This window comes from Mycobacterium montefiorense, assembly GCF_025823255.1.
GTDB lineage: Bacteria > Actinomycetota > Actinomycetes > Mycobacteriales > Mycobacteriaceae > Mycobacterium > Mycobacterium montefiorense.
This window is the reverse complement of sequence record NZ_JACKVL010000017.1, coordinates 859,640-1,090,325: the sequence shown is the minus strand read 5'-3', so window position 1 is coordinate 1,090,325 and position 230,686 is coordinate 859,640. Positions and strand designations below refer to the sequence as shown.

General features: G+C 65.6%; 201 protein-coding genes, 4 tRNA genes and 12 pseudogenes (2 of these 217 cut by a window edge). 121 read left to right on the top strand and 96 right to left on the bottom strand.

What is annotated here, in order from left to right; all coding sequences use genetic code 11:
- A protein-coding gene (gltB, locus tag H7K34_RS25070; protein ID WP_264064667.1) for a glutamate synthase large subunit crosses the window boundary here: on the bottom strand, positions 1-1,016 show its 5' portion. Its footprint begins 3,568 nt before the window's first position; the window shows 1,016 of its 4,584 coding nt (coding positions 1-1,016); it begins with the start codon at positions 1,014-1,016; its stop codon lies off the left edge, out of view.
- 652 nt (positions 1,017-1,668) lie between these two features.
- On the opposite strand from gltB, the gene H7K34_RS25065 reads away from it, so the two are divergent.
- A complete protein-coding gene (locus H7K34_RS25065) occupies positions 1,669-2,931 on the top strand; it encodes a MinD/ParA family protein (protein ID WP_264064666.1) in 1,263 nt (420 codons plus the stop codon).
- Between the two features lie 12 nt (positions 2,932-2,943).
- Here H7K34_RS25065 and sigI read toward each other — a convergent pair whose 3' ends face one another.
- Positions 2,944-3,828 (bottom strand): RNA polymerase sigma factor SigI, encoded by an 885-nt coding sequence (sigI, locus tag H7K34_RS25060; RefSeq protein ID WP_264064665.1) that lies wholly within the window; start codon positions 3,826-3,828, stop codon positions 2,944-2,946.
- 108 nt (positions 3,829-3,936) lie between these two features.
- On the opposite strand from sigI, the gene H7K34_RS25055 reads away from it, so the two are divergent.
- Together H7K34_RS25055 and H7K34_RS25050 are read left to right on the top strand one after the other, a co-directional pair.
- Positions 3,937-4,773, top strand: a complete 837-nt coding sequence (locus tag H7K34_RS25055) for an NmrA family NAD(P)-binding protein (RefSeq protein WP_264064664.1) — start codon at positions 3,937-3,939, stop codon at positions 4,771-4,773.
- A 20-nt stretch (positions 4,774-4,793) separates the two neighbouring features.
- Positions 4,794-5,234: a nitroreductase family deazaflavin-dependent oxidoreductase gene (locus tag H7K34_RS25050; protein WP_264064663.1), complete on the top strand. Its 441-nt coding sequence runs from the start codon at positions 4,794-4,796 to the stop codon at positions 5,232-5,234.
- A 96-nt stretch (positions 5,235-5,330) separates the two neighbouring features.
- Here the strand turns inward: H7K34_RS25050 and H7K34_RS25045 are convergent, their stop codons facing one another.
- Positions 5,331-5,615, bottom strand: coding sequence for a WhiB family transcriptional regulator (locus H7K34_RS25045; protein WP_264064662.1), 285 nt, complete (start codon positions 5,613-5,615; stop codon positions 5,331-5,333).
- Between the two features lie 505 nt (positions 5,616-6,120).
- Between H7K34_RS25045 and H7K34_RS25040 the strand changes: the two genes are divergently transcribed.
- The 20 genes and pseudogenes from H7K34_RS25040 to H7K34_RS24950 all read left to right on the top strand — a co-directional run bounded on the left by H7K34_RS25040 (position 6,121) and on the right by H7K34_RS24950 (position 28,905).
- Positions 6,121-6,927, top strand: a complete 807-nt coding sequence (locus tag H7K34_RS25040; protein ID WP_308203160.1) for a helix-turn-helix domain-containing protein — start codon at positions 6,121-6,123, stop codon at positions 6,925-6,927.
- A gap of 179 nt (positions 6,928-7,106) precedes the next feature.
- Positions 7,107-8,486, top strand: a complete 1,380-nt coding sequence (locus H7K34_RS25035) for an EspA/EspE family type VII secretion system effector (RefSeq protein ID WP_264064661.1) — start codon at positions 7,107-7,109, stop codon at positions 8,484-8,486.
- A gap of 57 nt (positions 8,487-8,543) precedes the next feature.
- On the top strand, positions 8,544-8,858 hold the full coding sequence (locus H7K34_RS25030; RefSeq protein WP_264064660.1) for an ESX-1 secretion-associated protein: 315 nt from the start codon (positions 8,544-8,546) through the stop codon (positions 8,856-8,858).
- Positions 8,858-10,192: an EspA/EspE family type VII secretion system effector gene (locus tag H7K34_RS25025; protein WP_264064659.1), complete on the top strand. Its 1,335-nt coding sequence runs from the start codon at positions 8,858-8,860 to the stop codon at positions 10,190-10,192. Before H7K34_RS25030 ends, H7K34_RS25025 begins: the two co-directional genes overlap by 1 nt.
- 264 nt (positions 10,193-10,456) lie before the next feature.
- Positions 10,457-11,773, top strand: a complete 1,317-nt coding sequence (locus H7K34_RS25020; protein WP_264064658.1) for an EspA/EspE family type VII secretion system effector — start codon at positions 10,457-10,459, stop codon at positions 11,771-11,773.
- A 346-nt stretch (positions 11,774-12,119) separates the two neighbouring features.
- Complete coding sequence (locus H7K34_RS25015; RefSeq protein ID WP_264064657.1) at positions 12,120-13,370, top strand: EspA/EspE family type VII secretion system effector; 1,251 nt, start codon at positions 12,120-12,122, stop codon at positions 13,368-13,370.
- A 72-nt stretch (positions 13,371-13,442) separates the two neighbouring features.
- A complete protein-coding gene (locus H7K34_RS25010) occupies positions 13,443-13,757 on the top strand; it encodes an ESX-1 secretion-associated protein (protein WP_264064656.1) in 315 nt (104 codons plus the stop codon).
- Entirely contained in the window at positions 13,757-14,596 is an 840-nt protein-coding gene (locus H7K34_RS25005; protein WP_264064655.1) for an ESX secretion-associated protein EspG, read from the top strand. The genes H7K34_RS25010 and H7K34_RS25005 overlap by 1 nt, the downstream gene beginning before the upstream one ends.
- Positions 14,597-14,638: 42 nt before the next feature.
- On the top strand, positions 14,639-15,238 hold the full coding sequence (locus H7K34_RS25000; RefSeq protein WP_264064654.1) for a hypothetical protein: 600 nt from the start codon (positions 14,639-14,641) through the stop codon (positions 15,236-15,238).
- Positions 15,235-16,956 (top strand): type VII secretion AAA-ATPase EccA, encoded by a 1,722-nt coding sequence (gene eccA / locus H7K34_RS24995; RefSeq protein WP_264064653.1) that lies wholly within the window; start codon positions 15,235-15,237, stop codon positions 16,954-16,956. Before H7K34_RS25000 ends, eccA (H7K34_RS24995) begins: the two co-directional genes overlap by 4 nt.
- Positions 16,957-16,959: 3 nt before the next feature.
- Positions 16,960-18,411 (top strand): type VII secretion protein EccB, encoded by a 1,452-nt coding sequence (eccB, locus tag H7K34_RS24990; protein WP_264064652.1) that lies wholly within the window; start codon positions 16,960-16,962, stop codon positions 18,409-18,411.
- Positions 18,408-20,648: a type VII secretion protein EccCa gene (eccCa, locus tag H7K34_RS24985; RefSeq protein WP_264064651.1), complete on the top strand. Its 2,241-nt coding sequence runs from the start codon at positions 18,408-18,410 to the stop codon at positions 20,646-20,648. Before eccB (H7K34_RS24990) ends, eccCa (H7K34_RS24985) begins: the two co-directional genes overlap by 4 nt.
- Positions 20,645-22,445 (top strand): annotated as a pseudogene (gene eccCb / locus H7K34_RS24980) (type VII secretion protein EccCb). Before eccCa (H7K34_RS24985) ends, eccCb begins: the two are co-directional and overlap by 4 nt.
- Positions 22,446-22,700: 255 nt before the next feature.
- A complete protein-coding gene (locus tag H7K34_RS24975; RefSeq protein WP_264064650.1) occupies positions 22,701-23,900 on the top strand; it encodes a PPE family protein in 1,200 nt (399 codons plus the stop codon).
- Positions 23,901-23,988: 88 nt separating this feature from the next.
- Complete coding sequence (locus tag H7K34_RS24970; RefSeq protein ID WP_372510858.1) at positions 23,989-24,195, top strand: WXG100 family type VII secretion target; 207 nt, start codon at positions 23,989-23,991, stop codon at positions 24,193-24,195.
- Positions 24,196-24,334: 139 nt separating this feature from the next.
- Complete coding sequence (locus H7K34_RS24965; RefSeq protein ID WP_264064649.1) at positions 24,335-24,622, top strand: WXG100 family type VII secretion target; 288 nt, start codon at positions 24,335-24,337, stop codon at positions 24,620-24,622.
- Between the two features lie 105 nt (positions 24,623-24,727).
- Positions 24,728-24,808: pseudogene (locus H7K34_RS27080) on the top strand (ESX-1 associated ATP-binding protein EpsI N-terminal domain-containing protein); the annotation flags it as partial.
- 972 nt (positions 24,809-25,780) lie between these two features.
- Positions 25,781-26,521: a MinD/ParA family ATP-binding protein gene (locus H7K34_RS24960; RefSeq protein WP_264064648.1), complete on the top strand. Its 741-nt coding sequence runs from the start codon at positions 25,781-25,783 to the stop codon at positions 26,519-26,521.
- Complete coding sequence (eccD, locus tag H7K34_RS24955; protein WP_264064647.1) at positions 26,518-28,068, top strand: type VII secretion integral membrane protein EccD; 1,551 nt, start codon at positions 26,518-26,520, stop codon at positions 28,066-28,068. Before H7K34_RS24960 ends, eccD (H7K34_RS24955) begins: the two co-directional genes overlap by 4 nt.
- Positions 28,069-28,161: 93 nt before the next feature.
- Entirely contained in the window at positions 28,162-28,905 is a 744-nt protein-coding gene (locus H7K34_RS24950; protein ID WP_264064646.1) for a hypothetical protein, read from the top strand.
- A 55-nt stretch (positions 28,906-28,960) separates the two neighbouring features.
- On the opposite strand, the gene H7K34_RS24945 is transcribed toward H7K34_RS24950, so the two are convergent.
- The 4 genes and pseudogenes from H7K34_RS24945 to H7K34_RS24930 form a co-directional block, all read right to left on the bottom strand.
- Positions 28,961-31,105, bottom strand: a complete 2,145-nt coding sequence (locus H7K34_RS24945; protein WP_264064645.1) for a hypothetical protein — start codon at positions 31,103-31,105, stop codon at positions 28,961-28,963.
- 178 nt (positions 31,106-31,283) lie between these two features.
- The gene (locus tag H7K34_RS24940; RefSeq protein WP_264064644.1) at positions 31,284-31,631 is read right to left on the bottom strand and encodes a YbaB/EbfC family nucleoid-associated protein; all 348 of its coding nucleotides are present in this window, start codon (positions 31,629-31,631) and stop codon (positions 31,284-31,286) included.
- Positions 31,632-31,639: 8 nt separating this feature from the next.
- Positions 31,640-33,136: an EspB family ESX-1 secretion system-associated protein gene (gene espB / locus H7K34_RS24935; RefSeq protein WP_264064642.1), complete on the bottom strand. Its 1,497-nt coding sequence runs from the start codon at positions 33,134-33,136 to the stop codon at positions 31,640-31,642.
- A 375-nt stretch (positions 33,137-33,511) separates the two neighbouring features.
- Positions 33,512-34,251: pseudogene (locus H7K34_RS24930) on the bottom strand (FkbM family methyltransferase).
- A 111-nt stretch (positions 34,252-34,362) separates the two neighbouring features.
- Here H7K34_RS24930 and H7K34_RS24925 point away from each other — a divergent pair.
- The gene (locus H7K34_RS24925) at positions 34,363-35,139 is read left to right on the top strand and encodes a hypothetical protein (protein ID WP_264064641.1); all 777 of its coding nucleotides are present in this window, start codon (positions 34,363-34,365) and stop codon (positions 35,137-35,139) included.
- A 25-nt stretch (positions 35,140-35,164) separates the two neighbouring features.
- Here H7K34_RS24925 and H7K34_RS24920 read toward each other — a convergent pair whose 3' ends face one another.
- The 15 genes and pseudogenes from H7K34_RS24920 to H7K34_RS24850 all read right to left on the bottom strand — a co-directional run bounded on the left by H7K34_RS24920 (position 35,165) and on the right by H7K34_RS24850 (position 52,742).
- Complete coding sequence (locus H7K34_RS24920; RefSeq protein WP_264064640.1) at positions 35,165-36,814, bottom strand: DUF4254 domain-containing protein; 1,650 nt, start codon at positions 36,812-36,814, stop codon at positions 35,165-35,167.
- Between the two features lie 138 nt (positions 36,815-36,952).
- A complete protein-coding gene (locus tag H7K34_RS24915) occupies positions 36,953-37,969 on the bottom strand; it encodes a glycosyltransferase family 9 protein (protein WP_264064639.1) in 1,017 nt (338 codons plus the stop codon).
- 85 nt (positions 37,970-38,054) lie between these two features.
- Entirely contained in the window at positions 38,055-38,432 is a 378-nt protein-coding gene (locus H7K34_RS24910) for a YbaB/EbfC family nucleoid-associated protein (protein ID WP_272896338.1), read from the bottom strand.
- A gap of 132 nt (positions 38,433-38,564) precedes the next feature.
- Positions 38,565-39,968, bottom strand: coding sequence for a type VII secretion protein EccE (gene eccE, locus H7K34_RS24905; RefSeq protein ID WP_264064638.1), 1,404 nt, complete (start codon positions 39,966-39,968; stop codon positions 38,565-38,567).
- 5 nt (positions 39,969-39,973) lie between these two features.
- Positions 39,974-41,320: a type VII secretion-associated serine protease mycosin gene (gene mycP / locus H7K34_RS24900; RefSeq protein ID WP_264064637.1), complete on the bottom strand. Its 1,347-nt coding sequence runs from the start codon at positions 41,318-41,320 to the stop codon at positions 39,974-39,976.
- Between the two features lie 184 nt (positions 41,321-41,504).
- On the bottom strand, positions 41,505-43,355 hold the full coding sequence (eccA, locus tag H7K34_RS24895; RefSeq protein WP_264064636.1) for a type VII secretion AAA-ATPase EccA: 1,851 nt from the start codon (positions 43,353-43,355) through the stop codon (positions 41,505-41,507).
- Positions 43,352-44,890, bottom strand: a complete 1,539-nt coding sequence (gene eccE / locus H7K34_RS24890; protein ID WP_264064635.1) for a type VII secretion protein EccE — start codon at positions 44,888-44,890, stop codon at positions 43,352-43,354. Before eccE (H7K34_RS24890) ends, eccA (H7K34_RS24895) begins: the two co-directional genes overlap by 4 nt.
- On the bottom strand, positions 44,887-46,533 hold the full coding sequence (gene mycP, locus H7K34_RS24885) for a type VII secretion-associated serine protease mycosin (RefSeq protein ID WP_264064867.1): 1,647 nt from the start codon (positions 46,531-46,533) through the stop codon (positions 44,887-44,889). Before mycP (H7K34_RS24885) ends, eccE (H7K34_RS24890) begins: the two co-directional genes overlap by 4 nt.
- 225 nt (positions 46,534-46,758) lie before the next feature.
- A pseudogene (eccD, locus tag H7K34_RS24880) lies at positions 46,759-47,937 on the bottom strand (type VII secretion integral membrane protein EccD); the annotation flags it as partial.
- A gap of 95 nt (positions 47,938-48,032) precedes the next feature.
- Positions 48,033-49,061 carry a MinD/ParA family ATP-binding protein gene (locus H7K34_RS24875; protein WP_264064634.1) on the bottom strand — a complete coding sequence of 343 codons (1,029 nt, stop codon included), beginning with the start codon at positions 49,059-49,061 and terminating at the stop codon, positions 48,033-48,035.
- A 35-nt stretch (positions 49,062-49,096) separates the two neighbouring features.
- Positions 49,097-49,930, bottom strand: a complete 834-nt coding sequence (locus H7K34_RS24870) for an ESX secretion-associated protein EspG (RefSeq protein WP_264064633.1) — start codon at positions 49,928-49,930, stop codon at positions 49,097-49,099.
- A gap of 28 nt (positions 49,931-49,958) precedes the next feature.
- Entirely contained in the window at positions 49,959-50,249 is a 291-nt protein-coding gene (locus H7K34_RS24865; RefSeq protein WP_264064631.1) for a WXG100 family type VII secretion target, read from the bottom strand.
- 51 nt (positions 50,250-50,300) lie between these two features.
- Positions 50,301-50,624 carry a WXG100 family type VII secretion target gene (locus tag H7K34_RS24860; RefSeq protein WP_264064630.1) on the bottom strand — a complete coding sequence of 108 codons (324 nt, stop codon included), beginning with the start codon at positions 50,622-50,624 and terminating at the stop codon, positions 50,301-50,303.
- 141 nt (positions 50,625-50,765) lie between these two features.
- Entirely contained in the window at positions 50,766-51,275 is a 510-nt protein-coding gene (locus tag H7K34_RS24855; RefSeq protein ID WP_264064629.1) for a pullulanase, read from the bottom strand.
- 24 nt (positions 51,276-51,299) lie between these two features.
- The gene (locus H7K34_RS24850) at positions 51,300-52,742 is read right to left on the bottom strand and encodes a CCA tRNA nucleotidyltransferase (protein ID WP_264064628.1); all 1,443 of its coding nucleotides are present in this window, start codon (positions 52,740-52,742) and stop codon (positions 51,300-51,302) included.
- Between the two features lie 145 nt (positions 52,743-52,887).
- Between H7K34_RS24850 and H7K34_RS24845 the strand changes: the two genes are divergently transcribed.
- The 8 genes from H7K34_RS24845 to H7K34_RS24810 all read left to right on the top strand — a co-directional run bounded on the left by H7K34_RS24845 (position 52,888) and on the right by H7K34_RS24810 (position 63,900).
- A complete protein-coding gene (locus tag H7K34_RS24845; protein WP_264064626.1) occupies positions 52,888-53,619 on the top strand; it encodes an NUDIX hydrolase in 732 nt (243 codons plus the stop codon).
- Entirely contained in the window at positions 53,616-56,012 is a 2,397-nt protein-coding gene (locus H7K34_RS24840) for a DUF6049 family protein (protein ID WP_264064625.1), read from the top strand. The genes H7K34_RS24845 and H7K34_RS24840 overlap by 4 nt, the downstream gene beginning before the upstream one ends.
- The gene (locus H7K34_RS24835) at positions 56,009-59,602 is read left to right on the top strand and encodes a murein biosynthesis integral membrane protein MurJ (RefSeq protein ID WP_264064624.1); all 3,594 of its coding nucleotides are present in this window, start codon (positions 56,009-56,011) and stop codon (positions 59,600-59,602) included. Before H7K34_RS24840 ends, H7K34_RS24835 begins: the two co-directional genes overlap by 4 nt.
- A 61-nt stretch (positions 59,603-59,663) precedes the next feature.
- Positions 59,664-60,251: an RNA polymerase sigma factor SigM gene (sigM, locus tag H7K34_RS24830; protein ID WP_264064623.1), complete on the top strand. Its 588-nt coding sequence runs from the start codon at positions 59,664-59,666 to the stop codon at positions 60,249-60,251.
- 58 nt (positions 60,252-60,309) lie between these two features.
- On the top strand, positions 60,310-61,086 hold the full coding sequence (locus H7K34_RS24825; RefSeq protein WP_264064622.1) for a hypothetical protein: 777 nt from the start codon (positions 60,310-60,312) through the stop codon (positions 61,084-61,086).
- A gap of 93 nt (positions 61,087-61,179) precedes the next feature.
- Positions 61,180-62,196: a thioredoxin-disulfide reductase gene (gene trxB, locus H7K34_RS24820; protein ID WP_264064621.1), complete on the top strand. Its 1,017-nt coding sequence runs from the start codon at positions 61,180-61,182 to the stop codon at positions 62,194-62,196.
- Positions 62,193-62,546 carry a thioredoxin gene (gene trxA, locus H7K34_RS24815; RefSeq protein ID WP_264064620.1) on the top strand — a complete coding sequence of 118 codons (354 nt, stop codon included), beginning with the start codon at positions 62,193-62,195 and terminating at the stop codon, positions 62,544-62,546. The genes trxB and trxA overlap by 4 nt, the downstream gene beginning before the upstream one ends.
- Before the next feature lie 133 nt (positions 62,547-62,679).
- A complete protein-coding gene (locus tag H7K34_RS24810; protein ID WP_264064619.1) occupies positions 62,680-63,900 on the top strand; it encodes an N-acetylmuramoyl-L-alanine amidase in 1,221 nt (406 codons plus the stop codon).
- Here H7K34_RS24810 and H7K34_RS24805 read toward each other — a convergent pair.
- From H7K34_RS24805 to rpmH, 9 genes are all read right to left on the bottom strand, one after another.
- The gene (locus H7K34_RS24805) at positions 63,897-64,649 is read right to left on the bottom strand and encodes an acetyltransferase (protein WP_108926487.1); all 753 of its coding nucleotides are present in this window, start codon (positions 64,647-64,649) and stop codon (positions 63,897-63,899) included. The two genes, H7K34_RS24810 and H7K34_RS24805, sit on opposite strands and share 4 nt — an antisense overlap.
- Before the next feature lie 284 nt (positions 64,650-64,933).
- A complete protein-coding gene (locus H7K34_RS24800) occupies positions 64,934-65,917 on the bottom strand; it encodes a ParB/RepB/Spo0J family partition protein (protein WP_108926486.1) in 984 nt (327 codons plus the stop codon).
- Positions 65,918-65,940: 23 nt separating this feature from the next.
- A complete protein-coding gene (locus H7K34_RS24795) occupies positions 65,941-66,960 on the bottom strand; it encodes a ParA family protein (RefSeq protein WP_372510856.1) in 1,020 nt (339 codons plus the stop codon).
- Complete coding sequence (gene rsmG, locus H7K34_RS24790) at positions 66,957-67,691, bottom strand: 16S rRNA (guanine(527)-N(7))-methyltransferase RsmG (RefSeq protein WP_372510855.1); 735 nt, start codon at positions 67,689-67,691, stop codon at positions 66,957-66,959. Before rsmG ends, H7K34_RS24795 begins: the two co-directional genes overlap by 4 nt.
- Before the next feature lie 60 nt (positions 67,692-67,751).
- Positions 67,752-68,324, bottom strand: coding sequence for a Jag family protein (locus H7K34_RS24785; RefSeq protein ID WP_108926529.1), 573 nt, complete (start codon positions 68,322-68,324; stop codon positions 67,752-67,754).
- 83 nt (positions 68,325-68,407) lie between these two features.
- A complete protein-coding gene (gene yidC / locus H7K34_RS24780; protein ID WP_264064865.1) occupies positions 68,408-69,499 on the bottom strand; it encodes a membrane protein insertase YidC in 1,092 nt (363 codons plus the stop codon).
- Positions 69,483-69,836: a membrane protein insertion efficiency factor YidD gene (yidD, locus tag H7K34_RS24775; protein WP_372510873.1), complete on the bottom strand. Its 354-nt coding sequence runs from the start codon at positions 69,834-69,836 to the stop codon at positions 69,483-69,485. Before yidD ends, yidC begins: the two co-directional genes overlap by 17 nt.
- Before the next feature lie 2 nt (positions 69,837-69,838).
- Positions 69,839-70,201 carry a ribonuclease P protein component gene (gene rnpA, locus H7K34_RS24770; protein WP_264064617.1) on the bottom strand — a complete coding sequence of 121 codons (363 nt, stop codon included), beginning with the start codon at positions 70,199-70,201 and terminating at the stop codon, positions 69,839-69,841.
- 22 nt (positions 70,202-70,223) lie between these two features.
- Entirely contained in the window at positions 70,224-70,367 is a 144-nt protein-coding gene (rpmH, locus tag H7K34_RS24765; RefSeq protein WP_003874369.1) for a 50S ribosomal protein L34, read from the bottom strand.
- A 611-nt stretch (positions 70,368-70,978) separates the two neighbouring features.
- On the opposite strand from rpmH, the gene dnaA reads away from it, so the two are divergent.
- The 10 genes from dnaA to H7K34_RS24715 all read left to right on the top strand — a co-directional run bounded on the left by dnaA (position 70,979) and on the right by H7K34_RS24715 (position 82,652).
- Positions 70,979-72,502, top strand: coding sequence for a chromosomal replication initiator protein DnaA (dnaA, locus tag H7K34_RS24760; protein WP_264064616.1), 1,524 nt, complete (start codon positions 70,979-70,981; stop codon positions 72,500-72,502).
- Positions 72,503-73,031: 529 nt separating this feature from the next.
- On the top strand, positions 73,032-74,231 hold the full coding sequence (dnaN, locus tag H7K34_RS24755; RefSeq protein WP_264064615.1) for a DNA polymerase III subunit beta: 1,200 nt from the start codon (positions 73,032-73,034) through the stop codon (positions 74,229-74,231).
- Positions 74,232-75,398, top strand: coding sequence for a DNA replication/repair protein RecF (gene recF / locus H7K34_RS24750; protein ID WP_264064614.1), 1,167 nt, complete (start codon positions 74,232-74,234; stop codon positions 75,396-75,398).
- Positions 75,395-75,958, top strand: a complete 564-nt coding sequence (locus tag H7K34_RS24745; protein WP_264064613.1) for a DUF721 family protein — start codon at positions 75,395-75,397, stop codon at positions 75,956-75,958. Before recF ends, H7K34_RS24745 begins: the two co-directional genes overlap by 4 nt.
- A 265-nt stretch (positions 75,959-76,223) precedes the next feature.
- The gene (gyrB, locus tag H7K34_RS24740; protein ID WP_264064612.1) at positions 76,224-78,257 is read left to right on the top strand and encodes a DNA topoisomerase (ATP-hydrolyzing) subunit B; all 2,034 of its coding nucleotides are present in this window, start codon (positions 76,224-76,226) and stop codon (positions 78,255-78,257) included.
- Between the two features lie 40 nt (positions 78,258-78,297).
- The gene (gyrA, locus tag H7K34_RS24735) at positions 78,298-80,817 is read left to right on the top strand and encodes a DNA gyrase subunit A (protein WP_264064611.1); all 2,520 of its coding nucleotides are present in this window, start codon (positions 78,298-78,300) and stop codon (positions 80,815-80,817) included.
- Between the two features lie 135 nt (positions 80,818-80,952).
- Entirely contained in the window at positions 80,953-81,840 is an 888-nt protein-coding gene (locus tag H7K34_RS24730; RefSeq protein ID WP_264064610.1) for a DUF3566 domain-containing protein, read from the top strand.
- Between the two features lie 62 nt (positions 81,841-81,902).
- Positions 81,903-81,976, top strand: a tRNA-Ile gene (locus tag H7K34_RS24725).
- A gap of 140 nt (positions 81,977-82,116) precedes the next feature.
- Positions 82,117-82,189: transfer RNA gene (locus tag H7K34_RS24720), tRNA-Ala, on the top strand.
- A gap of 148 nt (positions 82,190-82,337) precedes the next feature.
- On the top strand, positions 82,338-82,652 hold the full coding sequence (locus H7K34_RS24715) for a CDGP domain-containing protein (RefSeq protein ID WP_264064609.1): 315 nt from the start codon (positions 82,338-82,340) through the stop codon (positions 82,650-82,652).
- Positions 82,653-82,662: 10 nt separating this feature from the next.
- On the opposite strand, the gene H7K34_RS24710 is transcribed toward H7K34_RS24715, so the two are convergent.
- Complete coding sequence (locus H7K34_RS24710; protein ID WP_264064608.1) at positions 82,663-82,866, bottom strand: excalibur calcium-binding domain-containing protein; 204 nt, start codon at positions 82,864-82,866, stop codon at positions 82,663-82,665.
- Between the two features lie 239 nt (positions 82,867-83,105).
- Positions 83,106-83,543, bottom strand: coding sequence for a cell wall synthesis protein CwsA (gene cwsA, locus H7K34_RS24705; RefSeq protein WP_264064607.1), 438 nt, complete (start codon positions 83,541-83,543; stop codon positions 83,106-83,108).
- A 136-nt stretch (positions 83,544-83,679) separates the two neighbouring features.
- Between cwsA and H7K34_RS24700 the strand changes: the two genes are divergently transcribed.
- A complete protein-coding gene (locus tag H7K34_RS24700; RefSeq protein ID WP_264064605.1) occupies positions 83,680-84,228 on the top strand; it encodes a peptidylprolyl isomerase in 549 nt (182 codons plus the stop codon).
- An 11-nt stretch (positions 84,229-84,239) separates the two neighbouring features.
- Here the strand turns inward: H7K34_RS24700 and H7K34_RS24695 are convergent, their stop codons facing one another.
- Together H7K34_RS24695 and crgA are read right to left on the bottom strand one after the other, a co-directional pair.
- A complete protein-coding gene (locus H7K34_RS24695) occupies positions 84,240-84,674 on the bottom strand; it encodes a PH domain-containing protein (protein ID WP_264064604.1) in 435 nt (144 codons plus the stop codon).
- Positions 84,675-84,829: 155 nt separating this feature from the next.
- Positions 84,830-85,111, bottom strand: a complete 282-nt coding sequence (crgA, locus tag H7K34_RS24690; RefSeq protein WP_108926469.1) for a cell division protein CrgA — start codon at positions 85,109-85,111, stop codon at positions 84,830-84,832.
- Positions 85,112-85,229: 118 nt separating this feature from the next.
- On the opposite strand from crgA, the gene H7K34_RS24685 reads away from it, so the two are divergent.
- Together H7K34_RS24685 and H7K34_RS24680 are read left to right on the top strand one after the other, a co-directional pair.
- Complete coding sequence (locus H7K34_RS24685; protein ID WP_264064603.1) at positions 85,230-85,973, top strand: DUF881 domain-containing protein; 744 nt, start codon at positions 85,230-85,232, stop codon at positions 85,971-85,973.
- Positions 85,974-86,011: 38 nt separating this feature from the next.
- On the top strand, positions 86,012-86,698 hold the full coding sequence (locus H7K34_RS24680; RefSeq protein WP_264064602.1) for an aminodeoxychorismate/anthranilate synthase component II: 687 nt from the start codon (positions 86,012-86,014) through the stop codon (positions 86,696-86,698).
- Here H7K34_RS24680 and pknB read toward each other — a convergent pair.
- The 7 genes and pseudogenes from pknB to H7K34_RS24645 all read right to left on the bottom strand — a co-directional run bounded on the left by pknB (position 86,676) and on the right by H7K34_RS24645 (position 96,542).
- Complete coding sequence (gene pknB / locus H7K34_RS24675; protein WP_264064601.1) at positions 86,676-88,553, bottom strand: Stk1 family PASTA domain-containing Ser/Thr kinase; 1,878 nt, start codon at positions 88,551-88,553, stop codon at positions 86,676-86,678. The genes H7K34_RS24680 and pknB overlap by 23 nt on opposite strands.
- Positions 88,550-89,863, bottom strand: coding sequence for a serine/threonine-protein kinase (locus H7K34_RS24670; RefSeq protein WP_264064600.1), 1,314 nt, complete (start codon positions 89,861-89,863; stop codon positions 88,550-88,552). The genes pknB and H7K34_RS24670 overlap by 4 nt, the downstream gene beginning before the upstream one ends.
- The gene (pbpA, locus tag H7K34_RS24665; protein ID WP_264064599.1) at positions 89,860-91,338 is read right to left on the bottom strand and encodes a D,D-transpeptidase PbpA; all 1,479 of its coding nucleotides are present in this window, start codon (positions 91,336-91,338) and stop codon (positions 89,860-89,862) included. The genes H7K34_RS24670 and pbpA overlap by 4 nt, the downstream gene beginning before the upstream one ends.
- Positions 91,335-92,751: pseudogene (locus H7K34_RS24660) on the bottom strand (FtsW/RodA/SpoVE family cell cycle protein). The gene pbpA and the pseudogene H7K34_RS24660 overlap by 4 nt, the downstream one beginning before the upstream one ends.
- The gene (locus tag H7K34_RS24655) at positions 92,748-94,262 is read right to left on the bottom strand and encodes a PP2C family protein-serine/threonine phosphatase (RefSeq protein WP_264064598.1); all 1,515 of its coding nucleotides are present in this window, start codon (positions 94,260-94,262) and stop codon (positions 92,748-92,750) included. Before H7K34_RS24655 ends, H7K34_RS24660 begins: the two are co-directional and overlap by 4 nt.
- Complete coding sequence (locus H7K34_RS24650) at positions 94,259-94,726, bottom strand: FHA domain-containing protein FhaB/FipA (protein WP_025738168.1); 468 nt, start codon at positions 94,724-94,726, stop codon at positions 94,259-94,261. The genes H7K34_RS24655 and H7K34_RS24650 overlap by 4 nt, the downstream gene beginning before the upstream one ends.
- Before the next feature lie 109 nt (positions 94,727-94,835).
- Positions 94,836-96,542 carry a DUF3662 and FHA domain-containing protein gene (locus H7K34_RS24645; RefSeq protein ID WP_264064597.1) on the bottom strand — a complete coding sequence of 569 codons (1,707 nt, stop codon included), beginning with the start codon at positions 96,540-96,542 and terminating at the stop codon, positions 94,836-94,838.
- A gap of 254 nt (positions 96,543-96,796) precedes the next feature.
- Between H7K34_RS24645 and H7K34_RS24640 the strand changes: the two genes are divergently transcribed.
- Together H7K34_RS24640 and H7K34_RS24635 are read left to right on the top strand one after the other, a co-directional pair.
- Positions 96,797-96,882, top strand: a tRNA-Leu gene (locus H7K34_RS24640).
- A 121-nt stretch (positions 96,883-97,003) separates the two neighbouring features.
- The gene (locus H7K34_RS24635) at positions 97,004-97,894 is read left to right on the top strand and encodes an SCO6745 family protein (RefSeq protein ID WP_264064596.1); all 891 of its coding nucleotides are present in this window, start codon (positions 97,004-97,006) and stop codon (positions 97,892-97,894) included.
- Positions 97,895-97,906: 12 nt separating this feature from the next.
- Here H7K34_RS24635 and H7K34_RS24630 read toward each other — a convergent pair whose 3' ends face one another.
- The 5 genes and pseudogenes from H7K34_RS24630 to H7K34_RS24610 form a co-directional block, all read right to left on the bottom strand.
- Positions 97,907-99,277: a PPE family protein, SVP subgroup gene (locus tag H7K34_RS24630; protein ID WP_264064595.1), complete on the bottom strand. Its 1,371-nt coding sequence runs from the start codon at positions 99,275-99,277 to the stop codon at positions 97,907-97,909.
- Positions 99,278-99,662: 385 nt separating this feature from the next.
- Positions 99,663-100,004, bottom strand: coding sequence for a GNAT family N-acetyltransferase (locus H7K34_RS24625; protein WP_264064594.1), 342 nt, complete (start codon positions 100,002-100,004; stop codon positions 99,663-99,665).
- Positions 100,001-100,980, bottom strand: a pseudogene (locus H7K34_RS24620) (pirin family protein). The gene H7K34_RS24625 and the pseudogene H7K34_RS24620 overlap by 4 nt, the downstream one beginning before the upstream one ends.
- Positions 100,981-101,034: 54 nt before the next feature.
- The gene (locus H7K34_RS24615; protein ID WP_264064593.1) at positions 101,035-102,417 is read right to left on the bottom strand and encodes an acyl-CoA dehydrogenase family protein; all 1,383 of its coding nucleotides are present in this window, start codon (positions 102,415-102,417) and stop codon (positions 101,035-101,037) included.
- Between the two features lie 93 nt (positions 102,418-102,510).
- Entirely contained in the window at positions 102,511-102,927 is a 417-nt protein-coding gene (locus H7K34_RS24610) for a WhiB family transcriptional regulator (protein WP_264064592.1), read from the bottom strand.
- Between the two features lie 144 nt (positions 102,928-103,071).
- Here H7K34_RS24610 and H7K34_RS24605 point away from each other — a divergent pair, with 144 nt between their 5' ends.
- The 6 genes and pseudogenes from H7K34_RS24605 (at position 103,072) to H7K34_RS24580 (ending at position 107,234) form a co-directional block, all read left to right on the top strand.
- Positions 103,072-103,860 carry a helix-turn-helix domain-containing protein gene (locus H7K34_RS24605; RefSeq protein WP_264064591.1) on the top strand — a complete coding sequence of 263 codons (789 nt, stop codon included), beginning with the start codon at positions 103,072-103,074 and terminating at the stop codon, positions 103,858-103,860.
- Positions 103,857-104,681 (top strand): C40 family peptidase, encoded by an 825-nt coding sequence (locus H7K34_RS24600; protein ID WP_264064590.1) that lies wholly within the window; start codon positions 103,857-103,859, stop codon positions 104,679-104,681. Before H7K34_RS24605 ends, H7K34_RS24600 begins: the two co-directional genes overlap by 4 nt.
- Positions 104,682-104,696: 15 nt before the next feature.
- The gene (locus tag H7K34_RS24595) at positions 104,697-105,059 is read left to right on the top strand and encodes a DUF4226 domain-containing protein (RefSeq protein WP_264064589.1); all 363 of its coding nucleotides are present in this window, start codon (positions 104,697-104,699) and stop codon (positions 105,057-105,059) included.
- A 127-nt stretch (positions 105,060-105,186) separates the two neighbouring features.
- On the top strand, positions 105,187-106,563 hold the full coding sequence (locus H7K34_RS24590; RefSeq protein WP_264064588.1) for a DUF4226 domain-containing protein: 1,377 nt from the start codon (positions 105,187-105,189) through the stop codon (positions 106,561-106,563).
- A 45-nt stretch (positions 106,564-106,608) separates the two neighbouring features.
- Positions 106,609-106,923, top strand: a pseudogene (locus tag H7K34_RS24585) (ESX-1 secretion-associated protein); the annotation flags it as partial.
- A complete protein-coding gene (locus H7K34_RS24580; RefSeq protein WP_264064863.1) occupies positions 106,923-107,234 on the top strand; it encodes a DUF2694 domain-containing protein in 312 nt (103 codons plus the stop codon). The pseudogene H7K34_RS24585 and the gene H7K34_RS24580, both read left to right, overlap by 1 nt.
- 15 nt (positions 107,235-107,249) lie before the next feature.
- On the opposite strand, the gene H7K34_RS24575 is transcribed toward H7K34_RS24580, so the two are convergent.
- Positions 107,250-107,387: a hypothetical protein gene (locus H7K34_RS24575; RefSeq protein ID WP_264064883.1), complete on the bottom strand. Its 138-nt coding sequence runs from the start codon at positions 107,385-107,387 to the stop codon at positions 107,250-107,252.
- A 148-nt stretch (positions 107,388-107,535) separates the two neighbouring features.
- Between H7K34_RS24575 and H7K34_RS24570 the strand changes: the two genes are divergently transcribed.
- The 7 genes from H7K34_RS24570 to H7K34_RS24540 all read left to right on the top strand — a co-directional run bounded on the left by H7K34_RS24570 (position 107,536) and on the right by H7K34_RS24540 (position 117,311).
- Positions 107,536-108,942: a DUF5631 domain-containing protein gene (locus H7K34_RS24570; RefSeq protein ID WP_276059920.1), complete on the top strand. Its 1,407-nt coding sequence runs from the start codon at positions 107,536-107,538 to the stop codon at positions 108,940-108,942.
- Between the two features lie 127 nt (positions 108,943-109,069).
- Positions 109,070-109,390, top strand: coding sequence for a hypothetical protein (locus H7K34_RS24565; protein WP_264064586.1), 321 nt, complete (start codon positions 109,070-109,072; stop codon positions 109,388-109,390).
- Between the two features lie 268 nt (positions 109,391-109,658).
- Positions 109,659-109,979 (top strand): DUF2710 domain-containing protein, encoded by a 321-nt coding sequence (locus H7K34_RS24560; RefSeq protein ID WP_264064585.1) that lies wholly within the window; start codon positions 109,659-109,661, stop codon positions 109,977-109,979.
- A 111-nt stretch (positions 109,980-110,090) separates the two neighbouring features.
- Positions 110,091-111,527: a type VII secretion protein EccB gene (gene eccB / locus H7K34_RS24555; protein ID WP_264064862.1), complete on the top strand. Its 1,437-nt coding sequence runs from the start codon at positions 110,091-110,093 to the stop codon at positions 111,525-111,527.
- Positions 111,528-111,533: 6 nt separating this feature from the next.
- Positions 111,534-115,613 (top strand): type VII secretion protein EccCa, encoded by a 4,080-nt coding sequence (gene eccCa, locus H7K34_RS24550; protein ID WP_264064584.1) that lies wholly within the window; start codon positions 111,534-111,536, stop codon positions 115,611-115,613.
- Between the two features lie 177 nt (positions 115,614-115,790).
- The gene (locus H7K34_RS24545; RefSeq protein WP_264064582.1) at positions 115,791-116,096 is read left to right on the top strand and encodes a PE family protein; all 306 of its coding nucleotides are present in this window, start codon (positions 115,791-115,793) and stop codon (positions 116,094-116,096) included.
- Between the two features lie 6 nt (positions 116,097-116,102).
- Complete coding sequence (locus H7K34_RS24540; protein WP_264064580.1) at positions 116,103-117,311, top strand: PPE family protein; 1,209 nt, start codon at positions 116,103-116,105, stop codon at positions 117,309-117,311.
- 15 nt (positions 117,312-117,326) lie between these two features.
- Here H7K34_RS24540 and H7K34_RS24535 read toward each other — a convergent pair whose 3' ends face one another.
- Together H7K34_RS24535 and H7K34_RS24530 are read right to left on the bottom strand one after the other, a co-directional pair.
- Positions 117,327-118,100: a TIGR03084 family metal-binding protein gene (locus tag H7K34_RS24535; RefSeq protein WP_264064579.1), complete on the bottom strand. Its 774-nt coding sequence runs from the start codon at positions 118,098-118,100 to the stop codon at positions 117,327-117,329.
- Positions 118,101-118,110: 10 nt separating this feature from the next.
- Positions 118,111-119,397 carry an MFS transporter gene (locus H7K34_RS24530; RefSeq protein ID WP_264064861.1) on the bottom strand — a complete coding sequence of 429 codons (1,287 nt, stop codon included), beginning with the start codon at positions 119,395-119,397 and terminating at the stop codon, positions 118,111-118,113.
- Between the two features lie 143 nt (positions 119,398-119,540).
- On the opposite strand from H7K34_RS24530, the gene H7K34_RS24525 reads away from it, so the two are divergent.
- The gene (locus tag H7K34_RS24525; RefSeq protein ID WP_372510854.1) at positions 119,541-120,146 is read left to right on the top strand and encodes a YqgE/AlgH family protein; all 606 of its coding nucleotides are present in this window, start codon (positions 119,541-119,543) and stop codon (positions 120,144-120,146) included.
- On the opposite strand, the gene H7K34_RS24520 is transcribed toward H7K34_RS24525, so the two are convergent.
- The 3 genes from H7K34_RS24520 to H7K34_RS24510 form a co-directional block, all read right to left on the bottom strand.
- Positions 120,143-121,156 (bottom strand): bile acid:sodium symporter family protein, encoded by a 1,014-nt coding sequence (locus H7K34_RS24520; RefSeq protein WP_264064577.1) that lies wholly within the window; start codon positions 121,154-121,156, stop codon positions 120,143-120,145. The two genes, H7K34_RS24525 and H7K34_RS24520, sit on opposite strands and share 4 nt — an antisense overlap.
- A 38-nt stretch (positions 121,157-121,194) precedes the next feature.
- Entirely contained in the window at positions 121,195-121,536 is a 342-nt protein-coding gene (locus tag H7K34_RS24515) for a hypothetical protein (protein WP_108921349.1), read from the bottom strand.
- 68 nt (positions 121,537-121,604) lie between these two features.
- Positions 121,605-122,762 carry an LpqN/LpqT family lipoprotein gene (locus H7K34_RS24510; protein ID WP_264064575.1) on the bottom strand — a complete coding sequence of 386 codons (1,158 nt, stop codon included), beginning with the start codon at positions 122,760-122,762 and terminating at the stop codon, positions 121,605-121,607.
- Positions 122,763-122,950: 188 nt separating this feature from the next.
- Between H7K34_RS24510 and leuS the strand changes: the two genes are divergently transcribed.
- Entirely contained in the window at positions 122,951-125,863 is a 2,913-nt protein-coding gene (gene leuS / locus H7K34_RS24505) for a leucine--tRNA ligase (RefSeq protein WP_264064573.1), read from the top strand.
- Between the two features lie 7 nt (positions 125,864-125,870).
- Here the strand turns inward: leuS and H7K34_RS24500 are convergent, their stop codons facing one another.
- From H7K34_RS24500 to H7K34_RS24435, 14 genes and pseudogenes are all read right to left on the bottom strand, one after another.
- Entirely contained in the window at positions 125,871-126,542 is a 672-nt protein-coding gene (locus tag H7K34_RS24500) for an SDR family oxidoreductase (RefSeq protein ID WP_264064571.1), read from the bottom strand.
- A 48-nt stretch (positions 126,543-126,590) separates the two neighbouring features.
- Positions 126,591-127,097 (bottom strand): MarR family winged helix-turn-helix transcriptional regulator, encoded by a 507-nt coding sequence (locus H7K34_RS24495; RefSeq protein WP_264064569.1) that lies wholly within the window; start codon positions 127,095-127,097, stop codon positions 126,591-126,593.
- A 64-nt stretch (positions 127,098-127,161) separates the two neighbouring features.
- Entirely contained in the window at positions 127,162-127,911 is a 750-nt protein-coding gene (locus H7K34_RS24490) for an amino acid ABC transporter ATP-binding protein (RefSeq protein WP_264064568.1), read from the bottom strand.
- The gene (locus H7K34_RS24485) at positions 127,908-129,716 is read right to left on the bottom strand and encodes an ABC transporter substrate-binding protein/permease (RefSeq protein WP_264064567.1); all 1,809 of its coding nucleotides are present in this window, start codon (positions 129,714-129,716) and stop codon (positions 127,908-127,910) included. The genes H7K34_RS24490 and H7K34_RS24485 overlap by 4 nt, the downstream gene beginning before the upstream one ends.
- A gap of 51 nt (positions 129,717-129,767) precedes the next feature.
- Positions 129,768-130,508 carry a GntR family transcriptional regulator gene (locus H7K34_RS24480; protein WP_264064566.1) on the bottom strand — a complete coding sequence of 247 codons (741 nt, stop codon included), beginning with the start codon at positions 130,506-130,508 and terminating at the stop codon, positions 129,768-129,770.
- Positions 130,509-130,647: 139 nt separating this feature from the next.
- Entirely contained in the window at positions 130,648-131,454 is an 807-nt protein-coding gene (locus tag H7K34_RS24475) for an LLM class F420-dependent oxidoreductase (RefSeq protein ID WP_264064564.1), read from the bottom strand.
- A 26-nt stretch (positions 131,455-131,480) separates the two neighbouring features.
- Positions 131,481-132,395, bottom strand: coding sequence for an alpha/beta fold hydrolase (locus tag H7K34_RS24470; protein WP_264064563.1), 915 nt, complete (start codon positions 132,393-132,395; stop codon positions 131,481-131,483).
- An 11-nt stretch (positions 132,396-132,406) separates the two neighbouring features.
- Complete coding sequence (locus H7K34_RS24465) at positions 132,407-133,615, bottom strand: DUF1214 domain-containing protein (protein ID WP_264064859.1); 1,209 nt, start codon at positions 133,613-133,615, stop codon at positions 132,407-132,409.
- A 2-nt stretch (positions 133,616-133,617) separates the two neighbouring features.
- Positions 133,618-134,418, bottom strand: coding sequence for a sugar phosphate isomerase/epimerase family protein (locus H7K34_RS24460; RefSeq protein WP_264064562.1), 801 nt, complete (start codon positions 134,416-134,418; stop codon positions 133,618-133,620).
- Positions 134,419-134,422: 4 nt separating this feature from the next.
- The gene (locus tag H7K34_RS24455; RefSeq protein ID WP_264064561.1) at positions 134,423-135,592 is read right to left on the bottom strand and encodes a sulfotransferase family protein; all 1,170 of its coding nucleotides are present in this window, start codon (positions 135,590-135,592) and stop codon (positions 134,423-134,425) included.
- Complete coding sequence (locus H7K34_RS24450; protein WP_264064560.1) at positions 135,589-136,716, bottom strand: LLM class flavin-dependent oxidoreductase; 1,128 nt, start codon at positions 136,714-136,716, stop codon at positions 135,589-135,591. The genes H7K34_RS24455 and H7K34_RS24450 overlap by 4 nt, the downstream gene beginning before the upstream one ends.
- 207 nt (positions 136,717-136,923) lie before the next feature.
- Complete coding sequence (locus tag H7K34_RS24445) at positions 136,924-138,021, bottom strand: inositol-3-phosphate synthase (RefSeq protein WP_264064559.1); 1,098 nt, start codon at positions 138,019-138,021, stop codon at positions 136,924-136,926.
- Between the two features lie 60 nt (positions 138,022-138,081).
- Complete coding sequence (locus tag H7K34_RS24440; RefSeq protein WP_108921807.1) at positions 138,082-138,624, bottom strand: PadR family transcriptional regulator; 543 nt, start codon at positions 138,622-138,624, stop codon at positions 138,082-138,084.
- A 149-nt stretch (positions 138,625-138,773) separates the two neighbouring features.
- Positions 138,774-139,651 (bottom strand): annotated as a pseudogene (locus tag H7K34_RS24435) (DUF1707 SHOCT-like domain-containing protein).
- 100 nt (positions 139,652-139,751) lie between these two features.
- Here H7K34_RS24435 and H7K34_RS24430 point away from each other — a divergent pair.
- From H7K34_RS24430 to H7K34_RS24325, 21 genes are all read left to right on the top strand, one after another.
- Positions 139,752-140,186: a DUF5318 domain-containing protein gene (locus H7K34_RS24430; protein WP_108922223.1), complete on the top strand. Its 435-nt coding sequence runs from the start codon at positions 139,752-139,754 to the stop codon at positions 140,184-140,186.
- Positions 140,179-142,755: a transglycosylase domain-containing protein gene (locus H7K34_RS24425; protein ID WP_372510849.1), complete on the top strand. Its 2,577-nt coding sequence runs from the start codon at positions 140,179-140,181 to the stop codon at positions 142,753-142,755. Before H7K34_RS24430 ends, H7K34_RS24425 begins: the two co-directional genes overlap by 8 nt.
- On the top strand, positions 142,752-144,410 hold the full coding sequence (locus H7K34_RS24420; protein WP_264064557.1) for a glycosyltransferase family 87 protein: 1,659 nt from the start codon (positions 142,752-142,754) through the stop codon (positions 144,408-144,410). The genes H7K34_RS24425 and H7K34_RS24420 overlap by 4 nt, the downstream gene beginning before the upstream one ends.
- Complete coding sequence (locus H7K34_RS24415) at positions 144,411-145,049, top strand: DJ-1/PfpI family protein (RefSeq protein ID WP_264064556.1); 639 nt, start codon at positions 144,411-144,413, stop codon at positions 145,047-145,049.
- Between the two features lie 155 nt (positions 145,050-145,204).
- A complete protein-coding gene (locus H7K34_RS24410) occupies positions 145,205-146,167 on the top strand; it encodes a phosphate/phosphite/phosphonate ABC transporter substrate-binding protein (protein WP_264064555.1) in 963 nt (320 codons plus the stop codon).
- The gene (gene phnC, locus H7K34_RS24405) at positions 146,122-146,952 is read left to right on the top strand and encodes a phosphonate ABC transporter ATP-binding protein (protein WP_264064554.1); all 831 of its coding nucleotides are present in this window, start codon (positions 146,122-146,124) and stop codon (positions 146,950-146,952) included. The genes H7K34_RS24410 and phnC overlap by 46 nt, the downstream gene beginning before the upstream one ends.
- 8 nt (positions 146,953-146,960) lie before the next feature.
- Positions 146,961-148,598, top strand: coding sequence for a phosphonate ABC transporter, permease protein PhnE (phnE, locus tag H7K34_RS24400; protein ID WP_264064553.1), 1,638 nt, complete (start codon positions 146,961-146,963; stop codon positions 148,596-148,598).
- A 97-nt stretch (positions 148,599-148,695) separates the two neighbouring features.
- A complete protein-coding gene (locus H7K34_RS24395; protein WP_264064552.1) occupies positions 148,696-149,445 on the top strand; it encodes a GntR family transcriptional regulator in 750 nt (249 codons plus the stop codon).
- Entirely contained in the window at positions 149,438-149,872 is a 435-nt protein-coding gene (locus H7K34_RS24390; protein WP_264064551.1) for a phosphonate C-P lyase system protein PhnG, read from the top strand. Before H7K34_RS24395 ends, H7K34_RS24390 begins: the two co-directional genes overlap by 8 nt.
- A complete protein-coding gene (gene phnH, locus H7K34_RS24385; protein ID WP_264064550.1) occupies positions 149,869-150,450 on the top strand; it encodes a phosphonate C-P lyase system protein PhnH in 582 nt (193 codons plus the stop codon). Before H7K34_RS24390 ends, phnH begins: the two co-directional genes overlap by 4 nt.
- A complete protein-coding gene (locus H7K34_RS24380) occupies positions 150,450-151,559 on the top strand; it encodes a carbon-phosphorus lyase complex subunit PhnI (RefSeq protein WP_264064549.1) in 1,110 nt (369 codons plus the stop codon). The genes phnH and H7K34_RS24380 overlap by 1 nt, the downstream gene beginning before the upstream one ends.
- A complete protein-coding gene (locus H7K34_RS24375) occupies positions 151,556-153,379 on the top strand; it encodes an alpha-D-ribose 1-methylphosphonate 5-phosphate C-P-lyase PhnJ (RefSeq protein ID WP_264064548.1) in 1,824 nt (607 codons plus the stop codon). Before H7K34_RS24380 ends, H7K34_RS24375 begins: the two co-directional genes overlap by 4 nt.
- Positions 153,380-153,384: 5 nt before the next feature.
- A complete protein-coding gene (locus tag H7K34_RS24370; protein ID WP_264064547.1) occupies positions 153,385-154,122 on the top strand; it encodes an ATP-binding cassette domain-containing protein in 738 nt (245 codons plus the stop codon).
- Complete coding sequence (locus H7K34_RS24365; RefSeq protein WP_264064546.1) at positions 154,119-155,318, top strand: alpha-D-ribose 1-methylphosphonate 5-triphosphate diphosphatase; 1,200 nt, start codon at positions 154,119-154,121, stop codon at positions 155,316-155,318. Before H7K34_RS24370 ends, H7K34_RS24365 begins: the two co-directional genes overlap by 4 nt.
- Complete coding sequence (locus tag H7K34_RS24360; protein ID WP_264064545.1) at positions 155,315-155,845, top strand: HD domain-containing protein; 531 nt, start codon at positions 155,315-155,317, stop codon at positions 155,843-155,845. The genes H7K34_RS24365 and H7K34_RS24360 overlap by 4 nt, the downstream gene beginning before the upstream one ends.
- A gap of 165 nt (positions 155,846-156,010) precedes the next feature.
- On the top strand, positions 156,011-156,301 hold the full coding sequence (rpsF, locus tag H7K34_RS24355; RefSeq protein WP_061557737.1) for a 30S ribosomal protein S6: 291 nt from the start codon (positions 156,011-156,013) through the stop codon (positions 156,299-156,301).
- Between the two features lie 116 nt (positions 156,302-156,417).
- Positions 156,418-156,936, top strand: coding sequence for a single-stranded DNA-binding protein (locus H7K34_RS24350; protein ID WP_264064544.1), 519 nt, complete (start codon positions 156,418-156,420; stop codon positions 156,934-156,936).
- A 55-nt stretch (positions 156,937-156,991) separates the two neighbouring features.
- Positions 156,992-157,246 (top strand): 30S ribosomal protein S18, encoded by a 255-nt coding sequence (gene rpsR, locus H7K34_RS24345; protein WP_066819628.1) that lies wholly within the window; start codon positions 156,992-156,994, stop codon positions 157,244-157,246.
- Between the two features lie 31 nt (positions 157,247-157,277).
- Positions 157,278-157,736, top strand: a complete 459-nt coding sequence (gene rplI, locus H7K34_RS24340; protein ID WP_264064542.1) for a 50S ribosomal protein L9 — start codon at positions 157,278-157,280, stop codon at positions 157,734-157,736.
- Between the two features lie 532 nt (positions 157,737-158,268).
- Entirely contained in the window at positions 158,269-160,896 is a 2,628-nt protein-coding gene (dnaB, locus tag H7K34_RS24335; protein ID WP_264064541.1) for a replicative DNA helicase, read from the top strand.
- Positions 160,897-161,633: 737 nt separating this feature from the next.
- Positions 161,634-163,391, top strand: a complete 1,758-nt coding sequence (locus H7K34_RS24325) for an ABC transporter ATP-binding protein (protein WP_264064539.1) — start codon at positions 161,634-161,636, stop codon at positions 163,389-163,391.
- On the opposite strand, the gene H7K34_RS24320 is transcribed toward H7K34_RS24325, so the two are convergent.
- Both H7K34_RS24320 and H7K34_RS24315 read right to left on the bottom strand, forming a co-directional pair.
- The gene (locus H7K34_RS24320) at positions 163,353-163,844 is read right to left on the bottom strand and encodes a hypothetical protein (RefSeq protein ID WP_264064538.1); all 492 of its coding nucleotides are present in this window, start codon (positions 163,842-163,844) and stop codon (positions 163,353-163,355) included. The two genes, H7K34_RS24325 and H7K34_RS24320, sit on opposite strands and share 39 nt — an antisense overlap.
- Before the next feature lie 103 nt (positions 163,845-163,947).
- A complete protein-coding gene (locus H7K34_RS24315) occupies positions 163,948-164,775 on the bottom strand; it encodes a transporter substrate-binding domain-containing protein (protein WP_264064537.1) in 828 nt (275 codons plus the stop codon).
- A 125-nt stretch (positions 164,776-164,900) separates the two neighbouring features.
- Between H7K34_RS24315 and H7K34_RS24310 the strand changes: the two genes are divergently transcribed.
- Together H7K34_RS24310 and H7K34_RS24305 are read left to right on the top strand one after the other, a co-directional pair.
- Complete coding sequence (locus H7K34_RS24310; protein WP_264064536.1) at positions 164,901-165,893, top strand: glycoside hydrolase family 6 protein; 993 nt, start codon at positions 164,901-164,903, stop codon at positions 165,891-165,893.
- A 111-nt stretch (positions 165,894-166,004) separates the two neighbouring features.
- Complete coding sequence (locus H7K34_RS24305) at positions 166,005-166,859, top strand: transglutaminase-like domain-containing protein (RefSeq protein WP_264064535.1); 855 nt, start codon at positions 166,005-166,007, stop codon at positions 166,857-166,859.
- Between the two features lie 7 nt (positions 166,860-166,866).
- Here H7K34_RS24305 and H7K34_RS24300 read toward each other — a convergent pair whose 3' ends face one another.
- Entirely contained in the window at positions 166,867-167,898 is a 1,032-nt protein-coding gene (locus tag H7K34_RS24300) for a fused (3R)-hydroxyacyl-ACP dehydratase subunits HadA/HadB (RefSeq protein ID WP_264064534.1), read from the bottom strand.
- Positions 167,899-168,029: 131 nt separating this feature from the next.
- Here H7K34_RS24300 and H7K34_RS24295 point away from each other — a divergent pair, with 131 nt between their 5' ends.
- Both H7K34_RS24295 and H7K34_RS24290 read left to right on the top strand, forming a co-directional pair.
- Entirely contained in the window at positions 168,030-168,350 is a 321-nt protein-coding gene (locus H7K34_RS24295) for a DUF1330 domain-containing protein (protein ID WP_108921828.1), read from the top strand.
- A gap of 186 nt (positions 168,351-168,536) precedes the next feature.
- Entirely contained in the window at positions 168,537-168,740 is a 204-nt protein-coding gene (locus tag H7K34_RS24290; RefSeq protein ID WP_108921829.1) for a cold-shock protein, read from the top strand.
- Positions 168,741-169,106: 366 nt separating this feature from the next.
- Here H7K34_RS24290 and H7K34_RS24285 read toward each other — a convergent pair whose 3' ends face one another.
- Both H7K34_RS24285 and H7K34_RS24280 read right to left on the bottom strand, forming a co-directional pair.
- A complete protein-coding gene (locus H7K34_RS24285; RefSeq protein WP_264064533.1) occupies positions 169,107-169,934 on the bottom strand; it encodes a mycofactocin-coupled SDR family oxidoreductase in 828 nt (275 codons plus the stop codon).
- A gap of 80 nt (positions 169,935-170,014) precedes the next feature.
- Positions 170,015-170,617, bottom strand: a complete 603-nt coding sequence (locus tag H7K34_RS24280) for a TetR/AcrR family transcriptional regulator (protein ID WP_264064531.1) — start codon at positions 170,615-170,617, stop codon at positions 170,015-170,017.
- Positions 170,618-170,746: 129 nt separating this feature from the next.
- Here H7K34_RS24280 and H7K34_RS24275 point away from each other — a divergent pair, with 129 nt between their 5' ends.
- From H7K34_RS24275 to H7K34_RS24265, 3 genes are all read left to right on the top strand, one after another.
- Complete coding sequence (locus H7K34_RS24275; protein ID WP_165839794.1) at positions 170,747-170,920, top strand: hypothetical protein; 174 nt, start codon at positions 170,747-170,749, stop codon at positions 170,918-170,920.
- 141 nt (positions 170,921-171,061) lie between these two features.
- Positions 171,062-171,487: a nitroreductase family deazaflavin-dependent oxidoreductase gene (locus tag H7K34_RS24270; protein ID WP_264064529.1), complete on the top strand. Its 426-nt coding sequence runs from the start codon at positions 171,062-171,064 to the stop codon at positions 171,485-171,487.
- A gap of 253 nt (positions 171,488-171,740) precedes the next feature.
- Positions 171,741-172,214 (top strand): hypothetical protein, encoded by a 474-nt coding sequence (locus H7K34_RS24265; RefSeq protein ID WP_108922230.1) that lies wholly within the window; start codon positions 171,741-171,743, stop codon positions 172,212-172,214.
- Positions 172,215-172,218: 4 nt separating this feature from the next.
- Here H7K34_RS24265 and H7K34_RS24260 read toward each other — a convergent pair whose 3' ends face one another.
- Together H7K34_RS24260 and H7K34_RS24255 are read right to left on the bottom strand one after the other, a co-directional pair.
- Positions 172,219-173,529, bottom strand: a complete 1,311-nt coding sequence (locus H7K34_RS24260; protein WP_264064527.1) for a cytochrome P450 — start codon at positions 173,527-173,529, stop codon at positions 172,219-172,221.
- Positions 173,530-173,668: 139 nt separating this feature from the next.
- A complete protein-coding gene (locus tag H7K34_RS24255) occupies positions 173,669-174,244 on the bottom strand; it encodes a TetR/AcrR family transcriptional regulator (RefSeq protein WP_264064526.1) in 576 nt (191 codons plus the stop codon).
- Between the two features lie 207 nt (positions 174,245-174,451).
- Between H7K34_RS24255 and H7K34_RS24250 the strand changes: the two genes are divergently transcribed.
- Complete coding sequence (locus tag H7K34_RS24250; protein ID WP_264064524.1) at positions 174,452-175,495, top strand: ketopantoate reductase family protein; 1,044 nt, start codon at positions 174,452-174,454, stop codon at positions 175,493-175,495.
- 3 nt (positions 175,496-175,498) lie between these two features.
- Here the strand turns inward: H7K34_RS24250 and H7K34_RS24245 are convergent, their stop codons facing one another.
- Both H7K34_RS24245 and H7K34_RS24240 read right to left on the bottom strand, forming a co-directional pair.
- On the bottom strand, positions 175,499-176,977 hold the full coding sequence (locus H7K34_RS24245) for an FAD-dependent monooxygenase (protein WP_264064523.1): 1,479 nt from the start codon (positions 176,975-176,977) through the stop codon (positions 175,499-175,501).
- Positions 176,974-177,381 carry a hypothetical protein gene (locus H7K34_RS24240; protein WP_264064522.1) on the bottom strand — a complete coding sequence of 136 codons (408 nt, stop codon included), beginning with the start codon at positions 177,379-177,381 and terminating at the stop codon, positions 176,974-176,976. Before H7K34_RS24240 ends, H7K34_RS24245 begins: the two co-directional genes overlap by 4 nt.
- Positions 177,382-177,475: 94 nt before the next feature.
- On the opposite strand from H7K34_RS24240, the gene H7K34_RS24235 reads away from it, so the two are divergent.
- Together H7K34_RS24235 and H7K34_RS24230 are read left to right on the top strand one after the other, a co-directional pair.
- Positions 177,476-178,033 (top strand): TetR/AcrR family transcriptional regulator, encoded by a 558-nt coding sequence (locus tag H7K34_RS24235; protein ID WP_264064521.1) that lies wholly within the window; start codon positions 177,476-177,478, stop codon positions 178,031-178,033.
- A gap of 4 nt (positions 178,034-178,037) precedes the next feature.
- A complete protein-coding gene (locus tag H7K34_RS24230) occupies positions 178,038-178,442 on the top strand; it encodes a nuclear transport factor 2 family protein (protein ID WP_108921838.1) in 405 nt (134 codons plus the stop codon).
- Here the strand turns inward: H7K34_RS24230 and H7K34_RS24225 are convergent.
- Complete coding sequence (locus tag H7K34_RS24225; RefSeq protein ID WP_264064520.1) at positions 178,439-179,050, bottom strand: nuclear transport factor 2 family protein; 612 nt, start codon at positions 179,048-179,050, stop codon at positions 178,439-178,441. The two genes, H7K34_RS24230 and H7K34_RS24225, sit on opposite strands and share 4 nt — an antisense overlap.
- On the opposite strand from H7K34_RS24225, the gene H7K34_RS24220 reads away from it, so the two are divergent.
- The 4 genes from H7K34_RS24220 to H7K34_RS24205 all read left to right on the top strand — a co-directional run bounded on the left by H7K34_RS24220 (position 178,979) and on the right by H7K34_RS24205 (position 182,751).
- Positions 178,979-179,860, top strand: coding sequence for a TIGR03854 family LLM class F420-dependent oxidoreductase (locus H7K34_RS24220; RefSeq protein WP_264064519.1), 882 nt, complete (start codon positions 178,979-178,981; stop codon positions 179,858-179,860). The genes H7K34_RS24225 and H7K34_RS24220 overlap by 72 nt on opposite strands.
- 50 nt (positions 179,861-179,910) lie before the next feature.
- Positions 179,911-180,630 (top strand): NUDIX hydrolase, encoded by a 720-nt coding sequence (locus tag H7K34_RS24215; protein WP_264064518.1) that lies wholly within the window; start codon positions 179,911-179,913, stop codon positions 180,628-180,630.
- A 143-nt stretch (positions 180,631-180,773) separates the two neighbouring features.
- A complete protein-coding gene (locus tag H7K34_RS24210) occupies positions 180,774-181,664 on the top strand; it encodes an SAM-dependent methyltransferase (protein ID WP_264064517.1) in 891 nt (296 codons plus the stop codon).
- A 145-nt stretch (positions 181,665-181,809) separates the two neighbouring features.
- Positions 181,810-182,751, top strand: coding sequence for an alpha/beta hydrolase (locus tag H7K34_RS24205; protein ID WP_264064516.1), 942 nt, complete (start codon positions 181,810-181,812; stop codon positions 182,749-182,751).
- Positions 182,752-182,779: 28 nt separating this feature from the next.
- On the opposite strand, the gene H7K34_RS24200 is transcribed toward H7K34_RS24205, so the two are convergent.
- From H7K34_RS24200 to H7K34_RS24190, 3 genes are all read right to left on the bottom strand, one after another.
- Positions 182,780-183,928, bottom strand: coding sequence for an MFS transporter (locus H7K34_RS24200; RefSeq protein WP_264064515.1), 1,149 nt, complete (start codon positions 183,926-183,928; stop codon positions 182,780-182,782).
- Positions 183,929-184,307: 379 nt separating this feature from the next.
- Entirely contained in the window at positions 184,308-185,261 is a 954-nt protein-coding gene (locus tag H7K34_RS24195; protein ID WP_276060069.1) for a 2-hydroxyacid dehydrogenase, read from the bottom strand.
- A 22-nt stretch (positions 185,262-185,283) separates the two neighbouring features.
- Positions 185,284-185,928 carry a DUF998 domain-containing protein gene (locus H7K34_RS24190; protein WP_264064513.1) on the bottom strand — a complete coding sequence of 215 codons (645 nt, stop codon included), beginning with the start codon at positions 185,926-185,928 and terminating at the stop codon, positions 185,284-185,286.
- Positions 185,929-186,030: 102 nt separating this feature from the next.
- Here H7K34_RS24190 and H7K34_RS24185 point away from each other — a divergent pair, with 102 nt between their 5' ends.
- Complete coding sequence (locus H7K34_RS24185; protein ID WP_264064512.1) at positions 186,031-186,972, top strand: alpha/beta fold hydrolase; 942 nt, start codon at positions 186,031-186,033, stop codon at positions 186,970-186,972.
- A gap of 65 nt (positions 186,973-187,037) precedes the next feature.
- Here H7K34_RS24185 and H7K34_RS24180 read toward each other — a convergent pair whose 3' ends face one another.
- Positions 187,038-188,255, bottom strand: a complete 1,218-nt coding sequence (locus H7K34_RS24180; RefSeq protein WP_264064511.1) for a GNAT family N-acetyltransferase — start codon at positions 188,253-188,255, stop codon at positions 187,038-187,040.
- A gap of 138 nt (positions 188,256-188,393) precedes the next feature.
- On the opposite strand from H7K34_RS24180, the gene H7K34_RS24175 reads away from it, so the two are divergent.
- Positions 188,394-189,530 (top strand): LLM class flavin-dependent oxidoreductase, encoded by a 1,137-nt coding sequence (locus H7K34_RS24175; protein ID WP_264064510.1) that lies wholly within the window; start codon positions 188,394-188,396, stop codon positions 189,528-189,530.
- Here the strand turns inward: H7K34_RS24175 and H7K34_RS24170 are convergent.
- The 4 genes from H7K34_RS24170 to H7K34_RS24155 form a co-directional block, all read right to left on the bottom strand.
- Positions 189,502-190,683, bottom strand: coding sequence for an MFS transporter (locus tag H7K34_RS24170; RefSeq protein ID WP_264064509.1), 1,182 nt, complete (start codon positions 190,681-190,683; stop codon positions 189,502-189,504). The genes H7K34_RS24175 and H7K34_RS24170 overlap by 29 nt on opposite strands.
- 107 nt (positions 190,684-190,790) lie before the next feature.
- Entirely contained in the window at positions 190,791-191,210 is a 420-nt protein-coding gene (locus H7K34_RS24165; protein WP_264064508.1) for a hypothetical protein, read from the bottom strand.
- A gap of 40 nt (positions 191,211-191,250) precedes the next feature.
- Positions 191,251-192,462 carry an acyl-CoA dehydrogenase family protein gene (locus H7K34_RS24160; RefSeq protein ID WP_264064507.1) on the bottom strand — a complete coding sequence of 404 codons (1,212 nt, stop codon included), beginning with the start codon at positions 192,460-192,462 and terminating at the stop codon, positions 191,251-191,253.
- A 36-nt stretch (positions 192,463-192,498) separates the two neighbouring features.
- The gene (locus H7K34_RS24155) at positions 192,499-193,110 is read right to left on the bottom strand and encodes a TetR/AcrR family transcriptional regulator (RefSeq protein ID WP_264064506.1); all 612 of its coding nucleotides are present in this window, start codon (positions 193,108-193,110) and stop codon (positions 192,499-192,501) included.
- A gap of 171 nt (positions 193,111-193,281) precedes the next feature.
- On the opposite strand from H7K34_RS24155, the gene H7K34_RS24150 reads away from it, so the two are divergent.
- From H7K34_RS24150 to nrfD, 4 genes are read left to right on the top strand one after another with little or no spacing between them, the layout of a single operon-like run.
- A complete protein-coding gene (locus tag H7K34_RS24150; RefSeq protein ID WP_264064505.1) occupies positions 193,282-194,169 on the top strand; it encodes a fructose bisphosphate aldolase in 888 nt (295 codons plus the stop codon).
- A 49-nt stretch (positions 194,170-194,218) separates the two neighbouring features.
- A complete protein-coding gene (gene fdh / locus H7K34_RS24145; protein ID WP_264064504.1) occupies positions 194,219-197,515 on the top strand; it encodes a formate dehydrogenase in 3,297 nt (1,098 codons plus the stop codon).
- Positions 197,490-198,473 carry a 4Fe-4S dicluster domain-containing protein gene (locus tag H7K34_RS24140; RefSeq protein WP_264064503.1) on the top strand — a complete coding sequence of 328 codons (984 nt, stop codon included), beginning with the start codon at positions 197,490-197,492 and terminating at the stop codon, positions 198,471-198,473. Before fdh ends, H7K34_RS24140 begins: the two co-directional genes overlap by 26 nt.
- Entirely contained in the window at positions 198,470-199,564 is a 1,095-nt protein-coding gene (gene nrfD / locus H7K34_RS24135; RefSeq protein WP_264064502.1) for an NrfD/PsrC family molybdoenzyme membrane anchor subunit, read from the top strand. The genes H7K34_RS24140 and nrfD overlap by 4 nt, the downstream gene beginning before the upstream one ends.
- 6 nt (positions 199,565-199,570) lie before the next feature.
- Here nrfD and selD read toward each other — a convergent pair whose 3' ends face one another.
- Entirely contained in the window at positions 199,571-200,554 is a 984-nt protein-coding gene (gene selD / locus H7K34_RS24130) for a selenide, water dikinase SelD (RefSeq protein ID WP_264064501.1), read from the bottom strand.
- Between the two features lie 258 nt (positions 200,555-200,812).
- On the opposite strand from selD, the gene H7K34_RS24125 reads away from it, so the two are divergent.
- From H7K34_RS24125 to H7K34_RS24095, 7 genes and pseudogenes are all read left to right on the top strand, one after another.
- Positions 200,813-200,908 (top strand) — tRNA-Sec (locus H7K34_RS24125).
- Between the two features lie 29 nt (positions 200,909-200,937).
- Entirely contained in the window at positions 200,938-202,257 is a 1,320-nt protein-coding gene (gene selA, locus H7K34_RS24120; RefSeq protein WP_264064500.1) for an L-seryl-tRNA(Sec) selenium transferase, read from the top strand.
- Positions 202,257-204,049: pseudogene (selB, locus tag H7K34_RS24115) on the top strand (selenocysteine-specific translation elongation factor). Before selA ends, selB begins: the two are co-directional and overlap by 1 nt.
- A gap of 44 nt (positions 204,050-204,093) precedes the next feature.
- Entirely contained in the window at positions 204,094-205,041 is a 948-nt protein-coding gene (locus H7K34_RS24110) for an NAD(P)/FAD-dependent oxidoreductase (protein ID WP_264064499.1), read from the top strand.
- A 182-nt stretch (positions 205,042-205,223) separates the two neighbouring features.
- Entirely contained in the window at positions 205,224-206,552 is a 1,329-nt protein-coding gene (locus H7K34_RS24105; protein WP_264064858.1) for a sensor histidine kinase, read from the top strand.
- 304 nt (positions 206,553-206,856) lie between these two features.
- Positions 206,857-208,362: a SulP family inorganic anion transporter gene (locus H7K34_RS24100; RefSeq protein ID WP_264064498.1), complete on the top strand. Its 1,506-nt coding sequence runs from the start codon at positions 206,857-206,859 to the stop codon at positions 208,360-208,362.
- A 70-nt stretch (positions 208,363-208,432) separates the two neighbouring features.
- Positions 208,433-209,017 (top strand): class I SAM-dependent methyltransferase, encoded by a 585-nt coding sequence (locus H7K34_RS24095; RefSeq protein WP_308205460.1) that lies wholly within the window; start codon positions 208,433-208,435, stop codon positions 209,015-209,017.
- Positions 209,018-209,171: 154 nt separating this feature from the next.
- Here the strand turns inward: H7K34_RS24095 and H7K34_RS24090 are convergent, their stop codons facing one another.
- The 3 genes and pseudogenes from H7K34_RS24090 to H7K34_RS24080 all read right to left on the bottom strand — a co-directional run bounded on the left by H7K34_RS24090 (position 209,172) and on the right by H7K34_RS24080 (position 212,717).
- The gene (locus H7K34_RS24090) at positions 209,172-209,549 is read right to left on the bottom strand and encodes a hypothetical protein (RefSeq protein WP_264064496.1); all 378 of its coding nucleotides are present in this window, start codon (positions 209,547-209,549) and stop codon (positions 209,172-209,174) included.
- A gap of 49 nt (positions 209,550-209,598) precedes the next feature.
- On the bottom strand, positions 209,599-210,948 hold the full coding sequence (locus H7K34_RS24085) for an aromatic ring-hydroxylating oxygenase subunit alpha (protein WP_264064495.1): 1,350 nt from the start codon (positions 210,946-210,948) through the stop codon (positions 209,599-209,601).
- 10 nt (positions 210,949-210,958) lie between these two features.
- Positions 210,959-212,717 (bottom strand): annotated as a pseudogene (locus tag H7K34_RS24080) (N-acyl-D-amino-acid deacylase family protein).
- A gap of 283 nt (positions 212,718-213,000) precedes the next feature.
- Between H7K34_RS24080 and H7K34_RS24075 the strand changes: the two are divergent.
- From H7K34_RS24075 to H7K34_RS24045, 7 genes are all read left to right on the top strand, one after another.
- Positions 213,001-214,140 carry a catalase family peroxidase gene (locus H7K34_RS24075; protein WP_372510846.1) on the top strand — a complete coding sequence of 380 codons (1,140 nt, stop codon included), beginning with the start codon at positions 213,001-213,003 and terminating at the stop codon, positions 214,138-214,140.
- Positions 214,137-214,736, top strand: coding sequence for a cytochrome b (locus H7K34_RS24070; protein WP_264064493.1), 600 nt, complete (start codon positions 214,137-214,139; stop codon positions 214,734-214,736). The genes H7K34_RS24075 and H7K34_RS24070 overlap by 4 nt, the downstream gene beginning before the upstream one ends.
- A gap of 141 nt (positions 214,737-214,877) precedes the next feature.
- The gene (locus tag H7K34_RS24065; protein ID WP_264064492.1) at positions 214,878-215,714 is read left to right on the top strand and encodes a helix-turn-helix domain-containing protein; all 837 of its coding nucleotides are present in this window, start codon (positions 214,878-214,880) and stop codon (positions 215,712-215,714) included.
- Between the two features lie 105 nt (positions 215,715-215,819).
- On the top strand, positions 215,820-217,451 hold the full coding sequence (locus H7K34_RS24060) for a GMC family oxidoreductase (protein ID WP_264064491.1): 1,632 nt from the start codon (positions 215,820-215,822) through the stop codon (positions 217,449-217,451).
- 181 nt (positions 217,452-217,632) lie between these two features.
- Entirely contained in the window at positions 217,633-218,334 is a 702-nt protein-coding gene (locus H7K34_RS24055) for an HAD family hydrolase (protein ID WP_264064490.1), read from the top strand.
- Complete coding sequence (locus H7K34_RS24050) at positions 218,322-218,453, top strand: hypothetical protein (protein ID WP_264064489.1); 132 nt, start codon at positions 218,322-218,324, stop codon at positions 218,451-218,453. The genes H7K34_RS24055 and H7K34_RS24050 overlap by 13 nt, the downstream gene beginning before the upstream one ends.
- A complete protein-coding gene (locus H7K34_RS24045) occupies positions 218,450-219,532 on the top strand; it encodes a zinc-binding dehydrogenase (RefSeq protein WP_264064488.1) in 1,083 nt (360 codons plus the stop codon). The genes H7K34_RS24050 and H7K34_RS24045 overlap by 4 nt, the downstream gene beginning before the upstream one ends.
- A 53-nt stretch (positions 219,533-219,585) precedes the next feature.
- Here H7K34_RS24045 and H7K34_RS24040 read toward each other — a convergent pair whose 3' ends face one another.
- A complete protein-coding gene (locus H7K34_RS24040) occupies positions 219,586-220,242 on the bottom strand; it encodes a LysR substrate-binding domain-containing protein (RefSeq protein WP_264064487.1) in 657 nt (218 codons plus the stop codon).
- A gap of 63 nt (positions 220,243-220,305) precedes the next feature.
- A pseudogene (locus H7K34_RS27015) lies at positions 220,306-220,521 on the bottom strand (helix-turn-helix domain-containing protein); the annotation flags it as partial.
- Between the two features lie 408 nt (positions 220,522-220,929).
- Here H7K34_RS27015 and H7K34_RS24035 point away from each other — a divergent pair.
- A complete protein-coding gene (locus H7K34_RS24035; protein WP_264064486.1) occupies positions 220,930-221,898 on the top strand; it encodes a LysR family transcriptional regulator in 969 nt (322 codons plus the stop codon).
- 113 nt (positions 221,899-222,011) lie between these two features.
- On the opposite strand, the gene H7K34_RS24030 is transcribed toward H7K34_RS24035, so the two are convergent.
- The 3 genes from H7K34_RS24030 to H7K34_RS24020 form a co-directional block, all read right to left on the bottom strand.
- Positions 222,012-223,115: a PPE family protein gene (locus H7K34_RS24030; protein WP_264064485.1), complete on the bottom strand. Its 1,104-nt coding sequence runs from the start codon at positions 223,113-223,115 to the stop codon at positions 222,012-222,014.
- 551 nt (positions 223,116-223,666) lie between these two features.
- On the bottom strand, positions 223,667-223,987 hold the full coding sequence (locus tag H7K34_RS24025; protein WP_264064856.1) for a hypothetical protein: 321 nt from the start codon (positions 223,985-223,987) through the stop codon (positions 223,667-223,669).
- A 468-nt stretch (positions 223,988-224,455) separates the two neighbouring features.
- Positions 224,456-225,043, bottom strand: coding sequence for a TetR/AcrR family transcriptional regulator (locus tag H7K34_RS24020; protein WP_264064484.1), 588 nt, complete (start codon positions 225,041-225,043; stop codon positions 224,456-224,458).
- Between the two features lie 184 nt (positions 225,044-225,227).
- Between H7K34_RS24020 and H7K34_RS24015 the strand changes: the two genes are divergently transcribed.
- From H7K34_RS24015 to H7K34_RS24005, 3 genes are read left to right on the top strand one after another with little or no spacing between them, the layout of a single operon-like run.
- Positions 225,228-227,453 carry an acyl-CoA dehydrogenase gene (locus H7K34_RS24015; RefSeq protein ID WP_264064483.1) on the top strand — a complete coding sequence of 742 codons (2,226 nt, stop codon included), beginning with the start codon at positions 225,228-225,230 and terminating at the stop codon, positions 227,451-227,453.
- A 9-nt stretch (positions 227,454-227,462) separates the two neighbouring features.
- Positions 227,463-228,671 carry a thiolase family protein gene (locus tag H7K34_RS24010; protein WP_264064482.1) on the top strand — a complete coding sequence of 403 codons (1,209 nt, stop codon included), beginning with the start codon at positions 227,463-227,465 and terminating at the stop codon, positions 228,669-228,671.
- Positions 228,672-228,677: 6 nt separating this feature from the next.
- Positions 228,678-229,091 (top strand): Zn-ribbon domain-containing OB-fold protein, encoded by a 414-nt coding sequence (locus H7K34_RS24005; protein ID WP_264064481.1) that lies wholly within the window; start codon positions 228,678-228,680, stop codon positions 229,089-229,091.
- A gap of 43 nt (positions 229,092-229,134) precedes the next feature.
- On the opposite strand, the pseudogene H7K34_RS24000 reads toward H7K34_RS24005, so the two are convergent.
- Together H7K34_RS24000 and H7K34_RS23995 are read right to left on the bottom strand one after the other, a co-directional pair.
- Positions 229,135-230,306, bottom strand: a pseudogene (locus tag H7K34_RS24000) (sulfotransferase family protein).
- A protein-coding gene (locus tag H7K34_RS23995; protein WP_264064480.1) for a DUF1214 domain-containing protein crosses the window boundary here: on the bottom strand, positions 230,303-230,686 show its end. The gene runs 720 nt beyond the window's last position; only the last 384 of its 1,104 coding nucleotides appear in the window; its start codon lies off the right edge, out of view — the gene reads right to left on this strand; the stop codon is at positions 230,303-230,305. The pseudogene H7K34_RS24000 and the gene H7K34_RS23995 overlap by 4 nt, the downstream one beginning before the upstream one ends.

The following is a 230,686-nucleotide window of genomic DNA, read 5'->3' as shown; positions in this document are numbered from 1 at the left end:
TACTCGTAGAAGGCGCGGCGCGCCGGGTCCATCGACTCGTTACGTTCCCAGGCCTCGGGAATCATCATCAGCACCGCGTGCGGCAGGCTGCGCCCGCCCAGGTGCAGCAATTCAAGCGCCTCATCGAAGCGCGCGGTGTCCGACGCACCGGGCGTGCAGATCGGGAACAACTTGTCCAGGTCGTCGACCGACCCAAAGACGTCGGTCTTTATCAGCGCCTCACGCGCCCGCATCCAGTTCTCGTTGCCGGTGACGGTGTTGATCTCGCCGTTGTGGGCGATACGCCGGAATGGATGCGCCAGCGGCCAGGACGGGAAGGTGTTGGTCGAGAAGCGGGAGTGCACGATGCCCAGCGCGCTGGTCATCCGATCGTCTTGCAGGTCAAGGTAAAACGCCTTGAGCTGCGGGGTGGTCAACATGCCCTTATAGACCATCGTCTGGCCGGACAGGCTTGGGAAGTAGACGGTTTCGCGGCCGGGGCCATCCTGACCGGGGCCCTTGGTGCCGAGTTCGTGTTCGGCACGCTTGCGAACCACGTAGCAACGGCGTTCCAGATTCATGTCGGAGGCACCCGCCATGAACACCTGCCGGAAGGTAGGCATCGCGTCACGCGACAGCGCGCCCAGCGACGAGTCGTCGGTGGGCACATTGCGCCAGCCCAGCACCGTGAGGCCCTCGGCTTCGGCGATTTTCTCCACCGCGGCGCTGGCAGCGGCGGCATCCTTGGACGACTGCGGCAAAAACGCGATACCGGTGGCGTAGCTGCCCGGCGCGGGGAGCTCGAAGTCCACGACTTCCCGCAGGAACGAGTCCGGGACCTGAATCAGGATGCCGGCGCCGTCGCCGCTGCGCGGCTCGGCGCCCTGGGCGCCACGATGTTCGAGGTTGACCAGTGCAGTGATCGCCTTGTCGACGATGTCGCGGCTACGTCGGCCGTGCATGTCGACGACCATGGCTACCCCGCACGAATCGTGCTCGTACGCGGGGTTATACAACCCAACGCGCGTGGGCGTCATATGCACCTGCCTCTTTCACCAGAACCTGCTACGCGACCGTTTTCAGTGGCTCCGACGGGGCCACACCCGGAGGTAGCGGGCCGACCCATTCGGTCTTGTCGATAGGCTGTCTCCCAGACGGCAAATGATCCGATTAGGGAATCGTCCGTGCGGCGCTGAACGGTGGCGTGTACCCGGTCTCGACAAGTCGTAAAACGATATGACAAAAACCGCCTGACATGCCAACTTCGCCAAGTCTAACCCGGCAGGTAGCGACAGCGTAAATTCGCTGCAGGCGACGACCAATAACGCGGGAAAATGGGGTTCAACTACCCACGATACCCTCGCCGCAGCGCAGATCCGCGCGAGTCGCTCCCGGCCTCACCGCGTACCCGAGTTTGCTGTGACCCCGGGCGCACGCCGGCCCCGCGATGGGCGGCGTCACACTGCACAGCCACATCCGCACCAGCGGTCACGATAAAGCGTGGCAGCAATGCCGTCCGGATCGCTCGCGGGCATGCCCGGTAGGCGCCCCGAGCGTCGCGGTGCACCGCATGAGGGCCTAGTGAGTTTGCGCGATACTGATAAGCGCGCGCGTGCGGAGATATTGGCCGGGCATCGCCCTGGGGCCGGCGTAACGCGCCACGATCGATCCCCCGGCACCGAGGAGCCCATGAACGAGCGCGACGAATTCCTGCGGGACCGTCTGCAGCCCGACCGGCCCAGCACACCCACCGCGCGTCCACCCGGTCCGCCTCCCGAGGGCCAGCGGAGCGCGCCTCCCGCAGCATTTCCCCCGCCACGACGGCGACCCGCCCCGCCGCCGTCGTTTCCACCTCCGGCGCCAAGGCCGCCTGCGGCACCCCCGCCGCCCACACACCAACCGCCGCCTGCGCGTCCGCACGTCGCGCCCCCGGCGCCGCCGCGATCCGCTGGCGCACTTGCCTATCCGGCTCCCCCTGCCACGCCGGTCGTCGCACCGCAGGCGGCCGACGCCGGCCGCACCCCGGCGCCCGGAGCGGAACTCCCCGACCGTGGGTGGCGACGCATCCTGCGGCTGCTCACCTTTGGTCTCGTCAACCTGGGTCCGTCACCCGCGCAACTGGAAGACGCCCATTTCGAGGCGGCCATCCGAACCGGCTTCCGGGGCAACCACAAGGTCGGCGTCGTGGGTAAGGGCGGTGTGGGAAAGACGTCGGTCGCCGCCAGTGTCGGATCACTGTTCGCCGAACTCCGCCACCAAGACCACGTGGTCGCGATCGACGCCGACACCGCCTTCGGGCGGTTGAGCAGTCGGATCGATCCGCGGTCGACGAGCTCCTTCTGGGAACTGAACGCCGACAAGAACTTGGAGACCTTCACCGATGTAGCCGAGCGGGTGGGCCGCAATTCGGTCGGCCTGCATGTACTCGCGGGCGAACCGGCGTCGGGTCCGCGCCGGGTACTCGATCCCGCGATCTACCGGGAAGCCGCCTCGCGGCTGGACCGCCACTTCACGATCTCGGTGATCGACTGCGGCTCGACGATGGATTCACCGGTCACCCAGGAAGTCATGCGCGACCTGGATGCGTTGATCGTGGTGTCCTCGCCGTGGGCTGATGGAGCTTCGGCGGCCGCCCGGACCATGGAGTGGCTGTCGGATCAGGGCATGACGGAGTTGTTGCACAACACGATCGTGGTGCTCAACGATTCCGACGGGCACGCCGACAAACGCACCCGGGCGCAGCTGGCCCGCGAGTTCGTCGATCACGGCCAGCCGGTGGTCGAGGTGCCCTATGACCCTCATCTGCGACCCGGCGGCGTCATCGACGTGAGCCACGAGATGGCGGCTCCCACGCGGCGCAAATTTTTGCAGGCCGCCGCGATGATCGCCGGGTATTTCGCGGCGACCCCCGACCGTGTCCGCGGCTGGCGGCCGGGTGACAACGAGAGCTGACGCCGCCGCGCTTCAGGTCGCTGCAATGCGCGCCGAGGGATCGGCGATCGCCTCGATCTTGGTGACGACCGGACCACGGATGGTCAACACAATGGCGGCGAACAGCCGGCGCTGCGCGAATGCGAGCACCACCGGCTGCCCCGCGGGACCGCTGACCAGGGTGACTCCCGGCCACAGATAGCGCATCAGGTTGGTGGCCACCGCATACGGGCCATGGTTGATCTGCGGCGGGGGCGCCGGATCGGCCAGCACCGTGCCCACCCCCCAGACCGTCGGGTCCAGCACGGCGGTCAGCGCGGCGATGTCGCCGTTGGCGCAGGCGGTGATGAATTTCTCGGTGACGAGCTGGTGGTCGACGGAGGTCACATCGCTGTACTTCGGCTGTGCCGCAGTGAATTTCGTGCGCGCACGCCGCGCCAGCTGACGACAGGTGCCGACCGGGCGACCGACGGTCTCGGCAATCGAATCGAAGGGGACGCCGAACACGTCGTGCAGCACGAATGCGACCCGTTCGCCGGGACTGAGTCGTCGCAAGACTTCCATCAGGGCGGCGCGCACCTCGTCGTCGAGGGTGACCCGGTCCGCGGGGTCTGGGCTTCGTGATTCCGCGACTTCAATGTCGCGGTGGCCGTCGAGGGCCTGGCCCAGCCGCTCGTACCGCGTTCGCGCCGAGCGCACCTGGTCGAGGCAGAGCCGGCTGGTAACGACCGTAAGCCAGCCGCGGACGTCGTCGATCTCCTCGGGGTCGACCCGCGAAAGTCGCAGAAATGCCTCTTGCGCAACATCTTCGGCGTCACCAACATCTCCGAGGATCTGATATCCGAGATTGACCAGGTAGGGGCGGTGACGACGCCACGCGTCGGCGATCTGGTCGGTTGGCGGCTGGGCTTGGTTCATAACAACATCGACGATCTGGTGGCGGAAAAAGTTACTTGCTACCGACTGTAACTTTCCCCGCTCCGTGCCCGTCGTTGATGGAGATCTTCGAACTCAGGAGGAAACACCATGACGATCGTCGTCACCGGAGCGACCGGCAATGTCGGACGCCCGCTCGTTGCCGAACTAGTCGCCGCGGGCGCCCGGGTGCGCGCCATCACCCGCACGCCGAAAACCGCCGGGTTGTCCTCGCGCACCGAGGTGGTCGGCACGGTCGCCGAGGCGCTGCCGGGTGCATCCGCGGTATTTCTCAATTCCCGCGCGGTCGGCGAAAATCTCGCCGATGTCGTGACCGAATGCCGGCGCGCGGGGGTTACCAAACTCGTTGCACTGTCCGCGATCAACGCCGATGACGACTTCTCGAGGCAGCCCTCGCGCTTTCGCGGCGACCGTAACAAGGAGGTCGAACAGCTCGCCATCGACTCGGGTCTGGCGTGGGTGAGCCTGCGGCCAACGGTCTTCGCGACGAACTTCGCCGGAATGTGGGCCGCGCAGATACGCGCCGGCGACACGGTGGCCGGGCCTTATCCAGCAGCTTCGACCGCACCGATCGTCGAGAGCGACATCGCAGCGGTCGCGGCGCGCGCGCTGCTCACCGATGATCTTGTCGGTCAGCGGATTCCGTTGACCGGCCCGCAGGCGTTCACTAATTCAGAGCTGCTCGACGTTATCGGCGCCGTGCTGGGGCGAACATTGCAGTACCGGCAAATACCGGCGGACGCGGCGCGACAACGGTTCATCGATTTAGCCTTCAGTCCTGAGTTCGCCGATGCCTATACGGCCATGCTCGCCGAAACACTGGACACCCCCGCACTCGTCACTCATGACGTGGAAAAGATTCTCGGCCGGGCGCCAGTGCCCTTCGCGCAGTGGGTGTCCGAGCACCGCGACCTGTACACGAACTAGACCCCCAAAGGAGTTCCGAGATGTCCGAACCACGTCCGCCGCGCTACCTCAAACCGATGAACAAGATGATGATGGCGGTGCAACGGCTGGGGATACCGACCGGCCCCGCCATGGTGCTTACCGTGCCCGGTCGTAAGTCGGGTCAACCGCGCCGCACACCGATGACGCCGTTCGAGTTTCAGGGCTGCCTCTACGTGGTCGCGGGCTATCCCGGCGCGGATTGGGCGGCCAACGCCCGGGCCGCGGGTACCGGCACGCTCAGCCGGGGCCGACGGTCACGTCAAGTCCGGATCGTCGAACTCACCGCTACCGAAGCGCGGCCGGTACTGCGGACATTTTCCGTGCAGGTGCCCGTCGGTGTGGCATTCGCGAAACGTTCGGGCATGGTGCGTGATGGAACGGCTGACGAATTCGAAGCACTGGCGGGCCGGCTCGCCGTCTTCCGATTCGAGCCGACGTAGCGGCCGCCGGGGCGTTGTGTGCCCCAACGACGCACTGGTGCAAAGCTTCCGGCTGCCAGGAGTCGCTGACCCAGGATCGGCGGCCATAAGCGGGGATTAGGCCGACTTCGCGGCCTCGCGCACCGGATATCCGTTGCGTTCGGCCAGGGACCGCAACTGGTTAAGAGCGAAGGCCCGCGGACGGCCCGATTCGGGAATCACGACGCCGGCCCACAGCCCTTCCACGCCCGGCGACTCGACGGCGTCGCGAGCGCATGACCAGCGACGGGGGCACGCCCGGCATAGCGCCTTGGCCTCCTCGTCGGGAGTGGTGGTCATCCAACGGTCGGGATCCTGTGTGCAGGCGCCGAGCGGGATGTTGTAAAGGGCTGTAGCAGTCATGTCGGTCGTTCCTTCTGAAGCATTGCGTTCCGGTGCTATGTGTTGAACGGTATAGCACTAACCGATGCAACGCAACAGTTCAGTTCCAATGCTGCGTCGCGAGGGTCGGTATGGTCGCTCGGCACTCGTGACGCCTAATCACAAGACTGTGCCGTATGGGCATCCTGAACTGGTGTTTTGATCCGCGTAGGGCGGTATCCGCGTCATCGACCTGACGGTTACGTAACCGTAGCATCGGATTGGCGATGGCCCTGCTCGAACGACTGGAGGCGAGTGCAAACTGTGCAAACCGTAGCGCTGCCAGCCGGGTGTCCGCCGGGTGGCGGTGAGGTGGTCGCTGACCCGCGCTGCCGACCGGTGCGGCGCCGTAGCGATTCGACGGCGCAGCGGAAGCGCTGTGATTTAAAACGTAGCGGCATGCAATAGGAATCCGGGAGTGCAACGGTTAGGATTACAGCGGCGGAAGGCCCGCCCCGCTGCCCCCTCAACCGAGGAATCACCGTAGATGCCCAGCGCCGAGTCGATTACAAAGAAGTCGTCGAATCCTGTCGGGCGCGCCAACGGACACAAATCCGACGGTGAAGAACCGGATCCGGGCATGGCGCGCGCCGGAGCGGCCGCGGCCGCACGCCGGCGCGAACTCGGCATCAGCCAGCGCAGCCTGGCGGCCGACGGGATCATCAACGCGGGCGCACTCATCGCTTTCGAAAAGGGCCGCAGTTGGCCGCGCCAACGAACTCAGGCCAAGCTCGAGCAGCTGCTGCAATGGCCCGCCGGAACTATCGCGGGGATCCGGCGCGGGCAGCCCACCGCCGGCAAACCAACCACAAACGCTGCCGCGCCTGACGCCGCTAACAAGCTCGCGGCGCCCCCGAACTCCGACGCCCCGGCTTCGCTGATCGCGCAGGCGATCGTCGCCGCGGTGGACGGCTGCGGCCTGGCGATTGCCGCCTTGCCGCATGCCGACGATCCCGAATTCACCGAACGGGCGACACCGATCCTCTCCGATCTGCGCCAGCTCGAGGCCATCGCCGTGCGAGCGACCCGCATCAGCCAGATCACGCCCGAATTGATCAAAGCGCTGGGCACGGTTCGCCGTCACTACGACGAACTGATGACGCTCGGCGCGACCGCCCCGGGCGCCCCGCTGGGGCAGCGCCTGTATTCGGCCCGGCGCCGGGCCAACCTCTCCCCGGGGGAGACCGCCGAAGCGGCCGGGGTTGCCGAAGAAATGATCGTGCGTGCCGAAGCCGACGAGGCGGTGCCCGGCAATATTGCCGATGCGATCGAAACGCTAATCGGCCACCTTTAAGAGCGGCTGTCCACACGCAGCCGCGGTACCTCTAGTCCGATCAACGGATCCCTAATGGAAGCCGTTGGCTCCCCCGAAAATTCGTGCACTGACCCCGACTATGCCGCGTTACGCTTAACTAGCGGTAAATGCGCGGTGCGCAGCCCATTCGTAAATGGCTATCCACGGAGGACCTACAAATGTCTGTATTCACACAAGCCGCGAGGGTCCTTGCCTCCCTGGCCGGACTGGGTCAGCAAGCCGCGGGGCTAGGCGTCGGCGGCACCTCCGGAATGGACGCCGAATACATTTCGGGGATGGCGACCAGCGGGGGCGCGGATCTGGGATCCCTGGGGGTATTTGGTTTCCAAAAGTATCTGTCATATCAGGCCAAAGGCATGTCGCAGGGTCAGCTGATCGCTAGGGCCAACCGTATGGGCGGCTCTGAGGGAATGAAGAGTTTCGGCCGAAGCCTCAGCATCATCTCGTGGACCATGGTCACCGTGGAACTCCTGGAGCTGACGATCGGGTTCGGGATCCCGACCGAAGGCGAAGGACTCAAGACCGGTTCCCAGCAGTTCACCACACTCTCCGAGCAGCTGAATGCGGCCCTCCCCGACTACACCTGGAAGGGCTCCGGTTCGGATGCCTATGCCGAGTTGGATGCCGCGCTGGAGACTATGGCGCAGGCGATGGCGGCTCTGGACTTGCAGCTGGCGGCACTTGTGAAGGATCAGGCGGATTGGGTGAATCACGCGCGGCTGGGTTTCGGGGTGCTCAAGGACATCCTTTTGGCGGCACTGATCATTGAACTAGCCATTACGCTTTTGGTGCCCGCCCCGGCCGGCCCCATTGCCGCTAAGGCCTTCGCGATCGCGGTCGCCACTCTTGGGCTCAGCGTCGCCGCAACGTTCATTGGCACCCTGACCTATTTCTCGGTGACCAACGGACAAAAAGCAGAAGCGTTAGCCACTAAATACTCGGACTTGGCCGCCGGCACGACGCAAACGGGCTCGGCCGCGACGGCCAAGGGAGTTGCAGCGGGCGAGACCACGGTCTCCAGCTTCGGCGCCATTTCCGACAGCATGTCCGGGATGTCGGCGTTGTCCGTGACGCCGACCCCCGCCCCGTCTGCCGGCGCGGCGAAGGAATCGAAGGACGAACGCGCCCCACTCAGCGCCCAAGCGGGTGCCGGCGGAACCTCCGTGGTCGGGGCGGCGGAGACGTCGGATCAGACGGCACCGGATGAGACGGCGCCGTCGGCGCCGACCGTCACCATGCCCACGCTGGCTCAGCTGTCCGGGCAAGTCTCGAAGCTGTCCAGCCAACTGTCGCAGCCCACGAGCCTCGTCAATCAGGCGATGGGACAGCTGCAACAGATGGTTCAAACCGCGCAGCAAGGTCAGGGCTCCGCGGCACCCGCCGAAGAGGCCGCCGTCGAAGGTGCCGCCCGCACGGGTGACGCCGAAGGCGCCGGGGCAGGCGTTGGCGCTGCAGCGGCAGAGCGTGCACCCATCGGGGCCGCGCCGGCCGGCACGGAACGGACGCCGGGACCGAACCCCACCGGGCGCGCACTCTGATACCCACCAGCTAAAACCCTTGCACCCCAAGACAATAAACACTAAGGAGCAGAAGTCATGGCCGATGTAGCCGTCACCCCAGCACACCTGGACACGCTGGCGACAGCCCAAGACCAGGCGTCGACCCAGGCCAAGACCGCGGCCTCGGCGGCCTCCAGTCTCGAGGTTGACACCTGGGTGAGCCACGGTGTGGTCAGCTGGTACTCAAACCTCGCCTTCACCAAAGCCGCGAATGCCCGCAAGAGCACGGGCGACGCCATGAGTAAGGCGTCGACCGAACTCTCCGACAAGTTGCGCACCGCCAAAAAGGTCTACGAGAAGACCGATGACCAGGCGGGCAAGAACATCGACCAGCAGGTGCTTGATAGCTGATGTTCATATTGGCCGACGCGGCCAGGCTGATCGCGAACCTGGGCTTCCTGGGCCAGGAGTTCGTCGGAGTCGACAGCGCCGATTTCAGTGGCGAGTACCTCGCGGCGACAGCGACCAGCATGTCCGGGGACGGGTTGGCCGCCACCGCCACCGCCGGCAAAATGATTGGTCCGCGCCTGTATCGGTGGAACTTAGACCGCATGACCGGCGGATTGCTGACCGGCCGCAACGAAGCTCGATACAAAGCCGCGTCAGACGCAACAAAGAGCACAGATCTTATCCTGTGGGCCCTCACCATTGTCGAAGTCCTCGAACTGACCACCGGTTTCGGACCACCGACCGAGGGTGATGCCCTCAAAGAGGGTTCCCAGTATTTCGCCACCCTCGGCGGGCAGCTGACGTCAGCCCTTCCCGACATTGGCAGCTGGGAGGGCACGGCCTCCGAATCCTATGCCGACCTGGATATGTCACTACAGAATCTCGCGCAGACGATGGCCGGCCTGGACCTCGAGCTGGCGGCCGTGGTGAAAGACCAAGCGGAATGGGTCACCCACATGCGCTTGGGCTTCGGAATTTTGAAGAATCTACTCATCGCTGCCTACGCCATCGAGTGGGCGATCAAGCTGTTGGTACCCGCGCCGGGCAACGTGGCCGCATCGCAAGCGTTTGCGATCACGGTGAGCATTCTCGCGGTCGCGATTGCCACCGGCATGCTGACCAACTTGACCGTCTGGTCGGTTCTCAACGGAAAGAAGGCCAATACGTTGGCCGACAAATACGAAGAGGCGGCCGCGGCGACGGTTCAACAGGGTGCACTGGCGCAGGCCAAGGTAGCCACAACTGCACAGTCAACGGTTTCCAGCTTCACGGCAATTTCGGACGGCATGTCCGGGACGTCCACGGTCTCCGCGACGCCGGCCGTCGGCCCGCCGGTCCGCAAGGCCGAGGGCTCGGGGGACGAAAGCGTTCAAGCGAGTGCAAGCCAAACTCCCGGCGACGACGCGCCCGAAGCGCCGATGCAGACGAATTCGCCCGCGCCGGCGGCCCCTATGCCCACCCTGGCTCAGGTGAGCGCCATGTCAGGGCAGCCCCCCCAGCTCTCGGGTCGGTTGTCGACGCACACCAGCCTGGCCAACCAGGCGATGGGACAGATACAGCAGCTCACCCAAACGAGCCGGCAGGGCCAGGGGACGACGGCGCCCGTTGAGGACGATGCCGCCGGGGCACCACCAGCCGCAGCAGGCGCAGCCGCTGCACAGCGCGCCCCCATCGAGGTCGCGACGTCCGACGGCCAACAGACGCCATCGCCCGGCCGGGCGCAGCGCACAACTTGATATCGCTGGCGCCCCAAAACCGTAGCAAGCCAGAGTAATTGCCAGTCACGGCCGAGGAGCTACGTCAGGCTCAGCCGGCCAGCTGTTGGTGTCCACGCGACAAGCCTGATCCAGCTGGCCCACCCGCCGTGTCGCGGAAATTGTTGTCCGACTAGCGAATTGCTGCACCGAACCCTACCTGAGCACTGTTAACCTGAATGAGCCGTTACTACTACACAACTGCAACATTCGGAGCACACGAACAACCGAGGTAAGGGCCTACAGATGTCGATATTTGTCAGTGCGAGTCGCATCATCATGAATCTGGGCAGCGTAGGCTCACAGTCCTACGGCGCCAGCAGCGCCGGATACGGTGGCGAATACCTCGCGAGCAGCGCGAGCAGTATGGGCGCGGACGCGTTGACTCCCTTCGCCGCAGTCGGTTTCGCGAAGCGCGGCAACCTCTTGCGCAAGATGCTAGGTCCGCAACTGTTCAGTAGAGTAGCTACGCGCACGGCTCAAGAGTCTGGCAAGAAAGCCGCGAGCGCCGCCGACATCATCCTTTGGACGATCACCATCGTCGAAATCTTGGAACTAACAACTGGATTCGGTCCACCAGTCGAGGGGGACGCGCTCAAAGATGGTTCGCAGCAATTCAGTCAGCTCTCCGAGCAGCTGAAGTCGGCCCTTCCAGACGACGGCTGGAACGGTACTGGATCGGAGGCCTACGCCCAGCTTGACGTCGCACTGAAAGACCTCGCGCAGACGATGGCCGGGCTCGACCTGCAGCTGGCAACCCTTGTCGAAAATCAGGCCGAATGGGTCACCCACACGCATCTGGGCTTTGGGATATTGAAAAATCTACTACTCGCGGCATTCCTCATTGAGATAACCATGACATTGCTGCCGCCCCCGGCCGGTCCGGTCCCGGCACGAATTTTTGGACTGACGGTGTCCGCGCTCGGCATCGCAGCCGCAACCGGCCTGCTCGGCAATCTGACCTACTGGTCGGTTGAACATGGAAAGAAGGCCAACGCGCTGGCCGACGAATACGAACAGGCCGCCGCGGCGACGGTTCAACGGGGTGCACTGGCGCAGGCCAAGGTAGCCACAACTGCACAGTCAACGGTTTCCAGCTTCACGGCAATTTCGGATGGCATGTCCGGGATGGCGGCTACCCCCTCCTCCTCGCCGAGCGCGGCCAGCAGTTCGCGGGGCAAAAGCACTGCGCTCAGCGCTCAAGCGAGTGCGAGCCAAACGCCGGGCGACGGGGTGCCCGAAGTGGCGGACAAGACCAACCCGCCCGCGCCGGCGACACCTATGCCCACCCTGGCTCAGCTGAGCGCCATGTCAGGGCAAGCCCCCCAGCTCTCGGATCGGCTGTCTTCGCACCCAAACCTGGCCAACCAAGCAGTACAGCAGCTCGCCCAACCGAGCCGGCAAGGCCAGGAGACTACGGCGCCCGCCAAGCAGGCTGCCACCGAAACAGCCCCGCTCGCGAATGACGCCGACCAAGCCGCAGCAGGCGCGGCCGGTGCGCAGCGCGCGCCGATCGAAATCAATACCGCAGAGCACTCCGCTCGCCCCGGCCGCACGCATTGACGGTTCGGGCCCTCCCAGCTCGGCAAACTAGGTCGACCCACATCCCCGGCGGTTGCTGCGGGACCGCACGGACCGTCGCGCGCCCGAGGCGCCATCATCGCCGCCGGCTGAAAATTCGGCCATTTACGCTAACTGGATTTGCTGCCTGCCTCGCCGTTTACACCGGTTGTTTTCCGGGTGTCAACCAATCCTTAATTTTCGTTCGGAGTTAGTTCATCGTTGGCCGAATCCCTTGTGGCCCGGTGAAATTCGTGCAGCAGCCGGTGCCCGTCGGCGTTAGGCTCAACCTACCGTCTACAAGATCGAGGCACCCAACAATCACCGAGCGCGAAGGGAAAACACGGCCGTGAGTCGTTTTGCGGGTATTCATGATCTGGCCTACTGCTTTACCCGGCTGCAGGGCGGTGGGGGCGCCGCGTATTCGGGAGATTGGGTCGGCCTGGGAGCAAACTTGGGGGCGCTCGCCGGCAAGGCGATGTGGTACGGCAGAAATCAGGTCAAAGTCCTCGCCGACGCGTTGAAGGAACAGGGCACCAAGACGCTGCCGACGCCGACGGCAATTGTCGATGTCGCGATGGTGGCGATCTCAGCGGTGGATCTGCTCAATGGATTCTGGACCCCGGATAAGGGCGCCTCATTCACCAACGGCGCTGACAAATACGAGACCGTCTACCTCTATCTAGGTGAGGCGGCTCCGGATGCGCGTGACTGGAGCGGTGACGGAGCCCAGGCCTACGCCGACGCGACGGCGGCGCTGCAAACTCTGGTGCAAACGATGCAGGATCTGGACAAGAAGATGCAGACCCTGATGGCCGACCAAGGCTCCGAGGTCGCCAAGGCGCACAACTGCATCGCGGTGACATTGCTGGGCCTCGTTATCGCTCAGGGCATTGCCTTGTCCCTGTACCTGATCCCGGTTGTGGGCCATGAAGTATCGGCGGCGTGGCAGATCATCGCCGCTTTCGCGGCATGCGCGACCGTCTTAGCGTTCGAGATGTTCACGCTGTCCAACTCGATGTCCATTGCTCACCAGATCCATTCGGTGGCCCTCGACTACAGCACGGTCGCCGAGAAGGCGATCCCCAACAGCTCGTTCGCCCGGATAGAGGTGGCAGCTGCCGAGGAGACCGAGACCGGCGACTTCGAAGCCATCTCCGGCGGGATGTCGGGCATGTCAGTCTTTTCCGGCGCGCCGACGGTCGCCTCGTTGGCCGGCTTGGCGCCGGCAGCCGGTGCAACCCAAGAGGAACGTGACGTTCTGAGTGCCCTCAGGAGCGATGGTGCGACTCCCGTAGAGACCACGAGTCAGGTGACGCCGGGGTCCGGACAGCTCGCACAGATGTCCGGACGAATCTCGCAGCCGATGAACTTCGCCAACCAGATGATGGGGCAGGTGCAACAACTTTCCTCAGCGGGTCAGCAGCGCCCAGGGGCGGCGCCACCTGCCGAGACGGCCGCCGCCGATGTGCCCGACTTTGCGGGGAACCGGGATGGGGCGGCGTCAGGTACGGCGGGTGCCGAACGTGCGCCTGTCGACGCAGCAGCGTTCGGCCACGAAGCGGCGCAGGCGCCAGGCCGGCCGCAGCGGGTCCTCTAGACAAGGCAGTGCGAAAAAAAGTGATACGAGCCAAGGCAATAGCGAATAAAATAACGGGCAAGGAGATTACCCATGGCGACTTTAAGCGTCGACGAAAAGTATCTGGAGCAGCTCGCGACGAAACAAGGGCAAGCGGCCACCAAGGCGCAAGAAGCGGCTTCGGCTGCGAGCAATACCGCGACCGCAGTCTGGGTGACGCACGGCGTCATCAGCGGAAGCTCCAACGGTGCCTTTGTCACCGCTGAGAATCAGCGCCGCGGCGCGGGCCGCAACATTGGGCAGCACGCGTCCGACCTAGCCGCGAAGCTGCGTGCCGCCAAGCAAACCTACGAGGGCGTCGACGAGGACTTGAGCGCAAACCTCAACAAGCAGATGCTCGATCACTGATGACTTCCGGTCACCTCGCTAGCGGCCTTGTGGCCCTCGACGATGTCGTCGGGGTGGAGGTGACCGTCGACGGCATGTTGGTGATCGCCGATCGAATGCAGCTGTTCGATTTTCCGGCGACGCTTGGGATTCGCCCGAACATTCCCCAAGAGGAGCTGCGGGACCTCGTCTGGGATCAGGTGCAGCGCGACCTCACCGCCCAAGGAGTGCTGGACCACCAGGGTCAGCCGCACCCGGCGGTGGCAGCGATGGTCGACGCGCTCGGCAGGCCCGACCGCAGCCTGGAGTGCCGGTGGTGGCGACGCGATCTCGGCGGCGTCATGGTGCGTTTTGCGGTGTGCCGCAAGGGTGAGCGCCATGTCATCGCCGCGCGCGACGGTGACATGATGGTGCTTCAGCTGGTGGCTCCGCAGGTCGGTTTGGCGGGCATGGTGACCACCGTGCTCGGCTCCGCTACACCCGCCAACGTCGAACCGTTGACGGGTGTAGCGGGCGAACTGGCCGGCTGCACCACCCCCGCTCAGCTGGTCCAGCACGGCGCGGCGCCCACGTCGGCCCGCATCTACGCCGAGATCATCGGCGACCCGAGCAGCTGGGTGGAGATCACCGCCAGCCAGCGCCACCCCGGGGGCACGTCCACACACAGCAGTGTGGCCGCCGGCGTCCTGGACTCGGTGCACGGCCGGCTCGTGTCGCTTCCCCGCCGTGTCGGCGGCGAACTGTACGGCAGCTTCCTGGCCGGTACCCAAGAAAATTTGCAGCGCGCGCTGGACGGCCTGATGGAGTTCCTTCCGGCGGGCGCCTGGCTCGACCGAGCCGAAGCCTCCTACGGAGGTTGACCCCTCGCCACCCTGGATTGACACGTTCAGAAAGAAGGAACCATGCCGCAGTACGACGACCACGATGATCTGGCCGCCCTGGATTTCTCTGCGGGCGGGTCCGATTCCGAAGCGGTCGAAGAGTCGGACGCACTCGACTTTTCCACCCCTGACGATAGCGACGCCGAGTCGGCCGTCGATGCGCTGCACGACTATGCGCCGAGTGCACCCGAAGACACCGGTGACGACCTCGCCGCCATCGAGTCGCAGACCGACGCCGGCCAGCAAGCGCCAGAGGGCGAAGAAGAAGCCGCCCAAGTGTTCACCGTGACCAATCCTCCCGAAACGGTGTCGGTGTCGGCGCTCATGGACGGCAGGACCCAGCACGTCGAGCTGTCGCCGAAAGTGACGAGCATGACCGAGTCTGAACTCGCGGACGAAATTCTCGTCATCGCCGATTTGGCGCGGCAAAAGGGCCTGGCCGCCCAACACGATTACCTGTTGGAAGATGCTTCCCTGTCGGAAACCATGCGCGAGATGGGGATAGACGGCAACGAGGTGGTGCGTGACTTCATGGAAAACGGCATCGGTTTGACGACGCCGGAGCAGGCCGCTGCCGCGCAGGCGGAGGTGTTCGCCACCCGATACGCAGCCGATAAATGACCGCCAATTTGGCCGGTCTGTTCGAAAGCGCGGTTGGCATGTTGCCCGTGTCACAGACCCGGGCTCTGGATCTGTTCACCGAGATCACGAACTACGACGAGTCCGCCTGCGATGCGTGGATTGGCCGCATCCGTTGCGGCGACACGGAACGCGTGACGCTGTTTCGCGCCTGGTACTCACGCACCCAATTCGGGCAACTGGCCGGCGCGGCCCAGATCTCGATGAACGCCGTGGGGGCGCGGCTCGCGATTGGCGGCCTGTACGGCGACATCACCTATCCGGCCAACTCGCCTCTCGCGATCACCATGGGCTTCGCCGTAAGTGAAGCAGCGCAAGGCAATTACGCGGACGCCATGGAGGCCGTCGAAGGCGCTCCGGCCGCTGGCGCCGAGCACCTGCTGTCGTGGATCAAGGCGGTGATCTACGGCGAGGCGCAACGCTGGACCGAGGTGACCGATGAGGTCAGGGGGGCCGGAAAATGGCCTGACGAGTTCCTGGCCGCCGCCGCCGGTGTCGCGCACGGTGTCGCCGCGGCCAACCTCGGCCTGTTCACCGAAGCCGAACGCCGGCTCACCGATGCGAATTCGTCTCCAGCGGGTGAGGCATGCGCGCGAGCAATTGCCTGGTACCTGGCGATGACGCGCCGCAGCCAGGGGAACGAGGAAGCTGCGGTGGCGCTCCTAGAATGGCTGCAAACCACCCACCCAGAGCCCAAAGTCACTGCCGCACTGAAGGATTCGACGTATCGATTGGCGCCGACCAGCCCCGAACAGATCGCTGCCCGCACCGATCCATGGGACGCGAACACCGCCGTGGCCGACACCTCGGGCCGCGACAAGTTGCTCGAGGAGGCAGAAGCCGAGCTGGAGCGTCAAATTGGGCTCACCCGGGTCAAGGAACAGGTCGAGCGTTACCGCGCCGCGACACAGATGGCGCGGGTTCGCGCGGCCCGTGGCATGAAGGTCGCGCAGCCGAGCAAGCACATGATCTTCACCGGACCGCCCGGTACCGGCAAGACGACCATCGCGAGGGTCGTGGCCAATATCCTCGCCGGGCTGGGCGTCATTGCCGAACCAAAACTGGTCGAGACCGCGCGCAAAGATTTCGTCGCCGAATACGAGGGTCAATCGGCGGTGAAGAGCACCAAGACGATTGATCGCGCCCTGGGCGGCGTGCTGTTCATCGACGAGGCCTACGCGCTTGTGCAGGAACGGGACGGGCGGACCGACCCTTTCGGCCAGGAGGCATTGGACACCTTGCTGGCCCGGATGGAAAACGACCGGGACCGGCTCGTGGTGATCATCGCGGGGTACAGCTCGGACATCGATCGGCTGCTGGAAACCAACGAGGGCCTGCGGTCACGCTTCGCGACACGGATCGAATTCGACTCTTACTCCCCCGAGGAGATTCTCGAGATCGCGAAAGTGATTGCGGCCTCTAATGACTCGGCGATGAGTACGGAAGCGGCCGATAACCTGTTGCAAGCGGCCAAGCTGCTCAGTCAGCAGACGGTGCGTAGTACACCTGCTCTCGACATCGCCGGCAACGGCCGCTATGCACGCCAATTGGTGGAAGCCGGCGAACAATACCGCGACATCCGGCTGACCCGTGCAGTCGACTTCGAATCCCTCGACGAGGACCGGCTTCGCGAAATCAACGGCGAGGACATGACCGAGGCGATCGCCGCGGTACACGGACGACTGAACATCATCGAGTGACGCATGGCGGGCTTACGGCTAACCACCAAGGTTCAGGTCAGCGGCTGGCGCTTCTTGCTGCGGCGACTAGAGCATGCCATCGTCCGCCGCGACACCCGGATGTTCGACGATCCGCTGCAGTTCTACAGCCGGTCGGTCGCGCTGGGCATCCTCGTCTCGGTGCTCGTCATGGTTGGCGCTTTGGCGATGGCGTACTTCAAACCACAGGGCAAGCTCGGCAGCGGCAATCTGTTCGTCGACCGCGCAACTAACCAGCTTTATCTGGTGGTGTCCGGCCAGGTGCATCCCGTCTACAACCTGACCTCGGCCCGGCTGGTGCTGGGCAACGCCGCCGAACCGAAAGTCGTTAAACCTGCCGAACTCAACAGGTTTCCCAAGGGCCAGTCCATCGGCATCCCCGGAGCCCCGTACGCCACGCCAGTGTCGGCAGGCTCCTCATCGACGTGGGCACTGTGCGACACCGTGATCAAGGCCGAGAGTATTGCTCCCACCGTGGAGACGTCGGTGATCGCAATGCCGTTGGCCATCGAGACGCCCGCGATAGACCCGATCCTTTCGAACGAGGCATTGCTGGCGTCCTACGGAGGCAAGGACTGGGTGGTCACCGGCAAGGGCCGGCACGCCACCGACCTGAGTGATCGCCCCTTGACTTTTGCGGTCGGAATACGAAGCACCGCCAAGCCAAGCCCCCTGTCCACGGCCATGTTCAACGCACTACCCGATGCCGGCTCCTGGCAGTTACCGCCGATCCCCGGCGCAGGAGCCCCGAACACTCTTGGGCTGCCGGCAGAGCTGGTCATCGGATCGGTGCTACAGCTGCAAACGACCTTGGGCACAAAATTTTTCGTCGTGCTGCAGGACGGCGTCGCGCTGGTCAACGCCAATACCGCTGCGGCGCTGCGTGCTAATCAATCGTATGGCCTCGTAGTGCCCCCATCGCTGCCGCCGAATGCGGTCGTCCAGGTTCCTGAATTGGAATACGACTCGCCACTTCCCGACGAACCGATCAAGATCGTGTCGCGGCCCACAGATCCCACGTTGTGCTGGAGCTGGGAACGCAAGCCTGGTGAACAGGCTCCCAGGACCGCGGTGCTGACCGGCCGGCATCTACCGATACCGGCATCGGCGATGAGCTCGGGGATCAAGCAGATCCAAGGGCCCGCAACCATCTACATCGATGGCGGCAAGTTCGTGCAGTTGCAGTCGCCGGACCCTCGGTACGGAGAATCCCTGTACTACGTCGACCCGCAGGGTGTGCGCTACGGGCTGCCCGACGCCAAGGCAGCCGGGGCGCTGGGACTGGGTGCGCCGAAGACCGCTCCGTGGGAGATCGTTCGCCTCCTGGTGGACGGCCCGGTGCTGTCCAAAGAGTCCGCCCTGCTCGAGCACGACACATTGCCCGCTGACCCGAGCCCGCGAAAAGCTCCGGCGGCGGCACCCGGAGGGCCTTCATGACGACCAAAAAATTCACCCCCGCCGCCATGCGCGGTCCCCGGCTGACTCCGGGCGAGATCGGCCTCTCCCCACCCGAGGACCTGGGCGTGGACATCCCGCCGTCGGGTGTTCAGAAGGCTCTTCCTTACGTAATGGGTGTCTGCATGCTCGGCATGGTCGCGATCATGGTGATCACTGGCACCAGGCAGCTCTCGCCGTACATGCTGATGATGCCGCTAATGATGATCATGATGTCGATGGGCATGGTGGCCGATCACGGTGGCGGCGGCAAGAAAGTGCCCGAAATCAATGCCGATCGCAAGGAGTACTTGCGCTATCTGGCGGGACTTCGGCCCCGGGTGACGTCGTCGGCTAGCGCTCAGGTCGCGTTCTTCGGCTACCACGCACCCCATCCCGACGATCTGACGTCGCTCGTCGGCACACCACGGCAGTGGTCACGTCCGGCGAACGCCGACTTCTACGCCGCCACCCGAATCGGGATCGGTGACCAGCCGGCCGTGGACCGGCTGATGAAGCCGTCGGCCGGTGGCGAGCTGGCGGGCCCGTCCGCGGCGCCGCAGCCCTATCTCGAGCCGGTCGCCAATATGTGGGTGGTCAAGTTCCTGCGCACCCACGGACTTATCCATGACTGTCCGAAACTGGTGCAGCTGCGTACCTTTCCGACGATCGCGGTAGGCGGCAGCACGGCGGGCGCGGCCGGGTTGTTGACAGCGATGGTCTGCCATCTCGCAGTTTTTCATCCGCCCGACCTGCTGCAGATCCGAGTACTCACCGAGAACCCGGACGACCCCGATTGGTCGTGGCTGAAATGGCTTCCCCACGTGCAACATCCGACCGAGACCGACGCCGCCGGACCGGTCCGCATGATCTACACCCGACCGGATAACCTGTCCGACTTGGCAGCCCGCGGGCCGCATACTCCCGATTCACTTCCCGGCGGCCCCTACGTCGTGGTGGTGGATCTGACCGGTGGCAGGGCGGGATTTCCACCTGACGGCAGGGCGGGTGTCACGGTGATCACGCTGGGCAACCACCGCAGCTCCAACTACCGCATCAGGGTGGCCGACGATGGGACCGCCGATGATCGCCTGCCCGGGCAGCAGTTCCGTCAGGTGACGTCGGTCGCCGACCGTATGTCGGCTCATCAGGCCGCCCGCATCGCACGAAAGCTCGCCGGATGGTCGATCACCGGCACCGTGCTCGACAAGAAAGCCACGGGAGTCCAGAAGAAGACGGCGACGGAATGGCACCAATTGGTCGGCGCCCACAGCGTCGAAGAGGTGATTCCGAGCCGCTGGCGGATGTTCACAGATACCGACCGCGACCGGCTGAAGATTCCGTTCGGTCACGAACTCAAGACCGGCAACGTCATGTACCTGGACATCAAGGAAGGCGCCGAATTCGGCGCCGGACCGCACGGCATGCTGATCGGCACCACCGGTTCGGGAAAATCCGAGTTTCTACGCACTCTCATCTTGTCGCTGGTCGCGATGCACCACCCGGACCAAGTGAATCTGCTGCTCACCGACTTCAAAGGCGGCTCAACGTTTCTGGGGATGGAAAAGCTTCCGCACACCGCCGCTGTGGTCACCAACATGGCAGAGGAAGCCGAACTCGTCAGCCGCATGGGAGAGGTGCTGACCGGCGAACTCGACCGTCGGCAAGGGATCTTGCGCCAGGCCGGCATGCAGGTAGGTGCCGCCGGAGCGCTGTCCGGTGTCGCCGAGTATGAGAAGTACCGCGAGCGTGGCGCCGAGCTGGCGCCATTACCAACGCTTTTCGTCGTGGTCGACGAGTTCGCAGAGCTGCTGCAAAGCCATCCTGACTTCATTGGATTGTTCGACAGGATCTGCCGCGTGGGCCGGTCACTGCGTGTGCACCTGCTGCTGGCCACCCAGTCGCTGCAGACCGGCGGTGTGCGCATCGACAAGCTGGAGCCGAACCTGACGTATCGCATCGCGTTGCGCACCACCAGCTCTCACGAGTCCAAGGCGGTGATCGGCACGCCGGAGGCGCAGTACATCACCAATAAGGAAAGCGGTGTCGGCTTCTTGCGAGTCGGCATGGAAGACCCGGTCAAGTTCAGCACCCTATATACCGGCAATACCTACGTTCCGGCGGCTCGGGCCGAAACAAACGGTGAGGGCAACGGGGCGGTTGCGCAGTCCGGCCCGAAACAGGTGCGTATTCAGCAATTCACCGCAGGCCCGGTGGCCGACGAGGTGGTGGTGTCGTGAGCATTGAGTCGAAGGGCCGGGCGTTGCGCGAGGTGGTGCTCGAACAGCTGAGCACCACCGATTCGCGAGCATACGAGATGTGGCTGCCGCCGTTAACCGACCCGACACCCGCCAACGAACTCATCGAGCGCGACGAACGCCAACCCCTGCGGTTCGCGCTGGGAATCATGGACGAGCCGCGCCAGCACCGGCAGGCGACGTGGGGGGTGGACGTTTCCGGGGCCGGCGGCAACATCGGCATTGGCGGCGCACCCCAAACCGGGAAGTCGACACTGCTGCAAACAATGATGCTGACGGCCGCTGCCACGCATTCACCGAGGCAAATCCAGTTCTACTGCATCGATCTCGGCGGTGGCGGACTGATCTATCTCGACAACCTGCCACACGTCGGGGGGGGGGGTCGCGACCCGGTCGGAGCCCGACCGGGTCATGCGCGTAGTAGCGGAAGTGCAAGCCGTTCTGCGGCAACGGGAAACGATCTTCAAGGAGAACCGGGTCGGTTCGATCGCGGCGTATAGGCAGCTGCGCGAGGATCCGAACCAACCCGTCGCGGCCGACCTATTCGGTGACGTCTTTCTGGTCATCGACGGGTGGCCGGCGTTCGTCAGTGAGTTTCCGGATCTCGAATTGCAGGTTCAGAATCTGGCTGCGCAGGGCTTGTCGTTCGGCGTCCACACCGTGATCACCACGCCACGCTGGACGGAACTGAAGTCGCGGGTCCGCGACTACCTGGGCACCAAGATCGAGTTTCGGCTCGGTGACGTCAACGACACCCAGATCGACCGGGCCACCCGGGAAATTCCGGCGAACCGTGCGGGGCGAGCGATGTCGACGGAAAAGCACCACTTGATGATCGGTGTGCCCCGATTCGACGGCGTGCACGGCGCCGACAACCTGGTGGCGGCAATGACCGCGGCGGTGAATGAGGTTGCCGCACAACACACTGAACAGGCGCCTAGGGTCAGGGTGCTACCGGAACGGATATACCTGCACGAGCTCGATCCGCAACCACCGGGCCCGGATTCCGACTATCGCACGCGCTGGACAATCCCGATCGGCGTACGGGAAGCGGACCTGTCGGTGGCGCACGCGCACATGTACACCGCGCCGCATCTGTTGATTTTCGGTGCCGCCAAAGCAGGCAAGACCAGAACCGCCCACGCGATCGCGCGGGCCATCTGTGCCCGCAACAGTCCAAATCAGGTGCGCTTCATGCTCGCCGACTACCGGTCCGGGCTGTTGGACGCGGTGCCGGACAGCCATCTCCTCGACGCGGGTGCAATCAACCGCAACAGCACCGCGCTGGACGAGGCCATCAAAGCCCTGGCGGCCAACCTGCAAAAGCGATTGCCGCCGGCCAACCTGACCACCGCGCAATTACGATCCCGGTCGTGGTGGAGCGGATTCGATGTTGTGCTTCTTGTCGACGATTGGCACATGATCGTGGCGGCGGCCGGAGGGATGCCGCCGATGGCACCGCTGGCGCCTTTATTACCGGCCGCTTCCGATATCGGGTTGCACATCATTGTCACCTGTCAGATGAGCTCGGCATACAAGGCGACTATGGACAAGTTCGTCGGCGCCGCATACGGCGCGGGATCGCCCACCCTGTTCCTTTCCGGCGACAAGCAGGATTTTCCATCGAGGGACATCCAGGTCAAGCAGCGACCTCCTGGCCAGGCATTTTTCATCGCGCCGGAGGGCAAAGAGGTCATCCAGGCCGCCTACTTAGATCCGCCAGAAGAAGTGCACTCACCACCTCCAGGAGGCGGTTACGATTATCCCAGCGCCCAGTAAGAAGCACTGGACCAACCGCACACTCTACGAACCGAGACTGCGTTGTCTAAAGGGTTCTTTCGTCCAATTGAATTTCAACGCGCGTCAAATTACAGAAGAGAAATTCGCATGCAGAAAATGGCGTTTAATCCGACGGTTGTCGGTATCGGCCGCGTCTACTCGGCGGTCGAGGATGGCGCCGCCACTGCTGCCGGCGTACTAGCCGGCTTGAAACATTAGTCCAAAAGCGTTCGCGGACAAGGGGACCGGATAACCATGTACTGGCACGCGATGCCACCGGAGCTGAACACGGCACGGCTGATGGCCGGAGCCGGTCCCGCGCCGATGCTGCAGGCTGCCGCCGGCTGGGAAGTGCTGGCGGGTGCCCTCGAGACGCAGGCGCTGGAGTTGTCCGCGGCCCTGATCTCCCTGAAGGCAGCGTGGACCGGAATGAGCAGCGAACGTGCCATCGCCGCTGCGGCCCCGATGGTTGTCTGGCTGCAAATTGCGGCACAGCAGGCCCAGGAGCGCGCGGTGCGGGCCACGGCGCAGGCCGCGTCGTACACGAAGGCGCTCGCGATGACACCGTCGCTACCGGAGATCGCGACCAACCACGTCACCCACGCCGTTCTTACCGCCACGAATTTCCTCGGCATCAACCTGGTGCCGATCGGGTTCAACGAGACCGACTATTTCGTCCGGATGTGGACTCAGGCCGCGGCCGTAACGGATATCTATCAGGTCGAGACCATCGCGAATACGACTTTCGAGCCACTTCCGCCCGCGAAGCCGATCCTGCAACCCGGTGTGGGCGAACCGGTGACCACCGAGGCTTCCGCGATGTTTTCGGCGATGGGCTCCGAAGCGATTCCCGGCGTGCTGCGCGGGCTCTCGGAGGCCGAGGACGAAATCCCTGAGGAGGAGCTCCCCGAAACCGGGGTGCCGCTGCAGCCAGCTACGCCGTCTCTTGACCAGATCGGTCAGCTGGGCGCACCGATGCAACAGCTGATGCAGCCACTACAGCAAATGACGTCGATGGCCGGCCAGACCGGCGGAATGGGTGGCCCCAAGGACGGCATGCTCGGCGATAAGCTCGGCCACCTCGCCGGCAAAGAACACCCGAACCTGGGTCTGATCGGCGCGAGCCCGCTGTCCAACCACCCGCTGGCAGGTGGATCGGGATCCAGGATGGGCATGGGGCTGATGCGCTCCGAAGCGTTGCCCGGGGCAGGCGGAACAGCACCGCGCACGTCGCTGATGAGTCAGCTGGTAGATAAGCCGACCCAGGTCATGGCGCCCGCAGGCGCCGGGGCGGGGTCGTCGGCGGCGGGGGGCGCGGCCCCTGTCGGCATGGGTGGTGCCGGTGCCGGTAGCCAGGCCGCCGCCACCAGGCCAGGGCTGGCCGCCCCCGCATTGCTCGCCCCGCACCCGGATGAAGACGACGTCGGCGACTTCGAACACGAGGACGACTGGTGAACCCCCGCAACAACAGACTTCCCGGCCGTCTGGGCCGGAAGACTTGCCATCACTTGGCGAGGAAGGCAAACACAGAAAGTAGTCCAGCATGGCAGAGATGAAGACCGATGCTGCTACCCTCAGCGCCGAGGCTAGCAACTTCGACAGGATCTCCGGCGAGCTCCAGCGGGTCATCCAGACCGTGGAATCGACCGGGGGTGAATTGGCCGGCCACTGGCGCGGCCAGGCAGGTGCGGCCGCTCAGCAGGCGCTGCAGCGCTTCCACCAGGCGGCCAGGCTCAGATCAAAGCGCTGAGCGAAATCTCGCAGAACATTCACGGTGCCGGGATCCAGTACTCCTCGGCCGACGACGAACAAGCCAGTTCACTGTCCTCACAGATGAACTTCTGACCCATAGCTAAACCCTTAGCGAAACAAAGAAACGGAGCAACAATATGTCGGAACAGTCATGGAATTTCGCCGGTATCGAAGCGGGATCCAGCTCGATTGCGGGCGCTGTGCAAACCACCCACGGCCTTCTCGACGAGGGTAAGGCGTCCCTCGGCAAGCTGGCAGAGGCGTGGGGCGGCAGCGGCGCGGAGGCCTACCAGCAAGTCCAGCGGACTTGGGATGACACCTCGGCTGAACTCAACACCTCGTTGCAAGCACTCTCGCAGCGGATCACCGAGGCCAGCCAGGCCATGTCGCAGACCGAATCCGGCGTCACCGGCATGTTCACGTAAGAGGATGGCCTGCGGCGAAGCACGAGATTGGGCCACGTCAACCTGACGGGAGATTTAGGCTCTTCTCGTGCTTCCTCGCATGATCGAGTTTGACGAAAGAATTTGATGGCGGCCGACTACGACCGGCTCTTCGAATCCCCCGAGGGGATGGATATCCCGGATGAGGCCGCGGGGCAGGCGGAATTTGACGTCAACGCGCCGTCCGAAATGCCGCCCGTGCCGATCCATTCGGAGCAACCCAACGGCCATATCCCACCGCCGATGCCGATCGACTTGGCCGAGCAGCCCGGCTCCACTTCGATCGAATCGCCGCCGCCCCCCATGCCGATCGGCTTGGCGGAGCAATCTGTCACTGCCCCAACCGAATCGCCGCTGCCCCCGGTCGATTGGGCTCAGCCGAGCCCAATCGCGCGCCCACCAATGCCGATCAACGTTCCCCAACCACCACCACCGGTCTCACCCGAACCTGCGCCGGTTGACCCGCCAAAGCAACCCCCGCCGGCCCCACCCCAGCTTCCCCCGGTAGCACCGACAGCTGATCGGCCCCGGCAGTCCGCGCCGGTCCGGCCGGAACCCGCCGCGCCCCAACCGGTACCGCGTGAACAGTCCCCGGCCCAGCCGGCGCGACATGCGCAGCGCGGCATGGGCGACGACACCACCGAGGCGAGCCGACGTAGCGCCGGCTCCAGACACAGCCACCGGGCCGCCGCCCAAAACCTCCGGCGCGCCGCCCCCGAACAAGACCGGGCGCAACAAGTCGCCCGCTCCGTTGCCCCACCGAATCAGCGCGCCGACGCACCGCCACCGAACGGCGGCCCCGTGCCGACCTCGCTGCCGGCGCGGCAACGGAAACCGAGCGTCGCAGCCGTCGGCCCCCCGACGCAGCGGCTCGCCGAACCACCGGTCGGGCGTGGTGGTCTTCTCCCACCGGCCTCACCTTCGGTCGCCGTCGGCGAAAGCGGCTCGAAAGCCGCGGTTACCCACATCGGCGTCAAGCCTGCCAAGAAGTCCGGCGCTAAGCCGGTATCGCGACGAGGCTGGCGGCGCTGGGTCCACAAGTTGACGCGTATCAACGTGGGTCTGACGCGCGACGAGAAGCGCGAGCTGGACTTGTACCGCCGAATTCGCCGCAGTCCACATGGTTCTCATCAGATCGCGGTGTTGGGCCTCAAGGGCGGTGTTGGCAAAACCACCTTGACGGTGGCCCTTGGCTCGATGTTGGCGGAGGTGCGCGGCGACCGGATCCTGGCGTTCGACGCGGACGCGGGCTCGGGGAACCTGGCGGATCGGGCAGGACATCGATCGGATTCGACGATCGCGGATCTTCTTGCAAGCAAAGATGTTTCGCACTACAACGACGTGCGTGTGCATACCAGCGCCAATGCGGTCAACCTCGAAGTGCTCGCCGCTGCGGAATACAGCACGTCACCGAACCTGTTCAGCGAAGCGGACTGGCAGTACGCAGCTAACGCGGTGTCGAGGTTCTACAGTGTCGTGCTGGCCGACTTCGGTGCCGGCCTGTCCGACCCGGCGGCGCGCGGCGTGCTCTCGACCGTATCCGGGGTGGTGATCGTGACCAGCGCATCGGTCGACGGCGCCCGGCAAGCCGCCGTCGCAATCGATTGGTTACGCAATAACGGTCACCAGGAATTGCTGAGCCGCGCCTGCGTAGTGATCAACCACGTCGTACCGGGAAAACCCAACGTCGCCGTCACCGACTTGGTGCAGCAATTCGGAGAGCATATTCAGCCGGATCGGGTTGTGGTGCTGCCCTGGGATAAACACATCGCGGCTGGAAAAGAGATCGAAGTCGGTCTGCTCGACCCCCTTTACAAGCGTAAGATAACCGAACTTGCCGCAGCACTTTCCGACGATTTCGACAGGGGTGAACGTCGTTGAGCGCGCCCACCGCTAGTGCCGGCGCAGCCGCGGCTGCGGGGACCGCCGGTGCCACTCCCGCCAGGCCCGCAACGACCCGGGTGACGATCCTGACCGGCCGGCGAATGACCGATGTCGTCTTGCCATCGTCCTCGCCGATAGAGACCTATATCGACGACACCGTTTCGGTGCTGGCCGAATTGCTCGAAGACACCCCGGCTGATGTCCTGGCCGACTTTGACTTCTCCGCCCAGGGCGCTTGGACTTTCGCGCGGCCCGGAGCGCCGCCGCTGCAGCCCGACAAGTCGCTCGACGAGGCCGTCGTCGTCGATGGCTCGCTGCTGACTCTGGTGTCGGTGAGTCGCACGGAGCGATACCGGCCGCTGGTTGAGGATGTCATCGACGCGATTGCTGTACTCGACGAATCGCCTGAGTTCGACCGCACTGCGCTCAATCGCTTTATTGGCGGGGCGATCCCAATTGTCGCTGTCGCGGTTACCGCCATCGCCACGCTGGGGTGGTGGAACACCGGGCGTCACCTGTGGTGGTCACTGGCGTTGGGCATCGCGGGGCTTTTGGCACTGGTGGGCAGCTGGGGCGCCAAGAGGTTCTACCGAAATGTGGGCCTGTCGGAAAGCCTGCTGGCGACGGCAGCGCCGCTGATCACCGTCGCTGCGGCACTGGCCATTCCGCAGCCACGCGGAGCCGAACCGCTGGGCGCACCCCAGCTCGCCGGCGCTGCCGCGGTTGTCTTGTTCTTGACGCTACTGACGCGGGGTGGTCCCCGACGGCGCTCCGAGCTCGTTTCGTTTGTTGTGATCGTCGCGATTGCGGTGACGGCGGGCGCCGTCGCCTTCGGTTACGGCTGGCAGCATTGGGTACCGGCTGGTGCCATCGTGTTTGGGCTCTTCACCGTGACCAATGCGGCCAAACTGACCGTGGCCGTCGCCCGGATCGCGCTCCCCCCGATTCCAGCGCCCGGCGAGGCCGTCGATCACGATGAATTGCTCGATCCCGTTGCGGGCCAAGAGGTCAGCGACGACAAGGAGACCAAGACCTGGCAGGCCATCATCGCCTCGGTGCCCGATTCGGCCGCGCGACTCACCGAGCGCAGCCAACTGGCCAAGCGGCTGCTGACCGGGTTCGTGACGGCCGGCACCCTGGTTCTGGCCGTCGGCGTCATCGCGGTCGTGGTACGTGGACACTTCTTCGTGCACAGCCTGCTGGTCGCCGGTTTGGTAACCGCCGCATGCGCATTCAGGTCGCGTCTGTACGCCGATCGTTGGTGCGCGTGGGCGCTGCTGGCCGCGACCGTCGCCATCCCGATCGGTGCCACTGCCAGATTGGTGCTCTGGTACCCACACAGCGCGTGGCTGTTGCTGACCATCCTGGCGAGCACCAGCCTGATTGCGCTCGCCGGGGTCGCGGCGACAGTGGGGATTCGCCGGGTATCGCCGGTGATGAAGCGCGCCCTGGAATTGCTCGATGGAGTATTGGTCGCCGCGATCCTGCCAATGCTGTTGTGGATCACTGGTGTCTACGACATTGTTCGCAATATCCAATTCTGACGCTCGCCCAGGTGGCGAAAATTGCCGCAGTGGCCGAGGCGCAAGGTTGGGTAAAATCTGTCGTGACGGATACCACGCAGAGGAGGTCGGCTGATGATCGAACCATTGGTCGTTGAGCCTTCCCGCCTGGAAACCGCAGGAAACACGTTGCGGGATCTGCCATTTCCGGTGCCGCCCGCACCGATCGTTGCGCCGGGCACGGATGCGGTGTCAGCGGCTGTCAATGCGACATTGCCGATCATCGAATCACCGGTGACCAGTGGGCTACCTGCCGTCAAAGCCGCCCTGGCAAAGACCGGGTCCAGCATCGCCGCCGCGGCCGGAATGTACTCCGACACCGATCAGCGACTCATCGATCACCTAGACCAGGTCCAATTCCTTAGCGCAGCGCAGGCGCCCGCGGGCGGCACACCGGCGGAGAACCCAGAAGGTACCTCGCCAGAGAAGCCCGCCGGTGATCCCGCAGGCAAACCGGCAGACGGCAAAAAGCCCACTGGCGCCAAGCCGACTCCGCAGCCCGCTGCGCCGCAACTCGATCAATTGGCGGGCGCTGCCGGAGCACTCGGACCCGTCATGCAAACCATGCAGGGAGCGATGGGAAGCCTGCAGGGCATGCAGGGCGCCGGCGCCACACCGGCGCAACTGGCCGACAGCAACAAATCCGACCGCTCCCCCGATGACGAGGCCCGCTTGGTCGACGAACACAAGACCGACGAGGAAGTCTCGCCCGAGGCGCGCGCCGAAGGTGCGGCGCCGGGCACTGAAACGTCGCAGAACGCTCCCGTTGCACCGACCAAGGTGCACCCGGAGGCGGCGCCCGCAAAGATCACGCTCTGAGCACCGCCCTCACTGATTACCAACGGCGACAGCGCTTCTGGCTGCGCTCATGGGCCTAAGAGGTTTTAGCCAGCGCTGCGTTCATCAGTTCGGTGATGTGCTTCCAGTACAGCCAGTCCGCGATGGCCGAGCGTTGAGCGACGGGGTCACCGGCGGTGTGCGCCTGCGTGAGCAGCGCCTCTTGGGCGTACTCGGCGTAGCGGTGATATGCCCGCAGGTGCGGTGCCTGGCGGCCGGGCGAGCGGCTGGCCAGAGGTTTCATCACGTCAAACCACAGCATGGGACGCTGGTCGGCGGGCGGGCCGGCATCCTGGGGCGATTCCTGCAGATCGAGCTTCCCTTCGGCCAACGACGCGGAGAACTGAGCGGCCGTCTCGGGATCGATCAGCTCCTCGGGTGCCCGATGCTGCTCGGCCGACGGCGTCGCATCCGCCGGAGCCGGCGGCAACAGGCTGACCAACCGCACATCGGTGGTCGCCGCCAGGCGTTCGGCCGCGTCCGGATCCACCAACTCCAGCCGCGATCGGCCGATCATGTCGCCGGTGTCTGGGATGTCATCCGGCTTCAGCACGATCTTGGCCGCGCCGGAGTCTGAATTGGCCAACTGTTCCTCGGTCGCGATCACCGCCCGCAGCTTGGTGTCGTGCTGAGCCGCCCAACCCTGCACAGCCATCACGGGATAGGTCGCCCATTGCGCCCGCTCGGCGGCCGAAATCGCCTCGTCGGCGCTGGCCATCTGCACGGGTTCGGGTAGTTGGACCCCGTCAGGGATGTAGGCAAGCCCATAGCTGTTCGCCACTACTATCGCGCCGTCGGTGGTTACAGCCGTCACCCAGAAGAGTCCGAGATCAGCACCGCTGCCCTCGCGTGGTGCGTTCAACGCCGCGGCGACGCGCCGCGCCAACCGCACCGGATCGGCCCCACCGCCCTGTCGATGCGATGCGTCAGCGGTGGCCGCATCGGCGATGGCGTCACGTTCGGCGCGCGCTTTCGAAACCGGGATAATCGGCGTCACCACAACGGCACCCGCCGCCTCCACGCGTTCCACCGACGTAGCCTGATCGTCGGCGAAACCGGAAGGTCGGGTGGTCCGGCTGCTGGCCGCTGCCGGTCGGGTGGTGGCCGAGCTGCCCGCTGCCGCCTGGCCGGCCGCAGCACCCGGAGCAGCGCGGCCCGCGCGTGATCCACCACCTGAGGCGCCCGTCGACCCGGCGGGCACGCCGGCCGGCGCGGCCGGTGCTGGGGCGGCCGACTCTTCCGGCCGGGCTGCCACCGTCGGCGATATCAGCGATGCCGGAGTCATGCCTTTCCCGCGTCCCCCGGCACCAAGCGGTTGCGCCGATGCCGCGGGACTCAGCGGGGCCTGCGGCGCGCCACCCGGGGCGCCGGGTCCGCCCGGGGCACCCGGGGCGCCCGGGACGGCGGGACCGTGCCCACCTGGCTTAGCGGCCGGCGGTACGGGCGGTGGTCCAACGGCAGGCATCCCCGAAGGAGGCGGTGCGACACCGCCCGGCATGGGCATCCCCGGCGGTGACAGCGGGGGTGCCGCCGACGGTGGCAGCCCGGGCTCCGGTGGCGCTGGGGTGGGCCGCGGTCGCTCTTCCTCGACGGGAGGCGCGGGGGCGGGCGGAGTCTCGGGCAGTGTGACCGGAGGTGGTGTCTTCTGGTCGAGCAGATCCTGCAAGGCACTGTCGGGCGGTCGCCAGGACTTGCTCGCCACTATTCGTTCAGCGGTACCGGACACCACTGCGAGATTTGTGCCGTATACCGTGCCGACCACCGTATTGATCGCGGCGGTCCGTTCGGCGGCGTCCAAGCTGGAGTCGTTCTCGAGGACGTCGACTTGCGCCTGTGCGACCTCGACGTTGTCGCTGATATCCCATTTGGCCTGGGTGATCGAATCGGCAATGTAGCGGTGCCAGGTGATTATCGTCGCCAGACCGTTTTGCAGCTTTTTCAGCTCATCGATGTTGGTGCCGAGTTCGGTTCTCGCGGCGCCAGCGGCACCGCCCGACCAGAATCCACCGTCGAAGATCTCGCTCTGTTCGTGCTGGCAGGTCTCCAGCACCTCAGTCAGCTGCCGTAGCACCTCCGTGTACTGCTGGGCCCGGTCGTGGTAGCTGTCCTCATCGAGCTCCGGCCAGGCGTCCGGGACGAGCATCTGCTCGGTATAGCCACCGATTGGCTTGGTGACGCCCATTGCCTACTCCTCTCCCGGCGACGCGGGCCAACAAAACGGCCGCGCAGGGGTACCGGGGATCATGGTTAGTAAGCGTAATCGAGGTTGACCCAAGCTAACTGCGGCAAATTTATCGGTTAGCAGCGCCCCGAAAGGCCCGGCGAGAAGCGCCAAACCGTTGGCCGCCGCCGGGTTTCGCCTAGGTCAAGCCCAGGGCCTCTTTGAGCGATCCGGCGATTCCGGCCACCATCTCGATCAGCTGCTCGTGCTCAGCGTCGATCGCGGCGGTCGCTGCGGCCTGCGCGTTGGCCACCGCCTCGTTGATGCGCTGTTCCACCGTGTCCGCACCCAGACGTAACAGGCCATCCTCGATATGCAGATCGGTCATGCATAACCGCGCGTTGAGGGTTACCTCGACGGTCTCGGATTCGTCGGTGGCAGTGAATGATTCGGTATTCGTCCGGTGCTGCTGGTCTTCAAGGGCCGACTGAAACTGCTGCGCGTGCCGCAGTGCCTCGGCTACCTGGGGATGCATCTCGACGGTCATTGGGGTCCTTACTTATCGGGTGGTGTCTTACGCGGGCGATTCCCGATTACGCCCTCAGTCCATGCTCGCTCCTCGGTATAGAGCGATTCGTCCTCCGATTGCACGCGTTTGCCTTTGCCCTGATTTTGGCCCTGCCCGGCGCCGCCCATCGGGGCCATACCGCCGCCCATGCCACCGCCCGCCGCGCCGCCCGCGCCGGGCATACCGCGACCCGTTGCCGCGGCGCCGGGCGACGCTCCGGCCGGCCGCGACGCTGCCTCGGAATCCACCGCGGGCTGCAACGGCATCGACGGCACACCGCCGCCACCGCCGCCCAACGACGCCGGTTTGAGCCCGCCGCCGGGCCCACCCGGCTTGCCCTTCATCGCATCCTTCATGGCTTCCGTCATGGCCGCCTGATCCGGGGCTCCCCCCATGCCGGCGCCCGGCATGGTGGGCAACATCGGCATCATGGGCGCAGCTGGAAGCCCTCCACCACCACCGCCGCCACCGCCACCGAACGGGTCGTCAATCGTCCCCTCCTCGTCCCCGGGAGCATTGGGATCGGGCGCGGCAATGCGGGTGGCGGTGGGCGGCATCTTCGGATTCACCGGCGTCAAGGGTAATGACGCGTTCGCGATATAGGTGTTTAGTGACGTTTCCGACTTGAGTTGCAGACTTTCGTACCAGCTAACCGCCATGTACAGGTAATAAGGTGATTTCGTCGTGTAGTACTTGTACCAATAATCGCAAAGCGACACCTCGTAGGTGGTGGGGTGCTCCGCCTCGACTGTCCACGTCCCGTCCACCGGGCTTGTGGTCAGTTCGTCCCCGAGCACGCGGGCTTTTTTGTGGGCGCTTACGACACGGAGAGCGTCGTTGCCGAGCGTGACGCACAACTTCGCCATCGCATAGATCCATTGCCGCTGCGCCTCAAAATTTTCCTCGACCAGCGAGGTGGATTCGCCTTCCCAGGACGTGAACGGTCGGAAGCGATAGGTCTCCTTCTGGAACTCTCGCTGGAACGTGTCCCATTCCTTGGCGAATGCCTTGAACGCCGTGCCCTGGTCTCCCGACTCGATCTCCGTCGCGGCCTGCCTGACCTCGTAGTAGGGGTATTCGAACGACGGTGGTGGCTGCGGCGGAGGCGGCGGCGGCAGGTAACCGCCGAAGTCCTCGTCCGGGTCGCAGTTAACCGTCATCTTGCCATTCCCAGCGCCCGCAGTGCCGACCGAAGAATCACCATTGACGGCGTTGATCCCCTCGGCGCTTTCCTCGTCGACCTCTTCGTAGGCCTTGGCCGCATTCCGGAGGGATTTCGCCAGCGCCCTCCACTCCCGCTCGCAAGCCCGCAGGTAGAGCCGCAGTGAGTCGGCGGAGAGCGCGAGTTGAGTGGCAGCATCGTTGACGAACGAAAGGGGACAAGGGGCCGCCGGATTGGTGGCAGGGATCGGCGGAAGCGCTGCCTCGATCTCGTTAGCCCGCGCGATGAGCTCTTCGTATTCGACCTTAAGCGTCTGTGGCATCTCGGCCCATTCTCCTTATGCTGAAGTCCGCAAGGTCGGATATGGAAAGCGATCGGCCGCGAAACTCCGTGGTCGCGGAGCGCAGATAGGTTGTGCCGCAGCGTCACTCGTCGAGCACCACGGGGCGTGCTCGCCCCCCGCCACCACGAATGTCCGGGCAGCACGGGTATCGCTGCTCACGTCGCCGGCGCGGGCGACGTGATCGACAGCATGATGCGGTGCAACCACCGACCACCCCTTTCGTATTGCCGGGCCATGCGGGCGGCGCAGGGGCGCGCTAACCGCCACCGGATTATCCTAATTCACCGAACAGGGCTCAGGTGCACCAATTTCTCCGACCCATTTCGGCTCTTCGGCCCCCGGAAATACCTTGTCTTACAGGGACGTGTCCCCGCTGGACGGCACAGTGCCAGCCACCCGGAAGAAGACGCCGTCGGCCTGAAGCAGGCGACCCGTCCGGACATCGAAGAAGAAGGGCGCGAACCCGGCCAACGCGAATCCCAAAGAACGCACGAGTTCCAACGCCTCCTGACTAGCATGCCGCCGTCATAGAGGGGCTCAAAGGACAGCTCGAGTTCCAGGCCGATGCACTGATCGCGCACGGTTACCGCACCGCCGGCGATCACTTGCTTCTCGAAGCCTTGAACATCGATCTTGAGTAAGGCCACATCGTCGGGCAGCAGGATTTCCGGCGCAACAGAATCGAGTCGACAAATGGTCACCTCTTCGGTGCCGACGTAGTTCGCGCTCGGCAGGGCGTCGCGGTGGGATTGCAGCATCGGCAATACGGAGCTGCTCTGGCCCGCGTTGCCCGCGACATGCATCGAAACTGCTCCGTCGTAATCGCCCAGCGCGCATTGCCGACCATCCCAAAGCGGATCACCGGCGGCCGACCGTTGCAGAATCGAGAATGGGGCCGCAAGTGGTTCGAACGAAACGATCCGGCCTTCGAAGCCAGCCTCTCGAAGACTTGCTGCATATTGTCCCGCGTTGGCGCCGACGTCGAGAACGACATTCACTTGCCGGGATCTGAGTTCATTTACGAAATTGCGCCTCCAGTCCACTTCGGAGCGGTAGCGCTTTCCTCCGCCGTCCGGAGGGTCCGTGAACCACAGCAGACTCACCGCGCAACACTAACACGCAATGAAAGGCGCTACGCATCAACGATTTCGGTTCGGCTCGAACCGAATACCCGCGCTGCGAATCGCGCTAAGCTGGCCCCGGACATGAAACTCGACATCCATTTACAGACCCATTCCGACATAAGCGTGCACGGCGCGCACCGGTACGTCGGCGCGGCCAAAAGCGAAATCATGCTGCGCTGCACACAGTCGCTCGTCACGGCGATCAACCGCGTCGACGGCGATGTCATCCTGCGAGTCTTCGATGACCACTCGACACCGGAAGCTGTTGCGACGCTGCGCCGGATACTCGCGCAGTGCAAGCACCCGGTGGAATTCGTCGAACTCGCGGAACGCGGATACAACGCGTCCTGCCTGGCATCGTTTTCCGCAGCGCGGGATGCGGGCCGCGAGCTCATCTACCTCGTCGAGGACGACTACTTGCACGCTCCGTCAGCTATTCAGAAGATGGTTGCGGCGCATGCGCTGTTCAAACAGAGGTTCGCTGGAAGAGAAGTCGCTCTGCATCCTTATGACGATCCGAAGAACTATTGGAGCCCGATATTCAGCCAGGAGGATTGCCGCGTGCTGTACGGCACCGGCAGGCACTGGCGCACCAACACACACACCACCAACACGTGCTGGATAGAAATCGAGACGTTGAGAAGAAACTGGTCCGTCTTTGAACTGCTAGCGCGCTACTCAAGTACGCCGTACGGCGTCGCGAACCACATTTTCGAAGACTCCACTATCAACGAGATCTGGCGCGAACAAGTCCTGCTCTTTACACCGATACCTTCGCTGGCCCTGCACCTCCAATATCAGGAACACAAGGATCCCTTCCTGGACTGGAACCAGTGGTGGGAAGCGGCGGCGTATTGATGCAGTCCGAGCCGGTGGTACAGGTTCAAGTATCGCGGTTCTCGTACAAGTCGCAGTAACTTCGGTCGCCGGCCGACTTGTACTGCCGATACAGCTTGAAACATAGGTCGCCGGCCCGCAGTTGCGCCAGGAACCCCTCCAGGCCGCCGTACAGGTGCTCATACTGCTCTTCGAGCACTGCAAGGTGCGCCCCGGGATCGCCGGTTCGATTCGTGTGCGAGATCCGCAGCGCGAGAACGGAAAGCCGATCCACGATCGTGCCCGGAGTTTCGGTGTATAGCGGCGCGGTCGGGTTGAGGCCGATGTCACGTAGCAGGCTAGCGTCGATCTCCTCGATGGCCGCGTTGCGCCGGGCGTTGAGATCGTCGATGCGACGTTTCCGGCAAGCGACCTCATGGTCACCGATACCGCTCCGGCGAACGGCGTCTTCGTGATGCCACAGGCCGAAGTTCATTGCGTGCAAGTGCAGTGCTTTATTAGCGAGACTGACACTGGCAGAAGAGGTTTCGGGTTCCTCACGGTGCCATGCCGACACGATGTCGTGAAACTGTCGCACCGCGGACAGCAGCTCGCGTTCGGGTACCTCGCGCGGCGCGGCCACCGCTATACCGTTGCGGAGTCGCGACGGATCGCCGGAACGCTCATCGACGAGGCCTTCCATCGCGCTGAACACTTCGTCGACGGTGATGTCGGCCATGGAGTCGCGGTGGAAGTGCCGGTGGGGTGCGAACCTGAATCCCCATATTGCAGGCTGCGTCGGGCTAAAGAGGCCGACGCCCGGGACGCGCGCCAGATCCGCGGCGTGCAGCATGCAGGAATCGACCCCCAGGAATAGGTCCGCTTCGCCTACCATCCCCATCGCAACGTCAAGGGGCAGACCGAGATACGAATAGACGCGGTCGCGTTCACGACCCACATTGAGCTCTTCGTCCCCCATTCCGACAACCCACGCCACAAAATCGTGATGGCGCGAAAGAAATCGGTCCAGCAGGTCGACGAACCTGGTGACCGGCCATCGCTTCTTTACCCAATTGGTGTCGGCGTGCACGGCGAGCACCTTTACGCCCGCGGGCAAGGTGGCACGGATCGCCCGGACTTCCTCTTGGGCGGCTGCTGGGATCGGCACCGGCCGGGCGTAGCTTTCGATCCGAGCCGACGGATCGAACAGGCGCGCCAACTTGAACGTCAGGTCGGCCGAGTGCGGTACATCTCTGGGCACCACGACGTCGTAGGTATCGCCGGTTGGAAACCCAATGCTGGTGCTCGGCGCGAGCAGTTGCCGCAGCGGGCGGACGAACACGTTCGACGGGACATCCCACGGAACGGCATTGATGAAAACGTCGACGGGACCAACCTCGGCCGCCAGAGAGCCGTAATCGATACCTCGATTCGAGGGCGGCCCCAATGCGGGCCCCACGGGGGGTGTTCCGGTGATGTCGACCAGGCGGGCATCTACCTCACGGAAGCACAAATCGAAGGCGATCTTGGGGCAGAGCAATGTGAGTGGAGCGTCAAACATTTCGCCCAACGCCCGCAGCGTCGGCAACGTCAGCACGGAATCCCCGATGAGCGTGGAGAAGTAGACCGCAGGGCGTTGCGCCTGCAGCAGATGATTCAGCACGCCACGCTCGACTCTTACCGAGCGCCCGTCCCGAAGAACCGTGAATTCACTCAACCTGACACCATCCTTCGCCCGAGCTTAAACCGCTCGGCGACCTGGTGGCAGCGGCAAATTCAGTCGACGTCGGCCGGGGCTGGCCGGCCGCTGCGATGGCGAAACACCGAGAACGCGGTTGCCGAGCCCGGCTTTGGCTCAAGCGTGTTCTTGGGCAAGGTCATTCATCGCATCGAGCACCTCGGGCACTGAGATGTCCGCCATCGTGGCCCTATCGACATGCCGGTGCGGGCCGAATCTGAAGCCCCAGGTCGCGGCCCGCGTCGCACCGAACAGCCCGACGCCGGGAACTCTCGCCAGGTCGGCGGCGTGCAGCATGCAGGAATCGATCCCCAGGAACAGGTCCGCGTTGGCGACCAAGCCCATGGCCAGGTCCAGTGGTAGCCCCAGCTGGGGGAAGACACGGTCGCGGTCGCGACCAGCATCGAGTTCCTCGTGCCCCATCCCGACGACCCAGACGACGAAATCGCGATGCAGCTCCAAAAACCGGTCGAGCAGCTGGATGAACCTGGTGACGGGCCACCGTTTCTCGGTCCAATCGGTGTCGGCGTGCACGACGAGCACTTTGGCCCCGTCGGGCACTGCGGCGCGTATCGATCGTGCCTTTTCCATTACGAGCGGTGGGATCGGCAGCGGTTGGGTATAGGTATCGATCCGCAACGAAGGATCGAACAGCCGCGCCAACTTGAACACCTGGTCGGCGGCGTGACATGCCTCGTTGGAGACCACGATGTCGTATGCGTAGTCCGTGGGGAAGCCGACGGTGGTGGTGGGCGCGAGCCGTTCGACCAACGGTCGAACAACGATGCCGGACAACGCGTTCCACGTCAACGTGTCGATGAACAGATCGACAGCACCGATCTCGGACGCGAGTGTTTCATAATCGCGGGCGCGTTGTGCTGACGCAGGACGGGGCCCCGTCAAAGGCAACCCGGTGGTGTCGACATGGCGGTGGCTTACCTCCCGAAAACATAGGTCGAATGCCACCTTGGGGCAGATCAGTGTCAGTGGAGCGGTGAACATTTCGCCTAACGCCCGCAGCGTCGGCAATGTCAGCACGGCGTCCCCGATATTGGAGACGAAACATATCGCGGGGTTTTGCGCCTGCAGCAGCTCGCTTGGCACAACACCGGAACTTCCCTGAAAATCAGCCATCGTCGAATCCGAGCTTAACCCCGGCGGGCCGGTGTGGGCGCAGCTTTCCGAGGGGCTGGCAGACCGTTGTCAGACGCCGGGGTTGCTATCGCGGTGTCGCTGGGATCAAGCCCACGGTCGATTGCAGCGACCCGGCCAGGCCGGCCAGCGAGGCGACCAGGTCGGCCTGCTGCACTTGCAGCGTCGCCGACGCGCTGACCTGTGCTGTCTGTAGCGCCGCGTTGACGCGCCGCTGCACCGTCTCGGCGCCCAACCGCAGCAGTCCGTCCTGGATATCCAGGCCGACGAGGCGACGGTGCCCATCGATGGTCACTTCGACGGTTTCGGCTTCGTCTGTGGCCGTGAAGGATTGGGTGTGTGTCCGGCGCATCTGCGCTTCGAGTGCCGAACTGAATCGCTGCAACTGCTCGAGCGTCTGCGCTACCTGTGGATGTGCTTCGGGGCCCATGCCAAGAGTGCTCATCAGGGGAGGTCCTTTACCTCGGTTGGGTGTTGGCGCGTGAGCCGACAGACGGCCTCGGTCCACACAACCGGGCCTGAGTCTAAAGCGGCGCGGCCGATTGCGCGCGTTGAGCGGCACCCGCCAGAGCCGGCCTCAGGACGCGGTTCCACCCGTCGCAGGCAGGGCCTGTTCGTAGCGACTTTCCTCGGGCGGAGAAACCGGCCGGATCGGTAGCTGCCGGTGCCGGGGTGTACTGACCACGTTGTGTCGCAATGCCACCCGGTCGACGCCGGGGTGCCGGCCGAGATAGCTCGTCGCGTTCGGCCACACCACCTTGGCCTCCGGCCCGATCTGCGCGTCGATCAGCTCCGCGAATTCCCGGAAGTGCGGTCCGAGCGTGACGGTCGCACCCGCGGCCGCGGCCCGCAGCACAAACTGGGTGAACACCCGGGCGTCACCCAAGTTGACACTCGTGTCGACATCGTCGAACGGGAGATAGACCGGGTTTTGGCTCGCTGTCTCACCGACCAGCACGCCCGCCGAGCCGATCGGCAACTGGCAGTGCCGATCGGGGACCAGGGTTTTGCCTTGTACCGCGGCTCGCTGGCCACCGGACAATCGGCAAAACCCACGCCGTTTCTTCGGTCTATTCGGTGTGGTGAGCAGCACCGCGGACTGCGGTGTCGTCCCCGCCACGACACGGACCCTGACGATGGTGTGGTCGGCGGGTGCGGACCACCAGACATCCGGGCCGCCGGGCGCGGAGTAGGCAGTGGTGAAGCCGTCGCGTCCCTTGACCGTCGACCACTTTTCCCGTTCGAACCCGATGTCTGTCGCGCGGTCGAAGTCGTCGAAGCTGCGCCCGCACACCGCGTCGATCCCGTGCCGGGACAGCTCGTCAGCAATCCGCGTCGTCGATGCCACCAGATACCGGACCAGTCCCGCAATTCCGGCGTCACGCCGCCCAGCCGACTTGAGAGCCCGCCGCGGGTCAGCGCGGACGATGATCCAGGTCCGGCGGTGCGCTGGAGCCGGGTCAGCACCGATCACCTGCTCGTACAGGCTCGCCACCTCCTCCGCCGAGGTCTTGGCGACGCGATAGCCGGCCGACACCACGTCGACCTCCAAGTCGGGGCAGTGGACCGACAACGCTTGATCGACCAGCCGGGTGTCCACCACGTCGTCGGTATGGACCTGCCCATCGACGACGACCGTCGGGGTGAACGGCCGGGGAATCAGTTCGATGACTGACACCAAGACTTTGCCTTGCCAGCGCACTGCCACGTGGTCACCCGGCTGGACGGTGGCTCCCACGACGGGTTCGGACGGGGTGTCCAGCGGCCGGCGGCGGCGTACCAGCCACGCGAAGAACGCCGCCACCCACCCGGTCAGTCGCCGGCCGCGGAAGGTCACCGTCGCCAGGATCACAGCCGCCGCCACAATCGCGGGGCCGGCCCACGCGTAGGGCCTGCGGAGAAATAGTGCGATGCATGCCGGGGCCAGCGCCGCCAGCCACCGCGCGTACCCGGTGCTGAACCTTAGCCGTAGTGATCTCATGTTCGTCAGTGCCGCCGTAGGGCTCGCGCCGTCAGCGCGGCCAGTGCCAGCGCGAGGATCAGGCCCGCCACCGAAAGCGCCACGATGGTTATCGGCCCGTGGTCGGGCCCGGGCACCGGCACCGGAGGCTGGATTCGCTGGACCGGGAACGTGGTCGCCTCAGAACCAGCGGGAACATCCCAAGTGAGCGCCGCCACCGCATCAATGATGCCCGCACCGACCGCGTTGTCGACGCCGCCGCCGGGATGTCGCGCGGTGGCCGTGATCCGATTGATGATCTGCGCCGGCCCCAAGTCGGGGAACCGTTGTCTCAGCAGCGCCGCCAGACCCGAGACGTACGCCGCGGCAAACGAGGTGCCGGCGATCGGCACCGGACCTTCCTTACCCGGCAACGCATCCACGGGCTCACCGTGGGGGCCCAGCGCGATGATGTTGTCCGCCGCCGCTGCAACGCCGACCCAGGGTCCGTGCATGGAGAACTCGCTCGGTGCCCCGTCTTGGTCGACACCTCCGACCGTCAGCACCAACGGCGCGTACCACGCGGGCGTGACGATCGTCTGGACCCCCTGCCAGCCTCGGGGATCGGCGGGAATGGACGGGTCGGGCGGCGGATTCTGCGAGCAATCGCCGCCGACGTTGCCGGCCGCCACGACGATCACAGCGCCCTTGACATTCACCGCATAGTTGAGAGCCGCTCCCAAACTGGACTCGTCGACTGGCTTTTTGACCTTGAAGCACGCCGCTTCGCTGATGTTGATCACACCCGCCCCGAGATTGGCGGCGTGCACCACCGCCCGGGCCAGGCTGCGGATCGATCCGGCGGCCGGAGTCGCGTTGGGGTCGTTCTGGTTGTTTTGCGAGTCCTTCGGCTCCCAGGCCTCCGACGTCTGGCGCTCCGAGACCAGCCGAGCATCCGGCGCGACGCCGACGAACCCGTCGGTGAGCGTGGGCCGCCCGGCGATGATGGACGCAGTCAGCGTTCCGTGTGCGTCACAGTCCGACAGGCCGTCGCCGTCCGGAACGACGAAATCGCCGCCGGGCTCAGCCGGGACCCGCGGCGACGCGTCGATACCGGTGTCGATCACGGCGACGGTGACCCCGGCCCCGGTCGCGAATTTCTGAGCCTGGGCAATGCCCAGGTACGTGTTGGGCCAAGGCGGATCGCGGAAATTGGAGGCCGGTAACGTCAACGGCGCCTTGCAGACCCGCTTTTGCTCCAGCGGCTGGTCAGGTCCCGTCACATCGGGCGGCATCGCGCCGGGATCGATCGCCGGCGGAGCAACCGCCGAGGCGGGAGGTGCGCTAACCAATACCAGCGTTAGCGCCACCGTGATCAGGAAGAGACGGTGCACCGCCGGACTCCGTTCGCCTAACGACCGCGCTGACGTGGGCGCACCACCTGACGCCTGCCGAATTTCGGCTAGGAGTGCATCTTAAACATTCCGCGCGTCGGGCATGGCTGAACCGCAGTCTGATCCGAAAGACGACGCAAATTCCGCGCTCAGCACGGTCTCGAGTCCCGGCGGGCGGATTCGGTCAAAGCACTATCGGCACATGCTTTTCCACGCACGCATCCGTCACCGCCGCCACGATGTCCTTGGTGCGTAGCGTCTGCAGATCCTGCACTGTTACTGATCCTTTGTCGACGCGATGCTGTGCGGCCACTCGCGAGTCCCGCAAGCGCTCCGCACGTTCGACGACGTTGCGCGCGAACCGGCCGTTGTGCATGACGTCGATACCGTGCTGGCCATCGGGTGCACGGTAGCCGCGCAGCGTCGCACACGCGGCTTTCAGCGCCTCGGCCGTAGCGGGGTCGAGAACCGTAGCCCGCGGCTTGCCGTAACGGACCGCGATTTCCACCAGCTCGTCGGGCGCGTAGGACTCGAACCGCAATTTGCGATTGAACCGGCCGGCCAGACCCGGGTTTACGGTGAGGAACTCGTCGACTTCCTTCTCGTATCCCGCGCCGATGAAACAGAAATCGAACCGATGCACCTCGAGTGCCACCAGCAGTTGGTTGACCGCCTCCATGCCGATCATGTCCGGCCGGCCGTCCTGATGCCGTTCCACCAGTGAGTAGAACTCATCCATGAACAGGATGCGGCCCAGCGATCGGTCTATCAGCTCGTTGGTTTTCGGTCCCGACGCACCGATGTGCTCGCCGCAGAAGTCTGCCCGCTTGACTTCGACGATCTCTGGATGGCGAACGATGCCCAACCCGGCGTAGATCTTTCCGAGCGCCTCGGCGGTGGTGGTCTTACCGGTGCCGGGCGGTCCGACCAACAGCATGTGATTGGTCTGATTGGCCACCGGCAGGCCCGCCGCCAGACGCAGTGCACGGACCTCGATCTGGTCTTCCAGTTCAGCGACCGCGCGTTTGACGTCGGCCAGCCCAACCTGGTTGTCGAGCAACACGCGCCCCTCCTGCAGGAGTTCGATGCGGCGCTCTTGGTGCTCCTCCTCCTGCCGCTGCTGCTCGGATACCTCGGTGGTCACATCCCACTTATTTGAGCGGGAACTGATGGCATCCTCGTCGGTGACCACCAACTGCAGCGCCGGGTCGGCCAGCGCTTGCTTGGCCGGCTCGATCAAGGCGCCGTTGATCGTCGCTTTGGACAACCAGATCTGCGCCTTGGGTTCGTCTCCCAGCTGGCGGTGCGCCATCCCGCGCACGTAGGCAAGATCGGCGGCGATCAGCGGGAAGTCGGTGGGATCGACTGCGGTGATGGCGGTTTCGAGATGGGAACGCCGCGTCTCGGTCGGCCCACCGAATCCGGCACGCAACTCGACCCGGTCGGTCCACTCCAGCGCGACCCTCGCCTGACCCAGGTGCGCCGCGGCATGTGCCGCCAGCGTGCAGGTGGCCGCGGTGACCGCCGACATGATGATGGCCTGGGGCGGCAGGATCGCCGCCGCCACCGCGATGACGTCCGGCCAGCGTTGCGTGGCGAACATCAGATAGGACTCGATGTACTGCTTCCACTGGTGGTTCTCCCAGGTGTCCAGCAGCGTCGAATCCGCAAGCAGCGCTTCGGCTTTCTCGTACTGGCGATCGTCGATCAGAGCGCTCGCCAGCGCCAGGCCCGCATGCGAGGCCTCGGTCACCGAAATCGACAGATAGGGGCCGGCTTTGATCGGCGCCGACAACCGTGCGCCTATCCGGTTGGTCTCCCGATGCAGCCGGATCCCGTAGATGTAGAGCTGCTCGACGGTGGACAACGCCTCGTCACCCGCGGCGATCCGGCCCAGCCAAGCATCGGCCATCGACGGGTCGACTTCGGTTGCTTCCCGGAACCGCGCCGCCGCTGCGGCGACATCGCTGTCGAGTAGCGCCATCGCCGTATCGAAATACTTGCGCGCGGCAGCCGGCGTGGTGCTGCTGGTCATGAGGTGTCCACCGCTTCAAGATCCGGGGTTCGCAAAGCCATCGGTTCCGACGATACGTACCTGTTCTCGGCTCGGAACAATTCCACTTCCACCGCGTGCAGCTGGCCGTCCGTCGTCACATCAACGGTCGCGGGGCCCGTCTGGGTGATCAGCACATTGGCGGTCCCCCGGTACGGCTCGCCCGGTCCTCCGACAGAAATCAGGGTGTTCGGTCGCGGAGCCGGCGACATGCTGCCGTCGACGACACTGACCGTGGTGCCCGACACCGGCTTCGCCTGATCGGTCACGGCGATGTTCGGCATCCGAACACTGGCCCACCGCTGCATGTTTCGAGTGTGCACCGTGATGCGCTCGCCAGCACCGGCCAAGCGGATGATGAATCGCTTGGCCAGCGCGTCCTCCGCGGCGATGTGCACCCGGCTGAACTCGCCCGCGTCGTCGAGCGGCAACAGCATCCGATTCCCGCCGGTGACCTTGCCGAGCAGCACACCCGACGGTCCGATCGGGACGACGAGCGGCCCGTGCAGGACACCGTGCCGGATTCCGCGCAGCAGCGGCAGCGGACCGCACAGATTGGCCGCGACGGCGTGCGCCTGCTCGCCCCGCAAGGTCCGCAACCGCATGCTCAACGAGGCCGTCGGTGGTTGTGCGCTGCGCACGGTCACCGTGGCCGTAGCGGTGCCGTCGCTGTAAAGCGTGACGTTCTGCGTGATCCCATCGACCCGCGCCGACCACGCTTGCGCCAACTTCTCCGACGTGATGTCGGCGGGCCGGTACCAATAGGTCGTCAACCAACCGCTGTCGCCGCGCACCGACCGCCACCGCCTACCGGAGACATCCAGTGCGGAGCGGCCCAATCTCCGCTCCATCTCGACGATGTCGGTGGCTGTCGCCACCTTGGCGCGGATGCCGTGCTGGCGCAGGGCCGCGCTGATTCGCTGGGCGGCCGCAAGCGTCGCGCTGCCGACCGAGGTTCGCCCGCGCAGCGCCTCGACATTGTCCAGGGCCGAGATCCGGACGATGAGCCAAGTCTCGCGCTGACCGGCATAGGGCGGTGTGCCGATCAACGTGTCGTACACCCGCGGGTAGTCACCGGTGTTGCGCCGGCGTGCCCCGGCCGTGACGACACTGAGCGAATCCAAGGTCAGGCCGAGGCTCTGGTGCAGCAATCCCAGCAGCTCGGTGACGTCGAAGGCGTTGGCGGTGTAGGTGGCGGTCGATCCGGTGAACAGCGTTGGCGTATGCGCCTTCCCGAGCAGTTGGACCGCGGCCGCCGCGACGCCATCCTGGTACCGGATACCACCGCCGGCACGATCATTGGCGACGGTCAGCGGCTCGCTCCACCAGATCGGGCGACGACGCCGCAGCCACAGCACCAGCCAGGACCACAACGGCTGGCCTCGCCACCGGATAACGCCGACCGCAACTCCGAGCACCAAACCTGCTGCCGCACCCGGGTATCCGCCGACTGCCCAACCTGCGACGGCGGCCACGAAGATGGCGGCGATGATGGTCAGCTTCGTCCCGGCGGTCATCGCTCGCGCCGCGCTCGAACGATCAGAGAGACCACCGCGATGGCGGCCAGCACCACGCCGGCGAATACCAGCGCCACCGTGCGGGCACGGTGGTCCGGCGGCGGCGGTGGGGGGACCGGGTGGACGATGCGGCTGGCAGCCGCGGGGGGAAGTCGTTCGCCTGCGGGCACATCGAAGGTCAATGCCGCGACTGGATCGACAACGCCGTAACCGACCTGGTTGTCGACTCCGCGTGGTGGATTGTGTGCGGTCTGCAGAATCCGGTTGATGATCTGATGCGCGGACAGCGCCGGATATTTGGCTCGCACCAGCGCGGCCACCCCGCTGACGTACGCCGCGGAAAAGCTGGTTCCCCAGAACGGCATGTTCTTCTCGCCCGGGCGGATCGGCGGGTAGGCATTCGCCGGTCCCCCGGATTCCGGGGAGAGTCCCATGATTCCGACGCCTGGAGCCGCTGCGGCCACCCACGGTCCCGCCAAGCTCTTGTTGATCGGTGCACCGGTGTTGTCGACCGCACCCACCGACAAGACGTAATCAGAGAACCAGGACGGCGACGAGACTGTCTTGACTTGGTGCCAGTCGCGTGGATCGGAAGCGTTGAGCGGATCAAACGACGGGTTCTGCGCGCAGCCGTCTTCGCTGTCGTTGCCCGCCGCGGCAACGACGACGGCGTCCTTGACTGTGGCCGCATACCAGACAGCGGCGCCGATAGCGCCCTGATCCAGCGGGTCAGCGGCCGAAACACACGCTGTCACACTGATATTGATCACCTTGGCACCGATATTCGCGGCATGCACGATGGCTCTGGCCAGAGTCGCGATGGTGCCGGCCTTCTTGCGCCCCTCAAAGTCGCCGGCGCCGGGATTCACCGGTTCGAAGGCCCGCGAGGACTGGCGGATCGAAATGATGACCGCGTGGGGCGCGACTCCGGCGACACCGTCGGGGGCGCCCGGGGGCGGCGGCGGCACCTCGGGGTCGTCGGGCTGGCCAGGCGCCGGGTCTCCCGGCCCATTCGACGGCACGTCGGGCGGCGGTGGTGGCGGCGGCGCCACGGTCTGCGTGATCGTCACCGGTGAGGGCGGTGGCGGCGGTGCGGGTGGCGGTGGTGGGCCGCCGGGCGGCGGTGCACCGGCATCGGTGGCCGGCGGGCCCGCCGGCGGCGGGAACGCCGGGGCGCTCGGCATCGGCGCGGGCATCGGAATTCCCTGTGGCGCAGCACCAATCAGCGACGCCACGGCGGTGCCGTGCGCGTCGCAGTCGGTGAGACCGTCACCGCCCATGATGTAATCGCCACCCGGCACCACCGGCAGCCGCCGGCTGGGATTGATGCCGGTGTCGATGACCGCGACCCGGACTCCGTTGCCGGTCGAGTACTGCCAGGCCTTGCTGACGTTGAGCATCGTGAAGCCGGGCGCGGGCAGGGCGACATTCGGATCGGCGACGGTAATCGTTCGCGCGCAGGCAAAGCTCTGCCGCATCGGCTGATCCGAAGCCGGCTTGCCGTCGGCCGGTACCCGTCCGGGATCGACCACCGGAGGTGGAATCGCCTGTGCCACAGGAACACCCGCGATCAAAGCGACCAGTAGGCTCGTCAGTGCAGTGGCGGCGACCCGCTGGGTCAATGCGCGAGCGGTGAGAGCCATCTGGGTCATCGCATGCGCACCCAGGTGAACAACCCGCCGATCCATGCGGCCAGCGGCAGGGCCGCGATGATCGCTGCTATTTCCACCCATTCGGCGGTCATCCGCACCAGCGGAGTGAACCTGGTAATCGGCACCAGCAGCGCGGCCAGTAGACCCGCCCCCGCCAAAGCCGGCCAGCACCAGGGCGCCCCACAGCACGCTGTCGCCCGACGAAATTGGTTCGTGCACCACGTATTTGACGACACCGGCGCACAGTGCCGCGGCGGCGCCGCAAACCAGCGCGATCGCCTGCCGTTTGTCGGCGAACGCCCGCCCGCGGCTGATGAAGATCACAACGAAAAGTGTGGCGAGTGCAGCGGCCGGAACGCTGCGTTCATGGCCTGGCACCAGGGTGGCCCACACCGCGACAGGAAGCATCAGCCCGGCTCCGACGCAGATTCCCGTCAGGACGTTGTTGGCGTGAATGGCGGCCAGTGCGATCTGCGCACCGCGCGGCGTGGTGTCCGAATTTGCTTCCTCGTCGGCGCCCTCTTCGACGGGCGATACCGCGTCGGCGGGTAGACCCGCGCTACGGCGGAACAGATCGCGCCCGGTAATCGACCCGAAGTACGGCGGCCGGATCCGCGCGACGCACAACGCGATCGTCGGGGACATGGTCAGCAGCAGTAGCAGGGCGACCAGGGTGCACATCCCCAGCCATTGCGCGGGCACCGGCCACCACATCCGGGCGCCGGCTGCCGCGCCGGCCAAACCGAGTACGGTCACCGCTGTCGCTGCCACATTGGCGTGACGCCCGGTGGCAGCAGCGATTCCGCATGTCAGCACGGCGCCGGCCAGGGCAGCGATGAACACATGCGCGGCCCCTAGGCGGCCGGGAGCCCCGCCCGCAAGGCTCACCGTGAGCAACGGCAACGCGATCCAGCCGAGTCCGTCGACCATATCGGCGCGGCCCGGCTACCACCGCCACACCGTGGCCGCGCCACCGGCGATCAGCAGACCGGCCACACCGGTCACGATGGTGGGCATCCAGGAGTCGGTCGAGAAGCGTTGGCGGACAGCCAGTCCCAGCAGCGTCAGCGAGACCATTGCCAGAATGACCAGCGCGGTGCGGGCAGCGGTTCGCAGGGTTACCGGTTCGAACAACGACTTCCCGACCCTGGCCAGGCCGGTGGACAACGACTCGTACTGCGGCTCGAATGATTCACCCTCTACCGCGGGAACCAGCGTGAGCGTCGCGCCGTCTTCGACGCCGAGTTCGTCAAAAGTCTTGGTCACGTCCAACCGGACCCCGTTGGCCTTGTGGAGTTCATACCCGACACCGGGCTCGAGTCCGGCGAACCCCCGGCGTTTGAGTTCCTCATTGAGCAATTCCACGACGTTGTCGATAAAAGCCTCGATCGGCACCGAGGCGGGGTACACCTGCGAGACCAGGTGTTCGCCACATACGACTGCGACCGCACATCGGGCTGGAAACGAAACCTTACCCTGGTACGGGGCCATTAGCGCGGCCTGTCGGCATCTGGAATGTATTTGTCAGCCAAAGCCGCGGTGATTTCGAATATGCGCAGACGAGTTTTTTTCTTCAGCTCATGCCGGGTATCAATTATCCCGCCTTTAGCGAGGAACGGGTCGTACGGCATGAACTCGACTGTCGCACCTGATTGCGCGAAACGCTCGGTGAGATAGGTACGCGCGTCGGCATCGTATTTATCGCGGCTATCGTTCAGGATGACCATGCTGCGGGACACCAGCTCGTGATAGCCCATCGAGCGCAGCAAGTCGATCGCGCGAGTCACCGGCAACGAGGTGTCTGCCGTCAGGCCGGAGACGAACACCAGCGTGTCGCACGCGTCGAGCACAGCCTTCATCACGGGGTGCTCGAGGTCGTCAGAGGTATCCACCACGATGACGGTGTGGGTGCGGCGCAGCCGCGACAGCACTCCGGAGAACATCGAGGCAACCAGCGGCCGCGGCTGGTCCGACGCTCGGTTGCCGGCCAGCACATCGAGGCCAAGACTGTTCTGCCCCAAGTGTTCCCGGATGTCCGCGTAGCCCTGAACGTCGGTGTCGTTGAGCACCGCGGAGTAGTCGCCCGGCGGGCATTCGTCGATTCGGCCGGCCAGCGTGCCAAAGCCGGGGGCTGCGTCGATCGCGACCACATTCTCGGGCCGGCATTCCCGGAATACCGCGCCGATGCAGGCCGTCATCGTCGTCTTGCCGACACCACCCTTGCCGGAGATGACTCCGACGACGTACTGCTTCCGGATGTGGCGCCGTATCCGCACCTGCAATTCCCGGTAATGCCTTTCGGAAGGCGATTCACCGAAATTAATTGCATGGCCTGACAACTGGTAGAGAAATTTGCGCCAACCGCCCCCGGGCGGAATTTTGCGCGGCGCAACCATATCGGAAATGCGCAAAGTTCCCGATACCGAATCTTGGTTTTGGTAGCGCGCGGCAGGCGCTTCTCGCCGAGTCGGCCCGCCTTGTTCCGGAGAATTAGATGAGCCCGTCCACGGATTTGTCACGATGCCGATGCTATCATTTTCGCACTACCTTTCGACTACACGACTTTTCGGTATGAATGCCATTCTTGGTCGGCAGGTAGCCGCCGCACCATATGGTTGATCGCAGACCCGATGTTGTTCTTGGTCCCCGGCGCGATGATCATCCATTTCTTCGCGCCTGAAGATACGTGTTCGGCCACCAGCCGCCCTTCGGGTGTATCGATGATCGTCACCGCCCCCGGTTCGATGTAGGTCCGGGTGGGGCCGCCGCTGTCCACCCCGGACTGCATCGCGACGATCGAAGCCTGAGCCGATCGGGCGGGATCGGTGGCCAGTTTCAGCAGGTGCACCTGATCGGCTTCGAGCCCTTGCTTGCCCAGGAATTCGTGCAGCGATCCCTCGTCGGTGGCAGCCGCACGCATAGCATCCGCATTCAGTGTGACAGGACGCAACGGCGCGGGATCGATTGCGCCGCAAAGACGCTCGATCTGGGAGTTGAGTGCGGCGGTAGCCGCGCCCTCGTTGCTCGTGATGCCCGCGCCACTAATCCGGACGAGTTCTCCCGACCGTTCGATGGCGACCCACCAATGCGCGAACCTGGCGAGCAGCGCTCGCGTCGTTTCGTCGTCATTGGGCAGCCGGAAGTGCACCAGCAGCGCGATATCGCGGCGCGACAGCACGGTCAGCCACTCAACGATCGTGCCGTCGACGGAGTCCGTTTCGTCGATAGCCCCGGCAGCCCGCAGTTCAGCGGCCACGGGGTGGTCCAGCGCCTTGTGCTTGGGCTCGACGCTGGGCAAGTGGGGTCGCAGCCCCATCTCGGGGGCTAAGACCTCGATGCCGGTGAGGACCTGAAGGACCCACAGGCCGTCAAGAGATGTGGTTAACACGGTCTTCCCTTAAAGCCAAGAGCGGGGACTACAGAAAGAAGCCGCCAATTTGGTTATCCGTATTGATGGCGTTGTCGTGCACCGTGTTTACGGTGTGCCCGTGCAGGCTGACGGTCTGGATCATGTCCTGCAACCCGTGCAGCATCTGCTGTTGTGCGTCGAAAAAGGCCGTGGCACCGTGCCCCTGGAAAAACTCCGCCAACGACTGAGTGATGTGAAGAACGTCGTCGTGAATTTCCATCAATTGCGCGGCCTGCGTTGCGATGTCACCCGAGAGGCCGCTGACCGCGGCGTGGTTGTAAACAATCTGCTCTGACATGTTGGTAGTTCCTTACCTGAATACGCTTTTGGGATTGGCTGCAATGCCGGCTTAGGTGGACTGAACTCCGCCAAACACGCCGTTGAGGCTGTGCGCTGAATCGGCTTCGTGGTGCTCCATCAGCGTTGCCGACTGGCTGAGGCCGTGCGCTAATCGGTTACCGCCGGTCATGATCTGCTGCAGGTCGTGCTGGATTTGGCCTGCCGTGTTCAGCGACGTCGAGCCGGCTTGGCCGGCCCATCCGGTGGCGCTGACGATGTTCTCGTGGCCGCTCAGATATTGATTGGCGATTGCGGCGGCTTCTTGCAATCGCGATTCAATCCGTTGCTTTGAACTCCGTAGTAGTTCCGGTGTGACGACCGTTGTCCCCGCCATGTGTTTCTCCCTTGATTTCCGTAGGCTCCCCGACCTGGATATGGGTAAGGTGTAGACAGGGATCGGGGTCTGTCACTTCAGTTCTATTGCTCGCTGCACAGGCGTTGATTTACCCATTCCCGAATGCCACAAAACACCATGTCAAAGGGTGCTGGCGCCGTCGGCTGAGCCATCGCCGTCGGTATCGGATAATCGGACATCCCAGCGGCCGTCGCCGTCGGAATCGACATAGCCGGTCACGCCGTTTGGATCCGCGCACAGCACCCGGTCGGCCACCCCATTGCCGTCGCTGTCCAGCAGTCGATCATCCGGGCGGCCCTGCCCGTCGAAGTCGACCAACGGACCGCCGGTGTGCTCGACGCCGTCGAGTGAGTACCAGCGCAGTCCCCCGACCCGGTCCACAGCGACGGCCCAGGTCCCCGACCCGTCGTCGGTGAAATACGCCTCGGGTGTGCCGTCGTCGTCGAGATCGAGCACCGCATGATCGACGACGCCGTCGCCGTCGAGGTCCGCCAATGCGTCGTCGCGCAGTCCGTCGTGGTCGAAATCCAGCCCGATCGATTCGAGCCGGCCGTCATGGTCAAGGTCGAGGTCGGGTTGGCCGTGCCAGATGGCGGCCGCACCGCTATCACTAGATAGGCAGTAATCCATACGGGTTCGGACGCGCGGGCATCGTTAACCGTTCCCCCGGGACTGCCACCAGGCCAACAGCTCCGCGGTGGCTTCCTCGTCGGTCAGCGGTCCGCGGTCCAGCCGCAGCTCCTTCAAGAAGCGCCACGCCTCACCGACCTGCGGCCCCGCCGGGATGTCGAGCAGCTCCATGATCCGGTTCCCGTCCAGGTCGGGACGCACCCGCGCCAGATCTTCCTGGGCGGCCAGCTCGGCGATGCGTGCCTCGAGTCGGTCGTAGTTGGCCTGCAGCCGGGCGGCCCGGCGCTTGTTGCGCGTCGTGCAGTCGGCACGCACCAGCTTGTGCAGCTGAGGTAGCAATGGCCCGGCGTCGGTGACGTAGCGGCGCACCGCCGAGTCGGTCCACTTCCCGTCGCCATAACCGTGGAATCGCAGATGCAGATACACCAAGTGCGAGATGTCGTCGACCATCTGTTTGGAGTACTTGAGCGCGCGCAGCCGCTTGCGAACCATCTTGGCGCCGACGACCTCATGGTGATGGAAGCTCACACCGCCGTTGGGTTCGTGGCGTCTGGTGTCGGGCTTACCGATGTCGTGCAGCAGCGCCGCCCAGCGCAGCACCAGGTCCGGGCCGTCATCTTCGAGGCCGACCGCCTGGCGCAACACGGTCAGCGAGTGCTGGTACACGTCCTTGTGCTGGTGATGTTCGTCGATTGCCATCTGCATGGTGCCAACCTCCGGCAGCACCACCTCACCCATTCCGGTCTGCACCAGCGCGTCGATGCCGGCGACCGGGTCCGCGCCAAGGAGTAGCTTGTCCAGCTCGGCGGCTATCCGCTCGGCGCTGATCCGGCCCAGCTGCGGAGCCATCTCCTCGATCGCCGCCCGCACCCGCGGGGCGACGGTGAATCCGAGCTGCGAGACAAACCGCGCGGCGCGCAGCATCCGCAACGGGTCGTCGCCGAAGGACACCGACGGCGCGGCCGGGGTGTCCAGCATGCGTGCCCGCAGCGCCGCCAAACCGCCTAGGGGATCGAGGAATTCGCCGGGCCCGGTCGACGTGATCCGCACGGCCATCGCGTTCACGGTGAAGTCCCGGCGCACCAAGTCGTCGTCGAGATGTTCGCCGAACTGCACCTCGGGATTGCGTGACACCTGGTCATAGCGGTCCGCGCGGAACGTAGTGATTTCCAGGCGATAGTCGTCCTTGCCGACACCCACGGTGCCGAACTCGATCCCGGTATCCCAGACCGCGTCGGCCCACCCCCGCACGATCTGCTGCACCTGTTCGGGGCGCGCGTCGGTGGTGAAGTCCAGGTCCCCGCTCGGGCGGCCCAACAATGCGTCGCGCACCGGACCGCCGACGAGATACAGCTGGTGCCCGGCGTCCGCGAACAGTCCGCCGACCTCGCGCAGCACCCCGGCATGCCGATTCAGGGCCACAGCAGCCGACGTAAGCAGCTCTACATCGCCAGCAGCTTCGGACACGTTCGATCAGCCTAGTCGCGTGACGATGCGGGCTCGCACGGCCTGCTGAGGAGGGCGGCACTCGAACACAGTCGCGCCGCCGCCGAGCCCGCACCAGCGGCGAGTATGTCCGGAAGGCCAGCTCGTCCCAGCTACTATCGCTTGGGTGTCGGATGGCGAGCAAGCCAAACCACGTCGACGCCGGGGGCGCCGTCGGGGTCGTGGCAGCGTCGGTGCGTCCGCGAACGATGCCGATGCCAAAGTGACGGCCGACTCCGGGGCGGCCAACAGGCGCCGACCGCGGGTACCCCGCCGGGTGCCGGAGCGGCTGCGCACCGTGCACGAGACTTCCGCGGGTGGGCTGGTCATCGACGGTATCGACGGGCCGCTCGACGCCCAGGTCGCCGCCCTGATCGGGCGGATCGATCGGCGTGGACGGATGCTGTGGTCGCTACCCAAAGGCCACATCGAACTCGGTGAGACGGCCGAGCAGACCGCCATTCGCGAGGTTGCCGAGGAGACCGGAATCCGCGGCAGCGTGCTGGCTGCGCTGGGGCGCATCGACTACTGGTTCGTCACCGACGGCCGCCGGGTACACAAGACCGTGCACCACTATTTGATGCGCTTCTCCGGGGGCGAGCTCTCCGACGAAGACCTCGAAGTCGCCGAGGTGGCGTGGGTGCCGATGCAGGAGCTGCCTTCCCGGCTTGCTTACGCCGACGAAAGACGGCTGGCCGAGGTCGCCAACGAACTGATCGGAAAGCTGCAGAGCGACGGTCCTGCTTCGCTGCCGCCACTGCCGCCCAGTGCGCCGCGGCGAAACCCGCAGACCCATTCCAGAACCCGGCATTCCGACAAACCCCCCAGTCGTAAGAACGGTCACGGGCCAGGACCGTGACCGCACCGCGACTCTGCTGGGCCGGCTTGTTGCGCCTTGCCGCTGTGGTCGGCATCGTGGCCGGCTTTGCGGTGGTGCTCACCGGACCCGTCGGCATGCCCCGCGCAGCGGCCGACGAGCCCGGAGCGACGCCGTTTGTCCGCGTCCGCATCGACCAGGTGACGCCGGACGTCGTCACCACGACGAGCCCACCGGTCGTCACAGTCAGCGGAACGGTGGCCAACATCGGTGACCGCCCCGTCCGCGACGTGATGGTCCGGCTCGAACACGCCGCCGCCGTCAACGCGTCGGCCGCCCTGCTCACCTCGTTGGACGGCGCCACCGACCAGTACCAGCCGGCCGCTGATTTCCTCACGGTGGCACCCGAGCTGCAGCGCGGCCAAGAGGTCGGCTTCACCCTGTCCGCGCCGCTGCGATCGTTGGCCAAGCCGTCGTTGGACTTCGACGAGCCCGGGATTTACCCCATCCTGGTCAATGTCAACGGAACACCCGACTACGGCGCCCCCGCGCGGCTCGATAATGCGCGGTTCCTGCTGCCGGTGCTGGGGATGCCGCCCGACCGTGCCGATTCCCTGGAATCCGCGGTCGCGCCCGACATCTCGAAACCGGTGTGGGTCACCATGCTGTGGCCGCTGGCCGACCGGCCGCGATTGGCACCGGGCCAACCGGGTGGCACCATCGGCGTCCGGCTGGTCGATGACGACTTGGCCACGTCGTTGGCCACCGGCGGCCGACTGGACATTCTGCTGTCCGCGGCCGAGGTCGCGACCAGCCATGACGTCGATCCCGACGGCGCGGTCGGCCGGGCACTGTGCTTGGCCATTGACCCGGACCTGCTGGTCACCGTCAACGCGATGACGGCCGGCTACGTGGTGTCCAACTCCCCCGACGGTCCCGCGCAGCAGCCCGGCACCCCGACCCATCCGGGCACCGGGCAGGCCGCCGCGACCGGCTGGCTGAACCGGTTACGCGCGCTGGGCAGGCGCACCTGTGTCGCACCGCTGCCCTACGCGCAGGCCGATCTGGACGCTTTGCAACGCGTCAACGATCCGGGGCTCAGCGCGATCGCCACCACCAGCGTCGGCGACATCGTCGACCACATCCTGGATGTCCAGTCCACCCGCGGCGCCACGCTGCTGCCCGACGGCCCGCTGACCGGCGGTACTGTCGACCTGCTCAACGCGAACAACAGCACAGTCGCTGTCGCCGCGGGCGATCTGGTCGCGCCGGACTCGCAGCCGTCGTCCGGGCCGGGCGTCGACACCGCCCCCCGGCGGTTGTCCCCGCAAGTCGTGCTCGCACCCTTCGATCCGGCCGTCGGGGCCGCACTGACCGGGGCGGGCAACAGCCCGAGCGTTCCCACCTATCTGGACCCCTCGCTGACGGTTCGGCTCGCGCACGACTCGAACACCGCGCGGCGTCAGGACGCCCTGGGCTCGATGTTCTGGCACGCGCTGGATCGAGACGCTCCGCCGCGCACGCAAATCCTGGTCCCGCCGGCGACGTGGAATCTGCAGGCCGATGACGCGCAGGTCATCCTGACCGCGCTGGCCACCACCATCCGCTCCGGGCTCGGGGTGCCCCGGCCGCTCGCGGCAGTAATCGCCGAGGCCTCGGCCAGCACCGAGCCGCCGGCGCCGCTGGCTGGCTCCGTACCGGAGCGAGGCCGCTTCAGCGAGAACGTCACCGCCAACATCAACGGCCAAGTGGGCCGGCTGTGGAAGCTGACCTCGGCGTTGAGCACCGACGAACGCACGGGGCTGACCGGCGTTCAGTACACCGCGCCGCTGCGCGAGGACATGCTGCGCGCGTTGAGCCAATCGGATCCGCCCGACACCCGCAACGGGCTGGCCCACCAGCGGCTCGAAGTCGTCGGCAACACGATCAACGATTTGTTCGGCGCGGTGACGATCGTCAACCCCGGCGGCTCCTACACGCTGGCCACTGAACACAGTCCACTGCCGTTGGCCCTGCACAACGGCCTGGCCGTGCCGATCAAGGTCCGCGTGCAGGTCGACGCCCCACCGGGAATGACGGTGACCGATGTCGGGCAGATCGAACTGCCCCCCGGCTACCTGCCGCTGCGGGTACCGATCGAAGTGAACTTCACCCAACGGGTCGCCATCGACGTCACGCTGCGGACCCCGGACGGCACCCGATTGGGCGAACCGGTGCGCATGTCGGTGCACTCCAACGCCTACGGCAAGGTGCTGTTCGCGATCACCCTGACCGCGGCGGCGGTGCTGGTGCTGCTCGCCGGGCGCCGGCTTTGGCACCGGTTCCGCGGCCAGCCCGACCGCGCCGACCTGGACCGCCCCGACCCGCCGCACCACCATCCCGCCGACGCGGGGCGCGATGTCGGCGATCGCGTCGACGAAGAGCACCGGGTATGAAACCCGCCTACCGGCGGTCTCACCACCAGCACCCGCCGCCGGGCCGGATTCCGCTGCCGACGGGACCGCTGCCGCCGGTGCCGGACCTGTCCACCCGGCGGGTGGAACTGTCCGATGCTGCGCTGGTATCGCGGTCGTGGGCGATGGCGTTCGCGACACTGGTCAGCCGGATCACCGGCTTCGCCCGGATCGTGGTGCTGGCCGCGATCCTCGGTGCGGCGCTGTCCAGCGCTTTCTCGGTGGCCAATCAGCTGCCGAACCTGGTTGCCGCGCTGGTGCTGGAGGCGACCTTCACCGCGATCTTCGTGCCGGTGCTGGCCCGCGCCGAGCAGAGCGACCCCGACGGCGGTGCCGCGTTCGTCCGGCGCCTGGTCACGGTGACCACCGCGCTGCTGGCATTCGCCACCGTGGTCTCGGTGGTGGCCGCGCCGCTGCTGGTTCGGTTGATGCTGGGTCGCAGCCCGCAGGTTAACGAACCGCTGACCACTGCGTTCGCCTACCTACTGCTGCCGCAGGTGCTCGCCTACGGTCTGACGTCGGTGTTCATGGCAATCCTGAATACCCGCAACGTATTCGGCCCGACGGCGTGGGCTCCGGTCGTCAACAACGTCGTCGCGCTGGTGACACTGGGCGTCTATCTGGCCGTCCCCGGTGAACTGTCGGTCGATCCCGTCCGGATGGGCAACGCCAAGCTACTGGTGCTCGCCATCGGCACCACGTTGGGCGTCTACGCGCAGACCGCGATACTGCTGATCGCCCTGCGCCGCGAGCGCATCAGCCTGCGACCGCTGTGGGGAATCGACGCGCGACTCAAGCGGTTCGGCGCGATGGCCGTCGCGATGGTGCTCTATGTGCTGATCAGCCAGCTGGGCCTGGTGGTGGGAAACCAAATCGCCAGTACCGCAGCGGCTTCCGGCCCCGCGATTTACAACTACACCTGGCTGGTGCTGATGCTGCCGTTCGGCATGATCGGCGTAACGGTGTTGACCGTGGTAATGCCGCGGCTGAGCCGTAACGCGGCCGCCGACGACACCCGGGCCGTGCTCGCCGACCTGTCGCTGGCCACCCGGCTGACGTTGGTCACGCTGATTCCGATCGTGGCGTTCATGACCGTTGGCGGGCCGGCGATCGGTAGCGCGTTGTTCGCCTACGGCCACTTCGGCGGGGTCGACGCCGGGTACCTGGGCGCCGCGATCGCGTTGTCGGCGTTCACGCTGATCCCCTACGGGCTGGTGCTCTTGCAGCTGCGCGTGTTCTACGCGCGGGAGCAGCCGTGGACGCCGATCGTGATCATCCTCGTCATCACCGCCGTCAAAATCGCCGGCTCGGTGCTAGCGCCGCACATCACCCACGACCCCCAACTGGTGGCCGGGTACCTCGGCCTGGCCAATGGGCTCGGATTCCTGATCGGCGCGATCGTCGGCTACTACCTGCTGCGCCGCGTCTTGCTGCCGCGCGGCGGCCATCTGGTTGGGCTCGCGGAGATACGAACGGTCCTGGTGACGGTCGTCGCGTCGATGCTCGCCGGCCTGATCGCCCACGTGGTCGACCGGCTTCTGGGGCTGGCCGCGCTGACCGCGCACGGCGGCGCCGCGGGTTCGCTGCTGCGACTGTTGGTGCTGGGCGCGATCATGGCGCCGATCATCGTGACGGTCATGGTCCGTGCACAGGTGCCCGAGGCGGTGGCGGCGGCTGCGGCCGTGCGGCGCCGCCTCGGCCGGGGCGCTGTCAGCCCGACCGTGGCGCCGGGATCCCGCCCGGCGGCTATCTCACAGGGATCGTCTCACCGGGGCCCTGTCACGTACCCTGAGCAGAGAAATTCGTCCCCGCCGGGGGTTAATGCGGTCCAGGATCCGATCCGGCGCAGGCCTCCGGATCGAGCAGGCGACACCCGGCTAACGAAAGGACCGGAGGTGACCGACCGCCCCTTGGAGAGCGCCGCGTCCGGCCCTGGGTCTGGTTTGGGATCAGGCGGCGACTTGCCGCGGCCGCCCGCCAGCGACTTTCAGCCTGACATTTCGGCCGAACGGACGCCCGAATCGTCGGGGCCACTCCCACCGGAGCAGCGCAACGGCGGTCCCCACGAGCGTGACGCGGAGGCGGCAGGCGACGCCGGGCACCTGGTGCCTGGCGCCCGTATCGCGGGTGGCCGGTATCGGCTGCTGGTCTTCCACGGCGGTGCGCCGCCCCTGCAATTCTGGCAGGCACTCGACACCGCGCTGGACCGGCAGGTGTCGCTGACCTTCGTCGACCCGGACGGGGCACTGCCGGAGGCCGTGCTGCAGGAGATCCTGTCCCGCACGCTGCGGCTCAGCCGGATCGACAGGCCCGGCATCGCGCGCGTGCTCGACGTGGTCCACTCCGATCGTGGCGGCCTGGTCGTCGCGGAATGGATTCGCGGCGGCTCGCTGCAGGAGGTCGCCGATACCGCCCCCTCACCCGTCGGTGCCGTGCGAGCCATGCAGGCGCTGGCCGCCGCCGCCGACACCGCCCACCGCACCGGAGTCGCGCTGTCGATCGATCACCCGAGCCGGGTTCGGGTGAGCATCGAGGGCGACGTCGTGCTCGCCTACCCGGCGACGATGCCCGACGCCAACCCGGAGGACGACATCCGCGGCATCGGCGCCTCGCTGTATGCCTTGTTGGTCAACCGGTGGCCGCTGCCGGAGTTCGGGGTGCGCAGCGGGCTAGCTCCAGCCGACCGGGATGGCTCCGGCCTTCCCGTCGAACCCAACGCCATCGATCGCGACATCCCCTTCCAGATCTCCGCGGTTGCCGTGCGGGCGGTGCAGGACGACGGCGGAATACGCAGTGCGTCAACACTTTTGAATCTCTTGCAGCAGGCTACCGCAGTGGCCGACCGCACCGAGGTGCTAGGCCCGATCGATGACTCGCCACCGCCTGCGGCCCCACGCGTAACCGGCGATGAGCACTTGACGTTGGCGCGCCGGCGCCGCAACCTGATGATCGGCGGCGCCGCGGCACTCGCGATCATTGTGGTCGCGTTGCTGGTGCTGGCCTCGATCGTGAGCAGGATCTTCGGCAACGTCGGTGGCGGCCTGAACAAGGACGAGCTCGGACTCAACGGCCCCGGTTCGTCGAGTTCGTCTTCGTCGTCGGCGAATCCCGCGCCGGCGGGCAGTGTCGTCAAACCCACTCGGGCCACGGTCTTCTCCCCTGACGGGGATCCCGACAACGCGAGCACGGCCGGGCAAGCCATTGACGGCGACCCCACAACCGCCTGGGCGACCGAGGTCTATACCGATGCCGTCCCGTTCCCCAGTTTCAAGGTGGGCGAAGGCCTGATACTGCAACTGCCGAAGCCCACGGTGGTCGGCCAGGTCACTATCGACACACCAAGCACCGGCACCAAGATCGAGATTCGCGCTGCGTCCACGGCGTCACCCGCGAAGCTGGACGACACCACCGTGCTGGCTCCGGCGTTCACGCTCAAGCCCGGCCATAACGTCATCCCGGTCAAGGCCGGATCACCGACGTCGAACCTGTTGGTATGGATCTCCACATTGGGGACAACCAATGGCAAGAGCCAGGCCGGTTTGTCGGAGATCACCGTCCGAGCCGCATCCTGAGACTCACAACCGGGCCTTCGAGTGAAGTGCCGCACGGCATCCCATTGGTTAGTGTCCGGCCGTGGGCATCGGCGGGTACATCCAGCAGGAACGCAGTGACGCCGAGCTGCTGGCCGCACACGTCGCCGGTGACCGTCACGCCTTCGGCGAGTTGTTCGTACGCCATCGACGCCAGTTGCACCGCCTGGCCCGGCTGACCACCCGCAGTCCCGAGGACGCCGAAGACGCGCTGCAGGACGCGATGCTGTCGGCGCACCGGGGTGCCGGCACGTTTCGGTACGACGCCGCGGTCGGCAGCTGGTTGCACCGGATCGTGGTCAACGCCTGCCTGGATCGGCTGCGCCGCACCAAATCCCACCGGACCGAGCCGCTCGAGGACGTCTACCCGGTGGCCGATCGCACGGCTCAGGTTGAGACCGCCATGTTGGTGCAGCATGCACTGATGCGGCTGCCCATTGAGCAGCGCGCCACGATTGTCGCGGTCGACATGCAGGGCTATTCGATCGCCGACACCGCCTTGCTGTTGGGCATCGCCGAGGGCACGGTCAAGAGCCGATGCGCCCGCGCCCGCGTGCGGCTTGCCCAGCTCCTCGGCTATCTGGATGCCGGCGCCCACACCACACCGGACCACCCCGCCGGTCAGCGTTAACGCCGCTCGAGCGGGCCGGGGGTCACCTTCGGTGGGGGCATGACGGACACTGGGGCGGATGGGCGAAGCGGAAAACCAACCCTCGGATCACGATCCGGATGATCGGAATGCGGGAGCAGACGCTGCGCCGACGGTCGAAGCGCTCGCCGACCTTCAGGCCGGTCTGCTGGACGACGACGCCGCCGCCCGGCTGCGCCGGCAAGTTCGCGAAGACCCGGACGCCGCAGGGGCCCTGCACGCTTTGAACCAGGTGCGCCGCGATGTCGCAGCCGCCGGTGCGGATCCGGAATCGGCACCCGAACCGCCGGCCGAGGTGACCACCCGGATCGCCGCGGCGCTGCGGTCGGCGGGTCCGGCCGGCTCGCCGAGCGTGCCCGCCCACTCCGCGCGCCCGCGCATCCGCCCGGCCCGGGTTGTCGCCGGTGCGGCCGGGGTCGCCGCGGTGCTCGCCGCGATCGGTTTCGGCACGGCCGCACTGCTCAACGCCCCCACACCCACGCCGAGCACACCGACCACCGCCGAACACATCACGGTGTCGACACCGCCCATGGCGATCCCGCTGTCCGCGGCCGAGATCGTCGGCCTGCTGCACCGCCCTCCCGATTACGGCCCGCTCGGTGAACCGGCCCGGCGCGCGTCCTGCCTCGGCGGTCTCGGCTATCCCGCGTCCACGCAGGTACTCGGCGCGCGGCCGATCGAGATCAACGCCCGACCCGGCGTGCTGCTGGTGCTTCCCGCCGACACTGCAGCCGACCTGGCGGTCTTTGCGGTGGCGCTGAACTGCAGTGCCGCCGACACCGGCCTGTTAGCCAGCACTCAAGTCCCCCGGCCTTAAGGTGGTGCCACGTGTTGCGCGACACCACCGGGAACACCCACGCCTACGCTGGCGTTCGACACGATTGAAGAAATCTGTATCTGAAAGGCTCGTATGACCGACTCCGCTCATGACACAGTCCACGACGTCATCGTCATCGGTTCCGGTCCGGCTGGGTACACGGCAGCCCTCTACGCGGCGCGCGCTCAGCTGGCACCGCTGGTCTTCGAAGGGACCTCCTTCGGTGGTGCGCTGATGACCACGACCGAGGTGGAGAACTACCCCGGCTTTCGCGACGGCATCACCGGCCCGGAGCTGATGGACCAGATGCGCGAGCAGGCGTTGCGCTTCGGGGCGGACCTGCGGATGGAAGACGTCGAGTCGGTTTCGCTGGACGGCCCGATCAAGTCGGTCGTCACGGCCGAAGGAGAGACCTTCAAAGCTCGGGCCGTGATCTTGGCGATGGGTGCCGCGGCACGTTACCTGCAGGTGCCCGGAGAGCAGGAGTTGCTGGGCCGCGGGGTGAGCGCGTGTGCCACCTGCGACGGGTTCTTCTTCCGCGACCAGGACATCGCCGTAATCGGCGGCGGTGACTCGGCGATGGAAGAGGCGACGTTCCTGACCCGATTTGCCCGTAGCGTGACGCTCGTGCACCGCCGCGACGAGTTCCGCGCGTCGAAGATCATGCTGAACCGGGCCCGGACCAACGACAAGATCAAATTCATGACCAACCAAACCGTGGTCGCGGTAGACGGCGAGTCGACTGTGACCGGATTACGGTTGCGGGACAACGTAACTGGCGAAGAAACCACGTTGCCGGTGACGGGGGTGTTCGTGGCGATCGGTCACGAACCGCGGTCGGCTCTGGTGCGCGATGCCATCGATGTGGACGCGGACGGGTACGTACTTGTCAAGGGCCGCACCACAAGTACCGCGCTGGAGGGTGTCTTCGCGGCCGGCGATCTGGTCGACCACACCTACCGCCAAGCGGTCACCGCCGCGGGCAGTGGCTGTGCCGCAGCCATTGACGCCGAGCGATGGCTGGCCGACCAGGAAGATTCGGAAGTCGCCGGCACAAAGCCGGCGACTGGAAATGCGGACGATATTGATTTGATTGGAGCACCACGATGAGCGATGCCGAAAAAGCCGGGGCCACAAAGGAAGTCTCTGATGCTTCCTTCTTCGCAGATGTGTTGTCCAGCGATAAGCCTGTGCTGGTTGACTTCTGGGCGACGTGGTGCGGACCATGCAAGATGGTCGCGCCCGTTCTCGAGGAGATCGCGGCCGAGCGTTCGGAACAACTGACCGTCGCCAAGCTTGACGTGGACGCAAATCCTGAGACGGCGCGCGACTTCCAGGTGGTGTCGATCCCCACGATGATCCTGTTCAAGGACGGCCAGCCGGTGAAGCGGATCGTCGGCGCAAAGGGTAAGGCCGCGCTGCTGCGTGAGCTTTCCGACGCGGTTCCCAACCTCACCTGACGGCATCCGGCGCTTTGCGGCAATGCCTCGCCGTTTAGCCTGGCGTTTTCCCGAAATTGAGAAGGATCTGCGACAATACCGGTTAGCTGTAGTGCGTTTGTGAGCCTGTCAGTTGTCCCGGAGGGCCCTTGGTATGTCGAGTCCGCGCCGCGAATACGGCGACGTGCTGCGCTGTGGTGACCGCAGCGCAGCTGTGACCGAGATCCGGGCCTCGCTGGCTGCACTAGGGCTTCTCGACAACGCCGAAGAAGACTTGACCACGGGCCGGCATGTGGCCCTTGAGGTTTTCGATGCCCAGCTCGACCAGGCGGTACGTGCCTTCCAGCAGCATCGTGGCCTACTGGTCGACGGCATCGTCGGCGAGGCCACCTACCGCGCGCTCAAAGAAGCGTCCTATCGCCTCGGCGCACGCACGCTGTACCACCAATTCGGCGCACCTCTTTACGGCGACGATGTTGCGACATTGCAGGCCCGGCTCCAGGACCTCGGTTTCTACACGGGATTGGTCGACGGACATTTCGGCTTGCAGACGCACAACGCGTTGATGTCGTACCAGCGCGAGTACGGGATGTCCGCCGACGGGATCTGTGGCCCGGAAACCTTACGCTCTTTGTACTTTCTAAGTTCGCGGGTCAGCGGTGGCTCGCCGCACGCAATCCGCGAAGAAGAACTCGTCCGTCGATCTGGCCCCCGGCTCTCGGGCAAGCGGATCATCATCGATCCAGGCCGCGGCGGCGACGACCGCGGCCTGATAGCACCGAGCCCGGCCGGCCCGGTCAGCGAAGCAGATATCTTGTGGGACTTGGCCAGTCGCCTCGAGGGCCGGATGACCGCGATCGGCATGGAGACGTTCCTGTCCCGGCCAACCAACCGCAGCCCCTCGGACGCCGAGCGTGCCGCGACAGCTAACAACGTGGGCGCGGACCTGATGATCAGCCTGCGCTGCGAAGCTCAGGTCAGCCCTTCAGCCAACGGCGTGGCCTCGTTCCACTTCGGCAACTCGCACGGTTCGGTCTCGACGATCGGCCGTAATCTCGCCGACTTCATTCAGCGGGAAGTGGTGGCCCGCACCGGATTACGGGATTGCCGGACGCATGGCCGTACTTGGGACCTGCTGCGCTTGACGCGGATGCCCACCGTCCAGGTCGACGTCGGCTACATCACCAACGCGGGTGATCGGGACATGCTGCTCGCCACACAAGCGCGCGATGCCATCGCCGAAGGTATCCTCGCCGCGGTCAAGCGGCTCTACCTGCTCGGCAAGAATGACCGGCCCACCGGAACGTTCACGTTCGCCGAACTGCGTGCTCACGAACTGTCGGTGGAGCGGACCACCCGACTCGGCGGCGCTTAACCGTTCTGCTTGTTCTGCAACACATTTCCCGACGCCGATCCAGCCCCGACTGGCTGCTGCAGCTGAGCGTTCGCCAGCAGGCGCTCCAAGGCCGCCTCCACTTCCGCCTTCCACCCCAGCCCCTTGTCCAGCTCGAGGCGTAGTCGCGGGAAGTACGAATGCGGCGCCACCACAACGAATCCCACATCTTTCAAGAATTCCGCGTCGATGATGCAGCGCTCCACCGAGCAATCCCCGAGGGATTCCAGCACCGGGCGCACATCGGGATCGACCAGTTGCGGATCCAACGCCTCCGAAGCCGCCGGCGTGCGGCCGAAGGCTTCCAGCGCGCGGACTCCGCGGCGCATCAGTTCTTCGATCACCCGGGCCAGCAGGCTGTGCGGCAAGTCGTCGGGGGCATGCCCGAGTTCGATACCCATCGATGTCAGCAGCACCGCGTCCGCAGACACCGGCGCAGTCGGAAACCGCTGCGCCCGCGGCACTGCTCCCGGCGGGGCGTACAGGACGTAGCCCAGGCATGGCGGATCGGTGTGGCTTTGCTCGTCGGGCAACGCGGTCGCGACCTGACCACACGAACCCCACTCCAGCATCACCATGGAGAGCCACGCCTCTTTTTCGAATTCCGGGTCGGCGAGATGGTCCTGGTCGCCGAGGGTCGCGGGATCGACCTCCCAGAAGACGCAGCGACGCGCGTGTTTGGGAAGCTGCTCGAAGGCTTCGAGCCGCAGGGGCGTGATTCGAGCGGACACTAGCCTCCTGGCTTCCATGCGTATCGCAGCCCGTCGCCGCTAGCCCGGCTGGCCCCGGGCTGACGTGGCCAACAACCCCTCCAGGATAGGAGAGTTTGTCGTTCTCGGGCCAGTGTTGGCCCTGCCACGCCGAGGCGTGCGCCCGGCCGCCCCGCAGCGCGGCGCGAAAGTGTGCCGAATTTCGAAAAGTCTTGATGCACAACGGATCTCCGCGCCCACGTAGGTCAAATGCGGACCAAAAACCCGCGGTGTGTCACAGTGACGTAATTACACGGTGTAACGGGTCATGCCTTGGGCGGGGTCATAGTGTCGATAATCCGCTGGAGATCCTCGACCGAGGCGAACTCCACCACGATCCTCCCCTTACGCTTGCCCAGGCTGACCGTCACTCGGGTGTCGAAGGCGTTCGACAGCCTATCGGCGACGTCTTGCAGGCCCGGCATCTGAATCGGCTTGCGGCGTTGCGGTGCCGGCGCCGCTGTGTCGCCGCGGTTGGCCAGCGTCACGGCCTCCTCGGTAGCGCGCACCGACAGCCCCTCGGCGACGATCCGGCTCGCCAACTCTTCCTGTGCTTCAGGCCCGGACTCCAGCGACAGCAACGCGCGGGCATGGCCGGCGGACAGCACCCCCGCCGCCACTCGGCGCTGCACGGCGATCGGCAGTTTGAGCAAGCGGATCATGTTGGTGATCAGCGGCCGCGACCGCCCGATCCGCGAGGCGAGTTCGTCGTGGGTGACCCCGAACTCGTCGAGCAACTGCTGGTATGCCGCCGCTTCTTCCAAGGGGTTCAGCTGTGCCCGATGGATGTTTTCGAGCAAGGCGTCGCGCAGTAGGTTGTCGTCGGTTGTCTCTCGCACGATGGCCGGGAGAGTGGCCAGCTGCGCCGCTTGGGCGGCCCGCCAGCGCCGCTCCCCCATCACGATCTGGTAACGCGCACCACCCGGAGCCGGGGTGACCGCTCGCACCACGATCGGCTGCAACAGACCGAACTCGCGGATCGAGTGCACCAGTTCGGCAAGCGCCTCGTCATCGAAGACCTGGCGCGGCTGGCGCGGGTTGGGCTCGATGTCGGATGGTGCGATCTCGCGATACACCGCGCCCATTTCGTTGACTCCGGGCGCGGGCCCACCGATCAGCACATCAGCGGCCGCGTCCCCCATCCGGGGGCCCAGCGTCGCGGGCCCCGAGTCACCCTCGGCGGGGCCGGTGGGAATCAGCGAAGCCAGGCCCCGGCCGAGGCCGCCCTTCTTGCGTGACGGCTGCGTCATTGTCGTCCCTTCACGGATGGTGATTAGTCACGCTGCGCGAGTTCGCGGCTCGCGTCGAGATAGCTCATCGCCCCGCGCGAACCGGGGTCGTAATCGATGATGGTCATGCTGTAGCCGGGCGCTTCCGACACTTTGACGCTGCGCGGGATGACGGTGCGCAACACCTTGTCGCCGAAGTACCGGCGTACCTCCTCGGCGACCTGATCGGCAAGCTTGGTCCGGCCGTCGTACATCGTCAGAACCACCGTCGTCACATCGAGCTGAGGGTTGAGATGCGCCTTCACCATCTCGATGTTCCGCATCAGCTGCGACACACCTTCCAATGCGTAGTACTCGCACTGGATCGGGATCAATACCTCGGGCGCGGCCACCAGCGCATTGATGGTCAGCAGCCCCAGCGACGGTGGGCAATCCACGAAGACGTAATCGAAGTCGAAGCGCTCGAGCTCCGCCAGGGCGGTACGCAATCGATTCTCGCGTGCCACCATACTGACCAACTCGATCTCGGCACCCGCCAAATCGATGGTTGCCGGAACGCAGAACAGGCGGTCGCTGTGCGGGCTGCGGCGCAGCGCGGAATCCAGCGTCTCTTCACCGAGCAGCACTTCGTACGACGAGGGTGTGCCGGCCGGCCGGTCAGTGATGCCGAGCGCCGTGCTCGCATTGCCCTGTGGGTCGAGATCGATGACGAGCGTCTTGAGTCCCTGCAGTGCGAGTGCCGCAGCGAGGTTGACCGCGGTGGTCGTCTTGCCGACTCCGCCCTTTTGGTTTGCGACGGTAAAAACCCGCCGGTGTCGCGGCCTGCGCAGCGGGGGGTACGTGGTGTGCAGCACCCGCATGGCGCGTTCTGCCGCGGCGCCGATCGGGGTGTCGAACTCATTCGATGTTTCACGTGAAACATCCGCGGCGGTTTCACTCGGCGACTCGTCCGCGAGTGGTACCGACTCTTCCGGCGTCAGTGGCGGCGCGACAGGCGCCGCCACTGGATTGGTCTGCTGCACGCTGGGACCCGAGCCACCGAATCGATCTTGGGGAGAGCTCATCGCTTTCTCCTGTCCGCCCTTGGAGCCGACCCGCGACGCGACCGTGCTGCGCACTGCGCTACCACCACGGTTGCGGGCGGACGCAAATAGCTCGCGCCACATGTCACCACCCTGACATTCACTGCACCCAACGCAGCCATCCCACGCCGGTGCTGTTCGACTTCCTCGGGAGCACGCTCCCCCTTGATCGCAATCATCCGTCCGCCCGGTCGTAGCAACGGCATGCTCCACTTCGTCAACTTGTCCAACGCTGCAACAGCTCGCGACACCGCGGCGCCTCTCTCGCCAAACCGTCTGCGTACCTCAGGCTCTTCGGCGCGGCCGCGGACGACTTCGACGGTTAACCCTAGTTCCGTAACGACCTCTTTGAGAAACTCGCTGCGGCGCAACAGTGGCTCGAGGAGGGCGACCTCCAGATCGGGCCGTGCGATCGCGAGCGGTATCCCCGGCAACCCCGCCCCGCTTCCGATATCGACGATCCGCTCACCGTGCTCCAGCACCTCGGCAACCGCTGCACTATTTAATAGGTGGCGCTCCCAGATGCGGTCGACCTCGCGTGGACCCAGGAGTCCGCGCTCCACTCCAGCCGTCGCCAGCGTTTCCGCGTACTGCTCCGCGACCGCAAGCCGTGCTCCGAAGATTTGGGCCGCCGCGGTGGGCGCCGACCCGGCGCCCATGGTGCCGGATGCTTCCGCCCCGCCCAAGCCGCCGACATGTTTCACGTGAAACATTCCTCCGGTCTTCGGACCTACAGGGCGGGATGAACTACACCGATATAACCCGGTCCCCGACTAGTCGTGCAGGACGACAACGCGGCGAGACGGCTCAACACCTTCGCTCTCGCTGTGCACTCCGTCTACTGCCGCGACGGCGTCGTGGACGATCTTGCGCTCGAACGGCGTCATCGGCTTGAGCTCTTCGCGCTCGCCACTCTCCAACACGCGCCGCGCCACCTTGTCGCCCAACGCAGCCAGTTCCTCGCGCCGACGGCGGCGCCAACTCGCGACGTCCAGCATCAGCCGGCTACGCACGCCGGTCTTCTGATGCACCGCCAGTCGGGTCAGCTCCTGCAGCGCGTCGAGCACCTCACCGCCGCGGCCAACCAACTTGGTTAAGTCGTCGCTGCCGTCAATGCTGACGATCGCCCGATTGCCTTCGACGTCCAGGTCGATGTCGCCGTCGAAGTCCAACAGATCCAGTAGCTCTTCCAGATAGTCGCCGGCGATCTCTCCTTCGGCGACCAACCGCTCCTCGAGGTCCTCGCCCTCGGGGGCACCGGCCTCTGTTGTCGCCGTCTCCTCGGCCTCATCCTCGACCGCCACTGGAGTTTCCAGGTCACGTTCGGTGGTGTCAGCGTCCGTCATTTCTTCTCCCTCATCCATGGGTCCGTCCCTGTCTCATTCGGGTCACTCTCCGGAGACGGCCCGGTAAAGCTGTGGCGCCTTTGTCAGCGCTTCCGTTTCTTCGGTCGAGCACCCGGTCTCGGTGTGCGGGTGCCCGGACCATTCGAGCCTCCGGTCGTGTCCGGCGTGGCGTCCTCGCCCCCGTCGCCGTCCGCTTCCGTCACCGACTCGATGTCATCGCCAGCCGTCGACGAGCCGTTGTCACTCGCCGGTGTTGCCTTGCGCTTCGGCTTGGCTCCCGGCTGCGGCGCATTGGCCGCCCGCCGCTGAAGCACTTCCTGTTTCTTGGCCTCGTCCTCTTTCTCAATCATGTTGAAGACGTAGTGCTGCTGACCGAAGGTCCAGATGTTGTTCGCGAACCAGTACAAGATGATCGCCAGCGGCAGGAAAGGGCCGCCGACGACCACTCCCAATGGAAAGACGTACAAGGCCAGTTTGTTCATCATCGCGGTCTGCGGATTGGCTGCGGCTTCCGCGCTCTGCCGGGCGACCGATGCACGACTGTTGAAGTAGGTCGCGACGCCCGCCAAGATCATCACCGGAGCGCCGACCAGGATGACCGACGGGCGGCTGAAGTCGATGAAGGCGTCCAGACCGGTGCGCTGCGCCATGGACGCACCGATTGGCGCGCCAAACAGATTCGCGTCCAGGAAGTGCCCGACGTCCGTCGGGCTGAACATGTAGTTGCCCGTCAATCGATTTTGGAAGACCGACATCTGTAGCTGCCCGAAGCCGCCCGTAGTGCGGTTGAACGAACGCAACACGTGATAGAGCCCGAGGAAGACCGGGATCTGGGCGAGCATCGGCAGGCAGCCCAGGATCGGATTGAACCCGTGCTCGCGTTGCAGCTTTTGCATCTCGAGCGCCATCCGCTGACGGTCCTTGCCGTACTTCTTCTGCAGCGCCTTGATCTGTGGCTGCAATTCCTGCATCTGCCGGGTGGTGCGGATCTGGCGCACGAACGGCTTGTAGAGCAGCGCGCGCAACGTGAACACGAGGAACATCACCGACAGCGCCCAGGCGAAAAAGTTGGACGGCCCCAGCATCGAGGCGAACAGCTTGTACCAGAGCCACATGATCCACGACACCGGGTAGTAGACGAAGTCGAGGCTGAACACATCAAACAAAAGATTCACTCTCCCCTCGCGGCGCCGGGGCATCCCCGGTGTCGCTGGTGTCTTCGAAGTCCATCCGGCAACCCCGGTGTTCTAAGGTGCGCTCCGGTATCGGATCCCATCCTCCCCGATGCCATGGTCCACACTTGACGAGTCTGGCTGCCGCCAGCCAACTCCCCCGAATCAACCCGTACTCGGTGAGGGCATCGACGGCGTACTGGCTGCAGGTCGGCATGAAGCGACACGTCGCCGGGCGCAGCGGCGAGACCATATGGCGGTACAGCTGAATCAGGAAAACCAGTCCGCGCGCAACGGTCCTGCCCGCACCGCCCACTCTCACGCACGCCGGCGCCGTCAAAGTCAACGGTCCGTTCCGGCTCGTTCGAAGGCGCGCCGCAAACCTTTGCGTAGCTCCTGCTCCAACCATGCCGACGACACCTGCCGGCTACTCGGCAGCGCCCGGATGACCACCTGGTCGCATTGATGGAGATCGGTGAGCATGCCCCGCACGGCATTGCGAAGGCGGCGCGAGACCCTATGCCGGTCAACCGCTGAGCCAACCGATTTGGCGACGATCAACCCGACCCGAGGCCCATTGCCCACTTCGCCATTACTTCCCCGGCGAACATGCACGACGAGGTCGGGCTGCGCCGTGCGCATCCCATATTTCACAGTCGCGTCGAATTCCCGTGACCGCCTCATGCGGTTGCGCGCAGGAAGCACCGCCACAAGCCTGCCGGTCAGATCAGGCAGATAGCGCGCGGCGGCCCTTGCGGCGGCGGCCAGACACGATGGCACGTCCGGCGCGGGTACGCATCCGCAGACGGAAGCCATGCACTCGGGCTCGGCGCCGGTTGTTCGGCTGGAAGGTCCGCTTCCCCTTGGCCACGGCGTTCTCCTCGTTCTGTTTCGCTAGAAGCCTTCCCAGCCATCCGGCCGCTCACGTTTGACTCAGCTCGAATGCTTCGTGATTCGGTCGAAAAGTGGTCTTGCTGCTGGCCGGCGCGGTCCCCGGGGGCATAATTCCTGGGTCGCAGCCGTATCGCCGACTTTCGGGCGACTGTATGAGGGTACTGACGAGCGTTCGCCGGGTCAAACCTAGCCTGCCCCAACGGACCAAGTAACACCCGACATGAAATCTTTAGTTGCCGACGGCCCCGACCAGCACACCTTCGTCGGCAAGTCGCGACACGCCCCAGCAGACCCTAAAGAACCCGATTGGAATGCAACAGAACTGTTGGCAGCCACACGGAAAACTGTTAGCTTCGGGCAATGCCGTTTCAGACTGGAGCGGCGCTCGACAACGAAGCATGATGGCGGATCTACTAGCTGTGCAGGCGACCTAGCCGGGATTGTCTCCAGCCCGCAGATCGCGAGCCGTCGCCGGTAGGTTGCGGCCCGCATACGCCTATCCTGTCCACACCTGTGTATAACTATGTGGACAGTTGCTTTGTCGGCAAGCGTGATTGCACCTCAACGTCGGACCAGGGAGATGCGTCGTTGACCGATGACTCCGGTTCTGGTTTCACGACAGTGTGGAATGCGGTCGTCTCCGAGCTCAACGGCGATCCCGACGAAGACGGTGGTACCGGTAATCGCACGGCTCTTGCTACTCCGCTGACTCCGCAACAACGAGCATGGCTGAATCTCGTGCAGCCACTCACCATCGTCGAGGGCTTCGCCTTGTTGTCGGTGCCGAGTAGCTTTGTGCAAAACGAGATCGAGCGTCACCTGCGCACCCCGATCACCGATGCGTTGAGCCGACGGCTCGGACAACAAGTCCAACTCGGAGTGCGAATCGCGCCGCCGTCCGACGACGCCGACGACACCCCGTTTCCGCAAGGGGATACCTTCACCGACGACATCGACGTCGCAGCGTCAACTGACGCCGATGAGACTGACGAAAACGGTGAGGTCGTCGGCATCGAGCAAAGTTGGCCCAACTACTTCGCCGAGCGCCCGCACAGCACCGATGCGGTGGCCGCCGCAGGCGGCACCAGCCTGAACCGACGCTACACCTTCGAGACTTTCGTCATCGGTGCTTCCAATCGGTTCGCGCACGCCGCCGCCCTCGCTATCGCCGAAGCGCCGGCGCGCGCCTACAACCCGCTTTTCATCTGGGGCGAGTCCGGACTGGGGAAGACCCACTTGTTGCACGCCACAGGCAATTACGCGCAGCGGCTGTTCCCGGGCATGCGCGTCAAATACGTGTCGACCGAGGAATTCACCAACGACTTCATCAACTCGCTGCGCGACGATCGCAAGGTCGCGTTCAAGCGCAGCTACCGCGACGTCGATGTGCTGCTGGTCGATGACATTCAGTTCATCGAGGGTAAGGAAGGCATCCAGGAAGAGTTCTTCCACACCTTCAACACGTTGCACAACGCCAACAAGCAGATCGTCATCTCATCAGACCGGCCGCCAAAACAACTCGCCACCTTGGAAGACCGGCTGCGAACACGGTTCGAATGGGGCCTGATCACCGATGTGCAGCCACCCGAACTGGAAACCCGCATCGCGATTCTGCGCAAGAAAGCTCAGATGGAGCGGCTCGCGGTTCCCGACGACGTACTCGAGCTCATCGCCAGCAGCATCGAGCGCAACATCCGTGAGCTCGAAGGAGCTCTGATCCGGGTCACCGCATTCGCCTCGCTGAACAAGACGCCGATCGACAAGTCGCTAGCCGAGATTGTGCTGCGCGACCTGATCGCCGATGCGAGCACGATGCAAATCAGCGGGGCGACCATCATGGCCGCCACCGCCGAATACTTCGACACCACCGTCGAGGAATTACGCGGGCCGGGTAAGACCCGAGCACTGGCTCAGTCCCGCCAGATCGCGATGTATCTGTGCCGCGAGCTCACCGACCTGTCACTGCCCAAGATCGGCCAGGCGTTCGGTCGCGACCACACCACGGTCATGTACGCGCAGCGAAAGATTTTGTCCGAGATGGCCGAGCGGCGTGAGGTATTCGATCACGTCAAAGAACTCACCACTCGCATCCGTCAGCGCTCCAAGCGCTGATTCGGACCACCGCGCGTCAAACTTTTTTCAAAAAACTTCTCACACGTTTGTCACTCCAGCCACAGCCGCGCGATGTGCGCAGCGTTGTGTACAAACGTGCCAAACAACAGTGAAGCAATCGGCCTTCAAGTGCACGCCGCTAGCCCATCCCCAGTGGGTCAACATCGGCTGCACAGTTATCAAGCCTGTCATCCACAAGCCGATCGCTGCGCTAGCTGCACCGGCACCCACTTGTCCCCAGAATGCACAGGCCTTAATACTGGTACTGAGATCTCTTCGTCGTTTCTTCTTTGAAGAACAGGCTTGGGGACGTCTCGTTACACAGCGCGCACCGTGCTCTCGACCACTCGGCTTGTCGGCCTTTGCGATTAGCTTTCAAGATGGGCGCGGAAGCTCTACGGTTGTGATTCGACTCCCGTTGTGGACGTCGTGGCGCATGCCGACCATCGGCGTTCGTTGCGGGGCGTCACGCTAGCGGGGCTGGAACGCTAGCTGCCGGATTCGATCTTTGGGCAGGTGAAGGGACGCTATGGACGTGGCGACGACAAGTGCTGGCCTCACCGACCTGAAGTTTCGCCTGGTCCGGGAATCTTTTGCCGAAGCGGTGTCGTGGGTTGCGAAGAACCTGCCGAGCCGGCCGGCGGTGCCTGTGCTTTCCGGCGTGCTGTTGACCGGCTCGGACGAAGGCCTGACCATCTCGGGATTCGATTACGAGGTTTCCGCCGAAGCACAGGTTGCGGCCGAAATAGCTTCTCCGGGAAGCGTTTTGGTGTCAGGAAGGCTGTTATCTGACATCACCCGGGCGTTGCCCGACAAGCCTGTCGACTTTTACGTCGATGGCAATCGGGTCGCGCTAACCTGCGGAAGCGCGAAGTTCTCGCTGCCGACGATGGCAGTCGAGGATTACCCGACGCTGCCGTCGCTGCCGGAAGAAACCGGAAGCCTGCCGTCGGATTTGTTCGCCGAAGCGATCGGCCAGGTCGCGATTGCCGCCGGCCGGGACGACACCCTGCCGATGCTGACCGGCATCCGGGTTGAGATCTCGGGCGAGAAGGTGGTTTTGGCGGCGACCGACAGATTCCGTCTGGCAGTTCGTGAGCTGACGTGGTCAGCGCTGTCGCCCGACATCGAAGCGGCTGTACTGGTGCCGGCCAAGACGCTGGCCGAGGCCGCCAAGACCGGCACGGACGGTGCCGATGTCCGGTTGTCGTTGGGCGCTGGCAGCGGAGTCGGAAAAGATGGGCTGCTTGGTATCAGCGGGAACGGCAAACGGAGCACCACACGACTGCTAGACGCCGAATTCCCGAAGTTCCGCCAGCTATTGCCCGCCGAGCACACCGCGGTCGCGACCATCAACGTCGCTGAGTTGACCGAAGCCATCAAGCTGGTTGCGTTGGTGGCGGACCGGGGTGCGCAGGTACGCATGGAATTCGCCGAGGGCGTGCTGCGGCTTTCGGCCGGTGCCGACGATGTCGGCCGGGCCGAGGAAGAGCTTGCCGTCGACTTCGCCGGCGAGCCGTTGACCATCGCGTTCAACCCGACTTATCTGACCGACGGGCTCAGCTCGGTGAAGGCGGATCGGGTGTCGTTCGGTTTCACTACCCCAGGTAAGCCGGCGTTGCTGCGCCCGGCGTTCGATGCCGATAGTCATCCGACGGGGTCCGGGCCGTTCTCCGCGTTGCCCACGGATTACGTCTACCTGTTGATGCCAGTTCGGTTGCCGGGTTAGGTGTACGTCCGGCATTTGGGGCTGCGTGATTTCCGGTCCTGGGCACACGCCGCCCTTGAGCTCGAACCGGGCCGGACGGTGTTCGTCGGTCCGAACGGCTTTGGAAAGACGAATTTGGTTGAGGCACTGTGGTATTCGACCACCTTGGGTTCACATCGGGTTGGGACGGATGTGCCGTTGATCCGAGCGGGTGCCGACCGCGCGGTTGTTTCCACGATCGTGGTCAACGACGGCCGGGAATGCGCGATCGATTTGGAGATTGCCGCGGGACGGGCGAACAAGGCTCGGCTGAACCGTTCGCCGGTGCGCAGCACGCGCGAGGTGATTGGGGTATTGCGCGCGGTGCTCTTTGCTCCCGAAGACCTGGCCTTGGTTCGCGGGGATCCGGCGGACCGGCGCCGCTATCTCGACGAGTTGGCCACCGTGCGTCGCCCGGTACTCGCCGCCCTACGGGCGGACTACGACAAAGTGCTGCGGCAGCGCACGGCATTGTTGAAATCGGTAGCCGGGTCGCGGTATCGAGGTGATCACGGCGCGCTGAAAACCCTCGACGTGTGGGACAGCAGGTTGGCGGAGCACGGCGCCGAATTGATGGCCGCCCGTATCGATTTGGTGAATCAGTTGGCACCGGAAGTGGAAAAGGCCTACCAATTGTTGGCGCCGGCCTCGCGGCCGGCGGCTATCAATTACAAAACGAGTGTCGACGGCCTGGGTGTCGACGGCGGGGGTGACGGCGGGGGTAGCGACCGCGAATTTTTGGAGGCCGCACTGCTGTCCGGGTTGGCGGCCCGGCGTAATGCCGAATTGGAACGCGGCGTGTGTCTAGTCGGCCCGCATCGCGATGATTTGGAGTTGCGTCTCGGCGATCAACCCGCCAAAGGCTTTGCGAGCCATGGGGAATCGTGGTCTTTTGCGATCGCGCTACGACTGGCCGCGTATGAGTTGCTGCGCGCGGACGGCAGCGAACCGGTGTTGTTGCTCGACGACGTGTTCGCCGAACTGGACGCCGCCCGCCGCAAGGCCCTGGCGGCGGTCGCGGAATCCGCGGAACAGGTGTTGGTAACCGCGGCGGTGCTGGAAGATATCCCCGCGGGCTGGGACGCTAGGCGGGTGCACATCGACTTGCAAGATGATGAGGCCGGACAAGTCTCGGTGATGCAAGCATGACCGGCACCGAGGACGAGCAGCCCGTCCAAAGCACCGAACAACCGAGTGACCTCAGCGGTATCGACCTGGTGCGGCGCACCCTCGAGGAGGCTCGCGCGGCGGCGCGAGCCCAGGGCAAAGATGCCGGGCGTGGGCGTGCAAGCAATCCCGTTGCGCGCCGTGTTGGCGGGCAACGGCGAAGCTGGTCGGGTCCTGGCCCCGACGTGCGCGATCCGCAACCGATGGGCAGGGTCGCGCGCGAGCTGGCGAAGAAGCGTGGTTGGTCGGGCCGCGTCGCGGAAGGCACCGTGCTCGGCCACTGGACGGCCGTCGTCGGCCACCAGATTGCCGATCACGCGACCCCGACCGCCCTCAACGAGGGGGTGCTCAGCGTGGCGGCCGAATCCACCGCCTGGGCCACGCAGCTGCGGATGATCCAGGCTCAGTTGTTGGCCAAGATCGCCGCCTCGGTGGGCAACGGCGTGGTGACGTCGTTGAAAATCACTGGGCCGGCCGCCCCTTCCTGGCGGAAGGGGCCACGGCATATCTCCGGCCGAGGCCCGCGCGACACCTACGGCTGACACGATTGACGGGTTCATCGACGCCGGCGAACTGCCGTCAACAAGGCGTAAAGGTCGACCTCTCAGATCGGCGAGAACGAAACGGACCCCATGACGCACGTCCGGACGCGCCACCAATAGAGAAATTGAGCGCACGGCGCGTCCAGCTAGGTAGAAACGCGCCCAGAAAATCGGTCCCGACCCCCGATCACGGTAGAGTGAAGTGATGCGACTGCTGCGGTGACTGGAACCGCCCGCATGACACCCCGAGGAGAGCATTCCGACCGTGGCTGCCCAGAAGAAGAAGGCGCAAGACGAGTACGGCGCGTCAGCGATCACCGTGCTCGAAGGCCTAGAGGCCGTCCGTAAACGTCCCGGCATGTACATCGGATCTACCGGGGAGCGAGGTCTGCACCATCTGGTCTGGGAGGTGGTCGACAACTCGGTGGACGAGGCGATGGCCGGCTACGCCAACCAGGTCGACGTGCGCATCCTCGATGACGGCAGCGTCGAGGTCGCCGACAACGGTCGCGGTATCCCGGTCGCCATGCACGCCACCGGTGCCCCGACCGTGGACGTGGTGATGACGCAACTACACGCCGGCGGCAAGTTCGGCGGCGAGAACAGTGGCTACAACGTCAGTGGCGGGCTGCACGGTGTGGGTGTCTCCGTCGTCAACGCGCTTTCGCGCCGCCTTGAGGTGGACATCTCCCGGGATGGTTATGAGTGGTCGCAGTTCTATGACCGCGCGGTACCCGGAACCCTCAAACAAGGCGAGGCCACAAAGAAGACCGGAACCACGATCAGGTTCTGGGCCGACTCCGAGATCTTCGAGACCACCGAGTACGACTTCGAGACGGTGGCTCGTCGGCTGCAGGAAATGGCTTTTCTGAACAAGGGTTTGACGATCAACCTCACCGACGAGCGGGTGACCAAGGAGGAGGTCGTCGACGAGGTTGTCAGCGACACGGCCGAAGCGCCTAAATCCGCGGAAGAAAAGGCGGCCGAGTCGACGGCCTCGCAGAAGGTCAAGCGACGCACATTCCACTACCCCGGCGGCTTGGTCGACTTCGTCAAGCACATCAACCGCACCAAGAGCCCGATTCAGCAGAGCATCATCGATTTCGACGGCAAGGGCACCGGCCATGAGGTCGAGATCGCGATGCAGTGGAACGGCGGATATTCCGAGTCGGTACACACCTTCGCCAACACGATCAATACCCATGAAGGCGGCACCCACGAGGAGGGTTTCCGCAGCGCGCTGACGTCCGTGGTGAACAAGTACGCCAAAGACAAGAAGCTGCTGAAGGAAAAGGACGCCAACCTGACCGGCGACGACATCCGGGAGGGGCTTGCGGCGGTCATCTCGGTGAAGGTGGCCGAACCACAGTTCGAGGGCCAGACCAAGACCAAGTTGGGCAACACCGAAGTCAAGTCGTTCGTTCAGAAGGTCTGCAACGAACAGCTCACGCACTGGTTCGAGGCCAATCCCTCGGAAGCTAAAACCGTTGTGAACAAAGCGGTTTCCTCGGCACAAGCACGCATCGCCGCGCGCAAAGCACGAGAGTTGGTGCGCCGCAAGAGCGCGACCGATCTCGGTGGGCTACCGGGCAAGCTTGCCGACTGCCGTTCCACCGATCCGCGGCGCTCGGAACTGTATGTGGTGGAGGGAGATTCGGCCGGAGGCTCGGCCAAGAGCGGCCGCGACTCGATGTTCCAGGCGATCCTTCCGCTGCGCGGCAAGATCATCAACGTGGAAAAGGCGCGCATCGACCGCGTTCTGAAAAACACTGAAGTCCAGGCGATTATCACCGCACTGGGCACCGGGATCCACGACGAGTTCGACATCACCAAACTGCGCTATCACAAGATCGTGCTGATGGCCGACGCCGACGTGGACGGCCAGCACATCTCGACGCTGCTGTTGACGCTGTTGTTCCGGTTCATGCGGCCGCTGATCGAAAACGGACACGTGTTCTTGGCGCAGCCACCGCTGTACAAGTTGAAGTGGCAGCGCAGCGACCCGGAATTCGCCTACTCCGATCGCGAGCGCGACGGACTGCTCGAGGCAGGACTGAAGGCCGGCCGCAAGATCAACAAGGAAGACGGCATCCAGCGCTACAAGGGTCTTGGCGAAATGGATGCCAAGGAACTGTGGGAAACCACGATGGACCCGACCGTCCGGGTGTTGCGACAAATCACCCTCGACGACGCGGCCGCGGCCGACGAGTTGTTCTCGATCCTGATGGGCGAGGACGTCGATGCGCGCCGCAGCTTTATCACCCGCAATGCCAAGGATGTTCGCTTCCTAGACGTCTGACCGATCAGACGGCCACCGTTGACCGACCAACGAGGACTACATGACTGACACCACGCTGCCCCCGGGCGACGACTCCGTCGACCGGATCGAACCGGTTGACATTCAGCAGGAGATGCAGCGCAGCTACATCGACTACGCGATGAGCGTGATCGTCGGGCGCGCGCTGCCCGAGGTGCGCGACGGTCTCAAGCCGGTACACCGCCGGGTGCTCTACGCCATGTACGACTCGGGATTCCGGCCCGATCGCGGCCATGCCAAATCGGCGCGGTCCGTCGCCGAGACGATGGGCAACTACCACCCGCACGGCGACTCATCGATATACGACACGCTGGTCCGGATGGCGCAGCCGTGGTCGCTGCGCTATCCGCTCGTAGACGGTCAGGGCAACTTCGGATCGCCGGGCAATGATCCACCGGCCGCGATGCGTTACACCGAAGCGCGGCTGACGCCCCTGGCGATGGAGATGCTGCGTGAAATCGACGAGGAGACAGTCGATTTCATCCCGAACTACGACGGCCGGGTCCAGGAGCCGACGGTTCTGCCGAGCCGGTTCCCCAACCTACTGGCTAACGGTTCGGGCGGTATCGCGGTCGGCATGGCCACCAATATGCCGCCGCACAACCTGCGCGAGCTCTCCGAGGCGGTGTTCTGGTGCCTGGACAATTTCGACGCCGATGAAGAGGCCACCCTGGCCGCGGTCTGCGAGCGGGTCAAGGGACCGGACTTCCCCACCTACGGCCTGATCGTTGGATCGCAGGGCATCCACGATGCCTACACCACCGGCCGCGGTTCGATCCGGATGCGCGGTGTGGTCGAGATCGAGGAAGACTCGCGGGGCCGCACCATGCTGGTGATCACCGAGCTGCCCTATCAGGTTAACCACGACAACTTCATCACTTCCATCGCCGAGCAGGTCCGCGATGGCCGGCTCGCCGGGATCTCCAACATCGAGGACCAATCCAGCGATCGGGTGGGATTGCGGATCGTCGTCGAGGTCAAGCGCGACGCCGTCGCCAAGGTGGTGCTGAACAACCTCTACAAGCACACCCAGCTACAGACCAGCTTCGGTGCCAACATGCTGAGCATCGTCGACGGTGTGCCACGCACATTGCGGCTCGACCAGATGATTCGCCTCTACGTCGAACATCAACTCGACGTGATCATTCGGCGCACCACGTACCGACTGCGCAAAGCGAACGAACGGGCTCACATTCTGCGCGGCTTGGTCAAAGCGCTGGATGCACTGGACGAAGTCATCGCGTTGATCCGGGCGTCGGAAACCGTCGACATCGCGCGGGCCGGCCTGATCGAGTTGCTCGACATCGACGACATCCAGGCCCAGGCGATCCTCGATATGCAGCTGCGCCGGCTGGCGGCGCTGGAGCGCCAGCGCATCGTCGACGACCTGGCCAAGATCGAGGCCGAGATCGCCGACCTCGAGGACATTCTGGCCAATCCGGAGCGGCAGCGCGCGATCGTGCACGACGAGCTCGCCGAACTCGTCGAGAAGTACGGTGACGATCGGCGCACCCGCATCATCCCCGCCGACGGAGACGTCGCCGATGAGGATCTGATCGCGCGCGAAGAGGTCGTCGTCACGATTACCGAGACGGGCTACGCCAAGCGGACGAAGTCCGACCTGTACCGCAGCCAGAAGCGCGGCGGGAAGGGTGTGCAGGGCGCCGGCCTCAAACAGGACGACATCGTCGCGCACTTCTTCGTGTCGTCGACGCATGACTGGATCCTGTTCTTCACCACCCAAGGGCGGGTGTATCGGGCCAAGGCGTACGACCTGCCGGAGGCGTCCCGGACGGCGCGCGGCCAACACGTCGCCAACCTGTTGGCCTTCCAACCCGAGGAACGTATCGCCCAGGTCATCCAGATCCGCGGGTACGAGGATGCGCCCTATCTGGTGCTGGCCACCAAGAACGGTCTGGTCAAAAAGTCCAAGCTGACCGACTTCGACTCCAACCGCTCGGGTGGGATCGTCGCCGTCAACCTGCGTGATGGCGACGAGCTGGTCGGTGCCGTGCTCTGCTCGGCCGAGGAGGACCTGCTCCTGGTCTCGGCCAACGGGCAGTCCATCAGGTTCTCGGCGACCGACGAGGCGCTGCGACCGATGGGTCGGGCCACGTCCGGCGTGCAGGGCATGCGATTCAACGAGGACGACCGACTGCTGTCGCTGAATGTGGTGCAGGAAGGCATGTTCCTGCTGGTCGCCACGGCCGGCGGTTACGCCAAGCGCACCGCAATCGAGGAGTATCCGGTGCAGGGGCGCGGCGGCAAGGGAGTTCTGACCGTTCAGTACGACCGCCGTCGCGGCAGTCTGGTCGGCGCGCTGATTGTCGACGACGACAGCGAGTTGTACGCGATCACCTCGGGCGGCGGCGTCATCCGCACCCGGGCGCGCCAGGTCCGTAAGGCCGGGCGGCAGACCAAGGGCGTTCGATTGATGAACTTGGGTGAGGGCGACACACTGTTGGCCATTGCCCGCAACGCCGAGGAAAACGCCGGCGACGACATCGAGGAAATCGAAGGCGGCGAGGAGTCGGAGAGCTAGCCGCTAGGGGGGCGGGCCGACCAGTGGCCTGCCAACGGACCGCCACAGGGCGCGGGCAATTAGACTCAGCCCGACCAGAGAAATCGCGAGTGCCACCGTCCGGTCGGCCAAGGCAGCAGAGGTAAGGAGTCTCCGGTGACCTCACCGAGCGAGCCGGGTGCCCCCAAGAAGGGCGACAGCCAGATCGGGGATGTTTCGGCCGAGCGTGCCGGTGCGCACCCGCGTGGGGCCCCCAATCAGGCAGGCCGTGGCACCGAGGGCGGGGACTCGCCGCCGTGGCAGCGCGGTGCCGCCCGGGCCGCCAATCCCGCCAACCGGCAGAGCAAACCTCCGACCGAGGCGCGCCCGCAGGGCCAGCCGTCGGGTGTCGATGCCCGAGTGAACCGTTTCATCGCGGGCGGCAACACGCAGGCGGCCGGTGTGCCACCACAGCCGAAGAGCCCCGAGTTCGATTCGCCCGCCCGCGGTGACGGGCCAACGCATGACGCCTACGCCAGCGAGCTGCCGGATCTGTCCGGCGGAATCCCGAGGGGATCACAGCGTAAGACCACGCCGGAGCGCAGCTCGGAGACGTCACAATCAACCGGATCGGCTCGAGCGACCAGCACCGAACCCCGGGAGAATCGCGACAGCCTGCTCCAGGTGTCGCGGCGCAAGGGCGGCCCGGTCCGGGCCACCATGCAGATCCGCCGGATCGATCCGTGGAGCACGCTGAAGGTGTCGCTGATGCTGTCGGTGGCGCTGTTCTTCGTCTGGATGATCGCGGTGGCGTTCCTGTACCTGGTGCTCGGCGGCATGGGGGTGTGGGCCAAGCTCAACAGCAACGTTGGTGACCTGCTGAACAACACCAGCGGCAGCAGCGGAGAACTGGTGTCGAGCGGGATGATCTTCGGCGGCGCCGTGCTGATCGGCTTGGTCAACATCGTCTTGCTGACCGCCATGGCCACGATCGGCGCGTTCGTCTACAACCTGTCGACGGACTTGATCGGCGGCATCGAAGTGACGCTGGCGGATCGGGACTAGTGCAGGTTTTGGGGGTGGGGCGACGAGTGCGGTAATCTCGTCGCTCGGCCGTACGCGCGTACGGGCCTATAGCTCAGGCGGTTAGAGCGCTTCGCTGATAACGAAGAGGTCGGAGGTTCGAGTCCTCCTAGGCCCACAACCATGTGCCCATCAAGACGTTGTGTGAGACTTGCATTGCCGCTGGCACTTGATCGCCGTGGTGGCGGTGGTGGTGCGGTCACAACGCGGGGTCGAGGTCTGGCACGTGGCAGCAGTTGATCCCGCACCCGTTGGCGAGGGGCCTTAGCTCAGTTGGTAGAGCACTGCCTTTGCAAGGCAGGTGTCAGGGGTTCGATTCCCCTAGGCTCCACAAATCAGAATGGCGAACTGCCCAATTGCTGACTCCCCCATAGTCGTTGGCCTTCGTGGGCGGCGGTATCCCACCGTCTCACATTTGCTGCGCGACGGTGAAGTCGCTCGACAGGCGCGGTCACGCTATTAGCTGTATCGTGCGGCGCATGACGAAATCAGCGCGGGTCGCCGCCAGCGCGGCGCTGGGGGCAGCACTCACGATCGGCGGAATCGGAATTGTCGTCGGGACCGCTCCGCCCGCGTCGGCGGGCTGTCAGAACACGACTATTCCCGGAGAGTCCTACTGCGACAAACCGGTAGGCCCGGACGGGACCTGGGAGCGATGCCACCAAGGCCCCAGCTACCCGGTCTTCGGCGGCCGGGGCGTGATCGAGGACGTGACCCCGCCGCCCGAGTGCTACCCGGTTGACCCGGCGCAGCCCGTGCCGCTCGGGCAGCCGCCGAACCACGTCGACGACTGAGTCCAGTCGCTCAGTGCGATTCGCAGGCGATGCCGTCGTTGTCCCGGTCTAGCTTTTGCTGGTAGGCGGGATCACCGCGCGGGATGTTGTAACGCCCGTCTTTTGCGGCCGCACTGCAGTCGGTATATGGCGGGTCTGCGTGTGCCGCGGGCGCGATTGTCAGGCCGATGCCGAAAGCGGCGGCAACCGCGGCCAGCAGGGTACGGAGGTCCATGGGCTCACAACCTTTCCTTGCGGGTTGTGAGATTACGGCGAGAACCGCGGCTGCGGGTTGAAATCGGCAGACTTGGCGACCGAGCGCTTGCACCGGACCCGGGCACCGAGTTTCTCAGGCGCACAAGCCTTTCAATAACTTCGAGACGGGCCGAGACGGCCGGCCGGCCAGACCGCCGGCACGGATAGCAAACAGGCACAGCGGAATTGGTGAGTTCTGGCGTTACTGCCCGAACTGCGTCAGGGTCGCGGTTGAACGTCCACGCTGGGTGGCCGTGGTGATGGTTCGGTGTTGTCGCGGTTGGTCGAGCGCCGGACGATGCTGAATGCGGCGGCGCCGCCGGCCAGGACGACGATGGCGGCTGCCGCGATCAGCAGGGGTCGTTTGCCCCGGCGGCGTTGGGATTTGCGTGCATCTTGCAGTGCCTGCGGCAGGCCGGAGACGACCTCCTGCGCGGCGGCAAGTTCCTGGGCGAGCGCCTGCTGTGCCGCGGTGACATCGCGAGAAAGTTGGCCCTGGCGGTAGCGGCGGCGCAACTCCGACGCGGTCGACTGGGTGGAGTTGACCCCCAATCCGATGAGACCGCGGGTGACGTCCACCGGTCCCACCGCCGAATAGGTCAGACCCCGAGACAGTCGCTGTCTGGGAGTCAGCCGGGATTCCGCCTGCGCGTTCATCTGCCGCCTTTCTGTGCCGCCCGTGGAACCTACAGACTGCCACCATAAGAACACCGGCGCGGCTATTGCAGCGCGACGTCGGCCTTTTCGGTCCGGGCTGCCGGACTGACACCGGGTGCGGGCGGGTCCGTGGGTAATGGCAGACTCTCGTGTCGTGACCAACAGCCCGCATCAGACTGCCACTGCCACACTGCACACCAACCGCGGCGACATCAAGATCGCCCTGTTTGGGAACCACGCGCCCAAGACTGTCGCCAACTTCGTCGGCCTGGCGCAGGGCACCAAGGAGTACTCGACCCAAAACGCGTCGGGCAGTCCTTCCGGTCCGTTCTACGATGGCGCGGTCTTTCACAGAGTGATCCAGGGCTTCATGATCCAGGGCGGCGACCCGACCGGCACGGGACGCGGTGGCCCCGGTTACCAGTTCGCCGACGAGTTCCACCCCGAGCTGCAGTTCGATAAGCCGTATCTGCTGGCGATGGCCAATGCGGGTCCGGGCACCAACGGTTCGCAATTCTTCGTCACCGTTGGCCCCACGCCGCACCTCAACCGGCGCCACACGATCTTCGGCGAGGTGACCGACGCCGAGTCGCAGCAGGTCGTCGACGCCATCGCGACGACGTCCACCGACGGCAACGACCGTCCGACCGACGCGGTCGTGATCGAGTCGATCACGATCTCTTAAGTTCGGCGTAGCTACGCCGGGCCGGCACCGTCTCGGCCGGCGTAGCCGGCCGCAGTAAGCGCATCGAGGACCTCTAACGGCTCGGCGCCCAGGTCCCATCGGGAGAACAGCACCAGCCGGTCATCGACCGTCTCGACCTCGAGGAAACGCACCTTTCGCCCGAGGCGGCGGAACTCGGTGATCCGAATGATCTTGATGTCGGAGTGCTGCAATACCTGCGTCCGGAACCACCCCCGGATCACTAGACCGTCCGCGGTAATAGCCAGCTTTGGGCGTGCGCGCCAAGTACCGCCCGCAAACACCAGCAGGCCCGCCCCGGCAATCCCCGCCAGCACCCGCCCCGGCGGGTCTGTGACCACGGTCACACTGGCGATAGCCATGAACAACCCGCCAAGGCCACAACCAGCCACTCCCGCAGCATGCGGCTGCCACTGTGTTTGCTGCATACCGTTCCTAACCCCTCCCACCACTGCCGATGCAGTTATCCACATCAGCTATCAACAGTGGGGATAAATCACACGCGTGTGATTGGGTAGTCACAAGGTTGCTGACTTAGCCGCGAATCGACCCCAAGATGAATTCATTCGGCAGCTGATCTTGGTTAGTGCCAGCGCATCGTGAGCAACAACCCGGTGATCATGAAAGCGAACGCGATCGCGTAGTTCCACGGGCCCAGTTGCGCCATCCAATTAAGAGCGGTCGGTGCCTGGCTTCCGACCGCGGCCAACTGGAACACCATCAGCCAAACCAGACCGATCAGCATCAGACCCACGAACAGCGCGACGAACCACACACTGGACGGACCGACCTTCACTTTCACCGGCGTCCGGCTGACCGCGGTGACGGTGAAGTCGTTCTTCTTGCGGACCTTGGACTTGGGCATGATTACCTCGGGATCACGGTGAGCGGGACGGGGTGCAACGATAGCGGTTGTAGCTACACGCAGGACTTGGCTACGAGATTAACCCACCTGGCCCCCCGACCAGGAAATTGGAGACTCGATGATCCAGACCCGCCGGTCACCATGGCGCTTCGGTGTCCCATTGGTTTGCCTGCTGGCCGGATTGCTGCTGGCCGCCACGCACGGGGTTTCCGGTGGCGCCGAGATCCGCGGCAGCGATGCGCCGCGCTTGGTCGATCTGGTGCGTGAGACGCAGGCCTCGGTGAATCGTCTCAAGGCCGAACGCGACGAGCTGGCCGGCAAGATCGACTCGACGCATCTGAGGTCTTCCGATGCCGCGTTGGCAGCCATGCTGCGGCGTTCGGCGGAGTTGGCCAGTGCGGCCGACATGAACCCGGTGCACGGGCCAGGCCTGGCGGTGACCCTCGACGATGCCCAGCGGGACGCCAACGGCCGCTTCCCGCGCGACGCGTCCCCGGACGACCTGGTGGTGCACCAGCAAGACATCGGGGCCGTCCTCAACGCCCTGTGGAGCGCTGGCGCGGAGGCGATCCAGATGCAGGATCAGCGGCTGATCGCCACATCGGTACCGCGCTGCGTTGGCAACACGCTGCTGCTCAACGGGCGCACCTACAGCCCGCCGTACACGATCACCGCGATCGGCAACGCCGCCGCGATGCAGGCCGCCCTGGCCGCCGCGCCGCTGGTGATCCTCTACAAGCAGTACGTCGTCCGATTCGGGCTCGGCTACCACGAGGACGTCAAGCCCGACGTGCAGATCGTCGGCCATACCGAACCGGCCCGGATGCATTTCGCGAAGCCGCTGGGGCCGATCGGCTACTGAGCATCAACCGCGACTCGCCGGGGCGGTAACCTGACACGATGCGGATCCTGGTTGTCGACAACTACGACAGCTTCGTGTTCAACCTCGTGCAATACCTGGGGCAACTCGGAGTCGAGGCAGACGTGTGGCGCAACGACGACGCCCGGCTCGCCGACGAAGCCGCCATCGCCGTGCAGTTCGACGGCGTTTTGCTCAGCCCCGGCCCGGGCACCCCGGAACGCGCGGGCGCATCGATCGACCTGGTCCGCGCCTGCGCCGCGGCGGCCACCCCGCTACTCGGCGTCTGCCTCGGCCACCAGGCCATCGGGGTCGCCTTCGGCGCGACCGTCGACCGTGCACCCGAGTTGCTTCATGGCAAAACCAGCAGCGTCCACCACACTAATGTCGGTGTGCTGCAAGGACTTCCGGATCCATTCACGGCGACTCGCTATCACTCGCTGACGATCCTGCCGGAGTCGCTGCCCGACGTGCTCGAGGTGACAGCGCACACCCGCAGCGGAGTGATCATGGCCGTGCGCCACACGGAATTGCCGATCCACGGCGTCCAGTTCCACCCGGAGTCGATCCTCACCGAGGGTGGGCACCGAATGCTGGCCAACTGGCTGGCGGTGTGCGGATGGTGGCGGGACGACACCCTGATCCGCCGGCTGGAGAACGAGGTTCGCTCCGCGGTGCGGCCGTATTTCCCTGCCGACCCGGCGGCTACTGACCGAACCTCAGCGTGATGATGCCGTCCCGGTTGACTCCGGTACCGGCCGGCGGGTTCTGATACACCACCTTGTGGGCCTGGGAGCCACCGGCGTCGATGTCGGCGCCCTTGTCCAGCACCCCCGTCCAGCCCAGCGCGCGTAACCGTGGTTCGGCGTCGGTCCAGAACATGCCGGACAGATCGGGCATCACGAACTGATTGCCCTTGGACACCTGCAGCTCGATGATCGAGTCCACCGGAACCGTCTGGCCCTTGGGCGGATTGGTGCCGATGACCTCACCGGCCGGCCGGGCGCTGTCCACCGCCGCCTGGGTGATCTTGGTGAAGCCGTAGACCGTCAGGTTCTTCTGCGCGATGTCGACGGTCTGGCCCGCGACATCGGGAACCTGCTTGGTCTCGGGTCCCGAGCCGACGATCACGGTGACCACGTTGGTGATCGCCGACGTCTGATTCGCCGGCGGGTTGGTGCCGATCACCTTGCCCAGCAGCTCCGGCGTCGACGGCGAGTTCGCCTGCTTGAACTTGGTGAACCCGGCTGCCTTCAGCTTGCTCACCGCGTCGGAGTAACTCAGCGAGGACACGTCAGGCACTTCGCGTTGTTCGGGCCCGGTCGACACGTTGATGGTGATCTCGTCGCCGGCGGCCACCGAGGCGTTGGCGCCGGGATCGGTACTGATCACGTGATCGGGCGGGATCGCCGAATCAGGCTTCTGCAGCGTGCGGGTCTTGAAGCCCCGATTCTGCAGGGCCGCAACGGCATCCGCGGAAACCTGGCCGCGCATATCTGGAACTTGAACGTCGCGGGTCGAACCACCGAACGTGTTGAACCCGATGACGACGACGATCGTCAGCACCGCGAGCACGGCGACGGCGACGACCCAGCGACCGACCGGGCCGCCCATCCGATCGGGGTCGGTGTCGCCGAGGCGCTGCCGAGGCAGCGGGTCCAAGCGCCCACTCCCATGGCCCGGGCCCGTCGCCATCAGCGAGGTCCGCTCGGCGTCGGTGAGCACCTTGGGTGCTTCGGGGGCCTCACCGTTGTGCACCCGAACCAGGTCGGCGCGCATCTCCGCGGCGGTCTGATAGCGGTTGTCCGGGTTCTTGGCCAGCGCCTTGAGCACGACGGCGTCGAGCTCGGCGGAGATACCCGGGTGCCGCGTCGACGGTGGCACCGGGTCTTCGCGGACATGTTGGTAGGCAACCGAAACCGGCGAGTCTCCGGTGAAAGGTGGCTCGCCCGTGAGGATTTCGTAAAGCACACAGGCCAACGAGTAGACATCGGAGCGGGCGTCGACGGAATCGCCACGGGCTTGCTCCGGCGAGAGATACTGCGCCGTCCCGATCACGGCCGCGGTCTGGGTGACGCTGTTGCCGCTGTCGGCGATCGCCCGGGCGATGCCGAAGTCCATCACCTTGACCGCATTGGTCGTGCTGATCATGATGTTCGCCGGCTTGACGTCGCGGTGGATGATGCCGGTCTGGTGGCTGAAGTTCAGGGCCTGGCAGGCGTCGGCGATGATCTCGATCGCGCGCCGCGGCGGCAGCGGCCCGTCGTTGTGCACGATGTCGCGCAGCGTGACACCGTCGACGTACTCCATCACGATGTAGGGCAGCGGACCGGCGGGGGTCTCCGCCTCGCCGGTGTCGTAGACCGCGACGATCGCCGGGTGATTCAGCGCGGCGGCGTTTTGCGCCTCGCGACGGAAGCGCAAATAGAAACTCGGGTCGCGGGCCAGATCAGCGCGCAGCACCTTGACCGCGACGTCGCGGTGCAGGCGGACGTCGCGAGCCAGGTGAACCTCGGACATCCCCCCGAAACCGAGGATGTCGCCCAGTTCGTAACGGTCGGACAGGTGCTGAGGGGTGGTCATTGCGGTGTCTCGTATTGGGCCGTCGACAGGCTGGGCGCTAAGGGGTTGGCCCAGCTCAGTTCGGGTGGCCTGCTGTGGAATCCAGAATTACTCATCGCCGGCGGTCCCGTCCAATCGAGTCGCAAACTCGGGCCGGAACCGGTGGGGGTCTTGCTCGCCGGTGGCGTCCCGGTGTCGGTGACCGTCGGGGGCACAGGCTGCTGCTGGGTGTCGCCGCGGGAGTTGATCACGATCAGCACCGCGATGATGATCGCGAGCGCGCCCAGCACCCCGGCGGCCCACAGCAGCGCACGCTGTCCCGACGAAAAGGTGCGGCGGGCGGGCGCCGGACGATGACTATTCGTGGCCGGCCGCGATCGGCGCGGTGCCGCAGTGCGGGCACTGGGCGCGGCGGTCGTCCTGGTCTGCGCTCCCGACGGAATGGACGCCGGCGAGGCTCGTCCCGGCGGTGGTGACTGACTGGGCCGCGGTGGACGCCGGCCGGCCCGTACCGCGGCCACGGCGTCCGCGAACGGCCCACCACTGCGGTAGCGCATGCCGGGGTTCTTGACCAGCGTGATCTCGATGAGTTCGCGGACGTTAGGCGGCAATTCTGGAGGCAGCGGTGGCGGCGGCTCCTTGATGTGCTTCATCGCCACCGTCAGCGCGCCGTCACCGGTGAACGGACGCTTGCCCGAAACCACTTCGTAGCCAACAACTCCCAGCGAATAGACATCACTGGACGGTGTCGCGTCATGGCCCAGCGCCTGCTCGGGCGCGATGTATTGGGCGGTGCCCATCACCATGCCGGTCTGGGTCACCGGTGCCGCGTCGACGGCCTTGGCGATACCGAAGTCGGTGATCTTCACCTGCCCGGTCGGGGTGATCAAGATGTTTCCCGGCTTGACGTCGCGGTGCACCAGCCCGGCGGCGTGCGCAATTTGCAGCGCGCGCCCGGTCTGTTCGAGCAGGTCCAGTGCATGCCGCAGCGACAGCCGGCCGGTGCGCTTGAGCACCGAGTTCAGCGGCTCACCGTTGACGAGCTCCATCACCAGGTAGGCGGTGCGCCCCTCGCCGTCCATCTGGCTTTCGCCGTAGTCGTGTACGGCTGCGATCCCGGGGTGGTTAAGCATCGCGGTGGTACGCGCCTCGGCGCGGAACCGCTCAATGAACTCGGAGTCCTGGGAGAACTCCGCCTTGAGCACCTTGACGGCGACCCGCCGGCCCAGCCGGCTGTCCACGGCCTCCCAGACCTGGCCCATGCCGCCGGTGGCGATCAGGCGTTGCAGTCGGTACCTGCCCGACAGTGTCACGCCAACTCGTGGGCTCATGGGCCCCCCTGCAGTGCGGCCTGGATGACGGCCCGCCCGATCGGTGCGGCGAGCGCACCGCCGGTCGCGGAAAGGCGGTCGGCACCATTCTCCACGAGGACGGCCACGGCGACCTTGGGCGCCTGCGCGGGCGCGAATGCGATGTACCACGCGTGCGGCGGTGTGTTGCGCGGGTCGGTGCCATGCTCTGCGGTACCGGTTTTTGATGCGATCTGCACGCCGGGAATGGCCCCCTTCTGCTGCGCGGCCTTCTCGGCGCCGACCATGAGCTCTGTCAGCTTAGCGGCGATCTGCGGCGATACCGCGCGACGTTGCTGATAGGGCGCCGTTGTGCTGATGTTGGCCAAGTCCGGTCCTTTGACGCTTTCGACCAGGTACGGCTGCATCGTCACGCCGCCGTCCGCGATGGTGGCGGCGATCTGCGCGTTCTGCAGCGGGGTCAGCGCCACGTCCTTCTGCCCGATGCTGGTCATCCCGAGAGCGGCGGCATCCGCGATTATCCCAACCGTCGATTCGGCGACCTGCAGCGGAATCACACTCGGGCTGCTGTCCAGTCCGAACGAATGCGCCATGCTGCGCAGGGCTTGGGCCCCGGTGAGCATGCCTAGCTGGACAAATGCGGTGTTGCACGACTTGGCGAAGGCTTGGCTCAGCGACACGGTTGGCTGGTCGCCGCACGGGGTGCCGCCGTAGTTCTCCAGAGTGGCCGTGCTGTTGGGCAGTGGGATTGTGGGCGCGGCCGTCAACTGCTCGTTGTCGGTGGCGCCGGCCTGCAGCGCCGCCGCGGTGGTGATCACCTTGAAGGTCGAACCGGGTGGGTAGGTCTCCGAGATCGCACGGTTAGTGAGCGGGCTGTCCGGGTCGTCGCGCAGGCGCTGCCACGCCAGCGCCTGCACCTCGGGATCGTGCGAGGACAGCAGGTTGGGGTCATAAGACGGCGACGACACCATGGCCAGAATTTTGCCGGTGGACGGCTCCAGCGCCACCACCGCGCCCTTGCACGGCGGCCCGCCGCAACCCTGCTGCATCGCGTCCCAGCCGGCCTGCTGCATACGCGGATTGATCGTGGTGTCGACGTTGCCACCGCGCGGATCGCGGCCGGTGAAGAAGTCGGCCAGCCGCCGCCCGAACAGCCGCTCGTCGGAGCCGTTCAGCAGTGAGTCTTCAGCTCGTTCCAAACCGGAACTGGAATACCGCAACGAATAGAAGCCGGTGAGCGGCGCGTACACCGCGGGGTTGGGGTACACCCGCAGGAAACGGAATCGGCTATCGGTGGCCACCGAGTAGGCCAGCAGCTGGCCGCCCGCGATGATCTGGCCGCGCTGGCGCGAGTATTCGTCGAGTAGGACCCGCTGGTTGCGCGGGTCGGCCCGCAGCCCGTCGGCGGCGAAGACCTGCGTCATGGTGGCGTTGAGAAGCAGCAGGACGATCAAGGCCATCACGGTCACCGAGATGCGACGGAGTGAGGTGTTCATACCCGCTCAATCACCTCGGTGCCGGCTGCCGCGATCGGCGCCGTGTCGCGGGTGCGGTCTCGCAACGGGCGCCGGGCGCCGGGCGCTATGCGAGATGCGCGCCAGGATGGCCAACAGTATGTAGTTCGCCAGTAGCGAGGATCCGCCGTAGGACATCCACGGTGTGGTCAGTCCGGTCAGGGGAATGAGCTGGGTGACGCCGCCGACGACGATGAACAGTTGGATCGCCAGTGTCGACGCCAGACCCGCGGCCAGCAGCTTGCCGAAGCTGTCGCGTGTCGCGATCGCGGTGCGCAGGCCCCGGACGATGACGATGGTGTACAGCATCAGGAGGCTGGCCAACCCGACCAATCCGAGCTCTTCGCCGAACGCCGCGATGATGAAGTCGGTGGACGCGGCCGGCACAGTATCGGGCTGACCGTTGCCCAGCCCGGTGCCGAAGATGCCTCCGGTGGCAAAGCTGAACAGCGATTGCACGATTTGGTAGCCGCTGCCGTCGGGGTCGGAGAACGGATCCCACCACATCTGCACGCGAACACGTACATGCGCGAAAATGTAGTATGCGGCAACGCTTCCCGCGCCGAACAAGGCCAGCCCGATGACCACCCAACTGAAGCGCTGGGTGGCCAGATAGACCACCACCAGAAACGACGCGTAGAGCAGTAGCGAAGTGCCGAGGTCCTTTTCGAAGACCATGACGCCGATCGAGATCACCCAGGCCGCCAATAGCGGCGCGAGGTCTCGCGGGCGCGGCAGCGTCATGCCCATCAGATGCTTGCCGACGCTGGTGAACAGGCCGCGTTTGGCGACCAGCACCGCGGAGAAGAAGATCAGCAGCAGAATTTTGGAGAACTCGGCCGGCTGAATTGAGAAGCCCGGCAGGCGAATCCAGATCTTAGCGCCGTTCTGCTCGGACAGCGACGACGGCAGCAGGGCCGGGATTGCCAAGAAGACCAGGCCGGTGAGGCCGAAGATGTAGCCGTAGCGCGCGAGTTGTCGGTGATCTTTGAGGAAGGTGACCACGAGCGCGAATGCGGCAACACTGACCAGGGTCCACAGCAGCTGCTGGGTCGCGCTGGGGTGATGTCGACCGCTGAGCTCGTTACCGACAAGGTCGAGCCGGTGGATCATGACCAAGCCAAGTCCGTTGAGCAGCGCTACAATTGGCAGCAGCAGCGGGTCGGTATAGGGCGCAAAGCGCCTAATGGCCAGGTGTGCACTGCCGAACACGGCAAGGAAGGCCAGCGCGTAGCCGGTCAGGCCCCAACGCAGACCGCGGCCCTGGTTGGCGTCGACGATCAGCAACGCGGCGACGGTGATCACCGCGGCGAAGCACAACAGCAGCAGCTCGGAGTTGCGCCGAGTAGGCAGCGGCGGCGTGACCGCGACCGGGGGCTGGACCTGAGTGGTCATGCAGCCGCCCGGCAGTCGATGCCCGGCTGAGGTGGGAGTGGCGGGAGCGCAGTCACCGTCTGAGTGGTGGTCGCGGGCGACGTGGGCGCCGGCGCTGCTGGAGGGGTGCTTGCGGGGGAGGTGCTCGGTGCGCTGCTGTTGGCCGGGGGGCCGCTGGAAGGAGTGGGGGGCGCTGTGGCGCTCGGCGGTGTCGTGCCGCTGGTCGCCGGGGTCGAAGACCCGGGCGGTGAGGTCGCCCGTGGCGGTGGGCAGGGCGGCAGCAAGTTGTTGGCCGACAGTTCCTTCAACTGCGATTCGGCCTCATCGAGAGTCCCGGCGGGAAGCCCGGCCAGTACCTGCGCGCGTGCGGCAGGGCGCAGGTCTCCTAATTGCATCAGCCGGCAGTCCAGGTGACCACCGGCTTGGCTGTAGCTGATGATCGATAAGTCGTTGCGCGCGTTGAGACAGCCCACCAAGTAAGGCTCGTGCAGGGACATACCCAGCAGCGACCCTTGAATCCCCTTCATGATTGACACCATGCCGTTGTGTTCGGCGACGTAGTAGTTACTGCGAATGATGCCCCGCCCGATGGCAAGGCCGGTGAGCGCGAGCAGTACCACCAGAGTGACGACCATGAACGTCCGCCGCCATGCCCACCGCGCCCGGGTAGCCGGTTCCTCTTGTTGCACAACGCGTTTGGCAGCCTCTTTACGGGGCCCAATGGCAGAAGCGCGGCCCGCCGAGGTGTTGGGCAGCGTCAGGTGGTCTTCTTCGCCGGATACCGCACCGGCCAGAATCGGCTGGGTCTGGCCGTAGTCGTAGTCGACGACATCGGCGACCACGACCGTCACATTGTCGGGACCGCCGCCGCGCAACGCCAATTCGATGAGACGGTAAGCGCTTTCGGCGACATCGGGAATCTGCAGGGCCTCGGCGATGGTTTCGTCGCTGACTGGATCGGACAGCCCGTCCGAGCAGAGCAGGTAGCGATCGCCGGCGCGCGCTTCGCGCATGGTCAAGGTGGGCTCGACCTCATGGCCGGTCAGCGCCCGCATGATCAGCGATCGCTGCGGGTGGCTGTGGGCCTCTTCTTTCGTAATCCGCCCCTCGTCGACCAGGGTTTGGACGAAGGTGTCGTCCTTGGTGATCTGGGCCAGCTCGCCATCGCGCATCAGGTAACCGCGCGAGTCTCCGATGTGCACCAATCCAAGACGGTTGCCCGCGAACAGGATTGCGGTCAGCGTGGTGCCCATTCCCTCGAGGTCGGGCTCCATCTCCACTTGTGCGGCGATCGCCGAGTTACCGGAGCGCACGGCCGAATCGAGCTTGGCGAGCAGGTCGCCACCGGGCTCGTCGTCGTCGAGGTGAGCCAGCGCGGCGATCACCAGCTGGGAGGCCACCTCACCGGCGGCGTGGCCGCCCATGCCGTCGGCCAGGGCCAGAAGCCGCGCGCCGGCATAGACCGAGTCTTCGTTGTTGGCGCGTACCAGGCCGCGATCGCTGCGGGCGGCATATCGCAGAACCAGGGTCACGGGCGCAACTCGATTGCCGTCTTGCCGATCCGGATCGGCGTTCCGATTGGAACTCGTACCGCAGTGGTCACCTTCGCCCTGTCAAGGTAAGTGCCGTTGGTCGATCCTAGATCCTCGACGTACCACTCCGAGCCGCGCTGAGACAGCCGGGCATGCCGCGTCGAGGCATAGTCGTCGGTCAGCACCAGCGTCGAGTCGTCGGCACGTCCGATCAACACAGGCTGCCCGCTGAGCGTGATGCGTGCACCTGCCAACGCCCCCTCGGTCACCACCAGATAGCGGGCGGCATGGCGACGCTGGCGGGACGGCAACAACGTGCCGCGCAACACCAAACCTCGGCGCACCATGACCGCACCGGTTGGTGCGTAGATGTCAGTTTTCAAGATCCGGAGAACAGACCAGATGAATACCCATAACAGCATTAAAAATCCGGCACGCGTCAGCTGCAGTACCAGTCCCTGCATCTGGGCGTCCTTTCCGTCCTGGCGCCGCACCTCGTGAAACCAAGCAACGTCACGATACTTGGAGGGCGGTCGACGCGGGGCGAAGCACGGCAGCTTGTGCCCGGTGCGTTCAGTGGATCCGAACGATGATCTCCGAGTGGCCCAAACGGATCACGTCGCCATCGGCCAACTGCCACTCCTGTATCGGCGCGTTGTTCACGGTCGTGCCGTTCGTGGAGTTGAGGTCGGATAACAGCGCAACCTGTCCGTCCCAGCGGATTTCCAGGTGGCGGCGCGACACTCCAGTGTCGGGCAGCCGGAATTGGGCGTCTTGTCCGCGACCGACGATGTTGGAACCTTCGCGCAGCTGGTAGGTCCGGCCGCTGCCGTCGTCGAGCTGCAGCGTGACCGCAGTTCCGGCAGCGCCATAACCGCCCTGCCCGTAACCGCCGTATCCACCGCCGCCCTGTTGGCCGTAGTCCGCCTGCTGCCCGTACTCAGGCTGCTGCCCGTACTCGGGCTGCGGCGCGTACTCGGCCTGCTGCTGCCCGTACTCGTAGTCGCGGTGAGCGGTCTCGGGGTATGCACCGCCGCCCTGAGGGCCATATCCACCGGCCGGAACGTTCTCCGCGTATTGGGTGTAGTCCCCGCCGCCGTACTCCTGCTGGCCGTAACCATGACCGCCCTGCTGATAACCGTGGTCGTATCCGCCGCCCTGGTCCGGGTAGGACGGGCGTTGCTGTTCGGGCGCGCCCTGGGCCGGCGGGTAGCCGCCGCTCTCCTCGGGTCGAGCAGGCCCGCGACCGTACTCTGCGTAGCCGCCGCCGTAGCCCTGCTGGCCGCCGCCCTGTTGACCGCCGCCGGGCTGGCCGTAGCCGCCGCCCTGGCGGTAGCCCTGGTCGTAACCCTGGCCACCCTGGTCGTATCCTTGCGGTCCTTGGTCGTAGCCCGGGCCGCCGTAGCCACCGCCGGCTGGCGGACGCTGCTCATACGACGGCGGGTAGCCGCCTTGTCCCTGGTCGGGATAGCCGCCACGCTGGTCTTGGTAGCCGCCCTGGCCGGGGTATCCACCCTGCTGCGGATAACCGCCTTGCTCGGGGTAGCCGCCACCCTGCTGTGGATAGCCACCCTGCTCGGGATAGCCCCCGCGCTGTTCTTGGTAGCCGCCCTGGTCCGGGTAGCCACCCTGGTCAGCAGGACGAGGTGGTTGGTAGCCGCCGCCCTGCGGCGGGTAGCCGCCGCGCGCCTCGGGTCCGCCCTGCGGCTCCTGGCCGCCGCGCTGATCGTCTTGCGGACGCGCGTACCGCTCGTCGTAGTACTCGTCGCCGGGACGCCCCTGCCCCTGACCGCGGTAGCTCGAGTTGTCAGTCATTGGTGGTACTCCTGGTTCTCCGCTGAACGCCTGGTTTGATTGTGGCCGGGCGGGATCGTTAACCGTCGGGCGGGGCTCGCCATCGGGGTTGACAGCACCGCGGGCGCGACACTGTCCGGTATGCAGGTTCGGCAACTGCTCAAACCGAACGACGACATCACCATACGTTTCCCACCCCTGTTCATGGATATAGTCGGCCAGGTATCTAGTGAAAGCGACCGACGTCAGATCCGGATCGGTGCCCACCTTCTCGAAGTCGTGCATACCGAGGGTAATGACGTATTCGTTGGGCACCAAAAGATGATTTCCCCGAAGCGGCCGCAGGCCGTCCTCGGCTTCGCGGCGCAACAGCGCCTCAACCTCTTGCGGGACAATGGATCCGCCGAACATTCGCGCAAATGCGTCGCCGACGGTCGACTCGAGCCTGCGCTCGATCCGTGCCGCGAGCCCCCGTTGGCTACCCATGCCTCAGCGCTCGCCCGCACTTGTCGCGGTGTATCGCCGGCGCAAGGCAAACGATTCGCCCGCCTGTCGTATCACTCATGCATGGTATCGGGACACCGCGACGCTGCGGCACCGTGAGAATCCTGAGAATCGCATCTATGCAGGTCAAGCACGGTTCGAGCACGAGGTGGGCGGGCACTGAACGGGCTCTGTCGGCCGCGGCCGCGGTTAGGGCGAATGGCTATACAGTGATATGGTCCATCGGTTGTTTCCCCGGGCGAGTGGCGGAATGGCAGACGCGCTGGCTTCAGGTGCCAGTGTCCTTCGGGACGTGGGGGTTCAAGTCCCCCTTCGCCCACCAGGTGCGGTTCGGTGAACCGCAGCCGCAAGGCCACGAACTCTGCGAGAGGTCGTGGCCTTCGTTATTTCCCAGCCACGGGACCGGGATTGGCCGCGCCCGGCCGCGGTGCTTAACTGCAGTCGTGCGCAGAAAGCCAGAGCTGGCGCGACGCCTCTACGATCGCTTCGAGCCGGTGCATGCGGTGACATACTTCGCGCCGGAGGCGCGGGCGGCACTCGACGAGCTGGGGTACCGAGGTTTCTGGATGGGCTACTTCGCGGCCCGGTCCGCCCCGCTGGGAATGGCACCGCCGGAGCTGGTGACCGCAATCTTTCACAACTTCGCCCCCCAACGCGTCGCCAAGGCTCTGCCGGCGGCGTGGCAGATCGCCGGTCCGGAGGCTGCGTTGCGGACCCGGCAGTCCTCGGCGGTCGCGGCGCTGCGCCGTTACGGCTTGAAAGAAGACGAAAACGTCAGTGCCGCAGCGGAATTAGCTGCAAAGGCAGCGCGCGGGGCCAACGTCGACGGGCGACCGCTGTTCGCCGCCAACCGTGCGCTGCCGTGGCCGGACGATCCGCTGGCCGCGCTGTGGCACGCCACCACGCTGTTGCGTGAGCAGCGCGGCGACGGCCACGTGGCGGTCTTGACCGCCGCCGGCATCTCGGGCCGGGAGTCCAACGTGTTGCACGCCGCGGCCGACCGCGTCCCGCGGGACTACATCGCGCGCACCCGCGACTACGACGACACCGAATGGCATCACCACGAACAACGGCTGGCCGAGCGTGGACTGCTGGACTCCGACGGCTCGCTCACCGCGGCCGGCCGCGACCTCAAGGACCACGTCGAATCGAGCACCGACGCGCTCGGTCTGTCGGCGCTCGAGGCGCTCAGCGACGACGAGGTCGAGGCGCTGTTCCAGGCACTCACGCCGATCACCCGGGCAGTGGTCGAAGGCGGCGATGTCCTGTCCGTCACGCCAATGGCATTGCGCCGCCATGAATTACACGACGCCAGCGCGCATTTGGGCGACTAGCGAGGTCTGGCGCTACGGATCACGCGGCAGCAGGCGCTGCTTTTGCTCGACGAATTCGTCTTGGGTGAGAATCCCCGCGTCACGCAGCGAGGCCAACTCACGGAGCTCGGCGGCGATGCTGGTGATCGGGCCGCCCACTGGAATCGGCGGCACCTCGGCTGCCTCGGCCGGCGGTGCGTCCTTCGACTTACGCCCGGGCAACCCGATCCGCTCCTGGCGTCCGGCGCCACCACCTCCGCCGGTGCCGGCCATGGCACGCCCGGCCATGCTCGCCAGCGCCATCTGGCTGAAGAGACTTCCCGCGCTGGAGCCGGTTGCTTGCGCGGCGGCGCCCGCGGTCGCAGCCGGGAGCGCCGTCGCCAGGGCGCGTAGCTCGGGGGCCGCGGCCGACCATGCCGGCGGGACCGACAACCGCCCGATCGGATTCGCTTGGTTGAAACCTCCGGTAACCATCGACGCCGGATTGGCGAGCACCGGAAATGACGCCGGCGGTGCGGGTAGGTTGCCGGGCCAGGTCTGTACGCCCGCCCAGCCGCTGACGATGTCGTCGGTGTGCACACCGGTGTAGTAACCGCCCACGTCGTAGGGAAGAGCGGTGGTCCCCAGTGCGGTGTCGACACCAAGGCTGGTTGCCCCGAATTCAGGATCGAGAAAAACCGCGCTGAGGTCGGCGAGCAGGCCTAGCAGGTCCCGCCCGCCAAACCCCGGGAAGCCCACGTCCGGGGCCGCGAGGGTGGTCAGCGCGTCGGGCACCGCGGCGAAGGTCTGCTGAAGCGACGACACGGCACCCTGCGCATCGCCCGCGGCGGTGTCGGCGGCCGCGTTGACCGCGGCGGCTTGATCCGCGGCTCCGCTAGAGCTGGTGTTCGACGGCGGCGAGGAGAGTGGTTCCAGTCGGGTCGCTGACGCGGAAGACGATGCGTAGCTCTGCATCGCGCCGGTGTCCTGGGCCCACATCTCGGCGTACTGCGCTTCGGTGGTCGCGATCGCCGAGGTGTTCTGCCCGAGGAAATTCGATGCGATCAGCGCGGCCAGCAGGCTGCGGTTGGCCGCGACAACCGGCGGGGGCACCGTTTCGGCAAACGCGGCTTCATAGGCAGCCGCCGCCAGAATGGCGTGGTTGGCGGCCTGCTCGGCCTGTTCTGAGGTGGTCCTCAGCCACCAGACGTACGGGGCGGCCGCGGCAGCCATGGTCGCCGCGGCGGGGCCCAGCCAGGGCCCGGCGGTCAGGTCGTCGATCGCTGACTGGTACGCGCTGGCGGTCGAGCCCAGCTCGGCGGCCAGCGCCTCCCACGCGGATGCCGCGGCCAGCAGAGGTCCGGAGCCAGGGCCTGCATAGATGCGCGCGGAGTTGATCTCCGGCGGCAATGATGCGAAGTCCATGCGTTCCCTCCGGTAAAGATGGCCGCCAGCCGACGACCCGGTTGACGGCAAACGAACGAGGCTACCGTCAGCGCCTGGGAACCTGTGCTGGCTGTTTTGCTTGCGGCGATCAATAGTCGCCGTGCCGAAACGACAACTCCCGCCCAACAGCCCAGGATCCGTGTTGCTGGGAGTACCCAATTACCCAGCTGTCCTGCTAAGACACGTTAAGGCATGCGACGGGGCAATTGGTCGCAGACTCCGGAACCGGGCCCGCGGCGCGAAAATCGGCGCGCTTCGCGGGAGGGCGGCAGACCGCTGCCGAGTTGCTTTGCTCGGCGAACGTCGGGTAAATGACCCTGGCGAGACGACGGCGGTGCAGGACTTGCCGTCGGCCGACGAGTGCTTAGCCGCTGGGCTGGGTCTGCGCCCAGACCCTGATCTCGGCGGTTGCTGGGTCGGTTATGGCGTCGAACTCGGGGTGCTTCTTGAGCACCGTCTCGACCATTGAGCAGACCGGGACGACGCGTTTGCCGGCCTCGCGTGCCCCGTTCAGGGCCCCCTCGACCAGGATGGTGGCCAGGCCGCGGCCACCGAAGTCGGGATCGACGACGGTGTGATAGAAAACACGCTGGTCGCCGCGGTCTGCGTAGTCGGCGTGGCCGACGGTCTTACCCTCCACGGCAATCGTGTATGTCTGGTGTCCCTCGGTGACGGTGGTCTCTGCACCGGTTTTATCGGTTGTCATGTGGATCCCTTTCCTTGCGGTCCGTGCGGTATTGGTCGTGGCCGCAGCCGGGTGGTCGGCAGCGGCGGGGCGGCCAGTCGTGTGACTGAGCCCCGGTAGCCCTCGACTGCGCCGGAGCGCGCGTCGGCATCTTCCCAAAGTTGGCGATAGCCGACGATTTCGTCGTGGTTGCGCCCGACGAAGTTCCACCACATCAGCACCTCTTCGGTGAACGGGGCGCCCCCCAACAGCATTACCCGCGCCGGACGGTCTCCAACATTACGCAGCTGCAGTGCGGCATTGCCTGGGCTTTGGTAGCCGAGCTGCGCGGCCGCCAGCGCCGTTCCGCTGATCGCGACCACGCCCACATCGCACAGCACGCCATGTTCGAATGCCGGGTCGATGTCGAGGCTCAGCTCAGCGTTGGCGGCGAGATCGATCTGGGCACCCAGCAGCGGCGAGAACGTCTGCACGGAGAACGGCTGCCGGCCAGCTGGCCGAGAAACACCCGCGCCACCGCGCCGGGAAGTGAGATCGGCTCGGGCACATAGTGAGCGAAACCGCGTCCGGTGTGGCGATCGGAGTCCGGCAAGGCGACCCACAGCTGGACTCCCTGCAGCACGGTGTCCGTTTCGACCGACACCTCGGAATGGCAAATCCCCGCGCCCGCGGTCATCAGATTCAACTCGCCGGGCCGGACCAGGGCGTGCACGCCTGCGCTGTCACGGTGTTCCACTTCCCCACTGAACAGCCAGCTCACTGTTTGTAATCCCGTATGCGGATGAGGGGGAACGTCCATCCGCGCAGTGACGGAGCCGTAGTGGTCGATGAAACACCACGCTCCGATCAGCGAGCGCTGCCGTTGCGGCAGGGTGCGCCGCACCCGGATGGCTCGCGGGCCGCCCAGCGGAACTTCTCGCGGCTGTAGCACCTCTATACCCACAACCCGGGAAGCGCTGCAGGCGACTTCGTCCGGGGCGGTCTCGAGATTGCTCACCGTGCACCCTTCGTCGCGGGCGTGACACGGACGACCGTACCCGCGGCCGCTGACCTACCTGCCCGGCGGCCGCAGCGCCCGCATGGCCACGCGCAGGATCGGCTCGGGGATCCGATCCTTCACCGACAGCGCGGCGTCGGCGGCGCGCGAACGCAGCGGGGCGCCCCGGCCGAAGATCCGGTTCAGTGGTCCGCCCGTCGGCTCGAGCACGACGTGCAGCGGCGGGGTACCCACGGCGGCGCCCAGCGCGTTCGAGATGACCATCCGTTGGATCTCGCTGGTACCCTCAAAGATGGTGTATAGCTTGGCATCTCGATACCACTTCTCGACTGGGTGGTCGGTGATGTAGCCCCAGCCGCCCATTGTCTGGATCGCGCGTTCGGTGGCCTTGATCGCGACCTCGCTGGCAGCGAGCTTTGCCATCGAGCCCTCTCCCCGCTCGAAGGCGACTTCGTTGGCCGCCATCCAGGAGGCCCGCCAGGTCAACAGCCGGGCGGCGTCGATCTGTGTCGCCAGGTCGGCCAGTGGGAACGCGATGCCCTGGTTGTCGATGATCGGTCCGCCGAATGCTTCCCGCTCGGTGGCATACGCCGTCGCGTACTCCAATGCCGCGCGCGCAATGCCAATCGCCTGGGAGGCGACCATCGGGCGGGTCTGCTCAAAGGTGCCCAGCGTTGCCGAGCCGGAGCGCTGTCCACCCGCGATGACCTCGCGGGCCTTCGCGAGCTTGTGTTCGAGCTTGTCTTGTCCGCCAAGCAAATTCGAGGCCGGAACGCGTACACCGTCGAACCGCAGCTCGGCGGTGTGTGACGCGCGACAGCCCAGCTTGTCGAGCTTGCGCACCAGCTCCAGTCCGGGGCTGCCGCCCGGCACCACGAAGAGGGCTTGACCGCGGTGGCCGAGTTCCTCGTCGACCACGGCGTTGACCACGTGCACGTTGGCTATGCCGCCGTTGCCGATCCACATCTTGTGGCCGTCGATGATCCAGTCGTCACCGTCGCGGCGGGCCCGGGTGCGCAGATTGCGTACGTCGCTGCCGCCCTCGGGCTCAGAAATCGCGAGCGCGGCGAGCTTGAGATCGCCTGGGGTGCCGAAACATTCGGGCGCCCACTGCAGCATCTGCTCCGGTGACGCGGCCTGGCCGATCGCCGAAAGCGCCAGCGCCGGCATCACAATCGCCAGACCGATTCCGGCGCAGGCCCAGAACAGCTCCTCCATGAACATCGGCAGCGACAGGCCGGTGGGGTCGCCGATCAGATCCCGGTAGAACAGCGGGCTATAGAAGCCGCGTTCGGCCGCCTCCTCGAGGACCGGCCAGGGAAATTCCTGCCGTTGGTCGTATTCCAGGGCGACCGGACGTATCACCGACTCGGCGAACTCGTGCGTGCGACGGGCGAGGTCGTGCTGCGCTGCCGTGGGTGTCAGATCGAACGTCATGGATACACCTCTGGGTCGACGGTCTTGTGTCCCGCCGCGACCGACTACCCCGTCGATTGGGTGAACAAACGTTCACACTGCACCGCGCCGCGGTCAGGCCGCCGAGCGCGGGCCGACCTGTGCGATCGGCAGGTGCAACACCACCGCGGGCGTCAGGATGAGCTCGTGCTCGCTGCGTGCCAACAACGCGGTGTTCTCGGGTAGCTGCCGGGAGTTGATCTCGCCGGCGGCGATGCGTCGCAAGACGTCGTGGGCGCGAGTCAGCTGGTCGCGCTTCCGGTACTGCCCACCGGGGAGCTTGACGCCGGCCCAGACTCCGTATTCCTCCCGGTGCGCGATCGCGTACTGGGCGCACCGCCGCTGTTGCGCCAACGGACAGCGGCGTAAGCACTGGATCCGCGCCTCGGTGGCCGATCGCTCGTAGGCGCGAGCTTTGGCAGCGCCGTCACCACTGTCATCGTCGGGGTAGCCGAACCACAGCTCCGGGTCGGTTGCGCACGGGTGTCCCATGTCAGTCTCCTTGCTCGAGATGAAACGTAGGCAAAAGCGTATATCTGATGCTGCCCGCCACGCAAGAGAAACGAGATAAAAACGTATACGCATAGCGATACTGCCGGGCCTGTGTAATATCCGGCCTATGGCCGGAGCCCGCGGGTGAGCCGTGAATCGGCAGGTGCGGCTATCCGTGCATTGCGTGAGTCGCACGATTGGTCCCTCGCGGAGCTTGCTGCCGCGACCGGCGTCAGCATCATGGGGCTGAGCTATTTGGAGCGCGGCGCCCGCAAACCGCATAAAAGTACAGTTCAGAAGGTCGAAAACGGCTTGGGCCTGCCACCGGGCACCTATTCGCGGTTGTTGGTGGCTGCCGACCCGGACGCCGAGCTGGCCCGATTGATCGCCGCGCAGCCCCCCGAAGCGATGCCTGGGCCACGAACCGGCGCGGTGGTGGTCGACCGCCACAGCGACACCGATGTGCTGGAAGGTTACGCCGAAGCCCAACTCGATGCGCTCAAATCCGTCATCGATCGACTGCCGGCGACGACATCAAACGAATATAAGACGTATATTCTCTCTGTGATCGCCCAGTGCGTGAAGGCAGAGATGCTCGCGGCCAGCTCGTGGCGGGTAGCGGTGAACGCTGGCGCGGATTCGACCGACCGACTGATGCAGCATTTGGAGGCCCTCGAGGAAACGCGCAGCGCGCTGTTGAAGCGGATGCCGACCAGCTTGAGCGCTCGTTTCGACCAGGCCTGTGCGCAGTCGCCGCTACCTGACGCGATTATCGCGGCGCTGTTGGGCGTGAGTAGTGACGAAATGTGGGACATCCGCAACCGCGGGGTGATCCCCGCGGGAGCACTCCCCCGCGTTCGTGCGTTCGCCGACGCGATGGATTCGACCGACGAAGACGGCACAGATCAGGGCGGCGGCGAGGGGGACCGATGACCGACAGCGACATCGAGGTGTTGAACCGCGCACATCAATTGTTCGCCGGAAGCACCAAACAGCCAACGCTGGACGTGCCCTACCGCGTGTCGAGCCGCACCATCGCACTGAATGGCCTTGTGGGACAAGATTATTACCGAACCCTGCTAAATCGAAGCCATGAAACGCTGCGCTCGGCCGCGCGCACGGATGCCGCCGCGGCCGGCGTCATCGCCGGCGCATACCGGGATCGGGCGCAGGCACGCGAGCTGACCGGGAACGCCCTCGACGAAGCCCGCGCCGACGCGGCCGCTCCCCCGATCACGCCGATGGCCCAGCGGGAGGCCATGCGCCGTCGGGTCGCGAGACTGCGCGCACAACGGGCACACGTGATGGCTGCCCGGGTCCGCGCGCGACGGCATTCGGCGGCGCTGCGGGCACTGCGGTACCGAATGCTGCACCACCGCGGTCCGGGATTGGCCGGACTGCGGCTGCCGCCGCCGAGTAGTCGCGCCGGAATTGCGGTGCGCGCGGCGCTATCCCGACTGGGTCGTCCCTATGTCTGGGGCGCCACCGGGCCCGATCAGTTCGACTGTTCCGGACTGGTTCAGTGGTCCTACGCCCAGGCCGGAATCCACCTGGACCGCACCACGTACCAACAGATCAACGACGGAATCCCGGTGCCCCGTTCGCAAGTCAGGCCCGGCGATCTCGTCTTCCCGCACACGGGACACGTGCAGCTGGCGATCGGCAACAATCTCGTCGTCGAAGCACCCTATTCGGGTGCCTCGGTGCGGATCAGCCAGCTGGGTAACTACGTCGCGATACGCCGCCCGATATGAGATTAGGTTGAACGTATGTCGGAACAAGCCGGCCCTTCGCTAGCCGCCATTACGGCCCGGCAGTCAGCGATGGCGACCCAGCACGGCTCGGTCGCCGAGGCAGACCGGGCGCTGATGGATGTGGTGGCCAGTGCGCATGCCGCGATTCGGGAGAGCATCAGGCGCCTGGACGCGATCGCCGACGACATCGAGCGCGCTGTTGTGCATCAGGCGAGCCTGGGCGTCGATACTCCTATGGGAGCGCGTGAATTTCAGAAGTTTCTGGTCGCTAAACAACGTGAGATCGCGGCGGTCGTGGCTGACGCCCACGAGCTCGATCGGGTGAAAACGGCTGTGCTGGAAAGCCTGCGGGAGCAGTACCGGGTATCAGCGGGCTAGCGCGACGACATTCATCCACAGCCCAACCGTGGTGAATTGTCGACGGCTTGGGGCCTAAGTACTGTCACCCGGCATGGAGGGGTCGCGACACCGCCCGCGTTGGGGCGCAGCGCGGTTTGGCTAGCCGATGTCGACGTATGACGAGCTGCTGGCCACGGTCAAAGCCGTGCGCGACCGCACCGGCGACCCGAACGCGTGGCAGACCGGGTTGACGCCGACAGAGCTGGCCGCGGTGGTCACCCCCACCACAGCCCCACCACAACTGGACGCGATCCTGGCCAAGATCCGCCGGCAACATCTGGACCCACCCCTGGGGGATCGCGAGCAGGGTGCTGCGGCCGAAGCCATAGCGGGCGCCGAAGCTGCCCTGGCACAACAGAATTCGGCAAGTTCTCAGCTCGACCTGCAAGTCGTTTCGGCCATCATGAATGCCCACTTGAGGACTGTCGAAGGCGCTGAAGCGCTGGGCGCGTTGCAGCGCGACACCGAAGCCGCGGTGCAAACTCGATCGGACCTGGACACCCCCGCGGGTGCCCGCGACTTTCAGCGGTTCCTGATTGGCAAGCTTCGCGACATCCGCGCGGTGGTCATGAACGCAAGCCTCGACGATACGTCGAAGTCGGCACTGATGGCCGCATGGACATCGCTGTACGACGCCTCGAAGACCGGGCCGAGTGCTGCGGGTGAGAGCAAGCCGGCACCGGTGTCCGCGGTTGCCGCACCCGTGCGCGACTGTGGTCAACAGCCGCCCGATGCGGCCGCCGCCGGATGGGATCCCCTGCTGGATCCGCTGCTGACGGATGACCCCGGACTGCCGGACGAGGACCCGGGCGAGAGTGCCGCGGCTCCCACGATGCCGTCGATGCTGCCGAGCATCCCCAACGTCGGTCTGGGGCCGACGCCCGGGCCGGGTTCGATGGCCGGCTGGGGTACGCCAAGTGGCTTGGCGCTGCCCGGGCGCGAGGGGGGCGGCGAAAGCGATCCGGCGCTGGGCGATCTGGACGACGAGGCCCTCGACGCCGAGTCGGCCGATGACGAGGATCCGGACAAACGCAAAGACGGCGATCACAGCCAGGACGTGTCAACGGCCGAATCGACGCCGACGGGTCCGACGACGGTGACGCTGCCCGACGGCGAGACGGTGACGGCTGCCAGCCCGCAGTTGGCGGCGGCCATCGAGGCGGCGGTGGCCGGCGCGACGATCCCGGATGCCTTCCACCAACAGGGAATCACCATTCCCGCACCGGGTACCGCGGTGCCCAATCCGGTCGATCCGGTTCAGCTCGCGCCGGGAGATATCGGGATCTTCACCGATCGCCATGCGCTCGCCCTCGGCCACAGCAAGGCTCTCCTGGATGGCCAAATTCAGCACATCGCCACCGTGAGCGGCGCGAGCTTTCTAGGCTGGGAGCATCCGCCGGCCGCGGCGACCGAGACTGCGCCAGCCAGGACCGACACACCGACACCGACCCGGCCGGCGGCCACGCCGAGCACTGGACAATAGTGAACTCGCTGGCCCGGCCGGCGGTGCAGGAACAGGAGACATCGGATGGCAGACCGAATCCACGTGGCGCCCGCGCACTTACGCGAAGCCGCGGCGCGTCACCAGGAGATTTCTGAGTACCTGCGCACCATTCCGTCGTCTCATGCCGCCATCCAGGAGAGCCTGGATTCATTGGGGCCGATCTTCGGTGACCTTCGCGACGCCGGACGCGAACTGCTCGAGCTAAGGCGCCAGTGCTACGAGCAACAGGCGGACGACCACGCCGATATGGCGCACCACCTGACTGTGTCGGCCAGCACTTGGGATCAGCATGAACAGGATGCGAGCGGCCAACTCGGCCGCATTGTCGATGGCGGTCGATCACAGACGCCAATCCCGCGTTCGACACCGTTCACCCCAGTGGGCACATCCTGGTCCGCTCGTGTCGGGGTGGCTACATGCACAGCGTCGCGCTCAGTGAAGAGGCGATGGATACCGACGCCGCGGCCCTGGCCCAGGGCATTCTGCTGACCGCGGACGTGTCTTGGCTCAAAGCATTGCTGGAAGTTCGCCATGAGATCGTGGCGGCCGGACACTCCCCATCGGCGGAGGTTCCGACCCCGAACGATCTCGATGCAGCCATCGAGAAGCTGCTGGCGCACAAACTGCGCCGCCGCGCCGGTGCCGACTAGCTCGCCGCGTCTAGATCAGCCAAGTTTTTGCGGCAGCGGGGTCGGGTGCGATATCGCCCGGGGCTCGATGGGATTGGCGCCGAACAACTCTCGTGCACGGCCGAGCATGGCACGCACCTCGTCGAGTTGCTGCTGCAGCGCAGAATCAGCCATGGGCTTACGCTACCGAGCTCGTCACACCCGCACAATTCACCTTTGGCAATGAGCGTTCGGCAGGTATCGGTAGTCTGACCCGGTGGCGATCTTCGGTCGAAAGACGGCGCGCCAGCGCCTCCGGAGAGCTACCCGGGAATCATTGTCGATGCCGGCCTTCAGCTCTCGTATCGATTGCTCCCCCTGGGTGATCGGTGGGCTTTGGCCTGCCGAACTGTCGCAAGCCACCGACGAAACCGCCACGCTCGCACAGCATCTCGAGAAAGACCTGCAGCGAATCACCAGCAACGCCAACGACGAGCTGAGGATGGTCAAGCGGGCCGGACTCACTGATACGGCCCGGCACGCGGCCGAGGCCAAGGTCATCGATGAAGCCCGCGCCCGCGCCGTGCGGCGAGTGGAATCGACAATTCGCCAGCTCGACATGTTGAAGGCGCAGATGCGTGCCCGGCGCCAAACCGCGCAGGCCGCGCGGCGTTACAGCGAGGCCGACATCGAGCGGACGCAGGTCATCCCCCTGGTCCCGGCGTCGCAGCACGACGTCCGCGAGCCGACGATCGACGAAACCCAAGTCATCGCGGTGGTCGCGGCCGCAGAGCCCGCAATCGCTGACCCGACGCTCGATCAGACGCAGGTCATCCCCGCCGTCTCGGCAGAACCCAATGCCGACGAGCCCGCGGCCGCTTCCGAAGAGCCGGTAGCCGACGTGTCAGCCGATCAGGACGACGCGGCCGAAGCTTCGGTGGGCCGGCATCGGCTGCCGGCCGCGGCCGTCGCAGCTCGAGCGGAACCCGAAGCCCCCGCGATTCGGGAAGCTGCGGCACCTGAGCCCGAGCCCGAGCCAGAACCCGACCCCGAGCCAGAACCGGAATCGGAACCCGAGCTCGTTGAAGCTCCGGCGGCACCTGTCACCGAATCCGATACGCAACGACTGCACCGGCTGCTGGCCTTCGTGGTGCGCCAAGAACCACAGCTGAACTGGGCAGTCGGCGATCTCGTGGACGGGACGACGCTGCTGGTCACCGACCTCGCTCACGGCTGGATTCCTCCGGGGATCGCACTGCCGGTGGGTGTGCGATTGCTGGCACCCGGGCGGCACGGCGGCAAAGCGCCGGCGCTGCTCGGCGAAGCGACCCGGACCGCGACCTATACCCCCGGCGATCCGGTCGGCCGGTCGACCGACTTCGCCGAGACGGAATCCTCGATGCAGGGCCGCGAGCTGCCCGCGGTGGAAGACCTCGGATGGGAGCTGAGTCGGCTCACGCATTGGCGGGACGGAATACCGCGGTTAGTGCACACTCTGGCAAAAGCTGCCACAGCGGGAACCGGGGTCGTGGAAGAGGAGGCCGACCTGCTGCGAGTGCACCTGGATACCGCCCGCTACCAGCTCCTGAGCCAGTATCCGAATGCCGAGCCCGCGCTGTTGCTCAATTGCCTGCTGCTGGCCGCGACCGAAAGCAGCGTCGCCGACGACACGACGTCAGCCAACTACCACCTGGCGTGGTTCCACAAACTCGATGAGCCGCCGGCCAGCCAGTGGACCGCCGAGGATTGACGGCACTCGCCCCGACAGCCTTCGGTAGAACAGGTAGTCCACTACGCGTGCGGTCGATGCCGATGTCTTCATACATTTTTATCGACGGCCGGATCCACCGGACGCAAACCGCTCTCAGGTGATCGAAATGCTAACCATCCCCAAAGCAGTGGTACATCGTGATACCGCCGCATCCGTGCAACCCAGTCACTTAGCTACCGACCAAGCACTGCGGCAGGCACCGGCTTCGGAGCCCGTCCTCGTCACCGAATGCCAGGTGATGTTCGCAACCGCTGCCGCCCTCGGTGCGCCGCGGCCCTTCGCGGCCCCGCGTCCATGGCTGCACACCCTCTGGCACCGGCTGCTGTCGAGCGTCAGCACAGAGCGTCCGCCGCGCCACCAGTACCCGCCGCTGAGGTCGAGCTATTGGGAGCGCGCGGCGACGGCCCGTGAGATGGACCGACTGTGAACGAACTCGTCATGGTCGCCGAAGGCATGGTGCTGATCGCGGTCAGCATCGGCATCCACCACCTCTCCGCATGGTTGGAGCGCTGGGATTACGAACGCCATTGCGAGGACTGAGGTAGCCGGATCAGCAGGCCGGCACCAACATCCGGTTCGGGTCAAACGCCCCTCGGGATAGGTGACGGGTTAGTTGACGCTTCGCCCAGCCTGCCTTCCCCAGTCACTAGTCAAACCGTGAATTGACGCTGGTTGGAGGGGTCGATGATACTGACATGGTGTCGGGGTCGGGCGGTCGCACGAATCTGAGCGACAAGGATCTCGTCGAGGCGGTTCTGCGTGAACTGAGCGAGGCGGCAGACAAGTGGGAAGCCCTTGTCGCGCAAGCCGAGACGATCACGTACAGCGTGGATTTGGGGGATATTCGCGCCGTGGCAAATTCCGACGGCAAGTTGATCGAGCTGACGCTGCACCCGGGTGTGATGACCGGTTACGCGCACGCAGCGCTGGCAGACAGGTTAAACGTCGCGATCGCGGTGCTTCGCGCGGAGGCAGAGGCCGAGAATCGGGCGAGGTACGGCGACGAGCTGCACTGATGTCGGTGTCGATGCAGCACCCTGCATCGACCGCCGAAAGGAGTAATGATCGTGCCACTCAATCTGTCCAACCGCGACCAGAATTCGGGGCACCTGTTCTAAAACCGGCGGCTGCGCGCCGCGATCACCCGCTTTTCGGTCCGGATGAAGCACGACGACCGTAAACAGCAAGCGGCCGTGGCGCTATCGATCGTGCTGGTCGTCATCGGCATCGGGTGGATGGCGCTACTGCATGTCATGAAGCCCTCGGGGTTGGTCGGCCAGTCGTCGATCGTCGGCGATCGTGACACCGGTGCGGTCTACGCGAAGATCAACGGGCGGCTCTACCCCGCGCTCAACTTGACCTCGGCTCGATTGGCGGTCGGCAGCGCCGGCTCTCCGACTTGGGTCAAAGCCAGCGAGATCGCCAAGTATCCGACCGGCCCGATCATCGGAATTCCAGGTGCGCCGGACAGCTTGCCGGTCACGGCGAGCGCTGAATCGGCGTGGTCGGTCTGCGACGCTGCGGCCGCCCGCGGCAGCGGAACCCCTCCGATGGTGACCTCTATTGCCGGCCGGCTCTCCCCCATCGGGCGCTCGGAGCCGATGAGCCCGAAGCAGGCCATCCTGGCAACCCACAAGGGCGCGACGTATGTGATCTGGCGAGGCCAACGGTCCCGCATCGACCCAGCGGACCGATCGGTGACATTCAACCTCGGACTCGACCCCGGGGTGACCTATCCGATCGAAATCTCCAACGCCCTGTTCGACGCTATGCCCTCGACGGAACCCCTTGTGTTGCCTGCGATTCCGGGTCGTGGGACGCCGTCGCGCTGGGTGCCGGGCTCGATTGTGGGCAGGGTGCTGCAGACCCGTGACGCCAGCGGCACCGTCAACGGCTTCTATGTGCTGCTGCCGGACGGCGTGCAGAAGATCACCAGTTTCGTTGCGGACCTGTTGCGGACCGCGGATTCAGAGGGCTCGACGACGCCTACCCTGATCGCGCCCGACAAACTGATTCAAATCCCGGTGGTCGATGTGCTCGACGTCGACTATTACCCGTCGGAGAAGCTGGATTTCGTTGACACCGGCGCGAATCCGGCAACCTGCGTGGGATGGCAGAAGCAAACGGGCGATCCGCAGGCCAGGATCACGATCTTCACCGGCCGAGGGTTACCGGTTTCGATCGGCATGGATTCCCGCCTGGTTCGGCTGGTTCGCGACGACCGCGACCCTAATTCCGCTGAGGCACAACAGACATTGGTGTTGCCCGGGGCGGCGAACTTCGTGACAACCACTAGCGGTGTCGCCACGGCCGACAGCCGGGAAAGCTTGTATTGGCTTTCACCGCAAGGTGTTCGATACGGCATCCAATCAGATCGCGCGACCATGCAGGCATTGGGGCTGGATCCACGGCTGGCGGTGCAGGCACCCTGGCCGATCGTGCGTACCTTTGCGGCGGGGCCCGCGATTGGGCGCGACGCCGCCTTGGTGGCGCGCGACGCCGTGACCGGAGGTGGTGCGGTGGCGCCGATTCCCGATCTCAACGAACCGGCAGGTGGGGGTTAAGCAGCGATGTCCAAGCGAGGTTTCGTCCGCGGCCGCCGCAAGCCGGTGCCGAGTGTTCCGCCGGTGCGCATCGCGGTAGCCGCACCGTTGGCATTGCCTGAGCGTGAACCCCGCAACATCCTGCTGATGATCGCGGTACCCGCCTTGCTCGTCGGAATCATCGGCACGCTGGTGGTGATGTACGCGTCGGGGATTCGGTCACTGCAGTCAGGGTTCTTTCCGATGATCGGTCTGGTCGGGTTCGGCACGCTGATGTTCAGCGGGCGCCTGGGGCGCGGGCGCCGAATCAGTTGGGGCGAGCAAGAAAAGCAGCGCCGCAGCTATCTGCGCCAGTTCGATGAGGACCGGGACGAGGTGCAGCGTGCCGCGCAGGATCAGCGCCGCAGCCAGCTCTTTGTACACGGCGATCCGCAGAAGCTGGACACCGTCATCGGTGGGCCGCGGATGTGGGAACGGCGCCCCGCCGACCCGGACTTCCTCGACGTCCGCCTCGGGATCGGCGTCCAGCAAGCGAGCGAATCGGCGGTGTCGCTGCAGTGGCCCGACGTTCCGATCGGTGAAGAGCTCGAGCCCGTAACCGGCGGCGCGCTTAGGGATTTCATCCTCGAGCAGAGCAAGATCCGGGGTATCGGTAAGGTCCTGAGCCTACGAGGCAAGCCCGGGTTCAGCTTCATCAGTGACGATCCGAGCGAACTACACAGCCTGGCCCGTTCGATACTGTGCTCGCTGGCCGTCTACCACAGCTCCAGCGCTCTCAAGGTCATGGTGGTGACGCGCCATCCCGAGTTGTGGTCGTGGATGGTGTGGTTGCCGCACAACCAGCACGACGAGATGTTCGACGCGTGCGGGCTGCGCCGGCTGGTGTTCACCTCCCCCACTGAGCTGGAGGAGGCGCTCGATGCCGAGCTGCACCGCAAGGGCCGGGGGCCATGGACGCCACCGGTCGGAATGAGCCCGACGTCGATGCCGTCACCGATCGAGTCCAGCACCGGCCTGGCGCTGGGGCCGCACTGGGTGATCGTCGACGACAACGTCGGCACCCCCGAGCAGTGGGAGGGCGTGACCGGCCAGAAGGGCATGGCCGGTATCACCGTGTTGCGCTTGGCGTCCCGCGCGAGCGTGGGTGTCGGATTCGCCGACGACAGTGAGCGTTTCAGTCTGCGCGAAGGCAGGCTCGCGCACCGTGGCACGTTCTACGCCGTGGCGGACATGCTCGCCGAGAGCACCGCCAACCGGTATGCGCGAGCAGTCGCCCGCTGGTCCCCGATGAGCGCCGGTGAACTTTCGGAGACCGACAGCCAGGGTGGCGAATTGCTGCGCGCGCTGGGTGTCAGCGATCCACGGGAACTAGACGTCGACAGACTCTGGGGTGACAGCCGTGGCCGCGGCGACCACAAATGGGCGATGATGCCCGTGGGCGTCAAGCAAGGTGGTGAGCTGCAGAACGTCATATTGCGCGCCAAGGACTTTGGCGGTTTCGGGTTTCACTCTGTGGTGATCGGAACATCCGGTTCCGGTAAGTCGGAATACTTCCTGTCGTTGTGCACCGGTATCGCGTTGACGCACTCCCCCGAGACGTTCGTCGTGATCTTTGTCGACATGAAGTTCGAGTCGGCAGCCCAGGATCTTCAGGGATTCCCCCACGTCGCGGGGTCACTGTCCAACCTTGGCAAGGATGACCGGCACCTGGCCGAGCGGATGCGCAAGGCAGTCAATGGCGAGATCGCGCGGCGGTACCGGCTTTTCAACGCGGCCGGTGCGCGCGACGCCAACGAATATGAGGAAATGCGGCTCGCCGGGCGGGATCTGGAACCGGTACCGATTCTGTTGGTGATCATCGACGAATACCTCGAGCTGTTCATCCACCACCCGGAATGGATCGATCTGGTCATCCACATCGGGCAGGAGGGCCGCGGCTGCAATGTCTTCTTCACGCTCGGCGGTCAGCGACTGGACCTGTCGTCACTCAGTAAAGTCAAGAGCAACATAGCTTTTCGAGTGGCACTACGCGCCGAGACGGCAGAGGATTCGCGCGATGTGATCGGTAGTGACGCGGCGTTGCATCTGCCGTCGAAGGAGAACGGCTACGCGCTGCTCAAGGTGGGGCCACGCGACTTAGAGCAGTTCCGCTGCTTTTACGTGTCCGCTCCGTTCGTGGTGCCCAAGCGGGTCGTCAATGTGAACAAGACGTTGGACGTCAGCTTTTCGCAGCCGCGATCATTGACCTGGGCTTACCAGCCGCTGAGCGAAGCGGATAGCGAAGCCCTGGCCGTCGCCGATGAACCCGATGAGCCCGACGAGTTCCTCTTCCACTCCGACGGTTTCCGGAAGAAGAAGTTGGTCGACGTCATCCGCGAGGCGCTGATGGCGCACAACGCGCGACCGCCTCACCAAATCTGGCTTCCGCCTTTGGAAGTCAGCGAGCCGATGGACGTGCTGGTGGCCAGCTGGCGGCGGAAGCCGTGGTATGTCGACTATGGGCAGAACCCCGGCCTGGTGTTCCCAGTCGGCGTTGTCGACATCCCCGAAGACCACGCCCAACGGGTGTACACGATCGACGCCGAGATGGATAACATCATGGTGGTCGCGACGGCTCAGCGCGGAAAATCGACGACCCTGATGTCGTTGATCACCTCGGCGGCGTTGATGTACCGGCCCGAACGCGTCACCTTCTTTTGCATCGGGGCGTCGCTGTATCCGGTCGAAGAGTTGCCGCACGTGGCGTCCGTGGTCAGCCAAACGGACAACGAGGGTGTCTCGCGGACCGTCGCGTCGATCGAGGGCCTGATCCTGGCGCGGGAGGCGGCGTTCAAGCAATACCAAATCGACATCTCCGAATTCCGCGAGCGCAGGTTCGGCACCGAGCGGGAAGGCGGAACCGATCCCGCCGACAAGTTCGGTGATGTCTTCCTCGTGGTCGACAATTTCAGCGACCTGTACGACAAGGACTCCCCGATGGGAGATCGCCTGGTCACGATCGCCCGCCAGGGTCTGTCCTACGGGGTTCACATCGCGACCACCGCCACTGCGTGGCTGGTCGGGCAGAAGCAGGCGCTGGTCAACGTGTCGAACGCGCGAATCCAGCTGCGGCTGAGCAATCCCGATGAGACTCAGATGGGCGAAGGCCTCGAGCGCCGAAAAGCCGCGCGCAACACACTGGACCGGCCGGGTTTCGGCGTCACCCGGGAGGGCCACGAGCTGCTGGTCGGAGTGCCCGAGATTACCTCGGCCACCGGCGAACGGGTGACGACGCGGCAGCTCGGCGCCGTCATTGCCGAGGTGACTGGCGTCGGCCGGCTGGAGAAGCTGGCGCGGCTGCCCGAACGCATCGAGCTGGCCCAGGTCATCGCCGCGTTCGCGGAGACCGACGTCGCGTCGGACCCGTTCAACGTTCCCTTCGCCATTGGCGAAAGTGCTTTGCAGCCAACATATTTGCCGACCCGGGCGGTGCCCAACATGTTGGTACTGGGCCGCCAGTTGTGCGGGAAGACCACGACCCTGGCTGCCTTCGGGCAGGCGGTCATGAGCCGGTTTACTCCTGAGCAGGCGCAGATCACCATCATCGATCCCAAGACGTCGCTGATCGGCAGGATCCGCGGACCGCATGTGCGCGCGTACGCCTATACCGCCGACGATATCGATGCCGTGATCGAGGAATTGACGGCGATGATGCGCGACCGTCTTCCCCCGTCGGGACTGAGCCAGGAGGAGTTGCTGAGTCGGAGCACCTGGGACGGGCCACACCATTTCCTGTTGATCGACGACGAGCAGGAACTGCGTCCGCACGGCGCGATCGGAAAGGCGGCGGCCAGTGCGCCGTTATGGGGACTGATCGAACGCAGTCGTGAGATTGGCCTGCACGTGATTGCTTCGCGCTTGCCCGGAAACTGGGCGGGTATCTCCGTGACCAATCCATTCCTGCAAAAGATGACCAGTTCGCGGGCGCCCACCTTATTTATGGACAACGACCCGGCGACGGTAAAGGTGTTCGGCAGGGTGGGCGCTCAGCAATTGCCGCCGGGGCGCGGTTTGCTCGTCACCACGGACGGAGCGATCGAAGGTGTGCTGGTAGGAACGCCGGAGTAGGGCGGTCCGCGATGGTCGGCCAGGGCATCAGAAAAGGTGAATCGACACCTGCCAGCGGCGACCATAGAATCAGGCCATTCCGCGTGTTCGGCGGGCGCAACTTGCCTGGTGGGGAGCCAGCCAAAGGGGGTATACCCCTACGGATGAATGCGGGCATTGAGAAATACGGAGGGCGAAATGGCTGGGATATTTGGAATGGTGCCTGGCGCCGTTGACTTGTCGGCGGTCACAGAAGGCGCGGTCAGCGAGCAGATGGCGGCCACCACCGCGGCCGGCGCGGCCGCGTTGACCGGCGTGCTGCCGATGGCTCCGGATGCCGATTCCGTGGAATTCGCCGCGGCGCTCAACGCTGCGGGTGGGGCCTACATAGCGACCGCGTCCGAGCACGCCGGTCAGCGGTCTGCCTTCTCGGGCGCGCAGGGCCTTGCTGCTGTCACCAACGTCACCGCCGATGAACTCGGCGCGGGCCTTAGCGCGATTTAACCGAAAATGCCCGATCCCAGGTGGACAGGTCCGCCCGAGATCGTCGCCGCGATCTTTGAGGCGGGCAACCCGGCGTCGGTGATCGCCAATAACGCGGTCTGGGTCACCGAGACCACGACTAAGGAACTGGCGGCCGGCCTTTCCAGCGTCAACTCCCTGGCCACGGCCGCGCAGTGGCAGGGCGTGGGCGCACTCGCGTCGATGGTCACCTCGACCGGTCTCAATGCCGGATTACACACGCTGGTGGGCTGGACCGCGGAGAAGATCGGGGTCACGACGGCCGCCGTCGAGGCCTTCATGATTGCGAGATCGTCGGTCATCCCGTCAGTGGTGTCGACGACCAACCGGATCGAATGGTGGGGACTGTTCCACACAAACTTCTTCGGGCAGAACACCCCCGTGATGGGTGAGCGCGACGGCGAGTACTACGGCGAACACTGGCCGCACAATTCGAGCATTGGCTGGACCTACTCGGGTGCGCTGGCCGCGCTCGTTGCGGCGCTGGCCGTTCCCCCGCCGATCGCACCGATGGGTGCCTCACCTGCCGCCCCGGCGGCGGCGGCCTCGGCCGTGGCACAGGCGGGCGCGCAAGGCGGCATGAACGGCGCGATGCAGCTAGGTAGCCAGGCAACGCAGGGTGCCGGGCAGGCAGCGGCCGCACCCGCCGAGGGCGGTAGCCAGCTCAGTTCCCTGATGCAGGCTCCGATGCAAATGATCTCCGGCGTGACCGCACCGCTCCAGCAGGCGGTCAAGGCACCGATGGATGCCCTCCAGGGGATGGCCAGCATGCCGCAGGGGCTGCTCCAGTCGATGACGAACGCCTTTTCCTCGGCCGGTGGTGGCAATGCCGGAGCGGCCGGCGCCGCCGCCGAGCCGTTTCTGGCCGGGGCAACCGGTCCCTTGGGCGGGGCGGCTGGCGGCGGGGGCGTGGGCGTGGGTGGCGGGGGCTTCCCGGGTGCCGGACTGACCAGCTACACCCGCCCGACCAGCAGCTTTGAGCCCGAGGTCGGAGGTCGACCGACCAGCCTGCGCGCGGGCGTGCTCAACGCCTCCGAGTTACGCGGCCCCACCTCACCGACCAGTACCGGGATGGGTGGCTCGGCGATGCCGATGTCGCCGGCCGGCATGCTGGGGCACGGCAAAAAGGGTCAAGCGGATAAGGACGTCACCCGCGCTCGTGTCGTCGTCGGCGGCGACCCCACCGACGAGACGTAGGCAACCGCCGGTCGCTCACCGCCCGGGGCCGGGTGGGCCGGCGAAGGCTTGGGCGATCTCTAGCCAGCGCTGCGCGTCGGCACCATGCGCGGTGATGTCGAGGTTGCTCAGCGGCCGCCGCTGAGTAACCAAAAAGCAGAAGTCCTCCGCGGCGCCGATGACCCGCTGAGCGGCGTCCGCCGGACCCCAGGACCACGTGTCGCCGCCGGGTGAGCGCAGCTCCACCAGAAACGGCTCAGTCGGCGGCACCAACTCGTTGACCACGAACGCGTAGTCGCGAGTGCGGACCCCCAGATGGGCGATCGAGTGCAGCCGCTCGCTCGGCGTCCGCTTGACGCCGAGGGCGTCGGCGACGTCCAGGCCGTGCGCCCAGGTCTCCATCAACCGCGCGGTAGCCATCGAGGCCGGGCTCATCGGCGGCCCGAACCACGGCAACTTCCGGCTCTGCTCCACCGTCAGCAGCGCATCGTGCAATCGGTGCCGGGTGGTTCGCCAATCGCTCAGCAGCTCCGCCGGCGGAGTCGCGGCCAATTCCGCCGCGCCCGCGTCGACGAAGCCGACAGGGTCCTGCATCGCTTCGCCCAGCACCGCGCCGAACCCCGCCTCGTCGGTGACCGAGATCAGGGCGACCCGATCGGTCCACAACAGGTGCCCGATCTGGTGTGCGACGGTCCAGCCCGGCGACGGTGTCGGGTCGGCCCAGCGCTCCGCGGTGAGCGGCGTGACCAGCGTGTCGAGGTCATCGCTCTCGGCACGCAGGTCAGCCACCATCGGCCCGGGATCCGCCATCATGACCTCCTTAGCGACTGGTCACCGGCTGACCGCGCCGGCCTAGGAGACTGTGCACGACGAGCCCGACCAGGTACAGCGCCGACCCGAAGATCACGAACATGGGCGCATGCCCGTTCGCGGGGATCAATATCGCGGCCACCGTGATCGAGACAACGAACGAGACCCAGAACAGCGCGTCCTGCACCGCGAACACATGGCCGCGCAGCGCGTCGTCGACGTCTATCTGCATCGCCGAGTCGGCGCACAGCTTGACCACCTGGCCGGTAACACCCAGGAAGAAGCTGCACGCCACCATGACCGGCAGCAGCAGGCTCGCCCCTGCCAACTCGATCAACGCGGCCGCGACCAACGCACCGTTCACCGCCGTATAGCGTCCCCATCGGCGGACCGTGGGCGGGGTCAGCAGGGTGGCCAGGAAGGCCCCCAGCCCCGAAGCGCCGAAGAACACCAGCGCGATACCGAGTCCGCCGACCGCTGAATTCTCGGTGTGATGGACCAGCAACAGGATCACCAGCGAGTTGATGCCCACCACCATCCGGTGTGACGCCAACCCGGACAGCGCGGCAGCAACCGTCGGCGTGGACGCCACCGTGCGCGCGCCGTGCAGCCACCCGGTGACCACCGCATAGACGGCCGATCCGTGGACCGCCCGCTTGGTGTCGTCGGGCCCCAGTACTCGGGGCCCGAACCGCAGGGACAGCAACAACGCGACGGACACCGGAATCAACGCCGTGAGAATGATGACGGCCGCGCCGCGATCGCTACCGCCGACGAACCAGCGGGGTATGAGCATGAAGTTCGCGCCGAAGAAGGCCGCGACGGCGCCCGAGGCGGTGGCGATCGAATTCATCGTCACCACCTGCTCACGCGGCACAACGTGCGGCAATGACGCCGACAGGCCGGAGGCCACGAATCTTGAAAAGCCGTTGAAGAGAAGCGCTCCCAGCAGCAGCGGCAACTCGCCGGCCCGCACCGCCAGAATCGCCCCGATCGTGACGATCAGCGCCAGCCGGCACAGGTTGGCGCCGACCAGCACCCACCGTCGGTCCCAACGGTCCATCAGGGCGCCGGCGAACGGACCCAGTAGTGAATAGGGCAAAAACAGCACCGCGAAAGCGCGCGCAATCGACAGCGGGTCGGCCGCCCGATCCGGATTGAAGAGCAGCGCTCCGGCCACCGTCGCCTGAAAGAGGCCATCACCGAATTGACTCGCCATGCGCAGCTGAATCAGCCGCCAGAAGTCCGGCATAGCGCGCACCGACCGCCAGAGTTCGACGGTTGCGCGCGAGGGCATCCGGGTTTGGAACACAGAACCGACTTCCACGATTGGGCTGGATAGACATGGTCACACTCGACGTCGCTGCAATAACAGTACAAATATTTACGGGCGGCGTTTGTTTGTGCCGAGCGATGGTACGGGAGTGCGATGATGGACTGATGCCGCAGCCGGAAGACGCCGAAGACTACATCGCACCCGCTGCCCAGCGGGTGCGTGCGGGTACTTTGCTGCTGGCCAATACCGACCTTCTCGAACCGACGTTTCGGCGCAGTGTCATTTACATCGTGGAGCACAACGATGGCGGCACCCTGGGTGTGGTGCTCAACCGTTCCAGCGAGACGGCGGTCTACAACGTATTGCCGCAGTGGGCAAAGCTTGCCGCCAAGCCGAAGACGATGTTCATCGGCGGGCCGGTGAAGCGTGATGCGGCGCTGTGCCTGGCGGCGTTGCGGATCGGCGCCGATCCGCAGGGCGTGCCGGGCTTGCGGCATGTGTCCGGGCGGATCGTGATGGTCGACCTCGACGCGGAGCCCGACGTGATCGCGCCGCTGATCGAGGGAGTTCGGATTTACGCGGGATACTCGGGCTGGACGATCGGTCAGCTCGAAGGCGAGATTGAGCGCGACGACTGGATTGTGTTGTCGGCGTTGCCATCTGACGTTCTCATTGGGTCGAAGGAAGACCTGTGGGGGCAGGTCCTGCGCCGCCAGCCGCTGCCGCTTTCGCTGCTTGCCACCCACCCGATCGACGTCAGCCGCAACTAGGTCTCCTCCCCCACCTCCGGCGCCGCTGACTGCGCCGATGTCTTGTCAGCCTCGCGGGCCAGCCTGCTGGCAATCATCGCGCAGACCACAAGTTGGATCTGGTGGAAGATCATCAGCGGCAGCATGGTCAGGCCGACGGTGGCGGCAGGGAAAAACACCAACGCCATCGGCAGCCCTGATGCCAGGCTCTTCTTCGAACCGCAGAACAGCAGCACGATCGCATCGCCGCGGTCCAGCTGCGCCAGTCGGCCGATCACCGTGGTGGCAGCCAACACCATGGCCAGCATTGCGGCGGCGACCAGCGAAACCAAGATCAATTGCCACACGTCGACGCTGACCCAGATGCCCTGCACCACGCCCATCGAAAAGGCCGTGTACACCACTAGCAGGATGGACCCCCGGTCGACGACCTTGAGCATCGCGGCATAACGGCTGATGAACCCCGCGATCCAGGGCCGCACCAGCTGGCCGGCGGCGAACGGCAGCAGGAGTTGCAGCACGATGGCGCGGATTGAACTGCCGTCCACCCGGATTGCGCCGCTGGTGTTCATCAGCAGCACGACCAGCAGCGGGGTTGCCACGATGCCGAGGATGTTCGACAACGACGCGCTGACGATGGCGGCGGAAACGTGGCCGCGCGCAATCGAAGTGAACGCGATCGACGACTGCACGGTCGACGGGACCAGGCACATGAACAGCACGCCGTGATACAGGTCGATCGTCAGTATCGAGGGCACCAACGCCCGGGCGGCCAGGCCCAGCAGCGGGAACAGCACAAACGTGGTGGCCAGCACCATTAGGTGCAATCGCCATTGCCGGACACCGTGCCAGGCCTGCTGCGGCGACAACCGCGCGCCGTACAGGAAGAACAGCAGCGCGATCGCGGACGTAGCGGCTGCCTCCGCGGCGTCGGCGGCGGCGCCGTGGGCGGGCAGGACGGCGGCAAGAGCCACCGTCGCCGCTAGGGCCAGCAAAAATGCATCGAGGATCGTCGACAGGCGCCTCAGCATGGTGACTTACCGCATGGCGTAGCGCCGGCAGGAATTCCTCAGGAGCAGGACTGCGTGCAGGCGCTGCATTCGCCGGCACAACTCGGCGCCGCTGCCTCGCGGCGCAGCGCGAAGCGGGCGCTCTGCCATGAGCCGGTGGCCAGCGTGCCGAGGGCACCCGCAACGCAGACGATCAACACCACAAACGCGGTGTGCGCGGATGCGGCCAGCGCCACCACTCCGCCCGCGGTCAGCATCACCGCGGCCGCCAACTGCGTCGGCGCCATCGCGCGTAGCGCGAGCGCAGTGGCGTCGACGGCGTGGTTGTGGGAGAGCGACCACGTCCCGAACCCGGCGGAAGCGACCGCCGCACAAACACACACCACCCCAGCGATCAGCATTGCCTCACAATACGAGCCCGGTCACTGATCCGCGCGCCGGGCTCCGCAGCGCTTATGTCGGCGCCGAATTAGCGGCCGAGGTTGCTGAAGTTCGGCAGCGGCGGCAGCCCGGGCACCAGGGTCAACAAGTTGGGCATGGGCTGCGGGGCGGGCAGCTGATTGGGCACTGCCATCTGTGCGGGAAGCCGGGTCGGCGCGCCAACCGGTGCCTGCGCGGGAAGAGCGGCAGCAGGGGCGGGAACGGCGGCGGCAGCGGGGGCGGGAACGGCGGCGGGGGCGGGAACGGCGGCGGGAGCGGGCGCCTGCGCCGGAAGCCCGACGGCCGCAGCGGCCGGAGCCTGGGCGGGAGCAGCGGTGGGAGCCGGGGCGACGGCCCCGGGCGCGGCCACTCGGAAACCGCTGATGATGGCCTCGGTGGCGGGTGCGTCTCCGACGGCCACGGCCCGGTCGGTGGTCACCGAGAACGACACCAGATACGTGTCGTGGCCCGACGTCGCGAGCACGTGACGGCGCGAGGTGTTCAGTGTCACGTCGCCTTCGCGGTAAGTCCCCTCGATAACTGACGACGGGAATCCGTCGAAATCGGCCATCGACGCGTTGGTGGACTGCCAGGCCAATAGCTTCTGGCTGTCGACGTAGCCGTGCGAGATAGCTTCCTTGGGATCGAAATTGCCGACCAACTTGTAGACCACGACCTGCGCGTTTGATGTGTAGACGCTGCTGCCTTGCCGGTCAGCGATCACCGCGAACGCATCGGGCACATTGGGGTCGGGCACCTGGGTCCAGCGGGCCGGAACCGGCAGCGTGATGTCGAGCGCCTTGAATGCCTGCGGCTTCTGCGGCTCCAGCTTGACGCCCTTCGAACCGAAGTAGTCGCGCAGCGTTCCGGAGGCCGCCGGGGTGACTGCCTGCGGTGCCGGCGTAATCGCGGCAGCGTTAGGCGTCGCAGCCGGGGCGGCTGCGCTGTTGGGCACCGCGGGCGAGGCGCCGACGCTCGGCGGCGCGAACGGATTCGCCGACGGCGGGGTAGGGAGGAACCGGTTGCTGTTGGCCGTGCCCGGAGGTGCCGGGATGTATTGGCTCGGGGGCACCGGGACAATGGGGCCTGGCGGCACGGGAATGAGAGGATCGGCCGAAGCCGTAGCGCCCGAAAATAGGGCGAACCCGATCACACTGGCGGTGAACCCGCCTGCGACTACGCGCCAGGGGGCGGCGATCTGAGTCATCTCTGTCGGTCCTTCCGAATGGCTGGTCCACCAGCATCCGTACGTATAGAGGCCGACTGTAACCAGAGGTTAAACGCCCTGGACAGGGCCGAAATAGAGCTGGAATAAACCCCTGATCGACGCGCAACGCAACCTTTATCAACCTGTGGCCGGCGGGCGCGGCGAGTCGGCCCTTATACGCTGTTCACGTGACCGAATCGCCCACCGTCTCGTCGGGGAGCAACCCTGCGGGTGCCCAGCCGGAGTCCGACGCGCCGCCCTACCGTTACACCGCGGAGCTGGCCGGCCGGATTGAGGACACCTGGCAGGGCAACTGGGCGGAGCTCGAGACGTTCAATGTGCCCAACCCGGTCGGGTCATTGGCGCCGGCGGACGGTGCGCCGATACCTGACGACAAGTTGTTCGTGCAGGACATGTTCCCGTATCCATCAGGCGACGGGTTACACGTCGGGCACCCCCTGGGCTACATCGCGACCGACGTATATGCGCGCTATTTCCGGATGATCGGCCGTAATGTTTTGCACGCCTTAGGCTTTGATGCCTTCGGGCTGCCAGCCGAGCAGTATGCGGTGCAGACCGGGACGCATCCGCGCACCAGGACCGAGGCCAACATTGTCAACTTCCGCCGGCAGCTGGCCCGGCTGGGTCTGGGGCACGACGGTCGGCGATCCTTCTCGACCACCGACGTCGAGTTCTATAAGTGGACGCAATGGATCTTCCTGCAGATCTACAACGCGTGGTTCGACACCGAGGCCGCCAAGGCCCGTCCGATCACCGAGCTGATCGCCGAATTCGATTCCGGTGCCCGCCGTCTCGACGATGGCCGGGACTGGACGACGTTGTCGGCGGGCGAGCGCGCCGACGTGATCGACAGCCACCGGCTGGTTTATCGGGCCGACTCGATGGTGAACTGGTGCCCCGGGCTGGGCACCGTGCTGGCCAACGAAGAGGTCACCTCCGACGGACGCAGTGATCGCGGGAACTTCCCGGTATTTCGGAAACGGTTGCGGCAGTGGATGATGCGGATCACCGCTTACTCCGACAGGCTGCTCGATGACCTGGACTTGCTGGACTGGCCGGATCAAGTCAAAGCCATGCAACGCAACTGGATTGGCCGCTCCACCGGTGCCGAAGCGCTGTTCTCGACGACCACTGCCAATGGCGACGGAGCCGACTCACCAGTCGACATCGACGTGTTCACCACGCGCCCCGACACCTTGTTCGGTGCAACCTATCTGGTGCTGGCCCCCGAACATGATCTGGTGGACGACCTGATCGCCAGCGCCTGGCCGGACGGTGTCGACCGCAGTTGGACATACGGCGCCGCCACCCCGGCCGAAGCCGTCGCGGCCTATCGGCGCGCGATCGGCGCGAAGTCAGACCTTGAGCGCCAGGAGAGCAAGGAGAAGACTGGCGTCTTCCTGGGCAGTTATGCGACCAATCCGGCCAACGGTAAGCCGGTGCCGATCTTCATCGCCGACTATGTGTTGGTTGGGTACGGCACCGGGGCCATCATGGCGGTGCCCGGCCACGACCAGCGTGACTGGGACTTCGCCAACGCTTTGCACCTGCCAATCGTGGAAGTGATTGCTGGAGGCGATATTTCGGAGGCGGCCTACCCGGGCGACGGCGTGCTGGTGAACTCCGGATATCTCGACGGAATGGAAGTGATGGCGGCCAAGGAAGCCATCACCGCACGCCTGGAGTCCGAGGGCCGGGGCCGGGCGCGCGTCGAATTCAAGTTGCGTGACTGGCTTTTCGCTCGCCAACGGTATTGGGGCGAGCCGTTCCCTATCGTTTACGACAGCGACGGTCGCGCGCATCCGCTCAGCGAGGCTGCGCTACCGGTTGAGCTGCCCGACATCCCGGACTATTCGCCGGTGCTGTTCGATCCCGACGACGCCGATAGCGAGCCGTCGCCGCCGCTGGGCAAGGCAACCGACTGGGTGCACGTCGAGCTGGACCTCGGCGATGGCCTGCGACCCTACTCGCGCGATACCAACGTGATGCCGCAGTGGGCCGCCAGTTCCTGGTACGAACTGCGCTACACCGACCCGCACAACTCGGAGCGGTTCTGCGCCAAGGAGAACGAGGCGTATTGGATGGGCCCGCGACCGGCCGAGCATGGCCCGCAGGATCCCGGCGGCGTCGACCTGTACGTCGGCGGCGCCGAGCATGCGGTGCTGCACCTGCTGTATTGCCGGTTCTGGCACAAGGTGCTCTACGACCTCGGTCACGTCAGTTCCCGAGAGCCCTACCGCAGGCTGGTGAACCAGGGCTACATCCAGGCGTTCGCCTACACCGACGCCCGCGGCTCCTACGTTGCGGCCGAGCAGGTGAGCGAACGCGACGGCAAATTCTTCTATCCGGGGCCCGATGGTGAGATCGAGGTCTTTCAGGAATTCGGGAAAATCGGTAAGAGCCTCAAGAATTCGATATCTCCCGACGAGATCTGTGACGAATACGGCGCGGACACCCTGCGGGTGTACGAAATGTCGATGGGGCCACTGGAGGCGTCGCGGCCATGGGCAACCAAGGACGTGGTCGGCGCGTATCGATTCCTGCAGCGGGTGTGGCGACTAGTGGTCGACGAACGCACTGGCGAAACCCCGGTGACAGAACGCGAATTGGACACCGACACGCTGCGGGTATTGCACCGTACCATCGCGGGTGTAGCGGAAAACTATGCGGCCCTGCGAAATAACACCGCGGCGGCCAAGCTGATCGAGTACACCAACCACCTCACCAAAGCGCATCGCGACGCGGTGCCCCGGTCGGCCGTCGAGCCGCTGGTGCTGATGCTGGCACCGTTGGCCCCGCACATGGCCGAAGAGCTGTGGTCGCGGTTGGGGCACAGCACCTCGTTGGCCCACGGACCGTTCCCGCAAGCGGACTCCGCCTACCTCGTCGACGACACCGTCGAGTACCCGGTGCAGGTCAACGGCAAGGTGCGCGGCCGGGTGGTGGTCGCAGCCGACGCCGATGAGGACACGCTGAAAGCCGCGGCGCTGGGCGACGAAAATGTCCAGGCGTTCTTGGCCGGTGCCACGCCCCGCAAGGTGATCGTGGTCGCGGGCCGGTTGGTAAACCTGGTGGTGTGATCGGCGACTAACGCCGGCCCGGGCGCAGCACCACCTCATGGACGTGGCCGTCGCGCGGTGTCGTCACCGCCTGGACGACCGCCGCGGCGACGGTCTCGGGCCGCAAGAAGTTGGCGGCGTCGTACTCGCCGCCCTCGTACGCGATGAGCTCGCGCTGCATCTCGGTGTCGGTGCGGCCCGGAAATATCGTGGTGACCCGCAGGCTCGGCTCGTCGGCGCGCAGCGAGTCGGCGAAGGCGCGCAACGCGAATTTGCTAGCCGAATAGGATGCCATGCCCGGTGAAACCGCACGGCCGGCCCCGGAGTTGATGAACACCACCTGACCGTGGGCACTTCGCAGGGCGGGCAACAGCTCCAGCGTAAGAGCCACCGCGCCAAAGACATTCACGTTGAAGGTGGCGCGCCATTCGTCGACGTGCGACTCGGCGACCCGGCCGGGCAGCGACAGCCCCGCGTTATGTACCAGCACGTCGAGCTCGTCGACGACTTCGCATGCGGCCTCGATCTCGTCGATGTCGGTCAGGTCCAGTGGGAAGGTGGTGGCGCCGAGGCGTTCGGCGACGGCATCGAGCCGGTCGGAGGACCGACCGGCCAATAGCAGCGCATGCGTGGGGGCCAGCGCCGTGGCGATGGCGGAACCGATACCGCCGCCGGCACCAGTGATGAGTGCGGTTGGCATGTAGGTCAGTCTACGGACGTCACCAATGCCGTTGGAAAACAAGTACTTTCACGCGCGCTTGCGGGCGGGAGATTCCCCGCCTGCGGGGCCCGACGCCGGCTCGCCCGAGGCCAGGCGTTGCAGCGGCGCCAGTGCTTTGGTCAGCATGTCCACGTCGGACTCGGGGAGTTGGCTGAGCATCGCGGCCAAGGCAGCGTGCCGGTTGGCGAGTGACTCGGCGTGCACGGCCCGTCCCCGGGGGGTGATGTCGACCAGTACGGCGCGCAAGTCGGACGGGTCGCGGGAGCGCTTCACCAACCCGATCTTCTCCAGCCGCCGGATCGCCACGGTCGTGGTGGGGGTCCGGACCCGTTCGTGCGCGGCCAGGTCCGTCATCCGAATCGGCCCCTGATCGAGCAGAGTGACCAGGATCGACAGCTGTGCCAACGTCAATTCGCCGGCGACCACTCCGCTCGGGTCACCGCGGCGCAGTATCGAAAACAGTTTGGACAGCGCGCGGTGCAACCCTTCCGCAAGCTCGGTCACCTCGGCTGCGGTGGATTCGCTGTCCGCCATAAGTCGGCAGTCTAACCCGATATGGGTGGCGTACAAGGTAGCTACAGCGACTATTTCTAGCCCGTCAAAGCACTTGTGACAGGAATCGCTGCAGCCGCTCGGTCTCCGCGGCCTCGAATATGCGCTCTGGCGGGCCGGATTCCACGACTTTGCCCTGATCCATGAACACGACAGTGTCCGAAGCCGACCGGGCGAAACCCATTTCGTGAGTGACCACGATCATCGTCATCCCGCCGGCGCCAAGGTCGGCGATGAGCTGGAGAGCGCCCTTGACCATTTCCGGGTCCAGCGCGGAAGTCGCTTCGTCGAAGAACATCAGCTCCGGAGCCATGGCCAGTGCCCGGGCGATCGCCACCCGTTGCTGTTGGCCTCCGGACAGCATGCTGGGGCGGGCACCGGCCTTGTGCTTCAGGCCAACTCGCTCCAGCTGGGTCAGCGCGAGCTCCTGGGCGGCGTCCGCGGACAGGCCGCGCAACTTGCGCGGCCCCAGAGCGACGTTCTTGAGAATGCTCAGATGCGGGAACAGGTAGTAGTGCTGGAACACCATGCCGATGCGCTGGCGCAGCTCGTCGGGATCGTCGTCCAGCACCGAGCGCCCGTCGAGCAGGATGTCGCCACTATCGGGTTCGTGTAATCGATTCAGCGCGCGCAGCAGTGTCGACTTACCGGAGCCAGAAGGGCCGATGACGGCTACTGTGCTGCCCGCCGGGGCTTCGAATGTGACGCCGCGCAACACTCGTGTCCCGCCAAGGATCTTGTGAATATCCTTGGCTTCCAACGATACTGACGCTCGTGCTGCCGCACCGGCGGTCATATCATCCCCTGGCCGAGGGTGGAGGTGACCACCGTGGCCGGACCCTCTGACTCGTCGGTGGGGCTGCCGCGGCGAAGCCGGATGTCGATGTAGTTCACCAAATGCGTTAACGGAACAGTCAGTAACAAGTAGAAGAGGCCCGCCGCGACCAACGGTGACAAGTTACCGGTCTGCGCGTTGAGGTCGCGGCCTACCTGAAACAGCTCTCGTTGCTGGGCGACCAGTCCCAGGAAGTACACCAGTGCCGAGCCCTTCAACAACGCAATGAATTGATTGACCAGCGCCGGGAGCACTCGCCGGATGCCTTGTGGCACCACCACCAGCCGCATCGCGGCCGGATAACTGAATCCAAGTGCCCGTGCGGCTTCCAGCTGGCCGGCGTCGACGCTCTGGATTCCCGAACGCAGGATCTCACCGATGTACGCGGCGGCCATCAACCCCAGCGCGGCGATGCCCAACGGATACGGATTGTTGTTCGTCAGCCCGCCGACGAGCGGCCCGACGCCCATCCCGATGATGAGGATGATCACCACTTCGGGAAGACCCCGGAAGATATCGGTGTAAACCCGCGCGGGCCAGCGCAGCCAGCGCGACTGCGACATGCCGGCCATCGCCAGCCCCATGCCGAGCACTAGCCCGATCACGCTGGCGCTGACGGTCAGGATCAACGTGTTGGGCAGCCCCGTCGTCAGCAGAGCGGGGATCGCCTGCCGGTAGAGATCCCAGTCCAAAAACTGCTCGCGCAATTGTGCGAGCGCGGATTTCGGGGCCGGCGGGCCCTCCGACTTATGGTGATTGCCCGCGGCGATCGCGGCGAAGTCCGGCAGGTGCGGCGTCGGAGCTGCTTTGGATCCGGGTTTCCAGCCCGGCGGCAGCGGTCGCGGAACCCACTCGGAATACAGCTTCGCCCAGGTGCCGTCCGCGATGACAGCGTCCAGCCCGGAGTTCAGCGCGGCGATCAGCGGCGGGTTGTCGTTGGCGACCGCATAGGCGACGAAGTCACCCGGGGTGAAGGCATTCGCGACCACCACCGCCGGGTCGCCCGGCTTCATCAGATTGCCCGCCAGCGCCGCCGGCGCCACCCAGGCGTCGATCTGCTGTGTCTTGAGGCTGCCGTACACGGTGGCAAAGCCGGGATATTTCACCGGTTGCAGGTGCAGGTCGTCGACGACGTAGGACTCCTCGACGGTGCCTTGCACCACGCCGATTCGCTGTCCCGCGGCCAGGTCGCTGAAGTTCTTGATCGGCGAACCTGGTGGCACCACCAGCGCGTAGTAACCGAAGTCGTAGCCGTTGGTGAACCCGACGGTGCGACGCCGGGCGGGTGTGGCTTTCACCGACGACGAGCCGACGTCGAAGCGCCGCGACGCCACCTGAGCCAGCAGCGCGGAGAAGTCCGTGCTGGCGAAACGCACTTGCAGGCCCAGCTTTTTCGCGATGGCAACCAGCAGTTGATTGTCGAAGCCACTGAACGTGCCGGTGGCGTCGACGCAGATGGACGGCGGGGCATCCGACAGCGTGCCGACGTTCAGGACGCCGCGCGTACCCAGGCCCAACGCATCGACGTTCACCGCGCTGAGCGGCTCGACGGTCGGCGTCGTGTGGTCGTCGTCCCGGCCGACACCGCCGATGGTGCTCAAGTCTTTCGGTACCGGGGTCGCGCTCTCGGATCCGCCCGGGGCGCATTGATTTCTATCGGCGAGCGCGGGTCCGGCCAGCGCCAGGCCGCACACGATCAGAATTGTCGTGGCCAGTCCGAACAGCTTGGCGCCGCGCTTGGTACGCGGGCTTTCGCACGGATTCATTACCGCTACGGTATCGACCGAGCATCAACTCGGTGCGGTGAGAGTGCGGTTTTAGAGCGCCATCGACGGCTCGCCGCAGACCAACTCGGAGCCCGCCAGTATCCGTAGCGGCTCGGGAACAACCTGGCGCACGTCGTCGGGTGCGGCGAAAACTCTGCGCCGAAACAGTTCGGCCAGCATGGTCTGTGCCATCAGGTTGGCGCGGCCGACGCACGCCGCCCGTGCGGCTTCCGGATCGCGACGCTGGATCGCCGCTGTTTCGTCTTCGTAATAGGGCAGCGTGTCGTCGCGGTTGTTCTGGTAGCTCATCCAGAACGCGTGCGGGATCAGGTCTTGGGAGGCTCGGATGGTCGCGTGCAGTCGCGGCCCCGCGTACTCGTCGTTGACGGTGCGCCGGTACTCGGCGGTCAGTTCGGAAAAGACCCGGGAGTCCTTCGCGGTGCGCAGCGAGCGCATCAGCGCATCGAGCCGCCCGAGGATCCGCGGCGTCGGGTTGGTCGCGGCACGAGCCGAGGCAATCCCGTTGAGTAAGCCGTCGAGTTCGTGATGCTCGAGGACCGTGGCTTCGTCGAACCGCTCCACGAACGCACCCCGGTGATAGCGGGTCGACACGATGCCGTCGTGCTCGAGTTGGACCAGTGCCTCTTGAATCGGGACGCGACTGACCCCCAAGCCGAGTGCGATCTCGTTGCGGTCGACCCGGTCGCCGCTGCGCAGCTTCCCCGTCAGCACCAGGTTGAGGATGTGGTTAACAACCTGGTCCTTTTCTTTGACTCCGTATTTCTTCGGCATGAGTCTCTTTCAAGTCTGTTGCAGCTCCGCACCAGCGACCAGCGGTGGAAAGCCTCTCACGTATTTGCCCATTCGTTAAGGTGTTTGGCGGATGAATTGCAGGCGAACCCGAATTGACGGCGCTTGCCGGTTGTCGCGCTTACCGGTTGTCGCGCCAGCGGCACAATGCCTGCGCCGCGCTCAGGTCGTAGTCGGGACCATTGACGCCAACGGTCAGCAGCGTCACCCCCAACGCGGTAAGACCTTCGGCGTTGGCGATCAACCCGGCGATGCCTTCGCCGCGGCGCACGCCGCTGTTGTCCTCCACACCGGCTGACCTCTCGATGGTGGACGGATCGCGCCCCACGGCGGCGCAGTGCTCTGCCAGCACGGCCGCGGTGGCCGGATAGGTCTCGACGGTGGTGAAGCCGTGCCAGATGTCGCCGTATTCGGCGACCAGCCGCAGCGTCTTTCGCGGGCCCTTGCCACCGATCAGGATCGGGATGTCGCGGGTCGGCGGGGGATTGAGCTTGCTCAGCCGCGATGTGATCCGCGGGAATGCGGTCGCCAGGTCGTCCACGCGGCTGCCCGCGGTGCCGAATTCGTAGCCGTACTCGTCGTAGTCCTTTTCCTTCCAGCCCGACCCGATTCCCAGGATCAGCCGGCCCTCGGAAATGTGGTCGACGGTGCGCGCCATATCGGCCAGTAACTCCGGATTGCGGTACGAGTTACACGTCACCAAGGCGCCGAACTCGATACGCGATGTCTGCTCGGCCCAGGCCGCCAGCACCGTCCAGCATTCGAAATGCGCTCCGTCGGGATCACCGTAGAGCGGGAAGAAATGATCCCAGGTGAATGCGACGTCGACCCCGATGTCTTCGCAGCGGCGCACGGCGTCGCGGATGTGACGGTATTCGGGGGCGTGCTGAGGCTGCAGTTGTACACCGATGCGAACGGGACGGGTCATCAGACCACCGTAGGAGCCGCGGCCTTTCAGCGTGCGTCGAGTACCCCGCTCAACAGGTCGATCAACACTCGGGGCTGATCGCTTTGCACGGAGTGCCCGGCGTTCTGCACGACATGTGTCCGCCGGAAATACGTTGCCCGGCTGGCAAGTTCGGCGGCATCGTCGTCGGAGACGAATGGCGATGAGCCACCGCGGATCAGGGTGACGGGCGCGGTCAGCGCGTCGACGTCGTTCCACAAATCACCGAAGTCCGGGACTTTGCGAATGTTGTCGTAGCGCCATGACCAGCTGCCGTTGTCGAGTCGCCGCGAGTTGTGGAAGACGCCGCGTCGCAGCGCCTTGACCTCGCGGTGTGGTGCCGCGGCGACGGTGAGGTCCAACATCGCCTGAAAGCTTTCGAATTCGCGCTCGCCGGAGACCAGCGCGACCGTGCCTTGCTGCTCGGTGGTCATCTCGGCGTAGCGGTGCAACGCAGACGGGGTGACGTCGACGAGGACGAGCTCGCGCACCAGGTCCGGTGCTATCGCGCCCACCCGGATCCCGGTCAGCCCGCCCAGCGACATGCCGACGACCAGTTGGGCGTCGGGTGCGAAGTCGCGGAGCAAGGGCGCCACGGCGTCGGCGTTGTGCTGCGGCGAGTAGTCGCCGTCCTCGCGCCATCCGGAATGACCATGACCCGGCAGGTCCACCGCCAGTGCCGGCACGCCGAGCCCGACGATGACGGTGTCCCAGGTGTGGGCGTTCTGTCCGCCGCCGTGCAGAAAGACGATCCGCGGCGCAGCGGCGCCCCATCGCAGCGCGCTGACTCTGCCGTTCGGGGTATCGGCCTCGATCCGTTCGACGTCAGGCAGTGGGCCCGTGACGCCGGCCTGCTCGGCGTTCTCGGACAGCAGCGAGAACTCTGACAGCCCGTCCAGTTCGTCTTCGGAGATCTCGGTCACGATCTTTGACACTAGAGGACATAACGGCGCCGAATGCCGTGGAATCGCTCCCACATTGCGGCGCTGCGCTCCGCGGTGCTCACCGTGGTGGTGTCCGGCGGAAGCACGCGGGTGATGTCGTCGTGTTTGACCACTTGGGTGTCCAGCGCGGCGGGTTCGCCGTCCAGCATGTGGCGGTAGGTCAGGTTCCCGCGAGCGAAGCCCTGGGTGTCCAGCCAGTTGTGGACATTCGGATCACGATGCGCCATGACCAGACGGATGCGCCCGTCGCGGTCGGCTTTGGTGCGGCTCGGCGTGTAGCTCACCGGACGGTAAAGGTAGTCCATGCTGTTGAAGAAGACGCCCATGTTGGTGAACATCCACAGCCCGTCATGAGCCTCGAATTCGACGATCAGCGCTTCGTCGGCCGCCAGCTCCCAGTACATGTTGGCGGCGGCGCGGCCGCGCTTGCGGTCCGCTTCGGTAGCGCCGGTTCGCGGAAACGTGTTGGGGTGTTCGGCGTCGACACCGCCGTAGGTGAACGGAAACTCCGGCCAGTCAGACATCAGGCCGGTGACGAAATCGCCGGCCCATGCCATCGCCGCGGCCATGACCTCGGGGGAGGGCAGCGGTTTGGGGTCCGTCATATCGACCCGCTCGATCCGCAGCTGCGCCGGGAGTTCGCTCCAGCGGTCGAATCCCTGGCGAATGAACAGCTTTCGCGACTGCTCGGTGGTGGGCAGCCAGTTGGGGCCACGCTCGGGCCCGCCGATGTAGATCTCGAATTCGCCGTCCTCGCCGACGCAGAGCTGACCCCCGAACAGGTTGGCCTCCGGTGTGTCACCGAAGGGCTCATGCAGCACGCCGGGCCCGGGGACCCGTGCGCCCTGCACTGTGACGTTGAAAAACCTTGCGGTGCCGCGGCTGCCGGACAGCCGGTAGGTCGACTGCCCGTCGATCCAGGCCTGCTGATAGGTGAAGTCGGCGCAGTCGCCGCCGAGCTTGCGGGTCGGGCCGCTGAAGGTATGCAGCACCGGGTAGCGGGTATCGCGCGTCTCGAGCGACAAGTCGAAAGCCTGGCCCAGATTCTGCGTCAGGAAGCGGAAGGCGTCGGCCCGCTGCGCCCCCGACGTGGCGTTGGCGTCCTTGAAGACCTGCTCGCCCGCCCGCTGCAGCTGCGCGCAGAACTCGCTCCAAGCCGAGCGTAGCGCCGCGTCGTCCACACCGTCGCCGAAAGCCATTGTCACGCACCCAATCTGTCCAACATTGCCCCGACGACGGCACAGGCGCGCCGGGCGGATTCCAGCCGGCCCTGCTGCTCGATTCGGGGTCCGATCAGTTCCAAGTCGAACCCATGCGAGTAGCCCGCGGCAAGGGTTTGCGCGACGAATCCTTCGATCGGAATCACCCCGTCGCCCGGAACCGCCCGGCCGGGCAGTGCGCGATCGCCCAGTACGTAGTCGCTGAGCTGGATGAGTTCGGTTCGCGGCAGGGCTCGCTGCACCATCGCCTCGAAATCACCTTCCGCCCAGCAGTGAAACACGTCGATGCAGACACCCAGCCCGCTCATCTCTGCCAGCGCGACGGTGTCGCGCAGCGTATGCGCGAGATGCAGGTCGGCATACAGGCTCGACGCGTTCTCGACGGCGAGCGCCACCCCGGCCTGCTTGGCGTGCGGCACGCAGGGGGCGATCATCGCGGCGAACCGGTCGGCGGCCCGGTCCCAGGCCAGCGTGTCCCGGCCGCCGGTGAGCAGGTAGACCATGCGTGCCCGGGCACCTGCGGCGGCGTCGATCACCGGCAGCAGCGCATCCCGCGCGGCCTGCGGGTCGGTGGTCAGCCGGCCCCTGGCGAACAGGTGATAGATCGCCTCCACGGTGTAGTCGTTGCGCCGCAGTAGCTTTGCAAACTCGGGGTCGAGCAGCTGGCTGTCCAGGATGCTCAACCGGGATAGGCCCAGCGCGGCCCAGTGCTGTTCCAGCTCGGCCAGCGCGGCGCCGTAGAAGGTGACGCTGTGTACCGACAGACGCTGGTGGGCCGGCATCGTGTCAGCCCCGGTTCTCGACTGCGACGCCGAATCGCTCACGGAACGGCCGGAATTCCGCGTGCAACGCATCGGGGTCTTCCCCGATGTCGATCAACAGCTGGGTGGAGTAGCGAAACTTGCCGTAGCGGTCGCCGCGATTGGTGGCCAGGTAGGCGCGCATCGCGGATTCGGCTTCGGGGGTGACCTCGCGGCCGCAGAACCGGTAGTAGCGCCGCACGGTGCCGACCTGGTCGGCGATGAAGTCGGTGTAGCGGATGTGCAGAATGCGCGGATCGTCCACCATCGGGTTGCTCATCGTGTTGGCGATGCCGGCCCGTGTCAGCTCCAAATGCATTTTTGCCAGGGCGTGCAGGTCGACGGGGCCGACCATGCCTTCGGCGATATCAGCCATCATCATGGTGCGCGACGCCGCGACCTGAACCGGGTCGCGGTGCAGCCAGACCAGGGTGGCGTCGGGGTAGGCGCCGAACATCTCCTTGAGCCGGAAGCCGTGAAAACCCTTCAGCACCCAGTATTTTCGTGTCCGCCGAAATTGCAGCTGTTGCAGCATGGCCTTGTGCAGCCGGTACTGGGCCGCGGGATCGGCCGCCAGACCGCCGATCAGTGACTGCATCGGCACCCGCCACCAGGCCGTCGGTGTCATCACGCGAAAGTCGAACGCCCAGGTGCGCTCGTCCTCGGGTAAGCCGTTGCCCAGCATGTCGTTGTAGGGATGGCTGTGCAGCCATTTGGGCATCTTCTGGTTGATCTCGCGCCAGTCGGAGTCGGCCTGTTGGTGGCGGGGGTCGTCCGGGCCGGCCAGCCCCGGCGGCGGCGACGGGTACATCACCTCCCAGAATCGCAGCGCCCGCGCGTGCGGATCGACGGACATCAGAGCGTGCATCAGAGTTGTGCCGGAACGCGGTTCGCCGGTGACGAACATCGGCGCGTCGACCACTTCGTCGCCGATCGGGTAGCGGCTGCGGTCCTCGATGAGTTCCAGCCGTGACGTCAGCAACCAGTGGCACACCTGCGCCGCTTCGCGGGTGCCGTCGGCGTCCATGCCGATGCCGTTCAGATGGTCGACGGCGACGGCGAAGCGCTCGGGCAAGGTAGGGTCGCCGTAGTCGCTCAAGCCGGTCTGCGACTGCGCGGCACGCAGCAGCGTGGCGGCATCCAATCGGGCGTTCACGCCAGATCTCCGCACAGCCGCATCAGTTCGTTTTCTGCCGCAACGACATTGGCGGCCGACGAAGCGGCGTACGTCAGGCCGGCCATCGCGCCGTAGTCCAGAATCTTGGGCACCCGCAAACCCGCGTCCACATAAGTCTTGATGATCTCGGCGACCTCTCGGGGTGTGCCGTGCGGGACGACGGCGAGCAGCATTTCGGGCCGCACGTCGTCCAGGAACGCCAGGATTCGCTCGCGGGTGAGCACCGCGGGGTCGATGTCCTGGAACCCACGCCAGTTTGCGCCCATCGGGTGTTCAAAACCGAAGCCGCGCAAGACCTCTGCCGAGACCTGTAGTAGAAATGCCTTGACCAGCGGTGCCTGCAGAATCTCGGCCAGCGTGTCGTCGGTCGCGCCGATCAGGCACACCTGCATGAAGCCCGGCGTGATCGCCATCGGATCCCGGCCGGCTCGCTCGGCGGATGCCCTTACCGCCGAGAGCATTTCGGCGTAGTGCTCCGGGGTCCAGGCACCGGCGGGCCACCAGCCGTCGGCGTGACGGCCGGCGATGTCGAGCATCCGTGAGCCGCTGGCGCCGATCCAGATCTGCGGCACGCGGCCCGCATACGGCTCGGTGTCCAGGCGGGCGTGGTGCAGCGTGTAGAACTGCCCTTCGAAATCAACCGGCCCGTCGCTGTCCCAGAGCAGCCGGATCACCGTCAGCGCTTCCTCGAAGCGGCTGACCGGTCGCGAGAAGTCGAAGCCGTAGGGCAGCGTGTTCTCACTTTCGCCGCTGCCCAGGCCGAGGATGAATCGCCCCTTGGCGAGATGGTCGATCGTCAGCGCGGTCTGGGCCAGCGTGCTGGGGTGGCGCCGCACGGTGTCGACCACCGCGCTCACCAGCGGCACCCGCTCGGTCAGTACGGCGGCCGCGGCCGCTACCGCCAGGCCGTCGAGATGGCGGTGCGGCGACGGCGACGCGGTGGCTAGGTCGGTGAATTCGGGCGTCCAGATCGAGTCGGGCCAGAAGCTGACCATGTGATCGGGCAGCCAGATCGAGTGGTAGCGCCCGCCGTCGAGTTCGGCGAGGCGGGACATGTCGAGGGGCAGGGTGGTGCGCAGGAACGCGGCGGGCTGAACTTTCATCGACAGTGATGCTAAGCAACTGCACAGCATTGTGTCGATAGGCCGGCGGACACAGCTTTGAGTGTGAGGTCTGGGCCTCGAGGGTGCAGTCAACGCGGGAATGTCGGGGTATTTCGACCGTCACCGCGCACCCCGAAATCGTCAGCGCACACAAGTGTGGGGCGAAGCCGCGCACTGCGACCCCGCCCCACACCCGGTAAAAGCGAACTAGCCCTCGATGATGAACTCTTCGAGCTGCGTGCGCGCGACGTCGTCCGGCAGCTGCTTCGGGGGGCTCTTCATCAGGTAGGCAGACGCCGGGATCACCGGCCCGCCGATCCCGCGGTCCTTGGCGATCTTGGCCGCCCGCACCGCGTCGATGATGACGCCCGCCGAGTTGGGCGAGTCCCACACCTCGAGCTTGTACTCGAGATTCAGCGGTACGTCACCGAACGCGCGGCCTTCCAGTCGCACGTAGGCCCACTTGCGGTCGTCGAGCCAGCCGACGTGGTCGGACGGGCCGATGTGCACGTCCTTCGTCTTGAACTCGCGCTGCAGGTTAGAGGTCACGGCCTGCGTCTTGGAGATCTTCTTCGACTCGAGGCGCTCGCGCTCGAGCATGTTGAGGAAGTCCATGTTGCCGCCGACGTTGAGCTGCATGGTGCGGTCCAACTGGACACCGCGGTCCTCGAACAGCTTGGCCATCACGCGGTGCGTGATCGTCGCGCCGACCTGGCTCTTGATGTCGTCGCCGACGATCGGCACACCGGCGTCGGTGAACTTCTTGGCCCACACCGGGTCGGAGGCGATGAACACCGGCAGCGCGTTGACGAACGCCACGCCGGCATCGATCGCGCACTGCGCGTAGAACTTGTCGGCCTCCTCGGATCCCACCGGCAGGTAGGACACCAGCACGTCGACCTTGGCCTCACGCAGCACCTGGACCACGTGGACGGCTTCGGCGTCAGACACCTCGATGGTGTCTGCGTAGTACTTGCCGATGCCGTCGAGCGTCGGGCCGCGCTGCACCGTCACGTTGGTCGGCGGCACGTCGGCGATCTTGATCGTGTTGTTCTCCGACGCGAAGATCGCCTCCGACAGGTCGAACCCGACCTTCTTGGCGTCCACGTCGAACGCGGCCACGAACTTCACGTCGCGTACGTGATACTGGCCGAACTTCACGTGCATCAGCCCGGGCACGGTGCTGTTCGCGTCGGCGTCGTAGTAGTACTGCACGCCCTGAACCAACGAGGACGCGCAGTTACCGACGCCGACAATGGCGACTCGTACCTCGGTCGACGCCTCGGGTGCGTTGTGCTGACTCATAGGGCGTTCTCCTTACCTCAATTACCTATGTCTCGGGGGTTGCTGATTTCGTGCGAGGGTCTATGTCTGCTCGGTGAGGCCGGGCGCGGCCCGCTCCGCGGCGATGAGCTCGTTGAGCCACTTCACTTCGCGCTCACTGGACTCGAGCCCGAGTTGATGGAGCTGACGCGTGTAGCGGTCGAGCGAATTGCTGGCCCGCGCCACGGCGTCGCGCAAACCTTCCCGGCGCTCTTCGACCTGCCGGCGGCGACCTTCGAGGATCCGCATCCGGGCCTCCGCCGGGGTGCGATTGAAGAACGCCAGATGCACGCCGAAGCCGTCGTCGGTGTAGTTGTGCGGACCGGTGTCGGCCACCAGCTCGCCGAAACGCTGCCGGCCCGTCTCGGTCAGCTCGTAGACCCGACGAGCCCGCCGGACCGGAGTACCGGCCGGCGCCGCATTCTCGGCGATCAACCCGTCCGCCTGCATGCGCCGCAGCGCCGGGTAGAGCGAACCGTAGGAAAAAGCCCGGAACGCGCCGAGTAGGCCGGTCAGCCGCTTGCGCAACTCATAGCCATGCATCGGCGACTCGATGAGGAGGCCAAGGATGGCGAGTTCCAGCATCGAGTCACCTCCTTTGCATCACTGGTTACGACGGGCCGACGCCTCGCGTCATAGTATCGCTCCGATATATTAGCCACAACACCACCGAGTGTTGGCATGCAGTTAGTCACCGGGACCGGATGGACTAAACGGCAGCAGCCTGGACCGCCTCAGCTGGAGGGGTAGCTCACTCGCTTGACGGTGCCGTCACTGGCGAAATCGATCGAACCGCCGCCGTAATCGCTGGACACGTACACCGACAGGGTCAGCGTTCCGGGGCGGTCGGGTCTTTGGCCGGTTCGATGATCAGGTACGTCGACTTGACGTCGGACGCCTTGATGCCCAGCGTCTCGGGGGCCCCGCGCATGATGCCGACCACCGCCTTGACGTCGAACTTGCCCAGGTCGGCCGTGACGGACTTGGAGTCGGTCTTGGCGGAGGTGGTCGGGTCGCCCCAGCCGCCGCGGTAGTCGTAGTCCAGCACCCGTCGGTCGTCGGACGGGTCCGGACGGTAGAAGCTGGCATAGGTGGGGTAGACCAGCAGCCGGTAGCCGACGGTGTCGCCGAACTTCTTGCGGGCCTGCTCCAGCAGGCCGGTGAGCCCCCCGAGTGACTGCAGTTGCTTGGGCGGCGTCAGCACCACGGCCGCGACGCCGTCCGGCTTGGCGCCCGGGTCGCTGGTGAAGTCCAGCGGTGAGCTGGTGTTCCCGTACAGCCCCCAGCCCAGGCCCATACCGAACAGCACCGACACCACCAACGCGGCGATCGCGAGGCCCCGCCCGCGAACTCTCGGCAGCGCCGTCGACTTTGCCGCCCGCAGCCGCGCGGGCGTGTGGTTGCCCTGCAGATCTGACACCAGCACCTTCAAATCACCCAAAGTCACGGCATTGGTTGCCTTGCTGACGCGCTCGCGGTGTTCCTCGCCGGACAGCTCGCCGTCGCTGAGTGCGTTGTCGAGCACCGCACACGTCTCTTGCCGGTCAGTGTCTTTGGCGCGGGTTGCGGTTGTCACACCGCCGCCGAGTGGTGCGCCCAGCCATTTCGCCATGGAGAAGATCGTAGAAGTCAGCTGTCGATACCGCGGCGCAGCGGCGCCGACGGCGTTGGTTGCGTGTCGGCGGCACCGATGGCGACGTACTCTGGTGAACGTGCGACTGCAGCGACAAGTGGTGGACTACGCGCTTCGGCGGCGCTCGCTGCTGGCCGAGGTGTACTCGGGCCGCACGGGTGTGTCCGAGGTGTGTGATGCGAACCCTTATTTGCTGCGCGCCGCGAAATTTCACGGCAAAACCAGCCAGGTGATGTGCCCGATCTGCCGAAAGGAGCAGCTCACTCTGGTGTCGTGGGTGTTCGGCGATCACCTGGGTCCGGTGTCGGGTTCGGCCCGCACGGCAGAAGAGCTGATCATGCTAACGACCAAGTTCGCCGAGTTCTCGGTCCACGTGGTCGAGGTGTGCCGAACCTGCAGCTGGAATCACCTAGTCAAGTCGTATGTGCTCGGCGCGGAACGCCCGGCGCCTTCCCCTAAGGGGACCCGGTCCACGCGGACGGCACGCAACGGCGCCCGCACGGCCATTGAATAACGAAGGGCGCCACGATCAGTCGTCCGACGACCCGAAGAATGGGCCCGCGACTGAGCGTATGGGCAAGGACGCTAACCCCGATCGTCCGGACGATTCCGACCGTCCGGCGCACCGCGCCGACGCCGGGACTCGGCGCCGGGTTCCTCCCGACGACCGGCTGACGACGATCCTGCCGCCGGTCGTCGATGATCGGGCTCCTCGGCAGTCCGATCCCATCGACCAGGTCAGGGCGGCGCTGGACGGCCCGGTGGCCAAGCCCCGGGACGCGATCGAAGAAGTGAAGGCCGCCCTCGATGGCCGCTCGAGCACCCCGCCGCGGCGCGACCGCACGCTCTCGGGTCAGCCGCCCGACGGACCCCCGCCGCCACCGCGACGGGCCGGTGCGGCCGGCGACCCCGATGTGCCGAGCCACCGGGCTCCCGCACCGGCGGTGGACTGGAGCTGGGTCGAGCAGATCAACTGGCGGTGGGTGCGGCGCGCGGCCTACCTGACCGCGGCCGTGCTGATCCTGTTGCCGATCGTCACGTTCACGATGGCGTATTTCATCGTCGACATCCCCAAGCCCGGAAACATCCGCACCAACCAGGTCTCGACCATCCTGGCCAGCGACGGTTCGGAGATCGCGAGAATCGTTCCGCCCGAGGGCAATCGGATTGACGTCAACATCAGCCAGGTACCGGTGCACGTCCGCCAGGCCGTCATCGCCGCCGAGGACCGAAACTTCTATTCGAACCCGGGTTTCGACTTCAGCGGGTTTGCGCGTGCCGCGCAGAACAACTTGTTCGGCAACGGCGATCTGCAGGGCGGGTCGACGATCACGCAGCAATACGTGAAGAACGCGCTCGTCGGCTCCGCGCAGCACGGGTTCGCTGGCCTGCTGCGCAAGTCCAAGGAACTCGTCATCGCCACCAAGATGTCGGGGGAGTGGTCCAAAGACGAAGTGCTGCAGGCCTACCTGAACATCATCTACTTCGGGCGCGGTGCCTACGGGATTTCGGCGGCGTCCAAGGCCTACTTCGACAAGCCCGTCGACCAGCTGAGCGTCTCCGAGGGCGCGCTGTTGGCGGCGCTGATTCGCCGGCCGTCCTCGCTGGACCCCGCCGTGGATCCCAAGGGCGCCGAGGCCCGTTGGAACTGGGTGCTCGATGGGATGGTCGAAACCAAGGCCTTGTCGGCGAACGATCGTGCGGCACAGACGTTTCCCCAGACCGTCCCGCCCGACCAGGCTCGGGCGCAGAACCAGACTACCGGCCCCAATGGCCTGATCCAGCGTCAGGTCACCAAAGAACTGATGGAACTGTTCAACATCGACGAGCAGACCCTGAACACCCAGGGCCTGCAGATCACCACCACGATCGATCCGAAGGCCCAGCAGGCCGCCGAGAAGGCGGTGTCGAAATACCTTGACGGGCAAGACCCCGACATGCGCTCGGCGGTGGTGTCCATCGACCCGCACAACGGCGCCGTCCGCGCTTACTACGGCGGCTCGGACGCCAACGGCTTCGACTTCGCTCAGGCCGGGCTGCAGACCGGATCGTCGTTCAAGGTGTTCGCGTTGATTGCCGCACTCGAGCAGAACATCGGCCTGGGCTTCCAGGTCGACAGCTCGCCGCTGACCGTCGACGGCATCAAAATCACCAACGTCGACGGTGAGAACTGTGGCACCTGCAATATCGCCGAGGCGCTCAAGATGTCGCTGAACACCGCCTACTACCGGCTGATGCTCAAGCTCAAGAACGGACCCCAGGCCGTCGCCGACGCCGCATTCCAGGCCGGCATCGCCAAGAGTTTCCCCGGTGTTCCGCACACGCTGTCCGAGGATGGCAAGGGCGGGCCGCCCAACAACGGAATTGTGCTGGGCCAGTATCAAACTCGGCCGGTCGACATGGCCTCGGCGTACGCCACGCTGGCCGCTTCGGGCGTCTACCATCCGCCGCATCTGGTGCAAAAGGTCGTCAACGCCGACGGCCAAGTGCTTTTCGACGCCGGCAACTCCGACAAGGGCGCCGACCAACGCATCGACAAGGCGGTCGCCGACAACACCACCGCCGCCATGCAGCCGATCGCCTCCTATTCGCGGGGCCACAACTTGGCGGGTGGCCGGGCATCGGCGGCCAAGACCGGCACGGTGCAGCTGGGCGAGACCCAAGCCAACAAGGACGTGTGGATGGTCGGCTACACCCCGTCATTGTCGACGGCGGTGTGGGTGGGGACCGTTCAGGACAATGTGCCTCTGGTAACCGCTTCGGGCGCAGAGGTTTACGGCTCGGGCCTGCCATCCGATATTTGGAAGTCGACGATGGACGGCGCGCTGAAGGGCACCTCCAACGAAACCTTCCCCAAGCCGACCGAGATCGGCGGCTACGCGGGTGTACCCGTACCGCCACCGCCGCCACCGCCGCCGTCGGAGACCGTCATCCAGCCGACAATCGAGGTGGCACCGGGCATCACCATCCCGGTCGGACCGCCCACCACGATCACCGTGGCACCGCCGCCCCCGCCGGGAGCGCCGCCGGGACAGTTCGGACCGCCGTCGCCGGCGCCGCCATTCGGGCAACCGCCACCGTGACCGGCGCTGGGGAAGACAGCGGCACGATTTCCCCGCGGCCGCTGGCCGACGATCTGCGCAGCGCGGACAACCGCGATTGCCCCAGCCACACCGACTCTTTGGGCGCTGCGTTCGCCGATGCCATCGGCGGTCCGGTGGGCCGGCACGCGCTGGTCGGCCGTGCCCGGTGGATGACGCCGGTGCGGGTGATGTTCATGATCGCCCTGGTGTTCATGGCGCTGGGCTGGTCGACGAAGGCGGCGTGTCTGCAGAGCAGCGGTACCGGAACCGGGGACCAGCGCGTCGCCAACTGGGACAACCAGCGTGCCTACTACGAGTTGTGCTACTCGGACACGGTGCCGCTGTATGGCGCGGAGTTGTTGAACCAGGGCAGGTTTCCGTACAAGTCGAGCTGGGTCGAGACCGATTCCAGCGGTGCCGCGCAGACCCGTTACGACGGCAAGCCCGCGGTGCGCTACATGGAGTATCCGGTGCTGACCGGGGTCTACCAGTACGTGTCGATGGCCCTGGCCAAGACCTACACCGCAATGAGCAAGCTGGCGGCGCTGCCGGTGATCGCGGAGGTGGTGATGTTCTTCGACATCGCCGCGTTCGGGCTGGCGCTGGCCTGGCCGGCGACCGTGTGGGCGACGGCGGGCCTGTCCGGTCGCCGCATCTGGGACGCGGCGCTGGTGGCCGCCTCGCCGCTGCTGATCTTTCAGATATTCACCAATTTCGATGCGCTCGCAACGGGATTCGCGATGGGCGGGTTGCTGGCCTGGGCGCGGCGTAAACCGGTGCTGGCCGGTGTGCTGATCGGCTTGGGCGCCGCGGCCAAGCTGTATCCGCTGCTGTTCCTGGGTCCGATGCTGATGCTGGGCATCCGGACGGGCCGCCTGGGTGCGCTGGTCCGTACGGCGGGAGCCGCCGTGCTGACCTGGGTGCTGGTGAATCTGCCTGTGCTGGTGCTCTTTCCGAGGGGATGGTCGGAGTTCTTCCGGCTCAACGCCCGCCGCGGCGACGACATGGACTCGGTGTACAACGTCATCAAGTCGTTCACCGGCTGGAACGGCTTCGATCCGAAACTAGGCTTCTGGGAGCCGCCCACGGTGCTCAACGCCGTCGTCGCGGCGTTGTTCGTCGCATGTTGTGCGGCAATCGCTTACATCGCTTTCACCGCGCCGCAGCGGCCCCGGTTGACGCAGCTGTTGTTTCTGGTCGTCGCTGCGTTCCTGTTGACTAACAAGGTGTGGAGCCCGCAGTTCTCGCTGTGGTTGGTGCCGCTGGCGGTGCTGGCATTGCCGCATCGACGGGTGCTGCTGGCGTGGATGACGATCGATGCGCTGGTCTGGGTGCCGCGGATGTACTACCTGTACGGCAACCCGAATCGTTCGCTACCTGAACAGTTTTTCACCACGACGGTGTTGCTGCGCGACATCGCGGTCGTTGCGCTATGCGCGCTGGTGATCCGCCAGATCTACCGGCCCGACGAAGATCTGGTGCGCTGGGACGGCCGCGTGGACGATCCGGCGGGCGGGCCGTTCGACCGCGCCCCCGACGCGCCGCCGCGATGGCTGCCCGACTGGCTGCGTCCGGCCCGGTCGCGACGGCAGGTAAGGCCGGCGCCCTCACGCGACACCGACATTGAACTCGAGACGGCAACAAGGCAGGCGTAAATGCTGGTCGCAATCCCGTTATTCCCACGCTTCACCGCACTCGATGCCATTGGGCCTTACGAAGCGCTGCAACGCATTCCGTCGATCGATGTGACATTCGTCGGGCACCGCCGCGGTGAGGTACGCACGGACAACGGCATGCTCGGCGTCGCCTGCGACGCCAGCTTCGACGAGATCAGCGCCCCCGACGTGGTGGTGGTGCCCGGCGGCATCGGCACACGTCGGCTGCTTGACGATGAGCCGATCCGGGGTTGGCTACAAGCGGTACACCCGACCACGACATTCACCACTTCGGTGTGTACGGGTGCGCTGTTGCTCGCAGCCGCGGGATTGCTCGACGGGTTGACCGCGACCACGCATTGGCGGGCCGTGGATCTGCTCAACGAGATGGGTGCACGCTACGTGCCCGATCGGGTCGTCGAGCATCTACCTGAGCGCATCATCACCGCCGCGGGGGTGTCCAGCGGCATTGACATGGGCTTGCGGCTGGCCGAGCTTCTCGTCGACCGGGTGGCCGCGCAGGCCGCTCAGCTGCTGATCGAATACGACCCGCAGCCGCCGTTCGATTCCGGTGCGCTCGCCAAGGCCGACGAGGCGACCAAGGCCCGCGCCGAGGAATACCAGCGCCACCGGCAGTAATCCACGCCACACACTTCGGCGCTCGTGCGGTCGAGTGGTGCTACTTCACAACCGAAGTTCGTCCCCTGGTAACCATTTGGTCCCCTCGCCTGCACCGCCCTTCAGAAGCATCTGGACGACTGCTCTGCTGCTGCTTGGCGAAAAGGAGAATCCGGATGCTAGCTCGCCCTCGAGGCTCCCTCGGCCTGGCCGCGATCGCGGTGCTGGCGACGGTGTTGCTGGCGGCGTGTGGTCAAAGCGCCAGCGCGGGCCGAAGCGGCGGTGGGCCCGGCGGCCGCAACCCCGGCGAGCTGGTCTTCGCCGCCGTCCCGTCAGAGAACGCGCAGAGCCTGCAACAGGCCTACCAGCCGCTGATCACGTTGCTGCAGAAGGCAACCGGCAAGACGATCCGGTTCCAAAGTGCCACTAGTTACTCGTCGGCCATCGAGGCGCAGCGCGCCGACAAGGCCGACTTCGTCCAGTACGGCCCGTTCTCGTTGGTCACCGCGCAGAACAGCGGGGTCAAGGTCACCCCGATCGCCGCGGAGACGGTTGCCAAGGGCACCCCTCCCGGTTACCACTCCTACGGCATCACGCGGCCCGGTACCGGCATCAACAGCATCGCCGACTTCAGGGGCAAGAAGATCTGCTTCGTCGACCTGAACTCGACGTCGGGCTACCTGTACCCGTCGGCGGCGTTGATCAACGCGGGCATCGACCCGAACAAGGATGTCACCCAGGTGATTTCCGGTGGTCACGATGCGTCGGCCCTGTCGGTGCTCAACGGCCAGTGCGACGCCGGCTTTGCTCAGGAAAGCATGATCGACACAACGTTGCCGGGTAAGGGCCAGCTCAAGCCGGGCCAGCTGAACGTGGTGTGGAAGTCCGATCTGATTCCCGGCTCGCCGATCGGGATTAGCGACGACCTTGCTCCCGACCTCAAGTCCAAGATCATCAACGCGTTCGGCAACGCCAATGTCGACTACATGAACGCCAACGGCATCTGCACCCCGGCGTGCGCGCACCTCGGTGAAGTCAACGGCTGGGGATATGCGACGGTGGACAACTCGTTCTACGACAGTGTTCGCAAGGTATGCCAAACGACCCACGCCAAACAGTGCGCGGGACAGCAATCGTGACTGCGGATGAGGCGGTCCGATTACAGTGCGTGACAAAGTGTTTCGGACCCGAGATCCGAGCGCTCGACAATATCTCGCTGACGGTGGCGCCCGGTGAGATAGCTGTCCTGCTCGGGCTGTCCGGGTCGGGCAAATCCACCCTGCTGCACCACGTCGACGGTCTGCAGCGGCCATCCGCCGGTACGGTCACCGTGCTGGGCACGGACGTGGGCGGTGCGTCGGGTGCCGAACTTCGCCGTCTGCGCCGGCGGGTCGGCTTCGTGTTCCAGCACTTCCACCTGGTTGGCAGCCTCAGCGTGCTGGAGAACGTATGCACCGGCGCGTTGGGCCGGCTGCGCTGGCCCCGGCTCGGACTCTTCAGTTACCCCCGGGACACGCGCCGCGAGGCGCTGGGCCATCTGGATCGGGTTGGCTTGCTGGACCGGGCTTTTCAACGTGCGGACACGCTCTCCGGCGGCCAGCAACAGCGGGTCGCGGTGGCTCGTGCGCTGATGCAGCGCCCGGAGATCCTGCTCGCCGACGAGCCGGTGGCGTCGCTCGATCCGGAGTCGGCCGCCCAGGTGATGCAGCTGATCCGGGAGATCAGCACCGAGGAGCGACTCACCGTGCTGTGCAGCCTGCACCAGGTTGCACTCGCGCTGAACTGGGGCGACCGGGTGATCGGGCTGCGGGCCGGGCAGGTGGTGTTGGATCGGCCGGTGGCGGACCTCGACCACGACGATGCGATGGCGCTGTACGCCAACGTGAATGTGGACCCGCTGCTCGTCGCCGGCGTCCCTGCGTGACCTCGTGCGTGACCACTGAAACCGTCTCGCGGACTCAGCGCACACTGCGGCCGCCGCGGCCCAAGAGCACGGCGGCCTGGCTGGCCATCGCAGTCTTGGCGCTGGTCGGTTGCTGGGCTGTTGCCGACTTGCGGATCAATGCCGCGACCTCCCTCGAGGGCGCTCGTAACGCGGTGGATTTCGCGGGACGCATGCTGCCGCTGGACTTCCCGCCCGTTGGCGAGCTGTTGCAGCTGTGCGGTCAGACGCTCGCGATCGTCATATCGGCAACGGTGTTATCCGTGCTGATCAGTGTTCCGCTGGCGATCCTGGCCGCGGCCAACACCACACCCGGTATCGGGGCCCGGTTCGGTGCGCGCACCCTGATCGTGATGGTTCGGGCGATCCCCGATGTGGTGATGGCCATCGTGTTCTTCCGGATCTTCGGGCTCGGCGCGATGACCGGCGTGCTGGCGATGGGACTGCATTCGGTGGGTATGGTCGCCAAGCTCTACGCCGACGCGATCGAGCACATCGACGAGGGGCCCCGGGCGGCGATTCGCGCCAGCGGCGCGGGTGCGGGGCAGCAGCTGATGTCGGGCGTGCTGCCGCAAGTGCTGCCGGCGTTCGTGGCGACCGCACTGCACCGCCTCGACATCAATCTGCGGATCTCGGTGCTGCTGGGTTTCGTCGGCGTCAACGGCCTTGGCTACGCGATAGCCACGGCATTCAAGCAACTGGACTACCGGCGCGGGATGGCGCTGGCCGCAATCGTTCTCGTGCTGTGCATCCTGGTCGAGCTGATGTCGGGAGCAATCCGGCGGGCGTTGCTGCGCAACACCGACGGGCGATCGGTGTGTAGCGGCGCGCCGCTACACACCGGCGATCAGGTCAGCCAGCCCTGGACGGCCCCGCGGTTGCGCCGCGCCGGGTACGGCGCGCTGACCGTGCTGGTGGTGCTGATGGCCGCGGCGGGCGCGGACCTCAACCCGATCCACTTCCTGGATTCATTGCAAAGTATCGGTAGGAATGCCGGACTGTTCTGGCCGCCGGACACCGCGGGCATCTTCGGAAAGCTGTGGTCCGATCTGTGGGTGACGGTCAAGATCGCGCTGGGTGCCACGGTGATCGGCGCCGTGCTGGCATTGCCCATCGGCTGCCTGGCTGCCCGCAATGTCGCACCGAATCCCCATGTTGCCCAGATGTTCCGGATCTTCGTGGTGGTGATCCGCGGCATCCCGGAATTGGTGCTGGCAGTGGTATTCGTGGTGATAACCGGGCTCGGTGCGGTAGCGGGCACGCTGGCGTTGACCGTTGGCAGCATCGGGCTGCTGGGCAAACTGGTAGCCGATTCGCTGGAAGAAATCGATCCGGGTCCCCAGCAGGCCGTCCGCGCGACGGGCGCGGGTCGCTGGCAGGTGTTCGCCGCCGGAACACTGCCGCAGGCCGCACCAAGTTTCGTCGGGCACGTGCTCTACCAGCTCGATGTGAACATCCGCGCGGCTACCCTGCTCGGCATCGTCGGGGCCGGTGGCATCGGCTTCGATCTCCTTAGCGGTGCGCAGATCCTCGAATTCGGCTTGGTCACAACGATCTTGCTGATGGTGTTCGTCACCGTGCTGGCGGTGGAAGCGCTGGCGGTATGGCTGCGACACGAGGTGAGCTGAGCGGCGGGTAACAAGTGTGCGCGATGTTCACCTGCAGGGGCGCCGACGTTGGCCACGGCGAAGTTGTTCGGACAACCTTGCCAACCAACGTGGTGACGTGACCTCAGCGCGGTATATGGACATTGCCGATCAGCTGGCCAGCGAGCTGGCCGCATGCAAGCCCGGCACCCGGGTGGCCAGTGAGCCCGAACTCGCCAACCGGTTCGGTGTCGGCCGCGCCGCGGCACGCTCGGCTTTGCAGGAATTGGAGCGCCGACTGTTGGTCCGCCGCATCCAGGGGGCGGGGACCTTCGTCAATCGGCGCATCGACTACGTGATCTCGCGGACCAAGCCGCCGTCCTGGCATGCCACGGTGATCGCGAGCGGCGCCACTCCGCGCTCGCAGACCAAGGAGGTGCAGCGGATCGGGCTGGCCGCCGAGGAGTCGGATCAGCTGGGCTGGCCCGCGGGCACCCCGATGTACCGGATCGTGCGGCACTTCTTCATCGACGACCTGCTGGCCTCGGTCACTCGGGAGCTGGTCCCGGTCGAGGCCGCGACCAATCTGGACGTCGCGCTGCAGAGCGTGGAGTCGGTGAACATCGTGCTGTGCCAGCTCGGTGGTTTGCGGCCGGTGCGGGCGTGGTGCCGCGCGAGTTTGGACATCCCGCCCCGCGATGTGCTGCGGTCCCTCGGCATCGAGGCCAGCGACCCGGTGTGGCGGATCGACAGCATCAGCCGTGACGCCGAGAACGGTTGCGTGCTCTTGAGCAGCAGCGCATGGACCCGCGCCGACGCGGTGCGGGTGGTGGTCGAACTCGAAGACACCACCGCGGTGGGCGCCACATCGGGAGAACACCGTGAGTGATTCGTTGAACCGGGCGCGACGCTGCGGGTTGCTGGCCCAGGCCGAGATGGAGGAGCTGCGGGTGCTGGCCGATGCCTGTCTGGCCGACGGTGCCGATGTGCGTGTACTCGTCGCACCCGAGGTCGGATTGGTATCGACGCAGATTCGTGAGCCGGTCGCGGGTGAACGGTTTCTGCTCGGCGACGTGCTGGCCTGCCGCGCCGAGGTGGAACTGGCGGGTCACCGCGGCTGGGCGATGCGGGTCGGCGACGATCGGGTCGCCGTCCTGGCTGCCGCCGTGCTCGACGCCGAGGTCGAGGCGGGTCGGCCGCATGCCGCCGAAGTCGACCGGCTGTGCTGCGCGGTCGCCGCCCGCCAAGCCGAGCAGCAGCACCGCGAATGGGCAGAGCTAGCCCCCACCGTCGTCGAATTCGAGGACTTGAGGTGACCGCGTCGAGGGTGACCGCACTGCGCTCGGCCGACTCGCAGCAGGTCTTTCGGGCGGTGCTGGAGGCGCTGGCCCGGCCCGGAACCCCGTTGGCACTGCCCAGCGAACCGCTGTGCGTGCTGGCGCCGGCCGTTGCTGTGATCGTCGCGCTGGCCGACTCGACCACCGGGGTGTGCGTTCTGGAGAACCCCGATGACCGTTGGGCCGACGCGATCGCCACCGCGGCCGCGGCACCGGCCTGGCCGGCCGAGATGGCGCGATTGGTGGCTGCGGTCAGACCGGTCAGCACCGACGAGGTTCGCGGCTTCACCCGCGGGTCGGTCCAGGCACCCGAGGACGCCGCACTGGTGGCACTCGGCGTGCGCGATGTGCACGGTGGCCCCGGCCGGTGGACGCTGTCGGGTCCGGGCGTTTGCGGTACCGCGACCCTCGCGCCCCAGGGCCTGCCCGCCGGATTCGTCGCCGCTCGCGCCGAGGCGGTCGGCGCACACCCGGCCGGCATCGACGTCCTACTGGTGACCGACGACGGGCGCGTCGTCGGTCTGCCGCGCACCACGACGATCACCGAGGAGAACTAGTGGGCTACTCAGGAGCGCGCGGTGGATTGGACGCCATTCTCGCCGCGGAGGATCTGGTGCGCCGGGCGCGCGATTTCGCGCCGGTTCCGTGGGCAAGCACCGAGCAGATCGTCGCGCGTTTCCGGCTCGCGGTCGACCGGGTGATGGGCGAGGCGGGTCTGTTCGACGAAGCCGCCGCGGCGGCCGCGCTTCGCCAGGCCGAAGGCGACTCGCTGGAGGCTGCGCACCTGCTGCGCGCGCACCGCTCGACGCTGCCCCGTCTTGCGGTCAGCGAGCCGGTCGACCCCGACCGGATCACGATCATGCGCCGCATCGTGCCGGCCTTCCGCGAGCCTGACGGGCCGCAACTGCTGGGCCGCACCACCGACTACACCCGCAGGCTGTTGGACAAGTCGGGCACCGCTCCCGCGCCGCCGGCCGAGGAGCAGCCGGTTCCGACGTCGCCGCGCACCGCGGAGCAGCGCAGCCCGCGGCGATTCCTCGACCTGCTGCGCGAGGCCGGTCTGATCGTCGACCATCGCACCGGCGACGACCCGGAACCCTTTGACATCAGCCGTGTTCCGCCCCGGCCTCCAGCGCCGCGCTCGGCGGCGCTCGCGGCGATGGCGCGAGCTGAGACCGGCGCACTTGTCGCGCTGTGGTACCGGTCGATCCTGGGCCCCGACGGTGACATTCACGAGGTCACTCTCGGTGAGGTGCGGCACGGACGGTTGCCGTTAGAGGTCACGCATCCACATACCGGCGAGCCGGTGACGGTCGGTGAGTTCCGGATCACCGAAGCCGAGGCCATCGAGGATCTTGATGGTGCCGAGGAGGACCGCAGCCGGTTCGACGTCGGGTACGGAATGTGCTTCGGGCACAACGAACGTAAGGCCATCGCAATGGCAAACCTGGACATCGCCAACCGCCGGTTCGGCCGGTCCGGCCCGCTCGAACAGTTACTGCTGATGACCACCGATGGGCTGGACTCCGGCGGATTCCTGGAGCACCTCAAACTCCCGCACTATGTGACCTTCCGCTCCATGGTGGAACGCAAACAAGCGCTGCAGGCCGCAGGCGAACCGCGAAGCGCGCGAGTTCCCGAGCCGGCCGGAAAGGAGTGCGAATGACCACGACAACCGAATTACTTACCGGATCAAGCGATTACGAGGCGCCGCCGGAAATCCTGGACGAAAGCGGCAAACGCGAGATCCGCCGTGCCGCGCTGACCGCGATCTGCGTGCCGGGGTATCAGGTGCCGTTCGGATCGCGGGAAATGCCGGTTGCGCGCGGCTGGGGTTCGGGCGGCCTGCAGGTGACGCTGGCGGTGATCGGCGCCGGCGATACCGTCAAGGTCATCGACCAGGGCGACGACGGCGGCGTCAACGCCACCAACTTACGCCGGCTGATCGCGTCCACCACCGGATGCGCCGAGTCGGCCGACACCCGGGAATCGACCGTGGTCCAGACCCGCCATCGCATCCCGGAGGAAGCCCTGTCGGCGGGCGATCTGCTGGTGTATCAGGTTCCGGTGCCCGAGCCACTGCGCAAGGTGCAGAAATCGGTCGCCGAGTGTCAGCGCATGCACGCCGAAAACGATTACGCCGCAATGTGGGTGGGCCTTTATGAGGACATCGTCCGTAATGGCATGATCACCCGCACCACGGGCTATCCGGTGCTGGTGGCCGGGCGATACGTGATGGCTACCACGCCGATTCCGCGCTGGGACGTACCGCGGCTGCATCGCAGCGAGCAGATCAACCTGTTCGGCGCCGGGCGCGAGAAGCGGATCTACGCGGTCCCGCCGCACACCGACGTGATCCCGTTGACGTTCGACGATGTGCCATTCGAGGTGGAGTATTCACCCGGTGCGCGGTGCAGGCTGTGTGGCAGTGACGACGTGTTCCTGGTAGAGGCAGGGGCCGCAGGCGGTTTCGTGTGCAGCGATACCGAGTGGTGTGCCCGCGTGCGCGCCGGGAACGCCGACCGCGCGGCACATCGCAAGCGTGCGCCGCTGCACCTATTGCCCGATCCGCGGCGCCGTGCCGGGGCCTCGGCACGGTTGACTACCAGGCCAACCCCGACGCACCGCAGCGAAATGCGGGTGGGCGGCCGCGAATGGATGCTGCGAGTCGATTCGATCGGCAAGGTGCACGGCACCGGCGGTGTGTATGCGGTCGATGGCACCGGGCCCGAGTACGGCACCGCGATCAGCCCGAACACCGGCGCGGTTGTGGCCGCCTGGGATGTGTCGTTCGATGTCGCACCCGGTGAGGCGCTGGGTGTGATTGGGGAATCCGGATCGGGGAAGTCGACCGTACTGGCGTGCGTCATCGGAAACGAAAGCGCGACAGCAGGTTCGGTGCACCTGGCGACTGTCGACGACGGTGTTACCGACCTGCTCCTGCTGCCCGACGCGCAGCGCCGCCGACTGCGCGTCGACACGATGGCGGCGGTACACCAGAACCCCGCCGATGGTCTCGACCTGCGGATCAGTGCCGGCGGTAACGTCGCAGAACGGCTCACCGCGGCGGGTTGGCGCGGCTACCATGACATCCGCGACCGAGCCGCCGAACTCCTTGAGCGGGTCGAGGTTCCGTTATCCCGGATGGACGATCCGGTGGGGACGTTCTCCGGCGGCATGCGGCAACGCGTGCAGATCGCCAAGGCGCTGGCGACCGAACCGCCGGTATTGCTGCTGGACGAGCCGACCACCGGGCTGGACGCATCGGTAGCCGCCGGTGTGCTCGACCTGCTGCGGGGATTGCTGTTTGAACGCAATATCGCGGCAGTCGTTGTCAGCCACGACTTCTCGGTGATCGAGGCGCTGACCGACCGCGCCGTTGTCATGCAGCTGGGCAGGGTGATCGAACGAGGCCTGACCGATCAGCTGTTCTGTGACCCGCATCAGCCCTACACACAGCGGCTCGTTGCCGCGGCCAGGAGGTGATCGCGGTGCCACCGGTGCTGACGGTGCGGGGACTGCACAAATCGTTCACGCTGCACACCATCGACGGGCGCGTCGTGCACTCACTGCGCGGCGTCGACCTCGACGTGCGGGCCGGCGAGCATGTCGCGCTGGCCGGCCCGAGCGGGGCCGGCAAGTCCTCCCTGCTGCGTTGCGTCCACCGCACCTATCTGCCGAACTCGGGGTCGGTGCTGTTGCGCACTACGGCGAACGAAGAGATCGAGTTGACCAAGCTGCCGGACCGGGCCATGGCACGCGTTCGGGGCCGCGAGTTCGGTTATGTGTCACAGTTTTTGAACGCACCGCCGCGTACCAGCCCGCTGGAGTTCGTAGCGGCCACAGCCCGGCGTCGCGGTGTCGACCGCGCCGAGGCGCGCGAGGCGGCGGCAGACGCGCTGCAACGGCTCAACCTCGACGAAGTGCTGTGGGACGTGGACTGCTCGGTGCTCTCCGGCGGAGAGCGTCAGCGGGTGAACCTGGCCGCCGGCACGGTACGGCCGCCGCGGCTGCTGCTGCTCGACGAGCCGGTATCGGCGCTCGACCCGGCTAATCGCGAAGCGGCACTTGAATTGATTGGGGCGCTGACGACACAGAACGTCGCGGTGCTCGGGGTCTTTCACGATCTGGACGCCATGCGGCGATTGGCATCTCGGGTGGTGCTGATGCGCGACGGCCGCGTGGTGAAAGACGGTGCGGTGAACGAGATCTTCGAAGGAGTGGCATGACTATCGAGATGTTCGAACGGACCGTGCGGCACTGGCCGTTGGCGATGCCGCCGGCGGACTACGTGCTCGGTCACGTCTGCGCCGTGCTGCCCAACGGCGTGATCGACGACGCGGTGGTGGCTGTACGCAGCGGTGTCATCGCGGCGGTCGAACCACACCGGCCGGGGCTGTCGGTCGACGTCGACGGTCAAGGCCTGCTGTGTATTCCGGGTCTGGTGGATACCCACAGCGACGGGCTGGAGAAGGAGCGATTGCCGCGGCCAGGTGCCGAGTTGCCGATGGAGTTCGCGCTGCTGTCGTTCGAGGGCAAGCTACGGGCCGCCGGGGTGACGACGGTGTTTCACGGCGCCGGGTTCGAGCACAGCATGGGCCGTGGCACCCCGCGAACCGTTGAGGGCGCCGAGCTGTGCTGCGACGCCATCGAGGCGCGGACCGTGGGACTAGTGGACCACCGGATCCTGTACCGCCTCGATGTTCGTAGCCCAGAAGGTCTTGTGGCGCTTAAGGAACGGCTCGCCAGCCCGGTGGGCAGGCCGCTGGTCTCGCATGAGGACCACACTCCCGGGCAGGGCCAGTACGCCGAACGCGCATATTACGAGCGCTACATGATGGGCTCGCGCGGAATGACCGTCGAGGAAGCGGTGCGCCACGTCGACGACCTTATTGCCGAGCGCAGCGGGCGCCTCGGGGTCCGTGAGGAGGCGATGGGCTGGCTCGGCGAGCACGCTCGAGCCGGGCGGATCCGGCTACTCGGCCATGACCCGACGTCGCGGGCCGAGGTCGACGAGTTGATGGCCCGAGGCGGTGCGGTCGCCGAATTCCCGACCACGGTGGCGGCCGCGCAAGCGGCGCGTGACCATGGGCTGCCGGTGGTGATTGGCGCGCCGAACGTGCTGCGCGGTTCCTCGCACAACGGCAACGCGTCAGGCCGCGAGCTGATCGAACGCGGCCTGGTGACCTCGATCGCTTCGGATTACCTGCCGTCGAGCCTGCTGGCCGCGGCATTCACCCTCGTCAACGACGCCGGGATCGGCCTGGCCGCCGCCGTCGCGCTGGTGACGTCGGGCCCGGCCGATGTCGCGGGGCTGGCTGACCGAGGCCGGCTGTTGCCCGGCCGGCGCGCGGACCTGGCGCTGGTCGCACCCGGGCGCTGGCCCGTCGTGCATTCGGTATTGGTGAGTAAGGAGACGCCGTGACCCTCACCCGTGAAACGTTGGCCATGCTCATCGACGGGCTGGCCGGCCTGCCCTATGGCCGTGAGGTGGTGGACCAGCGCGCGCATGCACTACAGACCGGGTGGTACGCCAAACAGGCCGGTGCCGACGACGAGTTGTTGCTCGCGGCGACATTGCACGACATCGGGAAGGCCAAAGTGGCGGCTGCCCAATGGCCGGATCTTCCGCACGAGCTGTGCGGCGCCGAGTTCGCACGCACGCACTTCAGTGAGCGCGCAGCCTGGATCATCGGTGCGCACGTGCCGGCCAAGCGTTACCTGGTCGCCACCGACCCGGGGTACCACGCGCATCTCAGCCCCGCCTCGGTCGCGTCGCTCAAACTGCAGGGTGGCGGGATGAGCGAGCTAGAGATCGCCGACTTCCGCGCAAATCCGGGCGCCGACGAGGCGGTCATGGTGCGGCGCTGGGACGACAACGCGAAGGATCCGCACGGTCCGGTGATCACCATCGCCGAGGTGCTGGACGCCTACGACCGGCTGATCGCCTGAGCGCCGCGGGCAGATCTGCCCGGGCACTGATCGCCGAGTACCCGGGTGGCATGGATTTCTCGGGCCGCTGTGTCGTCCGGTAGCCTGATGCGGTTGCCGACGCAGGCGACCCTTCTGCCACGGACTGCCCGTGGCCGCTTAGACCAGAGGAGGTGATGAGGTCCTATGCGTCCATACGAAATCATGGTCATCCTTGACCCCACACTTGACGAACGCACCGTCGCCCCGTCCCTAGAGACGTTTCTCAATGTCGTCCGCAAAGACGGCGGATCCGTCGACAAGGTGGACATTTGGGGTAAGCGCCGGCTGGCCTACGAGATCGCCAAGCATGCCGAAGGCATCTACGTGGTTGTCGACCTCAAGGCGGAGCCGGCCACGGTGTCCGAACTCGATCGTCAGCTGAGCCTCAACGAGTCGGTGTTGCGCACCAAGGTGATGCGCACCGACAAGCACTGAGTTCGGTTGGCGCGCACGCTCCCCGTAGTCGGGGTGGGTGCGTAGGCTCAGCGAGAACATGCACATGACCGTTTACCGTTCCCGGGCGAGAGCCAGGACGGACCCAGGAGGACACAGTGGCTGGTGACACCACTATCACCGTTGTCGGAAACCTGACCGCCGACCCTGAACTGCGGTTCACTCCGTCGGGTGCCGCCGTCGCGAACTTCACCGTGGCGTCGACACCCCGGATCTTTGACCGCCAGAGTTCGGAATGGAAAGACGGTGAAGCACTGTTCCTGCGGTGCAACATCTGGCGCGAGGCCGCCGAGAACGTGGCGGAAAGCCTCACCCGCGGATCGCGCGTGATCGTCACCGGCCGGCTCAAGCAGCGCTCTTTCGAGACGCGCGAAGGTGAGAAGCGCACCGTCTTCGAGGTTGAGGTCGACGAGATCGGGCCCTCGCTGCGGTACGCCACCGCCAAGGTCAACAAGGCCAGCCGCAGTGGAGGCGGAGGCGGAGGCGGAGGCTTCGGCAGCGGCGGATCCCGCCAGGCGCCCCCGGCACAGCCGAGTAGCGCACCGGCTGACGACCCGTGGGGCAGCGCCCCGGCATCGGGCTCCTTCGCCGGCGGCGACGAAGAACCTCCGTTCTGACGTCAACCACATTTGAATCACGCAAGACCACTAGCAAACGGAAAGAAAGAAACACATGCCCAAGTCCACGAAACGGCGCCCGGCTCCGGAAAAGCCGATCAAGACACGGAAATGCGTCTTCTGCTCCAAGAAGGGCCAATCCATCGACTACAAAGACACCACCCTGCTGCGCACGTATATCAGCGAGCGCGGCAAGATCCGGGCGCGTCGTGTCACCGGTAACTGCGTGCAGCACCAGCGCGACATCGCGATCGCGGTGAAGAACGCCCGCGAGGTGGCTCTGCTGCCCTTCACTTCGTCGGCGCGATAACCGCCGGACGCCAACCGAAAGTACGAAAACGATGAAGCTGATTCTGACGGCCGACGTCGACCATCTCGGCACCGTTGGTGAGACTGTCGAGGTCAAGGACGGGTACGGCCGCAACTTCCTTCTTCCGCGCGGCCTGGCGATCCTCGCCTCGCGCGGTGCACAGAAGCAGGCCGACGAGATCCGACGTGCCCGCGACACCAAGGCCGTCCGCGATTTGGGGCACGCCAACGAGATCAAGACGGCGATCGAGGCGCTGGGTCCGGTTCCGTTGCCGGTGAAGACGGCGGCCGATTCCGGGAAGCTGTTCGGCTCGGTGACCGCCGGTGACGTCGCGGCGGCAATCAAGAAGGCCGGCGGCCCAAATCTCGACAAGCGCATTATTCGGTTGCCCAAGTCGCATATCAAGGCGGTCGGCTCCCATTCGGTCGCCGTGCATCTGCACCCCGAGATCAATGTCGACGTTGCGCTCAACGTCGTCGCGGATAGCTAACTCAGCACTGTTTGTCGACATCCGGCGGCTGCCCTAAATCGGCGGTCGCCGGATTTTGTCGTGCCGCCAGCGCGCCGAGATTGCGCTGTGGATGGACGTCGTGGGTCCGGCTGGCGAACTATTTCAGTGACGTCGCCAAGTGGGTCACTTAACCCCCTCGTAACTCAGCGAAAATATGGCCGAAAGCCAACACGCCCGGCGCAGTAACCTGCGACGACACGCCGAAGAGATTCTTCTCCACACCGATTCACCCGTTGTGTACGACCCTTATCAGCAGGGATGTCGCAGCGCCGCGTTTTAGTCCACAGGTTCTCCACAACCCACTCAACACAGGTGTCGATGGATATGCACATACGATGCACAACCTTATGAACAGCGCCCCTTTCAACAGCTGCCCAGCAACGTTTACGGTCTTCCCGGCGCGAGGCTTACGGGTGCTTGGTTCAGGGGTGTGCGAGCGTCCGGGCCTACGCTGCGAGTGTCGGCGATCGAATGTATGTTCGTATGATGTTGCAGAGGGAGGCGCCAGCCCGTGGCGGTCGTTGATGACCTAGCTCCTGGCATGGACGCTTCACCGCCCAGTGAGGAATTCAGCCGTCAGCCACCGCAGGATCTGGCCGCCGAGCAGTCGGTGCTGGGCGGGATGCTGCTGAGCAAGGACGCGATCGCCGATGTGCTGGAGCGGGTGCGGCCCGGCGACTTCTATCGCCCCGCACACCAGAACGTCTACGACGCGATCCTGGACCTGTACGGGCGCGGGGAGCCCGCCGACGCGGTGACGGTGGCCGCCGAACTGGACCGCCGCGGGCTGCTGCGCCGGATCGGCGGGGCCCCTTATCTGCACACCCTGATCTCAACTGTGCCGACCGCCGCCAACGCCGGGTACTACGCGGGCATCGTGGCGGAGAAGGCACTGCTGCGCCGGCTTGTGGAGGCGGGAACGAGGGTCGTGCAGTACGGCTATGCCGGCGCCGAGGGTGCCGATGTGGCCGAGATCGTGGACCGCGCACAGGCCGAGATCTACGACGTCGCCGAGCGTCGGCTGTCGGAGGATTTCGTTCCGCTGGAGGACCTGCTGCAGCCGACGATGGACGAGATCGACGCCATCGCCTCCAACGGAGGCATCTCCCGCGGCGTGCCGACCGGCTTTACCGAACTCGACGAGGTGACCAACGGTCTGCATCCCGGACAGATGATCATCGTCGCGGCTCGTCCTGGAGTCGGCAAGGCGCTCGCCCTGGACACGCCGCTGCCCACGCCGACCGGCTGGACGACGATGGCCGACGTCGCGGTTGGTGATGAGTTGCTTGGCGCCGACGGGCAGCCGACGCGGGTGGTGGCCGCCACCGAGGTAATGCTGGGCCGGCCCTGCTACGAGGTGGAGTTCTCCGACGGGACAGTGATCGTCGCCGACGCGGAACATCAGTGGTTGACCGAAACGCGCGCCTCCCGCAAGTCTGCGCAAGCCGCGGCGGTGGGCTACAACCGCTCCAAGAATCAGCGCACGTTTGCGGCGGTGCGAACGACGGCCGAGATCGCCGCAACGGTGCGCCTTGACACGCTAGACCGGCGACTGAACCACAGCGTGGTCAACGCGCATGCACTCGACCTACCGGATCGCGAATTATTAGTTCCCGCATACACTCTCGGCGCCTGGCTGGGGGACGGCACCAGTGCCTCAGCCCAGATCACCACGGCCGATCCAGAGCTGATCATGCGGATCGAAGCGGACGGGTTCCTGGCGGTGCCCTCGAGCTCCGCCCGGTACCGCTATCAGCTGCGCGTACCGGCTGATGTCGAGCAGACCCCTCGACAGTGTGTGGTGTGCGGCAAGGATTTCATTCCCCACACCAGTCAGGTGCGAACGTGTGGACGCTCATGCGGTGGCCGGGCCCGGTTCGTCTCTGCTCCGGTACCGAGTCCAACCTGCGCTCGCTGCGCGGGCCCGTCGAGCGGCTTGCGGTTGTGCCAGAACTGCCACTGCGCTGTGGGGACATTGCAGGCGCGACTGCGTACCCTCGGAGTGCTTGGTAACAAGCACATTCCGACGGAATACCTGCGGGCTTCCGAGACGCAGCGGCGCGCACTGCTCGCCGGTCTGCTCGACACCGATGGAACAGTGACGGTCGGCGGGGCCGTCCAATTCTGCGTCACTAACCATCGGCTGTCGTGTGATGTCGCCGAGCTGGTCGTCAGCCTGGGCTATCGCTGCCAAACCTCGACCAAGCGCGTGCGGGGCCGCAACGAGTCATCCAGCACCGCCTACACCCTGACTTTCTCCACGGACGACATTGTGTTCGCATTGCAGCGAAAGGCCATAGCGCACAAGGAGCGTCGCGCAGCCACTGGCGCCCAGCGCTCTGGATCACGCTTCATTGTGGACGTACGCCCGATCGAGACGGTTCCCGTGCGGTGCGTCGAAGTGGACAACGATAGCCACATGTACCTGGCGGGTAACGCGATGATCCCCACGCATAACTCCACGCTGGGTCTAGATTTCATGCGGTCGTGCTCGATCAAGAACCGGATGGCCAGCGTCATCTTCTCGCTGGAAATGAGCAAGTCCGAAATCGTGATGCGGCTGTTGTCGGCCGAGGCGAAAATCAAACTCGCCGACATGCGGTCGGGCCGGATGAACGACGACGACTGGACTCGGTTGGCGCGACGAATGAGCGAAATCAGTGAGGCGCCACTGTATATCGACGACTCGCCGAACCTGACCATGATGGAGATCCGCGCCAAGGCGCGCCGGCTCAAGCAGAAGGCCGACCTGAAGCTGGTCGTGGTCGACTACCTGCAGCTGATGACGTCGGGAAAGAAGGTCGAGTCGCGCCAGATCGAGGTGTCCGAATTCTCAAGGCATCTCAAGCTTTTGGCCAAAGAGATCGAAGTGCCGGTGGTGGCGATCAGCCAGCTGAACCGTGGTCCGGAGCAGCGCACCGACAAGAAGCCGATGTTGTCGGACCTTCGTGAGTCGGGATCATTGGAACAGGACGCCGACATGGTCATCCTGCTGAACCGGCCGGATGCATTCGAGCGCGACGACCCGCGTGGGGGAGAGGCCGACTTCATTCTGGCCAAGCACCGCAACGGCCCGACTAAGACGGTCACCGTCGCCCACCAGCTGCACCTGTCACGCTTCGCCAACATGGCGCGGTAGCAACCTACCGGGCTGACGCTGGGGAGATTCAGACCTCGGCTCGCCACCTTCAGACGAAAATCTTTGCGTCCGAACTAATCACGTAATCAACCTATGGCGCAATCGCCTTGGTCAGAGTGTAAATACATTGGCCTAGCGCGTGGTGCTTCGGCGCTCGTGTGAGTCGAGTCAACTCCCATGACGAGATCAATAGGCCCCACAACAGGTGCTGGATCCACGCCGGATCCAATTTGGTGTCTACGGTTCCCTCGACGTGACCTCTTTCGATCGTGAGGATCAAAGCTCGGTCGGCGTCTGTCTCGGTGTCCCAGTCGACGATGTCGAACATGTCGGGTCGATTGATAACCAGCAGGAGCAAGTCGCCTAACTCGAAGTACTCCTGCGCCAGCCGAGTTAGCGCGTCTGGAGCGCTGCCGTCGCCGAGGCGCGCGCACCGTGGCAGCCGCGATCTTTTCCGTCGCGTCGGTCCCGATTGCCGCCAGCAGGTCGGATCGTTCGGGAAAGTAACGGTGCACGGTCGAGCGTCCGACGTTTGCGACCAGGGCGATATCGGCCAACGCGGCTTGGGGATTGCGGGTCAGCGCCGAGACCGCGGCGTCCAGGATGGCGCGACGTGTCCGGACACGTGTACCGGACTCAACAAGTGCACCGGCGCCGTCCACGAAGCGATAGTACGCGACGGTCCGGTTTAGGGAGCTCGTTGACATAAATAGGACAATTGTGTTCCATTTCGAGCCATGCCTTCTCCATCGTATTTGGCGCGACTGCGCCTGCTTTGGTCATTCGCCGCACCCCATCGCGGTGCTCTCGCGGCAGGTCTGGTGTTGGGATTGCTGGGCTCGGCCGCTGGTTTGGCGACGCCCATGGTCACCAAGTGGGTGCTCGACTCGCTCGGGCAAAACGCGTCGCTGCGAGGTCCGGCGGCGACCCTGCTAGGGCTGTTCGTGTTGGGCGCGGGCATCCACTGTGCGCAATGGATCTTGCTCGGGACCGTCGGTGAACGGATAGTGCTTGATGCCCGGACGTCAATGGTGCGCCGCTTCCTTCGTGCAACGGTGCCTGCAATCACCAGCCGACCACCCGGCGAGCTGATCACTCGCGTCACCTCCGATACCGTGCTGCTGCATACGGCGACGTCGACGAGCTTGATCGGCCTGATCAACGGCGCCGTGATGCTAGTCGGCACGCTGGTGCTGATGGGTGTGCTGGACACTGCGCTGCTAGCCGCCACGCTTGCGGTGATCGCAATAGCCGCAGTGCTGTCTATGCTGTTGATGCCCGGAATCGCTGCGGCACTGCAAGAGGCGCAGCATCACCTGGGACTCATGGGAGGCATCCTCGAAGGTGCCTTGCGTGCGGTACGGACACTGAAGGCCAGCCGGGCCGAGGAACGCCAAGCCACCCGAATCATTGTCGAGGCCAAGGCATCCACTCGCCAGGCCATTCACGCCGTGCGCTGGGAGTCGATCGCCTGGACGATTGCGTGGGCAGGTGTCGATCTGGCGATCGTCGTCATCATCGGAGTAGGGGCCTGGCGCGTCAGCGACGGCACACTGGCGCTGTCGAGCCTGATCGCGTTCCTGCTCTACGCGTTCGGGCTGATCGACCCGGTGGTCGAGCTGTCACAGGACGTCATCAACCTGCAGGCCGGTATCGCCGCGGCAAGCCGCATCCGCGAGGTCGAGACCCTCGAGGTCGAACCCGATCCGCGCGCGGCACTACCAGCACCAGCAGCAGCCCTCGGCGATCAGCCGGTGATCGAAATGCGCGGTGTCACAGCTGGTTACGGGACAACCACTCCGGCCGTATGCGCTATCGATCTCGCCATCGCGCCGCGCGGACACATCGCCATCGTTGGCCCCTCCGGGGCGGGAAAGACCACGGTGTTGTCGCTGATCTTGCGTTTCCTGGAACCTCAGGTCGGCGAGCTTCTGCTGCGCGGCCGGCCGTACAGCGGATGTAGTCATGCCGAGATCCGCAAACGCCTTGCCTTCGTGGAACAAGAGACACCGAGCGTGCCGGGGACGATCCGCGAAAACCTGCTCTACACGTTTCCCGGCGCAACAGAGGACGACTTGCGCAGGGCACTCCGCGACGTCGGACTCGACGATGAGGTTGCCGCGATGAAAATGGGCGTTGATACCGATCTGACTTCGTCGGCGATCTCTAGTGGCCAACGGCAACGCGTGGCACTGGCGCGTTCCATCATGCGCCCCTCTGATGTTCTGCTGTTGGATGAGGCGACCGCACACGTGGACGCGCTGGCCGAAACCGCGATCCACGACTGCATCCGCCGGCTCGCACGCGACCAGGCCGTGGTTTCGGTCGCCCACCGGCTCTCGACGGTGGTCGACGCAGACGCCATCGTGGTCATGCAGGACGGGAACATCCGGGCACAGGGCACACACACCGACCTGCTGGCAACCGATCAGCTGTACCGCGACCTTGTCGACGCACTATGGGTCGGCGAACCGTCCATCGGCACACATGAATAGGAAATTCCGCTCTGCGCGCAGACCTGGACCGCGCGGGACCGTTTCACACGATGGGGCGCTCGAGTGTCTTGGTTCGATGGTCGCGCCCGCGGGCGGGCCAGCGGATACCGGTAACGACTCGCCGAGCGAGAACACAACCGGCAGCGAACTGGCGAAGCGGACCCAGCGGACGTCCTTGCCCTCTGCGCCGGCCGTCCACGCTGACGCGGCGTCCATGGCGTCACACACCGCGCCCATCCACAGCGCGGTCCGCTTTGCCGGCCCCGCCACCGTCGCGACTCCGATCACCATGTCGCGTGCTCCGAACAGCCGAGTCACGTAGCGGGAATCGGCGTTGTCTGCAGCTCCGGGGACCTGCCCGTGTCGCGCGAAAGCGCCAGGCCAAAAGTAGCCGACCAATCCGCCTGCGGTACGGGCGATTCCGATGATCAATGCAAGCACTCGGTTTGACATCCACACTCCTCGACAGGCTTCAGGTGGTCAGCTGACGCGATCCCCATTGTTGTCCGACCCGGCTGACGAGCAAGCCCGCGCAGCGGGCGATGACTTGCACGCATTAGGGACCGATGACCGACCCCAGGTAACGGGTGCTCAGCCTGGCGTAGGTGCCGTCGTGCTGTGCGATGTTCAGCCACTGGTCGACGTACTGCTGCAGACCAGCCTCGCCTGCAGGCAGCAAGTACGCTTTTTGCTCGAACGTCAAGGGGCGGTCCACGGCGACGCCACACAATCGCGGATTTTGCGCTATCTGATAGCGGATCTCGCTGGTGTCGGTGAACATGACGTCGGCTGCGTTATTGGCAAGCTGGTCGAAAATCATTGTGTTGTCCGGGAATTCGATTACCTGTGCATGTGTGATGTGGCTCTTGGCGAACTCGGCATTGGTCCCGCCCGGATTCTCGACAACGCGAACGCCTGCGGTGTCGATATCGGCCAACGTCCGGTATTTGTCGCTGTCCGTGCAGCGAATGATGGCGGCCTTGCCGTCGCGCAGGTACGGCGAGCTGTACAACGCCTGCTGAGCACGTTTCAAGCTGATGGAGATACCACCCATTGCAAGGTCGCATCGGGTGCCGACGTCGGTCACGAGGTGGGCCCACGTGCTGGGTATCAGGTCGAGCCTGGCCCCCAACCGGTCCGCGAGGTCGTGCGCCATGTCGATGTCGAGGCCGCTCCACGAACCCTGGGCGTCGCGGAAAGTGAACGGGCGGTAGTCGCCGGTGCTACACACCCGGACGACCTTGTCGTGCACGATTCGGTCGAGGGCCGTCGGGGGTTTGCCCGCCGGTGGCGGCGATTGCGGTGCCGTATTACCGCACGCCGCCATCACGAGCAGTGCCGCCACTGTGGACGCCGCGGTCGTGCCGCGGCGCAGGACGGGCATTCGGTTCATCACCTGTGTTAAATATCGACCGCGCACGGCGTCATCCCTACCCTGCCCGGGCCCCCGGTGGGGCCTTACCCCACCCGCGATTCGCCCTGAATTCCGCGAAGCGCTAATTTTCCTGGGTGATGTCCTCAGCTGCTCGTGCTCTGGCGCGGTGGATTGCTCCCTTCCTGACTGTTGCCGTCGTTGCCGGCATGGTCCCGCTACAGGCCGGCCTCGCCCCGGCGGTGCGCTTGGTCAGCGACGGGAACCCGCTGGCTGGTGCGCCGTTCTACGTGAATCCCACGTCGGCGGCCATGCGCGCCGCACAGGCTGCCGATCCGCCGAGTCCGCAGTTGACCGCGATCGCCAACACGCCGCAGGCGTACTGGATCGTCCCGGGCGGTTCGGCGGGCACGGTCGGCAAGTACGTCGGCGACGCCAATGCCGCCGGCGCGATCCCGGTGCTGACGCTGTATGGGATCCCGCACCGCGACTGCGGCAGCTTCGCCGCGGGTGGTCTGGGGTCGGGCGCGGACTACCGGGGCTGGATCGACGGCATCGCTGCCGGCGTGGGCGCCTCGCGGGTGGCGATCATCGTCGAACCCGATGCGCTCGCGATGGCCGACTGTCTGTCGGGTGATGCGCGCCAAGAGCGCTTCGACCTGATTCGCTACGCCGTCGACACGCTGACTCGGGATCCGAACGCGGCCGTCTACGTCGATGCCGGTCACCTGCGCTGGCATAGCCCCGACGACATGGCCGCCAGGCTCAACCAGGCCGGCGTCGGCCACGCGCGGGGTTTCAGTGTCAACACGGCGAACTTCTTCACCACCGAGGACGAAATCGGTTACGGCGAAGCGATTTCGGGCCTCACCAATGGTTCGCACTATGTGATCGATACGTCGCGCAACGGGGCAGGACCGGCACCCGACGCCGAGCTCAACTGGTGCAACCCGAGTGGCCGAGCGCTCGGTGCGCCGCCTACCGCGAATACCGCCGGCGCGCACGCCGACGCCTACTTGTGGATCAAACGTCCCGGCGAATCCGACGGATCATGCGGCAAAGGCGATCCGCCGGCGGGCACCTTCGTGAACCAGTACGCCATCGATCTAGCCAGCAGGGCGGGCCAGTAGCTCTGCGTCGACGAGCGGCGCGCGGCTGCGTGCTGTAAGAAAGTGCGTACACGAAAGCCCTGCCAAGCAGCGAGCGGGACTCGACTGGCTCAGACGAGAGGGCCTGATCGGATGCCTGCATGGAAACGCCACGGCGTGACGACCAATAGCAGCACGGCCGGCGCTGGCCGCAGCGTTGGCGTAGAAATCGAACTCGAGGTCTCCGAACCGACGGTGCTCGATTTCCAAATCGCGGTCAGCCGTCAGCCCGGCATTGAGGTGAGCGAGTCGCTCACTATCAAACGAAACGGCAAAGCGGTCCAACCGCGTGAGGTCATCGGCGCGCACCAGACCCGCATCCACGTCGTATCGGCCGGCACAGGAACAGTCACCGCGTCATATTCGGCGACGGTCGGCGGGCAGGCGGACCCCGAGTCGGTCAGCGAGATCGATGCAACCACGTATCTGCGCCCGAGCAGATACGCCGAAGCCGATAAGTTCTTCGGCTTCGCCGCTACCGAATTCCAGCAGTACGGCACCTCGGTCACCTTGCTGGAGAGAGTTTCGTCGTGGGTCGGTACTCGACTGAACTATGTCCCTGGGTCCAGCGATTCGATCGACGGGGCCGCCGATACCTTGCTCGCGGGTGCGGGCGTGTGTCGCGACTATGCCCATCTGGTTATCGCGCTGCTGCGCGCGGTCAACGTCCCGGCCCGAATGGCGGCGGTGTACGCCCCCGGATGTCACCCGATGGATTTTCACGCCGTGGCCGAGGCGTTGATCGATGGGGTGTGGCGGGCGGTCGACGCCACCTGCCTGGCCCCGCGGCAGTCTATGGTCCGCATCGCCACCGGACGTGATGCCGCCGACACCGCCTTCCTGGACAATCACGGGGGCGCCATCACCTTGCAGAAAATGACGGTCAGCGCGGTCGTGGACGGTGAGCTGCCCAAGGATTCGGTCGAGCAACTCGTCACCCTGCGTTAGAGCCCCGTCAGCGGAAGCGGATGTCCGACGTCGCCAGGCCGAAGATCTTGCGACCACCGGACTTCGCGCCAACTATGACAACACCGGCGCGGGTTGCCGGGTCCAGCGATTTGATCCGGCCGCTGTATTCGATGTCTGCACCCTCGGCGGCCGACACGATGACGGGCTGGGACAGCCGCACCGCGTAGCGGGTAACCGCACCGGGATCGCCCGACCATGCGGACGCAAACGCGGCGCCCAGACCCATCGTGAGCATTCCGTGGGCGATCACGTCGGGCTGTCCCGCCAGTTTGGCGAGGTTCTCGTCCCAATGAAGCGGGTTGGCGTCGCAGGCCACCCCGGCGTAGTTCACCAGATCGCCGCGGGACAGTCGGGCGTGGTGGATCGGTAACTCGTCGCCGACCTTCACGTCATCGAAGGACGGCGTCCCCGGGGTGCGGGTGGTGCCTGCGTCGGCGATTCGAACTTCGTCCGCGGGGCGCGCCGTCTTCTGGTAGTCCGCATCGGAGTAGTCGATTCCGGCGAGGTTCACGTCGTGCATCATCACTTGCTGCGCGGTTGCCCTGATCGCTGGATCGACATCCTCGGCGGTGACGCCGACGACGGTGGTGTGCAGGGTGTGCACCCGCTCGCCGGCAGCATCGGTGAAGGTATTGGTCACGGTGATCAAGTCTCTGCCGGCGAATCTGCGCACCGATGACAGGTCGACGTCGATGCGCAGTTCGTCGCCGGCCACGATCGGTCGGTGCTGTTCGAAGACTTCTTCGGTCTGCAGATACATCTCGTAACCGATGACCACCGATTCGAACAAGTGCCGATTAGCCGCCATGGCCGGAGCCGACGTGAACGTCAGCGGCGCCACCAGATCCGGATATCCCAGTTCAGCGGCGCCGGCCAGGTCCCAGTGCGCCGGGTGATAGTCCTGCACGGCACGGGCGAACTCGCGCACCTTCTCCCGGCCGACCTGGTAGGTGCCGTCGACCTGGTAGTAGTGGCCGACGCGCGATTCGAGCGTTGACGTTTCTGCTGCTGAGGTCATGAATTGCTCAACTTTTCTATCGATCGGTTCGCTGCGGCCGATCAAGGCACACTAACGTGCTGCGGGACGCACACAGGGTAGAGGCACCGGCCACCGCCGGTGATCGTCGTCCCCACGTAACGTCGGCGACTATGACCGTTTATGCGTTGAACCTCTTCGATGTCGCCGATGCCGACGAGTACCGCGCCTACTCGCGACGATCACCCGCCGAGGTGGCCAAACACGGCGGCCGCGTCGTCGCGCTGGGAAGTTTCCAGGACGCGATTGTCGGCGACATCGAACCGCGTCAAGTGCTGATCCTGGTGGAGTGGGACTCGCGGGAAGCCTTTGACAGCTACTGCAACGACCCCGAACTCGCCGATCTGCATCCGCATCGCGAGAACGGATCATCGAAGTACATCTGGCACCTGTTCGACCGTCTGGACGACCTCAGGCCGATACTGAGTCGATAACCGGATCCGACGCCGCAGCATTCCGGAATCGACTGCCGCACAGCGACATCCAGTACTACCCGGCGGTGTCAGGTCTTAGTGTGTGAAAAGCGTTCTATCGCAGTCGAAGACATGCCTACGCGCCTCACGTGCTACTCTCACCCGGGATGTCTATCGGCATCCCTCCAGAATGAGGAAGTTGAAGGTATGGCACAGGGAACTGTGAAATGGTTTAACAGCGAAAAAGGCTTCGGCTTTATCGCTCCGGACGGCGGCGCAGCAGATGTGTTCGTCCACTACTCAGAAATCCAGGGGAACGGCTACAAGTCGCTCGAGGACAACCAGCGAGTTGAGTTCAGCATCGAGCAGGGAGCCAAGGGTCCGCAGGCAGTCGGGGTAACCGCCGTCTAGTGTGAGCGTTCTTCTTGTGGGCTGGTGGGTGATTTCCCGCCAGCCCACAGTTCGTCGATGGGTTCTCGGCCAAGTCGGTCGGGACAACGTCTTTCCTGACGCTCGCGCTGCGCTCGACAGACCAATGTTGCGCGGAAGCCGAACCAATTTAAGGACCCCGCTCCATGAAATCGCCGGATTTATTCTCACATCGCAACGAGCCCGAAATCGTCTCCCAAACCGGTCGCGATTCCGAACCGGTGCAGCTGCCCACTTTCTCCGATCGCCCCAAGAACGACACCGCCGCTACGACGCCACCGTTATGAGCGGCTTGGCCGGATCCTGCCCGGGTGCAGTGACCAGATCTGGAACCGCGTCGCAGGACGCTCAGATCTTGAGATAGCCCTTGTCGGCCGGGATTTGGGCGGCAGTCAGCAACGACGATGCATCGCTGGCGAGCCAGACCACGATGTCGGAGATCAGATCCGGAGCAGCCAGCGAATCCGTCGGCAGCGCGCCCGGTGAGAAGCTGTGGATGTAGTGCGGATGATCCTGGAAGACTTGGTACATCGATAGGTCGTTGCCCATCGGGGTGTCGGTGCCGTAGGGGTGCACCGAGTTGACGCGGATACCGAATTCACCGAGCTCGACTGCCAACGAGTTGGTGAGGCCGACCACGCCGAATTTGCTGGCGCAGTAGTGGCCGCAACCCGGGACGGCTTTAATACCCGCCGCCGAGCTGATATTGATGATCGACCCGCCATTGCCGGCGGCGATCATTGGCGGCACCGCGGATTTCATCGTGTTCCACAGCCCGGTGAGGTTGGTGTCGAGGGTCTCCTGCCACTGCTGAGCCGAAATCTCCCACACCCGGCCCCAATTCAGCACGCCGGCATTGGCCACGACGATGTCGAGCCGTCCGAACTGTTCGATCGCATTCGCCACCACCCGTTGCTGGCCGGCCAGGTCGCGGACGTCGATCTCCTCGGCGAGGATCTTGCGGCCCTCGCTCTCGACCAGGCCGACCGTCTCGGCCAGGTCTTCGGGCGCGGCGGGGGGATAGCCGTTGCTTTCGGCAACCGGTGCGCACGCGTCGATCGCGACGATGTCGGCACCGGCCCGCGCCAGCCGGATGCAGTGCGAGCGGCCCTGTCCGCGAGCCGCTCCCGTCACGTAGGCGACCTTCCCGGCTAACGGGGTGGCGGTGTCGGTCATGCTGATAGCTCCTCTGCCTGTGGCGCGGACTGCGGCTGGTTAGTGGGTCGGGTGCGAAACTCGTAGTCCGTCAACGGGAATCACCCACGACCGGCTCCGGTCAGCCCGTCGACGACGTGATCGCAGATGTAACGGCGCACGGCGCGCGGATTATCGAGATTGACGGCGATCGGGGGGATCAGCTCGAAACTGAACAGCATTCGGACGATCCATTCGCTAGCGCGCGCCGCGTCGACCGTCGGGCCGACTTCCCCGTTGCGCTGGGCGTCTTTGACCAAGGGCTTCCACAATTCGATCGACCGGCGCATCAGCTCGTCGCCCCCGTGGTCCAACAGCAGCACCAGGATGCTGCGATCGATACCTCGCGGCAGCGACTGCGAACGTTGACGATGCGCACAAATCAGCACCGCGACCGCCGCGGCTTGCTCGGCCAGAGTGGCTTCCTTGGCAACCTCGACGGCCATGGTTTCGATGAACCCCGCGGCTAGCTGATTGAGTGCGGTGGCAATCGCGCTGTCGCGAGTTCCCAACAAATTGTGGACGGTGCCGCGCGATACGCCGGCGGCCTCGGCCACCGCCGTCAAGCTGAACCGCCGTGGCCCGAGTTGCCGGAGCGTATCGCTGGCCGCGGTCAGCAATGCGTTCGGCACCGGCTTGGTGTCTCGCGCGGCATCGACGGGCACTTGAACACATTAACGACATCTGTTCAAAGTGGTCAACGGTGCGCGGCGCTAGCGAATTTTGAAATTGTTGGTTTGACCAGGCGCCAAGCGGGTATTTTCACGAAACCGCAGTCGAGAAGGGGGCCGAAGATGACGACAGTGGAGCATGGTCCTACGCGGTGCCCCCGATGCGCGGCCTGGGCCGAATACCGATTCCTGGAATCCGGCGATGACAAACTCGAATACGAGGTGCGCTGCGGTACCTGCGGCCACGTGTACTCCGAGGTGACCCCCGTATCGACTCCCGGGGTGGCGGCCGCCTAGCTACCCCCGCCCAGGACTGGGTTCAATTACCTGGCCGTCGTAACGAATTCCGCCGCAACGGATCCCGGCGCATCGCGCTCAGGGGTGGCGCGTGGTTACATCGACTATCCGACGCTGAACCAATCCCTCTGAGGAGGCCACATGACCGATGACGACTTCAACCGTCGCAACATCGAGGAGTTTCGTGCCAATCATGGCAGGCTCGGCGGTCAGTTCGAGGGAGCGCCGGTTCTGTTGCTGCACAGCGCCGGCGCGCGCAGTGGTGCGCAACGGGTGAGCCCAATGATGTACCTAGCCGACGGCGGCCGCTATTTGGTTTTCGCCTCGGCAGCCGGGGCTGACAGCAACCCCGCCTGGTACTGGAACCTCGTCGCCCACCCAGACGCCAGTATCGAGGTCGGTGACGAGCACTTAAATGTGCGCGCCGACGAAATCAAGGGCGCCGAACGCGACGAGAAGTACGCGGAGCAAGCCAAGCGGTATCCCGGCTTCGCCGAATACGAACGCAAGACGACCCGGACGATCCCGGTCATCTCGCTGTGCACAACCGGACCACACGACGGGTGAATCACCAGCGCTGGGTCGATAAGCGGCATGTATCGGGCCATAGCAACCCAATGTTGGACAAGCCTGGCTGTTTAGGGTGACTCTAGAAGTCGACGGGCAAAGCAATCAAGGCCCGACTAAGTGTGTGAGGAGCAAACCCATGACCACCTGGTCGACAACCGGGGCACGGTTCGGACGGCGGCTGGGGTCGCTCGCTATCGCCGGTGTCGCGGCCACCGGAATCGTCCTGATCGCCAACATCAATCGCCCACCAGTGGCGCTGGCTTCCGACGACGCGGTCGCCATCGTGCCGGGCATCACGGTCACCCCGGCGCCGGGCTGGACGGTCGCAGACCGGGGGCCCGACTGGGTGGCGCTGGCCAACGCCAACTCCAGTGCGCAGCTGCAAGTCGCGGTCAAACCGCCCAGGGGAACCGACCTCGTCGGGTTGCTGCAGGCTGACATCGATCAATTGACCGGCACGCCATCGGCCGGCTTCGCCGATGTGAAGGATCTAACCGGGCCGACCATCATTGGGGTGCGCGGCAACAAGTTCCAGCAGGAAGCCTTCATCAACTACACCGCGACCGTGTCAGGCCCGCAGGGCGCGGTTCCGGTGATGGGCACCTTCAGTGAGCTGCTGAACACCGCGAGCCACCAGACGGCCTTTATCGACTTCAGGCAAGATAACAATGCGACCGCTCAGGCCGTCAACGATGGCGGAGCGATGGTCAATTCGTTGCTCTGAGCACCTATTTGGCGCGCCGGTGAGCGATGATGCGTGCGCCGTGGGAGGGGACGTAGACAACGTGACGCGCGCGGGCCGCCTCGGGGCGGCTGCGACCGGGCGTCAGGCGGTAGTTGTGCAGGACTTCGCGAAGGATTGCGGTGGCGTCCATCATCGCGAATCCCCCACCGAGACAACGGCGTACCCCGGCGCCGAAGGGTAACCAGTTCGAGGCGGTAGCCAAGCCGTCCAGGAACCTTTCGGGCCGGAAGACGTGCGGATCGGCGTGCTGGCGGGCATCGGCCTGTACCGGGCCGATGCCCGCGAAAACGGTGTAGCCGGCGGGGACACGGTAGCCGCCCAATTCCACATCGTGGGTGAGTCGTCGTGCGACGGCGAAGAACACCGGATGTAGCCGCATCGACTCTTTGATAACGGCTTCGAAGTATTTGTCGTCGCCGCTGTCGACGGCAGCAATTGCCTTGTCCTGCAGCGCAGGATTATACGCGAGATCGTGCAGGGTCCAGGACAGCGTGATGGCGGTGGTTTCGTGGCCGGCCAGCAGCAGGGTGACCATCTGGTCGCGCAACTCGGCATCGGAGAGTCGATCGCCGTCCACTTGCGTGGCTATCAATTGGGATAACACGTCGCCGCGATCGGCGGTGCGTCCCGCGCCGCGGCGCTCGCGGATCTCCGCGTAGAGCACGTCGTCGATGCGCTCCCGCAGTTGACGGAATCGTTTCCAGGGCCCGAACCGTTGCAACTGCGGTACCACTTCGCCGGCATATACCGGCATCGGTGCGGTAACGAGTCGCGAAAACGGGATCCGAAGCGCGTCGAGCTGTGGTCCTTCGCGCAGACCCAAGACCACGCGCAACATCATCTCCAAGGTCACGGCGTTCATCCGCGGCTGTGCGGCGAACGGAGTGCCGACCGGCCACCGCCCGATTTCTTTAGCGGCGAGCTCGTTCATCATGTCTCGGTAGCCGCGCAGCGCAGCGCCGTTAAACGGGGGCACCAACAGTTTGCGAAGCCGTTGGTGCGCAGCCTCATCCGTGGTCACCACGGACCGCTCGCCCATCACGTTCCGGATCCCCTGAATCCTTCCCTCGCCCGCATGGAAGGTCGTCGGCTCGCCGCCCAGCACGGTCCGAGTCAGCTCAGGACTGCACACCAGGACCGAGGGCCGGCCCAGCACCGAGACCGTGATGACGTCGCCGTAGTGGTTGCGCAGCCACGGCGTGATGCGGTCCCGATGGGAGAACAGTGCGGTCTGCACCACGCCGGGCACTCGCGGCCCGGGCGGTAACGGCAGCTGCGCCAAACGATCGGTCACGGCTGGCGTCGTCTGGCTCATTTCAGCTCGCCCAAACGGTGCGGGACATCAACGCCTCCTCGGGGCTTCGACGCCCACTCAGACTACCGAGCATCCGCCAATTGCGAACCTCGAGAGAACGACGCCTGCACAGCACGCATCAGTGCGGCTGAACAAGCCTGCCCACCTCGGTGAACATCGATTCGCGCTGCTTGTCCCTCGGCAAATCGTGGAGTCCGGTCGCCGAGCGTACGAACGGCTCGAACAGATGCCAGCCCAGCAACAGCGCCATCGCGTTCGCGGCTCCGAGCCGTGCGCCCTCTTCGGTGTCGTGCAGGGGTCGGATGTTGCCCAGCAGTCTGGCGGCGGCGGGAAAGCTGGACTGCAGTTGACCCGCCGGATACCCATCGAGCAGCGCCCGCGCGATGACCCGTAACTGGCGTGTGGTGGCCACGTCGATCTCGTCCGGCGACGACGTGCCGTCGGCCAGGTTGTCCAGCTCGGCAGCCAGGTAGTCGAGTACCGCGGCGACAAGATTTTCCTTCGTCCCGAAATGGCGAAAGACCAGGCCGTGATTGACGTGAGCCCTGGCTGCGATGTCGCGAATCGAGGCGGCTCCCGGACCCCGTTCGGCGAACATATCCGCCGCGCTGTCCAGGATCGCGGCGACCACCTCGTCGCGGCCGGTCGGAACGGATTCTTGGACGGCGCTGGGGCTTGCGCTGGGTGTAGTCATGTGTCTACACTACACTGTAGTCAAACGACTACAGACTTGGACGGCAAAGAGAAAGCGGGCCTCCTTCAGGGGTTGCTGGTCGCGGGGTGCCAGCAACTTCTGAACGAGGCCCGCTTTCGCGTGCACACCAACAGCCGGGAGCGCGTCCGCCGGTGCCGACGTAACCTCGCCCAAGACGAGGTTCGAAGCCGATGGAAGGCGGACCCATTGTCGGCAGCAGACGACCACCGATTCGTGATCATCGGCGCCGGCGCCATCGGCGGCACCGTAGGCGCAGTGTTGGCCCGGGCCGCAATCCCAACCGTCTTGGTCGCGCGCGGTCGGCATGCCGAGATCCTGGCCGCCGAGGGCATCACACTGAAGACGCCCGACGGAACGTTTCGCACCGCGGTCACCACCGCGTCGCGGCCCGACGATGTCGTGTTGACCGACCGCGACGTCCTCGTTTTCGCGACCAAGACCCAACAACTCGATGGCGCACTGCAGGAGTGGGTGGATCAACCCGTCCATGGCCGAGAGGGTGCCGTGGGGACCGCGGGCGAGCTGCTGCCGGCAATGACAGCGCTCAACGGGGTTGCCGCAGAAGACAAAGCACAGCGCTATTTCCGCCGGGTATTCGGGATCTGCGTCTGGTTGCCGGCCGTGCATCTCGAGCCGGGTGAGGTCATCGTGCGGGCGTGGCCGGTGGTCGGGCAGTTCCATATCGCGCGGTGGCCGGCGGCGCTGCGCACCCCTGAGGATGCCGAGCTGTTGGCGGGGCTCGCCGAGACTTGGACCGCGGCGGGGGTCCGGGTGCGTACTCCCGATGACGTCGCCCCGTGGAAGTACAACAAATTGCTGAGCAACCTCGGCAACGCCGTGGGTGCACTCACCGTCGATGCCGCAGCCGAAGTGGTGACCGCGTTGCGGCGCGAAGGCGAAAAGGTGCTGCGGCAAGCGGGAATCGAGTTCATCTCGTTCGAAGTTTCGACGGCGACGCGGGCGGACGGGCCCACGATACGGCCGGTGCCCGGATCGAATACCGGGCCGAGCAATTCGACATGGCAATCGTTGAGCCGCCAGACCGGCAACGTGGAGACCGACTTCCTCAACGGAGAGATCGTCCGGATCGCGCACCGACACGGCATCGAGGCGCCGCTGAACACCGCATTAGCTCGTGCCGCCCGCGCGACGGTGCGAAATGGCATTGGCCCAGGCCGCTATTCAGCCCGGCAGCTGGCAGACCTGGTTGGAGTCGACGGGCACGAGTGACGGCTAAGGAGTTACCAGGCAGAGCGGTTTTCGCCCGGTCCACCACCCAAGCGCCTCCGCACCCGCGGCCCGGTCGGCCGAATTGCCTGCCCAGGCGATGTAGCCGTCGGGACGCACTAGCACCGCCGGACCGTCATCGGGCCGCTCTGCCTGGGGGAGTCCGGCCGCGTCGATGCGGGGCGCACCCCGCTCACGAACGAAGACGAAACCCGGCAGGCGTAACAGCTTGCTGATTTGCCGATGCCGCAACGGAATCTGCGTCGCGCGGGTGCCCACCAAGGGGCTCTCACCCTTGCGGGTGGCATACCGCAACGTTGTTCCGGCGAAGCTGCCGGCAATCGCGTCACGCACGCGGGGGATGCGAAGTAGCCTCGGTGCCAGCATGTTTCGTAGTCCGCGGGCAACCGGCGGACTAAGCGTGATGCCGCGGGCCATCAGGCCTGACTGCAGCAACACCCGCTTGCCGATCGGATGGCGTTCGTCGTGGTAGGTGTCGAGCACCGAGTCGCCGGCACCGGCGAGCACCGCGTCGATCTTCCGCGCGAGGTTCGCGGCGTCCTGGATGCCGGTGTTCATGCCCTGGCCCCCCATCGGGGAGTGGACATGTGCGGCATCTCCGGCCAGAAACACGCGGCCGTGCCGGTACTGCTCGACTTGGCGTTCGTCGCAATGGAATCGGGACTTCCATCCCACCTCGAGTAACCCGGGATCGGGATCCATCGCCCGCGCCAAAATGTCGGCGATCTCGTCTCGTTTGACGGGCGCGTCGTCGGGCAGCTGGTTGTCGCGGTCCCAGACCATGGCGCGGTACCAGGCGCCGCTGGCGTCGCGGTCGTAGTAGGGAGCCAAGAATGCGAACTCGTTACGAGTGCTGCCCAGCGTCAGGGCGCCTCCGGCGGGCCCATCCGCGAGTTTCACATCCGCCAGAACGATCGACGACAGCATGGTACGACCGGGGAAGTCCGCGCCCACCAGTGCGCGAACAGTGCTGTGCGCCCCGTCGGCGCCGATCAAATACTGTGCCCGCCAACGGACAAGGTCGCCCGGGCCGCCGTCCTCAGGTCGCGCGATCACGGTCACGCCGTCGGTGTCCTGCTGGACTCCGATGACCTCGATGCCGCGCTGGATGTCGGCGCCATGTGCGATCGCATAGTCGGCCAGCGCCCGATCGACGTTGGTCTGCGGGGTGATCATTGCGAATCGGTAGGGCGAGTCGAGGTGCGTGAGGTCGATGCGGGCACCGCCGAAAATCGTGACTCCCGGTGCGTGATGTGAGCGCGCCAGGAGGTCCTCGGCGACCCCCCGGGCGTCGAGGACCTCCAGCGTGCGGGCCATGGTGGCGAAGGCGCGGCTGGACGGGTTGATGGTGGGCCAGCGCTGAAGCACGGTGACCGAGCGGCCCGCGCGCGCCAGGTCACCCGCGGCGGTCAGGCCCGTCGGCCCGGCGCCGCCGACGACGACGTTGACAGCGTGGGTCGTCATCGTGTCACCGCTTCCGGGTGCGGGTACCAGCGACGGATGTCGTCGGGTGTCGCCACGGCCGCGCGATTGAAGACGAACCGGCAGCCGGGCTGGGTGATGTGTGCGGCATTGACGATCGATTCGAACAGCAGCGTGTTGCTGGCGATCAGCCGCACGCCGGCGCCGATCAGTACCGCGTCGTATCGCTTGGACGCCAGCCATGTGCGGGCTTTGTCGACGCCGGCCTCGCCAAAGCCGATCAGGCAGTTGTCGACGTCGTAGCCGGCGGCGCGCAACGCCACGACATTGTCGTTGTTGGCGGTGCGCAGCTTCTCCTTCGACAGGCCGGGGAATTGCGCGAAGTCGGGTGAGGAGTAGTCGATCACGTCGGGATCGAGTCGGATCTGGATGGCGGTGACGGCCATGGCTACATCCCCGATGCTGACCTCAACAGTTGTTGAACTCAAACGGTAGGCCGCGATGGATGCGATGTCAACAGCTGTTGAATATACTGCTCGGATGGCAGCCAAAGCCCGTGATGGCGAGGCCACGCGGTCGACGATTCTGACCACCGCGCGTGCGCAATTCGGGGCCCATGGATTCGAACGCACCACCATCCGTTCGGTGGCAGCGGAGGCCGGCGTCGATCCGGCGCTGGTGATGCACTACTTCGGCAGCAAGGCGGACCTTTTCGCCGCCGCCTCCCGATTCGAGGTCAAGTTCCCCGATCTCTCCGGCATCGCCCCCGACCGCATCGCCGATCTGCTGCTGCCGATGTTCGTCGGCGTCTGGGGACCGCAGGGGCCGCTGTTGCCGATGCTGCGCGCGGCCGCGACCAATCGGACTGCCGCGGATGCGTTACTCGCGGTGTTCGTCGACCAGGTAGCACCGGCGCTGTCCGCGGTGGTCCCCGATCACGCTCACGATCGAGCCGCGCTGGTGGGATCGCAACTGCTCGGACTCGCGACCGCCCGCTACATCCTGTGCATTCCGGCGCTGGCCGACATGGACGACGCACGACTCGTCCAATGGCTGCGACCGGTGTTTATGCATTACCTATCGGATCCGGCACCATGATCTGATGCATCCCTTCCGGAAAGCAGTCGAGGACCGCGACGAGGCGGCCATCCAGGCCATGCTGGCCGACAACGTCGTGTTCACCAGCCCGGTGGCGTTCAAGCCGTATGTTGGCAAGCCGATCACCGCGGCGATCCTGCGTGGTGTGCTGCGGATCTTCGAGGACTTCCGCTACATCCGCGAGATCGCCGGCAGCGACGGTCGTGACCATGCACTCGTGTTCGAGACCGGTATTTCGGGTGCGCCGGGCGTGAAGATCACCGGCTGCGACTTCCTGCATATCGACGCCGACGGCCTGATCGACGACTTCATGGTCATGGTGCGTCCGCTATCGGGCGCGACGGCGCTGTCCGAAGCGATGGCCGCGCAGTTCAGTCGGATCCAGCAAGAGGCCGCCGAACTGGCCTAGGCACTGAGGATTCCGACGCGTCCGGCGTCGGCTTCGCGCCGCAGCACGGTGGTGGTGAGGTCGAACTTCGTACCGGGAATCGTTTCGTTGACGAACGGATTGCCGGTCCACCAAGTGATGCGGCATACCCGGTGCGTGATCCGCCAGCCACCGCCAGTGCGCACCAGCGCGTCGTCGTACCAGCCGCTGCCATCCCAGAGCGGGTTGCCGTCGGCCGCCTTGCGTACCAGCCTCCAGCCCCCGTTGCAGAAGCTGTGCGCGCGGTCGCCGTCGACTTGGACGACATGGGTGGACATCGTGTGCTGAGTGGAATCGAACGGATCATGGAACGCGGCGAACTCGGCCTTGAACCGTTCGCGATCCGTCCAGCGCGACGTCGGGCCGTAGTCGGCGTCCACCTCCTCGGCGAAGATCCGACGAACAAGTCCCAGCGCTGGGAATCGACCGCCAGCCCGTAGAGGTTCACCAGTTGAGTGATCGCCAAAATGTCGCTGTCGGTCATGGCCGAAGGGTATTAGGCGCGAAGGGAGACGCGGGTGAAGATTCGCTTCGGGGTCGGACTGGGTGCAGACAGCGCTCCCGATCAGCTTGCCGGCATTGTCGATCACCTGGAGAGCAGCGGGGTGGACTCGCTGTGGTTCTCCGAGCTGGTGTACGCCCCCACGGTCGATCCAACGGTCGGAATGGCTTATGCACTCGGCCGGACGACCCGGCTGAAGGTGGGCACGTCGGTGGCGGTGCTGCCGGGGCGCCATCCAGTGCTGGTGGCCAAACAACTGGCGTCGTTGGCAGCCGTCGCACCCAAGCGGGTTCTTCCGGCCTTCGGGCTGCGTTCGGCGATTCCCGCCGAACGCGAGCTATTCGTGGTGCCTGACGGAGAGCGGGCCGCGGTGTTCGACGAATCGCTGCGGGTGCTGCGGGTCGCGCTGACCAACGAGTCGGCCGCCTACGACGGTCGCTACTTCACGGTCAGCGGCGCGGTGATAACACCGAAACCATCTCCCGCACTGGATATTTGGCTGGGTGGCTCGGCGCCGGCGGCGTATCAGCGCATCGGTACGTTGGCGGATGGCTGGTTGGGTAGCTTCCTGACCCCGGATGAGTCGCGCGCCGGGCGCGAGGCGATCGAACGGGCCGCGGAACAGGCTGGCCGACACATCGAGCCCGACCACTTCGGTATTTCGTTGGGCGTCGCTGACGGTGAGCTGTCGGCGGAGCTGGTCGCAGCGGCCCGACGGCGCCGCCCTGACGTCGATCCCGGTGACCTGATCGCCGTGGACTGGGATCAGCTGCACCGGCGGCTCGATGCCTACCTGGATGCCGGGTTGACGAAATTCGTCATCCGGCCCGCCGGGAGCGCGCCGCTGGACGGCTTCATCGAGCGCTTCGTCGAAGAGCTGGTCAGCCGGCAGAACTGAGCAAGGCGGCTCGGCTCTGCTGCCAGACTGCTGCGGCCTAGTCTCGAGAAATGACCATCCCCTACGACGCGGCGCTGCATGAGCGGATTGGCAACCATCTAGCGGTCCACGACCGTCGCGCGGTGAGCGATCCGACCAAGCGGCATGCCGCGGTCGCGGTGGTATTGGTCGACTCGGAGGTCGGCGAGGACCGGGTGGATCCGGTGTCGGTCGAGGAGTGGAACGACGGTCGCCCGATGCCGGCAACGGATCTGGACGGCCGCATGGTCGATGTGTCCGGCGGCGCTGCGTTTCTGCTGTGCCGCAGGGCTTCTCGCCTGACCTCGCACGCGGCGCAGTGGGCACTGCCCGGGGGTCGCCTCGATCCGGGGGAAGCTGTGATCGACGCAGCGCTGCGGGAGCTGCACGAAGAGGTGGGGATCGACCTGCCCGGCTCGACGGTGTTGGGCCTGCTCGACGACTACCCGACGCGATCGGGATACGTCATCACCCCGGTGGTGATCTGGGGAGGTGGACGGCTCGATCCCCATCCCGCCCCAGACGAGGTCGTGGCGGTGTACCGGGTGGGGTTACACCAACTGCAACGCGATGACTCGCCGCGGTTCATCACCATCTCGGAGAGCCCACGACCGGTGGTGCAGATCCCGTTGGGAAACGACCTCATCCACGCACCTACCGGCGCGGTGCTGTTGCAGCTGCGCTGGCTGTGTCTGGAAGGACGCCATGATGCGGTCGATCAGCTCGAGCAACCGGTCTTCGCGTGGAAGTAACCATCCGACTGCCGCTTTCGCCCGGATGGCTGTCAGCGGAGGTATGCCAGAGACGAGTGTAGAATTTCGTTAGCTGTGTGAACGAACATTCCGGCGCAGCGTGGCGCCGGCAGTCGCACTGATCTTCGTGAAGGGAGGCCGTGATGCCCCGAACCGCCGGTGACACCTGGGACATCGTGACGAGTGTCGGATTGACCGCGCTGGGAGTGTGCGCTGGACGCGCCCTCGATGCCGCCCTCGATCCGCCGTTGGCGAACGACGACTTCGCCGCCGGCTTCGTTGTTGCCGCCGGCGATCCGAATCTTAGTGCCGCGGTTGCTAACACCGATTTGAACAGCGCGGCGGCGTTCAACGCACAATGGGTGGGCGTGCGCACCCGGTTCTTCGACGACTACTTCACGCAGGCCGGACGGTCCGGGACCCGACAGGCGGTCATCTTGGCGGCCGGCCTGGATTCCCGTGCGTACCGATTGGCATGGCCTGCCGACTATGCGGTTTTCGAAGTCGATCAGCCGCGAGTGCTGGAGTTCAAGCAACGCGTCCTTGACGAGCGGGGCGCCGAGCCACTGGTGCGACGTGTCGTGGTCGCCACCGACCTGCGCGATGACTGGGCGGGTGCGCTGGTCGCGGCGGGATTCGACCCGAGGCAACCGACGGCTTGGGCGGTCGAAGGCTTGCTGCCGTATCTGCCTGGCGCCGCGCAGGACGCACTGTTCGAGAAGCTGCACGAGCTGTCGGCCGAGGGCAGCCACATAGCCGCCGAATTGGGCGCCGAACCTGGGGAGGTCCGGGAATTCGCCGAGGGCATAGCCGCAATCGGCCAACTCGGCGGACAGCACCCGGTCGCCGACCTGTGGTATGACGATCCACGTGCGAGCACCAAAGATTGGCTGGCCGAACGGGATTGGTCAGTCATCGGCATCGACCTGATGGATAAGGCCGCCAACGAATACGGCCGACCACTCGACGGTCTACCGCCGGTCTTCGAGCGGTTGCTGCGGGACAAATTCTTCACCGCCGCTCGCGACCGCTGAACCGGCTACCTCGCAGCGGGGCAGCACTATCAGGACGCACCAATCTGCGCGGTCGCGCACAAACATCGAGTCGATCTAGCCAGATATCGATGCCAGGAGCAAGATAACTGAGCAACGTTGCCGCTGATCGATTCAGGAGCGCCACATGACGACCTATGCGTTCGACCCGGAAATCGCTGCGGTGGTTCCACTTTTGCCCGATCTGCCGGGCGGTGACCCGTTGGCCATCCGGGCGGCGCTGTCGGACATGATCGCTCAATTTCCGCCACCCGACACCATCGGAGTGCAGATCGAGGACCGTGAAATCCCGGGCCGCGACGGCGATCCCGCGGTGCCGATCCGCATCTACCGTCCCGAACAGCGCAGCGCCCCGGCCGCTCTGTACAGCGTGCACGGGGGCGGATTTATCGCCGGCGACCTTGAAACCGAGCACGCCTCCAACGTCGTCCTTGCCCGCGAACTCGGCGTCGTCGTGGTGTCGGTGGATTATCGGCTCGCACCGGAGACACCGTTCCCCGGAGGGCTTGAGGACGTGTACGCCGGGCTGGTCTGGATGGCGGCGCACGCGGATGAATTAGCCATCGACTCGCAACGCATCGCGATTCAGGGCACCAGCGCGGGTGGCGGGCTGGGTGCGGCGCTGGCGCTGCTGGCTCGTGACCGGGGCGGGCCGCACATCGCGTTCCAGTATCTATCGGTGCCCGAACTCGACGACCGACTCACCACCGCGAGCATGACCGACTTCACCGATACGCCGATGTGGAGCCGGCCCCGAGCGATCATCAGTTGGGACTCTTACCTGGGGGCCGGTCGCGCCGGCGCCGACGACGTGTCGATCTATGCCGCGCCGTCTCGCGCAACTGATTTGGCGGGCCTACCGCCCGCGTACGTCTCGGTTATGCACTTCGATCCACTGCGAGACGAAGGCGTCGCCTACGCGCTAGGCCTGCTTGCCGCAGGTGTGAGCGTCGAATTACATCTATTCCCAGGCACTTTCCACGGATCGATGTTGATCCAAGACGCGGCGATATCAAAGCGTGAGGGAGCGGAGAAGCTCGCGGTGCTGCGTCAAGCGCTCGCACTGTAACGCAGGTGATCACACACGCAGGGCAAAACTAGCTCTGGCGGTGGCTATTTCGCCGCAGCCGAATGGCCCGGCTTACGGCGGCGGTCAACGCCAGCGCAGCCATCACCGCCAGGATCGTCGTATCGGCCGCGCCGGACTCGACGGTGCTCAACAGCATCGGCAGGCCGAAGCCGAGGTAACTCACGGTGTAAAACGTTCCGGTGAGCACGCCGCGCAATCGTTGTGGCGCGGCGGCTTCCAGGTCGATCAGACCTTCGCGGAGCAGCAGGCCGGACGCGCAACCGAGAATCACCAGCAGTGACAAGCCCACGCCCAGCGGCATCGTTGAGGGCACCGCCGCGGTGACCGCGAAGCCGAGCGCAGCCAGCATCGCGCCAGAGGTCCCGGCTTGCGGGCCCCAGCGACGCGCTCGGGCGACCAGTTGAGTAAGGCCGCTGATGCCGTTGGCAATCAGGGCAGCGGTCCCCGCGGCAATCGGGGCCGCAAGCCCGGTGTGCACATGGGCGGGGATGGTGATGAATGCAAGAGTCGCCGAGGAATACACCCATGGTGACAGTGGCAGCGCCCAACTCAATGCCCGCGTGATGTCCTGACGCACCGGAACCGACTGCTCGCCCCCGGCCGCGGTGACCGGCGCGGTCACGGCTGCGCGCTGGGCTGCCACCACTGCGACGACGGTCGCCAGCACGACAAGGGCGGCAGCGACCCCGAACGACTCCCAAAGCCCGGATTGCACAACCGAGGCCATCACGCCGGATGCGAACGGGCCGATCGCAAAACCGGCAGTGAGGACGGCACCGGCGACGGCGGCGCCACCCGGTCCCTTCATATCCGAGGCCCAGGCGGTGCAGGAACTGATCACCAGCCCGACACCCGCGCCGACCACTAGACGACCCCCGAGTAACACAGCGGAATGCTGTGACAGCAACATCGCGACAGTGCCCGCCAGCGAGGTGATCGACCCGGCCCACGCAACCGATTGCCGCCCAAGCAGATCCGACACACGACCACCGACAAGCAGGCCGGGCAGCAGGCCCACCGCATAAATACCGAAGATCGCGTCGACCGTAGACCTACTGAGATGCTGCCGATCGCTGAGCACTGGGATCAGCCCGGCGAAGTGGTTGGCTGCCCAGCCGGTCGCCAGCAGGATAGCCAACACCGCAGCGAATAGCATTTCATATCCATCAGATTCGCCCCGCTCGCTACGCCGATGCGGTTCCAACGACACCGGGCGTTCCCGGCAGGGCGCTGCCACAGTCGACCTGCACACTGAATTCCTCCCCAGTCTCTGCACGCGGGTTAATCGACGAACTCTGCGTTGCGGTGATATCAGCCACAGCGCTGTAACTCGACGTGCGCCGCGACAATATGCGCCGCAACCCCGTTCACAGACGGCGCCGTTCAAGCGCTTATTCCGCCGCCGCGCTACAACGCCGGTTGTCACGCGAGAAGCCTGCCCAGCGAGGACGGGTTTGAATCATCCCTATCGCGTCGCCATCGTGGGCGCCTTCGAGCAGCGGCTGGTGCGGACCGGGCGGTAGAGGTCGCCGGTGCTATCTGCGCGGGCGCAGTACGGGTGTCACCAGCTCACCGGTTTCCAGGTAGCTGTCGAGGTTGCGAATGGTCAGCAGCGCCATCGCCCGCCGCGTTCGCGCTGTTGCGCTGCCGATGTGCGGTAACAGCACCACGTTGTCCAGATTGACCAGCGCCGCAGGCACATTGGGTTCATCGGCGAACACGTCGAGCCCGGCACCCGCCAACGCGCCGCCAGCCACCAACTCCACCAGCGCGTCCTGGTCCACGACACTGCCCCGCGCAATGTTGATCAGATAGCCTTCGGGCCCCAACGCCTCGAGGACGGTGCGATCGACGAGATGACGAGTCCGCTCATCGCCGGTGGTAGCGACGACCAGCACGTCGACCGATTCGGCCAACTGCAGCGGGGACTCCGCGTAGCGATACGGCGAGCTGTCAATGCGGTGTCGGTTGTGATAGGCAATCGCATAGTCGAATCCGAGCAAACGATCTGCGATAGCCAAGCCGATACGACCCAATCCCAGGATGCCGACCGCAAGGCCGCTGACGTCCCTGGCGTACGGGAACGCTCCCTCGCGTGCCCAGCGCCCCGCCCGCACGTAGCGGTCAGCGGCGCCAAAGCTGCGCAGCGTCATCAGGATCAGCCCCAGTGCTGTATCGGCAACGGTGTCCGACAACACATCTGGAGTGTTGCTCACCCCGATGCCTCGCAGCTTTGCCGCCTCTAGATCGATCAAATCCACGCCGGCCCCGTTGTTGACGATCACCTCCAGATTAGGCAGGGCCGCAATGGTTTCCGCGTCTACGCCGTACCGTCCCGAGGTCACTACCACGCGAAATCGCGTCGAATGCTCAGCCAGAAACGCGGTTCGCTGCGGCTCCTTGGGGAGCTTGGGGATTTCGTAGCGTGCCAGCAGCTCGTCTTCGAATGTGGGCTCGAAGTTGTCGCCGATCCGCAGCACGTCGTTCATCTTCTGCACCGTCACTCTTGCATCATCTCCCAAGTCGCCCGGCTTGGCGGCGCCGAGTGGCCAACAGGCAGGCGCCGGTGAGCAACTGCCAGAGGGTAATCGAGTACACGCTTACGCGTTCCCAGGCCCCATCGGGCAGCGGGATGGTCTTTGCCGTCGCCGAATTGAGCATCAACATGATCATGCTCAACAGGCCCAGGCCGGCAAGGAGTTTGGAGATCCGGCGGTACCAAGGTCGCTCCGCAACCACCCGAATGGCTGTGATTCCCGTCAGAATGGCGGCGTTTCCTGCGACAATGGCCAGTACAGCGCCGACGATATGCACCCTGCCGCTGTGGATTGTCCCAATCACGAAATTGCCGACGGCATTCACGGCAACCGTGCCCAAAAATATTCGGGCCCTTCGATTATCGGGTACGCCGACCATCAAGGATGCTCCGAGAAAGAACAGCATGCCCTGCAGGTAGAACGCGATATGCATCAAGTAAGCGCGCGGCGAATAGACCATCTGGCCGTGAATCAGCTTGCCGCGAGAAACGCCGAGATCGCTGATGTAGTTGTGCGCGTAGCTGTAGCCGGGCTCAAAACCCGCGGCGGCGACCGCCTCGAGGGCCAGGTAACCGATGGCCGCGACGACCCAGAGGGCTGCCCCACGCGTTGTGGCCAAGTTGGGCTGAACCTCCCGGGCAGGGCGGGCGCCAGCGCCCGCGGTAGCTCAATCTTCCCCAGAATGCTGTCATGCGGGGCCGGCTACCCGCACAATGGCGCGATGCCCAACGCTGACGGCGCCCGCCGATTCCTGTTGACTCTTCCATTGCTGGCCGCGCTGGTGGCATGCGGTGGTCACCCGGGGAACAACCGGACTTCAGGCGTCGGTGGCGACGTCGCCAATCCGATCGTGATCGGCAATGGCCGGCATCTCTATCTGGAATGCCACGGAAAAGGTGGGCCGACAGTCATTTTGGAATCCGGCTACCACAACTCGTCGGATCCATGGAGTCTGTCCGACGTGGTCGTGCCGGCGGTAGGTCCCGGCGTCCTGCCTGCCCTCGCTGACGACCACCGCGTCTGCGCCTACGACCGGCCCGGCAGCTTGCGGTTTCCCGATCCACCCAGCATCACCGACCGCAGTTCACCGGTTGCGATGCCACGCACCGCGCAGGATGTTGTCCAGGATCTGCATGCGTTGCTCGCCGCCGCGCATGTTCCGGGCCCCTACATTCTGGTCGGGCACTCGCTGGGCGGGCTGTTCGTTCGCCTGTACGCCCAGACCTATCCCGAGCAGGTGCGCGCGCTGGTGTTCGTCGACGCATTTCCCGTCGAGATTCCGAGCTTGCTGGGATCGGACTGGCCGAATTATCGCCAGCAGCTGGACCAGCCGTTGCCGCAGTTCGCGAATGAGCCTTCGTTCGAGGAGATCGACATCGAGAAGAGTGTCGCGCAGGTCGCCGCGGCCCCGGCTTTTCCGCCCGTTCCCACCGTCGTGCTGACCAGGACAGAGCCGTTCGCGATTCCCGGCAGCGTCCCAGCCGAGCAGGGCGAGAAGCTGGAACAGGCGTGGCGAGAAGCCACGGCGGATCTGATCACGCTGCGGCCACAGACGCCTCACCTGATCGCAACCGGCAGCGACCACTTCGTCCAACTCCACCAGCCCGACTTGGTCGTCGCCGCAGTCCGTCTGATGATGCAAAGGTCTGCCTCCAACCGCTGACCCACCGCCGCCGTCGCAGTGGCCGGCGCCGACGGCGTCAGCGAGTCCTTGTCCGAGAGCGTTTGTCAGAAGAACGTTCCGGCATGGGGGGCTTCGCGAACCGCGAACAGCTCATCGGCCACGGCCAGTGCCGCGGGATCCCCGGCCCGGACCATCCCGGCCACCCCGAGACTGCGCCAGCTGGTGCCGCCGAGCAGCACCGCCCCCAGCCCCTCGATCCCGACATGGAGGTTCGCGCGCCCGGTCGTCGATTCGGCACCGCCGCCGGTGATCGTGAAGCTAGCTGAATTGTGCGGCAGCAGTGGATCATTGACGGCGATGGTGACTGCGCCGTCCCCGATGTAGGACCGTGCTGCGAGCGCCCTGTGCGCGTCGATGACGCGTAGCCAGGTCTCGTCATGCATCGCGGTCACCTGTACCGCCCGGCGGTCGACCAATAGCGACGGCAGCGGATCGTCGAGCGGCAGCATCCAAAACGTCACTCGGTCAATGAGGTCCAGGCCGAGCAGGAAGCGCAGCAGCCCCAGATAGGCGGTTGTGGTCGGTGCGAAGAAATCCTCGACCACGATGGTGCGCTGGTCGCTGACGAACCACCGGTCGGTGTCGATCGGGCGGTAGCGGGCGAAACCAGACTCGGCACCGGGCTCACCGCACACCGCGACATACCAAGCCTCCGAGGATGCGTGCGCTCGACGGCGCACGCCCTCCCACCACACACTCGGGCGGGCGATGGTGCCCGGACGCGATGGCCGGTTGGCGTCATAGATGCGGGGCAGGATTTCCCAAGCTTCGTCGGCGGATACCAGTCGGACCGGACCCCCGGACCCGACATCGGGGCGAAATGCCGCCCGCGCGGTCGCAATCTGGACATTCTGCGCGCAACTTGCCACGCCGTAGCCGTATCGCTCATAGATGGTCGCCTCCGAGGCCCGCAACGACGCGACCACCTCGCCTCGCGCCGCGAAGTCGGTCAGCTGGTGATGCACCAGATCGGTGGCGATGCCTCTTCGGGTGAACGACGGCAGCACGCCGATGTCTGTGACGGCGGCGTGGCCCACATTGGCTCCGCCGGGCAGGGTCAGCGTGCTCGTCGCGGCATACGCGGTGCCGACCAGTTGTCCATCGACGAATGCGCCGATCATTCGCCCGGGGTCGAGCAGCTTGGTGATCTGCCCGGGCGGGAGATCCGGCATCGGCGGAAAGCCCACCATCGAGACGCGAAACACATTTAGCGCAGCGATGAGGTCGCGCTCGCTGTCGAGAACGCGGATCTCGGTGGTCATTGCGCCATCATGGCTTGTCCGCGCCGCGGCTGCGTCGACGCCCCGGGAACTTAGTCCAACTGAACGCGCAGCCGATCAGTTAAACCCACCCAGAATCCAACTTGTCCTGCGCTCCCGGGACACCTAGCTTGGCGAGAGATGTCTGCGAAATTCTTCTGGTTTCTGCCCACCACCGGTGATGGCCGGTCGATCGTCGGCGGTTCCCATGCGTCGTCCAACCGCGATCTTCCCAACGGGTATCGCGCCCCGAGCCGGCGCTACCTGGCCGAGGTGGCTCGCGCCGCCGACCGGCTCGGCTTTGAGGGAGTGCTGACGCCGACCGGGACCTGGTGTGAAGACGCCTGGCTGACCTCGGCCGCGTTGTTGTCCGAAACGGAAAGGCTCAAGTTCCTCGTCGCTTTCCGCCCCGGACTGGTGCCGCCCACCTTGGCCGCACAGCAGACCGCGACGCTGCAACGGTTCTCTGAGGGCAGGGTGTTGCTGAATGTGGTCAGTGGCAGCGACGACGCCGAGCAACGCCGTTTCGGCGATTATCTCGGACACGACCAGCGCTACGCACGCACCTCCGAGTTCCTGCAGATCGTTCGATCGGTGTGGACGCAGGATTCGGTGAATTTCGCCGGGAAGCACTACACCGTTGAAGATGCCCGAGTCTCGTCGCCGCCGGATCCGTTGCCGGGAATCTACTTTGGTGGCTCCTCGGGGGTGGCGTTGCCGATCGCGGCCGAGTTCGCGGACGTCTATTTGACCTGGGGTGAGCCGCCGCAGGCGGCGGCCGCCAAGATCGAGAAGGTCCGCGCCCAGGCCACCGCGCGTGGCAGGAAGATCCGATTCGGGATTCGTCTGCACACCATCAGCCGGGATACCTCGGCGGCAGCCTGGGCTGTCGCCAACGAGTTGCTTGCCGATCTCAGCGACGAGCAGATCGCCAAAGCCACGGCGCTACATGCGAGTTCGGAGTCCGAGGGGCAGCGACGGATGACGGCGCTGCACGGTGGGCAGCTCGACAAGCTGGAGATCTATCCCAATCTGTGGGCGGGTGTGGGTCTGGTCCGCGGCGGTGCCGGCACCGCACTGGTCGGCAGCCACCAGGAAGTCGCAGACCTGATCGGCGAATACCACGCGCTGGGCTTCGACGAGTTCATCCTTTCCGGCTACCCCCACCTGGAAGAGGCGTACTGGTTCGCCGAAGGCGTGTTGCCGCTGTTGGGAAAGACGGAACGAAATCGCGTTTCGGCGCGGCAGCCTAATCGGGTCGCCGCATCCGGTGCATGACCGGCAGCAGGAGTAACGCCGCGGCCAGCCATGCCACGGTGGGTAGCCAGGGCAACACGGACGCCACCGCAGCAACCCGATCACCGTGAGCAGTCACCAGCGCGATACGCGCCATCGTCGCCACCGCGATCACCGAGAAGGTCGCACCGACCACCGTGCCCTCACGGCCGTCGCGGCCGATCGCAAAAGTCGCAACCACCGCGCTGACCATCACGGCGCCCCATGCCGCGCCGCAGACGAATTGAGCGATGCAAAGCGAGACGACGTCGGTGGCTTGTGCTGCGGCCCAGGCTGATCCGGCTGCCAGCAGTGCCCCCGACATCATGGTGAGCGCGCCGCCGAGGCGCTTCGTCAACAAGGAAGCCAAGGGCGTCAGCAGTGCGAATGCGACCCAGAACACCGACAACAGGGTTGGAACATCGCTGGGGCTAGCGTATTTGGCGAAGAGTCGCTGCGCATTGATCGAGGAATGCACCTGGAATCCCGTTTGCATCAATAAAACCGCCACTAGGAACACAGCCAAGATGCCAACCCGGAATCTAGTGGGTCCGGCCCTCTCGGGCGGCGCGGCGCGGCTGAGCGTCTCTTCGGCCCAGCCGATCGACAGGGTCACTACAAGGACAGAGACGGCCGATGCGCCGAACAGGATCCGCGGATCGTATGCCGTGATACGCCCGGTGAGGAAAGGCGTCGACGCGGTGGCGACGCCCGCACCGAGGACGAACAGCGATGAGAGCCACGGCTGCCGGTCCGCTGTCGTGTAGCGACCGAGCAGCGCCAGCGGCGGCGCGCGCAGGGCAGAGGAGGTGATCGCCCACACGATGATCAACACGACGAATAGCTGAGTGCCGGAACGTGATACGAAGGGCAGCAGCAGAAAGGCCAGCGTCGAGACCGCCGTCACCGCCGCGATGATCTTGCCCACCCGGCCGACCACCCGCGCCACCCGGTCGACGGCGGCGCCGGCCGCCCAGTCGCACATCGCGAAGATGACCTGGTCGAACACCAGAAGCCAGCCCACCACGCCGGCGTTGATGCCGGCTTGCGCCGCGAGCCGCGGCAGGTAGATGACGTATCCCACCCAGGTCAGGCCGAAGACAAGCTGGAGCAAGCTGAAATAGAGCCCGACTCGGGTTGACACCGCACGAGGCATGATGGGGCCCTTCCGACGCAAGTACCTTCTTGAGTACTACGTAGCGGGCAGTGAAAGCTATTTAGGCCCGGACGATTAGCGCGCGGAAAGGGACGGAAAGCGCACCGTCATCCAATGGTGGTGATCCCCGTGTCAGAGATCGTGAACCCGTGACCCGGGGAGGTGGTGCAGGTGATTCCGTCGGGTTTCGACGTGCAGCTGAATGGTCCTACGCCGGCGGTTTGGCTGTAGGCCAGGGTCGGCGTGCCCTCACCCGCGTTGCCGACGCAAGACACACCCTTACAGCTGGTGACGACTCCGCCCGTGGACAGATGCGCGGACTGCGGCGGCTCGTTCGTCTGGCAATAGGCTTCATCGGAGATGCCCGGATCACGCTTGTAGTTGATCTCGCAGCTGATGTTTCGCGACGGCGACAAGAACGCGCACATCGACGCCGTGCAGGCCGGGTTATCCGCGGCGGCCTGAGGAGTTCCCGCGCAGCAGCCAACGAAGACAAATCCGATTGTCGCGACGACCGCACGCCTCACGATTCAGAAGCTATCAGAACTGACGGACACGTATCCGGTGTTAACGGATGGGCAGTCCGGTCAGCGCCCGCGAGATCACCAGGCGCTGGATTTCGCTGGTTCCCTCGAAGATCGTGAAGATCTTCGCGTCGCGGTGCATCCGCTCAACGGGGTAGTCGCGTGTGTAGCCGTTGCCACCGAGGATCTGGATGGCCTCGTCGGTGACGTACACCGCGGCCTCGCTTGCCACCAGCTTGGCCATCGAGCCCTCCGCGGAGTCGAAGTTCTGGTTGTTGCGGGCCATCCAGCCGGCGCGCCACACCAGTAGGCGGGCGGCGTCGACCCGGCTCTTCATGTCGGCCAGCTTGAAGGCCACGGCTTGGAACTCACCGATCTTACGGCCGAATTGCTCGCGCTGGCAGGCATATTCGAGCGCGTACTCGTAGGCGGCGCGAGCCACGCCGACGGCCATCGCGCCGACTGTGGGCCGGGTGCGCTCGAAGGTCTTCATCGCCGCCTGATTGCCCGCGGAGGTGCCTGATTTGACCCGGGCGATCCGGGCTTCGAACTTCTCGTGGCCACCGAGAATGCAATCCTCGGGCAGCCGGACGTTGTCGAGCACCACCTCGGCGGTGTGTGAAGCGCGGATGCCGTGCTTCTTGAATTTCTGACCCTGAGCCAGACCCTGGGTGCCGGGCGGGATGACGAAGGAGACCTGCCCGCGCGCACCCAGTTCGGGATAGACCGACGCCACGATGATGTGCACATTGGCGATGCCGCCGTTGGTCGCCCAGGTCTTGGTGCCGTTGAGAACCCATTCGCGTGTCGCCTCGTCGAAGCGCGCCCGAGTACGGATGGCACCGACGTCGGAACCCGCGTCGGGCTCCGACGAACAGAACGCACCGAGTTTGGGGTCCCCCGGCGTACCGAACATCTCGGGCAAATACTGACCCAGCTGTTCGGGAGTTCCGTTGCCCGCCAAGGCCGCTGCGGCCAGCCCGGTTCCCATGATGGAGAGCGCTATTCCGGCGTCGCCCCAGAACATCTCCTCGAACGCGGTCAAAAAGCCGAGGCCCGTCGGCTCGGCGGCCTGCTGCGCGAAGAAGTCAGGGGAGTAGAGACCGACCTTTGCGGCCTCCTGAATCACCGGCCACGGCGTTTCCTCCCGTTCGTCCCATTCGGCCGCGGCGGGGCGGATGGTCTCGGCCGCGAACTGGTGCACCCAATCGCGCACCGCGATCACGTCGTCGCTCGGTTGCATTGAGAAGGTCACGATATGTCTCCTGGAAGATGTTGATGCGCCGGGTTTCTAGGGTTTTTTGGGGTTGGTGTGTTGAGCGAGGACGCCGACGGTCTGGGTGACCCAGGCCTGGAAGTAGCGATCCTCGTCGACGTTGCCCGGCAACCGGCCGGACAGCGCCTGCAGTGTCGCCGCGTAGGACAAGGAACCGATCGCGACGGCCGCGGCGGCCTCGGGATCGGGAATGCTGGTACGGCCAGCGCGATTGGATGCCGCGAGCTCATCGGCGAACCGCTGATAGGCGTTGTCGGTGATGACCTGCCACGTCTTCTCGTCGAGATCGCCGAGCGCTTCGGGTTCGCGCAGCATGACTTTGAGCAAATCCTCGCTCTGTTTCAGGTTGCTCCAGATCAGTTGGCCGGCGGTACGCACCGCCTGTTCGACGCTGCCCGGCCGCCCGGCGTCGAACTGCTCTCGCGCGGCCACAATGCTGTCGATTCGGTGGGTGACCGCGGCCTCTAACAGCTCGCGTTTGGAGGCAAAGTGCTTGTACAACGCGCCCGATCCCGGAGCGAGGCCGGACGCCCGCTGGATATCGGCGACCGATGTCGCCGCGTAGCCCTTGGCGGCGAACAGCTTCAGCGCCTCCGCCAGCAGCCGATCGCGTCCCGAGTCAGGCATGGTGAGAGAGTACTCACTCACTATCGCGGAAGGCAAACTCAGGTCCGGGGTGTGCGCCCATCCGCAGGCGGTAGCCGGATGGGGCGGCGGTGCGCAATGCTGGCACTCGGGGGCCGCGGGTTCTCGGCATCCGGTCCCGAGCCCGGATCAGGCACCGACGGAGGGATCACAGTGAACGAAGAGCAACGCAACGCGATGGCGTCGGGGCGTGGCTTTATCGCCGCCCTGGACCAAAGCGGCGGCAGCACGCCAAAAGCCTTGAAGCTGTATGGGATTGAGCAGGACGCGTACGACAGCGACGAGCAGATGTTCAATCTCATCCACGAGATGCGTGAGCGCCTGATGGCAAGCCCAAGCTTTTCCGGCCAGCAGGTGCTGGCAACGATTCTGTTCGAGCAGACCATGGACCGGGCCATCAACGGCGAGGAGACCGCGGCGTTTCTGTGGAGGCAGAAGCACATCGTGCCGTTTGTGAAGGTCGACCAGGGGCTCGGCGATGCCGAAAACGGTGTGCAGCTGATGAAGCCGATGACCAAGCTCGACTCCCTGTTGAAGCGGGCAGTCGATAAGCGCATCTTCGGCACCAAGATGCGCTCGTTCATCCAAGAGCCCAACGAGGCGGGTATCAAAGCCATCGTCGACCAGCAATTCGAGTACGCCGACAAAATCGCCGAGCGCGGACTGATGCCGATCGTCGAGCCCGAGGTCAGCATCGAGTGCCCCGATAAATCCAAGGCGGACGGCCTGCTGGCGGCGGCGCTGCACACGAAACTCGACGAACTCCCCGGCGACCGGCAGGTCATGCTCAAGCTGACGTTGCCCGACGAAGACAACCTCTATACGCCGCTGATCGAGCACCCCCGGGTGCTGCGGGTGGTCGCGTTGTCCGGCGGCTACCGCCTCGTTGAGAGCTGCGCGATCCTGGCCCGTAATCACGGACTGATCGCGAGTTTCTCGCGGGCGTTGACCGAGGGCTTGACCGCCCAGCAGACCGACGCCGAATTCGACACCAAGCTCGGATCCAATATCGACAAGATCTACGCGGCCTCGATCACATAACCGCTGCCCACGGCGCACGCTCGGGATGACGCCCACTAGTGTTCAAACCATGGCTCCGAAGCTGCCCTCGCCCAAGATTTTCCTCGAATGGCCCGTCATCCGTCAGCTGCGTTCGGGCGACGTATTCGGCCGCGGGCCGGCGGTGACGTCCAAGCAGACCCGTGCCATCACCCCGCGCACCACGACCGCGGACCGGGTCGTGCAAAGCGTGTGCCCGTACTGCGCGGTGGGCTGCGGCCAGCGGGTGTTCGTCAAGGACGAGAAGGTTGTTGCGATCGAAGGCGACTCCGAGTCGCCGATCTCGCGCGGCCGGCTGTGCCCCAAGGGATCGGCGAGCGAGCAACTGGTCAACTCGCCGGGCCGGCAGCTCGAGGTGCTCTATCGCGCTCCGCGGGCGACCGAATGGCAGCACCTCGAGTTGGACACCGCCATCGACATGGTGGCCGACCGCTTCCTCGAGTCCCGCCGCCACACCTGGCAGGACATCGACAAGAAGGGCAATCTGCTGCGCCGCACCATGGGGATCGCCGCGCTCGGCGGTGCCACGTTGGACAACGAAGAGAACTATCTGATCAAGAAGCTCTTCACCGCCGCGGGCGCGATCCAGATCGAGAACCAAGCTCGCATTTGACACTCCGCCACGGTTCCCGGTCTGGGAGCCTCCTTCGGGCGCGGCGGCGCCACCCAATCGCTGCAAGACATGGCCAACGCCGACTGCATCGTCATCCAGGGCTCCAACATGGCCGAGTGCCATCCGGTGGGATTCCAGTGGGTTGAGGAAGCCAAGGCCCGGGGGGCGCGGCTGATCCACGTCGACCCGCGCTTCACTCGCACCTCGGCGGTGTCGGACAAGCACATCCCGATCAGGGCGGGCTCGGACGTGGTGCTGCTCGGTGCGCTGATCAACCACATCATCTCTGGCGACCTGTGGTTCAAGGAGTACGTCCTCGCGTATACGAACGCGGCCACGCTGATCAACGAAAACTTCTGCGACGCCGGAGAACTCGGCGGCCTGTTCTCCGGCTTCGATCCAGAGACCGGGCAGTACGACCCGTCGTCATGGGCCTATCAAGAAGTAGGGACCGAATCCGACGGCGGCGCCGGCCCGGCGCCGGGGCACGCTGCGGTGCTGCGCGACGACACTCTGCAGCATCCGCGCACGGTGTTCCAGATCCTCAAGCGGCACTACGCCCGCTATACGCCGGAGATGGTCAAGAACCTCTGCGGCATCAGCCTCGAGGACTTCGACTATCTGGCGCGTTCCATCGTCGAGAATTCCGGCCGCGAACGCACCACCTGCTTCGCCTATGCTGTCGGGTGGACTCAGCACACTCTCGGAGCCCAATTCATCCGCACCGCAACGATTTTGCAGCTGCTGCTCGGTAACGTGGGCCGTCCCGGCAGCGGCATCATGGCATTGCGTGGCCACGCAAGCATCCAAGGCTCCACCGACATACCTACGCTGTTCAATCTGCTGCCCGGCTACCTGCCGATGCCCAAGGCGGGTACGCACGACACCCTTGCCGACTACCTCGACGCCGTCAGCTCCAAGCAGCAGAAAGGCTTCTGGGCCAACGCAGATACCTACACCGTCAGCCTGCTCAAGGCCTGGTGGGGTGACGCGGCCCGCGCGGACAACGACTTTGCCTACGACTACCTGCCGCGGCTGTCCGGCCCGCACGGGACCTACCAGACCGTGATGGGCATGCTCGACGACGAGGTGGAGGGCTACTTCCTGTTGGGCCAGAATCCGGCGGTCGGCTCCGCTCACGGCCGGATGCAGCGACTCGGCATGGCACATCTGAAATGGCTTGTGGTGCGCGACCTTAACCTCATCGAGTCGGCTACCTGGTGGAAGGACGGTCCGGAGATCGTGTCCGGGGAGTTGGAAACCGAGAAGATCGAGACCGAGGTGTTCTTCTTCCCGGCGGCCACCCATGTGGAGAAGGCGGGGTCGTTCACCCAGACGCAGCGACTCTTGCAGTGGCGGCACAAGGCCGTCGAACCGCCGGGCGACTGCCAAAGCGAATGTGAGTTCTTCTACGAGCTGGGCAAGCGGATCAGGGCGCGGTTGGCCGGTTCGACCGACGATCGCGACAGGCCGTTGTTGGACCTCACCTGGGACTATCGGACCGACGAGCACGGCGAGATCGATGGCGAGGCAGTACTGGCCGAATACAACGGCTATCACCTCACCGGCCCCGACGCCGGCAAGCCGGTGTCGTCGTTCACCGAGCTGCGCGCCGACGGGTCGACCGCGGCCGGCTGCTGGATCTACTCCGGGGTGTACGCGAACGCCACCAATCAGTCCGCCCGCCGGGTACCCCACGGCGGAGCCAGCCCGAGCCAGTCGGAGTGGGGTTGGGCCTGGCCCGCCGACCGCCGGATTCTGTACAACCGCGCTTCGGCCGACCCCGACGGCAACCCGTGGAGTGAACGCAAGCGCTACGTCTGGTGGGACGCGCGCCAGCAGCGCTGGATCGGTCACGACGTCCCCGACTTCGTGGTCGACCGGGCGCCGAACAGCCGCCCCGACCCGGCCCTAGGCGGCCCCGCCGCGCTGGCCGGCGACGACGCGTTCATCATGCAGGCCGACGGCAAGGGCTGGCTGTTCGCGCCCACCGGTGTGGTCGACGGGCCGCTGCCCACGCACTACGAGCCGCAAGAGTCGCCGGTCGCCAACGCGCTGTACCCGCAACAGCAGAACCCCTCGCGAATTATCTTCCCGCGCAAGGACAATCTGAGCGCGCCGAGCGCGGGCGATCCCGGCGCCGACGTGTACCCGTACGTCTTCACCACTTACCGGCTCACCGAACACCACACCGCGGGCGGCATGAGCCGGTGGCTGCCCTACCTGTCCGAACTGCAACCGGAGATGTTCTGCGAAGTCTCGCCGGAGCTGGCCGCCGAACGCGGACTCGAGCCCTACGGGTGGGCCACCATCATCTCGCCGCGCTCGGCGATCGAGGCGCGGGTGCTGGTCACCGAGCGGATGAGGCCGCTGCGGATCGGCGATCACACGGTGCACCAGATCGGGCTGCCCTACCACTGGGGTGTGGGCAGCGACGCGGTGGTGAGCGGCGACGCGGCCAACGATCTGCTGGGCGTAACGCTGGATCCGAACGTGCAGATCCAGGAGTCCAAAGCCGGATCCTGCGACATTCAACCGGGCCGCAGGCCGCAGGGCGCGGCGCTGTTGCAGTTGGTGGCCGAGTACCAGTCTCGTGCGGGCGCCACGGTCGAGACGGACAATATCCGAGTCACCGAAGCCGTTTGGGACATCATCGACCCGCGGCGCGGGAAGCACAGAAGGGGAGCCGATGGGGCAGCTGACCGGGCCGACTGACCCCGCCGCCGACGCCGGTTGGGCAGCGGCCAAGCCGCGCAAGGGTTTTTTCACCGATACCTCGATCTGTATCGGGTGTAAGGCCTGCGAAGTGGCGTGCAAGGAGTGGAATCGCAATCCCCGCGACGGCGACCTCGAACTGCTGGGTTCGTCCTACGACAACACCGGCGCGCTGGGGGCCAGCACCTGGCGGCACGTGGCATTCATCGAGCAGGGCCGCGAGCGCATCGAGGAGGCCCGCGAATCGGGCCGGGCGTTGGTGGGCTTGGGCATGCCGTCCCTGCCGGGCTCACCCAATGCCCCGGACACACAGGCAGATTCGAAGCCGCCGGACACCCCGGAGTTTCGCTGGCTGATGTCCTCCGACGTCTGCAAGCACTGCACCCACGCGGGTTGCCTCGACGTCTGCCCGACGGGTGCGCTGTTTCGCACCGAGTTCGGCACGGTGGTGGTGCAGCACGACGTGTGTAACGGCTGCGGTACGTGCGTGGCCGGCTGCCCGTTCGGTGTGGTCGAGCGCCGCAGCGACGGCACGTATGCGACACCGGCGGAACGGCCCGGCCGCCCGCAAGAAGAATTCGTCACCGGCGTCGCCCAGAAGTGCACGCTGTGCTACGACCGACTCATCGAGGACCAGATTCCCGCCTGCGCCCAGACCTGCCCGACCACCTCGATCAAGTTCGGCGACCACGACGACCTGGTGGACACCGCGCGCGAGCGGGTCGCGCAACTGCACGCCGAAGGGCGTACCGAAGCAAGACTTTACGGTGCCAACGAGCGCGACGGCGTCGGCGGCACCGGGTCGGTCTTCTTGCTGCTCGACGAGCCGGAGGTCTACGGTCTGCCGCCCGATCCGCGGGTGTGCACGGCCGACCTGCCGACGATGTTCAAGCGCGCCGGGATGGCTGCGGCCGGCATGGTCGGCGCGGCGGCGTTGGCGTTCTGGACGAGCCGATGAGCACCTCGGAGTTCGACAGCTTCCGTCCGCCGGAGCCCCCGGGCGGTAGGCGCCGCAACGGCAAGCGCGCGGGCCGTCGGGGCGGTGGCAGTGGTTCCGATGGCTCACGCGAGATGCCGATGGTGCCCGACGCCGAGTTCACCTCGTATTACGGGCGTCCGGTGGTCAAGCCCGCGCCCTGGGGACACGAAGTGGCGGCGTACCTATTCCTGGGCGGCGTCGCGGGCGGATCCGGTCTGTTGGCGGCCGGCGCGCAGCTTACCGGACGAAAAACGTTGCGCCGCAACACAAGGCTGTCCGCACTGGTCGCGGTGTCGCTGGGCGCGGTCGCGCTGGTGAAGGACTTGGGCCGGCCCGAGCGTTTCGTCAACATGCTGCGGACGGTCAAACTGACGTCTCCGATGAGCATCGGCTCGTGGATTCTGAGCCTCTTCAGCGTCGGCATCGGGGTCGCCGCGGTGTCCGAGGTCGACCGGATGACCGGCGAGCGAATCCCGTTGGGCCCGTTGCGGCCCGCGCTGCGCGCCGTCGAAGGACCGGCGGGACTGGAAGCCGCTGTCTTCGCGGCACCGCTGGCCGTCTACACCGCTGTGCTGCTGACCGACACCGCAACCCCGACGTGGAACGCCGCGTACCGGGACCTGCCGTTCGTCTTCGTCAGCTCGGCGAGCCTGGCCGCATCGGGGTTGGCAATGATCACCACCCCGGTCGCCGAGGCCGGGCCGGCCCGCAAGCTCGCCGTCATCGGGGCGATCGGTGACCTGATCTCCGCCAGGTTCACGGAGTTCCGGATGGACCCGGTGTCCAGAGAACCGCTGCATCACGGCACACCCGGACGGTTGCTGGCATGGAGCGAAAGACTAGCCGCCACAGGCGGTTTGGGCGCGCTGCTGGGCGGGCACCGTCGCGATGTAGCCGCTTTATCCGGCCTGGCGCTGCTGACCGCGTCGGCGATGCTGAGGTTCGGTTTCTTCGAAGCGGGCAAGGAATCGGCCCGTGACCCCCGCTACACGATGGAGCCGCAGAAGCGGCGGCTGGCCGCCCGCCGCGCGGCGGGCATCATGGACGACTCGATCACCACCGCCGATTGACCCGGACTAGCGGACCTCGATGCCCTCGCCCGCGACGGTGTGGCCGATCACCGGGTGACCCGGTAGCTCGCCAACCACGAGCAGACCACCCGAGGTTTGCGCATCGGCGAGCAGCAGCAGGTCGTCTTCGGTTACGCCGGCGCCGGGACGCAGATGCGGGCGAACCCAATCGAGGTTGCGCCGAGTCCCGCCGGACACGAAGCCGTCGCGCAGCGCCTCGCGTCCCACGTCGAGCACCGGTACCGCAGTGTGATCGATGACGGCCCCCAGCTTTGAGGCCCGGCACATCTTGTACAGGTGGCCGAGCAACCCGAAGCCGGTCACATCCGTGGCCGCACGCACACCCGCTGCCAGCGCGGCCTCGGCGGCGTCGCGGTTTAGCCGGGTCATCGTCGCGATCGCCTCCGCGAACACCTGACCGGTCTGCTTGTGCCGATTGTTGATCAGCCCGATACCAAGCGGCTTGGTGAGGGTCAGTGGCAGGCCCGGCCGGGCGGCGTCGTTGCGCAGCAATCGGTCTGGGTCTGCCACACCGGTCACCGCCATACCGTACTTCGGCTCGGGGTCGTCGATGGAGTGGCCGCCGATCACCGGGCAGCCCGCCTCGGCGGCCACCGCCAGCCCGCCGCGCAGCACCTCGGTCATCAGCTCGAGGGGCAGCACGTCGCGCGGCCAGCCGACCAGGTTGATCGCGACCACCGGGCGTCCGCCCATCGCGTAGACATCGGACAGCGCGTTGGCCGCGGCGATCCGGCCCCAGTCGTAGGCATCGTCGACGACTGGTGTGAAGAAGTCCGCCGTGGACAGCACGGCAAGATCGCCAACCAGCACCGCGGCCGCGTCGTCGCCGTCATCGAGCCCGACCAGGACGTTCCCGCTGGTCTGTCTGACCAGGCCGCGGACCGCTTCCTCGAGCTCACCGGGCGGGATCTTGCAGGCACAGCCACCGCCGTGCGCATAGCCGGTGAGCCGCGTCCGGATCTGGGTCATGCCACGAGCCTACGAGCAGCTGGCCGGCCCACAATCTGCCCGCCTCGCGGCGACAACTGTCAACGTCGTCACACGCTTCTGCGCGTGTGCGTTCCGCTCGTTGCGTGTGCGCCTAGGGCGGTGACACGCCAGGCGAGGCCGCCACACCCGCACACTCGACGCCCTAGCCGCACCCGCAACGCGGTACCAGCGTGTCGACGGTTTGTCGTTCGGAGCCGGGCCGATCGGTATCGGCGCAGACCAAGCTACGTTGTGCAGGGAGGCGTTTGGGTTCCTGGTGGTCCCCCCGGTCTTCAAAACCGGTGAGATCGAGTATCTCGGTCTGGCGGGTTCGATTCCCGTCCGCCTCCGCCAGTCGCGGACCAAGGAGGTCGAGGAGGCAAGTGAAACAGGTCGACCCGCGCCGCCTGATTCCGCGCACAGATCAAATGCTTGGGCTTCCGCCGGTGCAGCAGGCGCGAGAGCGGCTGGGCGAGCAAGCGGTCAGGGTCGTGGTGCGTGACGTCCAAGACCGGGCCCGCCGCGGAGACCTGCCGCCCGATCAGGTGCAGGACGCGGTGCTGGCGGCCCTGGCCGCGCACCGGAACACGAGGTTGCGGCCCGTGCTCAACGCCACCGGTGTCGTCGTGCACACCAATTTGGGTCGTGCGCCGTTGGCCGCGAGCGCGGTCGAAGCATTGGTGTCCGCGAGCGGCTACGTCGACGTGGAACTCGACCTCGCCACCGGCACCCGGTCCAAGCGCGCCGTCGCCCTTCGCCAAGCACTGCTGGATGCCTGCCCCGCGGCCGAGGACGCGTTGGTGGTCAACAACGGCGCCGCCGCGCTGGTGCTGGCTACCACGGCGCTGGCGGCCGGCGGTGAGGTAGTGGTGAGCCGCGGCGAACTGATCGAGATAGGCGCCGGTTTCCGGCTGCCCGACCTGATCGCCTCCACCGGCGCCCGCCTGCGCGAGGTCGGTACCACCAACCGCACCCACCTGAAGGACTACGCCGACGCGATCGGGCCGCAAACCGGATGCCTATTGAAGGTGCACCAAAGCAACTTCCGGGTGCAGGGGTTCACCTCCGCCGTCCCGGTGTCCGAGCTGCGGGCGCTGGCCGCCGAGAAGCGGGTGCCTTTGGTCGTCGACCTCGGCAGCGGGCTGCTTGCCCCCGATCCGCTGCTGGCCGACGAGCCCGACGCCGCCACCACGCTGTCCGAGGGCGCCGACGTGGTGACCGCCAGCGGCGACAAATTGCTCGGCGGGCCACAGGCCGGCATCGTGCTCGGCCACGCGGAGATGGTGACCCGGATGGCGCGGCATCCGCTGGCGCGCGCGGTTCGAGCCGACAAGCTCACCCTCGCTGCGCTGGAGGCGACGGTGCGGGCCGGCACGTCACCGGTGACGCAGGCCCTGCATGCCGACGCCGATCGGTTGCGGCTGCGCGCCCAGCGTCTCGCCGACGCGGTCGGTGCGCCCGTCGTCGCGCACGACGGGCGGGTCGGCGGCGGTGGAGCCCCGGGGGTGCCATTACCCGGCTGGGCGGTTCGTCTCCCCGAGACCGCGGCCGCCGCCTTGCGTGCGGGCGACCCCGCGGTGCTGCCGCGCGTGCACGACGGTGCCTGCCTGCTGGATCTGCGCTGCATCCCCGAGTCCGACGACGATCGGCTGCTGGACGCGGTCCGTACCGCGTTGGCAACAATGCCCGAGGCGGACCGCTGATCACCCACGTCGTCGCCACCGCCGGCCACGTCGACCACGGCAAGAGCACCCTCATCCGCACCCTGACCGGAATGCAGCCCGATCGGTGGGAGGAGGAGCGGCGCCGCGGCCTGACCATCGACCTCGGCTTCGCCTGGACCACGTTGCCGTCGGGCCGCGAGGTGGCCTTCGTCGACGTGCCCGGGCACCAGCGCTTCCTGGCCAACACTCTGGCCGGTCTCGGCCCCGCGCCGGTGGTCTGCTTCGTCGTCGCCGCGGACGAGGGCTGGCAGGCACAGTCCGGCGACCACCGCGATGCGCTCGCGGCGCTGGGAATCCGGCACGGCCTCATCGTGATCAGCCGGGCCGACCGGGCGCCGGACCGTGCCGTCGCGGCTCTGGCGCAGGCCCGCGACGAGCTGGCGGGCACCGGACTGGCAGACGCGCCCGGTGTCATTGCGTCCGCGGTCGACGGGACCGGGCTGGCCGAGTTGCGCGCCACCCTGGACCGCGTCCTGGGGCAGCTGCCCGCGCCCGATACCACCGCTCGGGTGCGATTGTGGGTCGATCGCTCCTTCACGATCACCGGCGCGGGCACCGTGGTGACCGGAACGCTCACGGCCGCACCGTGGCTCGCGGCGACCGGCTGGACTTGCTCGGCGCGGACCAGCAGCAGTCGGTGGTGATCCGCGGTCTGCAGAGCCGGGGCGAGCCGTATCCCACGCTGGACCCGGTGGCCCGGGTGGCACTCAACCTGCGCGGCGTCTCGCGCGATGTGATCCATCGCGGGCATGCCCTGGTCACGCCGGACGCGTGGCCGAGCACCGGCACCCTCGACGTGCGCCGCACCACCGGCGGCTCGTTGACCGAGGCACCGGCGCAACTCGTGGTGCATGTCGGCACCGCCGCGGTGCCGGCGCGGCTGCGGCCGTTCGACGACGACCATGGCCGGCTCACACTCGACCGGCGATTGCCGCTGGTGCTCGGCGACCGATTGGTGCTGCGCGACCCGGGCAGCCAGCGCGTGCTCGGTGGAGCTCTGGTGCTCGATGCCGATGCCCCGGCGTTGCGGCGCCGTGGCGACGGAACCCGCCGCGCCGCGTTCCTGAGTGGCATGAACGCCGCCGGTGACGTCGGCGCCGAGGTGGCTCGGCGCGGTGCGGTGCGGGAAAGTCACCTGCGCCGGCTGGGGCTGCTGTCGTCACCGGACGCAGTACCCGCGGGAGTGCGGGTGCTCGACGGCTGGTGGGTACACGGCGCGACGTATGACGCTTGGCGGCGGCGGTTACGCTCCGCGGTAGAGGAGCTGCATACGCGAGATCCATTGGCAAAGGGGCTATCTCGTGGTGCTGCAGGTTACCTGCTGGCCCTGCCGGATGAGTCGCTGCTCGACGCTGTCGCCCGCGATGCGGGACTCGAGCAGGCAGGCGGCCACCTTCGAGTGGCCGGCGCCGGCGACGACCTCGGTGGCGCCGAGGCCGCGGTGGCCGAGTTGGAAGCGCGACTGCGGGCCGAACCCTTCGGTGCGCCGGAGGTCGACGACCTGTCGGCGCTCAAGCTCAGTGGCCGCGAGCTGGCCGCGGCCGAGCGTGCCGGTCGGGTGCTGCGGCTACGCGACGGGGTGGTGCTGTTGCCCACTGCACCGGCACTGGCGATGCGCGAGTTGGCCCGGCTGGACCAACCGTTCACCACGAGCCAGGCGCGCCAGGCGCTGCGCACCACGCGGCGGGTGGCGATTCCGTTGCTGGAACACCTCGACGCCCGCGGCTGGACCCGCCGGCTGGACGCAGGTCATCGCGAGGTGGTCCGTTGAGCCACCAATTCCATTGCCGCGCCCAGCATTAAGGAGGTTGACGAATGATCATTGTCGTTGGTGCGGGAATTTGCGGACTGGCCGCCGCCTACGAGCTGGCGCGGCGGGGCGAGCCCACGGTCGTGTTCGAACGCGGTGAGCCGTTCGCCGAGCAGTCCGCGGGCCTGGCGCGCATCTTCCGGATCGCACATCAGCGCCCAGCGCTGTGCAGACTGGCCATCTCGGCGCGCGCCGGCTGGCAGCGCTGGGAGAGCGAGCTCGCCGCCGGGCGGCTGCTGGGTTCGGAAGGCTTCATCGCGGCAGCTCCACCCGAGGAGACCGCGACGGCGATGACCGAGGCCGGTGCCGAGTTCTGCTGGCTTGACCGCCGCGAGATCGAGGCCCGGATCCCCTTCGTCGCCGCTCCGTGGGAAGCCGGGATCTTCGATCCCCTCGGCGGCAGCCTGCGTATCCGCCGTGCGCTTGCCGCCGTCGCGGCCCGGGTTGAGATCCGGCCCGGCCACGTTGTCTCGCTCGGCGACGACGGCTCGGTCCGGTTGGCGGACGGCACCGTGACGCGCGGCGACCAAGTCCTGGTTTGTGTGGGAGCCCAGACACCAGACCTGTGCGGCCCGGTCGATGTGCAGTTCGTCCCGCACACCCGTTTCACCTACCAAGGCGCCGACGCCTCCGGTGCCGCCTGCCTGGCCGCGCCGCAAGGTTACGGCTTGGCGCTGGGCAGCACGGGCCGTTGGGCGTTCGGCCAGGAAACGCCGGAGCCGGCCAGCGTGCGCGCTCTTTTCCCGTCGCTGTCCCCGGTAGGCCAGGTGGACTGCGTCTCGGTTCGCGCTCCGTGGCTGGACGCGGGCGGCGATGGGTGGATGGCGTGCCGCCGCGGCCGCGTCGTTGCATTCGTCGGAAGCAACCTGATGAAGTTCGGCCCGCTGCTCGGCGAACTCCTCGCGCAGGCCGCGCTCGGCGGCGGGCTGCCCAGCGCGTTGACCCTTTCGTGATTTGAGTATCGGTGCATCGCAACATATTTCACTTCGACCGGCGCCACAGCCAGCTCAACATGTCACCGCCGTAGCGCAGTGCCGCGACCCGGTAAGCGGTCAATGGGCGATGATGGTCGTGAAGCAGCAGTAGCTCAGTGAGGGAGCCCGACATTCGCGCGTTGAGAAAAATCCGGCTGCCGATGCGGGTGTTGTCGTTGCGCACCATCGTCATCGTCTCGCAACTAGGCGTGATCGCCGTCGTCGTCACGCTGGGCGTATGGGTGTGGGTCGGTGTCACCAATGACCAATACAGCCAGCTCGATCGCCGGCTGGACTCCGTGAGCAGCCTCGGCGACATCAACACGCTGCTCAACAGCCCGCAACAGAACACGCCCGACCGGCCCACGCCGGACGGCAACCTGGTTCGCACCGCACGCATCGGGCCCGTGACGGTGTCCGCGCCCAGCGACATCGTCTTGCCCAAACTCGCCAACGGCTACGCCAACACCACTATTCACGGCGTGCAGTACCGGGTGCGTACCTTCGAGGCGGGTTCGGCCTCGATTGCGCTGGCCGCCCCGCTGGCCGAGGCGCAGCATCGGATCAACGAACTGCACCTGCGGGTGCTGTTGATCTGCGCCGGCGTCATCGGCGGCACGTTCCTGGTCGGCTGGGTGATTTCGTTGATCATGGTCAATCCCTTCCTGCTACTGGCCCGCCAAGCCCGTGCCATCAACGCCCAGTCCAGCCCCGACGAGGTCCAGGTCCGCGGTGTGCGGGAGGCCGTCGAGATCGCCGAATCGGTCGAGCAGATGCTGGCCCGCATCGGCAACGAACAACAGCGCACCAAGGCCGCACTCGAATCGGCACGCGACTTCGCCGCCGTCGCCTCACACGAGCTGCGCACCCCGCTGACCGCGATGCGCACCAACCTGGAAGTGCTGTCCACCCTGGAGCTGGCCGCCGAGCAGCGCGAGGAAGTCATCGGCGACGTCATCCGCACCCAGAGCCGCATCGAAGCCACGCTGACGGCGCTGGAGAGACTGGCGCAGGGCCAGCTGACCACCATCGACGACTTCGTTCCGTTCGACATCACCGAGCTTTTGGATCGTGCCGCGCATGACGCGCTGCGCGTCTACCCGGACGTGGAGGTGGCGCTGGTGCCGTCGCCCACCGTGTTGATGGTGGGACTGCCCACGGGTCTGCGGCTGGTGATCGACAACGCCATCGCCAACACCGTCAAACATGGTGGTGCTTCCAAGATTCAACTCACCGTGAGCAGTTCGGGCGAAGGCGTCCAAATCGCGATCGACGACAACGGCACCGGCGTTCCCGAATCCGAACGCACCGCGGTGTTCGAACGCTTCTCCCGCGGGTCGACGGCATCGCGTTCAGGCTCCGGGCTCGGACTCGCACTGGTTGCCCAACAGGCCGAATTGCATGGCGGGCGCGCATCCCTACACGCCAGCCCGCTGGGCGGGACGCAACTTCTGTTGAAGTTGGCCGGTGACGGGCGCGGCCCCGGCTGAGTCAAATACATTTCAAATATATGGTGGGCCAAAAGGTTTAAAAAACGGGTCTAACGTGACGGCACATTACGAATTCGTCACAGGCCGGCCACAAAGATTTGCATTCCATATGCGCGCGGCTGGTCCAGTTGACCCGCGCTGATAGCGCACATACCTTCAAACAGAAGCCCAGGCGAAACCCAGCCGAACAACGGAGTTGGTGACTAGTGTAATCGCCTGTGTGCCAGCCTGTTACGTCGACGCTAACTATCGCAGGGGCGATACTTTCTGACGTCCCCCCATAAGCTCAACCAGGGAGGTACCGATGCAACTGATCGAACAGCATCGGGCCGCGTCATTCAAGAGCCGGCTACGCCCGGTGCTACGACACGACTTGTCCGCGTCACTCGTGGTCTTCTTGGTCGCACTGCCGTTGTCGCTGGGAATCGCGATCGCTTCCGATGCGCCGGTACTCGCCGGCCTGATCGCTGCCATCGTTGGTGGAATCGTGGGCGGAGCCATCGGCGGCTCGCCGCTGCAGGTGAGCGGGCCCGCCGCCGGCCTAACTGTCGTAGTGGCCGACCTTATCGGTCAATTTGGTTGGAAAATAACGTGTTTCATTACTGTGTGCGCGGGAATCATGCAGGTTCTGTTGGGGTTCAGCCGGGTTGCGCGTGCCGCCCTTGCCATCGCGCCGGTCGTCGTGCACGCCATGCTGGCCGGAATCGGCATTACCATCGCACGTCAGCAGGTTCATGTGTTGCTGGGTGGCGAATCCAAAAGCAGCGCGTGGAGCAATGTCATTGAGCTCCCGCACCAAATCATCAACGCGCATCGGCCCGGAGTCCTGTTGGGCCTGCTCGTCATTGGCATCATGATCGCCTGGCGATGGGCCCCCGCCAAAGTGGCGTCAGTTCCGGGTCCGCTGGTGGCAATTGTGGTGGCGACGATCGTGTCGCTGGTTTTTCCGTTCCACGTCTCCCGGATCGAGCTGGACGGGTCGGTGCTGGAGGCGCTGCAACTGCCGCGCATCCCTGACGGAAATTGGGGCGCCGTCGTCATCGGCATCATCACCGTGACACTGATCACCAGCGTGCAGAGCCTGCTGACGGCGGTGTCGATCGACAGCATGCACCATGGCCCTCGGACCGACTTCAACCGCGAGTTGATCGGACAGGGTGCTTCCAACATTGTGTCGGGGGCGATCGGCGGCCTGCCCATCGCCGGTGTCATCGTGCGTAGCGCGGCCAATGTCAATGCGGGCGCGAAGACCCGAGCCGCGACGATCCTGCACGGCTTCTGGATCCTGCTGTTCGCTCTTCCGTTCGCGGAGTTGGTCGAACAAATCCCGAGCGCGGCACTCGCCGGTCTGCTGATTGTCATCGGGATGCAGCTGTTGGCGCCGGCTCATATTGAAACAGCTTTGAAGACAGGCGATTTGACCGTCTACCTGGTGACCGTCGTGGCCGTCGTGTTCCTCAATCTGCTACACGGCGTGATGATCGGATTCGCTCTAGCCATCGCCCTGACCGGGTGGCGGGTGATCCGCACCAAGATCGTGGCCAAGCCCGCGGGCGACGAATGGCGGGTAGTTGTCCAGGGAGCGTGCACGTTCCTTGCCCTGCCCCGGCTCACTCGGGTGTTGGCGTCCGTTCCGGAGGGCACCACGGTCACCGTCCACCTGCTGGTCAGCTACATGGATCACGCCGCGCACCAAGCAATTAGCGATTGGCAGCGGCAACATCACGCGACGGGCGGGGCGGTTGAAATCCACGGTGTGGTGGAGCTGGGCCGTCCGATGCCGGTCGAGGCTGTTCCAGACCCGGTCTAGCGCAGTCGAGATTACTTAGGGTACCCTAACTAGATTGACCACGTTAGGAGGCCCGATGCCAACGGCCTGGATGAAAGCCCTGCTGCACAAGCGGCGCAACAAGGGGGCCGCGCCCTATCCGCATCAAGCGGCATTCCTGCTCAACAATCCGCTGCGCCGGATCATTTCCAACCCGGCGCGCAAGGTCGACAACATCGGTCTGACCGGATCTGAGCGCGTGCTGGAAGTCGGGCCCGGTCCGGGCTTCTACAGCGTGCAGATCGCGCGCCGCCTCACCTACGGACGACTCGACTTGTTCGACCTCCAACCCGAGATGCTAGAGAAGGCCGGGCGGCAACTCGAGCTGGCAGGATTCCCCGACGTCGGTTTCGCGGCAGGCGAGGCAAGCGACGGATTTCCCTACCCTGACCACACTTTCGACGTTGCTTTTCTGGCGGCAGTGATCGGGGAGGTGCCGGACAAGTCGGCGTGCATTCGGTCGCTGGGCCGGGTACTCAAGCCGGGCGGAAAGCTGGTCTTCGCCGAAGCCTTTCCCGATCCGGACCGGATGAGTGTTGGGGAACTGCGCGAACTCGTCGAACCCGAGAACTTCGAATTAGTCCTGGCGACCGGCAATCGATGGCACGACGTCGTAAGCTTCCGCACGCGCGCCTGAACTCCGTACCAACGGCGTCCCAACGCTTCTGCTGTGCACCAACGGTTTTGAGTGTGCCCCCACAGAGGGCTCGACGGGCGTGTCGCCGCCCTGGATGCACACGCGAAGCCCAGGACGCGCACTCGACAAAAAGGGGGCGCTGACGCCGGATGCCCTACAGGGGCGTCTGGTCGGCGAGGTTGAGCATCACGTAGGCAAGGCAGAACAGGAAGTTCAGGACAAGCAGAATCATCCCGGCAAACATCAAGGAGCGGGTGCCCTGACGTTGTAGGTGTCTGCGCTTCGCGTCGCGCTCGTCGCGCTTTATCTGGGTCGCAATGAGGGCGAAATTGACATCGGTCACCTCTTCGTCAGTGACCGGCATACCCGCGAGCATCTGCTGGAGACGAACCGGCCCGGTGTCGACACCGACGTCCGCGAAAGTACGGCATAGCCGTCGCGCCCGCCTCTCGCCGACGATCTGATATTGCATATGCAACCGGTATGGCAGCTGTCCTCGTTCGTCACCACAGGGATTCGACGCGGTCGTCACAAGCCGGAAGTCTAGACCTGTTGCGGCCCTTTCGGGAGGCGCTCGCCGATTAAATTGGCGGCCCGGATTTGCTGGGTTCCGGTATGCCCCCGGTCATCCGGTCGGGTGCCGGTAGGTCGAGGTAGCGCTCGAGATTGCGGTGCATGTTGATCACCCGACGCTCCTCGCCGGAGAGCACTACGTGGGTGAATCCGGGTTGATGCATGCCGCGCTGGAGACCCGGGAGCACGCGGATGTCCTGGGTGAGTACCAGGCCCGGTTCGGCTTCCCCGGCGCTCCTGCGAACGTCCGTCGGCTTGTTGCGCGCCGCGCCCGGAGCCATCCGCGTCATCAAGAACATGACCAATTCACCGTTGTCGGGATCTGGTCCGGGACGCGAGCACATGATCGTCAAGTGGTCGGCGTTAGCCAAAAGTGTCATGTTCGGAAACACGTTGTACTGGTGCAGCCGGGTGATCCGGTCGGTGTCGGCCCAGTCGAGGCTTACCCCCCGGGAAGCCGCGAAATCCCGGGTGCGTGCCGCGATCGCCTCCTGGACCGTCTGCCCGGGGTCGGCGGGAAACGGCGTGCCTTCGGCCACGCCCATCAGCGCACCCTGGGTGTATACGTAAGCATCCCAGACCTCTTCGTCGCTCAACGCACCGTCGAAGCGCGGGCTTTGCACACCGTAGGGCTGGTCGGACTTGCCGGTATGGCCCCAGATTTGTTGCGGTGCATGGATGTCGTCGACGCAGCGCAGTAGTTCAGGATGCAGGGTCTGGATGTGGTAGGTCTCGCTGTAGCCGTCGGCGATGGTCTTCCAGTTCGCCTCGACCTCGACCGTGAGAGTCGCGTAACACCGGAAGTCCTCCAGATGACACCACGCGATGTCATCGGGCATCTCCTCTAGATACTCGGCCAGCGGCATCGCATTGATGTCGAGATTGACGAAGACGAGCCCTTCCCAACTTTCGGCCAAGGCCTCGACCAGTGGGAAGTCGGACATGCGCAGCGCGCCGAAGCCCTTGCGATTGGGCACCCGCTTGAGCGTGCCGGCCAGGTCCCAGGTCCAACCGTGATAGCCGCATTTGAGCTCACGCAGTCCCGAACCCGATCCCACGCACAGTGAGTTACCGCGATGCCGACAGGCATTCTGGAATGCGCGCAGCACGCCGTCGTCGCCGCGGACGATCAGCACCGCGTAAGGGCCGCAACCGTATTCGAAGTAGTCGCCCGGCTCGCCGACGTGGTCGACCATGCAGGCGACCTGCCACACCCGCGGCCACATTCGCTCGATCTCGAGTTGTGCGAATGCCGCAGAGTAGTACCGCTCGGCCGGCACCAGCGTCGGACTTTCGGGCGGGGTGCCGATAGCATCCTCGTCCCGGGTGCGTGCTGGATTGCCGGCAGCCGCTGTCACTGATGCAGCCCTAGCGCGCTCCGCGCACCAGGCGGCCGGGGCGGGCTCCGGTGTCGATATCTTTGCGACGGGTCACCGTGCCGCTGACGATGGTCGCCGCGTATCCGCTTGCGCCCTGCAGGATCCGGTTGCCGCCGGCCGGCAGGTCGAACGCCATCGCCGCGGGGTGCAGCGTCAGCGCATTCATGTCGATGACGTTGATGTCGGCCTTCTTGCCCCGCTCGATGGTGCCTCGATCGGTGAGACCGAACAGGTGAGCGGTGTCGCGATTGCTTGCGGATCACGTACTCCAGCGACAGTTTCTCGCCGCGGTGCCGGTCACGCGCCCAGTGCGTGAGCAGAAAGGTGGGATAGGAAGCGTCACAGATCATCCCGCAGTGGGCGCCGCCGTCGGACAGCCCGAGCACGCCGGCGGGGTGCAGCATCATCTCGCGGATCGCGTCGTGATTGCCCTCGGCGTAGTTGAACAGCGGCAGCATCAACATGGCGGTCGCGTCCTGTTCGAGCATCAGGTCGTACAGGGTCGACAGCGGGTCTTCGCCGCGGGCTTTGGCGATGGCCGCGACGGTGCGCTCCGGGGTGGGCTCGTAGTCCGGCGGGTTGCCGAGCGCGTACAGCCGTTTCAGGGAGTGCTGTACCAAGGCGAACATTCCGTCGAACAACAGGTTCGGATCGACGGGCAGGTCCTCATCGGACAGGATCGCGGCCTTCACTGCGGGGTCGGCCAGCCGCTGCGCGAGCTCCTCGCGGCTGCACTCCGCCTTCAGCCGGCGGAAGGTGGGCCGGTGGCTGAAGCCGTTGTGGCCCTGGAACCCGAACATCATGCCGAACGGCCGCGCCGCGATCTGGGGGTACAGCCGGCTGCCCGCCGCGTGCGCATCCGCGGACAGGTCCAGCATTTCGCGCCACAATTTCGGATCGGCGTCGACCTGGATCAGAGCAAACGACACTGGCCGGTCGATCTCGCCGCTCAACCGCCGCATCCATTCCAGTTCCTTCTTCGGGGCAACGATGTCCTCGCCCGCGGATCCCTGCGGAGCCAGCTCGAACACCGCCTGGCCCCCGGCCGCCATCGCGCGGCCAAGACCGAACAGCTCGTCTTCGGCGGCAAACGTGCCGGGCACCGGCTCGCCGTCCATCGCCCGGTGCCCCATCGTGCGCGACGTCGAGAACCCGAGCGCGCCGGCTTCGATCGCCTCGGTGACCAGTCGGCCCATCGCTTTGATGTCCTCGGGGGTGGCCGGCTCATTACGTGCCCCGCGCTCACCCATCGCGTAGGCGCGGATGGCGCCGTGGGCGACCTGGCTGCCCACGTCGATCGCGAACTTGTGCTTGCCGATTACGTCGAGGTATTCGGGATAGGTCTCCCAGGCCCAGTCGATGCCCTCGGTGAGCGCGGTGCCGGGGATATCCTCCACACCCTCCATCAGTTCGATCAGCCATTGCTCGCTGCCGGGCCGCACCGGCGCGAAGCCGACACCGCAGTTGCCGGTCACGATCGTCGTGACGCCGTGGCCGCTGGAAGGCTCGAGCAAACTGTCCCAGCTCACCTGGCCGTCGTAGTGGGTGTGGATGTCCACGAAACCGGGGGCCACCACATGCCCTGTTGCGTCGATGGTTTCAGCAGCCTCGCCACCCATTTCGGGGTCATCGGCACCACGTCGGACAACATCGACGATCTGGCCGTCCTTGATGCCGATATCGGCGCGGTAGCGCTCGGCGCCAGTGCCGTCGACAACGGTTCCACCGGTGATCTTGAGATCGAACACGAGTCTCCTCCGAGTCTCTTCGGGGTCGCCATGGGCTGGCTGGCCGGAGATGGTGGACGCGAGACCGGGGTGCACCCGGCCTCGGCCGCCCATTACGCTACGCCTCGGAGCGTAAATAGTGAAGGTCTTCGTGAGAGTTGAACGAATCCTCTTGCCGCGTCGTGGTCCGCCTTGTGTGCAGCGGTAGCCCCTAAGAGTTGCGCACCAAAACAGCCCATGGATTGAATTGCCTTCAGCGACTTAGTTCCACGCTGCGCGGCAGTAACGGAAAGGACGGTGGGCCATGGAGCCCGCTGATCGTGATCGCGAGCCGCAGGATCGGCCCCACGAAACACAGTCTCCTCAACGCCGCTTCGGCGCACTCACCCGGCGCGGCGCGCTCTTGGGGATGGGTGCGGTGGCCGGCGTCGCCGCCGTGGACGTGGGCGGGTTCGCCTACGCGGGCGGATGGCTGCGGCCCGACGACTTGACCCCACCGCGCTTCGCCGATCGCTTCGAACACGTCTTCGGCCGCCACGATGGGTTTCGGCGTAATCACGCCAAAGGGCTCAGCGCGACGGGATCGTTCGCGAGCACGGGGGCAGGCGCGGCCATCTGCCGGGCAGCGGTCTTCCAGCAGGGCAGTGTTCCGGTGATCGGCCGGTTTTCACTGGGCGGGGGTCTGCCCGACCAGAGCGACAAGCCTGACACGGTCCGCGGTCTGGGGTTGGTCTTCCAGACTCCCAACGGCCAGCAGTGGCGCACCGCGATGGTGAGCTTTCCGGTGTTCACCGATCGCACTCCGGAAGGCTTCTACGAGCGGTTGCTCGCATCCAAACCCGTTGCCGCAACCGGCAAACCCGATCCGCAGCAGATGGCCGCATTCCTCGGCCGGCATCCCGAGACGGTTGCTGCACTGAAAATCATCAAGCAGACGCCGCCGAGCGCAGGCTTCGCGGACAGCGCGTTTCACGGTCTGAATGCCTTCTACTTCACCAACAGCGCCGGCGCGACTGTGCCGGTGCGCTGGTCGTTGGTGTCCCTGCAGACCGCAGGGCAGGCAGCTGCCCCGCCGGCGGCTTCGGTCGGCAAGGACTACTTGTTCAACGACCTCATCCACGCGGTGGCGCAGCGGCCGCTGACGTGGCGGCTCGTTCTGACCATCGGCCAGCCGGGCGATCCGACTAACGATGCCACCAGGCCCTGGCCGCAATCGCGGCGGTCGATCGACGCCGGCACCATCACCATCGCCGGGGTGCAGACCGAGGAAGCGGGCAACGCTCGCGACATCAACTTCGACCCGACGGTGCTGCCCGACGGCATCACCGTGTCCGACGACCCGCTGCTCGCTGCGCGGTCGGCCGTTTACGCGCGCTCGTTCACCCGCCGTGCCGAAGAACCCAAGTCGGCCAGCGAGGTCAACGTCCGCCAGGTGCTGTCATGACCGGCGGCAAGATCGAAACCGCAGACGCATCAACACGTTTCACCCTTGCGTCCCGGCTTCTGCACTGGACGATGGCGCCAATGGTCGTCGCGCAGCTGCTCATTGGCGTGATCATGATCGCGTCGCTGAGCTACTACCCGTTGCTATTAGCCATCCACCGGCCGTTGGGTGTGGCGATCCTGATTTTCGCGATTGTGCGGCTGGCGAATCGGCTTACGCACCGGCCGCCGGCGTTTTTGGCCACCATGAGCCGCGTCGAGCGGCGCATCGCGACGTGTTCGGAATACGCGCTTTACGGCTTGCTTCTGGTGCAGCCGGTGATCGGCTGGGCCACGCTGTCGGCAGCCAGGCTCCCGGTAACCCTGGTGGGGCCGGTTCGGCTGCCCGGCATCGCGCCGGTGAACCTGGATCTGTACGCGCTACTACGGGAGTGCCACGGGGTTTTCGCCTTTTTGCTGTTCGCGGCGTTTACCGCGCACATGTGCGCGGTGCTGTTCCATACGCTCGTGCTGCGGGACAGGCTGATCGATCGAATGGCACTGTGGCCCAACAGGTTGCGATCTGCGCGGCAGGGTGAAACAAAAATCGGCTCCTGAGGCGAGGCATCTGATCGGGATTCCCTTGGCCAGCAAGATGAATCGCCCACCGCACCCGGACTGCGGTGGGCGTACCGTCAGTACCTTTCCTGGTAGCAACGGGGTTACCCATGCTGGACGTGTTAGCGCTATCGTCGCCATATGCACGATACGCAGTCGTTGGCGACGTTTCTGCGCGCTCGCCGCGATTTGCTGAAGCCCGCCGACGTCGGGCTGGTAGAAGGTGAGCGCCGCCGGGTAGCGGGGTTGCGCCGCGAGGAAGTCGCGATGCTGGCCGGGATCAGCGCCGAGTACTACCTGCGACTCGAGCAAGGTCGCGAACGCCAGCCTTCCGATCAGGTGCTCGAGGGTTTGGCCAGCGCGCTACAGCTCAACGACGACGCCACCCAATACATGCGTAACCTGGCACACCCGGGGCCCCGCCGGCGACGGCGCGGCGGCACACCGGCCGAGAAGTTCGATCCCGGGCTGCAGACCCTGATCGACAATTGGCACCAGACCCCCGCATATATACAGAACCGGCAGATGACGATCCTGGCCGCCAACGCGATGGCGCGTGCGCTGTCGCCGTACTTCGCGCCGGGCATCAACCACATGCGGGCGGTATTTCTGGAACCCGGATTGCGCGACTGGGTCCGCAACTGGGACGACGTGACCTGCATTCTGACGTCATGGCTGCGCTACAACATCGCTGAGGAGAGCGCCGCCGATCCCGAACTGCAGTCCCTGATCGGTGAACTCAGCATCGCCAGCCAACGGTTCTGCACCCTGTGGGCCCGCCAGGAGGTCAAGCAGAAAACCCGCGGCCCGGCCGTGATCGACCATCCGCAGGTGGGCTTGCTGGAGCTGCGCTACCGCACCTTCGTGCTTCCCGATACCAAGCAGGTGCTGGTTACCTATTACGCCGAATCCGGCACGACGGCCGAGGAGAGGCTGCAATTGCTGTCCACCCTCATCGCCCCGCAACCGTCGCCGTGATCGCCGGCACGTAACTGACCGCGCAGCTACCAGTAGCGTCGCGGCCTGGCGGGTCTTCGTCACGCGCGAAATGCTGGACCCATACGTCTGGCAAAGGAGCGGTCGATGACCGTAGCGGGGGAGCGCGCAACCGATTCGCAAGACGCAGCGAACTTTTCGCAGCGCGTTCGGGCCAATCAACAACAACTCAGGGCTGCGCTGAAACCGCGCTATGACTTCATCGTCTGCGGCGCCGGCTCCGCTGGCTCGGTGGTGGCTCGACGATTGGCAGAGAATCTGGATGCCAGCGTGCTGTTGGTGGAAGCGGGCGGCTGCGACACCGTCCCGGCTGTCACGGAAGCAAGCCAGTGGCCGACCAACTTGGGAAGCAAACGGGACTGGGCCTTCCGAGCGGCGCCGAATCCGAGAATCAACGGGCGATCTGTTGCGGTGCCGATGGGCACAGTACTGGGCGGTGGATCCGCGGTCAACGTGATGGTTTGGGCCCGTGGGCATCGACTCGACTGGGACTTCTTCGCTGCCGAAGCTGCTGACCCGGCCTGGGGGTACGACGCGGTGCTCGAGATTTATCGCCGCATCGAAGACTGGCACGGACCCGCTGATCCGCTTCATCGCGGCACCGGCGGCCCGGTCTTCGTGCAGCCCGCTCCCGAACCGAGCCCACTGGCACCGGCCACCCTGGAGGCGGCCCGGTCGATCGGTATTCCCACGTACGAGAATCAGAACGGCCGCATGATGGAGGGCCCGGGCGGTGCGGCCATCGCCGATGTCCGATTGCGTAATGGCAAGCGGCAGTCCGTCTTCCGCTCCTACACGTACCCAGTGATGGACCGTCCGAACTTGACGGTGCTCACCGACGCGCTGGTGACCCGCGTGACGCTGGACGCAAACCGCGCGACCGGTGTCGAGATCTCTTACCGTGGTTCAACTCTGGCCATCGGGGCGGATTGCGAAGTCGTGCTCTCATTGGGGACGATGCACACGCCCAAGGTGCTGATGTATTCCGGCATCGGCGACGAAGCAGAACTGCGAAGTTCGGGAATCCCAGTACGCCAGCATCTTCCGGGTGTAGGACGCAACCTGCACGATCACGTCGCGCTCTACTGCGTGTGGCAGGACCGGACGCCGCTGCCGCCGCAGAACAACATGGCCGAGTCCACGGTGTACTGGACGGTGTCCAGCTCTGACGCTCCCGACGTGTTCATCTGCCAAGTCGAAGCGCCGTTGGGAACCGACGAGACCATCGCCCGGTTCGGCTTGCCCGACGCTGGGTGGACAATGGTCGCCGGCGTCGCGCATCCCAAAAGTCGCGGTCGCGTGCGGCTGACGGGTCCGAACCCTAATAGCCCAATCTGTATCGATACCAACACTTTCGGCGATCCCGATGACTTCAAAGCCGCCAATTGCGCGGTGCAGCTCAGCCGCGCAATCGCCAACGCGCCCGCGCTGGCGCCCTTCGTCAGCCGAGAGATCATGCCGGGCAGCCTCAAAGGTTGTGAACGCGACCAATTCGTCCGCGACGCCGCCACCAGTTATTGGCACCCGTGCGGCACCGCGAAGATGGGCCGTACCCGCGACGCCGTCGTCGACGCAGCGCTGCGGGTCTACGGGATCGAGAACCTGCGTATCGCGGATGCCTCGATCATGCCGCGAATCACCAGCGGCAATACCATGGCGCCATGCGTGATCATCGGCGAACGGGCCGCGGAGCTACTCATTGCCGACCATTCGCGCTGACGCGGACCGCAATTCGACACCGCCCCACGGCGCCCGGCTTTGCCAGAGCCCGACGATCCCCGACTTGTTCGGACAACCACGACGAGATCGGCCGTCAACATTCACCTGTCGTACACCTTCACGAAGCCGTCGCGCCAGGGGTCACCCAGACCGTTTCAGCAACCCTTCGGAGGAGACGGACATGATCAGATTGGCCTGCCTCGACATGGCGGGTACCACAGTGCTCGACGACGGTGCTGTCGTGGATGCTTTCGACGCGTCCCTGTCGGCATCGGGATTGTCGGCCGGCAGCCCTGACTATTACGCGGCCATCCGCTATGTGCACGAGACGATGGGTCAGTCGAAAATCGACGTGTTCCAGGCGATCTTCGACGGCGATCTGCACCGCGCCGATGCGGCGAACAGTGCGTTTGAAGCGGCGTACGCCGAAGCCGTCCAGAACAATCGGCTGGCGCCGATTCCGCAGGCCGCCGAGACCATCGAAAAGCTGCGCGGATCAGGTTGTGCCGTCGTGCTCACGACGGGCTTCGCCCCGGCCACCCGCGACCACATCATCGCCGCCCTGGGGTGGGGCGACTTGATCACAATGGCGCTGTCACCGGTGGATGCGGGCCGCGGACGTCCCTACCCGGACATGGTGCTTACGGCTTTGCTGCGCACCGGCATTGAAGCCGTCGATCAGATCGCGGTCGCCGGCGACACAACGAGCGACCTGTGGGCGGGTAGCCGTGCCGGCGCGGCGATCGTCGCCGGAGTCCGCACCGGGGCACACAGCGACGCTGACTTTGCCACCGTGCCGCATACCCACGTCCTGGACTCCGTCGCCGAACTGGCCGCCTGCATCGACACCCATAACCAGGCGGTGTCGCGATGGCCACGCTGAACACCACCGGGGTGGGATTCTTGGCTGCGCTGGACACTGTCGACATCGATTCCGATACGCGGAAACGCCACGCGGGCGACCTCATTGCGCCGCCGGGTGCACGGCCGGTGTTGGCATGACGGCGCTCAATGGCTCCGTCGGAGCGCGGTACGCCCGCTGGGATGGGGTAGGGCAGCCGATCACGGTGGTCTCGACCAGCGCGGCGACCGACCCCGGTCCGGGCCGGGTCCTGGTCGCGATCGATCTGGTCACCATCTGCGGTAGCGACCTGCACACCGTGCATGGCCGCAGGGACGCTCCACATCCGGGCATCCTCGGCCATGAACAGGTCGGCCGGGTGGTGGCAGTCGGATCCGGCTCACGTCCCCGCTACCAGAACGACGTCGAGGTGGCGATCGGCGACCGGGTGGTGTGGTCCATTACAGCGTCCTGCGGACGATGCCGCAATTGCGTGTGGGGTCTGGAACAGAAGTGTCTGCATCTCAAGAAGTACGGTCACGAGGCGCTTGATAGTGCCTGGCCGCTCAACGGCGGGTTCGCCAGCCACTGTGTCCTGTTGCCGGGCACCACAATCGTCGAGGTACCCGACAGCGTGCCGGACACGGTGGCCGCACCCGCGTCGTGTGCCACGGCGACAGTTGCGGCAGTGCTCGACGCGGCCGAACTCGATCGGCACCGTGATCCCACCCGGATCCTGATCACCGGCGCGGGCATGTTGGGAGTCACCGCGGCCGCGATGGCAGACGCCCTGGGGGCCTGGGTTGCGGTATGCGATCCCGACCCGGTCCGGCAGGAGGCGGCGTACAGCTTCGGCGCCGACCTCGTTGTCGGTGATGCCGACGAGGTGCCTCCGGTCGACGTGGCGCTGGAACTGTCTGGCAGCCCGGTTGCGGTCCAGGCGTGCCTCGCCAGCCTGGATGTCGGCGGCCGGGCCGTTCTCGCGGGATCGGTGGCCGCCAGTCGGCCCGTTTCGGTCGACCCCGAGCATCTCGTTCGCAATCTCACGACGATCACTGGAGTGCACAATTACCGGCCCCTGCATCTGCGGGCTGCCGTCGATTTCCTGGCCGCTCACCACGACCGCTATCCCTTTGCCGAGCTGGTGGCAGCGGCGGCCGATCTGGATCACCTCGACGATGCGCTGCGGAGTGCAGCGGAGTCGCAATTGTTACGCCAATCTATTTGCCCCGCATGGTAATTGGTCCGTAATCCGTCCGGGTGTTGACGGGATTCCGGTTGCTGTGTCCGGTCTTACAGCGACTCCGACAACACCTGAGCGCCAGAGGTCTGCAGGAATTCAATGAAACGCGCTGCCGCAGGGGATAATTGGCGATCCTTGATCCAAACCGCTACAACTTCGCGACTGGCCAGGGGTGATGTAATAGGAATCTCGACAATGCCCTCAGAACAATGTGAATCCGGCGGTAACACCGCGACACCCAGCTTCGCTCGGACTAGACCGCGCAGAGTCGCAATCTCCTGTCCCTCGTACATCAGGCGGGGAACGAAACCTGCCGTGTGACAGAGAAGATCGAAGACTTGGCGCAAGCCGGTGCCTTCGGTCAGCGCTACGAAGGACTCTGACTCAACCTCGCGCAGATCGACATGATCTCGGTCGGCCAAATGGTGTCCCGCCCCCACCGCCAGATACAGACGCTCAGTGTCAAGAGCTACGGCACCAAAGTTTGCGCCGTCAGGAATCGGGGCCAGGATCGCTACGTCGATTAGTCCGTGACCCATTGCGTCAAGGAGTGCATCGGCGGATCCCTGCTGAAGGCGGAAAGAGATGTCGGGATACGCTGCGAGGAACGCGGCAATGAGGATTGGAACGTCGGTTCCGCCGCGGCTGGTTACGAATCCGAGGCTGACGCGGCCCCGGTCGGGATCGATGACCTCGCTCAGCTCCAATCGGGCGTTTCGTAGGAATGCCAACGCTTCTCGAGCGCCGGGCAGAAATGCTTGCCCAGCTGCGGTGCTGACAATTCCGCGACCGGACTGCTTTACCAGCGGTGCACCGGTCGCCGCCGCCAGGCGACGTATGGCCGCAGTGACTGTGGGCTGCGGGACCCCGAGCTTTTGGGCAGCACGGGTGATGTGCTGCTCCTCCAGGACAGCGACCGCAATGCGAAGGTGTGGCGCCAAAAGCGCCGACCAATCGGAATCTGACTCGATCACACCACGCAGCATATTCATTCCATATGGCGGCGCATCCCGGCACAAAGAATTCTAATTAAGCCCATTAGATTCAGCACAAGAAATGACACGACAGCCCGCTCGACATCTGGCGGTCGCTAAACCCACGCCGAGGCTGCCCATCTGATTATGCGCATTGTATGAGTCGCGTCGCAACCTATGCGTACGGCCGACGAAGTCCCTGTGGGGATGGCATCCTCGGCTAGTGGATAGCGGTTCTACTGATGTAGGTGTGCAGGCGCCGCCGAGAGATGAGCGGACCGAATCGCCGCGCACTACCCACCAAACTCATGTGCAAGGCGTTCATTCGAACGACTTGATGCGGAGCGAACAGTCGATCGACTGGCTGAAGCCACAACAGTTCGCGGTCGCGCGCGACCAGCTTCAATCACGAAGGTACATATGATCGATTCAGATGCCGATTGGTGGAGTGCATTCGCGCCCCAACTGAGGATCGTGGTCGCGGTTTTGGAAGAGCAGCACATCACTCGCGCCGCTCGAAGGCTCGGCATTCCGCAGCCGACGGTCTCGGCAGTCATGCGCCGCGTCGGCGAAGCCGTCGGCACGCCCCTTGTCCAGCAATCGGGCCGCGGACTCATCGTCACTTCGGCGGGGCACGCACTACTGCCCAGCGCTCGGGGTGCGCTAGCGAGCCTGCACCGCGCCCGCCTTGACGTTGCTCACGCTCTCGACCCCGACCGCGGGCGGGTCAATCTGGGATTTCTTCAGAGCCGTGGGCTCCAAGAGGTGCCCTTTCTGATCGAGGCTTTCAATGCGAAATACCCGGATATTTCATTCGGACTTCAGCAAGGGTCGGACAACGAAATCATTGCGCTGATGCATAAACAAGTAATTGACGTCGCACTGGTGGCGCCGCTTCCTGACGACACCTGCCTTGAAGGCGTGGTGCTTGATGTCGAGCAGTTATATCTCGTCGTTCCCGATACCCACCGCCTTGCTCCGAGATCGTCTGTCAGGATGGAAGAACTTAGTACAGAGGGATTCGTAGCGTTGACAACATCGTTTGGCTTGCGGCAGGTGTTTGAGAGTCTGTGTGCCGAGGCAAATTTCCGGCCGACTATAGCCTTCGAAGGACAAGAAATCGCTATCCTGCGCGGGTTCACTCGTGCGGGGCTGGGAATTGCGGTGTTACCCCGCGCATCCCAGCCTGTCCCAGGCATCGTTGAAGTACCCATCTGCAGCCGAAAAGCGTACCGAGAAGTCGGTGCAGTGTGGTTGAAAGGGCGTCGGCTGGCTCCCGCAGCACAACGATTCGTCGAACTTCTCGGTACTTTGGGCAGTCATGGCTTGAATGAATCTCGGATCGGAGACCCGGCGATAGACCGGCCCATGATCACCGGGACCGGTTAACCTGAGGATAACGCGAGGTCGTCCGGTGTCGGTACCGATGTTGTCGGGGACGGCCCGCGGTGGCAGGGTAGGGCTTGCGTCTTTGACGGGCGTTGTAGCTCTTGAGGATTGCATCACCACGGCGCGCTTGGCATCACGGTACTTCGTTTGCCGTAGCGCGGTTCCACCGATGCACCTCGCTTTGCGTAGGTACCAGGCGTGCAAGGAACCGGCGAGTGCCAGGTCTCGGTACCGGGCACTACGGCCATCGTGGTTCCCGACATCGAAGCTGATCGGGCGCCGCCGGTAAGTGTCGTCCATGACGGCGGGACAGCCAGATGCCCAACCTTTGCGGCGTGGCCGACGCCAGCCTGCACCGCGGTTGACGATGCTGAGCTGAGAGTTGGTGCACCTACCATGCCGGGCGCCGCGGCTGGGCCATTCGCGGCGACCGCGGCGGCAGGCTTTACAGCATTACCCAATTGACCAAAATTAATAAACGGGTTCATCAAGTTTGAGGCCAACGAGGAGGCGTCGTTATTCGCGGATATCGTGTTGTAGCCGAATCGCGCAAAATCAAGAGGGTCGCGAGCCGAAGGCGCCTGGGGTGCCGCAAGTTTCTGCAGAGCCCGCACTATTAACATTTGAGACTTCGGTTCTTGTGAACTGGCTGCGCGAGCAACCGCGTTCTCTTGCGCAGAACTTCCATCGCGATTAGTTGTCTGTTGCGGTGGAACAAAGGGATCCAGCCTAGCTGCTAATGACGAAGCACCCGCGTAGGTATACATAGCTTCGGCATCACACGCCCACATCTCGGCATATTCTGTCTCGGCAACGGCAATAGCAGGCATGTTTTGGCCGAAAATGTTAGTTCCGTTGAGCAGCACCAGATGCTGACGATTAGCCGCTATCAACGGGGGGGCGACACTCGCAGCGCGCGCAAGCTCGTATGCTGCGGCCGCCGCCTTGGCTTGGCAGGCAGAGTGTGCGGCCTGGTCAGCCGCCATCGCCAGCCAACTCGCGAAAGTACTTGCGGCATGAAGCATGGATGCCGATGCAGCGCCCCGCCAGTGCATCCCGACAAGGTTCAGCGTCACCGATTCGTAGGCATCGGCCGCCACCCTGAGTTCGGCCGCAATTTCGTCCCAGCTACAGGCGGCCGTCAGCAAGCAGCCGCACCCCGGCCCGCTGTAAATTCGAGATGAATTAATTTCAGGCGGCAACATCGCGTAGTCCATTTTCGGTTAGCCCCCTCACTCGCATTGATAATTTCGTCTAGCCGCTACGAAATCAATCGTGTGAAAACACTTCCGCACTGCATTTCATTGGCGTAGTCCTGAGGTACGTCCCTTATGGAGTGGATACTTGGGCTAAATCGTAGATCGACAGCCGAACAAGTCAAATGCGATTTATGATTGGATTCATTACTAATCAGATCGATTCGCCCGGCTACGACTCCGAGGGTTTAAGGGCTGCCCCGGGCAGGATTCGGGATTGTCTAGCCCAGCTGTGTTCGACGTCGTCGCACTATCTCGAGCACTGGCTCGCTCGTTGGACACGGTGCGATGATGCGGCTATGGCGTCTTGCAATGGTTGGACATGCGCCGAGTTTGGCCGTCCCAATCACACGGGCGTCGTCATGCCCGTAATGCGGCGAATTTCTTTGCAGCAGGAAGTATTGCGCCGCAGTCGTATACAGGCCGCCGGACTTGGTCACGGTCGGAACCGAGCCGACAGCTCGGCGATCTCGTTCTATGGTGAAGCGCCGCAACGGAAGACGTCGCCCGAATCAGTACGGCGACGACTGTTGGGCCAGATTCAGTAGGGCATAAGCCGCGCAGAGGAGGAAGTTGAGTGCGAGCAAGGTCATGCCTGCGATCAGCAGCGATCGCGCGCCCTCGCGCCGCATCTGCTTGTACTTCGCGCTACGGGCTTCACGGTCAATTTCGGCCGCGATCAACGCGAACCGGACGTCCGCCTCTTCCCTTGCTAGACAAGGTGCACCGGCCAGCATCGCCCTGAGTCGGTCCGGCGACGTTTCAACGCCGACACGCGCGAAGCGGTGGCATAGTCGCCGCGCGCGCCGGCGGCCAAGAACCTCACCGTTCATGTCCAACTGATGCGACAGACGCCCTCGCTCATTCCCCCACGGACTCGGCCGGTTGTCATAAGCCGGAGCCTAATTCGTTGGCGCGAGGTTTCGGGTAGCCGCGCGGCTACCACCCTGGGTAACTAGGTAACCCACGACACAGCTGCTCGGTGGGTTCGGCGAAGCAGTTTGCGAGTTCCACACTCGCTCAATAGACAGATCCATTGCTGGGCTCCTGGATTGTCGTCCGGTCGAGGTACTGAACGGATCTTTACATCCGCCCGGAACGAGGTCCAATCCGAATTCGTGATGCGCGATATCCGGATTGATGATGCTGTAGCCCAGCCACTTTGGGAACCCAGGGGGCACTGGTGGGTAGTGTTTTGCGGAGCCGTTAATTTCGCGGGCACCCCGCGGAGATGCCTCGCCTATTGTTCGCGGACCATAGGCCGTGTGTGAGCCGAAATCCGAAGCGGTCAAGCCGCTGCGTTAGCGCTTGCGCTTCAAGGACTTGACGATGATTTGCGTGGTCAATTCGGCACGCCGACGCGAATACTGCCGCGCGTTCGACAGGATCGGATAGACCACGCCACCGACAATCGCATCGGCCGCCGACTCGGCGGTGTCCGAGTCGATGCCGTCGGCCAGCAGCCTGGTGCGGACACTGTCATGCAGCGGCAAACTAAATCCGGCACGCAACTTGACCGCGGTCTCCTCGTGCTCCATGCCGGCGACAGTCAACGTTCGCAGCATCGCCGAGCCGCGCTCCGTGGTCAGGGTTGCGGTGAGCTTGCCTACCCACCCCAGTAAGTCGGCGGCCAGGTCGTCGGTGTGATCGACCGACGCGAGAATCTTGTCGGCGTCTTCGAGCATGACGTCGGCGACGAGGGCGGGGCGGCTGGGCCACCACCGGTAAATCGTCTGTTTTCCCACGCCGGCACGTGCCGCGACCGCCTCGATCGTCAACCCGTCGAATCCGCGCTCGAGAAGCAGTTCGCGGGTGGCGGTGACGATCGCCGTACGCGACTTCTCGCTGCGCCGCCGCGGCGTGCTCGCGTGGGTGAGATCGGTTGGCATCTGGTGATCCTCGTCTCTGTGGTCCCTCGCCGTCGTCGCCGCTGGCAGCGGGGACCGGGGTCGCTTTACATAGCTCGACCCGCCCCGGTAATCTTCCACAAGACGAGACGGTTCGTCTTGTAACGATGGAAGGATATCAGCCGGTGCGGCCGAAGCCCATGTTCGCCACAGCGCGGCCCCGGTCATGACGCTGGGGTTGACGCCCGAGCAGCAGGATCTCAGCGAAGCCGTCAGACAGTTCGCCGGCCGCCACGCCCCGATCGCCGCAACACGCGAAGACTTCGATGCCCTGGCCATCGGTCAGCTCCCCAAATGGTGGGATGCGTTGGTCACCAACGGCTTTCATGCAGTCCATCTGCCCGAACGCCTCGGCGGCCAGGGTGGTCGGCTGATAGATGCCGCATGCGTGCTCGAGGCGGCGGCCAAAGCGCTGCTGCCGGGACCGCTACTTCCGACCGTGATCACCGGAGCCGTTGCGCTGCTGGCTGATCCGACACCGATCGCCGAGTCACTGCTGCGAGAGCTGGCGTCCGGGGTGCCCGCCGCGGTCGTTCTACCCGGCGACGCAGACTTCCACGCACGCCGTGACGGTCAGCGTTTTCTGGTCACGGGCAGCTCGAAGGTCACCGCTGGCGCCTGCGCGGCCGGGGCCATCCTGGTCGGTGCTCGCGCCGATGGTGGCGAGATCATCTGGGTGCCGGTGGACACCGGATCACCCACTGCCGTGGTTGAATCCGTCCATGGCACGGACCTGGTAGCCGACGCCGGAACACTGCGGCTCACCGACCATCTCGCGGACGAGTCTGGCATTCTCACCGGAATAGACCCGGACCGTGCGGCATGTGTCGTGGTGAGTCTGGTGGCCAGCACGACGGCCGGCATCGCACAGTGGTGCGTCGACGTGGTCACCGCACACCTGCGCACGCGAGAGCAGTTCGGCAAGGTGATCGGGACCTTCCAGGCTCTGCAGCACAGTGCGGCGATGCTGTTGGTCAACAGCGAGTTGGCCACCGCGGCGGCCTGGGATGCGGTACGGGCGGTCGACGAATCGATCGATCAGCATCGCCTCGCCGCGGCCGGGGCGGCGGCGATCGCGGTCTCGCCGATCCCGGACCTGGTGCTCGACGCCCTGACGATGCTCGGCGCCATCGGCTTCACTTGGGAACACGACGTGCATCTGTACTGGCGGCGGGCTATCAGCCTGGCGGGTTCGATCGGTCCGGCGAATCGCTGGGCGCGGCGGCTGGGCGAGATGACGTGCACCCAGACGCGCGACATGTCGGTGAATCTCGGCGACGCCGAGGCGGAATTCCGTTCCTGGGTCGCCGAAAAACTGGATGCGGCCCTGCAGCTGCGCAATGACACGCCCGCACCGCACGGCGACTATCCGGACCAAGCCTCCGGGCCGCAGCGCACGTTGATCGCCGACGCCGGTCTGATGGCGCCGCACTGGCCGGCGCCGTGGGGCGTCGATGCGGGTCCGTTGAAACAGCTCATCATCGACGAGGAGTTCGCCAAGCGACCCGCGCTGGTTCGGCTGTCGCTGAACATCGCCGAGTGGATCCTGCCCTCGGTGCTGGCAGCCGCGCCAAAAGGGTTGCAGGAGGCACTGATTCCGCCGACGCAGCGCGGGGACATCCATTGGTGCCAGCTTTTCAGTGAGCCGGGAGCCGGCTCGGACCTCGCGTCGCTGGCCACCAGGGCGACCAAGGTCGACGGTGGCTGGCGGATCAACGGTCACAAGATCTGGACGTCGTTGGCGCAGTATGCCGACCTGGGTGCGTTGCTGGCCCGCACCGACCCCGAAGCCAGCAAACACCGCGGCATCGGTTACTTCATCGTCGACATGCGATCGCCCGGCATCGAGATCCAGCCGATCAAGACGGCGACCGGTCAGGCGCATTTCAACGAGGTCTTCCTTAACGACGTCTTCATCCCCGACGAGATGCTGCTGGGCGGCCCCACCGACGGCTGGAGCCTGGCGATCGCGACCATGGCCGAAGAGCGTTCGGCCATCAGCGGATACGTAAAGTTCGACCGCGCGGTCGCGATCCGTCAGCTGGCGGCGCAACCCGGACCCGATCGTGACGACGCGCTGCGCGAGCTGGGCGAGCTCGACGCCTACACCAACGCGATCAGGGCGCTCGGAGTGCGGGAAACCATTCGATTGCTCGACGGGCAGGCATCCGGTCCGGCGTCGAGCATCGCGAAGGTAGCGATGAACGTGCTGCTGCGGCGAACCTTCCAGGCCACACTCCAGCTGACCGGTCAGGTGGCGATGGTCGATGACCCCGACGCCGCGGTCGTGGAGCCCTATCTGCATCTGCCGGCCGAGTTGATCGGTGGCGGGACACGGGAGATTCAGCTGAACATCATCGCGCAGATGATCCTCGGTTTACCACGGAAATAAGGACACGGCATGGGATTACGTGGCGAAGCCGCGATCGTCGGGTATGTCGAGCTGCCACCTGAGCGGCTGAACAAGGCCTCACCCGCACCCTTCGTCCTCGAGCAATGGGCGGAACTATCCGCCGCGGCACTCGACGATGCGGGACTGTCGGGGGACGTGGTCAACGGGATCGTCGCCTCCCATCTTGCCGAGTCGGAGATCTTCGTCCCCTCCACAATTGCCGAATACCTCGGCGTAGGAGCACGATTCGCCGAGCACGTGGATCTCGGCGGAGCCAGCGCCGCCGCCATGGTGTGGCGCGCTGCGGCTGCGGTCGAACTCGGCATCTGTGATGCCGTGCTGTGTGCACTGCCGGCGCGCTACATCACGCCGTCGTCCAAACGGAAGCCCAGACCGATGGTCGACGCGATGTTCTTCGGCTCGTCAAGCAACCAATATGGCTCTCCGCAAGCAGAATTCGAGATCCCCTACGGAAACCTCGGCCAGAACGGGCCGTACGGCCAGGTGGCTCAGCGTTATGCGGCGATCTACGGATACGACGAGCGGGCGATGGCCAAGATCGTCGTCGATACCCGCACCAATGCCAATCACACCGACGGTGCGATCTGGAAGGACAAGCCACTGTCCGTCGAGGACGTACTTGCCAGCCCGGTGATCGCCGACCCGCTGCACATGCTCGAGATCGTCATGCCCTGCGTCGGGGGCGCCGCGGTCGTCGTCGCCAACGCCGACATCGCCATGCATTCGCGCAATCGCCCGGTGTGGATCAAGGGATTTGGCGAACACGTGCCGTTCAAGACACCCACCTATGCCGAGGACCTGCTGTCGACTCCGATCGCGGCGGCCGCCGACACCGCCTTCGCTATGACGGATTTGACCCGCGCGCAGATGGACATGGTGTCGATCTACGACTGCTACACAATCACCGTGCTGCTGTCGCTGGAGGACGCGGGCTTCTGCGAAAAGGGCACCGGGATGGGGTTCGTCGCGAACCACGACCTGACCTTCCGGGGCGATTTCCCGCTCAACACCGCCGGCGGTCAGCTCGGCTTCGGCCAAGCGGGATTGGCCGGCGGCATGCACCACGTCTGCGATGCCACCCGCCAGATCATGGGACGTGCCGGCGCGGCACAGGTTGCGGACTGCAACCGTGCTTTCGTGTCGGGCAATGGCGGAATCCTTTCCGAGCAGACGACGCTCATCCTGCAGGGAGACTGAGGACACATGGTGAGTTTCGATCGTCCGATGCCCGTCAAAACGCCTACCACCGCACCATTTTGGGATGCGCTGGCCCAGCACCGCATTGTGATTCAGTACTCGCCGTCGTCAGAGGCGTATGTGTTCTATCCGCGGGTACGTGCGCCACGCACGCTGGCTGATGACCTGGAATGGCGCGAGATATCCGGTATGGGCGCGTTGTATTCCTTTACCGTGGCGCACCGTCCCGTCAGCCCGCATTTTGCCGACGCCGTACCGCAACTGCTCGCCATCGTCGAATGGGATGAGGGACCAAGGCTTTCCACCGAAATGGTCAATGTCGAACAGGCCGACCTCAGCGTCGGTATGCGGGTGCGGCCGGTGTTCTTCGACTATCCCGAACACGACGTCACGATGTTGTGCTACGAGCCGGCGGACTAGGCGCGGCGAACGTCCGGCCAGCTGCACGCTCGGCAGAACGCCGTTACTTGAGTTGTTCGGTCGGAACGTGGTAGCGCTCCTGGTAGGCGCGCACTCGTTCACGCACCTCGCCGGCATCTAAGCCGGTGTCCGACCAGGTGTAGCGGCCGTGGCCGCCGCACCGGGATGGGCGGCTAAAAAGTCGCGCATCTTCTGCTCGGCTTCGGGCCGCAGTTCGCGGCCCAGCTTCTGGTAGATGTCGGCGATGGTATGCAGGGGATCCTTCATGAAATCCGTGAACTGCACGTCGATTATCCGGCCGTCCGGGACTACGCCCTTGTCGCGCAGCGCGATCCCGCGATCGAGGCCGACGACGATTTCCTCGTACGACTGTGCCGCGCACTCGGCGATGTTCGTCTCGTCGCTGCCCATCCGCCGCAAGTGATTGGTCAGAGCGGCGATCGACGAGATGACATTGAGCGGATCGCGGTGCGTCTGCACCACCAACGCGTCGGGGTATTCGGCCAGCAACTTATCCAGCTGCCACAGATGGGCAGGCGACTTCAGCAGCCACTGTCCTTTGACACCAGATTGCAGATGCTGCAAGAAGATTCGATGGAAGCGGTAGGCGCCGGTGTGGTCGGCGTCGTACATCAGCCAGCGGGAGTAGCTCGGCAGACGGTACTGCACCGAGAAGATCATGCTGGTGAATTCACTGGCCGTGATGCGGACACACTCCTGGCCGACGAGGGCGCCCATCGGATGAAATTTCAGGAAGCCGGGAATGATCTGCTCGGACATCTCGATGGTGGCCTGCGTCTGTGCGATACGCGGATCGGTCTGATAGGTCTCGGGCTGCGGGACCGGGCATGGTGCGTCGACCTCCCACGTCAACGGTGCCCGCAGTCCGGGATCCTGGGCCAGCAGGTCAAAGATGATCGTCGTCCCGGTGCGGGGTTGACCGACGATGAAGATCGGCGAAGTGATTGGCTTGTCCCCGATTTCGGGGTGCTCCTTGCGCCACGCGGTCACACCCAGCCGGCTGGTCAGGGCGCGGATCATGTCGAGGTAAGCGACCTCCACGCCGATCGCCGATAGCCGCGCCTCGTTGATCAGGCCGTCGGCGACCCGCTCCAGTCCGGGCTGCCAGCCGTCCTCGCCGAAGTCGTCGCTGCCGGCCTGGTCGCAGGCGGCAGCGATAAGGTTCTCCGGGGCGAAGCGCTCCTGCAGCGTCATGCCTGTGCCTGGGCGTCGCGCACCCAAACCTTCACGTCGGGTGCGGTGGGGTTGTCCAGCCAGCGCAGGACCACGAATCCGCGATGGCGGCCACCGGTATCGAGCCAATGCCCAAACCCGAAGTCTTGTGCGGAGATCGCGATGCGCACCCGCCCGTCGGCGTCTGGCCGCACTCCGCGATTGGTCACCGAACTGTGCCGGCGGCGCGGCTCGTTGCACTCGTGCCAGACGCTTTCCAGCGTGACGTTCCAATACCGGGTGTCGGGCGGCTCGATGTCGAGCACCAGCGCCTGGCCGGGATCGAGCCGGTAGGTGCCCATCATGTACAGGTTGTCCGGTGTGGTGTCGGCCGCCCCGAGGTCGGCGGCCTCGGCCGTCAG

Excerpts from the sequence above, each read along its gene's own strand:
- H7K34_RS25065 (WP_264064666.1), top strand. The coding sequence starts at position 1,669 with ATGAACGAGCGCGACGAATTCCTGCGGGACCGTCTGCAGCCCGACCGG.
- sigI (WP_264064665.1), bottom strand. The coding sequence starts at position 3,828 with ATGAACCAAGCCCAGCCGCCAACCGACCAGATCGCCGACGCGTGGCGT.
- H7K34_RS25055 (WP_264064664.1), top strand. The coding sequence starts at position 3,937 with ATGACGATCGTCGTCACCGGAGCGACCGGCAATGTCGGACGCCCGCTC.
- H7K34_RS25050 (WP_264064663.1), top strand. The coding sequence starts at position 4,794 with ATGTCCGAACCACGTCCGCCGCGCTACCTCAAACCGATGAACAAGATG.
- H7K34_RS25045 (WP_264064662.1), bottom strand. The coding sequence starts at position 5,615 with ATGACTGCTACAGCCCTTTACAACATCCCGCTCGGCGCCTGCACACAG.
- H7K34_RS25040 (WP_308203160.1), top strand. The coding sequence starts at position 6,121 with ATGCCCAGCGCCGAGTCGATTACAAAGAAGTCGTCGAATCCTGTCGGG.
- H7K34_RS25035 (WP_264064661.1), top strand. The coding sequence starts at position 7,107 with ATGTCTGTATTCACACAAGCCGCGAGGGTCCTTGCCTCCCTGGCCGGA.
- H7K34_RS25030 (WP_264064660.1), top strand. The coding sequence starts at position 8,544 with ATGGCCGATGTAGCCGTCACCCCAGCACACCTGGACACGCTGGCGACA.
- H7K34_RS25025 (WP_264064659.1), top strand. The coding sequence starts at position 8,858 with ATGTTCATATTGGCCGACGCGGCCAGGCTGATCGCGAACCTGGGCTTC.
- H7K34_RS25020 (WP_264064658.1), top strand. The coding sequence starts at position 10,457 with ATGTCGATATTTGTCAGTGCGAGTCGCATCATCATGAATCTGGGCAGC.
- H7K34_RS25010 (WP_264064656.1), top strand. The coding sequence starts at position 13,443 with ATGGCGACTTTAAGCGTCGACGAAAAGTATCTGGAGCAGCTCGCGACG.
- H7K34_RS25005 (WP_264064655.1), top strand. The coding sequence starts at position 13,757 with ATGACTTCCGGTCACCTCGCTAGCGGCCTTGTGGCCCTCGACGATGTC.
- H7K34_RS25000 (WP_264064654.1), top strand. The coding sequence starts at position 14,639 with ATGCCGCAGTACGACGACCACGATGATCTGGCCGCCCTGGATTTCTCT.
- eccA (WP_264064653.1), top strand. The coding sequence starts at position 15,235 with ATGACCGCCAATTTGGCCGGTCTGTTCGAAAGCGCGGTTGGCATGTTG.
- eccB (WP_264064652.1), top strand. The coding sequence starts at position 16,960 with ATGGCGGGCTTACGGCTAACCACCAAGGTTCAGGTCAGCGGCTGGCGC.
- eccCa (WP_264064651.1), top strand. The coding sequence starts at position 18,408 with ATGACGACCAAAAAATTCACCCCCGCCGCCATGCGCGGTCCCCGGCTG.
- H7K34_RS24975 (WP_264064650.1), top strand. The coding sequence starts at position 22,701 with ATGTACTGGCACGCGATGCCACCGGAGCTGAACACGGCACGGCTGATG.
- H7K34_RS24970 (WP_372510858.1), top strand. The coding sequence starts at position 23,989 with ATGGCAGAGATGAAGACCGATGCTGCTACCCTCAGCGCCGAGGCTAGC.
- H7K34_RS24965 (WP_264064649.1), top strand. The coding sequence starts at position 24,335 with ATGTCGGAACAGTCATGGAATTTCGCCGGTATCGAAGCGGGATCCAGC.
- H7K34_RS24950 (WP_264064646.1), top strand. The coding sequence starts at position 28,162 with ATGATCGAACCATTGGTCGTTGAGCCTTCCCGCCTGGAAACCGCAGGA.
- H7K34_RS24945 (WP_264064645.1), bottom strand. The coding sequence starts at position 31,105 with ATGGGCGTCACCAAGCCAATCGGTGGCTATACCGAGCAGATGCTCGTC.
- H7K34_RS24940 (WP_264064644.1), bottom strand. The coding sequence starts at position 31,631 with ATGACCGTCGAGATGCATCCCCAGGTAGCCGAGGCACTGCGGCACGCG.
- espB (WP_264064642.1), bottom strand. The coding sequence starts at position 33,136 with ATGCCACAGACGCTTAAGGTCGAATACGAAGAGCTCATCGCGCGGGCT.
- H7K34_RS24925 (WP_264064641.1), top strand. The coding sequence starts at position 34,363 with ATGAAACTCGACATCCATTTACAGACCCATTCCGACATAAGCGTGCAC.
- H7K34_RS24915 (WP_264064639.1), bottom strand. The coding sequence starts at position 37,969 with ATGGCTGATTTTCAGGGAAGTTCCGGTGTTGTGCCAAGCGAGCTGCTG.
- H7K34_RS24910 (WP_272896338.1), bottom strand. The coding sequence starts at position 38,432 with ATGAGCACTCTTGGCATGGGCCCCGAAGCACATCCACAGGTAGCGCAG.
- eccE (WP_264064638.1), bottom strand. The coding sequence starts at position 39,968 with ATGAGATCACTACGGCTAAGGTTCAGCACCGGGTACGCGCGGTGGCTG.
- eccA (WP_264064636.1), bottom strand. The coding sequence starts at position 43,355 with ATGACCAGCAGCACCACGCCGGCTGCCGCGCGCAAGTATTTCGATACG.
- eccE (WP_264064635.1), bottom strand. The coding sequence starts at position 44,890 with ATGACCGCCGGGACGAAGCTGACCATCATCGCCGCCATCTTCGTGGCC.
- mycP (WP_264064867.1), bottom strand. The coding sequence starts at position 46,533 with ATGGCTCTCACCGCTCGCGCATTGACCCAGCGGGTCGCCGCCACTGCA.
- H7K34_RS24865 (WP_264064631.1), bottom strand. The coding sequence starts at position 50,249 with ATGTCAGAGCAGATTGTTTACAACCACGCCGCGGTCAGCGGCCTCTCG.
- H7K34_RS24860 (WP_264064630.1), bottom strand. The coding sequence starts at position 50,624 with ATGGCGGGGACAACGGTCGTCACACCGGAACTACTACGGAGTTCAAAG.
- H7K34_RS24855 (WP_264064629.1), bottom strand. The coding sequence starts at position 51,275 with ATGGATTACTGCCTATCTAGTGATAGCGGTGCGGCCGCCATCTGGCAC.
- H7K34_RS24835 (WP_264064624.1), top strand. The coding sequence starts at position 56,009 with ATGAAACCCGCCTACCGGCGGTCTCACCACCAGCACCCGCCGCCGGGC.
- H7K34_RS24825 (WP_264064622.1), top strand. The coding sequence starts at position 60,310 with ATGGGCGAAGCGGAAAACCAACCCTCGGATCACGATCCGGATGATCGG.
- trxB (WP_264064621.1), top strand. The coding sequence starts at position 61,180 with ATGACCGACTCCGCTCATGACACAGTCCACGACGTCATCGTCATCGGT.
- trxA (WP_264064620.1), top strand. The coding sequence starts at position 62,193 with ATGAGCGATGCCGAAAAAGCCGGGGCCACAAAGGAAGTCTCTGATGCT.
- H7K34_RS24810 (WP_264064619.1), top strand. The coding sequence starts at position 62,680 with ATGTCGAGTCCGCGCCGCGAATACGGCGACGTGCTGCGCTGTGGTGAC.
- H7K34_RS24800 (WP_108926486.1), bottom strand. The coding sequence starts at position 65,917 with ATGACGCAGCCGTCACGCAAGAAGGGCGGCCTCGGCCGGGGCCTGGCT.
- H7K34_RS24795 (WP_372510856.1), bottom strand. The coding sequence starts at position 66,960 with ATGAGCTCTCCCCAAGATCGATTCGGTGGCTCGGGTCCCAGCGTGCAG.
- rsmG (WP_372510855.1), bottom strand. The coding sequence starts at position 67,691 with ATGTTTCACGTGAAACATGTCGGCGGCTTGGGCGGGGCGGAAGCATCC.
- H7K34_RS24785 (WP_108926529.1), bottom strand. The coding sequence starts at position 68,324 with ATGACGGACGCTGACACCACCGAACGTGACCTGGAAACTCCAGTGGCG.
- dnaN (WP_264064615.1), top strand. The coding sequence starts at position 73,032 with ATGGACGTGGCGACGACAAGTGCTGGCCTCACCGACCTGAAGTTTCGC.
- H7K34_RS24745 (WP_264064613.1), top strand. The coding sequence starts at position 75,395 with ATGACCGGCACCGAGGACGAGCAGCCCGTCCAAAGCACCGAACAACCG.
- gyrA (WP_264064611.1), top strand. The coding sequence starts at position 78,298 with ATGACTGACACCACGCTGCCCCCGGGCGACGACTCCGTCGACCGGATC.
- H7K34_RS24715 (WP_264064609.1), top strand. The coding sequence starts at position 82,338 with ATGACGAAATCAGCGCGGGTCGCCGCCAGCGCGGCGCTGGGGGCAGCA.
- H7K34_RS24710 (WP_264064608.1), bottom strand. The coding sequence starts at position 82,866 with ATGGACCTCCGTACCCTGCTGGCCGCGGTTGCCGCCGCTTTCGGCATC.
- cwsA (WP_264064607.1), bottom strand. The coding sequence starts at position 83,543 with ATGAACGCGCAGGCGGAATCCCGGCTGACTCCCAGACAGCGACTGTCT.
- H7K34_RS24700 (WP_264064605.1), top strand. The coding sequence starts at position 83,680 with ATGGCAGACTCTCGTGTCGTGACCAACAGCCCGCATCAGACTGCCACT.
- H7K34_RS24695 (WP_264064604.1), bottom strand. The coding sequence starts at position 84,674 with ATGCAGCAAACACAGTGGCAGCCGCATGCTGCGGGAGTGGCTGGTTGT.
- crgA (WP_108926469.1), bottom strand. The coding sequence starts at position 85,111 with ATGCCCAAGTCCAAGGTCCGCAAGAAGAACGACTTCACCGTCACCGCG.
- H7K34_RS24685 (WP_264064603.1), top strand. The coding sequence starts at position 85,230 with ATGATCCAGACCCGCCGGTCACCATGGCGCTTCGGTGTCCCATTGGTT.
- H7K34_RS24680 (WP_264064602.1), top strand. The coding sequence starts at position 86,012 with ATGCGGATCCTGGTTGTCGACAACTACGACAGCTTCGTGTTCAACCTC.
- pknB (WP_264064601.1), bottom strand. The coding sequence starts at position 88,553 with ATGACCACCCCTCAGCACCTGTCCGACCGTTACGAACTGGGCGACATC.
- H7K34_RS24670 (WP_264064600.1), bottom strand. The coding sequence starts at position 89,863 with ATGAGCCCACGAGTTGGCGTGACACTGTCGGGCAGGTACCGACTGCAA.
- pbpA (WP_264064599.1), bottom strand. The coding sequence starts at position 91,338 with ATGAACACCTCACTCCGTCGCATCTCGGTGACCGTGATGGCCTTGATC.
- H7K34_RS24650 (WP_025738168.1), bottom strand. The coding sequence starts at position 94,726 with ATGCAGGGACTGGTACTGCAGCTGACGCGTGCCGGATTTTTAATGCTG.
- H7K34_RS24645 (WP_264064597.1), bottom strand. The coding sequence starts at position 96,542 with ATGGGTAGCCAACGGGGGCTCGCGGCACGGATCGAGCGCAGGCTCGAG.
- H7K34_RS24630 (WP_264064595.1), bottom strand. The coding sequence starts at position 99,277 with ATGGACTTCGCATCATTGCCGCCGGAGATCAACTCCGCGCGCATCTAT.
- H7K34_RS24625 (WP_264064594.1), bottom strand. The coding sequence starts at position 100,004 with ATGACAACCGATAAAACCGGTGCAGAGACCACCGTCACCGAGGGACAC.
- H7K34_RS24615 (WP_264064593.1), bottom strand. The coding sequence starts at position 102,417 with ATGACGTTCGATCTGACACCCACGGCAGCGCAGCACGACCTCGCCCGT.
- H7K34_RS24610 (WP_264064592.1), bottom strand. The coding sequence starts at position 102,927 with ATGGGACACCCGTGCGCAACCGACCCGGAGCTGTGGTTCGGCTACCCC.
- H7K34_RS24600 (WP_264064590.1), top strand. The coding sequence starts at position 103,857 with ATGACCGACAGCGACATCGAGGTGTTGAACCGCGCACATCAATTGTTC.
- H7K34_RS24595 (WP_264064589.1), top strand. The coding sequence starts at position 104,697 with ATGTCGGAACAAGCCGGCCCTTCGCTAGCCGCCATTACGGCCCGGCAG.
- H7K34_RS24590 (WP_264064588.1), top strand. The coding sequence starts at position 105,187 with ATGTCGACGTATGACGAGCTGCTGGCCACGGTCAAAGCCGTGCGCGAC.
- H7K34_RS24575 (WP_264064883.1), bottom strand. The coding sequence starts at position 107,387 with ATGGCTGATTCTGCGCTGCAGCAGCAACTCGACGAGGTGCGTGCCATG.
- H7K34_RS24570 (WP_276059920.1), top strand. The coding sequence starts at position 107,536 with ATGCCGGCCTTCAGCTCTCGTATCGATTGCTCCCCCTGGGTGATCGGT.
- H7K34_RS24565 (WP_264064586.1), top strand. The coding sequence starts at position 109,070 with ATGCTAACCATCCCCAAAGCAGTGGTACATCGTGATACCGCCGCATCC.
- H7K34_RS24560 (WP_264064585.1), top strand. The coding sequence starts at position 109,659 with ATGGTGTCGGGGTCGGGCGGTCGCACGAATCTGAGCGACAAGGATCTC.
- eccCa (WP_264064584.1), top strand. The coding sequence starts at position 111,534 with ATGTCCAAGCGAGGTTTCGTCCGCGGCCGCCGCAAGCCGGTGCCGAGT.
- H7K34_RS24545 (WP_264064582.1), top strand. The coding sequence starts at position 115,791 with ATGGCTGGGATATTTGGAATGGTGCCTGGCGCCGTTGACTTGTCGGCG.
- H7K34_RS24540 (WP_264064580.1), top strand. The coding sequence starts at position 116,103 with ATGCCCGATCCCAGGTGGACAGGTCCGCCCGAGATCGTCGCCGCGATC.
- H7K34_RS24535 (WP_264064579.1), bottom strand. The coding sequence starts at position 118,100 with ATGGCGGATCCCGGGCCGATGGTGGCTGACCTGCGTGCCGAGAGCGAT.
- H7K34_RS24530 (WP_264064861.1), bottom strand. The coding sequence starts at position 119,397 with ATGCCCTCGCGCGCAACCGTCGAACTCTGGCGGTCGGTGCGCGCTATG.
- H7K34_RS24525 (WP_372510854.1), top strand. The coding sequence starts at position 119,541 with ATGCCGCAGCCGGAAGACGCCGAAGACTACATCGCACCCGCTGCCCAG.
- H7K34_RS24520 (WP_264064577.1), bottom strand. The coding sequence starts at position 121,156 with ATGCTGAGGCGCCTGTCGACGATCCTCGATGCATTTTTGCTGGCCCTA.
- H7K34_RS24515 (WP_108921349.1), bottom strand. The coding sequence starts at position 121,536 with ATGCTGATCGCTGGGGTGGTGTGTGTTTGTGCGGCGGTCGCTTCCGCC.
- H7K34_RS24510 (WP_264064575.1), bottom strand. The coding sequence starts at position 122,762 with ATGACTCAGATCGCCGCCCCCTGGCGCGTAGTCGCAGGCGGGTTCACC.
- H7K34_RS24500 (WP_264064571.1), bottom strand. The coding sequence starts at position 126,542 with ATGCCAACCGCACTCATCACTGGTGCCGGCGGCGGTATCGGTTCCGCC.
- H7K34_RS24495 (WP_264064569.1), bottom strand. The coding sequence starts at position 127,097 with ATGGCGGACAGCGAATCCACCGCAGCCGAGGTGACCGAGCTTGCGGAA.
- H7K34_RS24490 (WP_264064568.1), bottom strand. The coding sequence starts at position 127,911 with ATGACCGCCGGTGCGGCAGCACGAGCGTCAGTATCGTTGGAAGCCAAG.
- H7K34_RS24485 (WP_264064567.1), bottom strand. The coding sequence starts at position 129,716 with ATGAATCCGTGCGAAAGCCCGCGTACCAAGCGCGGCGCCAAGCTGTTC.
- H7K34_RS24480 (WP_264064566.1), bottom strand. The coding sequence starts at position 130,508 with ATGCCGAAGAAATACGGAGTCAAAGAAAAGGACCAGGTTGTTAACCAC.
- H7K34_RS24475 (WP_264064564.1), bottom strand. The coding sequence starts at position 131,454 with ATGACCCGTCCCGTTCGCATCGGTGTACAACTGCAGCCTCAGCACGCC.
- H7K34_RS24465 (WP_264064859.1), bottom strand. The coding sequence starts at position 133,615 with ATGGCTTTCGGCGACGGTGTGGACGACGCGGCGCTACGCTCGGCTTGG.
- H7K34_RS24460 (WP_264064562.1), bottom strand. The coding sequence starts at position 134,418 with ATGCCGGCCCACCAGCGTCTGTCGGTACACAGCGTCACCTTCTACGGC.
- H7K34_RS24450 (WP_264064560.1), bottom strand. The coding sequence starts at position 136,716 with ATGAAAGTTCAGCCCGCCGCGTTCCTGCGCACCACCCTGCCCCTCGAC.
- H7K34_RS24445 (WP_264064559.1), bottom strand. The coding sequence starts at position 138,021 with ATGAGTCAGCACAACGCACCCGAGGCGTCGACCGAGGTACGAGTCGCC.
- H7K34_RS24440 (WP_108921807.1), bottom strand. The coding sequence starts at position 138,624 with ATGCTGGAACTCGCCATCCTTGGCCTCCTCATCGAGTCGCCGATGCAT.
- H7K34_RS24415 (WP_264064556.1), top strand. The coding sequence starts at position 144,411 with ATGCTGGTCGCAATCCCGTTATTCCCACGCTTCACCGCACTCGATGCC.
- H7K34_RS24410 (WP_264064555.1), top strand. The coding sequence starts at position 145,205 with ATGCTAGCTCGCCCTCGAGGCTCCCTCGGCCTGGCCGCGATCGCGGTG.
- phnC (WP_264064554.1), top strand. The coding sequence starts at position 146,122 with ATGCCAAACGACCCACGCCAAACAGTGCGCGGGACAGCAATCGTGACT.
- H7K34_RS24375 (WP_264064548.1), top strand. The coding sequence starts at position 151,556 with ATGACCACGACAACCGAATTACTTACCGGATCAAGCGATTACGAGGCG.
- H7K34_RS24365 (WP_264064546.1), top strand. The coding sequence starts at position 154,119 with ATGACTATCGAGATGTTCGAACGGACCGTGCGGCACTGGCCGTTGGCG.
- rpsF (WP_061557737.1), top strand. The coding sequence starts at position 156,011 with ATGCGTCCATACGAAATCATGGTCATCCTTGACCCCACACTTGACGAA.
- rpsR (WP_066819628.1), top strand. The coding sequence starts at position 156,992 with ATGCCCAAGTCCACGAAACGGCGCCCGGCTCCGGAAAAGCCGATCAAG.
- rplI (WP_264064542.1), top strand. The coding sequence starts at position 157,278 with ATGAAGCTGATTCTGACGGCCGACGTCGACCATCTCGGCACCGTTGGT.
- H7K34_RS24325 (WP_264064539.1), top strand. The coding sequence starts at position 161,634 with ATGCCTTCTCCATCGTATTTGGCGCGACTGCGCCTGCTTTGGTCATTC.
- H7K34_RS24320 (WP_264064538.1), bottom strand. The coding sequence starts at position 163,844 with ATGTCAAACCGAGTGCTTGCATTGATCATCGGAATCGCCCGTACCGCA.
- H7K34_RS24315 (WP_264064537.1), bottom strand. The coding sequence starts at position 164,775 with ATGCCCGTCCTGCGCCGCGGCACGACCGCGGCGTCCACAGTGGCGGCA.
- H7K34_RS24305 (WP_264064535.1), top strand. The coding sequence starts at position 166,005 with ATGCCTGCATGGAAACGCCACGGCGTGACGACCAATAGCAGCACGGCC.
- H7K34_RS24300 (WP_264064534.1), bottom strand. The coding sequence starts at position 167,898 with ATGACCTCAGCAGCAGAAACGTCAACGCTCGAATCGCGCGTCGGCCAC.
- H7K34_RS24295 (WP_108921828.1), top strand. The coding sequence starts at position 168,030 with ATGACCGTTTATGCGTTGAACCTCTTCGATGTCGCCGATGCCGACGAG.
- H7K34_RS24290 (WP_108921829.1), top strand. The coding sequence starts at position 168,537 with ATGGCACAGGGAACTGTGAAATGGTTTAACAGCGAAAAAGGCTTCGGC.
- H7K34_RS24285 (WP_264064533.1), bottom strand. The coding sequence starts at position 169,934 with ATGACCGACACCGCCACCCCGTTAGCCGGGAAGGTCGCCTACGTGACG.
- H7K34_RS24275 (WP_165839794.1), top strand. The coding sequence starts at position 170,747 with ATGACGACAGTGGAGCATGGTCCTACGCGGTGCCCCCGATGCGCGGCC.
- H7K34_RS24270 (WP_264064529.1), top strand. The coding sequence starts at position 171,062 with ATGACCGATGACGACTTCAACCGTCGCAACATCGAGGAGTTTCGTGCC.
- H7K34_RS24255 (WP_264064526.1), bottom strand. The coding sequence starts at position 174,244 with ATGACTACACCCAGCGCAAGCCCCAGCGCCGTCCAAGAATCCGTTCCG.
- H7K34_RS24245 (WP_264064523.1), bottom strand. The coding sequence starts at position 176,977 with ATGACGACCCACGCTGTCAACGTCGTCGTCGGCGGCGCCGGGCCGACG.
- H7K34_RS24240 (WP_264064522.1), bottom strand. The coding sequence starts at position 177,381 with ATGGCCGTCACCGCCATCCAGATCCGACTCGATCCCGACGTGATCGAC.
- H7K34_RS24235 (WP_264064521.1), top strand. The coding sequence starts at position 177,476 with ATGGCAGCCAAAGCCCGTGATGGCGAGGCCACGCGGTCGACGATTCTG.
- H7K34_RS24230 (WP_108921838.1), top strand. The coding sequence starts at position 178,038 with ATGCATCCCTTCCGGAAAGCAGTCGAGGACCGCGACGAGGCGGCCATC.
- H7K34_RS24215 (WP_264064518.1), top strand. The coding sequence starts at position 179,911 with ATGACCATCCCCTACGACGCGGCGCTGCATGAGCGGATTGGCAACCAT.
- H7K34_RS24210 (WP_264064517.1), top strand. The coding sequence starts at position 180,774 with ATGCCCCGAACCGCCGGTGACACCTGGGACATCGTGACGAGTGTCGGA.
- H7K34_RS24205 (WP_264064516.1), top strand. The coding sequence starts at position 181,810 with ATGACGACCTATGCGTTCGACCCGGAAATCGCTGCGGTGGTTCCACTT.
- H7K34_RS24200 (WP_264064515.1), bottom strand. The coding sequence starts at position 183,928 with ATGCTATTCGCTGCGGTGTTGGCTATCCTGCTGGCGACCGGCTGGGCA.
- H7K34_RS24195 (WP_276060069.1), bottom strand. The coding sequence starts at position 185,261 with ATGAACGACGTGCTGCGGATCGGCGACAACTTCGAGCCCACATTCGAA.
- H7K34_RS24185 (WP_264064512.1), top strand. The coding sequence starts at position 186,031 with ATGCCCAACGCTGACGGCGCCCGCCGATTCCTGTTGACTCTTCCATTG.
- H7K34_RS24180 (WP_264064511.1), bottom strand. The coding sequence starts at position 188,255 with ATGACCACCGAGATCCGCGTTCTCGACAGCGAGCGCGACCTCATCGCT.
- H7K34_RS24175 (WP_264064510.1), top strand. The coding sequence starts at position 188,394 with ATGTCTGCGAAATTCTTCTGGTTTCTGCCCACCACCGGTGATGGCCGG.
- H7K34_RS24170 (WP_264064509.1), bottom strand. The coding sequence starts at position 190,683 with ATGCCTCGTGCGGTGTCAACCCGAGTCGGGCTCTATTTCAGCTTGCTC.
- H7K34_RS24155 (WP_264064506.1), bottom strand. The coding sequence starts at position 193,110 with ATGCCTGACTCGGGACGCGATCGGCTGCTGGCGGAGGCGCTGAAGCTG.
- H7K34_RS24140 (WP_264064503.1), top strand. The coding sequence starts at position 197,490 with ATGGGGCAGCTGACCGGGCCGACTGACCCCGCCGCCGACGCCGGTTGG.
- nrfD (WP_264064502.1), top strand. The coding sequence starts at position 198,470 with ATGAGCACCTCGGAGTTCGACAGCTTCCGTCCGCCGGAGCCCCCGGGC.
- selD (WP_264064501.1), bottom strand. The coding sequence starts at position 200,554 with ATGACCCAGATCCGGACGCGGCTCACCGGCTATGCGCACGGCGGTGGC.
- H7K34_RS24110 (WP_264064499.1), top strand. The coding sequence starts at position 204,094 with ATGATCATTGTCGTTGGTGCGGGAATTTGCGGACTGGCCGCCGCCTAC.
- H7K34_RS24105 (WP_264064858.1), top strand. The coding sequence starts at position 205,224 with ATGCGGGTGTTGTCGTTGCGCACCATCGTCATCGTCTCGCAACTAGGC.
- H7K34_RS24100 (WP_264064498.1), top strand. The coding sequence starts at position 206,857 with ATGCAACTGATCGAACAGCATCGGGCCGCGTCATTCAAGAGCCGGCTA.
- H7K34_RS24095 (WP_308205460.1), top strand. The coding sequence starts at position 208,433 with ATGAAAGCCCTGCTGCACAAGCGGCGCAACAAGGGGGCCGCGCCCTAT.
- H7K34_RS24075 (WP_372510846.1), top strand. The coding sequence starts at position 213,001 with ATGGAGCCCGCTGATCGTGATCGCGAGCCGCAGGATCGGCCCCACGAA.
- H7K34_RS24070 (WP_264064493.1), top strand. The coding sequence starts at position 214,137 with ATGACCGGCGGCAAGATCGAAACCGCAGACGCATCAACACGTTTCACC.
- H7K34_RS24065 (WP_264064492.1), top strand. The coding sequence starts at position 214,878 with ATGCACGATACGCAGTCGTTGGCGACGTTTCTGCGCGCTCGCCGCGAT.
- H7K34_RS24060 (WP_264064491.1), top strand. The coding sequence starts at position 215,820 with ATGACCGTAGCGGGGGAGCGCGCAACCGATTCGCAAGACGCAGCGAAC.
- H7K34_RS24055 (WP_264064490.1), top strand. The coding sequence starts at position 217,633 with ATGATCAGATTGGCCTGCCTCGACATGGCGGGTACCACAGTGCTCGAC.
- H7K34_RS24050 (WP_264064489.1), top strand. The coding sequence starts at position 218,322 with ATGGCCACGCTGAACACCACCGGGGTGGGATTCTTGGCTGCGCTGGAC.
- H7K34_RS24045 (WP_264064488.1), top strand. The coding sequence starts at position 218,450 with ATGACGGCGCTCAATGGCTCCGTCGGAGCGCGGTACGCCCGCTGGGAT.
- H7K34_RS24035 (WP_264064486.1), top strand. The coding sequence starts at position 220,930 with ATGATCGATTCAGATGCCGATTGGTGGAGTGCATTCGCGCCCCAACTG.
- H7K34_RS24030 (WP_264064485.1), bottom strand. The coding sequence starts at position 223,115 with ATGGACTACGCGATGTTGCCGCCTGAAATTAATTCATCTCGAATTTAC.
- H7K34_RS24025 (WP_264064856.1), bottom strand. The coding sequence starts at position 223,987 with ATGAACGGTGAGGTTCTTGGCCGCCGGCGCGCGCGGCGACTATGCCAC.
- H7K34_RS24020 (WP_264064484.1), bottom strand. The coding sequence starts at position 225,043 with ATGCCAACCGATCTCACCCACGCGAGCACGCCGCGGCGGCGCAGCGAG.
- H7K34_RS24015 (WP_264064483.1), top strand. The coding sequence starts at position 225,228 with ATGACGCTGGGGTTGACGCCCGAGCAGCAGGATCTCAGCGAAGCCGTC.
- H7K34_RS24010 (WP_264064482.1), top strand. The coding sequence starts at position 227,463 with ATGGGATTACGTGGCGAAGCCGCGATCGTCGGGTATGTCGAGCTGCCA.
- H7K34_RS24005 (WP_264064481.1), top strand. The coding sequence starts at position 228,678 with ATGGTGAGTTTCGATCGTCCGATGCCCGTCAAAACGCCTACCACCGCA.